Source organism: Thalassotalea coralli (genome assembly GCF_055786205.1).
In genome coordinates, this window is sequence record NZ_JBVVBK010000002.1 from 288,357 (window position 1) to 519,042 (window position 230,686).

General features: G+C 39.1%; 190 protein-coding genes, 4 tRNA genes and 1 riboswitch (2 of these 195 only partly in view). Of the genes, 74 read left to right on the top strand and 120 right to left on the bottom strand.

Features of this window, described 5'->3' with window-relative positions; genetic code table 11:
* The 12 genes from ACOB80_RS06710 to lrp all read right to left on the bottom strand — a co-directional run.
* Positions 1–1,748, bottom strand: the 5' portion of a protein-coding gene (locus tag ACOB80_RS06710; protein WP_473165044.1) for a DUF349 domain-containing protein. Its footprint begins 1,039 nt before the window's first position; the window shows 1,748 of its 2,787 coding nt (coding positions 1–1,748); its start codon is at positions 1,746–1,748; its stop codon lies beyond the left edge, outside the window.
* Positions 1,745–2,050 carry a YeaC family protein gene (locus ACOB80_RS06715; protein ID WP_473165045.1) on the bottom strand — a complete coding sequence of 102 codons (306 nt, stop codon included), beginning with the start codon at positions 2,048–2,050 and terminating at the stop codon, positions 1,745–1,747. The genes ACOB80_RS06710 and ACOB80_RS06715 overlap by 4 nt, the downstream gene beginning before the upstream one ends.
* A gap of 2 nt (positions 2,051–2,052) precedes the next feature.
* Positions 2,053–2,385: a hypothetical protein gene (locus ACOB80_RS06720; protein ID WP_473165046.1), complete on the bottom strand. Its 333-nt coding sequence runs from the start codon at positions 2,383–2,385 to the stop codon at positions 2,053–2,055.
* 89 nt (positions 2,386–2,474) lie between these two features.
* Complete coding sequence (locus ACOB80_RS06725; protein ID WP_473165047.1) at positions 2,475–3,953, bottom strand: alanine/glycine:cation symporter family protein; 1,479 nt, start codon at positions 3,951–3,953, stop codon at positions 2,475–2,477.
* Between the two features lie 57 nt (positions 3,954–4,010).
* Positions 4,011–5,138 carry a M14 family metallopeptidase gene (locus ACOB80_RS06730; protein ID WP_473165048.1) on the bottom strand — a complete coding sequence of 376 codons (1,128 nt, stop codon included), beginning with the start codon at positions 5,136–5,138 and terminating at the stop codon, positions 4,011–4,013.
* 66 nt (positions 5,139–5,204) lie between these two features.
* A complete protein-coding gene (locus ACOB80_RS06735) occupies positions 5,205–5,609 on the bottom strand; it encodes a TlpA family protein disulfide reductase (protein ID WP_473165049.1) in 405 nt (134 codons plus the stop codon).
* A 210-nt stretch (positions 5,610–5,819) separates the two neighbouring features.
* Positions 5,820–7,100 carry a serine--tRNA ligase gene (gene serS / locus ACOB80_RS06740; RefSeq protein ID WP_473165050.1) on the bottom strand — a complete coding sequence of 427 codons (1,281 nt, stop codon included), beginning with the start codon at positions 7,098–7,100 and terminating at the stop codon, positions 5,820–5,822.
* A 17-nt stretch (positions 7,101–7,117) separates the two neighbouring features.
* Positions 7,118–7,519, bottom strand: a complete 402-nt coding sequence (gene crcB, locus ACOB80_RS06745; protein ID WP_473165051.1) for a fluoride efflux transporter CrcB — start codon at positions 7,517–7,519, stop codon at positions 7,118–7,120.
* A complete protein-coding gene (locus ACOB80_RS06750; RefSeq protein WP_473165052.1) occupies positions 7,500–8,852 on the bottom strand; it encodes a replication-associated recombination protein A in 1,353 nt (450 codons plus the stop codon). The genes crcB and ACOB80_RS06750 overlap by 20 nt, the downstream gene beginning before the upstream one ends.
* Entirely contained in the window at positions 8,839–9,507 is a 669-nt protein-coding gene (gene lolA, locus ACOB80_RS06755; RefSeq protein ID WP_473165053.1) for an outer membrane lipoprotein periplasmic chaperone LolA, read from the bottom strand. The genes ACOB80_RS06750 and lolA overlap by 14 nt, the downstream gene beginning before the upstream one ends.
* Positions 9,508–9,509: 2 nt before the next feature.
* On the bottom strand, positions 9,510–12,062 hold the full coding sequence (locus ACOB80_RS06760) for a DNA translocase FtsK (RefSeq protein ID WP_473165054.1): 2,553 nt from the start codon (positions 12,060–12,062) through the stop codon (positions 9,510–9,512).
* A 74-nt stretch (positions 12,063–12,136) separates the two neighbouring features.
* Positions 12,137–12,616, bottom strand: coding sequence for a leucine-responsive transcriptional regulator Lrp (lrp, locus tag ACOB80_RS06765; RefSeq protein WP_473165055.1), 480 nt, complete (start codon positions 12,614–12,616; stop codon positions 12,137–12,139).
* Between the two features lie 141 nt (positions 12,617–12,757).
* Between lrp and ald the strand changes: the two genes are divergently transcribed.
* Together ald and ACOB80_RS06775 are read left to right on the top strand one after the other, a co-directional pair.
* Positions 12,758–13,876: an alanine dehydrogenase gene (ald, locus tag ACOB80_RS06770; protein ID WP_473165056.1), complete on the top strand. Its 1,119-nt coding sequence runs from the start codon at positions 12,758–12,760 to the stop codon at positions 13,874–13,876.
* Between the two features lie 192 nt (positions 13,877–14,068).
* Positions 14,069–15,589, top strand: a complete 1,521-nt coding sequence (locus ACOB80_RS06775) for an FG-GAP repeat domain-containing protein (protein ID WP_473165057.1) — start codon at positions 14,069–14,071, stop codon at positions 15,587–15,589.
* Positions 15,590–15,641: 52 nt separating this feature from the next.
* On the opposite strand, the gene ACOB80_RS06780 is transcribed toward ACOB80_RS06775, so the two are convergent.
* From ACOB80_RS06780 to thrS, 10 genes are all read right to left on the bottom strand, one after another.
* Complete coding sequence (locus ACOB80_RS06780; RefSeq protein WP_473165058.1) at positions 15,642–16,841, bottom strand: cation:proton antiporter; 1,200 nt, start codon at positions 16,839–16,841, stop codon at positions 15,642–15,644.
* Positions 16,842–16,866: 25 nt separating this feature from the next.
* Positions 16,867–17,424, bottom strand: coding sequence for a dihydrofolate reductase family protein (locus ACOB80_RS06785; protein WP_473165059.1), 558 nt, complete (start codon positions 17,422–17,424; stop codon positions 16,867–16,869).
* 47 nt (positions 17,425–17,471) lie between these two features.
* Positions 17,472–18,083: a methyltransferase domain-containing protein gene (locus ACOB80_RS06790; RefSeq protein ID WP_473165060.1), complete on the bottom strand. Its 612-nt coding sequence runs from the start codon at positions 18,081–18,083 to the stop codon at positions 17,472–17,474.
* Between the two features lie 132 nt (positions 18,084–18,215).
* Positions 18,216–18,908: an aspartate/glutamate racemase family protein gene (locus ACOB80_RS06795; protein ID WP_473165061.1), complete on the bottom strand. Its 693-nt coding sequence runs from the start codon at positions 18,906–18,908 to the stop codon at positions 18,216–18,218.
* A 107-nt stretch (positions 18,909–19,015) separates the two neighbouring features.
* Positions 19,016–21,883, bottom strand: coding sequence for a methyl-accepting chemotaxis protein (locus ACOB80_RS06800; RefSeq protein ID WP_473165062.1), 2,868 nt, complete (start codon positions 21,881–21,883; stop codon positions 19,016–19,018).
* Positions 21,884–22,202: 319 nt separating this feature from the next.
* Positions 22,203–23,303, bottom strand: a complete 1,101-nt coding sequence (locus ACOB80_RS06805; RefSeq protein ID WP_473165063.1) for a phosphoribosylaminoimidazolesuccinocarboxamide synthase — start codon at positions 23,301–23,303, stop codon at positions 22,203–22,205.
* A gap of 268 nt (positions 23,304–23,571) precedes the next feature.
* Positions 23,572–23,928 (bottom strand): 50S ribosomal protein L20, encoded by a 357-nt coding sequence (gene rplT, locus ACOB80_RS06810; RefSeq protein WP_074499380.1) that lies wholly within the window; start codon positions 23,926–23,928, stop codon positions 23,572–23,574.
* A gap of 17 nt (positions 23,929–23,945) precedes the next feature.
* On the bottom strand, positions 23,946–24,143 hold the full coding sequence (gene rpmI, locus ACOB80_RS06815; RefSeq protein ID WP_193021437.1) for a 50S ribosomal protein L35: 198 nt from the start codon (positions 24,141–24,143) through the stop codon (positions 23,946–23,948).
* 146 nt (positions 24,144–24,289) lie between these two features.
* The gene (gene infC, locus ACOB80_RS06820) at positions 24,290–24,829 is read right to left on the bottom strand and encodes a translation initiation factor IF-3 (protein ID WP_473165339.1); all 540 of its coding nucleotides are present in this window, start codon (positions 24,827–24,829) and stop codon (positions 24,290–24,292) included.
* 54 nt (positions 24,830–24,883) lie between these two features.
* The gene (gene thrS, locus ACOB80_RS06825; RefSeq protein WP_473165064.1) at positions 24,884–26,794 is read right to left on the bottom strand and encodes a threonine--tRNA ligase; all 1,911 of its coding nucleotides are present in this window, start codon (positions 26,792–26,794) and stop codon (positions 24,884–24,886) included.
* Positions 26,795–27,076: 282 nt separating this feature from the next.
* Between thrS and ACOB80_RS06830 the strand changes: the two genes are divergently transcribed.
* Positions 27,077–27,943, top strand: coding sequence for a fructosamine kinase family protein (locus ACOB80_RS06830; RefSeq protein ID WP_473165065.1), 867 nt, complete (start codon positions 27,077–27,079; stop codon positions 27,941–27,943).
* Between the two features lie 83 nt (positions 27,944–28,026).
* Entirely contained in the window at positions 28,027–28,248 is a 222-nt protein-coding gene (locus ACOB80_RS06835) for a CPXCG motif-containing cysteine-rich protein (RefSeq protein ID WP_473165066.1), read from the top strand.
* Between the two features lie 14 nt (positions 28,249–28,262).
* On the opposite strand, the gene ACOB80_RS06840 is transcribed toward ACOB80_RS06835, so the two are convergent.
* Positions 28,263–28,880, bottom strand: coding sequence for a riboflavin synthase subunit alpha (locus tag ACOB80_RS06840; RefSeq protein ID WP_473165067.1), 618 nt, complete (start codon positions 28,878–28,880; stop codon positions 28,263–28,265).
* A gap of 64 nt (positions 28,881–28,944) precedes the next feature.
* Here ACOB80_RS06840 and ACOB80_RS06845 point away from each other — a divergent pair, with 64 nt between their 5' ends.
* Positions 28,945–30,309 (top strand): MATE family efflux transporter, encoded by a 1,365-nt coding sequence (locus ACOB80_RS06845; protein ID WP_473165068.1) that lies wholly within the window; start codon positions 28,945–28,947, stop codon positions 30,307–30,309.
* A 141-nt stretch (positions 30,310–30,450) separates the two neighbouring features.
* A tRNA-Val gene (locus ACOB80_RS06850) sits at positions 30,451–30,527 on the top strand.
* A 23-nt stretch (positions 30,528–30,550) separates the two neighbouring features.
* Here ACOB80_RS06850 and ACOB80_RS06855 read toward each other — a convergent pair.
* Together ACOB80_RS06855 and ACOB80_RS06860 are read right to left on the bottom strand one after the other, a co-directional pair.
* Positions 30,551–31,795, bottom strand: coding sequence for a nuclear transport factor 2 family protein (locus ACOB80_RS06855; RefSeq protein ID WP_473165069.1), 1,245 nt, complete (start codon positions 31,793–31,795; stop codon positions 30,551–30,553).
* A 183-nt stretch (positions 31,796–31,978) separates the two neighbouring features.
* Positions 31,979–32,431 carry a GNAT family N-acetyltransferase gene (locus ACOB80_RS06860; RefSeq protein WP_473165070.1) on the bottom strand — a complete coding sequence of 151 codons (453 nt, stop codon included), beginning with the start codon at positions 32,429–32,431 and terminating at the stop codon, positions 31,979–31,981.
* Between the two features lie 180 nt (positions 32,432–32,611).
* Here ACOB80_RS06860 and ACOB80_RS06865 point away from each other — a divergent pair, with 180 nt between their 5' ends.
* Entirely contained in the window at positions 32,612–34,639 is a 2,028-nt protein-coding gene (locus tag ACOB80_RS06865; RefSeq protein WP_473165071.1) for a S9 family peptidase, read from the top strand.
* Positions 34,640–34,710: 71 nt separating this feature from the next.
* On the opposite strand, the gene ACOB80_RS06870 is transcribed toward ACOB80_RS06865, so the two are convergent.
* The 5 genes from ACOB80_RS06870 to imuA form a co-directional block, all read right to left on the bottom strand.
* A complete protein-coding gene (locus ACOB80_RS06870; protein WP_473165072.1) occupies positions 34,711–36,645 on the bottom strand; it encodes an alpha/beta hydrolase family protein in 1,935 nt (644 codons plus the stop codon).
* A 353-nt stretch (positions 36,646–36,998) separates the two neighbouring features.
* Positions 36,999–37,397, bottom strand: a complete 399-nt coding sequence (locus ACOB80_RS06875) for a hypothetical protein (protein ID WP_473165073.1) — start codon at positions 37,395–37,397, stop codon at positions 36,999–37,001.
* Entirely contained in the window at positions 37,398–40,466 is a 3,069-nt protein-coding gene (locus tag ACOB80_RS06880; RefSeq protein ID WP_473165074.1) for an error-prone DNA polymerase, read from the bottom strand. It lies immediately after the preceding gene.
* A 26-nt stretch (positions 40,467–40,492) separates the two neighbouring features.
* The gene (locus ACOB80_RS06885; RefSeq protein WP_473165075.1) at positions 40,493–41,893 is read right to left on the bottom strand and encodes a Y-family DNA polymerase; all 1,401 of its coding nucleotides are present in this window, start codon (positions 41,891–41,893) and stop codon (positions 40,493–40,495) included.
* Positions 41,894–41,915: 22 nt separating this feature from the next.
* A complete protein-coding gene (gene imuA / locus ACOB80_RS06890; protein ID WP_473165076.1) occupies positions 41,916–42,599 on the bottom strand; it encodes a translesion DNA synthesis-associated protein ImuA in 684 nt (227 codons plus the stop codon).
* A gap of 321 nt (positions 42,600–42,920) precedes the next feature.
* Here imuA and trxB point away from each other — a divergent pair, with 321 nt between their 5' ends.
* The 4 genes from trxB to infA all read left to right on the top strand — a co-directional run bounded on the left by trxB (position 42,921) and on the right by infA (position 45,596).
* Positions 42,921–43,868 carry a thioredoxin-disulfide reductase gene (gene trxB, locus ACOB80_RS06895; RefSeq protein WP_473165077.1) on the top strand — a complete coding sequence of 316 codons (948 nt, stop codon included), beginning with the start codon at positions 42,921–42,923 and terminating at the stop codon, positions 43,866–43,868.
* Positions 43,869–43,871: 3 nt separating this feature from the next.
* Positions 43,872–44,588: a leucyl/phenylalanyl-tRNA--protein transferase gene (aat, locus tag ACOB80_RS06900; protein ID WP_473165078.1), complete on the top strand. Its 717-nt coding sequence runs from the start codon at positions 43,872–43,874 to the stop codon at positions 44,586–44,588.
* Between the two features lie 3 nt (positions 44,589–44,591).
* The gene (locus ACOB80_RS06905) at positions 44,592–45,293 is read left to right on the top strand and encodes an arginyltransferase (RefSeq protein ID WP_473165079.1); all 702 of its coding nucleotides are present in this window, start codon (positions 44,592–44,594) and stop codon (positions 45,291–45,293) included.
* Positions 45,294–45,377: 84 nt separating this feature from the next.
* Positions 45,378–45,596, top strand: coding sequence for a translation initiation factor IF-1 (infA, locus tag ACOB80_RS06910; protein WP_011043571.1), 219 nt, complete (start codon positions 45,378–45,380; stop codon positions 45,594–45,596).
* Positions 45,597–45,665: 69 nt separating this feature from the next.
* Here infA and ACOB80_RS06915 read toward each other — a convergent pair whose 3' ends face one another.
* The 4 genes from ACOB80_RS06915 to ACOB80_RS06930 all read right to left on the bottom strand — a co-directional run bounded on the left by ACOB80_RS06915 (position 45,666) and on the right by ACOB80_RS06930 (position 50,436).
* A complete protein-coding gene (locus ACOB80_RS06915; RefSeq protein ID WP_473165080.1) occupies positions 45,666–46,298 on the bottom strand; it encodes a hypothetical protein in 633 nt (210 codons plus the stop codon).
* 118 nt (positions 46,299–46,416) lie between these two features.
* A complete protein-coding gene (locus tag ACOB80_RS06920) occupies positions 46,417–48,462 on the bottom strand; it encodes a transglutaminase TgpA family protein (protein WP_473165081.1) in 2,046 nt (681 codons plus the stop codon).
* 11 nt (positions 48,463–48,473) lie between these two features.
* A complete protein-coding gene (locus tag ACOB80_RS06925) occupies positions 48,474–49,478 on the bottom strand; it encodes a DUF58 domain-containing protein (RefSeq protein ID WP_473165082.1) in 1,005 nt (334 codons plus the stop codon).
* A 13-nt stretch (positions 49,479–49,491) separates the two neighbouring features.
* Positions 49,492–50,436, bottom strand: a complete 945-nt coding sequence (locus tag ACOB80_RS06930) for an AAA family ATPase (RefSeq protein WP_473165083.1) — start codon at positions 50,434–50,436, stop codon at positions 49,492–49,494.
* A 193-nt stretch (positions 50,437–50,629) separates the two neighbouring features.
* Here ACOB80_RS06930 and ACOB80_RS06935 point away from each other — a divergent pair, with 193 nt between their 5' ends.
* A complete protein-coding gene (locus tag ACOB80_RS06935; protein WP_473165084.1) occupies positions 50,630–52,096 on the top strand; it encodes a glutamate-cysteine ligase family protein in 1,467 nt (488 codons plus the stop codon).
* On the top strand, positions 52,087–53,118 hold the full coding sequence (locus ACOB80_RS06940; protein ID WP_473165085.1) for a M14 family metallopeptidase: 1,032 nt from the start codon (positions 52,087–52,089) through the stop codon (positions 53,116–53,118). Before ACOB80_RS06935 ends, ACOB80_RS06940 begins: the two co-directional genes overlap by 10 nt.
* 4 nt (positions 53,119–53,122) lie before the next feature.
* Here ACOB80_RS06940 and ACOB80_RS06945 read toward each other — a convergent pair whose 3' ends face one another.
* From ACOB80_RS06945 to ACOB80_RS06965, 5 genes are all read right to left on the bottom strand, one after another.
* Positions 53,123–54,679, bottom strand: a complete 1,557-nt coding sequence (locus ACOB80_RS06945; RefSeq protein WP_473165086.1) for an ABC transporter permease — start codon at positions 54,677–54,679, stop codon at positions 53,123–53,125.
* Complete coding sequence (locus ACOB80_RS06950) at positions 54,679–55,605, bottom strand: ABC transporter ATP-binding protein (protein ID WP_473165087.1); 927 nt, start codon at positions 55,603–55,605, stop codon at positions 54,679–54,681. Before ACOB80_RS06950 ends, ACOB80_RS06945 begins: the two co-directional genes overlap by 1 nt.
* Before the next feature lie 266 nt (positions 55,606–55,871).
* Entirely contained in the window at positions 55,872–56,381 is a 510-nt protein-coding gene (locus tag ACOB80_RS06955) for a hypothetical protein (protein ID WP_473165088.1), read from the bottom strand.
* Positions 56,382–56,495: 114 nt separating this feature from the next.
* The gene (locus tag ACOB80_RS06960) at positions 56,496–59,549 is read right to left on the bottom strand and encodes an efflux RND transporter permease subunit (protein WP_473165089.1); all 3,054 of its coding nucleotides are present in this window, start codon (positions 59,547–59,549) and stop codon (positions 56,496–56,498) included.
* Between the two features lies 1 nt (position 59,550).
* Positions 59,551–60,600, bottom strand: a complete 1,050-nt coding sequence (locus ACOB80_RS06965) for an efflux RND transporter periplasmic adaptor subunit (RefSeq protein WP_473165090.1) — start codon at positions 60,598–60,600, stop codon at positions 59,551–59,553.
* Positions 60,601–60,769: 169 nt separating this feature from the next.
* On the opposite strand from ACOB80_RS06965, the gene ACOB80_RS06970 reads away from it, so the two are divergent.
* Positions 60,770–61,336 carry a TetR/AcrR family transcriptional regulator gene (locus tag ACOB80_RS06970; protein ID WP_473165091.1) on the top strand — a complete coding sequence of 189 codons (567 nt, stop codon included), beginning with the start codon at positions 60,770–60,772 and terminating at the stop codon, positions 61,334–61,336.
* A 14-nt stretch (positions 61,337–61,350) separates the two neighbouring features.
* Here ACOB80_RS06970 and ACOB80_RS06975 read toward each other — a convergent pair whose 3' ends face one another.
* The 3 genes from ACOB80_RS06975 to ACOB80_RS06985 form a co-directional block, all read right to left on the bottom strand.
* The gene (locus ACOB80_RS06975) at positions 61,351–64,029 is read right to left on the bottom strand and encodes a sensor domain-containing protein (protein ID WP_473165092.1); all 2,679 of its coding nucleotides are present in this window, start codon (positions 64,027–64,029) and stop codon (positions 61,351–61,353) included.
* Positions 64,030–64,105: 76 nt separating this feature from the next.
* On the bottom strand, positions 64,106–65,035 hold the full coding sequence (locus tag ACOB80_RS06980) for a sodium-dependent bicarbonate transport family permease (protein WP_473165093.1): 930 nt from the start codon (positions 65,033–65,035) through the stop codon (positions 64,106–64,108).
* A 15-nt stretch (positions 65,036–65,050) separates the two neighbouring features.
* Positions 65,051–65,260 (bottom strand): hypothetical protein, encoded by a 210-nt coding sequence (locus ACOB80_RS06985; protein ID WP_473165094.1) that lies wholly within the window; start codon positions 65,258–65,260, stop codon positions 65,051–65,053.
* 142 nt (positions 65,261–65,402) lie between these two features.
* Between ACOB80_RS06985 and ACOB80_RS06990 the strand changes: the two genes are divergently transcribed.
* Entirely contained in the window at positions 65,403–66,335 is a 933-nt protein-coding gene (locus ACOB80_RS06990; RefSeq protein ID WP_473165095.1) for a LysR family transcriptional regulator, read from the top strand.
* Positions 66,336–66,382: 47 nt separating this feature from the next.
* Here ACOB80_RS06990 and ACOB80_RS06995 read toward each other — a convergent pair whose 3' ends face one another.
* From ACOB80_RS06995 to nhaA, 3 genes are all read right to left on the bottom strand, one after another.
* Positions 66,383–66,745: a hypothetical protein gene (locus ACOB80_RS06995; RefSeq protein WP_473165096.1), complete on the bottom strand. Its 363-nt coding sequence runs from the start codon at positions 66,743–66,745 to the stop codon at positions 66,383–66,385.
* 178 nt (positions 66,746–66,923) lie between these two features.
* Positions 66,924–67,322, bottom strand: a complete 399-nt coding sequence (locus tag ACOB80_RS07000; RefSeq protein WP_473165097.1) for a hypothetical protein — start codon at positions 67,320–67,322, stop codon at positions 66,924–66,926.
* The gene (gene nhaA, locus ACOB80_RS07005) at positions 67,294–68,505 is read right to left on the bottom strand and encodes a Na+/H+ antiporter NhaA (protein WP_473165098.1); all 1,212 of its coding nucleotides are present in this window, start codon (positions 68,503–68,505) and stop codon (positions 67,294–67,296) included. Before nhaA ends, ACOB80_RS07000 begins: the two co-directional genes overlap by 29 nt.
* A 127-nt stretch (positions 68,506–68,632) precedes the next feature.
* Here nhaA and nhaR point away from each other — a divergent pair, with 127 nt between their 5' ends.
* Positions 68,633–69,526, top strand: a complete 894-nt coding sequence (gene nhaR, locus ACOB80_RS07010; RefSeq protein WP_473165099.1) for a transcriptional activator NhaR — start codon at positions 68,633–68,635, stop codon at positions 69,524–69,526.
* Positions 69,527–69,604: 78 nt separating this feature from the next.
* Here the strand turns inward: nhaR and ACOB80_RS07015 are convergent, their stop codons facing one another.
* Positions 69,605–70,696: a serine hydrolase domain-containing protein gene (locus ACOB80_RS07015; protein WP_473165100.1), complete on the bottom strand. Its 1,092-nt coding sequence runs from the start codon at positions 70,694–70,696 to the stop codon at positions 69,605–69,607.
* A 179-nt stretch (positions 70,697–70,875) separates the two neighbouring features.
* Entirely contained in the window at positions 70,876–71,319 is a 444-nt protein-coding gene (locus tag ACOB80_RS07020) for a hypothetical protein (protein ID WP_473165101.1), read from the bottom strand.
* Between the two features lie 264 nt (positions 71,320–71,583).
* On the opposite strand from ACOB80_RS07020, the gene ACOB80_RS07025 reads away from it, so the two are divergent.
* Positions 71,584–72,339 (top strand): hypothetical protein, encoded by a 756-nt coding sequence (locus tag ACOB80_RS07025; RefSeq protein WP_473165102.1) that lies wholly within the window; start codon positions 71,584–71,586, stop codon positions 72,337–72,339.
* A gap of 63 nt (positions 72,340–72,402) precedes the next feature.
* On the opposite strand, the gene ACOB80_RS07030 is transcribed toward ACOB80_RS07025, so the two are convergent.
* The 10 genes from ACOB80_RS07030 to ACOB80_RS07075 form a co-directional block, all read right to left on the bottom strand.
* Positions 72,403–72,762, bottom strand: coding sequence for a DUF6488 family protein (locus ACOB80_RS07030; RefSeq protein ID WP_473165103.1), 360 nt, complete (start codon positions 72,760–72,762; stop codon positions 72,403–72,405).
* Positions 72,763–72,842: 80 nt separating this feature from the next.
* Entirely contained in the window at positions 72,843–73,364 is a 522-nt protein-coding gene (locus ACOB80_RS07035; RefSeq protein WP_473165104.1) for a hypothetical protein, read from the bottom strand.
* 20 nt (positions 73,365–73,384) lie between these two features.
* Complete coding sequence (locus ACOB80_RS07040) at positions 73,385–74,065, bottom strand: HupE/UreJ family protein (RefSeq protein WP_473165340.1); 681 nt, start codon at positions 74,063–74,065, stop codon at positions 73,385–73,387.
* 37 nt (positions 74,066–74,102) lie between these two features.
* Positions 74,103–77,285 (bottom strand): efflux RND transporter permease subunit, encoded by a 3,183-nt coding sequence (locus tag ACOB80_RS07045; protein ID WP_473165105.1) that lies wholly within the window; start codon positions 77,283–77,285, stop codon positions 74,103–74,105.
* A gap of 27 nt (positions 77,286–77,312) precedes the next feature.
* Positions 77,313–78,563 (bottom strand): efflux RND transporter periplasmic adaptor subunit, encoded by a 1,251-nt coding sequence (locus ACOB80_RS07050; RefSeq protein ID WP_473165106.1) that lies wholly within the window; start codon positions 78,561–78,563, stop codon positions 77,313–77,315.
* Positions 78,564–78,574: 11 nt separating this feature from the next.
* Positions 78,575–79,843 carry a TolC family protein gene (locus ACOB80_RS07055; RefSeq protein ID WP_473165107.1) on the bottom strand — a complete coding sequence of 423 codons (1,269 nt, stop codon included), beginning with the start codon at positions 79,841–79,843 and terminating at the stop codon, positions 78,575–78,577.
* 151 nt (positions 79,844–79,994) lie between these two features.
* Positions 79,995–80,939: a M56 family metallopeptidase gene (locus ACOB80_RS07060; RefSeq protein ID WP_473165108.1), complete on the bottom strand. Its 945-nt coding sequence runs from the start codon at positions 80,937–80,939 to the stop codon at positions 79,995–79,997.
* 11 nt (positions 80,940–80,950) lie between these two features.
* On the bottom strand, positions 80,951–81,337 hold the full coding sequence (locus tag ACOB80_RS07065) for a BlaI/MecI/CopY family transcriptional regulator (RefSeq protein WP_473165109.1): 387 nt from the start codon (positions 81,335–81,337) through the stop codon (positions 80,951–80,953).
* A gap of 350 nt (positions 81,338–81,687) precedes the next feature.
* Positions 81,688–81,778, bottom strand: a tRNA-Ser gene (locus tag ACOB80_RS07070).
* 153 nt (positions 81,779–81,931) lie between these two features.
* Positions 81,932–82,978, bottom strand: coding sequence for a M23 family metallopeptidase (locus tag ACOB80_RS07075; protein ID WP_473165110.1), 1,047 nt, complete (start codon positions 82,976–82,978; stop codon positions 81,932–81,934).
* 132 nt (positions 82,979–83,110) lie between these two features.
* Between ACOB80_RS07075 and ACOB80_RS07080 the strand changes: the two genes are divergently transcribed.
* Positions 83,111–83,863: a helix-turn-helix domain-containing protein gene (locus ACOB80_RS07080; RefSeq protein WP_473165341.1), complete on the top strand. Its 753-nt coding sequence runs from the start codon at positions 83,111–83,113 to the stop codon at positions 83,861–83,863.
* Between the two features lie 56 nt (positions 83,864–83,919).
* Here the strand turns inward: ACOB80_RS07080 and ACOB80_RS07085 are convergent, their stop codons facing one another.
* The 5 genes from ACOB80_RS07085 to ACOB80_RS07105 all read right to left on the bottom strand — a co-directional run bounded on the left by ACOB80_RS07085 (position 83,920) and on the right by ACOB80_RS07105 (position 89,666).
* Positions 83,920–84,186, bottom strand: coding sequence for a hypothetical protein (locus ACOB80_RS07085; protein ID WP_473165111.1), 267 nt, complete (start codon positions 84,184–84,186; stop codon positions 83,920–83,922).
* Positions 84,187–84,348: 162 nt separating this feature from the next.
* Positions 84,349–85,197, bottom strand: a complete 849-nt coding sequence (locus ACOB80_RS07090) for a sugar-binding protein (protein WP_473165112.1) — start codon at positions 85,195–85,197, stop codon at positions 84,349–84,351.
* 35 nt (positions 85,198–85,232) lie between these two features.
* Complete coding sequence (locus tag ACOB80_RS07095) at positions 85,233–85,826, bottom strand: gluconokinase (RefSeq protein WP_473165113.1); 594 nt, start codon at positions 85,824–85,826, stop codon at positions 85,233–85,235.
* Positions 85,823–88,270, bottom strand: coding sequence for a GH36-type glycosyl hydrolase domain-containing protein (locus ACOB80_RS07100; RefSeq protein ID WP_473165114.1), 2,448 nt, complete (start codon positions 88,268–88,270; stop codon positions 85,823–85,825). Before ACOB80_RS07100 ends, ACOB80_RS07095 begins: the two co-directional genes overlap by 4 nt.
* Positions 88,263–89,666, bottom strand: a complete 1,404-nt coding sequence (locus ACOB80_RS07105; protein ID WP_473165115.1) for an MFS transporter — start codon at positions 89,664–89,666, stop codon at positions 88,263–88,265. Before ACOB80_RS07105 ends, ACOB80_RS07100 begins: the two co-directional genes overlap by 8 nt.
* A gap of 457 nt (positions 89,667–90,123) precedes the next feature.
* Here ACOB80_RS07105 and ACOB80_RS07110 point away from each other — a divergent pair, with 457 nt between their 5' ends.
* The 5 genes from ACOB80_RS07110 to ACOB80_RS07130 all read left to right on the top strand — a co-directional run bounded on the left by ACOB80_RS07110 (position 90,124) and on the right by ACOB80_RS07130 (position 98,103).
* Positions 90,124–93,126 carry a TonB-dependent receptor gene (locus tag ACOB80_RS07110; protein ID WP_473165116.1) on the top strand — a complete coding sequence of 1,001 codons (3,003 nt, stop codon included), beginning with the start codon at positions 90,124–90,126 and terminating at the stop codon, positions 93,124–93,126.
* Between the two features lie 145 nt (positions 93,127–93,271).
* The gene (locus ACOB80_RS07115; RefSeq protein ID WP_473165117.1) at positions 93,272–94,864 is read left to right on the top strand and encodes a tryptophan halogenase family protein; all 1,593 of its coding nucleotides are present in this window, start codon (positions 93,272–93,274) and stop codon (positions 94,862–94,864) included.
* A gap of 1 nt (position 94,865) precedes the next feature.
* The gene (locus tag ACOB80_RS07120) at positions 94,866–95,585 is read left to right on the top strand and encodes a SapC family protein (RefSeq protein ID WP_473165118.1); all 720 of its coding nucleotides are present in this window, start codon (positions 94,866–94,868) and stop codon (positions 95,583–95,585) included.
* A 6-nt stretch (positions 95,586–95,591) separates the two neighbouring features.
* The gene (locus ACOB80_RS07125; RefSeq protein WP_473165119.1) at positions 95,592–96,593 is read left to right on the top strand and encodes a cupin-like domain-containing protein; all 1,002 of its coding nucleotides are present in this window, start codon (positions 95,592–95,594) and stop codon (positions 96,591–96,593) included.
* 22 nt (positions 96,594–96,615) lie between these two features.
* Positions 96,616–98,103: a tryptophan halogenase family protein gene (locus tag ACOB80_RS07130; protein WP_473165120.1), complete on the top strand. Its 1,488-nt coding sequence runs from the start codon at positions 96,616–96,618 to the stop codon at positions 98,101–98,103.
* A 101-nt stretch (positions 98,104–98,204) separates the two neighbouring features.
* Here ACOB80_RS07130 and ACOB80_RS07135 read toward each other — a convergent pair whose 3' ends face one another.
* Both ACOB80_RS07135 and ACOB80_RS07140 read right to left on the bottom strand, forming a co-directional pair.
* A complete protein-coding gene (locus ACOB80_RS07135; RefSeq protein WP_473165342.1) occupies positions 98,205–100,832 on the bottom strand; it encodes a glycoside hydrolase family 3 protein in 2,628 nt (875 codons plus the stop codon).
* A gap of 16 nt (positions 100,833–100,848) precedes the next feature.
* Positions 100,849–102,114 (bottom strand): sugar MFS transporter, encoded by a 1,266-nt coding sequence (locus ACOB80_RS07140; RefSeq protein ID WP_473165121.1) that lies wholly within the window; start codon positions 102,112–102,114, stop codon positions 100,849–100,851.
* A 321-nt stretch (positions 102,115–102,435) separates the two neighbouring features.
* Here ACOB80_RS07140 and ACOB80_RS07145 point away from each other — a divergent pair, with 321 nt between their 5' ends.
* The 3 genes from ACOB80_RS07145 (at position 102,436) to ACOB80_RS07155 (ending at position 106,249) form a co-directional block, all read left to right on the top strand.
* Entirely contained in the window at positions 102,436–103,767 is a 1,332-nt protein-coding gene (locus ACOB80_RS07145) for a GH1 family beta-glucosidase (RefSeq protein WP_473165122.1), read from the top strand.
* 48 nt (positions 103,768–103,815) lie between these two features.
* Positions 103,816–105,138: an MFS transporter gene (locus tag ACOB80_RS07150; RefSeq protein ID WP_473165123.1), complete on the top strand. Its 1,323-nt coding sequence runs from the start codon at positions 103,816–103,818 to the stop codon at positions 105,136–105,138.
* A gap of 109 nt (positions 105,139–105,247) precedes the next feature.
* Positions 105,248–106,249 carry a LacI family DNA-binding transcriptional regulator gene (locus ACOB80_RS07155; RefSeq protein ID WP_473165124.1) on the top strand — a complete coding sequence of 334 codons (1,002 nt, stop codon included), beginning with the start codon at positions 105,248–105,250 and terminating at the stop codon, positions 106,247–106,249.
* Positions 106,250–106,285: 36 nt separating this feature from the next.
* Here ACOB80_RS07155 and ACOB80_RS07160 read toward each other — a convergent pair whose 3' ends face one another.
* The 8 genes from ACOB80_RS07160 to ACOB80_RS07195 all read right to left on the bottom strand — a co-directional run bounded on the left by ACOB80_RS07160 (position 106,286) and on the right by ACOB80_RS07195 (position 119,770).
* Entirely contained in the window at positions 106,286–107,611 is a 1,326-nt protein-coding gene (locus ACOB80_RS07160; protein WP_473165125.1) for a serine hydrolase domain-containing protein, read from the bottom strand.
* 495 nt (positions 107,612–108,106) lie between these two features.
* Positions 108,107–108,793: a hypothetical protein gene (locus tag ACOB80_RS07165; RefSeq protein WP_473165126.1), complete on the bottom strand. Its 687-nt coding sequence runs from the start codon at positions 108,791–108,793 to the stop codon at positions 108,107–108,109.
* Positions 108,794–108,824: 31 nt separating this feature from the next.
* The gene (locus ACOB80_RS07170) at positions 108,825–112,184 is read right to left on the bottom strand and encodes a DEAD/DEAH box helicase (RefSeq protein ID WP_473165127.1); all 3,360 of its coding nucleotides are present in this window, start codon (positions 112,182–112,184) and stop codon (positions 108,825–108,827) included.
* A gap of 2 nt (positions 112,185–112,186) precedes the next feature.
* The gene (locus ACOB80_RS07175) at positions 112,187–113,014 is read right to left on the bottom strand and encodes a Hachiman antiphage defense system protein HamA (protein WP_473165128.1); all 828 of its coding nucleotides are present in this window, start codon (positions 113,012–113,014) and stop codon (positions 112,187–112,189) included.
* Positions 113,015–113,050: 36 nt separating this feature from the next.
* Entirely contained in the window at positions 113,051–113,812 is a 762-nt protein-coding gene (locus tag ACOB80_RS07180; RefSeq protein ID WP_473165129.1) for a hypothetical protein, read from the bottom strand.
* A gap of 42 nt (positions 113,813–113,854) precedes the next feature.
* Entirely contained in the window at positions 113,855–117,985 is a 4,131-nt protein-coding gene (locus ACOB80_RS07185; protein WP_473165130.1) for a hypothetical protein, read from the bottom strand.
* Between the two features lie 75 nt (positions 117,986–118,060).
* Entirely contained in the window at positions 118,061–118,990 is a 930-nt protein-coding gene (locus tag ACOB80_RS07190) for a DUF4145 domain-containing protein (protein ID WP_473165131.1), read from the bottom strand.
* Between the two features lie 117 nt (positions 118,991–119,107).
* Positions 119,108–119,770 (bottom strand): hypothetical protein, encoded by a 663-nt coding sequence (locus ACOB80_RS07195; RefSeq protein WP_473165132.1) that lies wholly within the window; start codon positions 119,768–119,770, stop codon positions 119,108–119,110.
* Between the two features lie 720 nt (positions 119,771–120,490).
* Here ACOB80_RS07195 and sbcB point away from each other — a divergent pair.
* The 5 genes from sbcB to ACOB80_RS07220 all read left to right on the top strand — a co-directional run bounded on the left by sbcB (position 120,491) and on the right by ACOB80_RS07220 (position 123,634).
* Entirely contained in the window at positions 120,491–121,984 is a 1,494-nt protein-coding gene (gene sbcB / locus ACOB80_RS07200; RefSeq protein ID WP_473165133.1) for an exodeoxyribonuclease I, read from the top strand.
* Positions 121,985–122,009: 25 nt separating this feature from the next.
* Positions 122,010–122,456 (top strand): GNAT family N-acetyltransferase, encoded by a 447-nt coding sequence (locus tag ACOB80_RS07205; protein ID WP_473165134.1) that lies wholly within the window; start codon positions 122,010–122,012, stop codon positions 122,454–122,456.
* A gap of 61 nt (positions 122,457–122,517) precedes the next feature.
* Complete coding sequence (locus tag ACOB80_RS07210) at positions 122,518–122,829, top strand: hypothetical protein (RefSeq protein ID WP_473165135.1); 312 nt, start codon at positions 122,518–122,520, stop codon at positions 122,827–122,829.
* A gap of 138 nt (positions 122,830–122,967) precedes the next feature.
* Positions 122,968–123,231, top strand: a complete 264-nt coding sequence (locus ACOB80_RS07215) for a hypothetical protein (protein WP_473165136.1) — start codon at positions 122,968–122,970, stop codon at positions 123,229–123,231.
* Positions 123,221–123,634, top strand: a complete 414-nt coding sequence (locus tag ACOB80_RS07220; protein WP_473165137.1) for a GNAT family N-acetyltransferase — start codon at positions 123,221–123,223, stop codon at positions 123,632–123,634. The genes ACOB80_RS07215 and ACOB80_RS07220 overlap by 11 nt, the downstream gene beginning before the upstream one ends.
* A 103-nt stretch (positions 123,635–123,737) precedes the next feature.
* Here ACOB80_RS07220 and ACOB80_RS07225 read toward each other — a convergent pair whose 3' ends face one another.
* Both ACOB80_RS07225 and ACOB80_RS07230 read right to left on the bottom strand, forming a co-directional pair.
* On the bottom strand, positions 123,738–124,214 hold the full coding sequence (locus tag ACOB80_RS07225) for a Cif family virulence factor (protein ID WP_473165138.1): 477 nt from the start codon (positions 124,212–124,214) through the stop codon (positions 123,738–123,740).
* Positions 124,215–124,239: 25 nt separating this feature from the next.
* The gene (locus tag ACOB80_RS07230) at positions 124,240–125,118 is read right to left on the bottom strand and encodes an NAD(P)-dependent oxidoreductase (protein WP_473165139.1); all 879 of its coding nucleotides are present in this window, start codon (positions 125,116–125,118) and stop codon (positions 124,240–124,242) included.
* Between the two features lie 121 nt (positions 125,119–125,239).
* Here ACOB80_RS07230 and ACOB80_RS07235 point away from each other — a divergent pair, with 121 nt between their 5' ends.
* A complete protein-coding gene (locus ACOB80_RS07235) occupies positions 125,240–125,725 on the top strand; it encodes a glutathione peroxidase (RefSeq protein WP_473165140.1) in 486 nt (161 codons plus the stop codon).
* Between the two features lie 99 nt (positions 125,726–125,824).
* Here the strand turns inward: ACOB80_RS07235 and ACOB80_RS07240 are convergent, their stop codons facing one another.
* The 5 genes from ACOB80_RS07240 to ACOB80_RS07260 all read right to left on the bottom strand — a co-directional run bounded on the left by ACOB80_RS07240 (position 125,825) and on the right by ACOB80_RS07260 (position 128,531).
* Positions 125,825–126,328 (bottom strand): GNAT family N-acetyltransferase, encoded by a 504-nt coding sequence (locus tag ACOB80_RS07240; RefSeq protein WP_473165141.1) that lies wholly within the window; start codon positions 126,326–126,328, stop codon positions 125,825–125,827.
* Positions 126,329–126,330: 2 nt separating this feature from the next.
* Positions 126,331–126,711 carry a RidA family protein gene (locus tag ACOB80_RS07245; protein ID WP_473165142.1) on the bottom strand — a complete coding sequence of 127 codons (381 nt, stop codon included), beginning with the start codon at positions 126,709–126,711 and terminating at the stop codon, positions 126,331–126,333.
* Between the two features lie 27 nt (positions 126,712–126,738).
* Positions 126,739–127,224, bottom strand: a complete 486-nt coding sequence (locus tag ACOB80_RS07250) for a GNAT family N-acetyltransferase (RefSeq protein ID WP_473165143.1) — start codon at positions 127,222–127,224, stop codon at positions 126,739–126,741.
* A gap of 131 nt (positions 127,225–127,355) precedes the next feature.
* Entirely contained in the window at positions 127,356–127,730 is a 375-nt protein-coding gene (locus ACOB80_RS07255; protein ID WP_473165144.1) for a hypothetical protein, read from the bottom strand.
* A gap of 222 nt (positions 127,731–127,952) precedes the next feature.
* A complete protein-coding gene (locus ACOB80_RS07260; protein ID WP_473165145.1) occupies positions 127,953–128,531 on the bottom strand; it encodes a hypothetical protein in 579 nt (192 codons plus the stop codon).
* A 353-nt stretch (positions 128,532–128,884) separates the two neighbouring features.
* On the opposite strand from ACOB80_RS07260, the gene ACOB80_RS07265 reads away from it, so the two are divergent.
* From ACOB80_RS07265 to ACOB80_RS07275, 3 genes are all read left to right on the top strand, one after another.
* Complete coding sequence (locus ACOB80_RS07265; RefSeq protein ID WP_473165146.1) at positions 128,885–130,411, top strand: sensor histidine kinase; 1,527 nt, start codon at positions 128,885–128,887, stop codon at positions 130,409–130,411.
* Positions 130,404–131,762 carry a sigma-54-dependent transcriptional regulator gene (locus ACOB80_RS07270; RefSeq protein ID WP_473165147.1) on the top strand — a complete coding sequence of 453 codons (1,359 nt, stop codon included), beginning with the start codon at positions 130,404–130,406 and terminating at the stop codon, positions 131,760–131,762. The genes ACOB80_RS07265 and ACOB80_RS07270 overlap by 8 nt, the downstream gene beginning before the upstream one ends.
* A gap of 166 nt (positions 131,763–131,928) precedes the next feature.
* Positions 131,929–132,141 (top strand): hypothetical protein, encoded by a 213-nt coding sequence (locus tag ACOB80_RS07275; RefSeq protein WP_473165148.1) that lies wholly within the window; start codon positions 131,929–131,931, stop codon positions 132,139–132,141.
* Positions 132,142–132,255: 114 nt separating this feature from the next.
* On the opposite strand, the gene uvrB is transcribed toward ACOB80_RS07275, so the two are convergent.
* Both uvrB and ACOB80_RS07285 read right to left on the bottom strand, forming a co-directional pair.
* Positions 132,256–134,262 (bottom strand): excinuclease ABC subunit UvrB, encoded by a 2,007-nt coding sequence (uvrB, locus tag ACOB80_RS07280; protein ID WP_473165149.1) that lies wholly within the window; start codon positions 134,260–134,262, stop codon positions 132,256–132,258.
* Positions 134,262–135,635 carry an MATE family efflux transporter gene (locus ACOB80_RS07285; protein ID WP_473165150.1) on the bottom strand — a complete coding sequence of 458 codons (1,374 nt, stop codon included), beginning with the start codon at positions 135,633–135,635 and terminating at the stop codon, positions 134,262–134,264. The genes uvrB and ACOB80_RS07285 overlap by 1 nt, the downstream gene beginning before the upstream one ends.
* Positions 135,636–136,191: 556 nt before the next feature.
* Between ACOB80_RS07285 and ACOB80_RS07290 the strand changes: the two genes are divergently transcribed.
* From ACOB80_RS07290 to ACOB80_RS07305, 4 genes are all read left to right on the top strand, one after another.
* Positions 136,192–136,268 (top strand) — tRNA-Asn (locus tag ACOB80_RS07290).
* Between the two features lie 54 nt (positions 136,269–136,322).
* Positions 136,323–136,399 (top strand) — tRNA-Asn (locus ACOB80_RS07295).
* Between the two features lie 337 nt (positions 136,400–136,736).
* Entirely contained in the window at positions 136,737–138,719 is a 1,983-nt protein-coding gene (locus ACOB80_RS07300; RefSeq protein ID WP_473165151.1) for a methyl-accepting chemotaxis protein, read from the top strand.
* A gap of 336 nt (positions 138,720–139,055) precedes the next feature.
* Entirely contained in the window at positions 139,056–139,751 is a 696-nt protein-coding gene (locus ACOB80_RS07305; protein WP_473165152.1) for an SOS response-associated peptidase family protein, read from the top strand.
* Here ACOB80_RS07305 and ACOB80_RS07310 read toward each other — a convergent pair.
* Positions 139,748–140,254: a GNAT family N-acetyltransferase gene (locus ACOB80_RS07310; protein WP_473165153.1), complete on the bottom strand. Its 507-nt coding sequence runs from the start codon at positions 140,252–140,254 to the stop codon at positions 139,748–139,750. The genes ACOB80_RS07305 and ACOB80_RS07310 overlap by 4 nt on opposite strands.
* A 65-nt stretch (positions 140,255–140,319) precedes the next feature.
* On the opposite strand from ACOB80_RS07310, the gene glpQ reads away from it, so the two are divergent.
* The gene (glpQ, locus tag ACOB80_RS07315) at positions 140,320–141,372 is read left to right on the top strand and encodes a glycerophosphodiester phosphodiesterase (RefSeq protein WP_473165154.1); all 1,053 of its coding nucleotides are present in this window, start codon (positions 140,320–140,322) and stop codon (positions 141,370–141,372) included.
* An 82-nt stretch (positions 141,373–141,454) separates the two neighbouring features.
* Here the strand turns inward: glpQ and ACOB80_RS07320 are convergent, their stop codons facing one another.
* From ACOB80_RS07320 to zwf, 5 genes are read right to left on the bottom strand one after another with little or no spacing between them, the layout of a single operon-like run.
* The gene (locus ACOB80_RS07320; RefSeq protein ID WP_473165343.1) at positions 141,455–142,099 is read right to left on the bottom strand and encodes a bifunctional 4-hydroxy-2-oxoglutarate aldolase/2-dehydro-3-deoxy-phosphogluconate aldolase; all 645 of its coding nucleotides are present in this window, start codon (positions 142,097–142,099) and stop codon (positions 141,455–141,457) included.
* A gap of 2 nt (positions 142,100–142,101) precedes the next feature.
* On the bottom strand, positions 142,102–143,076 hold the full coding sequence (locus tag ACOB80_RS07325) for a glucokinase (RefSeq protein ID WP_473165155.1): 975 nt from the start codon (positions 143,074–143,076) through the stop codon (positions 142,102–142,104).
* Positions 143,076–144,899, bottom strand: a complete 1,824-nt coding sequence (edd, locus tag ACOB80_RS07330; RefSeq protein ID WP_473165156.1) for a phosphogluconate dehydratase — start codon at positions 144,897–144,899, stop codon at positions 143,076–143,078. Before edd ends, ACOB80_RS07325 begins: the two co-directional genes overlap by 1 nt.
* Positions 144,900–144,902: 3 nt before the next feature.
* A complete protein-coding gene (pgl, locus tag ACOB80_RS07335) occupies positions 144,903–145,595 on the bottom strand; it encodes a 6-phosphogluconolactonase (protein ID WP_473165157.1) in 693 nt (230 codons plus the stop codon).
* Entirely contained in the window at positions 145,595–147,064 is a 1,470-nt protein-coding gene (zwf, locus tag ACOB80_RS07340; RefSeq protein ID WP_473165158.1) for a glucose-6-phosphate dehydrogenase, read from the bottom strand. The genes pgl and zwf overlap by 1 nt, the downstream gene beginning before the upstream one ends.
* Before the next feature lie 287 nt (positions 147,065–147,351).
* On the opposite strand from zwf, the gene ACOB80_RS07345 reads away from it, so the two are divergent.
* The 3 genes from ACOB80_RS07345 (at position 147,352) to ACOB80_RS07355 (ending at position 150,934) form a co-directional block, all read left to right on the top strand.
* Positions 147,352–148,200 (top strand): MurR/RpiR family transcriptional regulator, encoded by an 849-nt coding sequence (locus ACOB80_RS07345; RefSeq protein WP_473165159.1) that lies wholly within the window; start codon positions 147,352–147,354, stop codon positions 148,198–148,200.
* A gap of 83 nt (positions 148,201–148,283) precedes the next feature.
* A complete protein-coding gene (pyk, locus tag ACOB80_RS07350) occupies positions 148,284–149,723 on the top strand; it encodes a pyruvate kinase (RefSeq protein ID WP_473165160.1) in 1,440 nt (479 codons plus the stop codon).
* Between the two features lie 206 nt (positions 149,724–149,929).
* On the top strand, positions 149,930–150,934 hold the full coding sequence (locus tag ACOB80_RS07355) for a 6-phosphofructokinase (RefSeq protein WP_473165161.1): 1,005 nt from the start codon (positions 149,930–149,932) through the stop codon (positions 150,932–150,934).
* A gap of 2 nt (positions 150,935–150,936) precedes the next feature.
* Here ACOB80_RS07355 and ACOB80_RS07360 read toward each other — a convergent pair whose 3' ends face one another.
* The 7 genes from ACOB80_RS07360 to ACOB80_RS07390 all read right to left on the bottom strand — a co-directional run bounded on the left by ACOB80_RS07360 (position 150,937) and on the right by ACOB80_RS07390 (position 160,133).
* On the bottom strand, positions 150,937–151,761 hold the full coding sequence (locus ACOB80_RS07360; RefSeq protein ID WP_473165162.1) for a LytR/AlgR family response regulator transcription factor: 825 nt from the start codon (positions 151,759–151,761) through the stop codon (positions 150,937–150,939).
* Positions 151,761–152,783, bottom strand: coding sequence for a sensor histidine kinase (locus tag ACOB80_RS07365; RefSeq protein ID WP_473165344.1), 1,023 nt, complete (start codon positions 152,781–152,783; stop codon positions 151,761–151,763). The genes ACOB80_RS07360 and ACOB80_RS07365 overlap by 1 nt, the downstream gene beginning before the upstream one ends.
* 234 nt (positions 152,784–153,017) lie before the next feature.
* The gene (gene hinT, locus ACOB80_RS07370; RefSeq protein ID WP_473165163.1) at positions 153,018–153,368 is read right to left on the bottom strand and encodes a purine nucleoside phosphoramidase; all 351 of its coding nucleotides are present in this window, start codon (positions 153,366–153,368) and stop codon (positions 153,018–153,020) included.
* Between the two features lie 8 nt (positions 153,369–153,376).
* Positions 153,377–156,469 (bottom strand): efflux RND transporter permease subunit, encoded by a 3,093-nt coding sequence (locus ACOB80_RS07375; protein WP_473165164.1) that lies wholly within the window; start codon positions 156,467–156,469, stop codon positions 153,377–153,379.
* A complete protein-coding gene (locus ACOB80_RS07380; protein ID WP_473165165.1) occupies positions 156,466–157,764 on the bottom strand; it encodes an efflux RND transporter periplasmic adaptor subunit in 1,299 nt (432 codons plus the stop codon). Before ACOB80_RS07380 ends, ACOB80_RS07375 begins: the two co-directional genes overlap by 4 nt.
* Before the next feature lie 4 nt (positions 157,765–157,768).
* On the bottom strand, positions 157,769–159,178 hold the full coding sequence (locus ACOB80_RS07385) for a TolC family protein (protein ID WP_473165166.1): 1,410 nt from the start codon (positions 159,176–159,178) through the stop codon (positions 157,769–157,771).
* A gap of 337 nt (positions 159,179–159,515) precedes the next feature.
* Positions 159,516–160,133, bottom strand: coding sequence for a LysE family translocator (locus ACOB80_RS07390; protein WP_473165167.1), 618 nt, complete (start codon positions 160,131–160,133; stop codon positions 159,516–159,518).
* Positions 160,134–160,422: 289 nt separating this feature from the next.
* On the opposite strand from ACOB80_RS07390, the gene ACOB80_RS07395 reads away from it, so the two are divergent.
* On the top strand, positions 160,423–160,596 hold the full coding sequence (locus ACOB80_RS07395; RefSeq protein WP_473165168.1) for a hypothetical protein: 174 nt from the start codon (positions 160,423–160,425) through the stop codon (positions 160,594–160,596).
* Between the two features lie 99 nt (positions 160,597–160,695).
* Here ACOB80_RS07395 and ACOB80_RS07400 read toward each other — a convergent pair whose 3' ends face one another.
* On the bottom strand, positions 160,696–161,124 hold the full coding sequence (locus ACOB80_RS07400; protein WP_473165169.1) for a hypothetical protein: 429 nt from the start codon (positions 161,122–161,124) through the stop codon (positions 160,696–160,698).
* 258 nt (positions 161,125–161,382) lie between these two features.
* Between ACOB80_RS07400 and ccoN the strand changes: the two genes are divergently transcribed.
* Genes ccoN through ACOB80_RS07420 form a run of 4 tightly spaced genes read left to right on the top strand, consistent with a single transcriptional unit; the run spans position 161,383 to position 164,687 of the window.
* A complete protein-coding gene (gene ccoN, locus ACOB80_RS07405) occupies positions 161,383–162,807 on the top strand; it encodes a cytochrome-c oxidase, cbb3-type subunit I (RefSeq protein ID WP_473165170.1) in 1,425 nt (474 codons plus the stop codon).
* A gap of 11 nt (positions 162,808–162,818) precedes the next feature.
* The gene (gene ccoO, locus ACOB80_RS07410; RefSeq protein ID WP_473165171.1) at positions 162,819–163,463 is read left to right on the top strand and encodes a cytochrome-c oxidase, cbb3-type subunit II; all 645 of its coding nucleotides are present in this window, start codon (positions 162,819–162,821) and stop codon (positions 163,461–163,463) included.
* A 5-nt stretch (positions 163,464–163,468) separates the two neighbouring features.
* Positions 163,469–163,654, top strand: coding sequence for a cbb3-type cytochrome oxidase subunit 3 (locus ACOB80_RS07415; RefSeq protein WP_473165172.1), 186 nt, complete (start codon positions 163,469–163,471; stop codon positions 163,652–163,654).
* Positions 163,647–164,687, top strand: coding sequence for a c-type cytochrome (locus ACOB80_RS07420; RefSeq protein WP_473165173.1), 1,041 nt, complete (start codon positions 163,647–163,649; stop codon positions 164,685–164,687). The genes ACOB80_RS07415 and ACOB80_RS07420 overlap by 8 nt, the downstream gene beginning before the upstream one ends.
* 98 nt (positions 164,688–164,785) lie before the next feature.
* Here ACOB80_RS07420 and ACOB80_RS07425 read toward each other — a convergent pair whose 3' ends face one another.
* Positions 164,786–166,030: a glycosyltransferase family 2 protein gene (locus ACOB80_RS07425; protein ID WP_473165174.1), complete on the bottom strand. Its 1,245-nt coding sequence runs from the start codon at positions 166,028–166,030 to the stop codon at positions 164,786–164,788.
* A gap of 11 nt (positions 166,031–166,041) precedes the next feature.
* On the bottom strand, positions 166,042–166,614 hold the full coding sequence (locus ACOB80_RS07430) for a MiaE family protein (protein ID WP_473165175.1): 573 nt from the start codon (positions 166,612–166,614) through the stop codon (positions 166,042–166,044).
* A gap of 185 nt (positions 166,615–166,799) precedes the next feature.
* Between ACOB80_RS07430 and ACOB80_RS07435 the strand changes: the two genes are divergently transcribed.
* From ACOB80_RS07435 to ACOB80_RS07465, 7 genes are all read left to right on the top strand, one after another.
* Entirely contained in the window at positions 166,800–167,729 is a 930-nt protein-coding gene (locus tag ACOB80_RS07435) for a dihydroorotate oxidase (protein ID WP_473165176.1), read from the top strand.
* Positions 167,730–167,925: 196 nt separating this feature from the next.
* On the top strand, positions 167,926–169,590 hold the full coding sequence (gene asnB, locus ACOB80_RS07440; protein ID WP_473165177.1) for an asparagine synthase B: 1,665 nt from the start codon (positions 167,926–167,928) through the stop codon (positions 169,588–169,590).
* Positions 169,591–169,863: 273 nt separating this feature from the next.
* Positions 169,864–173,499 carry a hypothetical protein gene (locus tag ACOB80_RS07445; protein WP_473165178.1) on the top strand — a complete coding sequence of 1,212 codons (3,636 nt, stop codon included), beginning with the start codon at positions 169,864–169,866 and terminating at the stop codon, positions 173,497–173,499.
* Between the two features lie 314 nt (positions 173,500–173,813).
* Positions 173,814–177,446, top strand: a complete 3,633-nt coding sequence (locus ACOB80_RS07450; protein WP_473165179.1) for a hypothetical protein — start codon at positions 173,814–173,816, stop codon at positions 177,444–177,446.
* Between the two features lie 100 nt (positions 177,447–177,546).
* A complete protein-coding gene (locus ACOB80_RS07455) occupies positions 177,547–178,668 on the top strand; it encodes a hypothetical protein (RefSeq protein WP_473165180.1) in 1,122 nt (373 codons plus the stop codon).
* A 154-nt stretch (positions 178,669–178,822) separates the two neighbouring features.
* On the top strand, positions 178,823–179,635 hold the full coding sequence (locus ACOB80_RS07460; RefSeq protein ID WP_473165181.1) for a hypothetical protein: 813 nt from the start codon (positions 178,823–178,825) through the stop codon (positions 179,633–179,635).
* 192 nt (positions 179,636–179,827) lie between these two features.
* Positions 179,828–180,241, top strand: coding sequence for a BLUF domain-containing protein (locus ACOB80_RS07465; protein ID WP_473165182.1), 414 nt, complete (start codon positions 179,828–179,830; stop codon positions 180,239–180,241).
* Between the two features lie 95 nt (positions 180,242–180,336).
* Here the strand turns inward: ACOB80_RS07465 and ACOB80_RS07470 are convergent, their stop codons facing one another.
* From ACOB80_RS07470 to ACOB80_RS07490, 5 genes are all read right to left on the bottom strand, one after another.
* The gene (locus tag ACOB80_RS07470; protein ID WP_473165183.1) at positions 180,337–182,358 is read right to left on the bottom strand and encodes a methyl-accepting chemotaxis protein; all 2,022 of its coding nucleotides are present in this window, start codon (positions 182,356–182,358) and stop codon (positions 180,337–180,339) included.
* 154 nt (positions 182,359–182,512) lie between these two features.
* Positions 182,513–182,920, bottom strand: a complete 408-nt coding sequence (locus ACOB80_RS07475) for an energy transducer TonB (protein WP_473165184.1) — start codon at positions 182,918–182,920, stop codon at positions 182,513–182,515.
* Between the two features lie 8 nt (positions 182,921–182,928).
* Entirely contained in the window at positions 182,929–184,851 is a 1,923-nt protein-coding gene (locus tag ACOB80_RS07480; RefSeq protein ID WP_473165185.1) for an ankyrin repeat domain-containing protein, read from the bottom strand.
* 77 nt (positions 184,852–184,928) lie between these two features.
* A complete protein-coding gene (locus tag ACOB80_RS07485; protein WP_473165186.1) occupies positions 184,929–185,468 on the bottom strand; it encodes a hypothetical protein in 540 nt (179 codons plus the stop codon).
* Between the two features lie 481 nt (positions 185,469–185,949).
* Complete coding sequence (locus ACOB80_RS07490; RefSeq protein WP_473165187.1) at positions 185,950–187,134, bottom strand: cystathionine beta-lyase; 1,185 nt, start codon at positions 187,132–187,134, stop codon at positions 185,950–185,952.
* Between the two features lie 217 nt (positions 187,135–187,351).
* On the opposite strand from ACOB80_RS07490, the gene ACOB80_RS07495 reads away from it, so the two are divergent.
* Positions 187,352–187,693 carry a hypothetical protein gene (locus tag ACOB80_RS07495; protein WP_473165188.1) on the top strand — a complete coding sequence of 114 codons (342 nt, stop codon included), beginning with the start codon at positions 187,352–187,354 and terminating at the stop codon, positions 187,691–187,693.
* Positions 187,694–187,805: 112 nt separating this feature from the next.
* On the opposite strand, the gene ACOB80_RS07500 is transcribed toward ACOB80_RS07495, so the two are convergent.
* From ACOB80_RS07500 to ACOB80_RS07510, 3 genes are read right to left on the bottom strand one after another with little or no spacing between them, the layout of a single operon-like run.
* A complete protein-coding gene (locus tag ACOB80_RS07500) occupies positions 187,806–188,873 on the bottom strand; it encodes an alkaline phosphatase D family protein (protein ID WP_473165189.1) in 1,068 nt (355 codons plus the stop codon).
* A complete protein-coding gene (locus tag ACOB80_RS07505) occupies positions 188,870–189,991 on the bottom strand; it encodes an alkaline phosphatase family protein (protein ID WP_473165190.1) in 1,122 nt (373 codons plus the stop codon). The genes ACOB80_RS07500 and ACOB80_RS07505 overlap by 4 nt, the downstream gene beginning before the upstream one ends.
* Before the next feature lie 52 nt (positions 189,992–190,043).
* Positions 190,044–192,335 (bottom strand): TonB-dependent receptor domain-containing protein, encoded by a 2,292-nt coding sequence (locus ACOB80_RS07510; RefSeq protein ID WP_473165191.1) that lies wholly within the window; start codon positions 192,333–192,335, stop codon positions 190,044–190,046.
* 287 nt (positions 192,336–192,622) lie between these two features.
* On the opposite strand from ACOB80_RS07510, the gene betI reads away from it, so the two are divergent.
* The gene (betI, locus tag ACOB80_RS07515) at positions 192,623–193,216 is read left to right on the top strand and encodes a transcriptional regulator BetI (protein ID WP_473165192.1); all 594 of its coding nucleotides are present in this window, start codon (positions 192,623–192,625) and stop codon (positions 193,214–193,216) included.
* 49 nt (positions 193,217–193,265) lie between these two features.
* Positions 193,266–194,477, top strand: a complete 1,212-nt coding sequence (locus tag ACOB80_RS07520; protein ID WP_473165193.1) for a BCCT family transporter — start codon at positions 193,266–193,268, stop codon at positions 194,475–194,477.
* Here ACOB80_RS07520 and ACOB80_RS07525 read toward each other — a convergent pair.
* Positions 194,418–196,874, bottom strand: coding sequence for a DNA polymerase II (locus ACOB80_RS07525; protein ID WP_473165194.1), 2,457 nt, complete (start codon positions 196,872–196,874; stop codon positions 194,418–194,420). The genes ACOB80_RS07520 and ACOB80_RS07525 overlap by 60 nt on opposite strands.
* A gap of 89 nt (positions 196,875–196,963) precedes the next feature.
* On the opposite strand from ACOB80_RS07525, the gene dinG reads away from it, so the two are divergent.
* Positions 196,964–199,057: an ATP-dependent DNA helicase DinG gene (dinG, locus tag ACOB80_RS07530; protein ID WP_473165195.1), complete on the top strand. Its 2,094-nt coding sequence runs from the start codon at positions 196,964–196,966 to the stop codon at positions 199,055–199,057.
* On the opposite strand, the gene ACOB80_RS07535 is transcribed toward dinG, so the two are convergent.
* From ACOB80_RS07535 to pdsO, 3 genes are all read right to left on the bottom strand, one after another.
* The gene (locus tag ACOB80_RS07535; protein ID WP_473165196.1) at positions 199,054–199,746 is read right to left on the bottom strand and encodes a hypothetical protein; all 693 of its coding nucleotides are present in this window, start codon (positions 199,744–199,746) and stop codon (positions 199,054–199,056) included. The genes dinG and ACOB80_RS07535 overlap by 4 nt on opposite strands.
* Before the next feature lie 43 nt (positions 199,747–199,789).
* Positions 199,790–200,662 (bottom strand): MBL fold metallo-hydrolase, encoded by an 873-nt coding sequence (locus ACOB80_RS07540; protein ID WP_473165197.1) that lies wholly within the window; start codon positions 200,660–200,662, stop codon positions 199,790–199,792.
* A 197-nt stretch (positions 200,663–200,859) separates the two neighbouring features.
* Positions 200,860–201,636 carry a sortase-associated OmpA-like protein PdsO gene (gene pdsO / locus ACOB80_RS07545; protein ID WP_473165198.1) on the bottom strand — a complete coding sequence of 259 codons (777 nt, stop codon included), beginning with the start codon at positions 201,634–201,636 and terminating at the stop codon, positions 200,860–200,862.
* Between the two features lie 205 nt (positions 201,637–201,841).
* Here pdsO and pdsR point away from each other — a divergent pair, with 205 nt between their 5' ends.
* Entirely contained in the window at positions 201,842–202,546 is a 705-nt protein-coding gene (pdsR, locus tag ACOB80_RS07550; protein ID WP_473165345.1) for a proteobacterial dedicated sortase system response regulator, read from the top strand.
* A 3-nt stretch (positions 202,547–202,549) separates the two neighbouring features.
* On the top strand, positions 202,550–204,706 hold the full coding sequence (pdsS, locus tag ACOB80_RS07555) for a proteobacterial dedicated sortase system histidine kinase (protein ID WP_473165199.1): 2,157 nt from the start codon (positions 202,550–202,552) through the stop codon (positions 204,704–204,706).
* Between the two features lie 39 nt (positions 204,707–204,745).
* On the opposite strand, the gene queE is transcribed toward pdsS, so the two are convergent.
* Positions 204,746–205,420: a 7-carboxy-7-deazaguanine synthase QueE gene (gene queE, locus ACOB80_RS07560; RefSeq protein ID WP_473165200.1), complete on the bottom strand. Its 675-nt coding sequence runs from the start codon at positions 205,418–205,420 to the stop codon at positions 204,746–204,748.
* Between the two features lie 87 nt (positions 205,421–205,507).
* Here queE and queC point away from each other — a divergent pair, with 87 nt between their 5' ends.
* Positions 205,508–206,185 carry a 7-cyano-7-deazaguanine synthase QueC gene (queC, locus tag ACOB80_RS07565; RefSeq protein ID WP_473165201.1) on the top strand — a complete coding sequence of 226 codons (678 nt, stop codon included), beginning with the start codon at positions 205,508–205,510 and terminating at the stop codon, positions 206,183–206,185.
* A 131-nt stretch (positions 206,186–206,316) separates the two neighbouring features.
* Here the strand turns inward: queC and lysC are convergent, their stop codons facing one another.
* A complete protein-coding gene (gene lysC / locus ACOB80_RS07570) occupies positions 206,317–207,675 on the bottom strand; it encodes a lysine-sensitive aspartokinase 3 (protein ID WP_473165346.1) in 1,359 nt (452 codons plus the stop codon).
* Positions 207,676–207,820: 145 nt separating this feature from the next.
* A riboswitch (Lysine riboswitch) is annotated at positions 207,821–208,007 on the bottom strand.
* A gap of 396 nt (positions 208,008–208,403) precedes the next feature.
* Here lysC and ACOB80_RS07575 point away from each other — a divergent pair.
* Positions 208,404–208,982 (top strand): ElyC/SanA/YdcF family protein, encoded by a 579-nt coding sequence (locus ACOB80_RS07575; RefSeq protein WP_473165202.1) that lies wholly within the window; start codon positions 208,404–208,406, stop codon positions 208,980–208,982.
* 66 nt (positions 208,983–209,048) lie between these two features.
* Here ACOB80_RS07575 and ACOB80_RS07580 read toward each other — a convergent pair whose 3' ends face one another.
* Both ACOB80_RS07580 and ACOB80_RS07585 read right to left on the bottom strand, forming a co-directional pair.
* A complete protein-coding gene (locus tag ACOB80_RS07580) occupies positions 209,049–209,807 on the bottom strand; it encodes a Nif3-like dinuclear metal center hexameric protein (RefSeq protein ID WP_473165203.1) in 759 nt (252 codons plus the stop codon).
* 20 nt (positions 209,808–209,827) lie between these two features.
* Positions 209,828–210,571, bottom strand: a complete 744-nt coding sequence (locus ACOB80_RS07585; RefSeq protein ID WP_473165204.1) for a class I SAM-dependent methyltransferase — start codon at positions 210,569–210,571, stop codon at positions 209,828–209,830.
* 91 nt (positions 210,572–210,662) lie between these two features.
* Here ACOB80_RS07585 and gloB point away from each other — a divergent pair, with 91 nt between their 5' ends.
* Together gloB and ACOB80_RS07595 are read left to right on the top strand one after the other, a co-directional pair.
* Positions 210,663–211,439, top strand: a complete 777-nt coding sequence (gene gloB, locus ACOB80_RS07590; protein ID WP_473165347.1) for a hydroxyacylglutathione hydrolase — start codon at positions 210,663–210,665, stop codon at positions 211,437–211,439.
* 78 nt (positions 211,440–211,517) lie between these two features.
* On the top strand, positions 211,518–213,155 hold the full coding sequence (locus tag ACOB80_RS07595; protein WP_473165205.1) for a LysM peptidoglycan-binding domain-containing protein: 1,638 nt from the start codon (positions 211,518–211,520) through the stop codon (positions 213,153–213,155).
* A 65-nt stretch (positions 213,156–213,220) separates the two neighbouring features.
* Here the strand turns inward: ACOB80_RS07595 and ACOB80_RS07600 are convergent, their stop codons facing one another.
* Together ACOB80_RS07600 and rluC are read right to left on the bottom strand one after the other, a co-directional pair.
* The gene (locus ACOB80_RS07600) at positions 213,221–213,865 is read right to left on the bottom strand and encodes an HAD-IA family hydrolase (RefSeq protein ID WP_473165206.1); all 645 of its coding nucleotides are present in this window, start codon (positions 213,863–213,865) and stop codon (positions 213,221–213,223) included.
* Positions 213,866–214,828, bottom strand: coding sequence for a 23S rRNA pseudouridine(955/2504/2580) synthase RluC (rluC, locus tag ACOB80_RS07605; RefSeq protein WP_473165207.1), 963 nt, complete (start codon positions 214,826–214,828; stop codon positions 213,866–213,868).
* A gap of 585 nt (positions 214,829–215,413) precedes the next feature.
* On the opposite strand from rluC, the gene rne reads away from it, so the two are divergent.
* From rne to ACOB80_RS07650, 9 genes are all read left to right on the top strand, one after another.
* Positions 215,414–218,458, top strand: a complete 3,045-nt coding sequence (gene rne / locus ACOB80_RS07610; RefSeq protein WP_473165208.1) for a ribonuclease E — start codon at positions 215,414–215,416, stop codon at positions 218,456–218,458.
* A 155-nt stretch (positions 218,459–218,613) separates the two neighbouring features.
* Positions 218,614–219,108: a FixH family protein gene (locus ACOB80_RS07615; protein WP_473165209.1), complete on the top strand. Its 495-nt coding sequence runs from the start codon at positions 218,614–218,616 to the stop codon at positions 219,106–219,108.
* Positions 219,109–219,113: 5 nt separating this feature from the next.
* Positions 219,114–221,513 (top strand): heavy metal translocating P-type ATPase, encoded by a 2,400-nt coding sequence (locus ACOB80_RS07620; RefSeq protein WP_473165210.1) that lies wholly within the window; start codon positions 219,114–219,116, stop codon positions 221,511–221,513.
* Entirely contained in the window at positions 221,513–221,716 is a 204-nt protein-coding gene (ccoS, locus tag ACOB80_RS07625) for a cbb3-type cytochrome oxidase assembly protein CcoS (protein WP_473165211.1), read from the top strand. Before ACOB80_RS07620 ends, ccoS begins: the two co-directional genes overlap by 1 nt.
* 6 nt (positions 221,717–221,722) lie before the next feature.
* The gene (locus tag ACOB80_RS07630) at positions 221,723–222,391 is read left to right on the top strand and encodes a sulfite exporter TauE/SafE family protein (protein WP_473165212.1); all 669 of its coding nucleotides are present in this window, start codon (positions 221,723–221,725) and stop codon (positions 222,389–222,391) included.
* Between the two features lie 43 nt (positions 222,392–222,434).
* Positions 222,435–223,154 carry a fumarate/nitrate reduction transcriptional regulator Fnr gene (fnr, locus tag ACOB80_RS07635; protein WP_473165213.1) on the top strand — a complete coding sequence of 240 codons (720 nt, stop codon included), beginning with the start codon at positions 222,435–222,437 and terminating at the stop codon, positions 223,152–223,154.
* A 96-nt stretch (positions 223,155–223,250) separates the two neighbouring features.
* A complete protein-coding gene (gene uspE / locus ACOB80_RS07640; RefSeq protein ID WP_473165214.1) occupies positions 223,251–224,180 on the top strand; it encodes a universal stress protein UspE in 930 nt (309 codons plus the stop codon).
* 131 nt (positions 224,181–224,311) lie between these two features.
* Positions 224,312–225,205 (top strand): tRNA 2-thiocytidine(32) synthetase TtcA, encoded by an 894-nt coding sequence (ttcA, locus tag ACOB80_RS07645; protein ID WP_473165215.1) that lies wholly within the window; start codon positions 224,312–224,314, stop codon positions 225,203–225,205.
* Between the two features lie 79 nt (positions 225,206–225,284).
* Entirely contained in the window at positions 225,285–226,577 is a 1,293-nt protein-coding gene (locus ACOB80_RS07650) for an NCS2 family permease (protein WP_473165348.1), read from the top strand.
* Between the two features lie 273 nt (positions 226,578–226,850).
* On the opposite strand, the gene ACOB80_RS07655 is transcribed toward ACOB80_RS07650, so the two are convergent.
* The 5 genes from ACOB80_RS07655 to ACOB80_RS07675 form a co-directional block, all read right to left on the bottom strand.
* Complete coding sequence (locus tag ACOB80_RS07655) at positions 226,851–226,988, bottom strand: hypothetical protein (protein ID WP_473165216.1); 138 nt, start codon at positions 226,986–226,988, stop codon at positions 226,851–226,853.
* Positions 226,989–227,176: 188 nt separating this feature from the next.
* Entirely contained in the window at positions 227,177–228,022 is an 846-nt protein-coding gene (locus tag ACOB80_RS07660; RefSeq protein ID WP_473165217.1) for a glucosaminidase domain-containing protein, read from the bottom strand.
* Positions 228,023–228,040: 18 nt separating this feature from the next.
* Positions 228,041–228,829: a hypothetical protein gene (locus tag ACOB80_RS07665; protein WP_473165218.1), complete on the bottom strand. Its 789-nt coding sequence runs from the start codon at positions 228,827–228,829 to the stop codon at positions 228,041–228,043.
* A 99-nt stretch (positions 228,830–228,928) separates the two neighbouring features.
* Positions 228,929–229,483, bottom strand: coding sequence for a DUF1415 domain-containing protein (locus tag ACOB80_RS07670; protein ID WP_473165219.1), 555 nt, complete (start codon positions 229,481–229,483; stop codon positions 228,929–228,931).
* Positions 229,484–229,515: 32 nt separating this feature from the next.
* Positions 229,516–230,686: the 3' portion of an ABCB family ABC transporter ATP-binding protein/permease gene (locus ACOB80_RS07675; protein ID WP_473165220.1), read on the bottom strand. Its footprint extends 617 nt past the window's final position; only the last 1,171 of its 1,788 coding nucleotides appear in the window; its start codon lies off the right edge, out of view — the gene reads right to left on this strand; the stop codon is at positions 229,516–229,518.

Sequence of the window (230,686 nt, forward strand, 5' to 3'; positions counted from 1 at the left end):
TCTCTAATTTTTTCTTGTTCAGCATAAAATTGGCGACATGGAGCAAACGCTTTTTCACACAATTCGTTGAAGGTTTCGTTGAGAGACTTGTCGATATCTTCATCGGCATGCCCCAAAGAATTCCACGTTTTTCTATACTGCTTAACTTTATTTGCTTGCTCTATTGGGTTATCAACAGGTGATTGTGCTAATTGCGTTACTTCTTCGATTAATTGCTGTTTTCTAGGTGTCGCAATATAGTGTTCCCAGTCACTAAGCTCTGATATTTTTTCTTCAGCCCAACTATAGTCTCTAGCGAGTTTTTGCTGAATATGTTCAGGTAACAAATCATGCTGACTTTGCGCTTTTTTAAAGACACCAAAAGCAGCATTATATTTACCAGAATTAACTAAGCGTCTTACATCTTTTAGCTTACGCTGGACATAATGCAGCTGTTTCTTTTGTTCTTCGTATAATGGCTTTGTTGCCTGTTTCCACTTATCAACAATTTCTTTATGAGCGGCTTGAATTGAAGCTGGTATAAAGCGCTGCGCTTTTTGTTGAACCTGTTGCCAATCGTTTTGCCAAGTTTTAAATGTTGCCGATAGCTCTGCTAGCTCTGTAATATTGGTAGGCATTGAAAATTGAGCCATTTTCGAAATCAACTGAGTCGCTTTTGCGACGGCACTCGCAATTTCAGGCAACTCTTCTACCTGACTTTCAAGTGCTGCTATTTGCTTAATTAGTTGTTCAATTTCGTTTTTATTTAAAGACGAAGCATTTACTTGCTCTTTCAGTGCCTTTAGATCTTTTGAGAAATTTGGAGAAATTTGATTCGTTTCAAAAACTGATTGACCTACCGTAGACTCCAGTTTATTCAGCTGCTGGCTAAAAGTACTACGCTCGTTTTCTTGCTGTTCAGCTAACTGTCTAGCAATTTTTTCTTGTTCGAATTGCTCTGCTTTTTGTGCAAAAAGTTTATCTAATTGAGCTGATAATGTATTAAACTTGAGAGTAAATTCTTGAGCCTTGTTTTCATCTAGCACATCAAATTCAGAAGTTAACGCTAGCCATGAACTTTCTAGCTGTTCACGTTTTTCCGACATTTGCTCGTAAGACTTTTCATCTTTAAGCGCTTGGTATTTCGCCAGTAATAATTGAGTGTCTTTAGTTAATTTAGCTGGACGCTCTAATTGAAAATTAAGTTGCTCAACTTTCTGGGAAATAAGCGCTTTAATATCATCTAATTCAGTGCGCTTTAGTAGCTTTTCTAACGTCGATTTATCTTCAACGCCTTCAAGCAAAGCCTTTTGAATGTCCAGATCCTGATGATCTTTAAAAATAGTAATAAGATACTGGGGTTTATCTATCTTTTTATAAAGCGCCATGACAATATCGGCGTCAATCGCTTCTTTGATCCATTGTTCAGCTTGTGGGATCTGAATACTGTTCTCAATAAAAGAGAGCTTTTCTTGCTTAGCTAGACGAATATCATGCTGATCGAGCAAAACTTCGTTTACCTTTTTAAATGCAAAATCAGCAACCCCTTTATTGGTGTTGCTTTGACTTGTGCGCAAGTATATAGAAAAGTCGTTTAGTCTAATTAATGCACTGCGACGTACCAAATCACTTTCATCACTTTCCAGTAATTCTATTAATACGGCTTTGTTTTGTTCGTTTAAAGGATCTAAGTCATTATTGATGGCTTCAATCCTTTTATTGCTGTCCTTGCTTTGCCAATTCTCTTTAAAAAACTTAGAAAAAATCATATATCAGAAAACCTAGCTATCTCATCTTTATTACATGGTGTAATTTCGTCAGGCTTTTCACCTGTAAATTCTTCTTTTAATTGGCGCTTAGTTTTTTGAATAACTTCTCCATCTGCGCCAATAGTTAACATATCCTGCGAATTTAAGTGTTTCGCTTGATATGCCATAGATAATTGCAACGCTGACTCTCGTTGCGCATCATCCACTTTAGTTCCTTCAGGCCATTTACCTGTTTCAGCCGCATGCTTTAAACGCTCGTAAAGCTCTGGCGTCATATTCTCTATTAAGCTTTGAATATTCATAGTTACGATTTAGTCTTTCGCTTAATTAACAACAATTGAATTCTTGTAATAACGTAAAGTACACAACCAACAACAATAGCGCCTATCGACATGTAATACTCGACAGTTTCTACTTTTACGTTTTGCCAGTAGTAATACAAAAAGCCACCACAGAACATTAACATAGCAACAAATGCAAGCATTTGAACACGTTGGTGTTTTTGCAATAACATCTGTCTTCTGGCACTTTCTATTGCTTCTTTGTCTGCGCCAGATACTGAAACACCACAGTGAGGACATTCTTTTACTTTATCTGAAACTTTATTATTACAACCTGGGCAAGCTATTATCGCCATTACATACCTCCAAAATTAATCCCAAGTATTTTATATAAAAAAAACGCCCTTGTGGGCGTTTTTTCAAAGAGTTTTAGTAAAAAGATTAATTACTTTTTATTTTCCCAAAAATCTGCATTTTTTATGTCTAGTGATTTAGGGTCAAAACTGTATTTTTCTACGCCTTCTTGCTGTTGGCGTTCATAATCTTTAAGTGCCTTGATAGCCGGCTTAGCCATAAAGAAGATGATGATAATACCGATAATATTTAACCAGGCCATTAAGCCAACACCAATATCACCAAGTGCCCAAGCTGAACTTGGTTGCGCTACAGTGCCATAGAAAACCGCAATCATAATGATAACTTTCAACACAAAGTTAAGCGCTGGCATTTTAAAGGTACGGTTAATATAAGACACGTTGTTTTCAGCGATAAAGTAATAAGCTAATACCGTTGTAAATGCGAAGAAGAACAGAGCAATTGCGATAAATGGCTTACCAACACCAGTTAACACACTGTCTACCGCTAACTGCGTAAACGCTGGACCATTAATTACAGTGTCTTGTGCAACATTTTGTACAATTGCTACAGTCGTTCCGTCTGGAATAACGTTGTATTGCTGAGTGATTAAAATCATAAACGCTGTTGCAGAACAAACAAATAACGTATCAATATAAACAGAAAATGCTTGAACTAAACCTTGCTGTGCCGGATGGTCTACTTCAGCAGCTGCTGCTGCATGAGGACCTGTACCCTGACCCGCTTCGTTTGAGTAAACACCACGCTTTACACCCCAGCCAATCGCAGCACCGACACCAGCCATTGGTGTAAACGCATCTGAAATGATCAAGCTAACAATGCCCGGAAGCATATCAATGTTTAGACCAATGATAGAACAAGCGATGATGATGTATGCTAGCGCCATAAAAGGAACAACTACTTGTGTGAAGTTCGCGATACGCTTAACACCACCAAAGATGATAAAACCTAGTAGTAAAACAATAAATACAGCGGCATAAACTTTAGTTAACGCTAATTCACCCAAAACAGTATTAACTGAACCACCGTTACCAAATACGTTTACTAACGAATCACCAATACCGTTCGATTGAACCACTGGTAATAACATACCACAGGCCATGATCGTTGCGATGGCAAAAGTCCACGCATACCATTTTTGGCCCATTGCTTTTTCGATATAGTAAGCTGGACCACCACGGTACGTGCCATTTTCTTCTTCTTTATAAATTTGTGCGTTGGTTGATTCAACATATGCAGTGGCCGCACCTAGAAAGGCAACAACCCACATCCAAAATACTGCACCTGGACCACCAAAACCGATAGCAGCAGCAACACCAGCAATGTTACCCGTACCTACTCTACCTGAAAGCGAAACAGCAAGCGCTTGGAAAGATGAGATACCTGCTTCAGAGCTTTTACCTGACATCAGAAGACGCCACATTTCACGAAAATGGCGAACTTGCGCGAAACGCGTCAATACCGAGAAGAAAATACCTGCACCCAAACACAGGTAAATTAAATAATCGCTCCATATATAACTATTGAGCGTATTAATAAACTGTTCCACATTGAACTCCTGGAATTATTATATTTATAACTAGATTTTTATTGTTAAGACTGATGATCAGCGCAATTGATCAACAACATGGTAAATTGCGGTCAATACATCCCTTCCGAATAAACTACTTCTATTATCAGACCAACCTACGGCATGATCTGGTAATAAAGCGTTGTCCTTAAATGGCATTTCTATTGTGTATGCCAAACACTTAAATTGTTCCCCTACCCAGTTTGAACCAACTGTTAGGTTAGCCTTGCCCGGCTCGTCCTTATCGTAGCCCTTGTCGTCTTGGAACTCTGGGGTAATAGCTAATAAAATATCTTTAAAGCTTTCTTCAAGTGATTTATGTCTGTCATCGTAAGACGGGATGCCCTCACAACCCGCAACGAAATTGTAAGGCAATGCCTCATCACCGTGTATGTCGAGGTGCATATCAACACCTGTCGCTAACATTTTTTCACGAACTAAATACACTTCAGGGCTTTTCTCCATGCTAGGCTCTGCCCATTCACGGTTAAGGTTTACACCTGCAGCATTGGTTCTTAAATGACCTCTTACTGAGCCATCTGGGTTCATGTTAGGTACAAGATAAAGTACGGCTTTGTCTAACAATTTACGCGCTGTACCGTCATCTTCGTCTAATAAACGATCGATAAAGCCTTCCATAAACCATTCAGCCATAGTTTCGCCCGGATGTTGGCGAGCCGTTAACCAAATAACCTTTTTGCCTTCACCCTCTTCACCCACTTTAAGTACCGCCATTTCACGGCCGTCAAGCGTTTCACCTAGCACTTCCATTTGGCAGTCAATACTCATTTGAGCATTTTGTAATAAATCTTGGTGACGCTCGAAGCTATAAGGAGCAAAATAAGCAAAGTAAACGCTGTCATATTCAGGAGTAAAGGTAATCGTTAATTGTTTACCGTCAAAGCTAGTTGGTACTCTAAACCAGTGCTCTCTATCGTAAGAGGCAACGGCTTGATAATCTTCCCAACCTTCAACATAGGCAGAAGTGCCTGCGTTTGTTAAATGAATAGTATGTTCAGTGCGTTGATTGTTAAATAACTTAAAGTGAAACCACTGATAGAATTCTGATTGGTTATCTTTGCGAATAGCAAGTTGAATGTTACTTGCATCAGTGGCCTCTAAAATCTCTATGTTACCACTATCAAATTGTGAAGAAATGCGCATATCTGGGATTGTTATCGTTTTACTAATTTCCCTAAGTGTACACAATCAACGCCGAGATAAGAAGAGCTAAAGTGATCTTAAATACAGGCCTAATTCTGTCGAATATCCCATCGATTTAGCTATTATCGTATTTTGTTCATTTAATACGTAATAACTTGGATAGGCTGTAATCTGAAACGCTTGTTTTACTTCACTATTTCCATAAAGCACTGGGAAAGTAAGTTGGTGGTTGGCAACAAACTTTTCAATTTCACCACGCTCAACGAAATCTAGACCTACCGCTATTACCTCAATATTGGGGTTTTTCTGATAGGTGTTTTGTAAATTTTCGATACTTGCATGGCACACTGTACACCAAGGCGCAAAGAAATAAATGATCGTCTTTTTATTAGGTGTTAGCGAAACTTGCTCACCCATTGTAGATGTTAATGTAAACTCATAACGTTCCATTGAAGTATCAGTAGAAAGCATATTACTTTGCTTGATAAATGTAAGGATTTGAAAAATAGCAAAAAAGACTACTATTTGAATGAGAACGCTGCGCACTATTGCTACCTGTTTTTGTTTAACTTACTAACTACATCAATAGACCTATAATCAGCAAAATCTATTTCATTTAGATAATGCGTAATTAAGATAAAAAAAATCCGCTCATCGAGCGGACTTTTTATATAACCTTACTTAGCCTATTTTCGTTTGGCCTTGCATATACGGTTGTAATACCGTTGGAATATCAATACTACCATCTTCATTTTGATAGTTTTCTAATACCGCCACTAACGTGCGGCCTACAGCTAAACCTGAACCATTAAGCGTATGCAGTAACTCTGGCTTGTTTGTTTCGCTGTTTCTAAAGCGTGCTTGCATACGACGCGCTTGGAAATCGCCCATATTTGAACATGATGAAATTTCACGATAAGTGTCTTGTGCAGGTAACCACACTTCGATATCAAACGTTTTAGTCGCACTAAAGCCAATATCACCAGTACATAACACAACTGTGCGGTAAGGTAGTTCAAGTTTTTCAAGAATAACTTCAGCATGACGCGTTAGTTGATCTAATGCATCAAAAGACTCTTCTGGCTTAACTAATTGCACCATTTCAACTTTGTCAAACTGGTGTTGGCGAATTAGACCGCGAATGTCTCTACCTGATGAACCTGCTTCACTACGAAAACATGGCGTATGAGCACACATTTTAATAGGTAAGCTTGCTTCTTCTAAAATTTCATCGCGTGCTAAGTTAGTTAAAGGTACTTCAGCTGTTGGAATTAACGAGAATTTTCTATTCGCTAAATCTGTGTGGAAAAGGTCTTCACCAAACTTAGGTAACTGACCAGTGCCGTATAAAGAATCATGGTTCACTAAGTAAGGAACATACATTTCCTCATAGCCATGCTCTTGGCTATGTACGTCCAACATAAATTGCGCAAGTGCACGATGTAACTTAGCTATTTGGCCACGCATAACAGCGAAGCGCGTGCCTGCGAGCTTTGCGCCACTTTCAAAGTCTAAACCTTTATCTAAGCTAGTCGCTAAATCAACATGGTCTTTTACGTCGAAATCAAACGTTTTTGGCGTGCCCCAACGGCGTACTTCAACATTATCATCTTCACTGTCACCTTCAGGAACAGATTCATGTGTTAAATTAGGTATCGCTGAAGCAATATCGTTGATTTTTGCTAGAACTTGGTTTTGTTCTTCTTTGGCAGCTTCCAGTTCATCGCCTAACTGGCTTACTTCGGCTAAAAGCGGCTGAATGTCTTCACCACGTGCTTTGGCTTGACCAATAGATTTGGAACGCGTGTTACGCTGACTTTGTAAGTCTTGCGTTTTTACCTGAATAGCTTTGCGTTGTTCTTCTAAAGCTGCAAGTTCTGAAGTATCTAGCGTAAAGCCTCGTTTAGCTAGTTGTGCAGCGGTTGTTTCTAAGTCATTTCGTAAAAATTTTGCATCAAGCATTTTTATATCACGTCTGGTTATTTGTTTAATAAAGTTATCAAATACATGCCTAGGCCAGCGGCAAAAATACACACGCTAACATTAAGCAATACGTTTAACGCTGCTTTTAGAAATTCCCCTTGTTGCATTAACAAGTAGGTATCAAGCGAAAACGTCGAAAAAGTTGTAAAAGCGCCTAAAAATCCTATGCCGATGAGGGTTCTATAGACACTAACTTCTATAATTCCTTGTTCAATGAGGCCGTAAAGCGCTCCCATAATCAAGGAGCCAGAAATATTAACCGCCAACGTAGCAAAAGGGAATCCTTTTCCTAACCAATTTAACAATAATTGCGAAATATAAAAGCGTAAGCTCGAACCGAGTGCTCCACCGAGGGCAACTAATACATATAAAGTTAAATTACTTATACCGTTGTTCATTTGATTGACTGTTTAGTTGTGTTAGGTAATTTAGCTTTTCAGACAGTTGCTTTTCTAACCCTCTGTCTTGCGGGTGATACATTCGAGTACCCTGCAAAGATTCAGGGAAATAACACTCGCCTGCGGCAAAAGCATGTTGTTCGTCATGAGCGTAACGATATTCTTGTCCATGACCAAGAGATTTGGTTATTTCGCTAGTAGAATTCTTTAGATGCAAAGGTACGTCTAAATCAGCGGTGTCCTTGGCTAGGTTTAGCGCTTGTTTAAAGGCAGTGTATACGGCATTACTTTTTGGTGCTAACGCACAATAAACAGCCGCTTGTGCAATCGCTCTTTCGCCTTCGGCAGGCCCGACACGATGAAAAGTATCCCATGCATTGATAGATAGCTGCATGGCTCTTGGATCTGCATTTCCTATATCTTCACTGGCAATGGCTAATAAACGCCTTGCTACATATAAGGCATCGCCTCCTGCGGTAATAATCCGCGCATACCAATACAAGGCGGCATCAGGATCTGAACCGCGCACCGATTTATGAAAAGCACTGATCAGGTCGTAAAAAGCGTCGCCATTCTTATCGTACAAGGCAATTTTATTACCCGCTACTTGTTTAATTAATTCAGAATTAATGGTGACTGTACCTAACTGGCTGTCACATAAATCTAAACAATTCTCGAATAAGTTTAACAGCCTACGCGCGTCTCCATCGGCTAAAGCGATAAGCTGATCGTTCGCTTGTTTATCAATTTGAACAAGTACTTGTTCTTGCTGATAGTGTTCAATAGCGCGGTGCACAACCAATTGCAATTCTTCAGGCGCTAGCTTTTTTAAACTATATACACGCGTTCTCGACAAAACAGCTTTGTTTAACTCAAATGCAGGATTTTCAGTGGTTGCGCCAATAAAAATAATGGTGCCGTCTTCAATATGCGGTAAGAAAGCGTCTTGTTGGCTTTTATTAAAGCGATGTACTTCGTCAACGAACAGCAATGTTCGTTTTTGCTTATGTATCGCACGCTGTTTTGCATTATCAATAGCTTGGCGAATATCTTTAATGCCAGAGGTAACCGCGTGTACACGCTCTATCTCTGCGTTAGCGTGCGTTGCAATAATTTCCGCAAGCGTTGTTTTGCCAGTACCTGGAGGTCCCCAAAAAATAAGAGAGTGGCATTTTCCCTGTGAAATCGCCTGATACAAGGGTGTTCCCGGCGCAAGAATATGAGATTGACCAATATATTCCTGCAACGACTTTGGGCGTAATTTTGCAGCTAGTGGTAAAAATAGTGGCTCATCGTCAAAGCCTAATGGCAATTCGCCACTAACGCTGGTCATCTATAAAAACGCCCTGCGGTGGAGTGAATTGAAACAACGTTTGATCTATTTTTTCGAATGAGTTGTTTGTCAGCGTAATTTTGCTGATTTGTCCCGTTGAATCTTCAATCTGCAATTGGTTTAACGAAGAGCTATCTGCTTCAAATGACACCGTTAAGCTTTTAATCTTGCTATCTGTCGCCTTAGCAATGATCTTATACTCGTTAGGGTTAACGGTTTTTACTCGGTAATTTAACCAATCTTCATCATTATTTGATGTTAATAACAAGATCGGGGTATCTGCAATCGAGTCACTAACACGATAGGCTGAAGCTTGCTCGATAAACTCATCGTAGTACCAAAGCGTATCGCCATCTGAAACAATAAGTGTTTCGTCTGGTGAAAGCGTTTGCCAGTTAACTAAATTTGGTTTTTGAACCGCCAAATTTCCCGAAGATACTTGTAATTCATTGCCTTCTTCATCAAAAACACGCTGCTCAAAATCAGCGCTAAAATGATTCAACGGTGCTAACTTGGCTAACAAGTTAAGCTTACCTTGTTCCGATGCGTCACTATTGACTGACGTATCTTCTGTCTCTTGTGGCTTAGCTTGAACAGTCGTAAAAGACAAACTAAACGCACTTAATAAACACAATACTAATGGTGTTTTTTTCATAATTAATCCTTAACCGGCGGCGGTGCTAATACTTCTCTCGCACCGTTAGTACCTGGTGTGCTGACTACGCCTTGTGATTCCATGTCTTCAACGATTCTAGCGGCTCTGTTGTAGCCAATTCGGAATTTACGTTGAACACTTGATATGGAAACTCTACGTGTTTCAGTCACGAACGCTAACGCTTCATCATAAAGAGGATCTAAATCAGATTCCGCCCCTTCAGCTTGCTCTCCAGGTAATAAAATTTCTTGTTCAGTATCACCAGATATGATTTCGTCAATGTAATTTGGTTCCCCACGAGATTTCCAATCGCTCACTACTGCATGTACTTCATGGTCATCAACAAACGCACCGTGAACACGCGTAGGAACGCCAGAGCCCGGTGGTAAGTAGAACATATCACCCCACCCTAACAATTGCTCTGCACCTTGCTGATCTAGAATAGTTCGAGAATCGATACGTGACGAAACTTGTAATGCCATTCTGGTTGGAATATTTGCTTTGATTAAACCTGTAATTACATCAACAGAAGGACGCTGAGTAGCCAAAATTAAGTGAATGCCTGCTGCACGGGCTTTTTGCGCGATTCGGGCAATTAACTCTTCTACTTTTTTACCAACAATCATCATCATGTCAGCAAACTCATCGACAACAACAACAATGCTCGGTAACTTTTCTAATTGTGGTGGCGTTTGATCAAAAGCATCACTTGCCTGCCATGTAGGGTCGATAATAGGCTCACCATCTGCAATTGCTTGCGCAACTTTAGTGTTATAGCCTTTTAAGTTTCTTACGCCTAAAGCTGACATTATTTTGTAGCGACGTTCCATTTCTCCAACACACCAACGTAAAGCATTGGCTGCATCTTTCATGTCGATAACCACTTCTGATAATAAATGTGGAATACCTTCGTAAACAGAAAGCTCCAACATCTTAGGGTCGATCATGATTAAGCGAACATCTTCTGGTGTTGATTTATAAAGCAAACTTAAAATCATGGTGTTAACTGCTACTGACTTACCTGAGCCAGTAGTACCAGCAACTAACAAGTGTGGCATTTTCGCTAAATCAACCACTACTGGGTCACCTGCGATATCTTTACCAATTGCCATGGTAAGTGCAGAGCCAGAATTAACAAATTCATCACACGACAATACTTCAATTAAAGGTACAATTTCGCGGTGTTTATTTGGGATCTCTAAACCGATATAAGATTTGCCAGGGATAACCTCCACAACACGAACACTTTTAGCCGATAATGAACGTGCTAAATCTTTCGATAAGTTCGAAATTTTGCTTACTTTAACTCCTGGCGCTAAATCTAATTCAAAGCGAGTGATTACAGGACCAGGGTATACCGCAACTACGTTGGCTTGCACACCAAACTCAGCTAATTTAGCTTCGACTAAACGACTTACTTGGTCGAGTTCTTCTTGATTAATAGGATTTTCTGCTTTGTCTGGTCTATCTAACAACTCTAGTGCTGGCATACCTTCATAATCAGCTTTTTCTGCCGGCTTAGACACAATATCAGAAGGCTCTTCTTCGACAACAACTGGTTCAACGCCTTCAAAAGCAGCAGCGATTTCTTCATCGCTAACATGTTCTTGTACATTAATTGCCAATGGCTCGCCCATCAATTCATCAATATCAACAAAGGGTTCTTGTTTTTCACGTTGAAATGGCACCGCTTCGGCTGACTCTGCAAACGGCTCTTGAGCATTATCAGTGGTAATATTGTCCAAATTCGGGGCAAAATCTAATTCTGGTTCTTCCGTAGTTTTAATTGAATGGTCAAAATGCGTATCTGCAGCTAACTCACTCGTGTTGTTTGGCTCAGCGTTATCATTAGCTTGTGATTGGCCTTCCAATAAAACAGCATCTTGTGATTCTTGAGGCTGACTCGGTGCTATGACAGGACTATTTTGCGTACCAAATTTATCACTTAACCATGCGGGTAATTGAGATAGCTGCATGGCGCCCTTGATAACATATTCGCCTGTTTTATCGATAATTAACAGTAATGAAATCCCCGTTAATAAAACAAAACCTGTTAATACCAGCATTAAAAATAACAATGAGCTGCCAACAAAAGAGAAATAAGGCAGAATACTTTGGCTAACAACATCACCTAAAATACCGCCAGCCGAAAAGTAAAAGACGTCATCAAAATTCATGCTCGCTATCGAGGTTACTCCGATGAAAAGCATGATAAAACCGATAAACTTTAACCCTAAAGTTAAATAATCTATTTGCATCAGTTGATGATATTTTTGAAATAGCAGCCAGCCAATTAAGGCGATGACAAAAGGCAAGCTATATGCAATAAGACCAAATACATTGAGTAGTAAGTCAGACATAAAGGCGCCAACCGCACCACCTAAGTTACGTATTGGCGTATCGTAGCCCGTTTGCGCCCAACCTGGGTCTGCAGGATCAAACGTATACAAAGCTAGCATCACAAACATAGCAAACAGGCAGCTGACTAACAGGCCTGCTTCTAAAAGTCTTTGTGTACCATTGAGTTTTTGTTGTGGCGCGCTTTGTTCAGACAAATTGGCTTTCCTATTTATTATGGTATAGCGAATACAAGGTTAAAATAACAAACAATCGACTGTGTTTAAATGGTTTAGCGTTTGATTGGCAGTATATTAGACGATTTAACTTCTTCCATAACAACATATGTTCTACTTTCACTCACAGAAGGCAGCTTTAATAAGGTGTCGCCTAACAATTGACGGTAAGCTGCCATATCAGGTACACGAGTTTTTAACAGAAAATCAAAATCGCCAGACACTAGATGGCATTCTTGAATAACGTCTAGCTCTTGTACAGATCTAGAAAATTCGTCAAAAACGTCAGGGCTCGTTCTTGTTAAGGTAATTTCAACAAAAACCAGCAACGCCGCTTCTAACTTTTCTGGGTTTAATTCTGCTTTATACCCTGTGATGTAATTTTCTGCTTCTAAACGCCTAACTCTTTCCAAGCAAGGTGTTGGACTTAACCCAACTCTTTTTGACAATTCAACATTGGATAAACGACCATCTTTTTGTAGTTCGACGAGGATGTTTTTATCTATTCGATCAAGTTTTTTAACAGATTCAGCCATATTTATTACATTTAACTATGAATTTGCATTCTGACAGTTTTATATCCTGCTTTATTAAATATTACAACAGGATATTCTATGAAAACCTCTCTATACTAGCACCATATTTCAACGGACAATAACACTTAAAGAGAAATTATTATGATAATCGGTGTACCTAAAGAGATTAAAAACCATGAATATCGTGTTGGTATGGTGCCAGCAAGCGTAAGAGAACTTATTTCACACGGCCACGAAGTGATCGTTGAAACACAAGCTGGTAGCGGTATCGGTTTTACTGATCAAGATTACATTGATGCAGGCGCAAGCATTTTACCACTAGCAAGTGATGTATTTGCTCAAGCTGACATGATCGTTAAAGTTAAAGAGCCTCAAGCCGTTGAACGTGCTATGTTACGTGAAGGCCAAATCCTTTTCACTTACCTTCACTTAGCACCAGATTTGGAGCAAACTCAAGATCTAGTTAAGAGCAACGCTATCTGTATCGCTTACGAAACAGTTACTGACAACAATGGCGGCTTACCACTATTAGCGCCAATGTCTGAAGTTGCTGGCCGCATGTCAATTCAAGCTGGTGCACAAGCGTTAGAAAAGTCTAATGCTGGTCGCGGTATGCTTCTTGGTGGTGTTCCTGGTGTTGAGCCAGCGAAAGTAGTTGTTATTGGTGGCGGTATGGTTGGTGCTAACGCAGCTAAAATGGCTGTTGGTATGGGCGCTGACGTTGTTGTTTTAGACCGTAACGTTAACGTACTTCGTAAGCTAGACGACCAGTTCGGTAACCGTATTAAAGCAGTATACTCAACGGTTGACGCTCTTGAAAAACACGTTCTAGAAGCAGACTTAGTTATCGGTGGCGTGCTAATTCCAGGCGCTGCAGCTCCTAAATTAGTAACTAAAGAGCACATCAAAGCGATGAAGCCTGGTTCAGCGATTGTTGACGTTGCGATTGACCAAGGTGGCTGTATTGAAACTTCTACACCTACAACTCACGCAGAGCCAACTTACATCGTTGATGACGTAGTACACTACTGTGTTGCTAACATGCCTGGTGCTGTACCACGTACTTCAACGTTTGCATTAAATAACGCAACGCTTCCGTACATCATTCAACTTGCGAACAAAGGTTACAAGCAAGCATTAAATGATAATGCTCACCTACTTAACGGCCTAAACGTTATTGACGGTAAAGTAACAGTTCGTGAAGTAGCTGAAAACTTAGGTTTCGAATACGTTGATCCAAATACAGCGTTAAACGGCTAATTCAGTCGACCTACTTACATAAAAAAACCCTGCTATTGAGCAGGGTTTTTTATTGCTATTCCCATTAAGTCTTTATACCAATTAGATTAAATTGGTATTATTTCTTACAATCGGTTACAGATTATTCAGCTCCTGTTCAGAAAAATCTGATAACGTATTGGTAACAAGAAATTAGCAAGGAAATAGCTCTACATGCTTCTAAGAAAAACAACATTAGGCATCGTCATTTCATCGTTATTGGCTTCGACAACTGTATTTGCCCAAAGCGCTAAATCAGAACTCGATTTTAATAAAGTAAGTTTGTCAGCAGAATATCCTTTAAATGGCGAACTTCTTTGGCTAAAAAAACAAGACAACACCAAGCATTTGCTTATCTCAGACAGCCGCTTTCAAAGCAGACAATTTATCTGGTTTGATAATTTAGGTACGCAAAATTCAAGTGTAAATACCGTTAAAATCCCTGACGACACTATCGCCTTTAATATCGCGACATTAGCTAACCAAGAAAGCCAGACGGTGTTGTTTTTTAATGGTAAGCAAATTTCAAAACTTAATTTCGACAACAAACAAGTTGAAGTCCTAATCGAACAGGATGGCTTGTATACGGGTGAAACCGTGTACACGCCTGATAGCGATATTGATTTTACCTTTGATTTAAATAGTGACGGTCTAACTGACGTTCTGATACCGGACTTTAATAAAACCCACGTTTATATTCAAACAAAGCAAGGTGAATTTACCGCGTACACGTTAGATTTAAAACCTGAAAGCCAACTGTTCCAAGATTCTCGTTCGTTTTCACCTAGAGAAATTAACGTATTAGACATTAATAGCGATGGCCTTCTCGATATCACATACCAAGACGAAGATGACTTAGTTGTTCATTATCAGTTAGGTTCAGGCGGTTTCGAGATCTCTGGGCACTCGATACCTTTAAATGCAAGTATTGCCGACCCTGAAAGCATTTCAGCGCAGCGACAGGCTACTGTCGGTAAAACAAAGTTAGATTACGCAGAATACGTAAAAACGATTGATCTTAATGGTGATGACGTTGTTGATCTTGTGACGAGAAGAACCAAACAAGATGGCATCTTTAGTAATAAAGGTACCTTAGAAGTACGTTTTGGTTTCATTGCAGAAACAGGCCTAGTATTTAATAAAATCCCAGATGCCACATTGAACTACGATGGCCGCATGATGTTAATTGGTGACAGTTTAAGAGGTTATCAATTTAGAGATTTGAACGGTGATGGTTTAACTGACCTTTACTTTCCGAGAAAAGACTTTGGCTTTGGCGATATTATTTCTGGGCTGATATCCCGTTCAACAGATGTCGATGTTGAGTTCTTTCTAATGAAACCTCAACAAGCATTTGCACAGCGCCCAGATATGCAAAAAGAAGTGGAACTCGCCTTCGACTTGGATAGCGAATCTGCTGAAATCCCTCTTTTCTCTATCGCAGATTTTAATGGTGATGGCTTAAAAGACTTATTAACGCAAACCAACGAAACAAAAGCTTCCCTGTTTTTAGGTGACGGTAAAGGCCCCTTTAACAAGCGTGGCAAAAAATTCCAAATGCCCTTCCCTAGAAATGGAAATTTAGTAAGCATTGAAGATATCAACAACGATGGAAAAGCAGATATTCTATTTCGATATGATAATACCGATGGCGAGAATAAAAACAAAAGCGTGCAGTTATGGCTGTCAAAATAATACTTAGGTCACTAAAGCTAGCTAATCTATTTGGCATTAATAATGCCTTACGCTAGCTTCTATTCTCAGATGTTGAAAATAATTTGCTGATTAAAACGTTTGCTGAAATTCCATGAAGCAAAGCACTCATTAGTACCGTACACGTTACTATTGCTGCCAACTGTTCGCCATTTGGCACTTCTTGGTTAATAACGATGATCATAAAGGCAATACTTGCTAAGCCTCTTGGCCCAAACCAAGCCATAAACAGTTTCTCTTTTAGCACCAAACCTGTTCCCGCTAACGATGCTATGATTGGCAACATGCGAACTATCGTTAAGCTAGCAATACCATAAACAATTGTTTGCTTAGTAATATCAGGCAAAACCACAGGAATAACTACCGCACCAAACACTATCCAAGTCATCATGGCGAGAGTTTCACCTGTACCTTCAGTATCATTCACTAACACATGTGCCTGCCGTGTAGCTAAAAATCTAAATGTTAAACCACCAACATACGCTGCAATATAGCCACTTCCGTGCAGTTCTTGTGCGACAGAGAAACATAGTAGCGCTAACATCACAATGGAAATATGCTGCCATAACTTAGGCATCCAACCTTTTAGCCAAGCTTTATTTGCAAGCCAAATACCTGCAGACGACAAACACACGCCCACTATAGTGCCGATACCAATCTCTTCTAACACTAGCTTTAGACTTAAACTAAAGGGCTCTAGCGATTCGGCTTGATTTGCCATAGTTATAAAAAGTAATAAGAAAGGAACACTTAGCCCGTCATTTAAGCCACTTTCAACGTTAAGAGAGGTCCTAACTTTAACAGGTACGCGTTTATCTGTGACCACAGCTTTTCCCAAGGCTGCGTCAGTTGCACATAACATGGTCGCTAAAATCGCTAATTGTACCCATGAGAACTGGTCAAATAATAAATATCCGGCCATCCAACCCATAAAAATAACCAAGGGCATAGCGATAAGTAGCATACGAGCTGCAAGTGATGTACTTAGCTGCAATGAGCGCTTATCAGTTTTCGCTGCATCGCTGTACAAAATTAATGCTAACGTTAAATCAACGAGAATTCGTATATCTTTGTTTTCTAGATCCAGCTCTATCCAGTCTAACCCTATTGGCCCAATGCCAATACCAAACAGAATAAATAAAGCAGCTCCTGATATTGGTGACTTCTCTAGCCGACCGGCAACAATACAATATAAAAATGCAAAAGAAGATAAAATGACTAAGCTAGCATACATACTGTCGTTACAACCTTATATGGCACTAATACTGAAGTTGATAGTTAATTGTTAAGAAATTATTTGGGTAAACTTTTGCAGAAAGCTGACTTAAATTTATCGGTTGCTCTCTTTGAGAAAATAACCGTATTCCCTTCCCCAAAATAATTGGAAGCTGTGTTAATTGTAATGACGTAATAAGCTGTTTATCTAAACAAGTATTAATTAACTTACCGCCATCAACATAAACGTGCTCAACATTTTGTGTTTTCAGCTCCAACAGTAATTCTTCTAAAGAGCTTCTCAGTACAACTGAACTTGGTAAACTCGCAGGTACATCAGTCAAAGTCCGGCTTAGCACATATATAGGTAGCTCACCGTATGGCCACTGCTCGGGTGTCAGGTTCATATTTGCGATAACTTGCATGGTATTTCTACCCATTACCATGGCATCTACGCTGTTAATAAACTCTGAAAAACCTAAATCGCCGAACTCTGACATATCAACAGATTGGTCACCAGTTTGTTGCAACCAATCAACGCCGCCGTCCTCAGTTGCAATAAATCCATCTAAGCTCATTGCCATATACACGGAAAAATTCATGAATAGTCTCCATATGAAATAGAAAACATTTTAACTAAACAGTTAAGTTAACCTAGCTTTCGTTTAAACAAAGCATAGACGTATGGGCGTTCATTGCCATAAGGGTTTATAAAGCAATGATTCTCAAAAGACACTAACTCAAAGCCGGTCCCCATTCTAGACACCAACTCCTCAAGCGAATAGCGATGAACTTCTAGTCCTGCACAGCGATTTGCGCCTTCATTCGAAAACTGAGCAAGTAACACGTAACCACCTATAGCCATGTTTTTATTAATATTTTCGAAATACTGTGAAATTTCCTGCTCCGATAGTAGGAAATGTAATACTGCTCTATCTATCCATAAATCAATCGGCTTTTCTAACGAAAACTCGGTTCCCAAGTCATGTAAAAATCGTTGATGATGACCAGATTTCAGTCTTTTTTCCAGTGCTGACAAGGCGACATCACTAATGTCATTTAGGATGAGATAACCCACGCGTTCGGCTAATTCATCTGCTAATTCTGAAGTACCAGCACCGGCAATAAATGCTCTGGTAGTAGATGTAATTGGCATTTGTTCAATGAACTTTTTCGTTTGACTCTGATCTTTTTCTTGCCAACCTAAAGCACTATTTTCGCCATCTATGTAACACTTATTCCAATGAGTATTTCTATCCAAACTATTACCCTATCTCACTACGTTTAAACTAACTTTCTTAACTATTGCTTCTAACGTATTAAAATCACTGAGCAATACTTTCATAAATTGGTGATCGGGTTGCGTAATTATTGTACTTATAAATTACCCGATTCAAACTAACGCAAAATCAACCGCGCTTTGTGCGTGAATAGTTGTCGTATCAAATAAACGAACAGAGGTATCTTCTTGCGCAACTAATAAAGCAATTTCTGTACACCCTAAAATAACCGCCTGAGCTCCAGCTTGCTGCATGCTTTCAATTATATCTAAGTAACTTTCTTTAGACTGCTCACGAATATTGCCCAAACATAATTCTTCGTAAATAACGCGATGCACTAAATCACGATCAGCTTCATTTGGCACAATAACATCTATATCAAATTTCTCGATTAATCGTTGTTTATAAAACTCTTGCTCCATCGTAAATTTGGTGCCTAACAAACCAACTTTTTTAATACCATTTGCCACCAAAGCGTTCGCTGTAGCATCTGCGATATGAATGAGCGGTATATTCACCGATTTTTCTACTTCTCCTGCAACTTTATGCATGGTATTAGTACAAATAAGAAAAAAATCAGCACCCGCGGCTTCAATAGATTTAGCAGCTTTTACGAGAATGTCTGCGGTTTTACCCCACTCGCCTTCGTGTTGGGCTTTCTCAATTTCTGCAAAATCAACACTGTGTAAACAAATTTTTGCCGAATGTAAGCCACCTAGCAATTTACCAATCCCCTGGTTTATCGCTTGATAATAACTGACGGTTGACTCCCAACTCATGCCGCCAATTAGTCCTATTGTTTTCATTTAACTTGCCTCAAAACCACACCGGTAAAAATAAAAATGCACCGTAGCTGTGTTAATTAAACTTAGCTTACAGTGCATTAAACGCGTTATTCTTTATAAAAATGTCGCTAGAACTCGCTCCATTCATCTAATTCCTGTCTTCTAACGACAGGTCTAGGTTTCTTTCTGATAGGTCTTGCAGCAGACTGCGGGCGTCTCATTGGCTCAGGCTCATCGTCGATGTCATTCGTAGTAAAGTTTGACACCTGTTGAATCAATTGACTTGCCTGATCTTCCATAGATTTACTTGCGGCAGTTGCTTCCTCAACCAGTGCAGCGTTTTGCTGTGTCATGCCGTCCATTTGAGATACGGCATTACTTACTTCAGAAATACCAGCTGTTTGTTCTCTACTCGCACTGTCAATATCAGACATCATAGTAACAACTTCTTGAACAGCATCAGCTAACTCACCAAATGTTTTGCCGGAATCATCAACAAGCTTGCTTCCTTGACTAACAGCTTCAACACTATCGTTAATAAGTCCTTTGATTTCTTTAGCCGCTGAAGCGCTTCGTTGTGCAAGGTTTCGTACCTCACTCGCTACTACCGCAAACCCTCTACCTTGCTCTCCCGCTCTTGCAGCTTCAACAGCCGCATTTAAAGCAAGTAAGTTCGTTTGGAAAGCGATTTCATCGATTACACTGATAATATCAGAGATTTCTTTACTCGATTTTTCGATAGCCTGCATAGCGTCTATAGCACTATTAATAACTGTTCCGCCATCTTGTGCTTTAGCCATTGCGTTAGTTGAAAGTTTCGTTGCTTCACTCGCATTGTTAGCGTTCTGCTCAACAGTGGAGGTTAACTCTTCCATTGCCGAGGCTGTTTCTTCTAGGCTCGCTGCTTGAGATTCGGTACGTTTGCTAAGTTCAGCATTACCGGAGGCCAGTTCGCTCGACGCGTCAAATACATGATTTGCACTGTTACGAATACTGCTTACCATGTCGTTTAAGTTATTGAGTAAGCTATTCATTGCATCACCTAACACATTGAATTCGCCACCTAAATCATCGTCGATTTGTTTGGTTAAGTCACCTGAAGCTAACGCAAGCATTACTTCTTTAATTTCTGCAATGGCTTTCTTGCGCTGAGTAATATCAGTTGCGTATTTAACAACTTTATATGGGTTGCCGTTTAAGTCGAAAATAGGGTTATACGACGCTTGAATCCAAATTTCTTTACCGTGTTTGCCTAAACGTTTGTATTCACCCGTATCGAATTCACCTCGATTAAGCTTTTGCCAAAACATCTGATATTCTTGGCTCTGCGCTAACTCAGGTTCGGCAAACATTCTATGATGTTGACCTTTAATTTCCTCTAAGCGATAACCCAAAGTGTTTAAGAAGTTGTCATTAGCATCAATGATGGTGCCATCCATATTGAATTCGATAACCGCCTGAGATTTACTAATTGCATCGATTTGACCAGAAAAATTAGCGTTTTGCAGTTTTTCAGCGGTAACATCGGTAGCATATTTAACGACCTTAAATGGCTTGCCGTTTAAGTCTAAGATAGGGTTATATGAGGCATTGATCCAAATCTCTTTACCGCCCTTACCTAAACGTTTGTACTCACCGGTGTCGAACTTCCCTTCATTAAGCTGTTGCCAAAACATTCTATATTCATGGCTATTGGCATAATGAGGTTCAGCGAACATACTATGATGCTGGCCTTGAATTTCTTCTAACGAATAACCCATGGCCGCCAAGAAATTTTCATTGGCAGTGATGATGGTACCGTCCATATTAAATTCAATAACTGCTTGTGATTTGCTGATAGCATCAATTTGACCTGAAAAGTCTGCGTTTTGTATTTTTTGTGCAGTAACGTCAGAGGCAAACTTAACCACTTTAAATGGTTTACCATTTAAATCAAAAATTGGGTTATATGAAGCATTAATCCAAATCTCACGCCCACCTTTAGCTAAACGCTTATACTCACCAGTATCGAATTCACCTTGGTTAAGACGACGCCAAAACTCGCGATATTCGTGACTATTGGCATAATGAGGTTCAGCGAACATACTATGATGCTGGCCTTGAATTTCTTCTAACGAATACCCCATAGCCGCCAAGAAATTTTCATTGGCAGTGATGATGGTACCGTCCATATTAAATTCAATAACTGCTTGTGATTTGCTGATAGCATCGATTTGACCAACAAAGTCTGCATTTTGTAACTTTTGAGAAGTAACGTCGGCAGCGTACTTGACGACTTTGAATGGACTGCCGTTTAAATCGAATATAGGGTTGTAAGAAGCTTGAATCCAAATTTCTTTACCGCCTTTACCTAAACGCTTGTACTCACCTGAATCAAACTTACCTTCATTTAAATGCTGCCAGAACTCTTTATATTCTATACTTTGAGCATAATCCGGTTCTGCAAACATGCTATGATGCTGCCCCTTGATTTCCTCTAGGGTATAACCCATAGCAGCTAAAAAGTTGTCATTGGCGGTAATAATGGTGCCATCCATATTAAATTCGATAACCGCCTGAGATTTACTAATAGCTTCTATCTGACCGGTAAAGTCCGCACGCTGGCGTTTTTGTTCAGTAATATCAGTTGCGAATTTCACAACACTAATTACCTTGCCATTTTCATCTAAAACAGGGTTATAAGAAGCATGGATCCAAACTTCTTTGCCGTTTTTTCCTAAACGCTTGTACTCACCAGTATCGAATTCACCGCGGTTAAGCTTTTGCCAAAACGCTTTATATTCAGCACTTGCTGCATACTCTGGCGTTGTAAACATACTATGATGCTGTCCTACTATCTCTTCTAACGAATATCCAACTGTTGCGAGGAAATTTTCGTTTGCGGTTTTGATTGTGCCATCGAGCTCAAATTCAATAACGGCTTGTACACGATTTAGTGCATCTACTTTCGCAGTTAAAGATTGAATATCGAGATCCTGATTTGTAGCATCATTCATATTGTTTGTGCCTTCCGTAGAATTGGTTACTTCTATTACTTCTCGTTAGTACTTACAAATATAGTCATAGGCTATATGATGTTTCAATGGAAAATTAACATTTTTTCCAAAGTTAGCGCTGAAAGCCTGAAAATTTATCATATTGTTAACATATCACACTGTTTTAGCTCAGTTTTTCAACAGGAAAATAAGTGACAAAAACCCTATTTTATTTACGGTTAAATTAGGATTAGCGTTAATCTCTAAAGACTTTTCAACAAGGTGGACATAAAAAAAGGCTAGTTAACAAACTAGCCTTTAAATGTACGTAAGATCTATACTAATCGATTAGCTGATAGTGTTGTTTCAACACTTCAATAATTTCTGCTTTTGGATCTTCACTTAAAACAATTTTTTCACCGGTAATTTTTTCTGCAATATCTGTATAGGTTTTTGATACTTGCATGAGCACTTCTTGCGGCAATTCATTGTCATTCGCTAATGCAGTACGCTCTTCCATACGTTCTTTATTTAGCAAAATGTCTGGATCTGGAAAATGATTTAAAAGTAACTGTCTGAATCCTTCTTTAGAGTTCTCCAGTACTTTACCTTCTCTATAGGCTGGACCATCCCAAATTCTAGAAGAATCTGGTGTCCCTACTTCATCCATATAAATTAATTTGTCATTACCTTCTTTGTCTTTTACGTAGCCAAACTCAAATTTGGTATCAACAAAGATTTGATCTAGTTTAGCGAGCGCTCCAGAGATAACTTCGAAGCCTTCTGTTAATAACTTTTCATAAAGAGAAACATCATCAGCTGATTTAAAGTTAAATGACGCAAAGTTATCCGTAATGTTCTGACGAGTAATATTAACATCATCGGCTTCCGGCACGCCTAGAATGCCTTTTAAAATACCTTTAGTCGACGGTGTCATCAGTAATTCTGGTAATTTAGTATCGCGCTGTAAGCCTTCCGGTAGTTGAATACCGCAAAACTCTCGCTCACCTTTTTCATAAGCACGCCACATAGAGCCTGTAATATAACTACGACAAATAGCTTCGATCATGACAGGTTTAGCTTTCTGAACAATCCAAACAAACGGATGCGGAATATCAAGAATATGACTGTCTGCTAATCCTTGCTCTTTAAACAATTTAAACCAGTGATTAGAAATCGCATTTAACGCAGCACCTTTACCAGGTACGCCTCGCATGTCACCTTCACCTTTCCAGATACAATCAAATGCTGAAATACGGTCGCTGATCACCATAATCGCTAATTCAGTATCAGCAGGCACTTGATAGCCTTTTTCTTGAATTAAACGCGCACTGTCTTCTTTTGTTAACCAGTAAACAGAACGAACTTTACCGCTATGAACCGGCAAATCAGTACGAATAGGTAAATCGTTATTAACGGCTAAAACACCAGAAACACTCATTGTTTAAACCTTATTTTTAAAGAATAGATTTGTTTACTATTGCCACATCAACAATAACAAACAAATCAATTCTTAAAACCAATCTAATTTTAAATGTTTTAGACGTTATATTTTTGAAGATAATTGCGTTAAGAGCAAGGAAAGAAAGCGCAGTTTACTTTGGTAAACGAGCATTCTTGACGCAGTTATGAATGCAATTAGCAAATAAAAATATCGTCTAAATAGAAAAGGACGCCGAATGGCGTCCTTTACTAAGAGTATCTCTTGATTAAGCTAAAGAAGCTTGCGCTTTTTCAACTAATACTGAGAATGCTGCTTTATCGTATACAGCGATGTCAGCTAGGATCTTACGATCGATTTCAATCGATGCCTTTTTCAAGCCATTGATGAAACGGCTGTAAGATAAACCGTTTTGACGAGCTGCCGCGTTGATACGAGCAATCCAAAGTTGACGGAATTGACGCTTACGTTGACGACGGTCACGGTATGCGTATTGGCCAGCTTTAGTTACAGCTTGGAATGCAACGCGATATACGCGACTACGAGCACCGTAGTAACCTTTCGCTTGCTTTAAAATTTTCTTATGAGAACGACGTGCTACAACACCGCGTTTTACTCTTGCCATGTGCTAATCTCCTCTAATTAAGCGTTGCGAAGTAATTTGTCTACTGCTTTCACATCTGAAGCAGCTACCATGCTTTTAGCACGTAGATGACGTTTAACTTTAGTACGACGCTTAGTCAAAATGTGACGAAGACCAGCTTGTTTGCATTTGTAACCGCCTGAAGCAGTTTTTTTAAAGCGCTTAGCAGCACCTTTGTTAGTTTTCATTTTAGGCATTGATGTAAACTCCACATTGCCATTGAAATTTAGCAACTTAGGCGAAAATGGATAAACCACTTTACTTGCAAGCCTAATGTTACCGGTTAAACACAATAGAGGTGAGTAAAAATTGCTTTTTACTACTTGCTATTACCTACTATTGATTATTTTTTCGGTGCGAGCACCATCACCATTTGACGACCTTCCGCCTTTCTAGGGAAAGATTCTACAGTAGTCAGCTCTTCTAAATCGTTTTTAACACGAGTTAGTAGCTCAATACCTAATTCTTGGTGTGCCATCTCACGACCGCGGAAACGCAAAGTTACTTTAACTTTGTCGCCACCTTCTACGAAGCGCTTCAAGTTACGTAATTTAACTTGATAGTCACCTTCATCTGTACCAGGACGGAATTTAATTTCCTTAACCTGAATCTGTTTCTGCTTTTTCTTTTGCTCTTTTTGCTGCTTACTTTTTTCGTAGAGGAACTTACCGTAGTCCATCACACGACAAACTGGTGGTTTAGCCGTTGGGCTAATTTCCACTAAGTCAACACCCGCTTTTTCAGCTTCGTCTAATGCTTCATCTAGTGAAACAACACCAAGCGCTTCGTTATCTAAGCCAATTAAACGTACTTCATTTGCCGTAATAGCTTCGTTCAGTTTGTGTTGCGGCTCTTTTTGACCGCCTTTTAAACTACCTTTGATAGTTTATTCCTCCAAGTAATTAACAAATAATTTAGCAATAGCCAGCAAGGCTAATTATGCCCGCGTACGAACTTCTTCACTAAGTTTAGCAATGAAGTCGTCTACCGACATTTTTCCTAAATCTTCACCACTTCGTGTGCGAATAGCAATTTCGCCGTTTTCCATTTCCTTGTCACCAACAACAAGTAAATATGGAACACGCTTTAAAGTGTGCTCGCGGATTTTAAAGCCTATCTTCTCATTTCTCAAGTCTACTTTTGCTCTAAATCCATTTTCTTTCAGTTTTTTTACAACTTTTTCGCAATATTCAGACTGTTTGTCAGTAATATTCATCACTGTTGCTTGAATTGGCGATAACCAAGTTGGGAATTTTCCTGAGTATTCTTCAATCAAAATTCCGATAAAACGTTCAAGAGAACCCAAGATCGCGCGGTGAATCATTACAGGTTGATAACGTTCGTTATCTTCACCTACGTATGTCGCACCTAATCTTTCTGGTAAAGCAAAGTCTAGCTGAACTGTACCACACTGCCAGTTACGACCTAAACAATCGAGTAAAGTAAACTCAATTTTAGGACCATAGAATGCACCTTCGCCTGGTAAATATTCAAACTCGATATCTTTCGACTTTAATGCGTCAGCTAAGCCCTGCTCTGCTTTATCCCACATTGCATCGTCACCAATACGTTTTTCAGGACGCGTAGAAAGCTTAACAATAATATCTTCGAAGCCAAATGTTTGATAAACGTCATAAACCATTTCAATACATTTTGTCACTTCGTCTTGTACTTGGTCTTCGGTACAGAATACGTGTGCATCATCTTGAGTAAAGCCACGTACACGCATTAAACCATGTAGTGCACCTGATGGCTCATTACGGTGACAACAGCCAAACTCTGCCATTCGTAACGGTAGATCACGATAAGATTTTAAACCTTGGTTAAAAATTTGAACGTGACCAGGACAGTTCATCGGCTTAATAGCATATTCACGCTTTTCAGATTCCGTTGTGAACATTGCATCTGAGTATTTATCCCAGTGACCAGATTTTTCCCAAAGGCCTCGATCCATCATTAATGGACCTTTTACTTCGTCGTAGTCATACTCGTGTAGTTTTTCACGAACAAACTTTTCTAGCTCTGTATAAATAGTCCAGCCATCGTTGTGCCAAAATACCATACCTGGCGCTTCTTCTTGCCAATGGAACAAGTTCAAGGCTTTACCGATCTTACGGTGGTCGCGTTTTTCCGCTTCAGCAAGGCGTTGAATGTATGCTTTAAGTTGCTTTTTATCAGCCCATGCTGTGCCGTAAATACGTTGCAGCATTTTATTGTCTGAATCACCGCGCCAATAAGCACCAGCTACCTTCATCAGTTTTAAATGATGACAATGACGCATATTAGGCACGTGAGGGCCTCGACACATGTCAACGTATTCTTCGTGGTGATATAAACCTGGACGATCATCTTTTTCGATATTTTCGTCTAAGATTTCCATTTTGTAAGTTTCGCCGCGAGCTTCGAATGTATCGCGCGCTTCTTGCCAAGAAACAGTTTTCTTAACAACATCATAGTTTGTTTTGGCTAGCTCAAGCATACGCTTTTCTAGCTTAACTAGGTCTTCTTCATTAATAGAGTGTTCTAAATCGATATCGTAGTAAAAACCGTTATCGATGACAGGACCTATCGCCATTTTCGTGTCTGGCCATAATTGCTTAATAGCGTGACCCAATAAATGCGCACAAGAGTGACGAATTATTTCAAGACCATCTTGATCTTTATTCGTTATAAGCTGTAAATCCGCGTCATTTTCAATTAATTCACAAGCGTCAACTAATTCACCGTTTACACGACCAGCAATGGTCGCTTTTGCTAAACCAGGACCAATATCTAAAGCTACATCCATTACAGATACGGCATTTTCAAATGAGCGTTGACTTCCGTCAGGGAGAGTAATTACAGGCATGAGTTTTCCTTATACAGTGTCGGCACCTACCAAGTGTCGAATGTTTATATAATTTTCATAAGATAATAACAACGAGTCATTACCTTAGTATCTAATAGAGCGAGAGAATATAGGGGATATTTACGTATATTGCAACGACAAAAAACAGTGTATTTTTACCTTAGCGACTGATTATTTAAATCTTTGGTAAAGTTTAACAAAATAACGGTATTTTGAACGTCCCTATTAATCAGGACTATAATAAAAATTAGAGATATTAGATTACAGCTAGGCTCGGGTTTTATGTGGAAAACAATAGCTAATGCAATAGAAAACGCGATCGGTGAACCTTTTTCCATCGAGCATACAGAAACCGTCACTGGTGGCGATATAAATTTAGCGTTCAAAGTTAGCGGCTCAAAAAAAAGTTACTTCATAAAAATTAATGACAAGCCCTTTTTAGATGCTTTTGAGGCTGAAGCATATAGTCTAAAACAACTTGCTAGTGTTCAAACAATTTATGTACCCCAAGTTATTACCTATGGCGTTACATTAGATAAATCTTTTCTTGTGCTTGAATGGTTATCGCTAAAACCAATGGTAAACAAGAATTGGCGTGCATTAGGCATTGGGCTAGCCAAATTACATAAAACCTCTAGTCATGGACAGTTTGGCTGGCAAAGTGATAACTATATAGGTAACACAATTCAGGTAAACCCATGGCAAAGTAATTGGCGAGAGTTTTTCGCTGAACAGCGTATTGGCATGCAATTACAACTTTTAAAGGAAAAGTCGGTTTATCTGGGCGATATCGATCACTTAGTTAAAGTTTGTCACGATCTACTGCTACATCACCAAGTTTCTCCATGTTTAGTGCATGGTGATCTGTGGCAAGGCAACATTGGGTGTGTGAACAACAAACCTGTTATATTTGATCCCGCGTGCTACTACGGCGATAGAGAAGTAGATGTTGCTATGACCGAATTATTTGGTCAATTACCCAAAGAGTTTTATCAAGGCTATCAAGAAGTATACCCTCTGCCTGAAAAATACAGTATTCGTAAGCATGTTTATAATTTTTATCACATCCTAAATCACGCGAACCTATTCGGCGGTGTATACGTTGATCAAAGCCAAGCATATGTTAGTCGCCTATTATCATACAGTTAGCAATTGAGCATAGGATAATTCGCACTTTTGATAAAAACGATCATACTTAAAGGTACGATTATTCACTAAAACAAGGGGGAAGAATGTCGCAACCAAACCTCCTCAACACCACTACAGACCAAAGAATTTCTTGTCCGCACTGTGGGCATAATATTTACGTAACTTTAGATCCCACCGAAGGTGATCAAGATTATTACGATGAATGCCCTGCTTGTTGCAAAGACATTCATTTAAATATGCACATAGATGAGTATCATCAAAAGCTACAGCTCGCCGTTGACAGTGATGATGAGCAGGTATTTTAACGAAAGCTGAGTATTTATCTAACCAGATTCATTCTCTCTAGTGTTGAAACTATAGTCATGGTTTGTTGATCAAACTCTATATTGACCTGTTGATCTACTTCTAATTTATCTAAATTAGTTCTTGCTAACGTTTCTGGAATCAAATGCACGTTAAACTCACCATTTACCGCTTCACCTAAGGTTAAACTAATACCGTTAATCGCAATGAAGCCTTTGGCAAACAAATATTTACCCCACTCAGTTTCTACACAAAATGTTAGCTGACAGTTGTTTTCAGATTCAACGCGCCTTTGTAATCTCGCCATGGTATGGACGTGACCACTAATAATGTGACCACCTAATTCATCACCTACTTTTAATGATCTTTCCAAGTTTACAAAATCGCCTTCTTTAATATTAGCGAGATTAGAGACGCGAAGCGTTTCGTCAATGACGTCAAAAGATACAATTCCCGCCTCACCTTTAAGGTGAAACTCAACCGCTGTTAAGCAAACTCCATTAATGGCAATACTGGCGCCTAAGGACAAATGTTCAATAATTTCACTGTCACCCTTTACCGTTAAATGCATAGTGCCGTCTGAAATTTTATTTGTAATAACTTGTACTTGGTGCTGAATGATACCTGTAAACATAAATAAACCGCGTTATAATGGATGGTGTTATTTTATCTGTCGTTAACCAGAAGCGCTACCGTCAATGCAATTAGATGCCTTTTTATTAAACACCAAGCGATTAATGAAGCTCGCTTATCCTATTTTAATCGCACAACTGATACAAACCTTGATGGGCTTTGCCGATACGGTAATGGCAGGCAGAGTAAGCTCTACAGATATGGCTGCGGTAGCGGTAGCAAGTAGTGTTTGGTTACCCATTATACTGTCTATATCAGGCGTTATGATGGCGCTAGCCCCGATCGTTTCTCAAAATGCTGGGGCTAAGACCTATGAAAAAGTCGCTAATTCAACCCAACAAACCGCTTGGATCGGTGTTTTTATTTCTGTCGCGATTATTGCATTATTCTACATAGTTGAACCCTTGTTATATGACAGAGTAAGCCTTGAACCAGAATTAAAACGTTTAATGTTTAGTTACCTTGAATATATCGTTTGGGGTGGCCCTGGTTTTTGTCTCTACCTAGTTTTTAGAAACTATTCTGAAGGACTTTCACATACGCGCCCCACTATGATAGTCAGTATTATGGGACTATTAACCAATATTCCAGCTAACTACATTTTTATTTACGGCTATGGTGATGTTCCCGCACTAGGTGGCGCTGGTTGTGGATTAGCTACTGCAATAGTGTACTGGGTTATGTGTTTCGGCATGATGTTTTACTGTTTATGGTCAAAACACTTAAAACATGCGCCTATCTTTAAAAAATTCTACTGGCCAAACTGGCACGAAATAAAAAACATTTTAAGTTTAGGCATTCCTATTGCGCTCTCTTTATTATTTGAAGTGAGCTTATTTGCGGTTGTTGCCATAATTCTCGCACCGTTTGGCGCTGAAATTGTTGCAAGTCATCAAGTGGTCATTAACTTTTCTGGTTTAGTATTTATGATACCGTTGAGCCTTGCGATGGCCGTTACTATTCAAGTAGGCACAGCAATTGGTAACAAGGAATACGAAAAAGCAAAAGAAATTTGTCAATACTCAATCCTATTTGGCCTTGTAATCGCTGTCGTTACCGCGCTATTTACGCTAGCCTTTAGAACACAAATTGCAGGCATATACAGTACTGAAGTTCCTGTTGTGGAACTTGCAGCGAGCTTAATGTTCTTAGCGGCGTTATTCCAATTTTCCGATGCTATTCAAGTTATCTCAGCTGGAGCACTTCGCGGTTACAAAGACACTACAGCGATTTTATATATCACGTTTGTCTCCTACTGGTTAGTAGGGTTATCGATTGGCTTGATACTAGGCTTAACCGATTGGATTATTGAGCCAATAGGCCCTTACGGTTTTTGGATAGGATTTATATTAGGCTTAACAGCCGCGGCGATATTACTTGCTTGGCGCTTAAAAGTTATTCAACGACGCGTAGCATTGCATTATCAATAATCGATTTGACCATTTGTTAAACAAACAGTTAGATTTTAAAAACAAATCGTACAAAATCGCTTGCAACTCAATAACGAGACCGCTAACATAGCGCTCCGTTGTTTAGAGCACTTGCGATAAATAACAGCCCTTATCTGTAGTGGGAGCGTAGCTCAGTTGGTTAGAGCGCTTGCTTGACATGCAAGAGGTCGCTGGTTCAACTCCAGTCGCACCCACCACTTTCAAAGTCCTGTACTTCTCTCTAATTGCTTTTATATTCCCAAACAAGATCTTTGACTTTCCATTGACCGTTGGTTTTAACTAAATGAAGAAATTCAACCCAATTGTCTGATGTAAGCTGCACTGCAGCGATGTTTTTGTACAAGCCAAGTATCTCTGCTTTATTAAAAGGATTGTGAGGAAAGCGAGTACCCGATTTGTTCCAGTTTTCAGCATAGCTAAGCATATCTTGATAACTAGTATTATGAAGAAAGCTCTTTCCTTCTCGATTAGTTCTCACAATATTTTTAGCTAAATCCTGATGCAACGTTTTTTCCATTAATACAGGGTCTAACGTTTGCAAGGCGATAAGGTAGTTTAACGCGGTTTGTTTAATAATTTGTTTTTCATTATCCGCAGGCGAATCTAGAGGTAAGTTATTTGGACGTTTGATCGCTTTACCGTCTGTGTCAAATCGCACGGTTTTAGCCAAACTTCCATTTTTAGCATAAGATTTTTCACCGCGATGATAGCCGAAAGGACTTAATACTTTGGCTCCTTGTTCATCAAAATAGCTAAATGATTGATGAAAACCATTTATATCGTATTCGTCTTGATAGTAAGCGACACCAAAATCGGTATTTTTCATCGCATATGAGTTACCCGCGCCATTTAAATTAATATGTTTCACTGGTTCATTTTTCGCATTATATTCAATAGCTGTTTTGCCAAAAGCAAAATATGGCGATAGAGGTTGTGGCTCTCCTGCTAAATTAAATCGTTGCTCAATAACCCAATTTTTGTCTTTTAGCCATTGATAACGTGAAATATTCCATCGAGATTCTACCGGCTTACCTTCAACATCATAAAAGTCGAGCTGATACTTAAAACCTTCTTTATTTACTTTAAAAAGCTCCTTATGTACCCCTCTAATATTTGCCATGGGTTGATTATTAATATCGAAATACGTGCGAATTTCTGAGTGTTCGTTGTAGCTAAACTTAATTTTATATGCGCCAAAATAAGTCAGAGGATGGCGACGAAAGTTACCATACTTATTATTCACAATTTCCCTGATGCGCCCTTTTTGATCATAGTGAAAAACAAAATGGCTTACATCTTTAGTTTGTTCCGCTGACATTGGCTTTACGCCCACAACTGGCACGTGTAAAGAAACATGATTATATCGAAGGGTACTAAAATATTTTGTTGTTGAACCGACCGAATCTGCGTTTGAAAATGGTGCGAGAAGTACTAATACCGCAGTAGATAAATGAAGTTTTTTCATGCCGATTCCCTTTCCTGTTATTTTTATGGTGCGTTGTGTTCCTAAGAGATGGTTTGATTAATCTAAAGATATTGACCAATCCCAACCCTAACCAACCATTACGAACAAATTCGTAAATAGATTTACCATAAGATTTTTGTGAAAACAAGAAAGGAAGGTTTTTGAGTGCCTCCCCATACTTTTTTAAAGTGTTAGAAAATAATGAAAATAATCATCGTCTTTTACATAACCAAGTGATTCATACAAAGATTGAGCGACAACATTATTCGATGCAGTTTCTAACGCGATACCCTTAGCGCCTGATTGAACGCCAAATTCTCTCGCGGCTTCCATTAGTAGACGAGATATTCCTAACCCTCGGGCTTTTTCGTCAACAAATAAGTCATTTAGTACCAGACTTTTTTGCGCAGAAACAGAAGAAAATGTCGGATAAAGTTGTGTAAAGCCAAGCGCTTTTCCTGTTTCTTCGTCGACAACGTAAAAAATGGTGGATTCATCATTAGCGAGACGTTCAGTGATAAATTGAGTAGCCAATGCTAGATCACTTTTTTGTTGATAAAACACTCGGTATAAATCAAACAAAGGCGCTATTTTATTCACATCTGCTGTTGTTGCCGTTAGTAACCTTAAATTCATGTCCTTTGACCTCATAACTTCAAGTAAAGGTTGACTCTACTTTGTAACTTAACTATTAGTATTGAAGTTGTTTTTACTACAAGCTTCAAAGAGATACAAGAAAAGCCTTGTCTCTCAAATTATCTATTTTTAACAGCGAAAAATACCTGTTAATAAGTATCGAATACATTGGAGAAATACATGAAAAGAACCTTACTACAAGGTCTACTATTATCGAGCATTTCCAGCACGACTGCTCTTGCTGTAGATAACACCTTGTTTAATGCTGAAGATATATTTTCTTTAGAATACGCCAGTAATATTCAGCTATCCCCTAACGGAAAACAAATAGCCTACATTAGAAATGCTTACGAAATTATGACAGACGGTAAAAGCCGTGATGTTTGGTTAATTAATACAGAAACAGGTAAACAAGTTCCATTATTTTCAGACGACAAAAAATACAGTCAATTAGTATGGTCTCCAGGAGGTTCTAAACTAGCGTTTGTCAGTAACATGTCTGGCAGTTATCAAATACATGTGCATTATTTAAAAGAAAACCGCACAGCAATGGTAAGCCAATTACAAAAAGGCATTGGCAATTTAACTTGGTCACCAGATGGTAAATGGCTCGCATTTACCCAAAAAGTCTCAGCGAAATCAACCTCTTTAGCAAAAATGCCTAAAAAACCCAAAGGGGCTAAATGGGCTAAACCTGTCGTTGTTATCGACAAAGCGAGATATCAAGCCGATGGTGTTGGTTTATTAAAACCAGGTTACCAACAGGTATTTGTCCTTCCTAGTGAAGGAGGAACAGCTAGACAATTAACTTCAGGTAACTTTAATCATGGGCGAGGATTAGAGTGGGCTAAAGACAGCAAATCACTTGTATTTTCAGCAAATCGTTTACCCGATTGGGAGTACAAAACTCTCGATAGTGACTTATTCAGCGTAGACCTTAGCGGGAAACTAACGCAAATTACTGATATGCCAGGAAGAGAGTACAACCCTAGCTTTTCACGTGATGGTAAAACGTTAGCTTACTTAGTTACGTCTAACGCGTTAAACCCATATCGTAACGCCAAGTTAAATTTAATGAACTGGCGCACTAAAGAATCAACACTCATTGCAAAAGACTTCGATCGCTCGATAAGAAGCCCACAATGGATTTCTCAAAACGAACTAGCATTTAGCTACGATGATTTTGGTAAACGTAAAGTCGCCAAAATTAGTCGCTCAGGAAAGATATCCGACCTAACCGATACTTTGTCGGGGACAACTCTAGGGCGACCCTACATAAGTGGTGAATTTAGTGCCAATAATTCAGGTAAAATCGCTTTTTCTCACGGCACAAGCGAACGTCCGGCCAACGTAGCTTTAATTGAAACAGGGGGCAAAGTAAAACAGTTTACTCAGTTGAATGAAGATTTACTTGCTCACAAAACGCTAGGTAAAGTACATGAAATAAAATACAAGTCTTCTTTTGATGGCGAAGAAATTCAAGGTTGGTATATCACACCGCCTAATTTTGACCCTAAGAAAAAATACCCACTCATTGTTGAAATTCACGGTGGCCCTCACCTAGCATACGGCCCGCATTTTTCTGCAGAACTTCAACGTTTTGCTGCGCAAGGTTATGTCGTGTTTTATGACAACCACAGAGGCAGCAGCTCTTACGGGGAAAGGTTCGCTATGTTATTGAAATACAAATATAGCTCCAAAGAAGATTTCGCCGACCATAATTCGGGTGTTGATGCCATGTTAGCGAAAGGATTTGTAGATGAGAACAACCTATTTATAGCAGGTGGCTCTGCGGGTGGGATCGCGACAGCCTATGCAATTGGTTTAACAGACCGTTTCTCAGCTGCAGTTGTCGTTAAGCCAGTTATTAATTGGTTGAGCAAAGTATTAACCGCAGACAGTGGATTAAGTCAGATCCCTACCCAATTTCCAGGGATGCCTTGGGAACACGTCGAACATTATTGGCAACGTTCACCTATGTCTTTGGTCGGTAATGTAACAACACCTACAATGTTGATAACAGGTGAAGAAGATTTACGTACGCCAATGGCACAAACAGAGCAGTATTACCAAGCCCTTAAACTGAGAAAAGTAGATACGGTGCTTGTAAAAGTACCTGGTGCTTCTCATGGGATTGCAAGTAAACCTTCACGAATGATTGCAAAAATTGAAAATACGCTTGCGTGGTTTGAAAAGTATAAAAAATAGATAATTAATTTTCTAATATAAAAAAAGCCGCTTATGCGGCTTTTTTTTGCTTTTATGAATAGTATCGACCGTTATAGATGTTTACTGAAAAAGTCTTCTAACTTCTCATACATTTCAATACGGTTTTCTACCTTTCTAAAACCGTGGCCTTCTTTATCCTTTACTAACCACTCATAAGGTTTTTCTAATGCTTCCATTCGCTCACGTAACATATCGGCATGTTCCATAACTACACGAATATCGCGACGACCATGGATAATAAATACTGGTGCTTGAATATTTTGAACGTGATCAATAGGTGACATACGCTTCATTAGTTCTTTGTCTTCTGGGTCACCAATTTGTTGTTTCATCACTTCTTTCTGTGGCTCCCATGTTGTTGGCATTGAAGTAAACAGTAAACCAACATCTGTTACACCAACAACGTTAACACCACACTTATAAAGTTCAGGCGTAAACGTTAAGCCAGCCATTGTCGCGTAACCGCCATAGCTGCCACCGTATATACATACACGCTTAGGATCTGCTACACCTTGAGCAATAAAGTGTTTTACAGTATCAGTAATGTCGTGCTGCATTTCTGCACCCCACTTACCACCGTAACCTGCTTGCTCAAATTCACGACCATAGCCACCTGAACCACGGAAGTTAACTTGTACTACTGCATAGCCTCGGCTCGCTAAAAATTGCGTATCTGAGTTGTAGCCCCAAGTATCACGTACACCAAATGGTCCGCCATGTGGGTTTATAATTAATGGAAGGTTTTTGCCATCAGAATCTTTTGGAATAGTGATGTATCCACGAAGAGTTAACCCATCTCTACTTTGGAACTCAAAAGGCTTCATTGGAGAAAGTAACGCAGGCTTAATAGTAGATTTAGGCTTAGCAATAGGCGTTAAGTTTCGCTTTTTATCCGACCATAAGTAGTAAGTACCAGGATCTGTATCACTATAAACGCTAAGAATTCTTAAGTCTTCAGCGTCATTCATTGACGTAGTTGCGAATTTTTTACCTTTGAATGTGCTCTTTAATGCGTTATTAAAGTCTTGCTCTTTCTTATCGAAATAGACACGTTCAGGGTAATCATCGAAATACGACACACCTAGAAGTTTCTTCTGTTTGCGAGAAGTTATTAAACCAGAAACATCTACTTTATCGTGGCCATAAATCATTTCACCTAATTCGTTTTTAACAGGGTCAAATTTGTAGATAGCTTGCTTATCACGACCAATATTAGAAGCTACATACATCATCTTATTATCGTAATCAAAGCGTAAAGGCGTAATGCTCTCGTCAAGAGGGCTAAATTCACGAAGTACTTTAAACTCTTTATCTTTCTTTTCTTTGTATAGTAATTTGCCTTTTAGACCAACAATAGAATAAGCACCACGCACGTCACCGTCGTTATCAACAATCCACGCTTGAACATCACCAGGGTTTTTCGCGATCAGCTCCATTGACGGGTTGCTTTTTCTTCTTTTATTCCACTTTTTATCCACACGCATTTTGTATAAATCAGGTTGTTTTACATAACGCTTGTTGTAAGAAACGATGATGTGGTCTGGATCATCCGGCAAAGTGTTAACTACTGACGCCATAACTGCACTTTTTCTAGAAAAAGTAGCTGCAACCAATTGAGTAATTTTAGGCTTTTTGCTGTTGTTTACACTATAAAGAGAAAGAGCTTCCTGTCCATCAGTTTCATCAACCGTAAAGACAATGCGCTCATCACTAGCCCAGAAAAAGCTACCAACACTTGCGCCTTTAAAAGCAGTTAACACATGATAGTTGCCACGGTTTTCTGTTTCCATTACAACTAAGTTCATGCGGTCGTGAATCGGCATCAATACAGCCAAATACTTTCCAGATGGAGATAAAGTAAAAGCAGCATAATCAGGTAAACTAAAAAAGTCTTTAGCGGTATGACTTTGCGTACTCTTTGCGTGTACACCTAGATTGAACAGCAACAAGGTGCTGATAATCAATAGTTTTATTGTTTTTCTCACGAAACTATCCTTTGATTTCTATATATTTTTAAGTGTTAAAGTTTTAATGCTTTAATCTATTGGCAGTACTTTGAAAAAGGCTGCTCACCTCTATTAGTAAACCAGAATCGAAATTTATTACTATAAGCTTAAAAAAATTTCTATTTTCTTCATTTAACAAAAGCTGCTAAGAAAGAAGGTGTGAATTCAAAATGGTTTAACGGGGAAATAAACGATTAAAAAACAATAAGGTACGGACATACTATGTCGTATATAGCAAATTACTTTTTTTGTGTATTGTGTTAACGACGCTTAAAAGTTTAATCTTATGTAAAGATATTTTTACTGAAAAGTTATTGTAGATTCTAACTTTCTTAGTTAAATAAGTAAGCGACAGAGTCAATTTTACCTGCTGCATCTGCCATTAGCGCTTGCTCTCGCTCTTCTTCAGTAAGGATATTGATGAAAGGGGTTTTTCTGCGTAACCTGCGCATTTGAGTACTGTTCTCCAATACTCCTTCACGAAATACATCTGGTTGATGAGCCAATTCAAATAAGCTATACCAAGTAATGTACTCGCTATAACCGATTTCTCCTGCTTTTCGCTTTTCGTCCCATCGTTTTTTTAACTCATCGATAAGCTCAATATTAGCTAATACTTTTTCTACCATAGCACGATGCAAAGCAAGTATTTGTTTATCGATTAAATCATCTTTAATACTATTTTTTCGAATGCGATAAGGGCGCTGTTTTTTATTTCGATTGCTATACATTTAATGAAAATCTCTTGAACTTGTACTTAATGAAGACAAACTTGCTGATAAATCCGTTAATTTACCGGCAATAATGTGTGTTACTTCCCCTTCTCTTTCAAGTATTCCCGTGACTTGTAAGATTTTAGCCGTTAAATACGGCTGTTTTTGCGCTCTTGAAGTTCCAGACCAAACAACGACATTAATATTACCTGTATCGTCTTCTAATGTCATAAAAGTAACTCCAGAGGCAGTACCTGGCGCTTGCTTTCCTGTAACAACCCCTACGACAGTTATTACGCTTTTATGCGACTTTTCAGCAAGCTGTTTCATTCGCGTAAATTTAGGCAGTAGTTGCATATCATCCATTAAGGTGATCGGGTGCCTATTTAACGTTAACCCCATTGCGGCGTAATCCTCATGCAAAATATCAAACGCTGAAGGCGTAAATTGATAAGAATTGTTATCTGTAATATCCGCAAATAAAGGCAAGCGTTGTTGATCGTTCATTAACGCCCAACGACTTTGATATCTATCACCAGAGATCTTTTGTAAAGCGTCAGCACTGGCCAGCTTTTGCAAATCCCCAGAAGATAACCCAAGCTGATGTAATTCATTAATTTCTGTGTAGCCTTTACTCGGCCTTTCTCCAACTAAAGTAGTCATAGCTTCTTTGGATAAGCCTTTAACTTGCCGTAAGCCAAGACGGATAACCCTCTCGTCGCCTTCTTTTAATACTTGATGATCTGCTTGCGATTCATTTATACAAACAGGCAACACCTTAATACCATGACGTTTTGCGTCTTGCACAAGCTGAGAAGCACTATAAAACCCCATAGGTAAGCTATTTAAAATAGAGGTATAGAAAGCGGCAGGATAATAATATTTAAGCCAAGCAGAGACATAAGCTAGCACCGCAAAAGACGCAGAGTGACTCTCAGGAAAGCCATACTCACCAAAACCGCAAATTTGCTCAAAAATACGTTCAGCAAAGTTAACTTCGTAGCCGCGCTCTTGCATGCCATTAATTAATTTGTCACGAAACTTAGCTAACTGCCCGTTTTTCTTCCAGCTTGCCATTGCACGGCGCAGCTGATCAGCTTCACCTCCTGTAAAACCAGCAGCCACCATAGCAAGTTTAATTACCTGCTCTTGAAAAATGGGTACACCTAACGTACGTGAAAGCACCTCTTTTACGGCTTCAGAAGGATAAGAAATTTCTTCTATCCCATCACGCCGTTTTAAAAATGGATGTACCATATCGCCCTGTATAGGACCAGGCCTAACAATAGCAATTTGAATAACCAAATCGTAATAACAGGCAGGTCTTAACCTAGGCAACATGCTCATTTGCGCCCGAGATTCTATCTGAAATACTCCCACAGTATCTGCTTTTTGCAACATACCATAAACCTTGTCGTCATCTTGTAGACGAGTAATTTCAGCAATAGTAAGTTCTCGGTTTTCTTGTTCTTTTAGGGTAGTAAAACACTTACGAATGGCAGAGAGCATTCCAAGAGCCAATACATCAACCTTTAATAACCCTAAAGACTCAAGATCGTCTTTATCCCATTGAATAACGGTACGATCTTCCATTGCAGCATTTTCTACCGGTACTAATTCATATAAAGGGCCTGCAGAAATAACGAAGCCACCAACGTGCTGCGACAAGTGACGAGGAAAACCTAATAGCTCGTTCACTAAACGGATAAAGAGCTGCCCTTTCGCTGACTCTGGCTGTAAACCAAGCTCAACTATCTGAGCCTGCCAAGGTAAACCACGATCTCGGCGATTAATATTCTTAATAAAAAACTCTAATTGAGTAATATCAATACCGAGTGCTTTTCCTACCTCGCGAATAGCACTTTTCAAACGATATGTAATGACAGTCGCGGCAATGGCTGTACGCTCACGACCATACTTTTGGTAAATATACTGAATCACCTCTTCACGACGTTCATGCTCAAAATCCACATCAATGTCAGGTGGCTCGTTACGCTCTTTACTAATAAAGCGCTCAAATAACACGGAGATTTGCCTAGGATCTACCGAGGTAATGCCTAAGCAATAACATACAACGGAGTTAGCTGCAGAGCCTCGCCCCTGATACAAAATACCTTGCTCTTTAGCAAAATTTACAATGTCGTGAATGGTTAAAAAATAATAAGGGTAATCAAGCTCTTCAATTAAAATCAGCTCTTTCTCAATGGTTTCTTCAATAGACTCAGGTACGCCATCAGGAAAGCGCTGTTGTTTCCCTTGGGTAACTAACTGACGTAGATAATCGTTTGCGGTGATTTTTTCTGGCACTAATTCTGCGGGGTACTCATATTGCAACTCAGCCAAAGAAAATTGACATTGCTCAGCAACCGATAAACTTTCGTACAATGTTGAAGTATCAAATAACTTAGCAAGTTTACTTATAGAGCGCATCGCTCGCTCACTATTAGACAACATTGTTTTGCCAAGCTTGTTAACGCTTGTACCTTGTTTCACAGCTGTTAATGTATGTTGTAGCTCTAAACGCGTAGCATTGTGCATAAGCACTCCACCACAGGCTAATATCGGCATGGCAAACTGCTCTGCTAAGCGTAAGCAATGTTGTTTATATTGATGATCATTACTTAATAGCCGCCTTTGCTGTGCAAGCCATAGCCTGTCAGCAAAATATTTACCCAACCATTTACCCCAACGGCTATCTTGTTCATCACCACGGGGAAGCCATAAACATAAGCAGTGTTTTACTGACATTAAGTCCCATTGTGATAACTGATACTGGCCTTTTTCGCTACGACGACGCGCGTTGGTAATGATACGACATAACTCGCCGTATGCTTTGCGATTAGGTACAAGTAAAATTAGCTGCAGGCTATCGTCCAACCAAAACATACTGCCAACAATAAGCTTTAACGAAAGCTGTTGATCCTTAATCGCAGTATACGCGCGGACAACGCCAGCAACAGAGCATTCATCGGTTATTGCTAATGCACGATAACCAAGAAAATCAGCTTGGTACACTAATTCTTCAGGGTGAGATGCTCCCGTGAGAAACGAAAAGTTACTCTGACAAAACAGCTCTGCATACGCCATAGAATTACCTACACGCTCCTGCCCACTTAACTAAAAACACCGTGGATATACCATTGTTTTTCAGGTGTACGAAATGTCCAGAACCATTGGCCTTGCTTACCTTTTGCAATAAAGTAATCACGGATCACATACTCTTGATCCCACCAGCCTGAGACAATACGTTCAGGACCATGAAATATATCAACTCTTTCTTCCAAAGGTTGTGGCGTTTGATATAACAAGCTAGGTCTTAATTCACTTAACGGTAACTTTTCAGGCTCAGACGTTTTTAACGGTTGATCATATTGTGTCGCTTTTTCGGGCCGATGATCATCAACAAGGTACACTCCCCTCACTTGCTCAATGCCTAACTTAGCTTGCAATCTAGAAACAAGCGCTTGTATCGATAATTGACCTTGTCGACCGGCAAAAAGATCGTGCATTTGCTCGTCATGGCCCATGGTTTGTTCAACGGCTAAAGTAATACCAACTACGGGTGCGACAAGGATGACCGAAGCAAGTTTAAGCTCAGATAACTCTAACCAGCGGTTTGCTTGATATTCACCTTGCGCAGCGTCAACCGTTAATTCAACTGGCGCAGCATCTCGTTGATGCAAGGTTAGGTGTAATTGCGAAGCACGCTTATCTCTTAAACGTAAAAAGGTTTCTAACAAGCGATAAAGGCGAAATAAAGGTTTGGTTAATTGCTGGGTATTACTGATATCAAAAAACAGCTCCAAATAATGATGAAACTGCTCCGGAGGATGATAAAACTCAACGATATGCTGTAAACGGCCGGTAAGCTTACCTACATAGTTCACCATATCTATATCAAATCGCTTAGCAATATCAGCTAATGGCAGTTGTGTTAACTCGCCTAACGAATGTACGCCTATACGCGTTAATTGTTCTTGCTGCCTCACTGAGATATCGCTCAGTGCTAAAGGGCATTGACTAAGAGCTTGGTTAACATGTTGAGCGTCATCAGTAATTTGATTAGTGCCGTTAAGAGCAAGTATTTTGGCAGCATAAGGTGAAAAGCCCGTGGCATATAGATAATCGATATCAAGCTTTGCCAAGTGTTGCTCTAACGCTTGCCAGTAGCTCGATAGGTTCTGATATAAACTCAACATATTACTGACACGTAATAAAATGCCTTGTGATTTTACTAGACAAATATCAGAAGTAACTAAGTACAACCAACGAGCAATGGCTGACAAGCGCTCTTCTTCTAAACTTTGATCATAAGGGTACACTTGTAGCTCTGCACTTAAAGCTGCCGCAGCTCCTAAGCCCATTCCAATAGAAATACCTTGTTCTTTAGCTGTAGCGTTACACTGTACAATTTGGCTCTTTTTTCCCTCAACAATGGCAATAGGCGTATTCGGCTGCTCATTAAAGGCACTATTAAGCTGTAAGTTTGGAAAATGTAGATATAACCACAACACAAGCGTCTCCTTTTATCCTGTTTTAACCTGTTTTGGCTTGTGGGAAGACAACCACGTTATTGGCACAAGGCTGCATCGTAAGTTCAGGCCAAAAACGGCGCATATCAATGTCGAAACTTGCCGTTGGCCAACCTTGTTTCCGCTTTAGGATCTTAGCTTTTATACCTTGGCGCTCAGGCGTTAACGCTAAGCTTAAATCTACAGGGAGTGGCAAGGATTCCTGCTTGGTTTCGCGCATCAGAAAAATTCGGCTATGACCTTGTTCGCCAGCGAGTTGTAACCGTTTAATTTGATGTGCAGCAAGCCCTTGATAGTTCCATAACAACACGGAATGACAACTGCCACTTTTCAGGCATTGTTCTGACGCCCATAAGCCTTGTACGTGATCAAAGGTATTAACCACAACAATACGATCCACTTTTAAACCTGATGCCGATAACATGGCACCATTAATCAGCCCTGGCGGATTAATAAAAACGCAAAACTTGTCTTTAAGGTCTTCAGCTAGCAAAGATGGCAATAACAAACGAAACTCGCCAATACCAACAGAAGAAAGCACTTCAATAACACCTTGTTCAGGAAAGCCACCTTCTAATTGCTCGTCTAATTCTTGATAGCCAGATGAACGTTTGTTCACTGATGAAGACTGTAAACCACCATGCCAAACCAAACGTTTGCGCTGTAAAGTATCGATTAATTTATTCATAACAATAACACCTGTATTTATATACAGTATATATAACCAGTAAAATATTGCCAAGTCAGGAATGAATAAATTTTGTCTACACTTCTTTTTATGGTGAAAAACTGTTTAAGTAACATCAAATTACTACTCAATTACCTAAAAAACAGAGAAACAGGCATGACATCAAAACCAAAATGCCTTCACAAACGTACAGAAAAACGTGCAGATTGTTCAAAAGTAAAAATAAAAGATATGAAAAGTTAATTTACCCCCTTGAGTTATTTACTTAGAATCCCAACTTATGTACACATTGAAACGATTTATTATGATTTGGAGTAATTCATGAGCGAAGCAAGACATTGCCCATTACTTATCTTAGGCTCAGGTCCTGCTGGCTACACAGCAGCAGTATATGCAGCACGTGCCAACTTAAACCCTGTACTTATCACAGGTATGCAACAAGGTGGTCAGTTAACAACAACCACTGACGTAGAAAACTGGCCGGGCGACGCTGATGACTTAACAGGCCCTGCATTAATGGAGCGTATGCAAAAACACGCTGAGAAATTTGAAACAGAAATTATTTTCGATCATATCGAGTCTGTTGACCTAACTTCTCGTCCATTCAAACTAAATGGTTCAAGCAACTACACATGTGATGCATTAATCATTTGTACGGGTGCTTCAGCACAATACTTAGGTTTACCATCAGAAGAAGCCTTTATGGGTAAAGGTGTTTCTGCTTGTGCAACATGTGACGGTTTCTTCTACAAGAATCAAAAAGTTGCCGTTGTTGGTGGTGGTAACACTGCTGTTGAAGAAGCATTATACCTTTCAAACATTGCTTCTGAAGTTCACCTTATTCACCGTCGTGACACTTTCCGTTCAGAAAAGATTTTAACCGATCGCCTTATGGACAAAGTTGAAAACGGTAACATCACTCTTCACTTAGACCGTACATTAGACGAAGTACTAGGTGACAACATGGGTGTAACGGGTGTTCGTATTAAAGACACTAAGTCTGATGCAACTGAAGAATTAGATCTAGCAGGTGTATTCATTGCTATTGGTCACAAGCCAAACACAGGCATGTTTGAAGGCCAATTAGAAATGAAAGACGGCTACTTGATTGTTAACAGCGGTACAAACGGTAACGCGACACAAACAAGTATCGAAGGTGTATTCGCTGCTGGTGACGTAGCTGATCACATTTACCGTCAAGCAATCACTTCAGCTGGCTCTGGCTGTATGGCTGCACTTGACGCTGAGCGTTACCTAGACGCTAAGTAATTAATGTCTGAGACTCTCCAATGGTTAGATAGGGAAAGTCTCACATTCCCTCCCCTGACGCGCGCTTTAAAAGAGCCTAACGGCTTATTGGCTATCGGGGGAGATTTAACTGCTAATCGTCTTATTTCTGCCTACAAAAACGGTATCTTCCCTTGGTATAACGAAGGTGAACCTGTTCTTTGGTGGAGCCCAGATCCCAGAACCATCATCGCTACAGATGCTATCCGCATCAATCGCAGCTTAAAAAAGTTTCTTAAACGACTACCTTATACGATTACCATTAATAACGCTTTTGACGAAGTCATTGAACTTTGCGCCGACGCACCATTTCGCAAAGAAGGCACATGGATCGTAGATGAAATGGTAGATGCGTACCAAGAGCTACATCAATTAGGTTATGCTCACTCAGTTGAAGTTTGGTATCAAGGCAAGTTAGTTGGTGGCTTATATGGTGTCGCCGTAGGCGGTTATTTTTCAGGTGAGTCTATGTTTTATACCATGGACAACGCCTCAAAAGTCGCGTTACTCGCATTAGGACAAAAGCTTCAACAATTACAAATCCCCTTTATTGACTGTCAATTAACTAATCCCTTTTTAGAAGACATGGGCAGCGTTGAAATAAGTCGTAAGAAGTTTATTGAACAGCAAGAGTTCGCTCAAACTATTTCAATTCCAAACGATTTTTGGCAGCCAAGTAGCGTGGTATTGTCTATACTCTAATCTATGAATAACAGTTTTCAGCTAGGTGTTAGTCAACCGTTCCCATGCAATTATTTGCCTGATAAAGAAGAACGATTACTTATAGCCGTCGACCAAAGATTACAATCTAGCCACCATTATTCTTGGTTAATGAACCAAGGATTTCGACGCAGTGGCGATCAAATATACCGTCCTTATTGTGAACAATGTTCCGCTTGTCAGTCTTTACGCGTTATCGTTGACGACTTTACTCCATCAAAAAGTCAAAAGCGTAACCAACAAAAAAACAAGCAGCTTACTGTTCACATAGCGCGTGAATTAAAAGAAGATTACTACCAGCTGTATGAAACCTATATCAATGAAGTTCATAGCGACGGTGCAATGTACCCCGCTAACTATGAACAATACAGCAACTTTTTACGCTGTAAGTTAACTGAACAAGTATTCATTGAGTTATGGGATGAAGATTTACTCGTGAGCGTGGCAGTTACTGACGTTCTCAACAATGCGCTATCAGCTGTTTATACCTTTTATCACCCTGACTATAAAAACCGTGGGTTAGGTGTTTATTCAATACTCAATCAGATAAATGTTGCTAAGCAATTTGAAAAACCTTATCTGTACCTAGGCTATCAAATAGATGACTGTAGGAAGATGAATTACAAAAATCGCTACTTTCCACACCAAATATTGAAAGAAAATCGTTGGCAAACGATAAATAAATAACACTATAGCTTTACAATCCGCGATCATTTGTGCATGATCTGCGCAGCTTAATAATCAATGCACAATTTAGAGGTTTAACGCCCAATGGCGAAAGAAGAAAATATTGAAATGCAAGGTACTGTGTTAGACACACTACCAAACACTATGTTCCGCGTAGAATTAGAAAATGGTCACGTGGTTACCGCTCACATTTCAGGCAAAATGCGTAAGAACTACATTCGTATTTTAACTGGCGACAAAGTAACGGTTGAATTAACGCCTTACGACTTGTCAAAAGGCCGCATTATCTTCCGTGCACGCTAATAAGCAATCTTATTACGAAAAAGCGCCTAACTAAAGGCGCTTTTTTTATATCTGTGCACAGCTAAATAACTACTCGTTGTTAAAACGATAAAAGAAATAGGTGTTACCTTCTTCAACAATTTCTTGAAACGTCATATTTTTAAAGCGTTTTCCTAATTCAGGGCTTGCACTTAACATACCTTGCTGAACCCGCATCGAATAAGGAATGCCCTGTAGACTTAACTTTTCATTACCTATAAAACTCACAGCCAAAATACAGCCATCATCATTACACGCTTGATCGAACAACTGAATATCGCGCTCCTTATCTAAAAAGTATGAATCTAGCGCATCCGTTAAGACTTGTGCATTATGTTCAAGTTCATCAGTTATGTAGTAATTTTGATAATGACTAAATATAGACACTAGATCATCCAAAGAGGAAACGTCTTCTAAGTTATTAGACGCAGTTTTTCTGGGTTCATTGACTTTAACTTGTCCATTTGAACGAACATTCCCTTTTGAAACCTCTACTTCAATAGAGCCACCTTTTACTACGGCGTTAGAATGGACACTACCAAGTGCAGCATCACGCTGAATTTCTTGATTAACACTTTTCGGTTGTGCAGTATCAACAGATGCATCTACAGTAAAACGCTGAATAAAATACAACCCAGCACCGAAAAGAATAGCAATACCTAAAAACTTCACCAATTTAAGCACGCGAGAATTCCTTTTAATCGATTAAATACCTACTTTAATAACGAGAACATTACTTAAAGAAATACAATATATAAATCAGCTAGTTATATCAGTTAGGTATGACTTATATATTTTCCCACTATAATTTAGATAGTGCTTTAACCGCAGCTTTCAGTTCGTATATCTTTTCTTGTTCGGTTTGCTTGCCGTAACTAATCGCATTAAAGAATGAAAGAACTTTCGCCATAGCTACAGCGTGCTCCTTAGAAACGTTTTGAATATTAGCGATATATTGCTGATCAGTTTGATGATTTTCTTTAGTAACGCCTAAGTTAGTAATAATAGAAACCGCCTTTTGATAATACAAAATATGCTTAGCAGGCTTCTCTTGTTTTCGATAGTTAAGCCACCAAATAATAATAAAAGCGCCACCAATCAGCCCAAAAACAATAAACAAAGTTGAAATGCCAATATAGCGGCCAAACCACTCTTTAAGCATAGATTGCTGAGATTTTTTCGAATAATTAATAACATACTTTGTCCATTGATAATCAAGAGCATCTACATAATAGGCAAGTTGATTAACAAAACTGCTCGACATAAAGTCACGAACACTAAATGGTCTAAGTGCATTTCGTTCCTGGCTTAATTGAGCGGAAAAGCCTTGCTCAACACGCGAAGGGTCAACCGCAGCTGTTGGATCTACCCTAACCCAACCCCTGCCCTCAAACCATACTTCACTCCAGGCATGAGCGTCACGTTGATAAACTTGATAATAGTTTCCTTGCTGGTTTAATTCACCACCTAAATAACCCGTAACAACACGTGAAGGAATACCTGCCGCGCGCATAATAAACGTAAAGGTACTGGCATAATGCTCACAAAACCCCGCTTTAGTGCCAAAAAAGAACTCATCCATTATCTCGCCACTTAATGGCGGAGGGTCTAACGTATAGCGAAATGGTTGCTGGTGAAAATCACTCAGCACTTGATTCACCAGTTCGAGATCAGACAAACCTTCATCACGCCATTTCTTCGCATACGCTCTCAAGCCAGGATTAGAGTCGTCATCAATAAGCATATTTGCTTGAATAGACCGATAAATATCAAAGCCATTAATTGGTGCACTAACAACACTGTCTACGGTATAGCTAACAGGTTTACTGATAGGTTTGTCAGACGAAAAACTATAATCTTTTAACGCCCATATTTTCATAGAGAGTTCACTATTAACTTGTACAGCGCGATCAAGTACAAACAACCAAGGCTTATAGCTAGGCTCCAATATCACTTGATATTTTATGGTATCTTTAACTTCTCCATCGAATATCTTATTTTTTTGTTCTAATAACCGCGCTGGTTGAACATAATTGAAAAAGCGTATCTGCTCTGTCGTTTTAAAACGACGCTCCCAACGGTTATTTTCATATGACTCCAAGACCATAGCGCGCCAATAAAGCTTTTGGTACTCAGGCTCGCCGTCGATAAACTCAACACGAAAAGCAAGCTCATTGGATAAAGCTAAAGAAGCCATCTCACCTAACTCAAGCGAGTCAGACAAGCCAACCGTTTTACTATTTGCATTAGGTACTTGCCAAAAAGGTGATATTTTGGGAAAGAATAAAAATAAGAAACAAGCAAGTGGCAACGCCAACACAGCCATATTCACCGCGGTTCTTACCATGTGTTTATCTAACGATTTTAAACGATGGAAACTAGCAATCACCGCAATATTGATTACCACTAAAACGAAAATAGCCAAAGCAAAATAGATTGATTGATGGTAAACAAAAGAGGCAAAAATTAATAAAAAGCCAATAAAGAAAAACTGATAAACGTCTCTTGCTCGGTACAACTCAAATGACTTCAATAAATAAGCAATGGCAAGCAAATGAAACATGCCTAACAATACACCTAGCGCTTTTGCATTAGCCAAAAGAATAACGACACCTAAAGCAATAAGTAGATTTCTCCATAACTTTTTCTTTGGCGTTACACCTTTTTTGATCAACAACCAATGCATTGAAAAACAAACAAATGCCAACAACCAAACCACTAAAATCCATTGCTGAGCCATAGGAATTAAGTTAAGTGCCATGATAACAAGTACAAGTTTATGCTGGTGACTACTCAACACTCCCTCACCAGCAACACTTTGTTTATTATCTTTATTTATCAGAAACATAAAAACAAAGCCTACCGTAACGCGTAACCGGAAATCAACTTTAAACAACGCGATTGGTAGTCGTTGTTAGCAGTATGTTCTAACCTATCAGGCTCTTCTAAAGCACCATCTAAACCACTACCTAAACTTAAGGTAAATGGTACGTTTGATTGTCCGTATTCGAGCACTAAAAAGCACAATTGCCTTAGTTTTATTTCTAATGAAGCACCGTCAACACTGTCTAGTGTGAGATAGTTATCTTGTGATGATAATGATGCTTGATGTTGTTTAGTCTGCCATACACCTCCCTTTGCAACTAATTTCCAGGCAACCTGCGACAAAGGGTCGCCAACGCGATAACTAGTTAACTCGGCAAAATCATCGCCTGACTGAGTCGCACTATGCAATAATGTGGCTTCATCAATTTCTTCACTCACTTGACTCACAGAGACCGGATAACACGCTAAGGGTTTAGGGCAAACCACTTGCTTTAACGGAAAGTGTAAATGTGTCCAAGTAGAAAATAATCCAAGCGGAAAATAGCTTCTTATCGTAAGTCTTGGCAATGAATAAACGCCTCTTTTATTGAAAACAATAGGTACATCTACCGATTGCTCCCCTTTACTCAGATCGAAGTAACTTATTTCGTGATTGGCAAAGCGAGCACTCATTGAATACTTGTCACTGGTAACATAAAACTTAATAGGCACTTTCGCTTCTTGCTCAACGAAGCTAAAAAATTCACCTTCGGCGTGAACCGATACCCCAGACAAATTAAAATAGCTATAAAATAGCGCAATTAAGAAAAGACTAACAAAGAAATAACACACTAAAAGCATCAAGTTATTTTGATAGTTTGTGCCTAGTACGAATAAAAAGACTAGGAACATCAGGTATGCTAAACCAAAGGAACTCGGAAAGATAAATATGTTTCCTTGCCCAAGAGATTGCTTCTTCTGGGCAGGCATGCGTTTAGCTAGCCAGCGATCAAATCGCTTAGCGAACGCAGCACGTAATGGCTTTAAAAAGTTTGTCATGTAACTTCATCACTTAACCAGAAAATGGTTTAGTGCTATCGACATTTGCCAACAATTGACTTGAGTAATAATCCTCCGATGCATTTTTAGCAATCTCAGACAACTGCTTGCTTCCTTGTAACCTATGCTCACATACAGCGGAAAAAACGGCTTTAACATCATCAGGCGTAACAAACTCTCCTTGCCTGATATAAGCCCATGCCTTGGCAGCAGCGACCAAGGCTTTACCGGCGCGAGGTGAAAGTGGGTTTATAGCTTCCTGACTAGCTCTAGATTGCTGACACAAAGCAATAACATAATCTAATATTGCTTCAGAAACGTGAAGCTGTGCTACCTCTTTTTGCATTGATAATAGTTGCTCAGGCGTTAGGCAAGTATCAACTTTGGCAAGCAAGTCGTCACCAGACGCACCTAATAATATTTGCTTCTCGGCGTTTCTGTCAGGAAAACCAAGGGATATACGCATGAGGAAGCGATCTAATTGTGATTCGGGTAAGGGATAAGTTCCAGCATGAAACAACGGGTTTTGCGTCGCTATCACACAAAACGGATTGGGCAACTGATGCGTTTCACCATCTACGCTGACTTTTCCTTCTTCCATAGCTTCTAACAAAGCACTCTGCGTTTTTGGACTAGAACGGTTAATTTCATCAGCTAACACCAATTGATTAAACAGTGGGCCTTTATGAAAGGTAAAAGATGCATTTGCTTGATCAAATATCGATACACCAATTACATCACTTGGCAACAAGTCACTGGTAAATTGAACGCGTTGATAACTTAACCCTAAAGCTTTCGCCAATACATGGGCAAGCGTGGTTTTCCCCATCCCCGGTAAATCTTCAATCAGTAGATGCCCTTTAGCTAAAACACACGCTAAAGATAAGGTAACTTGTTGGTGTTTACCTAAAACCACTTGCTCTATTTGAGCAACAACTTCTTGTGCTAATGACTGCATTAAACTCACACAACCTTGTTAAAAACATGTCCTTAGTATGACACTAAAAGTACAGCTTTAACCATATTCAATAAGTTAGTTACACATAATGTAACATCAAAACGCCTAAACGATTATTTTTTGACCTATATCAAATAGCTAAACATCGCCTTATGTCATGCTAGTTTTAGGATATTGTCAGGGAATAAGACTTATGGGCCAAGAAGTCGATAAAAATAGTTTTACTAAAGCGGATAGAGCCGTTTTTCGAAAGCGCTTATTTGAACAATTAATAACGCTTAAACACGAAATGTCTCAGCCTAATTTTGGTAAAGAACCATTGCAAATTGGTGCTGAACTAGAATTTTACCTCATCCAAGATAACGGCATGCCCTGCCTCAAAAATTCGGAAATACTCACAGCCCTTAATGACAATAAATACCAACATGAACTTAACCAATATAATCTTGAGCTTAACTTAGACCCGACCCCAGTTAAAGGTAAGCCTTTTAGTGCCATTGAAAACCAGCTTAACCGCGAACTAAACAAACTCAACATGGTGACTAATGATTATCACTGTCAGGCTCTGCCTATTGGTATTTTACCCACCTTGTCAATTCAGCACTTAAACGCCAGCTGTATGACTAATACCAACCGTTATAAGCAGTTAGCAGAGCATATATATGAACAACGCGGCGAAAACTTTGTCATCGATATACGGGGAAAAGATCAGCTAAAAGTTAACTTTTCAGACATTTGCGCTGAAGGAGCTAATACTTCATTCCAAGTGCATTTAATGGTTCCACCAGACAAACTAACTAACGTATTTAATGCCGCACAGCTAACTCTACCGTTAGTTACGGCAATTTCAGCAAATTCTCCGTTATTACTAAACAAGCGACTATGGCATGAAACGCGAATCGCTTTATTTAAGCAATCTTTGGATATGCGCTTGAGAATGCAGCATCAATGGGCTCAACCCGCTAGAGTTAACTTTGGTTTAGGCTGGGTACGTGAATCTATCTGGGAGCTTTTCGCAGAGTCCGTTGCTTTATATCCAACATTACTGCCCTATGTAACCAACAATGAGAACAGCTCTCCATTTCATGAACTAAGTTTTCATATGGGAACGATTTGGCCATGGCACCGACCTGTTTTTTCTGAGCAAGGTAATAAGCATATAAGAATAGAGTTTAGAGCGATTCCAGCAGGGCCAAGTAATCTGGATATGTTAGCCAATGCTGCGCTGGCTATTGGTCTAGCGGTAGGCATGGCTGATAAAGTTAATGATATTTTACCTAGCATGCCGTTTCGTTTCGCAGAGTATAATTTCTATCGCGCAGCACAATCAGGTATCGATGCCAAGATTATTTGGCCGTTAGAACACCCGTTAACCCCTGTAGAAGTTGATTTAAAACAAGTCTTGCATCAAATGCTCCCTATCGCGAAGCAAGGTTTGATCTCTCTCAATATTCATGAACAAGAAGCACAATATTATTTGAGCATTATTGAACAACGCCTAAACGCTAATATGACAGGAGCGGTTTGGCAGTTAAACCACTTTAATTGGCTTCATCAACGTATGAACGTGGCTAAAGCAAGCCAACAATTAGTGCAAGACTATCACAAGGCGTATTTATCTGATTTACCAGTGTCTCAATGGGAGCGTTCATGGACATAGATTTTAGCGATGTTAACTATTTAAAAGATCCAAACGACTTTGAACTTAAAGCTGACTTTGCTCAGTTTTTACTTTCGCTAGATGTACCAACTATTATCGATATTACAGGCGCTAATCAGCAAAAAACACGTGTTATCACCACCCTGCTTCACGGTAACGAACCTTCTGGCCTTATTGCACTGCACCGATGGCTAACAAGACGCAGTGAACTGCCTCTGCCAGCAATCAATCTAAGGTTTATTATTGTCTCAGTAGAAGCAGCGACAACTGACGACATGTTCACTCATAGATACTTACCTGAAGGCTTAGACATCAACCGCTGTTTTGGCAGCAAGTTAAAACACGGCTATTTTACTCGCGCGAACTTAATCGAACAGGCAATAAGAGAAGTCACACCTGACGCGATTGTAGATTTGCATAACACCTCAGGCTCAGGCCCTGCTTTTGCCGTTTCTTCGTTTATATCCATTGATGGTTTAACTTTAGCCTCATTCTTTACTGATACCATGATTTTGTCAGGCATAAGACTTGGCGCTCTGATGGAACTCAACTTTGACTGTCCAACCATTACTATCGAATGCGGTGGCGCCAATGACGAGCAATCTCATACCATCGCATTCGAAGGCATTGCCAAGTTAGCTTGTTGTGAGTCCTTATCCTCTTGCGCACCGGAGCAACAAGTCTCTATCGTTCATAATCCACTTCGACTGCAAGTGAAGCCTCATGTTGAGCTTCATTACGCGGGGCAAAATGAAGGACATACCGGTGTTACGCTGTGTGAGAATATTGAACGCTTTAACTACGGATTAGGTAAAAAAGGACAACTAATCGGTTGGACAGATAATAATGGTTTAAACAACTTACAGTTGTTTAACGAATCAAATGAAAATATCGTCAATCAAATGTTCACCATTAGAGACAATCAAATCGTTTGCGCCACTAATATGCGAATATTTATGGCGACATCTAAAAAAGATATCGCCGAAAGTGACTGTCTATTTTATTTAGTCAACCAAAGCTAAACAGCTAACCCGTTTGTAGTTTCTGTTTTTGGCGATAAAGGTTGGCTAACACTAAGCACAATAACACCATTGAAATGGAGAAAAACATTTGTGGTAACCCTAAGCGCCAATTTTCAATTTGGTTTACACCAAAATAATCAAGATACGGCAAACCATTTAATGGCCCAACATACCAAAGCGCAGGATATAAGGCTTCAAACATGCGCTTTGTTTGGGTAAATACACCACAAAATAACGCGAGTGATACAGTAAACAAAATCGCGATAAGAATTTGAATTAACCATAAAGATTCGCCTAACAATGCAAGTCGCACAATCCCTGGCAGTGAAACAATCACTAATATACCTACCGCAGCAAGGTACTTACTCAACAATGGCGAAACAATACTCTTGGTGTGGTAGCGGATAAGCTCTTGCGTATTCGCTAATTTATCCTGCATACCTAAGCACGATAATATCAGCACACAACATAGCCATACCGAAGGTAAAATAATGGTCACCAATGCCTCTTGTGGCGCAAATACTTGCCCTATCATTGCGCCACAAACCAGCAAGTACCAAAATGTACCTTGTCCTCGAAGAAGGATATTCATTTCCCAATGAAGCTGACGAGTAAACGCAGCGTGGGAAAATAGCGCCGACGCTAAACGATCTAACACAACACCAGTGGCGGTAAATAACTGCGCTAATTTACTATGTTGGCTACCTTTGCTATCGCTATTTGGCTGTTGAGCAAAACGATCAAATCGCCATAAAGCAATGGCTAAAAATGCAATAGTAATGGCTAAACTAGGAAATATAGACATGACTTGCTGACGAATATCAGTAACGCCAGCCCATTCAAAGACAATAATATCTTGTTCAGATTGTTTAACGATAATGCCTAAATTGCTGGCATCTTCGGTATCAGGATACATAGCTTTTAAATCAGAGCGCACGACATCTAAGACTGAATGAATACCGCCTGTACTTTCTAAAAAGGCTATCAAGCCTGCTGTCCACATAAAAAAATAAAGAACATTACCTAAGCCCCCTCGAAGCTTAGGTATGGTTTCAAACATTAGTGCTATCGCTGCTATCACCAATAACGTAGGAAGCACGTAAACAAACTGAGGCCATAACAAATGCCATAGATTAATCGCATAACTTTCGCCGTGATAAAGCTGTGCAAAGACACTAACGAGAGTCATCACTATCGCGACAGCAAATAAAATTACGCAACTCACCGTCCATTTTGTTAGTAGGTAGCGCCAATTTTGAATACTAGACGCAGCAATTAACTCAGCCGTTTTAGCTTCCCTGTCTAGCGCAATGGCATTTTTAACAAAGTAAAAACAAATTAACGGTAAGAAAGTAACGTTTAATAATCCTAGGCACAAACCAACCCAAGCACTGTTATAGATACCGCGCGCGCCATTAACCGTCAAGGTGTTATAACCAGCATCCCCTGCGGGAAAATAAATTAGAGTTAACAAAGACATGGCTAACAAGATAACAATAAACCGTTGATTTCGAGTGCGTTGCCTAAAGTCAGCCAGTATAGAAGTGGTTAAAGGGCTCATTAAGCTACCTCGCTGATCACGTCGTTATTTACTTTATTTTGTGCCATATACAAATAGGCATCTTCTAAGCTCGCTTGACGCTCAGTTGCACTATTATCAGGTCGATAATCAGAGACTAAATTCAGTAGCAATTTGTCGTTTTGACGTATCGTTTGCGTGATGACAAATTCATTTTTGTAGGCAGACAATTTTGTCGGCTCGATTGCTACTTGCCAGCACTTACCTGCAACCGACTGTTGAAGTTGTTCTGCTGAGCCATCGGATACCAATTGACCTTGTTTAATCACAGCAATTTGATGAGCAAGTGATTCGATATCAGAAACAATATGTGTCGATAACAAGATGACCCTATTTTCGGCGAGTTCATGTAACATCTGACCGAAATTAGCCCGTTCTTGAGGGTCTAAGCCAACCGTAGGTTCATCAACAATCAGTAACTTAGGGTCTGACAATAACGCTTGAGCTATACCGATGCGTTGCTTCATTCCACCTGAAAATCCCTTCAGTGGTTGATTAGCCACATGAGACAAATTTAACTGCTCAAGTAATTCATGTATTTTTTGATTTGTTTGTTTGGTGGGAAGTGCTTTCAAGCCACCTAAGTATTGGAGAAACTCTACTGCGGTAAGTTGGTCATAAACGCCAAAATATTGAGGCAAATAGCCTAGTTCTGCTCTAATTTTTTCAGGCTGTTTTAAAATACTATCGCCATTCCAACGAATATCTCCAGCACTTGGTTGAGTAATAGTTGCTAGGATGCGCATCAATGTCGATTTACCTGCGCCATTTGCACCAAGCAGCCCAGTAATGCCAGGTTTTAATGTTAACGACAAATTTTGCAGCGCTACGTGTTTATCGTATTTATGCGTAACCGAATCAATTTCTAGTAGAGCCATCACTTCTTCCTTATTTTTAAGTTTTTTCATTGTTATTATTTTGTTGCCATTTACATTAGCAAACGACAAACCAAGTTTTAACCCCCTGTTTTTATTGAAGTTAAATCGTAAAAATGAATAGCTATTCAAATAGATTGGATATCTTTTGACGAGAAAGACTAGATTTTAGTCATTTAACTCATTGCTGAGATTAGCGATTGTCAGAAAAAGTGAATGCTAAGAAATCGAGGAGTTATCCACAGCGGACTATATATCTCGCCTTTAATTGAATGAAATACAGGCAAAATAAATTGAAACTAATTTAACGGATCCTTTTTAAAAGCGTTTCTTATTCTAGCTTTAACAGAAGCTGGCTCATCTATTAGCCCCATATCCAAATACTCTTTCGCCACTTTGCGATAGGCTGAGTGCTGCGTCGCAAGAACATGATAACCATTGTATGCCCACGCTCTTACAAACTTATTTTGATCCGTTAAATTCGCGTAAAGAAAAGCTTCTAGCTTTTTCGACTGATCTTTTTTAATACAAAGATAAGGAAGACATTGCAGAATGTGTAATTTAGCAGGCCATGAATGCAGTTTATTTATAATGTCTAACACCGGATTGACGTGTTGATGATATTCTTCATCACTATTTTCTAACCAGTGCTTAATTAACCATGTAGCGCCATCTTGCGCCTTTTCATCTTGGGCTAATTTCAACAGTTCATGAACAAAGTCTGATGATTGATAAAATTCATGATATACACGGGTAATATCATGTGCCGATTTTCTATCCCACTGTAAAATAGCTTGTTCTAGCGTCATCTAACCAACCCTGATGTAACTAATGTTGATAGATTTAAATGACTTAACAACAAAGTGCAAGATAAAAAAATGCCCGCTAATTGCGGGCATCTTGTCATAAACGATCAACACGCCCTAGTATTTAGTCACTTTAATCTTGTAGAAGATACTGTAAAGCACAGGTACCGCTACCAAAGTTAGCAATGTTGCAAATGCCAAGCCGCCCATAATCGTTACCGACATGTCAGCAAAGAATGGATCAGCTATTAACGGCATAACACCGAGTATCGTAGTGATAGCGGCTAGCGACACCGGACGTAAACGACTTAAACTCGCTTCAACAATCGCCGCATCTTTCGCTTTGCCTTCATCAATTTGTAAATCAATCTCTTCTAACAACACGATAGCGTTTTTAATTAACATACCAAACAAGCTCAAAAAGCCTAGTAACGACATAAAGCCAAAAGGTAAGTCAGCAATTAACAAGCCAGCGACAACACCGACAATGGCCATAGGCACAACCAACCAAATTATGAGTGGCTGTCTTGCGCGACCAAACAACAAAACACTGATAATGAACATCACTAAGAAACCTAGCGGTAACCCTTGTCCAAGCGCTTTTTGAGCATCACGAGCAGATTCAAATTCACCACCCCACTCTAAAGAATACCCGTCAGGTAGTGGAATAGCTTCAATTAACGGCCTTGTTCTATCAAATGCAGCGCCTGCCGTTTCATCGTAGCCACCTTCTGCCATCACCGTAATAGTACGGACGCGATCACGTCGATTAATCAACATTTCTTCACTATCAAAATTAGTTTTACCGCTAACTTGAATAAAAGGAATATAAGTTCGTTGGCTCGCACTCCAAACTAAAGCGTTTTCTAGCGCTATCGCGGTATTAGTAGATTCGGCAGAGTCAATCAAGGTACTTTTAGCAACGATTGGATATACATAATCCCCTTCTTGTAACTGCCCAACTGTTAAACCACTGGTGTAAAACTGAATAGCCTGATTAAAATCACTACGCGAAACCCCCGCGATACCGGCTGCATTTTCGTCAAATTCTGGTAACGCCACTATGCCTTTAGTGCGCCAGTCGTGTCGAATGTCACGGATCTTACCATCATTGAAATAAACTTGTTGTGCCTGTTCTGCTAGATCACGCAATACGACAGGATCAGGGCCTGAAAATCTTGCTTGTAATTTAGCACCAGCGCCCGGTCCGAATTGCATAATTTCAGCGTAGTACTCAGCATCAATGTTTACCGCCTGTAAGCGACTAGCAATATCTTTCGATATTCTTGGAATATCGGCCGCATTTTCTACGCGTACTAAATACATACCGTAACTTTCGTTTGGCATTTCTGGGCTATAAACAAGCGTAAAACGATCAGCGCCTTGGCCGATAAAGGTGGTTAACGATTCGACACCTTCAGTGTCCAGAATAAGAGATTCACCCGCTTTCATGTACTTTTCAGTAGCACGGATATCGCTATCTTGTGGCCCCCAATAATGAACAAAAAAGTTAGGTGTGTTTGAAGGAGGAAAAAATCCTTGCTTGATTAATCCAAAACTACCATACGCAGCAACAGTAATTGCCACTAACGCAAAAATAGCAATAACTCTGTGGTGTAAAGCATTTCTCAATAACACCAAATAACCTCTATGGAAAAATGAACCTTCATCTTCCTGCTCTTTCGGCGTGCCCACTTTATAAAAATACTTACCCAATAGCGGCGTTAAGGTAACGGCGAAAATCCAGCTAAGTAATAAAGAGAACATGACTACAGCAAATAGAGAAAAGAGAAATTCACCCGTTGCATCATCAGATAAACCAATACCTGAAAAAGCTGCGATACCTATAATTGTCGCGCCTAACAGTGGCCATTGCGTTCGCTTAACTATAAAGCTTGCGGAATCTACGGCAGATTTGCCTTTTTCCATCCTGAGCATCATACCCTCGGCAACAACAATCGCGTTATCAACCAGCATCCCCATGGCAATTACCATAGCGCCCAGAGAAATACGTTCTAGTTGTAAACCATACAACCACATTAAAAAGACAGTGCCTAAAACGGTGACCAATAAGGTACCGCCAACTACAACGCCCGAGCGCCACCCCATAAAAATACATAGGGCAATAGTTACAACAGCAACCGACATTTCAAGGTTCAAGATAAAACCATCAACGGCTTTATCAACGATTTTTGCTTGGTTATACACTGACGCAACGTTAATGCCCGCAGGTAACTGAGCTAAAATTGTCGCTAGTTTTGTTTCAATGCGTTTACCTACTTCTACGATGTTAACGTCATTTTGCGCAGAAACACTTAAAGTAATAGCGCTCTCACCGTTATAACGTTTAAGATCAGAAGGAATATCAACTGGTCTTAAACTTAGTTTAGCGATGTCTTTGATGCGAATAGAGGCATTTTTACCCGGGATAACAAAAGAGATATTTTCGATCTCTTCTACTTTGTCTGTTGCAGACGAAACTGGCACTCGAATTTGCTTATCACCAACATAAATTCTTCCGCCAGCAAATGGTTGCAAATTACTCGCTAGAATTTGCTGTAAATCAGGAAAAGAAAGACCTAAGCCTTCAATTTGATAGGTATCAATTTCAGCAACAATTTGCTCTTCCAATATACCACTAACTGACACTTTAGCCACACCGTCAACCGTTAATAACTCACGGCGAATAATGCGCGAGAACTCACGCATTTGATAGGCACTGAAATCAGGAGCTGTCATCGCATAGTACAAACCAAACACGTCACCAAAATCATCAATAATTTGCGGAGTATGAGCACCTGCTGGAAGACGACCGTGTATGTCTCTTACTCGTTTGCGTAATTCATCCCAAATCTGAGGTAACAGCGGCCCATCGATATTTGATTTCACTTCCATGATAATGCGAGACAAACCAGGTTTACTTTCAGATTCAACCTTTTTCAATTGCCACATTTGCTGCAAGGCAATTTCGATTTGTTCGGTAACTTCTTTTTCAACTTTCTCTGCGCTTGCACCTGGGTACTGGGTCATAATGACCGCTTGTTTGATAGTAAACGCAGGATCTTCCAACCGACCTATGCCATTCATGGCGACTATGCCGCCTATTAAAAAACATAAGGTAACTAGCCAGACATTGATCGGTTTAGATAGTGAATAACGAGCGATATCCATTCTAAAACTCCGCCTTATATTCTTTAACAACTAAGCCTTCACGCATTTGAGTAACGGCAGCCGAAACAATTTTATCGCCAGGAAAAACACCATTATCAATAACGACATGATCACCCACTAACTGCATGACCTTAACCGTCACTTTTTCTACTTGGTTGTTATCGCTATTAAAGCGCCAAACATGGAAACCACTGTCTTTATTACCCACTAGAGACTTTAATGGAATAATAAGTGCACTATCGTCACCTGATAGTTTTTCTATTTTGACTGTTGCTCTAGAGCCCGGATAAAACAAATTCGTTGTTTCACCTTTAATACCGAATGTTAATCCGTAAGTTTGCGAGATAGGATCTGGTGTGGTTCTGTGTTCTACATAATGAATATCAAACACCTTATCTTCCTGACCAATAATATACGCAGTGGCTTTAACGTTACGATCACCAGCGTTGGCTGTCATAATGCGCTCAGGTACCTCAAAACTAAAATAAAGTTGTGAACGATCTTGAAGCGCTGCAATCGTATCACCTGCACGAATATAACTATTGTTCTCAATCAATCGTTCACCAATAACGGCGTCGAACGGCGCTTTGATCGTGCAATAACTTAAGTCTTGTAATGCATTGTCCAAGGCAATTTGAGCAAGTTTAAATGCTGAATCGGCATCATCCATTTCACGTTGAGAGGCGACTTTCTTGTCATACATTTCTTTAACACGCTTAAGCATCCGCGTAGCGTCAACCAAGCGAGTTCTCGTTTCTTCAACTTTACGTTTAAAAGGCGCTTGATCGATTTGTGCTAATACCTGCCCTTTTGTTACCGCGCTGCCTTCAACTAAATTTTCAAATATAAGTCGACCAGATACTTCAAATTTCAGCTCAACATCTTTCACGGCCGATACCGTTGCAGGAAACTCATAGCTCTGATTAAGATTCGATTGCTTTACTTCTGTTAACTGCACAACAAGTGGCTTTGTCTCTTCTTCAACAGCTGCTTGATCTGAGCAAGCCTGAACACAAATCAATAAAATTCCAATAATGACGATTCTAAACACGATAACCTCGATAAAAGTTAAGTAAATTGCTGACCAATATTTAGGTCTGTAACAAATTTGTGCAGATCCTAACACAGGTTTACACTTTTACACAATGTGTAAACCTGTTGTTTATTTTTCTTTTAACGACTAAAATAGTCGATAAATTTATATAAGCTTAGTAAACAATATGCCTAAATCAGTAGAAATGCTTATTGAAGCAGCACAAAAATGTTTCTTTCAACATGGCTATTCAGCGGCCAACGTTTCTTTAATTGGTCGTTATGCTGATATTTCTAGAGCAACTATTTATAAAAACTTTAGTTCAAAAGAAGATTTGTTCCGTGCGGTAGTGCAACGTCATATTGACAGTAATCAAGAAGCACTAAGAGAATACATAGTGTCTGAAAATGAATTTTGGGATGATACTGAGCATCTTATTGTTGGACGTTGTTCAGGTCTTTTTGACGATATTCCTAGTAATTTAATTCGAACTGAATTAATCCATGCAGGCCAATCTCATTGCCAAGATCTTATTCAGTCTGAAGTAACGAAAGTACAAACCATTATCAAAGAAAGAATGGAAAAGGAAATATCCGATGGTCGATTATCCATCGACAAAATAGGCATCGACGCACAAGCATTAGCAAAAGTAATTGAATCCACACCGCTAGGCGTTGCTTTTTCAAGTTACGAAGAAAACAACTTAGAAATCATTATGAATATGTTTAAGGTATTTAGAGCAAGTACTAAATAGCGCGCACAAATTTTTTAATCAATATGATCTTTTAAGTAGGCCATGAATGTTTCGATTGGCAGTGGTTTACTGTATAAATATCCTTGAATATAGTCACAGCCCAATTGCTCTATAACCGATTGTTGAAATTTGTCTTCTACACCCTCAGCCACAGTTTCTATCTGCAAAGATTTCGCGATAGATAGAATTGCCTCAATCAGTCGAGTATCCTGATTTGTTTCATTCATGTCACTTATAAAACTACGATCTATTTTTAACTTATCCATGGGAAAGCGTTTTAAGTAGCTCAATGATGAATAGCCAGTACCAAAGTCATCGAGACTCAGCACTATGCCTAAATCCGACAATTTGACCAGTTGATTATAAACTTGTTCATCATCTGCAATTAATAAACTTTCTGTTATTTCCAAATGAAGTAGTTCAGGTGATAAATGGGTTTGAAGCAATACTTTTACTACTTGCTGATAAAAATCGTGTTGTTGAAATTGTATCGATGAAACATTAACCGAAACGCCCACTCTGCGATTAAGTTCTTCATTCCATTTATATGCTTCAAGACATGCTCGCTCAAGAACGAAGCGCCCCAACTGATTAATAACCCCGATTTCCTCAGCTAACGACACAAATTCTGCTGGGTTGATCATTCCTTTTTCGTGATGGTTCCAGCGCACTAATGCTTCGGCAAATTTAATTTTTCTTTCTTTACAATCATGGATTGGCTGAAACCAAACATCTAACTGTTCATCATAAATAGCAGCGCGTAAATCCGCTTCTAAAGCACTTCGTCTATGCGCTTCTTCATCCATTTCCTGGGTGAAAAACTGATAGTTATTCCGGCCACTAGCTTTAGCTTTGTACATGGCATTATCAGCTTTTTTTAATAACTCCTCTACCGAGTTACCATCATTTGGAAATGTTGAAATACCAATACTTGCCGTTACATACCCTCTTTGATTTCCTAATACAAAAGGATGATCTATTTTTTCTATAATCTTTGAAGCAACTTTTTCAATAGCATAAATATCAGGGATATTATCGAGAATAATGGCAAATTCATCACCTCCTAAGCGAGTAACCATGTCAGACTCTCGAAGTAACTCATTTAACCTTAATGAGACTTGCTGTAAAAGAACATCGCCTTGCGAATGACCAAGATTATCGTTAACTTGCTTAAAACCATCTAAATCTATAAACAACAATGCTAGGTATTTACTTTCCCTTTCTGCGATCTTTAAACTTTGAGTAAGCCTATCGGTAAACAAATGTCTATTAGGTAAACCCGTTAAGGTGTCAAAATTAGCTTGATGGTAAATTTTATCTTCTGCCTTTTTGCGCTTTGTAATATCGCTAAACAAAGAAACGTAAGCTTCTAGATGGCCCAATGGACTCATGAGCGCAGTGATAGATAGCCATTCATAATAAACTTCGCCATTCTTCCTACGATTTATAATCTCACCTTGCCAAGTTCCCGTATTTTCGATATCAGCGTACATATCCTGAAAAAAATACTTATCGTGATGACCAGAATTTAAAATATCTGGTTTTTCCCCAATCGCTTCACTTTCTTCATAACCCGTTATATCGGTAAACGCTTGGTTTATCGCTAATATCTTGTTATTTGAATCACAAATCATGACCGCTTCGGTTGCAGTGTGGAATACTGTTGAGGCTAGTCGAAGTTGTTTTTCATGCTCTTTTATATGCGTAATATCCTGAGAAATGAACACATATTTTGACATATCAACCTGTGTAGAAAGCGAAAACACATTACTCATTTCCCAGGATTCTTTGCCAGATACAGAAGTACTGAGTAATTCTCCTCGCCAGTTGCGACCCTGCGCAACCTGATGGGTAATGTTATTTACATCGTCATTGAGTTTAAGATAGGAAAAAGTGAAATTACTATTTTCAGGTGAAATACCGTTTTCACGTTTTAGTTGCTGGTTTTCAAACTGCTTATTGCCGTATGTAATATCGCCATGCTCATCAAACATGGCAATGGCGACAGGACTTTGCTCTACAATTTGAGAAAGCATTTTAATTTTTTGTTCAGCTAAGGATTTTCTTCGCAATAAATAAAGGAGTGATAGGCTAAATATCACTAACATAACAATGGCAACCATTTGATTAAACGAACGTTGCTCTGATTGTTTGTTTAACAACATGACTTGCTCGTCTACCATTTGCTCCAAATTGGTTTGGTAGCGCCACAATTGCTCTTGGACCACGCGTTCTGAAGAGATATCACGCACAATCGACAGTAAAAGTAACCTGCCAGATATTCGCATAGGAGAAGAATGCACCTGCACAGTTTTTATCGTTTGGTTGGCTGCTCTATGTCTAAAAATAAAATAATTACGATTTTCTGTTTGGGCAGCAAGCCTCTCGTTTGCCACTTGTGTCGCATTTAAAAGGTTTATTTGCTGTATACTTGTATTTCGTATTTGTGAGTATGTAAGCCCATAAAACTCAAGTGCTGCATCATTTGCATCGATAATTTCACCTGACTGTGGCTCAATAATCAACATTACCGCACTATGCTTTCTAAATGCCTTTTCAAACAAAGGGGCATTCGATAAAAACTCTGACTGACCAAATACCTTTGTTGCTATTAAAGCGAAAATAAATAGTAAGAGCCATTTCTTGAGTTTATTTTGATTACCACAAACAGTATTTTTTTCACGTACCGACAAATCAATTCTCTAAACCGTATAAAATCACCTATTAGTTTAGCCTGAATTTAGAAAATCGATTTGCGTAAGAACAAAGTTATGCCGCTAAATAGCCACTTAAGGCAATAAAAAATGGCACACCTACCAAAACGTTAAAGGGAAACGTAATACCTAAAGACGCAGTAATAGAAACCCCTGCATTCGCTTCAGGTAAACTCTCTTTCATCGCTGCTGGCACTGCAATATAGGAGGCGCTCGCACCTAATACAGCCATTAGCGCTAGACCTCCAGCACTCAAACCTAATAGATACCCCAACCCTAAACCTGAGACACCACCAAGCATCGGCATGAGCAATGCGAAAGAGAGCAAAAAGACCCCATGTTTTTTTATGGAGGATATCTGCTCTCCTGCAACTAACCCCATTTTCAATAAAAACAAGGCAAGAACACCAGAGAATAATTCAAAGAAAAATGGTGATAGCTTAGATACTGTAGCCCCGCCGAAATATCCAATAATAAGCGCACCGACCATTAGAAGTATACTTTGATTAGCAAGTAACTCCTTTTTGATAAACTCACGATTAACAATATTTATATTGCCTCTAGCTAACATTAAACCAACAATAATTGCAGGCATTTCTAGTAAAACGACAAACAACGGGAAATACGCTTCATAGGCAATATTGTTCGCTTCTAGAATGGCTACGGCTACAGCATAAGTTGCGACACTTACTGAACCATAGTGGGCAGCCACTGCGCCAGCATTTATTTTATCAAACTGACCAAAGTAACGAAGAATTGGATAAGCAATTAGAGGTAAAAATAAGCCGAATAGCACAACGGCAATAGACATCATCAACAGGTTTGGATCTATATGCTTTTGTAAGGCAACGCCCCCCTTAAGGCCAATAGCTACCATCAAAAATAAGCTCAAGGTTTTATATAACCCTTCAGGAAAAGCAAGTTTTGCACCTAGTAAATGACAAACAAGACCTAGCACGAAAAAAGCAACGACAGCATCAATCATTGAACTAATTTACCTCTAACCTTTGTTATTAAAAGCATTCAATTCAACCACTGGTTCAGTCGTACGATGGTCTGTGCGTAAAATATGTACCATAGGCAGCGTTAAAATAACCGCGGCAAGTATCACAAACGCCACTGATGGCGAACCAATAAACACACTTACACCATAAAACATAGCGAGAAAACAGCTAGTAATAAGCGACAGCGCGACACGACGAATATTCATAAAAACTCTGAACCTAGTTGATTAATTTAGTACAGATATTTTACTCTTTTAAATAATTAGACAATAATAGATATTACCAATTGATTAATTAACCTTTAATCTAATCATTGTTATTCTGATTGATAGCATTCGAGAGGAAATTATGGCATCAAGGCTTCACGCACATATAGGCACATTTAGACAATTAGAAATATTACTCGCCCTATATGAAGGTGGCAGCGTTAAACTTGCAGCAGAAAAATTGTTTCTAACCCAACCTACTGTGTCCATGCAGTTAAAGAAATTAAGCGAAGCGATTGGCATGCCGCTTTATCAACAAGTCGGTCGACAATTAAAATTCACTGATGCAGGCCTTGCCACCGTTAGCACAGCAAAAGGCATTTTAAAAAGCTGTGAAGAATTAGACATGCACTTGTCAAATTTAAGAGGGTTAAAGTCTGGCACATTAAAAATTGCTAGCGCAACAACTGCAAAGTACTTTATTCCGCATCTTATAGGTCCGTTTTGTGAGCGATATCCCGGCATCGATATTCAATTTACCGTTGCCAATCGACAAAGCGTAATCGAACGATTAGAACAGGGGTTGGATGACTTTTACGTATTTAGTTACGTACCAGAAGGCTTAGACCTTGAAACGATCGATTTTATGTCTAACGATCTAGTAGCTATTGCTTCAGCGTCCCACCCTTTTACTCAACAAAAGAAAGTATCTTTAGAAGAGTTTTGCCAAGAGGACTTCCTCATACGAGAATCTGGCTCCGGTACGCGCTATGCAACGGAAAACTTTTTTAAGCATAAACAGTGTCAACCTAAAGTAAAAATGACTATTGCCAGTAATGAGGCCATTATCCACTCTGTGTTATCAAAGTTAGGCGTATCAATTTTGTCGGCTCACACCTTAGCGTTTGGAGAAATTTACGACGTACAAATCATCAATGTTGAGTCACTCCCGATCCAATCAAAGTGGTGGTTTTCATGGGTAAAATCACAAAACTTGTCGCCTATCGCAAAGGTATTTCTTAATTATGTAGAGACTGAAGGAAGAGAAATGATGAAGAAAGCTATTAAGCTGTAAGCAAGGTGTTATCAACACAACTTTGCTTACAGCTTTAACTTATCGTTTTAGAAACTTTCGAGTGCTTGAACCTCTCTCACTTTGCGACTCGATAGAGCACCTCTCATCTGATAAATGCGCTTTTTAATCTGGTCAATAAAATCTCTTTTACTCCTGCTAAGCGCCAGACCAAAAGCAGCTTGGGGTGAATGATGAATATCGTAAACTTTCACTTCTTTCACGTTTTCTCCCACGATAGTGACAACACACCTTTTATCATTTCCCCCTCTAGCTTTTATCGCTTGAAAACTGACAACGACGAATTGAATTCTGTCACTGACGCGCGAGAACGCTTTTGTTACGCGTCGCGAATACTGCTCTCTCGCTTTTTTCGACAGCTCAACATTATTTGCACGAATTAAACACTTCATAGTTACCTCCAAACTTAATAACTAAGTTAAGTGTGGTACAAACTTCGATTAGATTAAAATAGATAATTCCTTCTTTGCGGTTTTACTTTTATCTAATACTTGAATTCAAGTACAAAAAAGGGATATCGCTGCGCATGACAGTTGCGATATCCCTGAGGGTAAACCAAATATAGTCTTTTTACTTAGAAGACATACACGGATAAGTCTTTCTTAAATAGTTACCTAAATCGTCAGTTATATTGTTTACAGTAATTTCTGTTGCCAATACCTCAATAATTTCATTAGCATCTAGGTTATCAGGTAAGCACGCCGGAATTTCTTTACTTGTAGACACCCTACTATTGCCCACTCGGTTCATATAAGCACGATTTGCATAACCATTTTCAAAAACCGTTTGCTTTTCTAAGTATTTCTTTTTACTTGCTATGTAACCTTCCACCACGCCTGCGATATAGGCCTTACATTCAGAAGCAGTCAATGTGTCTTTACAAGAAGCATTAGCCATTTCAGACGCGTTAGTAGCAGGTAACCCAACTAATAAAATTGTACTAGCTAACAACATTTTCAGTATTTTCATAACGAACCTCCTTCGTTTTAGGCTGAGAAATTTTAATAATCCAACCTCCCCATACTGCAGCTAATAAAGAGGAAATTAACACACCCAGCTTCACTTGATTAAAATAAGTAGAGTCAGATTGCTCAAAGGCAAGTGAACCTATGAATAAACTCATGGTAAACCCAATACCGCACAGCACAGATACGCCGTAAAGTTGCAGCCAATTTGCTCCTTTGGGTAATTTGGCAAGGCCAAGTTTTATCGCCAACCAACACGATCCAAAAATGCCTACTTGTTTACCAATGAACAGCCCAGTAATAACACCTAATGTTACTGGGTGAACAAGATCGTTCGCTGTAATACCTGATAACTCGATACCAGCGTTCGCAAAGGCAAATACAGGTAAAATGGCAAAAGCGACCCAAGGTTGAACACTATGCTCCAAGTTCAAAAGCATAGGATTACCATCTTCATTTTTAACACTTAAAGGAATAAATAATGCGAGAGCAAAGCCTGCCAACGTAGCATGTACACCCGACTTTAAAACGGCAGCCCAAACAATAACCCCTACTAAAATGTAAGCTGCTTGGTACTTAACGTTGCAACGATTTAGAACGAATAACACAATTAAGCCAATAGCAGCAATTGTTAGTGATAGCGTTGAAAGATCTTGCGAGTAAAACAAAGCGATAATAATAATCGCGCCGATGTCGTCAAAAATAGCCACAGACAATAAAAATAGCTTTAAAGACAAAGGAACTTGTCTTGAAAATAAGCTAAATACGCCCAGAGCAAAGGCTATATCAGTAGCAGACGGCACAGCCCAACCAACAATGGATTCAGGGTTCCCCCAATTAAACCAAACGTAAAAAAGCGCAGGAAATAAAATACCAGCTATGGCACCTACCGCAGGTAATATAATTTGCTCGACCGAGGACAAATGCCCTTGCATGATTTCTCGTTTAACTTCTAAGCCGACGAGAAAAAAGAAGATGGCCATTAAACCATCATTAACCCATAGCAACAATGGTTTAGCAATTTCAAAACTGCCTATCTGAACAGCGACAGGCAAATTCAATAAGCCCTGATAGAAAGAACTAATACCTGAATTTGCCACTATTAAAGCAAGCAATGCAGCTGCTACTAAAAGTAATCCACCGATGGCATCTTGGTGGAACATTAATCGAAAATCCGCTTTTGTCATATCAGCGCTCATCATTTAGACACCGAGCAGCCACTATATAAAACTTTTTAACTTCTAAAAATTCGAATTATACTGAGATTATATTCGAAATATCCTGATAATGAGTTTGTGTTTTAAGGAATAATCAATGAAGCAACTAAATTACAATCATCTCCATTATTTTTACTTAGTCGCAAAAGAAGGCAGTATTGCTAACGCCTGTAAATTACTGCACTTAACACCGCAAACTGTTAGCGGTCAAATTTCTACTTTAGAGGGGTATTTAGGATTAAAGCTATTTGAACGTAGTGGTAAACGACTCATTTTAAACGATAATGGTAAGTTAGTTTATGACTACGCCGAAGATATTTTCAGTCTTGGACATGAATTACTACAAAACTTAGAGCCCAATCAAAAAAGTAAAAAGCTGACATTCTCAGTTGGCATTACAGATGTAATTCCTAAAGTTTTCGCATATGACTATTTAAAGCCGGTGTTAGATGATGACCTCGCAATGAAGCTTATTTGCCGTGAAGGTGAGTTAGAGCAACTGCTTGGGCTTCTAGCAAACAATAAAATTGACGTGATCCTTTCTGATTGCCCTATTCCTCCGGGCAGTAAAATAAAAGCTTATAGCCATAAAGCTATCGATTCCGGCTTAACTTTTTACATAGCCACTAGACTGAAAAAAACTATCAATGGTGACTTTCCACAGTGTTTAAACCATCAGAAGTTACTTATCCCAGGGGAGCAATCGTCTATTCGTTTAGCACTATTGTCTTGGCTAAAAGATAATGATCTTTCTCCAGAAATTGTCGCAGAATTCGATGACAGTGCCTTAGCCAAACTATTTGGGCAGTCAGGTTACGGCATATTCTGTACACCTACGATTGTAGAAGACCACGTCCTTCAAACTTATCAAGTAACGGTAGTAGGTCGTACTAAAAATATTCGAGAACAACTTTATTTAATTAGTAGTGATCGTAAATTTGCACATCCTGCTTTGGCCGCAATAAAGAAAAAAGGCGCTCAATACTTATAGTATGAGCGCCCTCTTGGCTATTAAGTTTTTTTAATTAATAACACCAATATGGAAGTAACTAAAACTTCTACATTTAGCTTACCACTCTTTATGCCAATCTTGTTCGAATAGTTTGTCCAAAAGTGGAGCTAATGGTGCCCATGTATTACCCGTAATACCCACAGTTAAATCTCTTTCAGGAAAATAGTAAACGGCAGACACATAACCATTTAATGCCCCACCTCTTGAATAAACGGTTTCTCCTTTAACTTTCGAAACTTCAATACCAAGGCCAATACTTTGCTTTTTACCATTAACAACCGTTGTTCCATCCTTTAATTTGCAAGATTTTTGCATCAAAGAAACAGAGCTACTATTTAAAACCTTTCCTGACATTAGAGATGCAAAACCATCAGTATAAGAAGGTAAATCTCCAGCTAAAGCACCAGCGCCACCAACAATTCGATACTCTACAGGTGATACATACTCGATCATTTTGGTGCCGTCACTTTGAAAAGCCGGCGTTAAACTAGGTGAATAAAAAGAATCTCCTAAGTACGCGAGTTTTGTTTCGGGCATATGGCTAAAAATAGATTCTCTATAGAAATCACCTAAACTTTGGTGGCTAACATGCTCTACAACCATCCCCAATAAAAAATATGCCGTATTGTTATAGCGGTATTCTTTACCTGCGTCGGGTATATGCGTACTTAGGTTAAGTTTATCGATAAACTCTTTCTGAGATTTGGCTTGTTGCCAAACGTAGTTTTCATATTCTCCTGAACCGTATACATCTGCTATATCTGAGCGATGACACAACATGTCTTCAAGTGTAATACTGCCACTGTGCTTTAAATCAAAAGGAAGGTGCTTATCTAAAGTGTCAGATAGTTTTAATAGCCCTTTCTCTTGAAGCAATAAAACTGACGCCGCGGTAAGCGTTTTAGCATTTGAGCCAAGAGATATTATCTTGTTACTTGAAAATGGTTCTTTGTTGTTTAAGTCGGTATAGCCATATGCTTTATCAAAAACTACCTTTTTACCTTTAGACGCTACAATAGCTAAACCCACATACTCATATTCAGCCATGTACTGGCTAATTATATTGTCATAATCCTTATTGCCCGCGTTGGCACTCAATTCGGTACAAACACTTAGAGTTAGTATTAAAGCGACGGCGATACTTCGCATAAATTCTCCATCAAATTAAAAGCGCTATTTGCCCCTAAAATAACTCAATTAAAGTTAAGAGCATAGTTTTCGTTAGGAACAAATCGAAAAATAGAAGTGGAATATAGCTAGGATAAAGAAAAAAGGCGCTCAATACTTTGTGTATTAGCGCCTTTTAAAAACCTATTAATTTCTAATCGTTAGTGATGTGGTTCAGCTGCATCATAGCGATCGTTAGTATAAAACGCGCCATAGGCTAAGGTACATAAAGTGAAATATAACGCGCAGACAACAAGTACCACATTAAACACAATGTGACTTGATGAGGCGATTGAATTTACGGCAAAAATAATAAATGAAATAGCGATAGGTGCATTGAGTAAGAGCTTTTTAAGATTCTCGTTTTCAATCAACCCTGGCGCTGTGCCTTCTTGAAGGTCATTGGTATAGTAAGCAAAATAAGCTAATGCCGTTAAGGTGAAGTAAACCGCCATCATCACAAATATCACTTTCATGATAATAAGTCCGTCAGTACCTATATAGTTTGCAGCAAAAACTGACAATAATATTGCTATTGGTGCTGACACTAAAAACCTAAACAAGTTTTCATTTTCGATAGCAACTTCGTTAGTAGCCTTCCCCATTCGACATTCCTTACATTAGTTGAATTTATTATTATCTTGCGGTGTATTGAGTAATTATTATTCACCGTATGTTTAATTTTTATACCCTAATCAGATATTTTTCAACCACTTTCTTTCTAAACCTTGCATTTATTTGCATGAGGTAACTTTTTGTTAAACAAGGTATACCTGTTAACTAATTAGCACATAACCGCATGCCTTTAACACATTTTGCTTCTTCTACAGTCGTTAAAATTAGTCATCTAAAAATTCAGGAACACTACGATGAAAAAACTAAACACGACAAAAACGGCTCTAGTACTTCTGTGCGCCACAGCCCTTCAGCCTGCATTTGCAGATGACTGGGAATTCACTCTTAACCCTTATCTGCAAGCGACTAACATTGAAGGAAACGCTGGCGTTGGTAGAGCTGACACGCGCCCAGTGGATGTCGACTTTGACACCATTCTAGACACCTTAGATACTGGCGCTATGCTAAATTTCAAAGCTATGCATGAATCTGGTTGGGGCTTTGCCATCGATTACGCATATATGGATCTTAAATCTGATATTGGCGGCCCACGCGATAGCATCGCTAAAGCTGGCGTTAGGCAAGGTGTATTACAGTTAGAAGGTATATACTCTCAACAGAAAAAATACGGACAATTAGACTACTTAGTAGGCTTACGTTGGTGGGACAATGATTTAGATCTAGACGTTGTCATGCCTGGACTAGATGCAACACAACAAGTTCGTGTTGACGAAGACTGGGTCGATTATTTTATCGGTGCGCGTTGGGTGGCACCTATCAACGAGAACTGGAAGTACACTATTCGTGGTGATATAGGTACAGGCGGCTCTGACTTCACCTCTAGCCTTGAAGCAGGTGTTCAGTACCACTTCAATGACAATCATTCGTTAGAATTTAAATACAAAGCAACCTTTGTTGACCACGAAGAAGGTGAGTACAGTGAAGCCGACTACTTCAAATATAACACGACAACTCACGGCCCTGTAATTGGCTATTCATTTAGGTTTTAAAGAATAAATCTATTACACGTTCAAAGGGAGCGATGACGCTCCCTTTTCTATCAGTAACAGTGATTAGTGAGAATGCCCATGAGTATTTTTAAAGCTACTGGAATCCTTTACATCAAGTACTTTCCCTGTCTTGCTCACTTTAAAGAATAACGTTTGCTGATTCGCGTTATTAGTCGCTTTAACAATGATTGCCTTGTCTGATTCCTCTACCAATTCAAACTGTTCTTTCGCCACTTTATTCCATGAACTATCTAACTTACCAACCGACATACCATTGTCTTTGAAAGTAAGCTTCTTAGCGACATTTTGTGCCGCTTGAATCACTTTTTTCTCGTCCACTTTTCCGTGGCCATCACCATGTGCTATCACTGCTGTGCTCGTTGATAATGCGGCAAGAAAAATTAGTTTAATTAATGATTTCATTGGATTTTCCTATTTATTTGTTTATTTGGTTATTTATTAAAAGTTACTGGTTAATTGTTTATGTACTAAAAAGCGTGAAATTATTTCAAACCTTCAATAACGTAGTCGCCACTGAAAATTAATTGAATATTGATTGCTTCATCTGAGTTGTTTTTCCAATACCAACCATGAGAGCCGTCAAAAGGCGCGGTAAAACTGCCTTTCATTTCTTCTGTTGTGGCTATGGTATAAGACTCGAAATAGCCCTTGGTATCGCCTGTTGGCTCACCGTGAAGATCAACGTAAACAGCGTCACCATCGGTAACCCACTCATAAGTGGCCTTTTGAAACTTTTTCATGTCTAGCTTGTATTCGATGCCTTTACCAGCAGGAACAGTAAGTACAACAACATCTTGCTCACCTTCCCCGCCATTGGCTCTTTGTTGAACCTGTTCAGAACTACCTTGTTCATTAAATACCGTTAGCCCTAGTTTTTTGCCAATGCCTGTTGGGTCAATGTTGTATTCGGCAGGTAAAATGAACAGCACTAACGCAATTACCGCAATAACAAACGAAATAAGTGTCGCTTTAACGAGTGAACGACCTGTTTGATTTGATTCCATAAATATATATCTCATAAAAATTAACTAACGAAATAGCCTGTTAGTTGCATACCAACTAACATAAAACCAGCGCTCATTAACGCAGTATTGGTGGTTTTGGCGAAACGGGTAAAACTGTCAAATTGGCGCCAAAAATTAATGGCGAGCAGAATAAACATCAGCGCTAAAAACTGGCCTAGTTCTACACCGATATTAAATGAGAATAAATTGGTGGCTAATCCCTCTGACGGCAACTGAAACTCTTGTATCTTGGTGGCTAAACCGAAACCGTGAAACAAGCCAAAAATCAGCACAGCTTTTTTAGGATCAGGTTGTTTACCAAAGTAATGTTTAAAGCCGCCAAGGTTGTCGAAACCTTTGTAAACCACAGACAAACCAATAATGGCATCAATTAAATAAGCGTTAACTTGAATGTTGGCTAACACACCTGTCATTAAGGTTAAGCTATGCCCTATGGTAAACATGCTGACGTAAAGTAATACGTCACGAGAGCTTCGTAAAAAGAACAGCACCCCCACTAAAAACAACAGATGATCATAGCCAGTTACCATGTGTTTAGCGCCAATGTACATGAAAGGAATTATTTGTACTCCGGTATTGTTTTGAAGAAAATTGCGCGTACTGTCATCAACCCCGTGAGCGAAAGCTTCTATCGAAGCCAACGCCATAAAGATCAATAAAGCGTGCAACAAATACCACATAGTGGATTTGGGTTTTGCTAGCATTGATTTTCCTATTTTATTCATGTGTTAAAGAAGATGGTTCAAATGACTGATTCGATGTATGCACAACGGGTTTACTGTTTGAATGCAACAATCGATACAGAGCCGGAAGTACAAAGAGTGTTAAGATCGTTGAAGAGATAACACCACCGATAACCACGGTTGCTAAAGGTCGCTGCACTTCTGAGCCGATGCCGGTATTAAGTGCCATAGGAATAAACCCAAGAGAAGCAACTAATGCCGTTGTAAGTACTGGGCGAAGACGAGTTAGCGCGCCTTGCACAATCGCTTTTTCTAGTTCGATGTTTTGTTTAATCAAATCTCGAATAAACGACACCATCACCAAGCCGTTTAATATGGCAATACCCGATAAAGCGATAAAACCAACCGCTGCCGAGATAGAAAACGGAATGTCTCGAATAATAAGGGCAAATATTCCCCCGGTTAGCGCTAATGGCACACCTGTAAAGATGATCAACGAATCTTTTACTGAGCCAAGCGCAAGTAACAATAACCCGATGATTAACACTAAGGTGACAGGCACAACAATACTTAAACGTTTAGAGGCCGACTGTAGCTTTTGATAAGTACCGCCATACTCCACCCAATAACCTGCGGGGAATTCAACGTTAGCATCAACCGCTTGTTGAATGTCTTTGACAAAGCTCCCTAAATCGCGCCCACGAACATTGGCTGTAACAACAACTCTGCGTTTTCCATTTTCACGATTAACTTGGTTTGCGCCAACAACCATGCCGATTTCGGCAAGCTCTTGCAGTGGCACAAAACCACCATTTGGTATGGATATTGGCAGTTGCGACAAGGCATCTACATCTTTTCGTTGCTCTTCTGGTAAGCGCACAACGATATCAAAGCGTTTATCACCTTCGTAATATTTGCCTGCAGTTACGCCGCCCATAGCAACAGCCACTTGGTTTTGAAGATCGGCAATAGTAATACCAAACAAGGCCAGTTGTTCACGTTTAGGTGCAAAGGTTAATACTGGAAGCCCTTTGGTTTGCTCCACTTGAATATCGCGGATCCCCTCTACCCCTTGTATAGCCTTTTCAAGCGATTTACCTAGGTCAGTTAAGGTGTCGAAATCGTCACCGAATACTTTAATCGCTAACTCAGCACGCACCCCAGCTAACAATTCATTAAAGCGCATCTGAATAGGCTGTAAAAATTCATAGCGGTTACCTGGAATTGGCGTAACGAGTTGCTCTAACTCTTTCACCAATTGCGTTTTTGGTTTGCTTGGATTTGGCCACTCATTTCTTGGCTTTAAGATAATAAAGTTATCTGCAACACTGGGCGGCATAGGATCGGTGGCTACATCAGGCGTACCTATTTTGGTAAATACGCGCTCTACTTCTGGTAATTCCTTTATTTTCTCTTCCAGTACTTTTTGCATTTCAATGGATTGTGAAAGCGAAGTGCCAGGAATTCTAAGGGCATGCATAGCGATATCGCCTTCATCTAAATTAGGTACAAATTCACTGCCTAACTTTGTGCTCATCACCCCAGCAAAAGTCACTAAAGCTATGGCACTTACCACAACTAACCACCGCGCTTTTAAGACAAAGTTCAGCACTGGCTGATAAAGAGACACACTGGCTTTCATGATGATGTTTTCTTTTTCTACCACCTTACCTTTGAAAGTAAGTGCAATCGCAGCTGGTATAAATGTCACCGACAGCACCATAGCGCTAATAAGCGCGATAACAACGGTAATCGCCATTGGGTGGAACATTTTTCCTTCCACGCCCGATAACGCAAAAATAGGTAAATACACGGCGGTAATAATGAAAACACCGAAAAGCGCAGGACGAATCACTTCTCGCGTTGCACTGTAAACCAAAGCTAATCGTTCTTTTACAGGTAAGATTTTACTTTCTGAAGCTTGGCTGGCTTGGCTTAAGCGCCTCAAACAGTTTTCAACGATGATAATGGCACCATCCACTAACAAGCCAAAATCCAATGCGCCTAAGCTCATCAAATTTGCACTAGTGCGGGTTTGGATCATGCCTGTTACTGTCATTAACATGGCAAATGGAATAACAAGCGCCGTTAAAAATGCAGCGCGGATATTTCCCAGCAACAAAAACAGCACAACAATCACTAAAATCGCGCCTTCGGTAAGGTTCATTTTCACCGTGTCTAAGGTTTTGTTAACTAACTTTGTGCGATCATAAACTGCATTAACAGCAACCCCTTGCGGCAAAGAGTTATTAATTTCTTTAAGTTTTTCGCCTACATCTTTTGCGACTTTTTGACTGTTTTCACCAATGAGCATAAAAACCGTACTAAGCACAACTTCACGGCCATTTTGTGTTGCAGCGCCAGAACGTAACTCCTTACCTTCCTTAACTTCAGCAACGTCTTTCACCCGAATAATTTGCCCAGAAGCTACGTCTTTTGGTAAGAATGAAGACAAAGGTATATTTGCCAGCTGCTCTACAGAATCAACCTGTCCAGGTAATCGTATTAACCATTGAGCGCCACTTTTTTCAATAAAGCCTGCGCCTTTGTTTTGATTATGATCGCCAATAGCCTGAATAAGATCCTGTTGGGTTAAGCCAAACATCAGTAATTTGTCAGGATTTAATGCGATAAGAATTTCTCGCTCGTAGCCGCCAATGGGGTTTACTTCAACAACACCTTCCACCTGCATTAATTGAGGTCGAATAACCCAATCATGAACAGTTCTTAACTGAGTAGAGGTGATTTCAGTGCCATCGGCATTAGTTGCACCTTCATTAGCATCAACGGTGAACATAAATATTTCACCCAAACCCGTTGATATCGGCCCTAACTCAGGCTCTAATCCTAACGGTATATCAGATTTTGCCGCGCTAAGACGTTCATTCACCAACTGTCTGGCAAAATAGATATCAGTGTCATCTGAAAATATCGCGACAACTTGAGATAAACCATAGCGCGAGAGCGAACGGGTATATTCTAAGTTTGGTAAACCTGATAACGCGGTTTCTAACGGAAAAGTTACCCGCTGTTCTACTTCTAACGGTGTAAAGCCAGGTGTTTCTGTATTGATAACTACTTGCACATTAGTAATGTCTGGCACGGCATCTATAGGCAACTTCTGAAAGTTCCAAACACCTAACATAGCGACGGCAAACACAAACACTAAGATAAGCTTACTGCGCTCTATGGAAAATTTTAAAATCGAGTCCAACATATCATTAACTCCTAAATGCTCGTGAAATTAGTGATCATGCGATGCGCCAGACTTTTCAATGTCAGCTTTGATGATGTAGCTATTGGCCGTGACATACTCAGTGCCTAGAGGAATACCGCCAAGTACTTCAACCCAAGGCCCAGCTTTTCGACCCAGCTCTAACATGCGCACTTCGTATTGTTCACCAAACTTGCCATACACAACGGTAAAATCTCGAAAGCCTTGTAATCCTTCGGCTCTAACCGCTCTTTCAACGGTGTAGGTATCAATTAGAATTTTGCCAGTAACGAATTGTCCTTGGGTTAGGCTTCCGTTTCTGTTGTCGATTTCCGCGCGAAACACCTTAGCCTGTTGAGGTGTTAACTGATGAAGAGTATCTGACAAGGTAGAACTAAATGCGCTAGCTGAGTTTGGCAATTGAACATTAACATCTGCACCCAACTTCACCTTTGCTTGATCCATCGGATAAACGCTGAACTCTGCGAGTAACTTGCTGGTATCGGTAATGGTTAATAACGTGCGATCAGTCGATTGTTCGCCAACACCGACACTTTGTTCAGTTACAACACCATTAATAGGAGAAAACACTTTATAAGACTGCAAGCTCTCGTTACTTTCTATGGTCATCAGCACTTGGCCCTTTTTCACACGTTCGCCCATAAACGCATTCAGTGTTTTTATTTCGCCAGGAAAGCGCGCTGAAATGTGCCTCGTTGCATTTTCAGGAAGCGTTAGCTTACCGTAGACTTTTAAACGCTCTTCCATTTCTTGGCTGGCAACTATGTCGGTTTCTATTTCCATAGATTCTGCTAGCGAATCCGGTATTTGAGTTCGCCCTTCAAAATTGTCGTAAGACCATTGATAGGTTTTTCCTTGATGCTTGGCTGTTAAGGTAACCACAAAAGAATGTGGCTCATAAATTTCCATATTGCCGCGTTGATAGTTGTTTTCGACAAAGAAATTGATGTCATCAACACCATCGCCTAAGCGCGTAAGCTTAACGTTTAGCTCAACGTCTTGCGGTTTAATTTCCTTACCTGCTTTTGTCGCAAATACACGAAACTCAGGCGGCACGCCCGTTTCAAAAATAGCCAGCTCAATGGCAAAATCACCATCTCGTAACATGCGGCCATTATTAGGGCCTTTCTCCACTTCTTGTTCAGCCGCTACTGGAGCGCTCTCATGATGATCATCTGCTTGTGCAGGTGAAATATAAAGGCTTGTCGCTAAGCCAAAGTTCGCAGCGATTATTGCCGCGACTAAAGATCTAGGTTTCATCTTGTTCTCTCTTACTTCGACACAGAGGTGCCCGTTAATCTTTCTAACTCAATGTTGAATAATTGAATGTTGGTGTATGCGTCTATCAAATCGGTTTGCGCCTCAACCAGCTCTTGCTGTACCGCATACCAATCGGTAAAGCGGTAACTGCCTTGTTGATAGGCTTCGCCCGCTTTTACGTTTGCTTGTTCTAAAAATGGAATAGATTCATTCGTTAAACTGTCGATAACATGACGATTGTGTTTAAGCTTGTGAGTTAGCAACAAAGCCTGTGTTGAAATGCGTTGATAGAGTGCGTCAGAATCTGTTTTACTTTGATATTGTTTCGCTTTAAGCGCACTGATGCGCCCTTTGTTTCTATTTTCGCCCCCTAAAGGAATAGAAATACCTGCGGTAAACGCAAAATCATCCACTACTTCATTGCGTTTAATACCTGTGGTGACTGTCCATGCAGGATCTTGCTCTTCAACTGCCAAATCAATTTCTGACTGCATCACTGTTTGGTCGAGTAAATATCGTTGAAGCTTGGGGTTAGATTTAAGGTTTTTAATGGCAACCTCTAACGATTTAGCGTCAGGGATATTTGATAAAGTGCCGGCTACAACGAAATTAGTATTCCCCTGCCACTGGGCAGCAAGTTGTGACTTCGACGCTTCTATTTCGTGAATAAGATCTTCAACTTCCAATTCAAATAACGACAGCGCCGCTTTTGCCCTTAGTTCATCCACAACGAATAACTTCCCTGCTTTCACTTTTAATTGAATTTGCGCTAACACATCTTGTGCTTGCTTTAGCGCTAACTTTGCCAGCAGCAACTTTTCTTTTTGCGCGAGCAAAGTAATAAAAATTCTCGATGTTTCTGAGGCAATGTCTATCGCCTTAACTTCTTGTTCGATTGCAGCGGTTGATACTTTTGAGTTGGCCAGTTTTACTCTGGCATCAACAATATCGTCTTCCAGTAACCACGAAATACTCAATGTTGTTTGCAGGCTATTCACACCTGAATAGCTGCCAGTGCCAAAACCATCTTCAATAGACGCATTTAAAGACATAGGGCTCTTTACCCTAGCCTGCTCTACTTGTGCTAAAGCCGCCTCTTTGCTGTAAATAAAAGACTTAAGCTCTGGGTGTTGGTTAAGAGACAAACTTATGGCTTTGTTAAGTGTTAACTGTTCCTGTGCTTGAACGGAAAATACCGCACAGCAAACACTTAAATTGCACAAAGCCCTAAGAAACCGACCCTTAATCGGTTTTTTAATTAAACGTATAGGTCTAATCATGTTTTTACCCTTATGTACAAAACCTTAGTGTTAAAAACCTTTGTGTTAATAGCTAGTTGCTAAACTGCTCACTAGACCATTAACTAATAAACTCTGATAAAACCAATTAACAATCGGTTTTACGGTCAAAAAAATAGTTAAAAATAGCCCTCTAATGGCTAAATACTGTTTCCATAAAATGGTGAACGCCATCAATAGAGGTTGTTGAAATTAATATCAATATTAAAACAAGCCCTATCGTTAAACCCTTATGAATTGGCGCTAAGGTAAGCTTGTCTAATAAAAAGTAAACCCGTTGCTCTAGAACATCAGCACCAAAGTTCACAATAAAATCGTTGCGCTGTAGCATACTGTTTTCAGCATTTAGCTTAGCCACTTTCACCAATGTGCTCGCCACAAATAACTTGCACATGCCTTTATCTATCACCGCATTATCTGCCTGTTGCTCCATGGCTAGGATCATATGGAGCTTTAACCGCTGTGCGATAGGCTTAAGATAAAAAGCACATAGCAATGCGAATAACCATTTTTTAAAAGGATCATTGGCGTAACTGTGGGCTTTTTCATGCGCTACCACTACCTGATACTCTTCGTCACTCAATTGCTGTTCAAGCCCAGAAGAAACAAAGCATTGCTTAGTTTTAAAACCAGTTGTAAATGCCAAAGCTTTATCACTTTCAATCTGATAAATGCCATCTTCCTTTTCATGTGCGAACTGCAATAACGCACTCACTTCTTTTTTATGAGAATGTAGCTGAACCATTCGTTTGGCCACAACGAATAAGAAAAACAAGCTCCCTAGCGCAACAGTAAAGCCATGCCAGCTATTCCAAGCGAACTCATCCATATGATGCCAATGAGGAAAGCCGAAATCGTTAAGAATAGATTCGTTATGATAAGACTGAAGAATATAAGCAGAGAGCGTTAAACCAATAACCCACGGAAGCAGCACCGTTAACCACAGCAAGCGTTTTCTTGAACGCACTTCAACTTGAAGCAATTGTTGGCTAAACACCGCAAAAATCGCCGACAAAGATAAGTTTGCCACGATGAAAATAATGGAGAAAATAGCCAATACGTTAAGAAAAACTGCCATAACCAATTAACCTAATTTTCCTTGTCGTTAAGTTTTTGTTTTTGCGCTTCAATAAGCTGTTCTAACCTATTGAGTTGCTCAACATTAAAATCTTTAGAAATGGAAGAAAACGCCGCAATTAAACTGTTATCGTCTTCGGTAACGAAATCACTGGTCACCGACTTAATCAATTGACCAATCAGCTCATGCCTTTCAACACGCGGTTGATAATGAAACGCATAGCCAATCTTTTCACGTGACAACAGATCCTTTTTGAACAAACGATCTAACGTACTTTGATACGTGTTTAAGCTACCACCACGAATTTTCTCAAAATGGGCAAATACCTGCTTCACATCTGCAGATTTGTGCTTCCATAAATATTGAAGCACCAACTTTTCTAACTCACCTAACTTCATATGAGCCCCTATTGCTTTTCCGAATAAAACCGATTAACGATGGGTATTAAGCCAAAATTAAAACCGACAGTCAATAGGTTTTATTAAAAGAGTGAATGTGTGTTGTTTTTCGAACGTGTAGGGAGTTAATTTTTTAGATAGACAAAAGCAACGAAGCCCCGCGATTGCGAGGCTTCGTTGCTTTAATATGGCGGTGAGATAGGGATTTACAAAATACTTCCCTGCATTTTGCCCTGTGGGCTAGCTTGCACTTTGCAAAATTGTTCCTGACAATTTTGGAACCCTGACACGGGTAAAATACTTATGCTACAGATACAAAAAACCCGCCTAATAGGCGGGTTCTTTTTGTATGGCGGTGAGATAGGGATTTGAACCCTAGAAGGGCTACAAACCCTTGCCGGTTTTCAAGACCGGTGCTTTCGACCACTCAGCCATCTCACCTGAATGTGTTCTTCCTAAGAAGCGGTGCGAATATTAATAGGTGAGATTTCGAATGTAAAGCATTAATTTCATCAAAAGTTAATTTTCTTGTTCAACCAGACAAATTTTAGCCAACACGTTGAATTTTTCGCCTCAACCTACTTTTTATTTTCATTATTGCTGCATTGCAGCAGGAATTAACACTCCTGCTCTGCCCGCTTCTTCTACGCCGTCACGTTCGAACACAATGGGGTACGTTTTCGTAACGTCTTTAAAGTGCGCCTTATCCTGGATCTGAACATGTAAATGTGGTTCTGTCGTATTTCCTGAATTACCGCACTCGGCTAATACCGTCACCCCTTGTGACACAATATCGCCAACATTCACTTGAATGGAACCTTGTTTTAAATGTGCCATTAATACGTATTGGTCTTTGCTAATTTTTAGTACCAAATGATTACCGAGTGGGTTATCGATGTCTGACTCACCTATTGCTACGTCTTTTGCGTTATCTTGTGCAATTACTACTTCTCCCGTTATGGGTGCCCAAAGCTCTTTGGCAAAACATGGGTAGTCGTACAAAGAAGTTGAAGTGCCTTCGCGTGCTGAACTTATTCGTGTGGGCTTTGCAAAAACTATGTCTAGTGCGTATTGCTGAGCAGGAATTAGATAATGATGATTAAACAACACACTATTACCGCCTTGTACAATGGCAATGTCATGTTTAAAAGGGTTTTGAATGTGCACGCCTTCATTTGGATTTGCTAATAAAAAAACAATTATTTGATAAACAATGAAAACTGATGCACTACCTTGCACAATCGCCAGAGGCATTTGCGGCGTGTTAAAAGGAACCCAACTGCCTAACACTAATAGTAACGGTAGTATCAAAATTAACAAAACAACCAATTTATGTTGTACTAGTTCAACAGGAGGTTGAGAAAATCGCATGTAGGTATACAAGCAAACAGACACATAAAATGTAGTTTTTAGGCTCGCGACTAGCCAATGCCAATAGGCTTTTTGTTCAATAACGGAGTTGAAATATTGAATATTGAGATCACCCGATATGGCAATAAAGACGACGCGACATAACAACCCTGCGGTTGCCAATAACATAAGGCCATTTAATAGGTTATAGAGTAAGCCCGTTTTATATCCTATCAACATGCCAAGTAATAATAAGATCGCCAACACAACATTAAGTATCAACCACCACATAATTTTTTCCTCTAACACTCTGAATTAATTGACTTCATCTTTATTAAAAGACAAATCGCAATCAATTAGATAAACTACAGGTATCATTTTTAGATACCAACAATTCAAATAGTGACCCCTCAGAATCAACAAGTGATCGATTTTTGTTTAAAGGCAATTAAGAAAAAACTTAACGAATTGAAGATTAGCTATCGCGATCTATCAAGAATACTTAATGTGTCAGAAGTGTCTGTAAAGCGTTTAATGAATTCGACAAACATTAAAATGGATAAGCTCCTAACCTTATGTGACATAACGGGAATTCATTTAGTTGACCTAATGACTGAGGCTATACAAACGCCAGCTACACATTACGTTTTTAATCAAGCTCAAGACAATGCTTTTACTCTATATCCTGAGTTACTGCAGTTTTTTACCGAGTTGTCTGTAGAGAAAAAACAAGTTACAGACATTAAAGAAGAATACGAGCTTAACGAATCCTCCATATATATCTATTTACGGGCACTTGAAAAGCTAAAGTTGATATCACTGTCAGCTAATAACAAGGTGTCGATATTAGTTGAGGCTCCGTTTGGTTTTGATGCTGACTCTAGGTTTCTCAAAAGTAACTTAATCACTTGTTTAGAAGAGACTTGCCACAGGGTTTTAAATGTTTCGCAAGAGAATGACTTTTTTCTTTTAAAACCACTAACCTTGTCTGACAACCTCTATGTGCAATTGTTGGAAGATTTAAGCGCTGTAGTCGATAAATATGCGCACCTGTCAGAAACAATCTCGCCATATACACATGCGAATGAGTATGTGTTGGCATTAGCTGCGCACGAATCAACGCTAGAAAAAGACACTTTGATCGTTAACAAAAAGGAACTAAATATTGATATTTAGTTAAGAAGTGCCCAAGAAGGATATGCATGAAAAGACACGTAACTGGCTACTCCCAATTACATGTCTCTTAATTTAAACGCAGGGTTAAAAATAGTATCACCTTTTTCGTTTACCATGATGTAAACGTCATCGCGCACCAAATATGCATTAGGCGCATGGTTATCATCGATTCTTACAAAAGATAACTGGTAGCCATATTTAGAATAAAAGTAAACCGCTTCCCACTGTTCTGGGTTTAGGTGATTGTAATGTTCGTTAAAAGAACGGTGACGACGCGCAACGTGTTTACGATCGTTATTTTCAGCAACATAAAACATCATCATCTCCTTTTCTCATGGCTAAGGCTTATTACTTTGTTTGAGTATTAAGACTTAGTCCCATTGTTTTGATGATGTTATTTTACCAAATGGTCAACTATTAAAATGTGAACAAATTGTAGTCGTTTGTGTTACTTTGCTATCGCGTTACAAACCTCCCTGTTGAATTTAGCGCCCTTTCTTTTTAGAAAGAACATACTTTTCAAATACATCAGCGGTTTTATAGCCTAGGTTTTTATCGCCATTGATGGCTTTTATGTTTACAGAGCCGATAAAATGTTCGCGCTGTTCACTGCTGTCATTATCACAATAAGCTAGCATAAACCCTATCTGCTTGTTTTTATGTAAGGTAACGGGTTTATTTACGTTTTCGTGTTGATAGTTATCATTAAACAGGCGTATTTTTGCTTCCCACACCACTTGATAAGGCGGCTTGTCTTGACGTTGCCACTGGCTTACAACGTGGTCGTTAAACAGCGCAAAAATAGGCTCACCATTTTGATATTTACCTGCTATATCCACCACTTGGTTATCAAGGGCAATATGATAAGCAAAGGCGTTAAAGTTAAACTGATGTTCACCACCTGACGCATCTTCATCGACAAATATTTCTAAACAATCGTCATCCCAATAGCGATACAAAGGGTTTGGGTATCTATCGAACAGTTTATCGTCTGTGAGTTTCGCCACCAAATATAGCCAGTTTTCATCCCATGCTAAGGCAAAGTTACCACTGAAGTCGTCAGGAGATAAATTGTCACCAATGATTAAATGATTTAACGGCTGCCAGTTTGCCTTTTGCCATGTTTGCTCCGATAACTTGCCGTCTATCTTAATCTCATCCTGTACTTTATAAATAACGCGAAGATCTTCATTTGAAGCAGAGGCACTAAACGCTGAAGTTAAAGCCATCGCAGTGGTTAACAGAGCTGGTATCGATAACTTTAGTATGTTTTTAATCTTGTTTAACTGGTTACTGGTTATCGTGCTTTTGATTAACACGTGTATTGGTAACATAAATATGGGTCCCATTTAAATTGGCTATTCAAGTGTTACAATTTAACACCAGAGCTACTAAAGAGTTTGTCTAGCAACAACTCTACCGATTGCTTAACGGTTATATTTTGATTTTCAAATACCAATATCTGCTGTTCATCACATGATAGCTCTTCCATAGCGCGTAATTGACCGGCTAAGAAACGGCTATCAACAAAATGATCGCGTCGATTGTTCAACCTTGTGGTTAATTGCTTTTCACCAACCTTTAGCATGGCAGCTGAAACATTAAATGGCAGTTTAAACATAACGTCACGGTGCACTTTTTTTAAACCGGAAAACGCGAGAACAACATCGTTGCCGATTGTTGCTATCTCAGTTAAATGTTTTACAAGACGCTCAAACCACGCTTGTCGTAATTCATCTGTTAACGAATAACCATTTGCCATTAACGCTTTACAGTAATCATCGTGAAAGTCGTCAGCTTCAACAAAATCAATGCCTAAACTCTCAGCAATCAATTGTGCAATTGACGATTTTCCTGTACCACTAACCCCCATAATAACAATGAGTTGTGGCAATTGGTTTGCGTCTAATGGCGATGTAAGATCTGCCTTTAGATCTGAGTTCACGTCAGGCTCTTGCTTCATTTCGGCACGTTAACGGTTAGGTGATATTCTTTATCAGCTACAATATTAGTGATTTGATTAGAGGGAAGTTTTGTACCATCGACATTCACTTCAATATCCATGACATTGCTTCTCTTGATAACAAAATGAAAAGTGGCTCCCATAAAATGTCTTACGCCTGTTAGCTTAGACAAGGAATCAGGCATTTTTGGTTGAATCACTAATGCACCTTGTTTGCCTTTTAGCCCCACAAATTCTTCAATAATACAACGATAAAACCAAGCGACTGTGCCTGTATTAAACAAGTGACTTGAACGGCCTGCTTCATTAGGGTACTGATAATAGGCACCACGATAATAATTTGGAATAAATATCGGTAACTGGCCTTTTACTAGCATGTCGTCTGACGACACCACCATTTGTTTCAGCACCTGAAAGGCTTTGTTATGTTCACCTACTTGAAACAAACTATAAGCGTAGAAAATAGAGGCATGATTATAAATAGACCCGTTTTCAGCAGTCCCAGGAAACTTTTGCGTTATTCTGCCAACATCGTCTCGCATTTTTGTATAAGCTGGGGCGAGCATCATGACACCGTAAGGTGTACTTAATTGTTTATCGACTTCGTTTAATAGGCTAAATTGTTTCGCCGTACCTGCCGCTTTACTTAATAATGCCCAGCTCTGTGGATTTAAAAAGATCTTACCTTCGTTATCTTCGCTAATACCAAAAGGTTTATCTTCATCTGTGCGTCCTCTTGCGTACCATTGACCGTCCCAACAATAATCATTAACAGCATCGTTAATCGACTTTTGTAAGGTTTGATAGTGGCTTAGCTTTTCTTGGCTGTAGTTATCCAAATAAGACTCTGCAATGTAACACCAGCAATCAAGCGCATAAGATAACGCCAATGAAAGCCAACTTGAAACGCCTTTACCTAAATGGCCTACCATGTTCATCGGGTCACACCAGTCGCCCTGCTCGATCAGGCTCAACCCGCGATAGTCTCGCTTTGATAATAAGTAATCTAATGCCATTTCAATATGTTGATAAACAGGCTTACTCAGTTTTCCTTGCGAAAAATCAACCTCTTGTAAAAGAAACGCTTTATCATTCGTTTCGTCTAAATAGGCTTTGATGCATATAGTGAGCCACACATTGTGATCGGCATGGGGCACTTGATTAATGTATTTAAGCTCTGCTAAATGGTGCAGCAAAATACCGTCAGGCATAGCGCCGTTTTCATGTTGCTGGCTAAGTGCGGTTAAAAACGCCTGCTTGGCTGTGTTAGGCGCAATATAGCTCATTGCCATATTATCTTGCAGATAGTTTCTAGTTTGCGGATCCGTCGTCAATCGGTTTACGTCACCGTGGTAAAACACTTGCCTCGGTAGCCAGTAATTAACAAATTGGCAAAACTCGCTGTCGTCACATTCTATGCTAATTGGTGAGGTAATTTGCTGTTGGTAGGAAGCGTATTTCTCTTCTTGCAATGTAAATGCATTAGGCTCAGCGAAGTACTTTTCCTTTAACGATGGAATGTCTGATTCGGACTGACACGCACCAAACACAAACCGTTGATGTACCGATTCATTAGGCTGTAAGCTATAAGTAAACTGCATTACTGCACATGCTGTTTCATGGTTAGCCTCTACGTTGCCCAAATTGTCATCATTGATTTTACATGGAGAATGTAAGCCCCCTTCTCCTTCAAAGCGTTTTTGGTTGCAACAAAAAGAATCAGGTTGTTTATCAGCAATAAAGTAAGTTGTTTCCTTAAAGTGCTGATGATTTTGATATTGCTCAATTTTTTGATAAGGCGTTATCGACTTAGCAACAATGGCATCAGTAGCCTTATCGTATAAACAACTTTGATTCATCCACGATTGATAGCCAATAGAAAAATAAGGATAAATCGACAGTGTTTTCTCTTCGTCAGTTAAATTGGTCACGGTAAAAGACCAAAGCTCCGCAACATCTTCAGCTGAAAGAGTTAATTTAATATCAAATTGCACACCTTTGCATTCAACACGCCAAGTAATGTCAGACAGCCCAGCCGAGAATAAAAATGAAGTCGCCTCTTTTCTACATGGCTCGTAGGGCAAAGAATATATTTCTTTGGTGCTTTCATCTTTCACGTAAAAGAAACGACCAGGATGATGCGCATAATATGGGTGCTCTGGTTGGATAAAGGTTGTGGCTTCAATATTAGGCCCATAGCTATATTGGCTAGGCTCAGGTTGCATAAATTTGGCAACGGCATAACCTCTACAGTTCATCTGAATAAACATCTGTTTATTCCAAAGAAACGCGCCTGCACTTGGCATACTAACGGGACAATCTAGCTCCGCACGCGGTGCATCACTTCTCTCTTGTCTAATTCTTTCTTGTGAAACACTGTCTTTCAGTTGATTCTCTTCTACTAACAAAGAGGTAGCGACTCGTTCAGTTGCTAACTTAGTCATGAGCAAGTTCTCCATTATTTTTGCTTAAAGGAGAGCTTTCTGTATCGTTAGCTTGTTTACGCTTTGCAATTTCTTGGTGGATTAACGCGAGCTGATCTTCGTTTAATGGGTAGAGCTTAATCACATATACCGCAAGTAGCGCAAAAACGGCCGGTACTATCGTCATTAAAAAGGCAATACCAATTTGCGATTCACTCGTTTGCGACTGATTAGCAACATAGCCGAGTGACGCTAACCCCCAACCAATCATAGCGCCTGCCACAGCGCCACCTAGTTTTTGTGCAAAGGCTGCAGCAGAAAAGATCATTGCGGTAGCTCTTCTGCCATTTTTCCAATCACCGTAGTCTGCAGTATCAGCATACATTGAAAACACCAACGGCGATTTAGGGCCTAAACATAAACCAATCAACGCCTGTAATACGAACATTAAAGTGATGTTTTCTTTTGGAACAAAGTAGAAAATGCTAGAAAGTACAGCAACCAACAACATCAGCAACCACAGTAATTTTCTTTTATCTAAAAACTTAGTAAGTAACGGCGTAATAGCCGCGCCAACTGCAAGAGAAATCAAATAAACCATGGAAAAACTACCGATAAGATCCGGTCGCTCTACATAGTATTTAAAATAGAAAGTGCCTGTACTCGCCCTAAGTGAAATAGTCACCATGATAATAAAGGCTAGCGCAAACAATATAAGCCAAGGCTTGTTGTTGGCGAGATCTTTTAGATCAACAGAAACTGGCGTTGGTGATTTTTGTGGTGTTGGCACCCTTTCCTGTGTGGTTAAAAACGTAATTAAGAATAATACGCCTGCTACAACACCATAAACTAGCATGGTGAGTTGCCAGCCTAGTTGTTCATCGCCTTGCCCAAGAATATTAACCAGTTCAGGCGTTAAATAAGCCACTAGGCTACCACCACTAAATGCGCCAATAAATCTAAAACTGGTTAACGTGGTTCGCTCATGAGAATTAGTGGTCATTACTCCCATCAAAGCACCATATGGCACATTGATAAAGGTGTATGCCAGCATCATAAAAATATAGGTACAGTACGCCCAAATAAGCTTGTTGGTATCAGTTGTATCTGGAACGGTAAAAGTAAGCACACCCGCGGCAACAATAGGTAAAATACCCAATATTAGGTAAGGTCTGAACTTACCGTATTTAGTTTGCGTCCTATCAGCCATGGCTCCCATAAAGGGATCTGAAAACGCATCTATTATGCGTGTTACCAGGATCATGGTACCAACAGCAGCAGCCGGTAAGCCAAAAACGTCTGTGTAAAAAATTAACAAGAATACATCGAAAACACGCCAGTAAAAATTAGACGCTACATCCCCAGCGGCATACCCCACTTTCTCATTTAACGAAAGTTTATCGACATTAGAATTCATATAAAGCCTCTATCCTTAACTTTTATTCGATTTTGAATTGCCTATGAAAATGTAATCTCTTTGTATCAAAAAAATCCTATTCGCTTACTCAGTCTTTTACTTAACTCAACCTCAAATGTAAGCGCTTTCATTTAGGTTAGCGATTGCACAAAAAAAATTCAAGTGTTATTTCCTGTATAAATACAACTTACAAAAATTCACATAAAGTCCTTTATTAATAAGGGGTAACGATATACAAAATCGATTATTTTTATCGGTGACAAATAAAAATTTGATTAATTTTTTAACAAATTTGTAAATTAAATATTGATCTCTTATTTTTTTTGCTCTAGGTTTATGTAAGCGCTTTCAATAATTTTTAAATATCATTTATGCAGTACTTGTGTTAAAAAATGTAAGCGCTTACAGCTGACGTAAAGACATAATAATGATAAAACGTGACATCGAGGGGAGAACAATGTCGTATAACAATTTTAAAAAATCAAAGTTAGCTACTAGCTTATCTTTGGTTTTAGGCGCATCAGTTAGTATTCCTATAGCTGCAAACGCTGAAGAACAACCAAAACAAGAACAAGAAGTAGAAGTTATAGAGGTAACGGGTATTCGTGGCAGTTTAGTTCGTGCGATGGATATCAAAAGAAGCTCTAATGGTGTTGTTGATGCCATTAACGCAGAAGATATGGGTAAATTCCCAGACACTAACCTTGCAGAATCATTGCAACGTATCACGGGCGTATCAATAGATCGTGATAACGGTGAAGGCTCTAAAGTAACAGTTCGTGGCTTTGGCCCCGACTATAACGTAGTAACTTTAAACGGTCGCCAAATGCCGACAGCAAATATTAATGATACAAGTGCGTCAGACTCTCGTTCATTTGATTTTGCCAACTTAGCATCTGAAGGTATCAGCTCTGTTGAAGTATATAAAACAGGTCGTGCAGATGTAGCTACTGGTGGTATAGGTTCAACAATTAACCTAGTGACTATCAAACCTTTAGCCATTGGTGAAGAACGTGCATCATTTGGTATTAAAGGTGTACATGACACATCAACAGAGACTGGTAGCAGCTTAACACCTGAGTTATCAGCTCTTTACAGTAACACTTATGCAGACAACACTATTGGTATTGCAGTAACGGCTAGTGTTCAACAACGTGATAGCGGCTCAGCTCGTGCAGGTGTCGATAACGGATGGCGTCCACAAACTGGTGGTGTTGGCGATTGGGGTTCTGTTGGGGATGGCCCGAACCAAGTCAATGTGCCAGACGACGGTGTTACTTATGCCGTACCTCACAATGTTCTTTACGGTTTTAGTGAAGTAGAAAGAACACGTACTAACGGCCAATTAACATTACAATATCAACCGGCCGATAACTTTACGGCAACGTTAGACTATACCTATTCAAAGTTAGAAGAAGAGCTTAATCAAAACATTCATTCCGTTTGGATGAGCTTAAACTATGCCGGTGAACCAACTGGATCTGAGTGGACTGATGCTAACGGCGACAATGTTGCAGCACCAATATTCTTACACGATATTGATGGTCCGTCTGACTTAGTTAGTCAGGTAGAGCAAAGTGCTAAGGTAAATGAAAACAAATCAATTGGTTTAAACTTAGCCTATCAGTTTAATGACAATTTATCGTTTGAGTTAGATTTCCATAGCTCTAGCGCAGAATCTCAACCAGACAGCATCTACGGTAACAGCAACACGATTCAACTAGCAACGTGGACGCGTGCAGAAACTAAAGTTGATTTCTCATCTGGTTTCCCAGTTGTTGAAGTTGTTTTTCCTGATGGAACACCTGGTTTAACGCCAGAAGGAGTACAAACAACAGGTACAAGTTTCCGTAACAGTTACATGAAGTCAGAGATCGATCAACTTCAGCTTAATGGTACCTACGACTTTAATGATGGCATTGTTGAAAGTATTGATTTTGGCATATCGTTTAACAAGGTTGAGAACAGAAACGCCTTTGGCCGTGCAGAACGCCCTAACTGGGGTGGTACCGGCTCACCTGATGATATTGATGATCAGTTCTTATTAGACAGCATGGCATCTATGGTAGATCGTTTCGACAGCTTACCTGGTGACAAAACCAATATGATCAACCAATTCTGGGCTGTTGATTTCTTGACAATTGCTAACTTAGTCGGTGATTTATACGGTGACCCTAGCGATCCTGTTGCTTGGCCTTGTGGTAAACAAATTTGTGCACCTAGCACTTATGAAACAGATCGCCGCACTAAAGAAGAGTCAACCAGTGCATATATTCAAGCTAACTTGAGTTTTGATATTGGTGAAATGCCAGCAAACCTAACGCTAGGTCTTCGTTATGAGCAAACAGACGTAACATCAAATACCCTACTCCCAGATATTGAGCGTATTGGTTGGGTATCGACTAACGAGTTTCAAATCGTCCGCGGTGATGCGCAGTTCTTTAGTGATGAGGGAGACTACGACTACTTATTGCCTAACATAGATTTTGATGTTGAAGTGGTTGAAGACATGATCTTTAGAGCTTCATACAGCGAAACGATTACTCGTCCTGGCTACGGAAACTTAACCGCAGGATCTAGTTTAGATGAAGTACGTAATGTTGATAACGGTAAAGGTTCACGAGGTAACGTAGGACTATTACCACTTGAATCAACGAACATCGACTTATCACTAGAATACTATTACGGTGAAGGAAGTTACGCTTCAATTGGTTACTTCCAAAAAGACGTAGACAATGTTGTTGGTACGCGTGAAGTTGTTGAGCAACCTTATGCAGCAACTAGCCCAGTTGAAGGTGCTCGCTACGACGAAGCGGTTGCAGCGACTGGTGGCGATCCATCAAATAGTGCTGCAATTAGAGCCTACTTAGCTGCAACTTATGCAGACGGTGAATACGTGATTGTCGATCCAGAAGGTGATCCGGTTAAAAACCAAATTTGGGGTCATCCAACGGGCAACGATCCGCTGAGTGTTACTTTCACTCAACCATTTAACCAAGGTTCAAATAAAGTTGATGGTTTTGAGTTTGCGGTGCAACACTTATTTGGCGAAAGCGGCTTCGGTGCCATCGTTAACTACACTATCGTAAACAGTGACGTTGAGTACGATAACGCTGACCATGGTGACGAGAACACACCATTACTTGGCGTGAGTGACTCGTACAATATCGTTGGTTTTTACGATAAAGACGGTTTTCAAGTGCGACTTGCTTACAACTGGCGTGACGATTTCCTTCAAGGCTTAAATGATGGCGAGGGTTCAAACCCAGTTTACGTAGAAGATTACGGACAATTAGATGCGAATATCAGTTACGAATACAACGACAATCTGACAATTTTTGTCGAAGGTATTAACTTAACCGATGAGTACACCCGTTCTTACGGTAGACACATACTTATGGTGAAGAACATCCAACAAATGGGTCCTCGCTATAACATAGGCCTACGTTACAAGTTTTAGGTGGCGTTAACGAAAGTCGCAGCTATTAGGCGGCTTTCGTTTTTTTCACACATACTATGTGTTATCAATAAACACACTGGTTTTATTATCTAAGCTCTAAAACATGATGTATGTGTGAATTAACTAAATAATATAATGAAATTGTATGAATAGACCTGTTAAAGAAATTCTTATTTTAGGTGGTGGTACCGCTGGCTGGTTAACAGCTGGCATCTTAGCGGCTGAACATTGCGCTCATTCATCCGATGGAGTAAAAATTTCTTTAATAGAGTCAAAAAATATTTCCACCATTGGTGTCGGGGAAGGAACATGGCCAACCATGCGAGAAACCTTACACACAATTGGTATTTCTGAAGCGGAATTTATCGCCTGTTGCGATGCTTCTTTTAAGCAAGGTTCACAGTTTGTTGGTTGGCAAAACGATGCTGGAAACACCGACTACTACCACCCTTTTATCGCGCCGTACGGCTTTGGTAAAACTAATCTGATTGATCATTGGCAAAATAAGCACAACCATATTCCTTATGCCCAAGCCGTGAGCAGTCAGCCACACATTTGCGATAACCACAAAGCACCCAAACAATTTCAAACGCCTGAGTTTGCCGGAGTTTTAAACTATGGTTACCATTTAGACGCAGCAAAATTTGCGCAGCTGCTCACTAAACATTGCACTGAAAAGCTCGGCGTAAACCATATTCTTGACGATATTACTGACGTTAATAATGATGCTGACCAATTCATCTCAAGTATCAAAACCAACGAAAATGGTCTTTTAAGTGCCGATCTCTATGTTGATTGCACAGGATTAAGCGCCCTACTTTTAGATAAGCACTACAATATTCCTTTGATTAAACAAGACAAGGTTCTTTTTAACGACAGTGCTTTAGCCATTCAAGTCCCCTATTCGAGCAACGACAATAAAATAGCGAGCCATACACTATCAACGGCCTTTGATTCAGGCTGGATTTGGGACATAGGCTTGCCCACTCGCCGCGGTATCGGCTGTGTTTTTTCCAGCCAATACACATCAATAGAACAAGCACGTTCTGCTTTAGAAAGCTATTTACTTGAATCAGTGCCGAAAAACACTATTGAATCGTTAAATATTAGGCATTTAACCTTTACGCCTGGCTATAGAGAAAAGTTCTGGCATAAAAACTGTGTAGCAATTGGCATGTCTGCCGGCTTTATTGAGCCATTAGAAGCATCCGCAATCGCTTTAGTTGAGCTAAGCGCAAAAATGCTAGCCAAAGAGCTACCGAGTGACCTTGCGATTATGCAAACAACAGCAAAACGATTTAACCAACGATTTAGCTATCGTTGGCAGCGAGTAATCGAATTTTTGAAATTGCATTATGTGTTAAGTGATAGAAACTCTTCTTATTGGCAAGCACACAAACAAGAGTCGTCAATCCCTGCTCGTTTACAAGAGCTACTTAACCTGTGGCGTTATCAATCTCCTACAGTAAACGACTTTACCGAGATAGAAGAGATATTTCCTGCCGCGAGCTATCAATATGTTTTATATGGCATGGGCTTTAAAACGGCACCTAGAGCGACAAAAAGTCGCATGAGCAATGACCTACTAGCAGAAAAATTATTTCAAGAGAATAAACAAAAAACACAGCAGCTTATTAACGGCTTGCCTACCAACAGAGCTTTAATTGAACAACTAACTTTTCGGCATCAACAACAAATAGAAAAACAATCGCCAGACAAAAGACAACAACGGAGTTAACATGGCTAAACATGAATTATTAAACAATATTACTCACCAAGGCCTTAAGGTTATCACGGATAAATCGGCATACTTTGGCGATAATAAAACTTATTCGTATGTCTACCCATTTGAATTTAAACACGTACAAGCCGACTACCCTATTTTTTTCATTCAAGATCCAAAAACCAAAGCGTTTAATGCCATCGCATTATTTGGTTTTGAACAAGATGAAAACCTGTTTTTAACTGACCAAGGTTGGGATGCTAGTTATATTCCACTTATGGTAGAACGAGAGCCTTTTTCTATTGGCTTTCAGGAAAACAATGGCACACCTGAACCCGTCATTAATATTGATGTTGAAAATCCGAGGGTTAACAAAGAAACAGGGGTCGATATATTTCTTGAACACGGTGGTAATAGTGATTACATCACGCGTATTAGCTCAATTTTAAAAGCGTTACACGACAGCAAAGCGACCACAGAGCTGTTCATGGAAAAAGTACAAGAATTCAACTTAATTGAGCCTTTAAATATCGACATTCAGTTAAGTGACGGCAGCAACAATCGCTTATCAGGCTTTTTCACCATTAACGAAGATAAACTAACGCAGTTAAATGGCGAACAACTCGAGTCTTTAAACAAATCTGGCTTATTGCATGTTATTTATATGGTAATTGCTTCACATGCCAATTTAACGTCTTTAATTCAGAAAAAAGACAAACTACTTCAACATAAATAAATGAGCATGCAGCAAGTAAAAGCACTGACAGAGTTTGATAGCAAAAGTGTCGCTAGTTATCTAGACAGCGAACACAACCCTGTTGTTTTTAAAAATTTAGCAAAACATTGGAAGTCAGTATCTTTAGCTAAAGGTTCTAACGAAACCCTACAGAGCTATTTGCTTGAATTAAGCCAAGCAATACCTGTGGCTGTAGGCGAAATTCCTGCTAAACATGAAGGAAGACTGTTTTATACCGACTCACTCACTGCATTTAATTTTAACCGCAAAAGCGCGAGCTTTAGTGAATTTATTGAACGAGTAAATGAAGCTAATTTTCACCGCACAGGTGAAGGCATATATTTAGGTTCAACGGCTATTCATCAGCTTTTACCTGAATTTACTCAAGACAACTCGCTAGATATATTTGAAGATAAAAACCCGCTAGCCAGTATTTGGCTAAACAATAAAACACGCATCGCAGCACACCAAGATTTACCGAATAACATTGCAGTATGTGTTTCTGGAAAAAGAAAATTTACCTTGTTTCCACCAGAGCAATTAGAAAACCTCTATATTGGCCCGCTTGATTTAACCCCTGCTGGCCAGCCCATTAGTTTAGTGGATATAAATTTTCCAGACTTCGAGCGCTTTCCACAGTACAAACAAGCGCTAGAGCATGCACAAACCGTTATCTTGGAGCCTGGCGATGCGCTGTTTATTCCTAGTATGTGGTGGCACGCGGTAGAAGGCATAGAAGATTTTAATACGCTAGTTAATTTCTGGTGGCAAGACGCGCCGAGTTATGCCGGAGCTCCCGTTGATAGTCTGTTACACGCCATGCTGAATATTCGATCATTACCTGAGCAGCAGCGAGATGCTATCAAAACATTATTTGATTACTATGTGTTTAACGATAGCCAAAAAGCTGCGGAGCATATTCCTGATTTAGCAAAAGGCATACTAGAAGACTCTGAGCTATCTGCGCGAAAAATAAGAGCTATGTTAATAAACAAGTTAAATCGTTAACCACCGAGATGAGATTTAGACAATGAAAACATCACAACGAGAAGTAAAAAATGTAGTTATCGCCGGTGGTGGAACAGCTGGTTGGATGGCAGCCGCGGCTATTTCCAAAACCCTAGGAAAACATATTAATGTGACTTTGATTGAGTCAGATGAAATTGGCACGGTTGGCGTAGGAGAAGCAACTATTCCTACGCTTCAGTACTTTCATCAGCTATTAAAAATTAATGAAGCAGAGTTTTTAAAAGCAACGCAAGGTACATTCAAATTAGGTATTAATTTCGAGAATTGGCATAGCGTTAATCACCACTATATGCACGCTTTTGGTGTTACTGGAAGCGATTGCTGGGCAGCAGGATTTCAGCATTTTTGGCTAAAAGGAAGAGAAAAAGGAATCGCTGGCGATTTTGGTGATTATTGTTTAGAAGCCCAAGCAGCTAAAAATGAGAAGTTCGCTCAGCTACCAAACAACGGCCTTAACTATGCGTACCATATGGATGCAACCTTGTACGGTAAATACCTAAGAACACTTGCAGAACAAGCAGGTGCTAAACGCAAAGAAGGCAAAATTAGTCAGGTCAATTTAAACCCAGCAACGGGATTTATAGAATCACTTACTTTAACGGATAACAGTGTCATCGAAGGTGATTTATTTATCGATTGTACCGGCCAACGAGCTTTGCTCATCGAGGGTGCTCTTCATACCGGCTACGAAGATTGGTCACATTGGCTACCTAATGATTCAGCCATTGCCGTACAAACCAAATCAACAGAACAACCTAAACCTTATACACGCTCTATCGCACATGAATTTGGTTGGCAGTGGAAAATCCCACTACAAAGCCGCGTTGGCAACGGTATTGTTTACTGCAGCCAATATGTCTCTGATGAAAAAGCCAAAGACACTTTATTGTCGAATATTACTGGCGAGCAGCTCACTGAGCCACGAGTGATTAAGTTTAGAACGGGTACTCGACGTAAGCATTGGTACAAAAACTGTGTTGCCGTTGGCCTATCTAGCGGATTTTTAGAGCCTCTGGAATCCACTAGTATTCATCTTATTCAACAATCAATAGTCCGACTGCTACGCATGTTTCCTCAGCAAGGCATTGATAAAGGTGATATCGAAGAATTCAACCAGCAAACGCGATTCGATTGGGAAACAACCAGAGACTTTATTATTTTGCATTATAAAGTGACGCAACGAGTCGATAGTCAGTTTTGGCGTCATTGCCGCAATATCGATATCCCAGAAGGGTTAGCACATCGTATCGAATTATTTGAAAAAACAGGCAGAGTATTTCGTAAAAACAATGAGTTATTTGACGACTCGTGGATGCAAGTCATGATTGGTCAAGGGCTAATACCGAAAAGCTACCACCCTATCGTCGACAACATGAGTGATGACGAGCTACAAAAGTTTCTAAACCATATTCGTGGCAACATTGAAAGCATGATAAACCGATTACCTCCACACCAAGATTTTATCAACCACTTTTGTAAAGAGTCTTAACTGTCTTTCCTTAAACTATAGACTGCATGAAGTTATAAAATGAGAATACTAAAAAGGCTACACAATTGTAGCCTTTTTTAATGACGGTTTGAGAATCAACACTACTGTTGGCAACTAATATTTGCTGACTCGGCTAATTTTGGTACAAAGGCAACATCAGCAATTTGCAGTTTCATTTTTCCTTGAGAGAAAACGCCAAAAGGCGACACTAAATCGCCAAATCGCATTCCTTTGTTAGCAAAACAAGCTAAATCAATGGTTACCCTCGACCAACCATGCTTTGCACGTTTACTAATTTCTTCAGTAATATCGATACTAGCACCACAGTTATCATCAGGGGACTCTGCTTCTTGGCAGCGCATTGCGACAATCACCTTATCATTTGACGGAGCTAATACATTTACTTGGAACGACAAAGCGCTTTTTGCTTCAAGAGCTGAACGAAGATCTTCCCTAAAGTTGCTCTTACTGACAAAGCTAATGCCGGCATTTTCATTGCCATCAGTGATGATTTGTCGAGCATCTTCTTGTACTAGGTTATCTACCGTGCGATAAGACAAAGCGCCTACTTTATGGGTATTAGCATTGGGCTGAAACTTAGTCTCGCCTGAGTTTAACCACATGAGCCAAGGCTTATGCATTTGGCCATCGAAGAACACTTCTTTTTCTGATACAGCAATATTACCTGCTGATGAAACGTCTAGATCATCAGATAACACGTTTTTATCCTCTACACTTAATCCAAAGCCATAAGGCAGTAGCGGATCATAGCTTTCATCACCTTTGTTAACCGTTGCTTGTGATGCTGTTTTTGGCCAAGAATAGGAAAGTTTGCCAGTAAAGTCGTGCTGCATAGCACCTTTTTCATCGGTAAAGATTAAATCAGCAACGGCTTTACCTTCAGAGCCAGGTAACCAAACGGCAACAAACGCATCTGAAGCATTTAACTCTGCATTTACCCACATTGGTCTACCACTGATAAACAAGGAAACTACAGGAATTCCGTCAGTTTTTAGCTTTTCTAATAAAGCTAAGTCTGTTTTCTCACCGCGCTGATAGTCGAGATTATCTCGATCGCCATGACCTTCTGCGTAAGGATCTTCACCAAATACAACAATAGCAACGTCAGGCTTTTGTTGATATGAACCGTCTTCACTTAAACTAACGATACCGCCAGCATTTGTGACTTGTGCTTTGATGCCATCATAGATTGAACTACCACCAGGGAAATCATCGTTGTTATTTCCAGTACCTTGCCAGGTAATTGTCCAGCCGCCGGCTTGTTTGCCTATGTTATCTGCGCCATCACCTGCAACCAGTACATTTAACTTAGGAGACAACGGCAAAATATTTTCTTTGTTTTTCAATAAAACCAACGACTCTCTGACAGCTTGTTGTGCTACTTCGCGATGAGCCTGAGCACCAATAAGTTCTGTTTTACCCGAAAAAGGCCTTTTCGCTGGACTTGGTTTATCAAACAACCCAGCCCTAAATTTAACACGAAGAATTCTAGTGACTGCGTCATCTATGCGTGACATAGCAATTTCACCTGACTTCACTTGCGCAACAGTATTTTCAAACAAAGGCTTCCAAGCAGCCGTTGGCACCATAAATATATCTAAGCCTGCATTCACGGCTTGCGGACAATTTTCATTAGTACAACCTTTAATTTGTCCATGACCATTCCAGTCACCTACGACAAAGCCATCAAAGCCCATTTTGGCTTTCAGTACATCTGTTAAAAGGTATTTATTGCCGTGGTTTTTCTTACCATGCCAACTGTTAAAAGAGGCCATTACTGACTGACTACCTGCCGTTAGGCCGCCGACGTAACCTTGCGCATGTAAATCGAACAGCGTTTGTTCAGAATCGACATTATCGCCCTGATCATCGCCTTTTACTGTGCCACCATCGCCAATAAAGTGTTTTACCGTGCTAATAACACGCTTATCACTCAGAAAATCACCATCAGCATGACCTTGAAGCCCTTTAACAATGGCCGCGGCGTATTCGCGAACAATTTTGCCATCTTCTGAATAGCCTTCATAAGTACGTCCCCAGCGATCATCACGAACCACAGCAACTGTAGGTGCGAAAACCCAATCAATGCCAGTAACCATCACTTCTTTAGCTGTAATCGCGGCAATTTGTTCGATTAGCGCAGGGTTATTTGCCGCGCCTAAACCAATATTGTGAGGAAATAAGGTCGCACCGATGACATTATTGTGCCCATGAACAGCATCTGTTCCCCACATTGTTGGAATTGCAATACCGTCAACTGAATCGTCAATTGATGCTTGATATAAGCTCTCGGCCAATGCTATCCAATCTTGTGGTGTAGAGTGCTTATTATTATTGGGAAAAGCACCACCACCATTAAGGTATGAGCCAAAGCCATATTTGCGCATATCTTCTACAGTAATATCTCGAATTTCAGGTTGGATCATTTGCGCAACCTTTTGTTCGAGCGTCATTTTTGCTACCAGTTCTTTTACCTTCCGTTCAATGTCAGCATCTTTTGCGACTTCAATATTAAGCGTTGGCCATATGTCTAACGATCCAGCATCAGGTATACCATCGCTTTTGGCACTAACACTTTCTGGTGCATCGTTTGCTTTAGCTTGGGTATTTTGTGATTCATTAGTATTACAGCCCGATAGCCCAAGAGCAGAAATAACACCCGCTAAAACAAGGCTTGAGCAATTTTTTTTATTAAATGTTTTTTTTATCATGGTGAACCTCTGCCTACATTGAGCTTTTCGGTTTGCTGCCAATTAAACCGTAAAAAACGATAAAGGCGTAACAAAAAATGGGTAAAAAGAACGACAGTTGCACACCGATACGGTCTGCAAAGAATGCTTGAAATAAGGGCACGATTGCACCACCCACTATGGCTAAACACAAAATGCCTGAGCCTTGCGCTGTATGCTCTTTTAAGCCATTAAGCGCTAAGCTAAATATGGTTGGAAACATAATTGAGTTACATAGGCCTATAGCAAGTACCGCCCACATGGCAACACTACCTGTTGAAACAATAACAATGATCAGTAAAACAATAGCGCTAAAAGCGTTAAAGGCTAACACTTTTCCAGCAGCCACTTTTTGCATTACCGCTGCGCCAATAAATCGACCCACCATAGCGCCGCCCCAGTAGTAAGTAATGTATTTAGCGGCATCTGCCTCTTCTAAATTTGCTATGGTCGGCTCACCTAGAAAATTAACGAGAAAACTGCCAATTGAGACTTCAGCGCCGACATACATAAATATGCCAACTGCACCTAAAACTAAATGTTTAAACTGCCAAGCAGATTGGCTGTCATTTGCATCCATTGTTTCTACTTTTTCAGCCTCAAAACTTATTTCCGGTAGTTTTAGCCAAGAAAAGATTGCTGCAAGAACGATTAACATTGTCGCTAACAACAAATAAGGCATTTGCACAGATTCAGCCTGTTGGTTAGCTGACATTTCGGACGATACTGACGACAAAATAAGAAACGCACCAAAATAAGGTGCTACTGTCGTACCCAGTGAATTAAACGCTTGTGTTAAGGTTAATCGAGAAGATGCCGTTTCAGGTTTGCCTAAAATGCTCACATAAGGGTTAGCAGAAACTTGTAGCAAAGTAATTCCACTTGCAAGAACAAACAGCGCTAATAGAAATACTGGGTAGCTATGCATTGACGCGGCGGGATAAAAAATAGTGCAACCTACGGCAGCAATTGAAAGGCCGCCTACAATACCTTTTCGATACCCTAAACTTTTCACCAACTTACCCGCTGGGATAGACGTTATGAAATAGGCGCTAAAAAAACAAAACTGGATCAGCATTGCTTGCAAATAGGATAAATCGAAAACAGCTTTTAAATGGGGAATAAGAATGTCATTTAGACAAGTGATAAACCCCCACATAAAAAATAAACTCGTTAATGCCACCAGTGCGAAGCGGTAGCCTTGGTCTTCGCCATTTGTGCTACTACTATTACTGGTACTTGCGTTCGCTAAGCTAACCATGTTCTCCCCTATTATAATTTTAAGTTATGCCGCTTTAGTTAAAGTGCTATTTGATATTTTTAATTCTCCGGATAAAGCTAATTAGAAAATTTCTAGTTGACCTCATCAAGATTTGCCTCTAACCTAAAATGTAAGCGCTTTCAAAACCACTTTAACACGATGTTAAAAAAAATTTCAAGGCATTTGTAAGCGCTTTCAATAGTAAAAAATAGTTTTAGAAGGGAAATAAACGTGTTGACTGTATTTGCTGATTTAACCATCACATTTAGTTTGTTTGCAAAAACTCACGCCATAAATGTTAATAAGAAAAGGCTTTAATCAATGAAAAGTTTAAGCCTACCTGATCATTCAACTCTATTAAGCCGTGAGTTTACTTTTGGCGTTGCAACAGCTTCATTTCAAATTGAAGGTGGATACGCTTCGAGACTTCCGTGTATTTGGGATACCTTTTGTAATACACCTGGCAAAATAGCTGATAGCTCTAATGGTGAAGTCGCCTGTGATCACTTTAACCGTTGGTTGGCTGATATCGATCTCATTGAATCGTTGGGTGTAGACGCCTATCGTTTATCTATTTCATGGCCACGCGTCATTAACCTTGACGAAACACTTAATGAAGATGGCGTACAATTCTATATAGATATCTTAGATGAATTAAAGCGCAGGAATATTAAAGCCTTTGTCACACTTTATCATTGGGATCTGCCCCAACACCTTGAAGACAATGGTGGCTGGTTAAATCGAGAGACTGCCTATAAGTTTGCCGATTACGCAGATAAAGTTTCTATTGCATTTGGTGATCGTGTTCATTCTTACGCTACATTAAACGAACCTTTTTGCAGTGCTTATCTCGGTTATGAAGCTGGCATTCACGCGCCAGGAAAAGTTGGGCAAGCAAACGGCAGAAAAGCCGCTCACCATTTATTATTAGCCCATGGCTTAGCCATGAAGGTTTTGGCTAAAAACAGCCCCAATTCCATGAACGGTATCGTACTTAATTTTACGCCGTGTTACCCACAAACAAATAGCGACGAAGATTTAAAAGCAACCGCTTTTGCTGACGACTACATTAACCAGTGGTACGCCAAGCCTATTTTAGCGGGAAGCTATCCAGATATTTTGAACGAATTGACTCCGGAAAATCGACCGGAAATAGTTAAGGGAGACATGGACGTCATCTCGCACCCTATCGACTTTCTAGGCGTTAATTTTTACACTCGGCTCATCTACACTGCCGATGATAAAACCATTTATCAAGAAGTCGACGTGCCCGAGCCAAGAACTGACATTGGTTGGGAAATTTACCCGCAAGCCTTTACCGATTTATTAATCAACTTAAACAAGCGCTATGACCTGCCACCAATTTACATTACTGAAAATGGTGCTGCAATGGCAGATAAGCTCGAAAATGGTGCGGTACAAGATGTAAATCGCATTGATTATTATCAAAGTCACCTCAATGCGCTTGATGTGGCAATAACGGAAGGAGTAAACGTTAAAGGGTATTTCGCTTGGAGTTTGATGGATAATTTTGAATGGGCTGAAGGTTATTCAAAACGATTCGGTATCGTACATGTTGATTACTCAACACAAACGCGTACGATTAAAGACAGTGGCTTAGCTTATCGAGATCTTATTCAATCAAGAAAATAAGCGAGCATCACTGCATAACAATTATAAATAAAATAAAGAGCTAATAAGATGGTAAGTGTAAGAGAGAAAATCGCCTACGGGCTAGGCGACACGGCAAGTAACATAATATTCCAAACGGTTATGATGTTTCTCATGCTCTACTACACGGACGTAGTTGGACTTTCACCAGCCGTGGTAGGCACAATGTTTTTGGTCGTGCGTATATTTGATGCTGTAACAGATCCACTTATGGGTAATATCGCCGACAAAACCCATACTAAATGGGGACATTTTCGCCCTTACCTACTATGGCTAGCATTGCCTTTTGCTTTGATAAGCATCTTAGCTTTTACCGCTCCTGATTTAGAAGGCACAAGTAAGATTGTTTATGCCTTTACCACCTATACGCTTTTAATGGTGGCTTATACTGCCATTAATATCCCTTATTGTGCGCTTGGCGGTGTGATAACAGATGATGCTAAAGAACGCGTAACGGTTCAATCTTATCGTTTTGTGTTTGGTATGTTAGGTGGCGTGATTGTCGCCGCTTGCACTATGCCTATGGTTGAGTATTTTGGTCAAGGTGACAAAGCCAAAGGCTACCAAATTACCATGGCATTAATGAGCGCTATGGGTCTTATTATGTTTCTTCTGTGCTTTTTCGGTACGAAAGAACGCATTGAGCAACCGAGAGAACAAAACGTTTCCTTTAAAGAAAGTGCAAAATCGTTATGGCAAAACGATCAATGGCGAATTTTGTGTCTTGCTGCCCTGTTCTTGTTAAGTGGACAAGTGCTGCGCTTTACCTTAGCGGTTTATTACGTTAAATATTATTTAGGTCAGGAAGAACTTATTACTTCATTTATGACACTAGGCGTAATTGCCAGCATGGTAGGCTGTGCAGTTGCACAACCTCTTGCTAAACGCGTTTGTAAAATAAAAGCCTATATCGCACTGCAATTAATTGCGGCATGTATTTGTGCCGCGAGCTTTTTCATTGGCAGTGACCAGATCGTGCTAGCATTTGTTGCCTTTATCCTGTGGAAATTTTTTCTAGATATGGCGACACCGTTACTCTGGGCTAAAATGGCAGATACCATAGACTACGGTCACGATAAAACAGGCATACGCATTACAGGCTTGGTTTATTCTGGTGTTATTTTCTTTATCAAAATGGGCGTAGCGCTAGGTGGTGCAATAGCTGGTTGGTTGTTAAGTTTTTACGACTATCAGGCAAACGTTGAACAAACTGAAGCAACCAAGCAAGGTATTTTACTTTCTTTTACTGTGTTACCTGCACTAGGTTCATTTATTGTTGCTTGGGTTATGCGAAAATACACATTAACCAGTGAAAAGTTAGAAGAAATTCAAACCAAGCTAAAACTTGCTTAATGCTAATTGAATGGTTAAAACCATCACTTAAACAACTAGTTAAAACCAAGCTAGTCATGTATTATTTCGAAAGATATAACGTATAAATTAAACGGATATAAAAGCGGCTATGGCGACAATTTACGAAGTCTCTAAACTTGCAGGTGTTTCTCTTGCCACTGTCTCACGGGTAATGAATGGCAACGCGAATGTCAGTGAGAAGACAAAAGAAAAAGTGCAAGCCGCTATGAAAGAGTTAGGCTACCGCCCTAACCTTACCGCTCAATCTCTCGCGTCTAATCGTTCTAACAGTGTCGGTATTTTAGTCTCTGAATTACATGGTCCTTTCTTTGGTCAAATGATGGCAGGTATCGAATCAACCCTTAGAGCCGCCGGTAAGCACGTGATAATTACCACTGGCCACAGTGAAGAAGATAAAGAAAAAGACGGAATTGAATTTCTAGTGAGCCGAAATTGTGATGCCATCATCGCGCATGTTGAAGGCGTTACAGATGAATACCTGATGGAAATGAATGAAGGTAAATGCCCTGTTTACCTAATGAGTCGATACGTTGATTCGTTACAAGATAATTGTATTAGCTTAGATAACGAACTTGGTGGCTACTTAGCGACAAAAACCGTAATAGAGCAAGGTCACAAAGACATTGCCTATATTGCTGGCCCACAATTTAAACCAGATGCGGCAAATCGCCTTGAAGGCCATAAACGTGCTTTACAAGAACATGGTTTACCTTTTAACGAAGAGTTGTTTTATATCGGCGACTTTAAAGAAACCGGCGGGCAAGATGCACTAAAAGAGTTTATGGATAAAAACTACACCTTTACCGCTGTTGTCTGTGCCAATGATGAAATGGCATCAGGTGCAATGAAATACGCACGTGAGCATGGTTTAAACCTACCTAACGATTTATCGGTAATTGGCTTTGATAACATCAATTTTGCTAACTATTTATATCCTACGCTGACAACGATAGAAAACCCTGTCGCTCAAATGGGTGCTATGGCCGCAAACTTAGTGCTTAAAAATGTGTATAAGCAAAAAAAGCTAGCCGTCAATCAAATATTCGAGCCAAAAATCATCGTCAGGAATTCTGTCGCAAATATCAGCTAAACAATGTTATTTTTTGCAATTACTTCTTCTCTATAACTACGGCTTAGATAACAAATACTCAGCTAGCGCCTGATATGCAGGTAACGATGTTGGATCGATTAAAGCATTTTTTGCCTGTGGAAATGAAGCAAATCTAACGATAACCATTTCAGCTGTTGGATCAATGTAGATGGTTTGGCCATGAACGCCTCTTGCAGCATAAGCATTGTGTTTGTTATGAAAAATCCACCACATACTGCGATAACTGCCGTTTGGAATTGAAGAGTAACCCGCTTGTGCAAACGCGTTTTTATCACCGCCTTTAGTGATATTATCGACCACTTGCGAGTCAAACAAACGCTTACCATCTAAAACACCTTTGTTTAGCATTACTTGACCTATTTTAGCTAAATCCATGAGCCCGGCACTTAGACCACCACCAGCGAAAGGTGTACCGATGGCATCTATGGTCATATAAGCACCCTGCTCAGCCCCTATGTTTTGCCATAACCGCTCAGAGATCACATCCGTTAACTGTGCATTCGTAGCGCGTGCGACAAGCCAACCCAAGACATCAGTGTTAATGGTTTTATAACCAAAAACATTGCCATGCTCAGCTTCTTTTTTAACGGTAGAGAGGTATTCATAGTAACCAACGGGCCCTTGATAAGAAGCAGGCTTAGGTAATGGATCGGCTGCGGCTGAATATACCCAGATATCCGCATTAGGATCTGCGTAATCTTCGCTATATTTAAGCGATGTTGTCATATCCATAACCTGACGCACCGTTGCATCACCAAAAGCGCTTTGCTTAAGCTCAGGAATAAGTTTACCAACCACCTCGTTTTCATTTAGCTTGCCTTCAGCAATAAGTATTTCAGCCATTAGTCCCGTAATAGATTTGGTCATAGACATAGCAGCATGTTTGCCCAGTCTACCCAAACAACCATCATACTGTTGATAGACAATTTTACCTTTGTGAAGTACAAGAACGCCGTCGGTGTAATTGGCATCTAGAGACTCTTGCCATGTCATCGGCTTGGTTGAACCTGTTGGCACAAATTTAATCAGGTCGATGTTTTGATCTAACTCTTGTTCAAAACGCGAAATAGGTTCTAGGCCTCTGCTAATCGCTTTGGTTGGCATTAATTCTCGAATATGACATACCGTCCATCGTAACTTTGGAAAGCTAAAATAGTCAGATTGAGGCTGCTTGATGCGTTTATCTTGTGCGGGCGGCGCGCCTCGCATCCAACCCAAAGCGTTTGGATCAGATTCTTTTGCAGAAAGTACTTGGCTAGACTTACCGTCTTGTCCCATAACGTTTGGCGCATAAACACACAAAACACATGCTAAAGTAATAGATAAGGCTTGTTTAAGCATTTCACTTTCCTTGTAGATTAAACTTAGATGTAAATTAAATTAATACTGAGTCTAGTACGTAGTAAAACAAATATTGGATGAATTGACGATTAGATGAACCATATATTGAATGATAATAGATGCGGCTTGGCCAAGTAACGAGTACACTAACCCGCAATTAAAGTTTGCCTCTAAATATTTAAAACGAAATTTTCGAGAAGTAATGAGTAATAATCAAAATAATATCAATCAACCAACTATTCTCTGGCACGATTATGAACCTCCCTCATATTTAAAGAGACAAACAAGAGGGACAAGATTTTCTTGTACTCAATTATGTACAAAGATATTTCTAGATATTACTCTATATACATTTGCCCATAAATATTATTCATCCAAATAAATTATTGCATACCAATCAATAATCTAGACAGAAAAAACAGTGTAGCTTCAATATGTAATTAAGCGTATTGTCGAATATTTATATCTTTATATGGATATCAAGGTGAGTTTTTCTTAACTTTTCACTCTGCCGACTAATTCAACGTCATCTTTATCGTAATTTAAAAGAATCTGAACATCTTCAGAATGATCAAATAGGAAGCCATTTTCGGTTTTTGAAACTTTTACTGTTTGTTGGGAAATAGAACGTAGTGATTCAGCGTAACCAATAAACTCATCATCTTTAGCCCTTATTTCATACGCGTTTCCATAATTATCTATCATTGAAACAGCTTTAATATCAATTCGAACAGTTTCTGAAAATTCATTTAAATCGCTGGCAGTACCAAATATCCTATAATCAGCACCAAATGTGCCTTCCACTTTTTCTAGCTTAAAAGGTGTAATGCCAGAGAAAAGGACAGCATTATCAGATATATGGCTGTAGTAAAATCCGTTTACACTACGAGCAAGAATTCTTTTACTTGAAGATATTGTTTGGTCAATCGAGTCTAATCGAACAGATTTAACAATAGCTTCAGGTGAATATGTTTTAACAGGAATGACATTATTCTCTTTAGTTACAGGCAAAACCACAATATAGTTATTTGCTAGCTTCCCCCTCCCAACCTCACTAAAGAAAGTTACATAACTTATAATCAATAATGGCAATCCAAAAATTGTTACTAAATTACCTAGAAAGCCAGTTTTATTCCAAAAATTAAGTGAATTAAACCTTTGCCATAATTTCAATTTATTCAAAATTTTAATATCCAGATCAACCTAATCGCTTTTAATAAAAATCATCATTAATAGGTTCAACAAAATTTGCATCTCTTATGATCATCTTCCAAACAGAGTTTTCCTCGGCAAAATATACTCGTGGATCATTTGATACCCTTTCGAAAGGTAATTCGTCTGACGATTGAATTTCTATTTTATTCTTAAAATCAGGGCTACATAAATAAAGCTTATTATTAAACCCTCTAACATTTAATGTTTCACTATTCGTAATTTGATTCAGTGTAAAATCATTAATTTCAGTAATAGAATCATCAAAACTTTTTGATAAACCAATGTTAAATAACTCAATCCACTTAAGTGTAGTCTCAGAACAAAGGAACTCAATGGATTCTTTTTCTTCGTTTAATAGAACAAGTAACTTTGACTTATTAATACTCTTGAGCTTACCATTTAAAACAATACTCAAATCCAAAGCTGTCACCCTAGACTTTATTCCTGCCAAATAAATTTTAACAGCATCCATATTAGGAACACCAATTTCGCTAAACAAGGCTAACTCCTCTAATAATTCAGCTTCTTCATCCAACTCTAAGTCATAAAGTTTTCTAACAATTGCGTTAATTGCCCATGGCAATGTCATTGAAAAATATGAAACGCAAATCTCCTGACCATTATCGCTTTCGTTTATTTCAGATAAAGGAGCTGCGCTAAACCATTTATTTCGAACCTTAGTTATTTCTTCATCATCAAAGTCATGCTTAAAAGAAACAGTAGGCATTTGTTGAATCAGATTTTCAATACTTTTTGAAAACTCTATAAGGTCAATAACACCTTTACTTGATTCTTGATATTGTGTAATTATCTCTTTTATTTTATCTAAGTATTCATCGAGAACAGTTGAGGAGCTTAATGGAACTCCTGACTTTACGATGCTCTCCCAATTTTTAGAATCACCAGCCAATTTGATTACAGCTTTATTTCTACTTTTAAGAAATTCAATAACCTCTTCTTGAGATACACCTTCATTTTTCTCAGCTTGTATATGTGCAAGAGAACCACGAAATACATCATCAATCCAGTTTGAAGGGTCTTCGCTAAGGAATGCACTATTTTTATAATCTAACGCAAGAAGTGTATCATCGAGCCAATCAAAAACTTCTTTAAAGCTCTCAGAGTAGTCATTTTCCCCTTCCACTAACGTAGAAAAGTCATTATCAGCTACCAATTGCAATAATAAATTAAAATCAACATTACACCTTACAGCAACATCTTTTAACGCCTTAATCAGAGTCAACAAACCACTTTTTGCATTTTCCATTTGTGAAATATCAAAGTAGGAAGCACATAAACTAAGATCACGATCTTTGCTCCAATTAGTTTCATCAATGTAGTATAAAACTTTACCTTCAATGTCAGAAAAAGCTCGACCTGCCCTGCCTGCAATATTCCAAAAGTCTTTTGATCCTATCCTTGTTTCATTCTGATGATTCATAAATACATCAGCAAATATCACAGTAGATATACCAATATTTACACCTTGACCAAGACTAGATGTTGATACTATTACTTTCACTTTCTCTGAGCGCATTAATTGTTCAATAAGGATCCTAACTTCTGTAGGCAATTTACCAAAATGACATAAAATACCGTACTCAGCTAATGTAAAAATTTCTTCAACTCCAGCTTCCTTACAGGCTAATTTAAAAGTATCAAGAAGATTAATGTCTCGATAAACATGCTTCTTAGGATTTCCTCCCATAGCTCTTAATACTCTATTAGCATTTGAGACTACATACCGAGCTTGGGCTATGAATAATAAAACTGTACCTGATTGGGAAAGCTTTAAAGCAACTGAAGCTACACCTTCATTTTTATCATTTGGAAAATATTTAGTTCTTGCTCTCGGTGGAAGAAACCTTTCAACAAAGTTTTGATTAAATGACTTTGGTTCACCTAACCATTCGAGGTTTATGTTTTTTGCATGCGTCCATTTAGCAATTCCAAACCTTTTATTTGCAATTGTCTTATCCGTTTCGTAAATATTATGTTCACTGTTAGAGATCCATTTAGAAATATCTTGAGTGTTAGGCAACACAGCGGATAATAGAACAATCTTACCGTCATTTTTTCTAATATGATGCTTCAGCTCTTCTATGAAGAGTTCAATCTTTATCAACCTTTCATCAGCACCAAGTAAATGACCTTCATCAATAATTAATAAATCTATTCCATCAGCTATATCTTCATCAGCTCTTATAATCGCTTTTGCTTTTTCGGGTGTAGCAATGATGACATTTGAGTTTTCAATCAGAGCTTTATCTAATTTACTATACTGCCCTCCACCATATAAAAATGTCGTTGTAAAACCTAATGGAGAGAACATTTTTTCCATTGACTCCTCAACTTCATAAGACAATGATCGAAATGGAGCAAGGTATAGCACTTTCGAATATGGGTTATTAACCAACGCCTCTAAAATCGCTATTTCTGCGATTCTAGTTTTGCCACTACTCGTAGGTAAACTAAGTACAATATCAGAAGAATTCTGCATAGCTTGTACTGCATTATATTGAGCGAAAAACAATTCAGTTATAGGGGGATCATTTAAGGCTAATTGAGTCACATATTTATTAGTAGTATCATGTTCAATTAATTTGGGTAAAACATTCCAAAACGAATATTGTTTAAATGTATTTATTAAAATAATTAGTAACCGAGCTATCCACCAAGTCACTGGTTCATCATCAATAGACGATAAATCTTTGAGATCATTTATATGATCTTGAGCAAGACAAAGAAACTCTTCATTACCAGAATAAATATATTCTAAAATCAAGTTAAGAGCTTTAGATAAAATTGCTGAGTAATACTTGCTATTCTTATCTAACTCATCCTCAATCTGGCCAATTGAGCCATCTAAATATTCATCATTTAATTGAACTTTATTTATTTCTAGAAGTAAGTTTTTAAAATCCTTTTTTAAAAAGCAACTAACTAAACTAATTAGTGGTGAGGTAACTTCAACTTTTTTAATTACAATAAAAGATTTGGAGTATTGGGCTGCCAAGTAAAAGGCTAAACTACTAATAATTAGTAAGAAATTACTATTTTCATAGTTAGCACTATCAGGTGAGTTAATATAATGAATAATGTCTCCTGCTTTTTCAAATGCAGCAGTAGCAACGTCACTATTATCACCTTTTTCCATTAGGGCACATCCAATTGAAAGATAAGTAAAGGCTATACTGGTTATTCTCTCATCAAGCCCTTCAGTAAAATTAGGAAAATTTTCTTCAGGTTCTTTTACTTCCAATAATATATTTTTAGCATTCGATTGAGCTATCAAGTTTTGTACAAGACTGTCACTTTCAAACTCAGTAAATAATTCCAGGGCTTTATCTATATTCACAATTAATCCATTATCATATTTAAAGCTTCGTTAAAACTATCTTTCACGAGCTGTGCGGGCTTATTTTCACCGTAAGAAATTACGACAAGATTTTTATTGTCTGACTTTAAATGCTTCTCTATAGTCTTATAAACATTAATATCACTGTGATAAAAGCCGACATAAGTAATAGGAGTTTTAGCTTTGTGAATATTGGAAATAAGATCATCAATCTCGTCAGCTAAATCAATTTCTCCCATCTCTTCTAACCTATTACAAACAAAGGTTAAGGAAATAGGTAAGTTTTTGGTTGATAAAGAACTAACAATGTCATCTAAGGCTTGCTTACTTTTGGTTGCTCTGAATTTTGCTTCACCCATGATAACCTTGCTCTGAATATCATCTTTTTCAAAGAGCAAAATATCATCCCCTTTCATAGACTGCTCTACGTTAGGGTTATAATGGAGTTTATAAACTAATAACTCTAAACCTGTAGACTCACTTAAATACTCACCTAGAATTATTTCCCCTAGATTTCCTTTCTGTGTTGTAGCTGATTTAATAGGAAATGGAACTTTGCCTTTCATGTATTCGGTAAAACTATGCTTCTCCAATATTTTTTTCTTTCGCTCAATTCTAGCTATTTGTAATGCAGAAGCATGGTGTTTTAATATCCAGCCAGACAAATAATCAATAAGAGTACCTTTATCTAACCCCTTATTCGTTAACTTGCGATGCTTTTTTTCATCTGTTGCTGGTGTGTCTTCGCACTCAAACCAGTCAAAGAAAATGCCAGAAGTTGGGTGTTCTCCAATCAACTTACTTTGTTCAGTTTTATTATTGTTCGCCATAAGATCAATTCCGTAAGTCCCAATTAAAAATTTTAATCACTTTTGCAGATCAACAATTTTCTTCCCTATCCATGTTAATCTTTTAATTCTCTTAGCCCATTTCCCTCCTTTTTTAAGAAACGAAATAAAAGCTAAAGCACCTGCGATAAAAGCAAATATAGGTGTGACAGAAAAAATAATATTCCAGTAATTAATTTCACTTTGAATAAGTGCAGTTCCACCAATTTCACCAAAAACTGACGTTCTAAACATTATTATTGTTATAAATAAAACACTTAACCCCATAGCCCCTTGCACTAAAGATAAAAAGGTATGATTTGGTCGTATTAATTCATTCTTTTCTAGTGCATCTAAGTGATATAAGTCTTCTTTTGAAAGAGTAACGTTAGACGGTTTCGAAAACTTCATTAATGCTAATGCCTCTCCAGCAGATAACATTTTAAGTTTATTCATGATTATCTCTGTCGATTCACCTTCACCAGCTTTAATAAGTAAATTTTGCCATATTTGAGAAAGTTCTAATTGTTTAGGATCAATCTTAGATACACTATCAACCCAATCATTAAACATATCTAGCTGTGCGTAAGCTATATTTTCTTGGGCTATATTTGGTGTTTTTTCTTGAACAGAATTTAGATGCTGTTTGAGGTTTTCTTCCTCTTTTTTCTTCTTATGTTCATCAACTTTGCTTTTAATTGCATTTTTAAATTCTTCGCCTAGATACTCTGTAGATGGTTTAATTAGAGCAGTTAATGCTGGCAAGAATGTTATTTCTTTTACTTCCTTAGTATCACTCATATTTTTCCTTAAATTTTTTTTCTATTTTGAATAGATATTGAATTACTCAAATAAGTTTTGCCATTTATATAGTTGCAGTTCAGTCATTGCTTCATTTAGCAATTCCGCCCACTCATAGCAATCAGAAATATTTATATTAATTTTTTTATCTTCAGGGAGTTCATAAGGTTGAATAGCATTCGCGCATACTTCTATAAGCTCTAACAATAATTCATCAATATTATCTTTTTTAACCCGACAAATGATTTCGTCCGTTTGAACAATATATACAGTTATTTTATCCATTAACGGAGATATATATGTTTGCAATATTTCTACGCCTACTCCATCTATACTTGGTATTAACTCGTTAAAACAATATATATGGTTAACAACATTAAATATATACGAAATGTTTTCTTCAATTAACGATAACTCACTAAAATAAGCGATGTTGTTTGTCTTAAAATTAAAATACTCAATGACTTCTTTATTCAGCGGTCTAGGGATTTGCAAATAAAATTTATCTTCATCGAGAACAGGTGTTACACCTACAAAACTATTTGATAGCAAAACCCACGCTAAATTGGAAAATGTCGCTCCATTACGTAATGGTACAATTACAAAATTATCCCATTGATTTGACATTGAATAATATTTTAAGTCTTTAAATTCAAGAGGTCTTATTGCTTCAGAAAGCGCATGTGTAACAGATTTCAATATTGTATCTAAAGAAGGCACATCTGCAGCTTCGACACCTATCCATAGTGCATTTTTGCCTTCATATTTGAAGCTTTCATCTAAAATAAAACCTTGTAGGTCTTCTGGAAGGCTATTAGTAAGTGAGTGCTTTATAGACTTCATCAATTCCCTTTGCGTTCTTTCCACTATTGCTGATGCTCTAACCTCTGGTGAATCTTTCCAATGATTTTCAGGGTTATTAGCAAATTGGAACCATAATGGCCATGCCTTGATGAACTTTAAATTTTCCTTTTTTTCTAATTTATCCAAAATAGCAGGATCTATAATCTCTTGAAAATGCTCTCTAAAATCTTTTTGAAAAGAATCTAATTTAATATGAGCGTCATTAAAATTCTTCGTTGCTAAGTGCAATGATTGTTCGGTAACTGGATGTCCTAGCTCTTTAGCTTTTTGATAGTATATTTGATGTTGCTCTGGAGGAAGCCTTCCTATTAAGCCATTAATAGTTAGTATAATATGTGACTGAGCGAAGAAGTTAGAAATAGAAAGCGTATAACTGTTTAAGGATTCTTGATAGGATTTAGCGTAATCTTGCACCATTAAGTAATTTATCTGGTTTGCATTATATTTATTACTACTCTTTAACGTTCCTTCACTTGTCATTCCCCACTGATCTACAGCCAATTTAGGCAACTTAGTAATTTGTTCATTAATTAGAGACAAAGATTCCCAAAAATCATTTTCTATTTTGCCTCTTCCAATAAGAGATTGTGATTTTAGTTTTTTAAAATATGAATTTAATACCTTATTTAATCGAACTAGGCCATCAACAATATTCGTTCGAACAGATATGATATTCTCAGCATATTCAAGCCAATCATCTGGCCTATGAATATAATCAGCATAGTTAGCCCAAGTAGAGTTCATGTTAACAAATTGTTGAATTGGAGTAGATGATTTCAAAACCTTTTGTTTATCTGATTCATCCAGAGGTAATTCCATAAATATATTTTGATGACCGTATCCCTTTGCCCCAAACCTTTCTTTATCTGGAAATAATTTTCTTAAGAGCTTAATTCTTTTAACGCTAAATTCATTTAGATTACTCCCTGAATATCCATCTTCATTAAGATATGGCTCTGTAATAATATAATGTGCAATAGGGTTATCAGGTTTCTTCTCTAGCCAAATTGTCTGAGTAGATTCTTGAAATAACTTATTAATACAAGCTTCATTCTTAATCATGAAGTTCTGGTATAAAACTTTATCAAAAAAGTAAATACCAATAACCAAATCAGCTAATGGTTCGATAGTATTGAAGGAACTATCAATGTCTATATCAATCAGCCATGAGACATCAATTTTTGTCTTTACTTCTAGTTTCCCAATCCATAATAATGTTTCCCCCAAGGCATACCAGTCACTTTCACTTTTAGGTCGAGTGAATTCACCACTAAGCGGTACTAACCAATTTCTAAAATCTCTATAGACTATATCTGAAGAGCCAATTTCAGCTCTTAACTTTAAAGCTTTATCACTTTTGACAGAATTTTTCTTACCTAACATTCTAATAAATTCTTCAATAGGATCTGTATCCATAATCCCACCAATATCAGGAAGTAACATAAATGCCCATGCATCGTCCCCAACTAATGCTCTCGCCGAATCTATTATATTCTTATTTTCAATAACGTAACGATGTATACCAAACCAGAGTATAGCTCGACCTATCCCCGCTACGGCAGCCCATGAATTAACTTTAAGTTTAAAAAGCTGTTCAAATATAAGAGGAAACTCATTCGGATTCTCCGAAAAGGAATAAAGCAAAAATGTTTCTATGTCCGATTCTTCTATACATGGGATTACATTTATTACTGAATTTATCCAAGGGAAAAAAATGGGATCAACCAACACGTCAACTAAAATTCTTGATCTGATTGGGTGTAAGGCCTCAACATGCAATCTATCGCTAGATCTCCGTAATAAGTATTCGTCTTCGAATAAATCGAAAGTACCCTTGGGATCTTTTAAAGATATTTCTTTAACAAGATCGACTATTTTTATTTTCGCTTCATAAGCTGTTGCTAAGGCACATGCTAATAGTAAATTAATAGCTTTCGGTTCCAGTCTCCCTTCTCTAACTTCAGAACGTAATCTTTTTACTTGATAATTTAACTTATCTACTAGCGATTCTGTTTGTGTTAAAAAAAATATGTATTCTAGTAATGAACCATCTCCTCCAAACCTTAGCCAAGCTTGTTCAAAAGATGGGTATGGTTTTGCCACTTCTTTTGTAATAAGCCTTTGGTAAATATGCTTTGCTTCATTTTTTGAGAACTGAAGCCTCAAAAGGGCAGGAAATCCTATTTCCTCGTTTGAAACATTTTGTCGAGAAAGATCTTCTTCTCTAATAGTAATTAATATATTTATATTTGGGTGATCCAAAAGTGATTTAACTAGACTCGTCCAATCTAAGTCTCTAGGTGAAACATCTATATACAAGTATAATTTTGCATTAAAATTATACAAATGATCAGCAAGAGCCAAAGCTATACTTTTTGCATGCTCTCGCCCTTCGATGAAATTCACTTTTAGTCGCCAATCTTCTGGAATAAAATTATGTAAATAACGATAAGCTAAGGAAGTTTTTCCTTGCCCAGATGCTCCATGAATAATTACTGTTTGATTTTTTTCAAATAGTTCATCAATTTCATACAGAAATTCGACTCTTTCAATATCTAGTTCTGCCTGAATATGACTAAATCTTGTAGAAACACCTTTGTAATATTCTTTTTCGAGAGCAGCAGTATCAGATATATTTTTTTCAATTAAAGGCTCCAATGCATGAAACCACTCTGTATGGTACGCTTCCCTTTCAGATAAAAACTTCCCAATCGAACTAATTTTTTCTATTAAGAGCGCGTTTGTTATTTTTGTTTTTTGCTCTGATGCCTTATAAAGCCAAGCAGTTAACAATGATAAAGCATTTTCTGGAGAACCTGCTGTTAAACTATTCGATAAGCGGTTCTTAATCTCCCTAACTAAATCAACCTCAGAAATTTTCGTCCAAAACACTCTTTCAAAGATTGAGTTTACATGTTGTTCTTCTATTCCAGAATTAATTAATTTTCTTATTAGATTACCTTTTGCGGGTTCAATCCTTGTATAGGAGTGTTTTATTTCTTTACCAATGTCACCAAAGCAAATTACTTCAATTTTGATTTTATCAGACTCGCTTAACAGTTTTACAGAACGATGAAAGAAAGAATCTTTTTGTTTAGGTTTAACAAAATGAGAAAAGGTTAACGGCTCAGAATATGCCTTAACTTGAATAGCTCTAACTAATTCATGCCCCCTATATATAGCAAGATCTTCACTACCTTCTGGTTGAAAAACCAAATCAGTATCTTTAGAGCTTAAAATTTCGCTTAAAATGAATAGAGTTTGCAATCTATAGCCACGCAATGCAGCTTTTGCCCCTGAGTTACTCAAATTTATTCCTTCAACTTCATTTAAAATTAGTCAACAATATTTATTGTCGAAGCTAACAGATTAGACTTTGGTTTCTTAAATTTTATATAGCCTTAGTTGTATTTTTCCTTCATCAAACTTACCAACTAACTGCTCATAATTTGATTGGGTTTCTTTATAACGAGCCTTGCGGTCGTAAATTTCTAAAACGAACTGCACGATTTCAAAAGCATGTAACAAATCAATTTCTGAAACGCAATGATCATGAGTTCCTTCATTACCTATTAGCTTTAGAGCTTCAAGGTATTCAGCTTCTTCAGGGTATTTTTCTTTTAAAGAGCAAATCTTTTGATGTAGGTTTTTACCTTTAAGCTCAAAATCAATACAAAACTGTTCTATTGTACGCCTTAATTTTGATGCTGCCGATAAAGGATCGAAGTGAAAATGTTTAAAAGCATCATTCAATTCAATACGAATACTATTAGGTACATTTTGTGATATTTGAATCATCGGTATAGTTGGAGAAAAATGCTCCACCTTAATCACTGGTGATTTAAATGATGATTGGTTCGAAAGTTTAATTGGTTGCAAATAAACCCCTGTTGCAGTTACGTTTTCATTGCAAGATTTACAGGAAAAAAACGAATTAAATAAAAATGTCTGCCCATTTAGTGGATCTATCATATCCATATAACTAGCACCAGCTAATGCAAATAGCTTTAACCAAAAACCATCGCCTTGACTAATTTGTTCTAATTTTTTTTCAGTCTGAAGCTTTTTGTCAGCCTGCTCTCCTTTAAATTTTCTACTATTCAATGCTAGAGTTTTTTGAGAAATACTTCTTTTTTGAATACTAGACTCATCAATAGAAAGTGATACTTTCGTGCAGTGTGGGCAGGGTAATAAAGGATATTTGCTAAGTTCAGTAAAACTTATGATTCCTTTCCAAAGGTCAATGTAACTTTTTACTGGACTATATTTAACCTGAGGCAATGTTGTTTCTTCAGTATTAATATTAGTATTCAAGAGTGATTCCATTCCAAACAAATTCCAAAAACTGTTCTTTACTATTTAAGACATTCTATTATCGCCTAGTTTATCATACATATTCATTAATAAATTTTAACTTGATCAAACAATTAGCTAAATTAAACAAAACTTAATAATATCTAATTTAAAGTCTATAAAGCTGATACTATGAGTCATCAAATACTTTTTCATAGCTTTGAGTGACTCTAATTTTGTACTGATGATTTCGTCCAGTTCAATAAAAGAAATACCATAATGGTCTTTATAAAGACTTTTGAGAAAATCACCGACAAATATCGTAATTTTTTTATTCTTGTAATCAAAAATGGATGGTTTAGCGAAGAAATTGCCGACATGTTCAACTTTAGTTTCCTTCATTTTTAAAACAAAAACAGCCGAATGTAATCGAACTAAACTATCTCGAAAGGGTTTATAGTTTTTACTACAACTCTGTTTATGTTTTAACTTAAATACTTGTTTAAGCTCTTTAAGCTCTTTAAGCTCGATAGTAACAGTATCTTCTTCATCAATCTTCTCAAATTGATTGTTTAACCAATGCTTAATAATTAATCCCAGTATTGGATAGTCATAACTGTGATTTAAGCTGAAACCAACTAAATCAAGTTTATGACTATCGTCTTCAATAATTATCGAATTGTTCTTATGTACAGTTTTGCGAGTTTTACAAATGCTACGTTGTGTTTTTTGCACTGGTTCGAATATTGGAATTCGATTCAAAACTGTTTTAATAGGTACGCTTTTATTAGTAAACTTCATATTTATCTTCCTTTAGCAGGGAGGAAAACAATCTAATAATGGCATTACGTGGGGAGCCAAAAAAACGTTTTTGCCCTAAATTAAGGAAGAAATGATTAATTTCATTAAAGGCAAGTATTTAATATTAAGTACCTCGCATGTTTTCATAGTTTAAAATTTACTCTTTTACGGAAAACAGAAAATCATCACATTGATATCTCAACTATTTCTGAATAAATTTTGTACTATTGTTGGTAAACTATTGAAAATTCACTTCTTCACCATTTCTTTTTATCATTCATTTTAAAAGATTCAATAGTTTGATTTATTTTTGGATTTTCTGCTTTTCTTAAATTCAAATTGTTTTGAGTTTATATTGTACTTAACTAAATCTGAATTTTTCTTGCAGATTTCCTTTATACCTGTAACGAAATTGCCATACTATCTTGCCTTTCAGCGATATCCTTACACCTAAAGAGTCTCGATCTGTAAGCTCAATAGGTTTATCATACGTGGCATTACTTTTATCAGGGTTTATTATTATCTTCGTAAGATCTTTGCCATGAAATCTGTTTAAGATTGCCTTTGTTAGAGCCATTTTTATGTACACTAATAAAATTTTTATGTACTCAAAGTGTACACAAAGACGCCAGACAATTTCAAACAACAAAAATCAAAATCAAACAAAAAAAAGAAGATAACAATATTATCACTATAATTACAAAAGGTTAGGCTTTCACATTGAACAATCCAAAACATTTAGAACCTAATAAAAACAAAGAAATCCAACCCTCTATCTTATGGCACGATTATGAGACTTGGGGAGTGAATCCTAAATACGATAAGCCTTCTCAATTTGCTGCTATTCGAACCGATTACGACTTAAATATTATTGGTGAACCTGAAGTCTTTTATTGTAAGCCACCAGCGGATTATTTACCTCACCCAGAAGCTTGTTTGGTGACGGGAATTACCCCGCAAAAAGCGTTAAGGGAAGGTTTAACAGAAGCTGAATTTGCTGATCGCATCCATCAGTTATTTACCGTACCAAACACTTGTGTCGCAGGCTACAACAGCATTCGCTTTGACGACGAAGTTACGCGTTACCTACTTTATCGTAACTTTTATGACCCATATGCACGTGAATGGCAAAATGGTAATAGCCGTTGGGATATTATCGATATGGTGCGCGCGTGTTACGCATTAAGGCCAGAAGGAATTGAGTGGCCAACACAATATAATGAGAACTTAGAAACAGACGTAATTAGCTTTCGATTAGAGCTATTAACCAAAGCCAATGGCATTAGTCATGACGCAGCTCATGATGCTATGAGCGATGTTTATGCCACCATTGAAATGGCTAAATTAATCAAAAACAAACAGCCAAAACTATACGACTTTATCTTTAACCTAAGAAACAAAAAGCAAGTGGCAGAACTGCTCGATGTGTACAACATGACGCCAGTTGTTCATACCTCATCCAAGATTTCGTCTGAGCACGGTTGCACCAGTTGGTTTGCACCTGTTTCATATCACCCAAGTAATAAAAATGGCGTTATTGCAGTCGATTTGGCTCGCGATCCTTCTCCACTGTTAGAGCTAACTGCCGAAGAGATAAAAGCAAGGCTTTATACTAGGTATCAAGACCTAGGCCCTGATGAGCTCCCTATTCCGATTAAAGTTATTCACACAAATAAATGTCCCGTCGTTGCTCCGGCTAAAACATTACTTCCTGAAAACGCTGAACGCCTTAATATTCCAAGGGAAACCTGCTTAAAGCATTTAGACATTCTAAAAAAACACCCAGAAATCAGAGAAAAACTCACCGAAGTGTTTTTACCTGAAGCGCGTGATGAATCAGAATCTATAGACCCTGAACATGCCTTATACGGCGGCGAATTTTTCTCGCCCGCCGATAAAGCACAAATGGAAGTATTGCACCAACTAGCGGTAGAAAACCTCGCTAGCCATGAATTTCAGTTTCAGGATCCTAGATTAGCTCCTATGCTGTTTCGTTATCGTGCCAGAAACTATCCGCATACATTAACTAATGAAGAACAGCACAAGTGGAAAAATTACTGCCAAAACAAACTAATGGATGGTGGTAAAGGTATTTTATCGGGCGACGAATTTATGATGAAAATTGAAAACCTTGTGCATGAGCATGAAAGTGACCAAGGTAAAATGGCGATTCTAAAAGCCTTATATGAGTATTTACAAGGCTCTGTCTCTTAAAGGTACAGTCAACGGAGCAAGTTAAATGGAATTAGTTAAAGTAACCGACACAAGTGAAATTAAAAAATACATTGGGTTATTGTATTCAGAGTTATTTAACGAAGAAGCTGTACCTTCAGATGAAGCATTTAACCACTTGTTTTCTCAAATGAACGAACCAAACAATAGCCATGAGGCTTATTGCCTAAAAGAAAACAATGAAACTATTGCTTTCTTTACCTTAGCTGAATCCTTTTCGATTTTCGCACACGGCAAATATGGCATTATCAATGAACTCTGGGTAGCTGAGAAGTTTAGGTCTAATGGCATAGGCAAAGCTGTCATCCAGGAAATACTCAAAATAGGTGTCGATAAAAAATGGAAACGAATTGACGTTTCAGCGCCCGCAGATGAAAAGTGGGATCGGACCTTTGAGTTTTACCAAAAAAATGGCTTTGTTTTCACCGGACGAAAGTTAAAAATTTACGTGTAAAATCTGGTAGAGACTTCAATTTAACAATTTACAAAACGCTTAATAGAAACAGGGATCGTTTATGAATCAATTACCGCTAAAAGAAAAAGTCGCAGCTAGTATAAGTTTCATTGTTGCGCTGTTAATCGTATTAACCGGAATTTATGATTTCTTAGTCATCGAATTAGAGGTAAGAGAGTTAACCATGTCCGTTGGCGTGTTCTTTCTGTTATTTAGCGTAGCGTTAACCCCGAAAATATTTTTTTCATCTTTAACCGACATTTTCAAAGGTGAAGAGCTCCCTGCTATCGGAAACCCGCAATTAGCACAATATTTATCTTTGTTAGGAATATTTCTTTGTGCGGTTGGATTACTATGGCGCTTATTACTTTAACCTGTTTCGACAAATATGAACAAAAGACCTCAAAGTCAATAACACTCTAAACTTCAAACTTGCCTTTCGCTGAATGATAAGTACTTGAATTATCGTAAAAGCCTCCCCACTTATATGGCTAATGTGGAGGTTTAATAAATGGACATTTTGACATTACCGGATCTAACAATAATCGGTATTTATATTGCGTTATTCTTGTTTGCCGCTTTTATCATTCGAGGACTGTTCAGGTTAGTCGTTTGGGGAAAGCGAATGCCCAAAGGCGCGTTTGTGTTTTTAGCTGTGTTTCCGATCTTGTCTGTCTTCCCTATTCCACCACAAGAAATTAAAAAACTAGAAAGGATAAAACAAGAACAACTAAAGGAAGAGGACGAAAACGGAGAGCCTAAAGATGAAGATTGAGCTATTAGAAAACCCTGACCAAGAATTAGTCGACTATTTAAGTAAACAAATCGCTGATTTTAATTGGGCACAATGGGAAGTGAGTGAAAGGCTACCATTAGCTGTACAAATTAAAAATGATAACGGAGAAGTCATCGCAGGCGCAGCAGCACGAACTTTTGGTGATTGGTTATTGCTAGATACGCTATGGGTGTCAGAGCAATTACGTGGACAAGATGTTGGTAGCAAGATTTTGGAAAAAGTTGAACAAGCTGCTAAAGCGCGTGGCTGTGTTAAGTGTTTATTGGATACTTTAAATTTCCAAGCAAAGCCTTTTTATGAAAAGCACGGCTATCAAGTTCAGTGGGTGCAAGAGGGCTATCCTAAAACGGGATGTAAGTATTTTATGGTAAAGGACTTATAACGCATTGAAACAAAGTATTTAATTCTTTGTAGGTAGAATAGTTAAACGGTCAGCATTATAAATAAGATAACTTAATTCTGACCGTTAAGCATTTGTTTGATGCTTATAAAGCATCCCAAGTTTTTTGATCCACCTGTTCTTGATGACGCTCCATGGTCATTATCCATTTTCCATCGGTTTTAAGTAAAAGTGCTTCAAACTTGGCAATAAATACTGTTCGTTTACCCGCAACGTCTAGAGTAAAATAACGAAAATATCCTGTTTGATGAGCGGTTTTTTCTCCTAATAGCGATTTGGTAAACTTAAAGTCGACGCCGGCAGAGATTTTACCCGCTTTAGTATCAACAAAGCCCTGTTTCCAGCCTGCAAGCGCTTTTGAGATAGGATAACTGTTATTTCGTAAATCAGACACTAGGATAGCGTCTCTGTCGAATAAATCTGCATACCCTTGAAAGTCACCATCTTCCACAGTTTTAGCTACTTCTAGCCAATACTGTTCGAGTTCCTTTTCTGTTTGTTCGTTAGCCGACACCTGCCACGCCATCGTTAGTGACAGTATTAAAAGTATAAATTTATTCATGTTTCCCTCAAGACTTTATAAAGATTTAGTTTTTAACTATCTTATCACCGAAACGAGCAATTAAACTTGAAGTATCCCAACGGCCACCGCCCATTTTCTGCACTTCATCGTAAAAGCCGTCCAACTGTTTAGTAACAGGCAAATCTATACCAAGTTTTTCTGCTTCATCGAATGCCATGCCCAAATCTTTTCTCAGCCAGTCAACAGCAAAACCAAAATCAAATTCACGTGCGCACATGGTTTTTCCACGGTTATCCATTTGCCATGAGCCTGCCGCCCCTTTAGAAATAGTTTCAAGCAACTTGTCTGTATCTAACCCTGCATGTTGAGCAAAGTTAAGGCCTTCTGCTAGCCCTTGAACCACGTTAACAAAGCAAATTTGATTAACCATTTTAGCTAATTGCCCTGCGCCACTCCCGCCCATTAATTGGGTAAATTGGGCAAATGCTTGCATTACATCAGCAACTCTATCGTAAACAGCTTGTTCGCCACCACACATTACCGTTAATACGCCGTTTTCAGCGCCAGCTTGGCCACCAGAAACAGGTGCATCAATAAAGCCAATGCCTTGTTGTTTTGCAATTGCTTCTAGTTCTCGAGCTAATGTTGCTGAAGCTGTGGTGTGATCAACAAAGATTGTGCCCGTCTCCATACCTGCGAATGCGCCATTTTCCCCAAGTGTTACACTTCGAACATCGTCGTCATTACCCACACAACAAAAGACGATTTCAGCGTTTTTAGCCGCTTCTTTGGGTGATAGTGCTGTATCACCGCTATACTTTTCCTGCCACTTTTGCGCCTTTTCTGTAGTGCGGTTATAAACAGTCACTTGATGACCTGCGTTAACTAAATGTCCCGCCATAGGGAAGCCCATAACTCCTAGGCCTAAAAATGCAACTTTCATAATGGATCTCTTGAGAAAAAAACATCAGTCTACTCAATAAGTAAACAAGCGCAAGATAATGTTGTGAATAACAGATTTATAGGCTACCTTTAAATTGTCATCCGACCACTATAAGGGCTCTATGTCAGCAAAATTTTATCAATTTCAGGTAACGACTAATCGTCACCAAGCTTTTGACTTTGTTAATTTACAAGACAAGGTAGTATTAATTGTTAATACTGCAAGTGCATGTGGTTTTACACCACAGTACGCGGGATTAGAAGAACTGTATAAAAAATATAAAGATAAAGGATTTGAATTGCTTGCTTTTCCATGCAATCAATTTGGTAAACAAGAAAAAGGCAATAATTTAGAAATACAAAGCTTTTGCGATCTAAATTTTAATATTAGCTTTCCACTAATGGACAAAATCGACGTTAATGGCGATCAAGCATCACCTGTTTATCGTTTTTTAAAAGAACAAGCACCTGGTATTTTAGGCACGAAATCAATTAAGTGGAACTTTACCAAGTTTCTCGTTGATGCAAAGGGCAATGTAGTAAAACGCTACTCGCCTTTGGTAAAACCTCACGAAATAGAAAAAGATATCGAAGCATTACTTGCGTAATGTGTTTTAATTGAAACTGTCAGAAGCGACAAATATTATTAAGTTGAATCTGGCAGTTTTACTAGAACTAACAACAAAACAGCTACACCAAGTCATTTATTATATTTTTGAAAATCTATACTCGAAAAACATAGTTCCATTGCTCTCATTTGAGCTTTTAACAAAACCTAACTTTTGCAGTAACTTTATTGAAGCGACATTGTCTTCAGCTACCCCAGCAACTAACCTAGCTGTTTTATCTTCAGTTCTAATAAACTCAATTAAACCTTTTAGTACTTCTGTTGCGTAACCACTTCCCCAGTATGGTTCACCAAGTAGATAGCCGATGTGTGTTCCTCTTGTATCTAGAGTCGATAAAAATACAAAGCCAATAGGATTAGTTTCATCGACGAGATTTACAAAAAACAAACGACCTTCAGCAATGATTTGCTCAAGCCACTGTTGTGCTGATGAAATGGTGTTAATGTTTTGGAAGTACGGAGGAAGGTTTTCAACAACTTTCGGAGATAATAGCTCAATGACTGAATCTAAAAATTCAGGCTGCGGATTTCTGGTAAGAATTTCACTAACCTGCAACCTAGAAGTTTGATAACTAAAATTCAAAACTAGTTCACCACACAGTCAATCTCTGTTTCAACAAGCCATTGCTTATCAATAAAACGACTTACTTCAACAAAAGTACAAGCGGGTTTGATTGCTGAAAATAACTCTCCGTGAGCTTTTGCAGCCTCCTCCCAGCAAGAAATATCGGTAAGCATAATTCGAGTTCTGATAACGTTTTGAATATTGCCACCAGCCTCTTCAATCGCACTGATTGAAAGTTCAAGGCAGTATTTCGTTTGGTTATAAACGTCATCGATATGCACAGTTCTTCCATTTTTTATTGGTGCGGTTCCTGAAACAGATATGTAGTTCCCTATACGACAAGCACGTGAAAAACCGATTGGCTCTTCAAGGTGAGATCCCGAACTTACTATTTTTCTCATTAGTTTGCCTCTAGTTATAATGCCTTGCTATGTCTCTAACTCTAACACCATTAATTGTGAATTTTCACCGTAACTCGAGCAAATACCTTTACTGGGTTTATTTACAAAACCAAATTTAGCCCAAAAGCCAGTAGAATTTTGAACCGCCACTAATGATATTTTTACATAACCTTGATTCTTAGCCCTATCAATTAGGTTTTGAACTAATTCCTTGGCGATACACTTTCCTCTTGCTGCAACCGCTAAAGCTAAATCATGAATAAATAAAGTTGAGCTATCAATTACAGGGATTTTTTCATTTAACTTCGGTGGGATTTCACTCGCCCATGGATGTGCCAATAAATAAGCTAATACTTTACCAGCACGATCTGTGTATACGGCACAGGTTAGCGGCGATGAATACCATTTACTTTTTAAAACGCTTAGCTTTTCAGGTGCTATATCGGTATAAGCCTCTTCTTGAATTTTCATTATGTCATCCCAAGATTTTTCAGTAATCAAACTAATTGGCATGACATATTCTCCGAGATATAGCGCCTTGCTAAAAGGCGAGTAATTGTTTGCTAAAGTATAAAGCGAAACGGAACCGAGCAAGCTGTTAGCAATCCCGTTGCTGTAATGGCTTGTTAGCTATACTTTACCAATTATGGCTTCCATTTAGCCTGTACATAAAACCTATTAGTTAGCGCTTGAATCTCAGTACTGTCACAACCTTCAGAGTTGATTAAATCATTTATCTTAAGGGTTATTTCATTTGCTCCTTTTTCGATGAATTGACTTACCTTTTCATCAGACCATTCTGGTTTTCGTGATTTTATTTTTTGATGCATTAACGAGCTAACCATTTGGTAGTTTGCCAAGAATGAGGTTAACTCTTCTGAGGAAGGCTTAATGCATTTCCCTGAAGCAGCACTAACTGCTGTAAATTGGTTGAATATCTTAAAAATGTCCAATTCTTTAGCCGTAATAGAAAATGAAGTTACTAAAAGTATAAAAACTAAAGTGCTCCGATTTTTCATATGAACGTCCTTGTATAGCGAACAGTATATTATGTAGACTTCTCAGTAATATCCGTCTACAACCATTCTCATAAACTACCAGAAAACCACAGTATTTCAATCTGTTATCAAAAAAAATAAAGCTATTCAACATCCTAAATATTCAGAAAAAAGCTTGAAAAGATAAAAAAAGCCACTCTTTTGAGTGGCCATTTATTTTAGTCAGAGAAAACAATAAATTGTTTATCTTTTTTCATCCAACGCGCGTTGAATCTTGTCTAGATCATCTGAACTGAATTCACCATGACCAAGTAAGCGGATAATAGTATCGGCACTTAAACCACCACCCGTTTTAAATTCAAAGACTTTATCGCCCTTCTTCACTCGCTTAATAACTCGCTTAGCGCCCTCTTCACCTTCAGCGAGGTCGCCAGCTTTGACGATTACAATATGCTCATCATCTTTATTAACCCATGTATTGTGCTCGTCGCCGTGAACAAACGCTTCAACTTTAATCATGCCATCATCCATGTGAATGTTTGCTAGTTGATCAATAAGTTTAGTTTTTACTTCTTCTGGCACATCGACAAGCGCATCGGCTAACTGGTCTTTATCTGTTAGTGCCTCTTTTGGCACTTCTACTTTGGTCAAATCACCATTTACACTCACAAAAACTCTTACGTTTTCTGACTCATCAGCCACAACTTCGATACGATGTTTTACTTCTCTAACGTCTGACGTCATAGCAATAGCAGAGACACTGCTTAGTACACCAGCAACAGAAAATGCGATAGCTAAAGCCGTTTTATTCAATGGTTTCATGTTTTAATTCCTTATCTAAAATAATCAAATCACTTAAATTAGCTCAAGCGATACGAAACGAATGTTAGTTTTAATCTCGATTTAGATAGTGCCAATTCTGTACCAAAGTGTATTTTTTTAATATTTTCAACACGATAAGGAAATTTTTACTATAAGCTTCTAAACTAAGGTTACTGATATCAGGAGTTAATATTCCTCATATCAGGAAATTATTAAGTGGCCTAAATTCACCTAGCCTTAATGCAGCTCTAATCCATTGTTTTATTTATCTTTTTAAAAAGAACTCAAAGTGGCATTATACTTGATACATCTTGATGTAGTGTTAACTTGAGTTATTGAATATTTGGAAGCTTATGTCGTTACGTGCTTATCTTTTCTCCTTAATAGGTGGTTTAATTTTACTTTTGGCGCTAAGCCAACTGGCATTAATGTTTTGGATCGAACGAAGCCTTCAAGACGAAGTGAATGAGAAAGCCAGAGTATATGGTGAGCATCTAATTGAATTGGCTGTTGACAGACTAGACGATCGCGTCGTTGACACCTTAAACGACAGTGCACAAGCCGATATAATTACAAGAGAGAATGAATCACCTCGAACAGATAAAAAAGCGAGCAAGGAAAACAAGTCACAAGAAGCAACAGAACAACAAAGTACGGCACAGGTAAATGTTTATGCCTTTAACGACAATCAAGTAATAAAAGTAGAAACAACGACACAAGATGGGCAAAACCCGCCAGCACGAATTGTTACCCGTCAGCACATCACTACTGACGAGAACGGTGAAATGAAAGTGAGCAAACGAATTCTAAAAAAAGAATTTAAAACGCTTATCGAAAAAATACATAACGAAAACGAAGAAAGTGTTGAATTAAAAGGCGCTGACCAAACGTTTGTTTTTAGAACTGCACCGAGTAGACATGAACAAGTTTGGTTTAAGAAAAACAAAAGTGACAAAGCACAATTGCTATTTAACCGCATTCAAATAGCAATAATTTGTGTCGCTATTGTTGGATTGATTTTCGCGTACTGGTTAAGTTTGCGATTCAATCAACCGTTAAAACAACTAACCATAGGCTTTAACAAGCTTGCAGACGGTGATTATCAGCACCAAGTTAAAGAGCAAGGTGTAAAAGAAATCCGAACAACGATTTCGCAATTTAATAACATGGTGCGACATCTTGCACAATTGACCGAAGCCGAAAAACAACACAAAGAACTTTCACATTTAGCCGAGTTAGGTGAAGTAAGTCGAGGTTTAGCGCATGCGCTAAGAAACCCTATCCATACCATAGGATTATCTATCGAACAGCTCAGTGAAAACAACTTAAACGACGAACAAAAACAACAACTTTTAGCCACGGTACAAAACAAAATTCAACATTTAGATAAAAGCATTAAGGCGCTTTTAACATTAACGGCATCAGGTATTAGGAGAGATGAACAAGTGCCTTTACTGGCGGTCGTTCAAGATATTATCTTGGAATACAAGTCCAGTATGAATAAATCGATCAACTTTGACGTTGATATTGCTAATGACCTATCTCTAACAGGCGCTGAGTCGGAGATACGAAGTATCATTCATACTTTAGTCAATAATGCCTGTGAAGCAAGTAGCGATGGTAGTTCCGTCAAAATTACAGGTGAAAGAACAACTGATTGCATCAGTTTCAGCGTGCTCGATCAAGGCGTAGGCCTGGATGAGCATATTGAAAAAAGACTGTTTCAACCGCACGTTTCTTCTAAACCTGAAGGTGCAGGCATGGGACTGTACATAGCGAAACGCATTATCACCTTACACTATCAAGGCGACCTAACTTTACGTAATTCTGGCGAAAAAGGTTGCTTAGCAAATGCAATATTTGGAGTAAAGCATGACTAAGCTAAACGATATCAAAATATTAGTTGTTGAAGACGAACCTGAACAGCGTCAACTTATAGCCGATATACTGAACGCCAGTGAATTTAACGTAGACGTCGCTGATTGTGTTGAACAGGCTATCGTTAAATTTAAGCAAGACGCTTACGATGTTATTTTTTCTGATTGGAAGCTTGGCGACTTAAGTGGCATAGATTTACTTAACTATGTACGAAAGCAAGATCAAGGGATTGGTTTTGTTATCGCAACTGCTTACGGCACAATTAACCATGCTGTCGAAGCGTTGCAAAAAGGCGCAGACGATTACCTACCTAAGCCTTTTAAACGCCAAGAGCTATTACTCACCATAGACAAAGCGTTAAAAGCCAAACAACTGAGAAGTGAAAACAAAGCCCTTTCTTCACAACTGAGTGAACAAAAACAGTTGGTTGGCTTAGTAGGTAAAACACCTGCGATGCAGCAGGTTTATCAACGCATAGAAAAAGTCTCCAGTACTAATGCCACTGTACTAGTACTTGGTGAAAGTGGCACAGGTAAAGAACTTGCAGCGCGCGCTTTACACGAAAGCTCTTCTCGCCAACATGAAAAGTTTATCGCGATTAACTGTGGCGCTATCGCAGAATCAATTGCTGAAGCTGAGTTGTTTGGTGCTGAAAAAGGCGCTTACACAGGTGCGAATACCCAGAAAATTGGTCGTTTTGAAGCTGCCGATAAAGGCACGATATTTCTCGATGAAATTGGTGAGTTAAGTCCTAGCTTGCAAGCGCACTTATTACGATTTTTACAAGAAAATACCATCACGCGTCTAGGTAGTAACGAAGAGATTAAGCTTGATGTAAGAGTGATTGCCGCAACTCACCGAGATTTAGAACAGGAAGTAAAAAAAGGCAACTTCCGTGAAGATTTGTTTTATCGATTAAACGTAGTACCAATTAATATGCCGCCATTGAGAGAGCGTCAACAAGATATTCCGCTATTAGCCGATCACTTTATACAAGTGCACAGCAAACAGCATCAATCACAGCTACCTACCCTTACATCAGAATTGTACCGTAAGTTATTAGAATATCATTGGCCAGGCAACGTACGTGAACTATCAAATCGTATCGAGCGATTCGTTTTACTCGCTGATGACCAAGAACTAACCGGTGCAAGTGATAATGAGTTTAGTGCCGACACCCCAGAGTTTTCCATGCCGCAAACCCCATTTAGTTGGGAGCATTTTGAACGCCATTGTTTGTCTCAAGCATTAAAAATGCACCAAGGAAACCGTACCAAAGCAGCAAAATACTTAAAAATGTCATATAAAGCATTTTTGTACCGATTAGAAAAATTCCAAATTACAAAGGATTAACATCCTTTAGATTACAAAATTAAAAGTGGGCATTTTTTAGTAACAAATATGTATAAAAAATAACCACCTCTAATCTACACTTAAAAGATGCGGGTGCTTCTATAAGCCCCGTATAAACAGGGCTTGAAACATTTTTTACAAGTCAGATTAAGTGAGGATGTAGTTTATGAGCGCAATTTGGAGAAACCATGCCACTCGATTAGCGGAACTGATCAGTAATAATAACGAAACCCAAGCACATTTGTATTTGGAACAATTGATGCTTTTTCCTGTTGATATACAGGACAAAATTATTGAAGACATTAGTCATTTATCTAGCTGTGATAGTGACGCGATATCGGACATTATTAGTCGATACATGATGTTCGAATTGAAATAGATATATTCCAATTTTTACCTATCTGTCTAAGCTGAGCTGACAAGTGCTCTGCCCTTACATTTACGGATAAATGGATAAGGTAGAGCACGTCTTTCTTTTAACTTTCTGCTTAAGTTACGCAGACAACTGTTGCTGTCTGAGCTTTTTAATTTGATCTCTGACTGACGCCGCTTGCTCGAATTCTAGGTTTTGCGCGTGATCTAGCATCTCTTTTTCTAGCTGCTTCACTTTATCGTCAATCTCTTGTACCGACATCACCTGGTAAACCGCATTAGGCTCTGCTGCCTGCTTACGTTTTGCAATGATACCTTCTTCTGGAGTGGTGCCGATATCCATCACATCAGTGATCTTACGCTTAACACCTTTAGGAATAATACCATTAGCTTTATTGTATTCTTCCTGCTTTGCTCTGCGTCGCTCGGTTTCATCCATCGCTCTGCGCATTGAGCCAGTAATTCTATCTGCATATAAAATAGCTTTACCGTTAACGTTACGCGCTGCACGCCCAATCGTTTGGATCAATGAACGATCAGATCGCAAGAAGCCTTCTTTATCAGCATCTAGAATTGCAACCAAAGACACTTCCGGCATATCTAAGCCTTCTCTTAGCAAGTTAATGCCAACGAGTACATCAAAATGCCCCATACGGAAATCACGAATAATTTCAACACGCTCAACGGTATCAATATCTGAATGTAAGTAGCGTGTTTTAATATTGTGTTCATCTAGGTATTCGGTTAGATCTTCCGCCATACGTTTAGTTAACGTCGTCGCCAATACGCGCTCACCTATTTCTACGCGCTTACGAATCTCTGATAATAGGTCGTCTACTTGGCTATCAACCGGTCTTACATCTATTTGAGGATCTAATAAACCTGTTGGACGTACAACCTGCTCTGCTATCTCACCACTGGATTTTTCAAGCTCGTAGTTACTTGGCGTCGCTGAGACATAAATTGTTTGTGGCGCTAACGATTCAAATTCATCAAATTTCATTGGACGGTTATCTAACGCCGACGGTAATCTAAATCCGTATTCAACTAAGTTTTCTTTACGAGATCGGTCACCCTTATACATTGCCCCTAGTTGAGGAACCGTAACATGAGATTCGTCAATGATAAGCAAACCGTCATCGGGTAAATAATCGAATAACGTTGGAGGTGGCTCGCCAGCAGCTCTACCTGATAAATATCGCGAGTAGTTTTCGATGCCTGAACAGTAGCCGAGCTCTGTCATCATTTCGATATCAAACTGCGTTCGTTGAACAATTCGCTGCTCTTCTATTAGCTTGTTATTATCTTTTAGTTGCGTAGCCCTTTCTTTAAGCTCTACTTTAATTTGCTCGACTGCCGCTAAAATTTTATCTCGAGGTGTTGCATAGTGGGTTTTAGGATAAACCGTGACACGTGCAAGGTTGCGCTCTACTTGCCCAGTTAGCGGATCAAATTCACTAATACGCTCTATTTCTTCATCGAAAAGCTCAACGCGCAAGGCCAAACGGTCAGATTCAGCAGGAAAGATATCTATAACGTCACCACGCACGCGATATGTTGCACGTTGAAATGCGACATCGTTTCTCGTGTATTGAAGCTCGGCTAATCTTCGTAAAATATCACGCTGATTAATAATGTCACCCTGTCTTAAATGCAACATCATTTTTAAATAAGAATCTGGATCACCCAAACCATAGATAGCAGATACTGACGCGACAATAATCACGTCTCTGCGTTCTAATAAGGCTTTAGTTGCCGACAAACGCATTTGTTCTATGTGATCGTTTATCGACGCATCTTTTTCTATAAAAGTATCGGTTGTCGGTACATAAGCTTCAGGCTGATAGTAATCATAATAAGACACAAAATATTCAACTGCGTTATTGGGAAAGAACTCTTTCATCTCACCATATAACTGAGCTGCGAGTGTTTTATTAGGTGCTAGCATCATGGTCGGTCGATTAAGCTTTTCGATCACATTCGCTATGGTATAAGTTTTACCTGAACCTGTAACACCGAGAAGCGTTTGGTGAGCAAGACCAACTTCTATACCTTCAACTAATTGAGAAATAGCACCAGGCTGATCACCACTAGGGGTATAATCAGATACTAACTCCATATTTTTCATTATTTTGCTACCTCAGTCTCAAGTGTAGTTTGCTCAAACTGTTTGGTGAATACGCGATAAGAAATGACAGACATAATCAAATTGCCCGCTAACCCACCTAAAAAGAAGCCTTCTATACCGTACAAATGGCTACCTAAATAGGAAAGCGGTACATAGCACACAAACAACCTCAAAATACTCAACACTAACGCGACCATAGGCTTATGAAGCGCATTAAAGGATGAGTTTGTCAGTATGATAATCCCTTGGAATCCGTAGCCTAATGGTAGTATCCAAATAAACAGCTTTATAATTCGAGCAACGTTTTCGTCATCGGTAAAGATATTGGCAACTAAAGGTGCGATTAGTACGAGTAATACGTAAATCACCACTTGCCAGATTAAAATAAATTTAATCGATGTAGAGAAACCCTCTTGAACACGTTTCATATTGCCAGCACCAAAATTCTGACTAATGAACGGTGGTAATGTCATCGACATGGCTAGAATAACTAAACAAGCAATAGACTCTATACGAGTGCCAACACCAAAAGCTGCAACCGCTTCTTCGCCATAAGTAGCGGCAATCGCGGTAAGAATTGCAGCAGAAATTGGCGTTAACATGTTAGCACCTGCCGCTGGTAATCCTATATGTAAAATTCCTTTTGCTGATTTCCAAAACGATGCAAGCCCTGACACCGTTGTATAAATAAGGTTTCGTTGATAGCCCACAACATAAAGCACATAAGCTAAACCCACTATCCAAGAAACGAGCGTTGCAATTGCTGCACCTTTAATACCCATTGCAGGAATAGGCCCAAAACCAAAAATTAAAATAGGATCTAAGATAGCATTAATTACCCCACCTACTCCCATAATAATACTAGGCGTTTTAGTATCACCGCTGGCACGCAAAATAGCATTCCCGATCATGGGCCCAATAAGGAATACACTGCCTAAGAACCAATAATCCATATAATCATGAATTAATGGCAACAATTCTTCACTTGCGCCTAAAAAGGTAAATAGCGGATCCGTAAACCAATAACCGATAAAAGAAAGAATACCGACAACTATGCCCGACATTATCATGGCGGATGTTGCCGAACATTTGGCAAAACCGGTATCACCTTTACCTAAAGATTTAGCAATTACTGCAGATGTTCCTATACCTAAACCTATTGTTAAGCTAATAACAGTAAAAGTAATAGGAAAAGTAAAACTTATCGCAGCAAGAGGCTGAGTTCCTAAAAGGCTGACGAAAAACGTGTCGACTAAATTGAATGTCATCAACAAAATCATGCCGTAAATCATTGGAATCGTCATTTGCTTTAACGTTTGCCCAACAGGGTCTTTTAGCAAATCTATTTGTCGCTTATTTTTTTCTTCTGTCATTAGGGGTACTTCGTAAGATTTACGGTCAATTGCTACAGAAGATATTGTAAAAGATACTGTTAACTCCTGCTATGGAAATATTTAATTTACCACATGATTAGTTTTACTAAATGTAAATGAAAAAGTGGTAGAAGTGCTTAGTTATTAAATTAATCTATCAAAGGATTTAAAAAACAATACACATTAACCATGAATTATTTGCCATTGGTTAAAATAAACGCAAATTTTAATTATCAGGTTATTTAATCCTACATACCCTTGTTTTAATTATGAATTTCTACATTGGTATATTATTGTTCAAAAGTAGAACTAACTCATCTAGCCCATAAGTTACGCTTTATTACACTTTTACTCACGTAGTTATCCACAGAATTGGTGGATAACTTATTGGTGGATAAATATAAGCCAGACTTTGACGCAATTTACACCATGATGCATGAGAAATGACCAAACGGTTCAAATATTTAAAAAATTAAAAATAATGTGTTGACAGCTTCACTAGGTATCTTTAATATTCCGCCCCGTTGACGAGATACAACTTATCTCAGAAAGCGATTCCCCTGTAGCTCAGTTGGTTAGAGCGGTGGACTGTTAATCCATGTGTCGTCTGTTCAAATCAGACCAGGGGAGCCACATTATAGATAATGGCTATATAGCGGTTATCTGGCGAAAGCCGAAACAATTTATTCCCCTGTAGCTCAGTTGGTTAGAGCGGTGGACTGTTAATCCATGTGTCGTCTGTTCAAATCAGACCAGGGGAGCCACACAAAAAAAGCCGCTTTTTAGCGGCTTTTTTACTTTCTAAGAAACATAACACTAACAATTTTGTCTTACCCCTCTCCTTTCACTTCACTATACAAAAGAGAACCAGTGAGTTTTACTTTATAAGTCATCATTGTTGTCATTGAAAACGTTATAAAAATTGTACCTAATCACGCTTATTTATTATTAAAAATACACTGTACGCTGCCGATAAGATTATCAAGACAACGACTTTTATATTCATAACGACTGCGTTGTCGTCTGGTCTAACCTTTGCTAAGGTAGATCTATAAGAATAAAAACATCAATCCCAATTACCACTAGAAGTAGGTACTACATATGTTGCAGCTTGATTCTATTCAAAAGAAAATTTTGTTTACCATTTCTGCATTTGCAGTTGTGGCCGTGTTGTTTCGTACTGCTATATTTGCCAGTAATGATTACGAGGCAGCGCAAGAAGACAAAACACAACAGATAGTCAACCTGCTGAAAACGGATGCTCAGCGCGTATCATCTTATTTTGCACAATATGCAAAAGTAACAGACACCTTTATTAATTCTCCTGAAGTTATCGATTGGATGGTTGCTCATACCGATCGTGGCGCTTTAACAGGCTCAGAGCCAGAATATCAAGGCTTAAATAGAGTTTTACATAAAGTAAGCTCAAGAGACGAAAATATTCTTTCAGCTTTTTATGCATCAGAGCATACACAAGAATATTTCGCTGAAGATCGCGTAACAGGTGTAGACTCAGATTATTACGTGGGCAAGCGACCATGGTATCAACACGCAATTGAATACAAAGACATGTTAACCACAGCTCCAGCTGTAGATATTATCACTGGCACCATTTCAGTTTCTGTTGAGCAGGTAATGTATCAAGGTGGACGCTTACTTGGCGCTGGTGGAATTGATATTTCTTTAAATAACATCGCGAAATTAAGTCGCAGCATAAAGGTAGATGGACAAGGCTTTGCAGCTCTGTTTGATGACAAATGGCAAAATGTTACTTTTCCAGATGCTGTTATTGAAAGAAAAATAAACACACCTATTGCTGATTATGAAAAGGAATCAGGAACAACGGGACTAGTGAATTTACAATCAGCACAGCCTAATTCTTTAGTGCCAGTTACCATTAAAAACAAAGAATATTATGCTTTGTACGCCAAAATTGAGCCTGAATCTCCCAATATGACCTGGTATTTAACTCTGTTTGTACCAACGGAATTAGTTGATGATCCCGCACAAGATGCTGTTATTAGTCAATTAATGTCTAGTATTGCAATGCTAGTAGTAACTTTGGTGGTGTTATATTTTATAACTACGGTTATCGCTAAACCACTCGCTAAACTAACAGAAGCTTTCTCTAGCGTTGCTGACGGTGATAGTGACCTTACGTTGCAACTAGACGTGGTTAGTAAGGATGAAACCGGTAAACTTGCTATCTATTTTAATAACTTTATGCAGAAACTACGTAGTGTTATTACAGGCGTTGCACAAGACAAACAAAAAGTAGAAGAAGTATCGATTCAAATAGAAGATATCGCTAATCAATTGATCAATAAAACGCAAGACGATAAGCAGGGATTAAATACCGCGAGTGTTGCTGCAACAGAATTGTCTGCTAGTGCTTCAGAAATAGAGCAAAACGCGACACGAACTTCTTCTGCTGCTAATGAAATGCGAGCAAAAACCGAAACAACTATAGAAATAGCAAAATCAGCCTCAGATCATATGAGTTTACTTGGTGAGCGCATTGGCTCGGTTAATACGATTATCAACGAGCTAGAACAAGCATCAGCAAATATCGGGCAAGTAATTGATGTAATTAACGCCATTGCCGACCAAACCAATTTACTAGCACTAAATGCTGCCATTGAAGCTGCTCGAGCTGGTGAACATGGCAGAGGCTTTTCTGTTGTTGCCGATGAAGTAAGAAGTTTAGCTTCACGTACGCAAGAATCCACAAAAGAAATATCCGCGGTTATTGAAGGGTTACAAGGTAAAATTGCCCAAGCTGGTGAAGGGATGACTCAAGGTATTGAGCAAACGGAAAAAGTTAACTTAGAAATTTCCGGCTCTAGCGACTCTATGCTTGAAATAGGTAAATTACTTGATGCAATACAAGACGATATGAGTCAGGTCGCGACAGCGTGTGTTCAACAAACTAAAGCCATACACGAAATTAGCGAGACGATGAGTCATGTTAATGAATCTGCCGACGAAGGCGCTCATATGGTGGACTCTCTCGGTCAACAAGCGGTCGCCCTAAAAGGCGCAGTAAATGGATTAGACACGCAATTGAAGCAGTTTACTTACTAATCAATTGTTCATTTGAATTAAAAAGCGAGCCACTAGGCTCGTTTTTTTTTATTGTATTAATTAAATTGCGTCAGTTAATTCCCCATATGTAATGCACATAAAAATGGCTGAGAAAACAAAAGCTAATATGGTCTCCCTTATGCAAAGATTTCTCCCTTATCTTCACAAAACCATGCGCTTTACTTCAGCCGAAGACCAAACTCTGCACTATAGTAATAAATGATAAATAATTTTGGGTTGTATTTTTATTGTGAAAACATTGAGAAAATATTAATGAAGAAATAACATAGACTTAAGCTCGATAATAAGCTCTGATATTTAGTTAGGAATAGTGAAATGTGTGGCAGATTAAACGTTAGCGACGACCCGTTTGTAATAAAACTTATCGAAGATTTAGGTATTTTAAATCCACGAGAAGTAGTTAAGTTTTCTCGCTTTAAGCGTGCAACTGACACCCTTTCAATAATAAGAAATATCAATGGACAACCTAGAGTAGATGATGCAACTTGGTGGCTGTTACTAGACAAAACCGATATAGACTTTAAACCTTCTAAATATACGTCTTTTAACACTCGTTACGATAAACTTAACGTGCCAAGAAGTGCTGGCTTTACTCCTTTTAAAGAGACCCGCTGCATTATTCCTGCAAAAGGCTTTGGCGAAACTGAGTTTATCAATAAAAAGCCCGTTCATTACCATGACGTAGAAGCAATTGATGGGCAAGCAATCGCCTTTGGAGGGCTGTATCGCCAATGGTTTCACCCACAAACGGGTGAATCACGACTATCTTGTTCGGTCATTACATTACCGCCCCACCCTAAACTTGAAAACATCCATAAAAAGTCGATGCCATTAATTTTGCCGCAAGATCCGAATTTACTAAAAGCGTGGATAGATCCTAACTTTACCAACACAGAAGCATTTAATTTTTTAATGACGCCGCACATACCTCAGCCATTAAATGTCTTCCCTATTAACAAGCCAAGTGAATATCAACCGATTGGAGAACCGTGGCAGCTAGCAGCTGACTAAGATTTGAGAGCTTTGTGCATAATAAAAGTATCAACTAAACCTAACTCTTTATGCTGATAGCCCTTTGGTACTCTGCCGATTTGCTCAAAACCTAACTTTTTCCATAACGCTACAGCATGGACATTAGTCGATACCACTGAATTAAACTGCATCGCTAAATAAGTTAGCGCTATCGCTCTTTGTTGAGAGTGGAGACACATTTTAGTTGCTACTCCCTTCCCTCCAGCAAAAGACGCTACCATGTAACCACAATTACATATATGACTTGCGGGGCCTTGTCCATTCGGCTTTAAGTAATAAATGCCAATGACTCGCTCATTTTCACAGACTGCATAACTTTCTTGAGTCGATTCAACCCAGTAGGAAAACGCTTGTTCAAACGACATATCGGGATCAAATGCATATGTTTGCTGTGCTTTGATAACTCGTTCAAATTCTAGCCAGAACTGTTCGAACAAAGCTTTAGTCAACGATTTAAATTGCATTGCAGGTTCAGGTGTCATTAAATGTTCATCTTTAATCAGTTAAATAGCTGGTTTTATCTTACGCTTTAAAACTTAGATTCACTATGCAATTTATTACTTTATTCCTACTGGTACTTTTTACTACGACATTACTCGCGAAAGAGCCAATCGTTATTGCTCATAGAGGCGCTAGCGGCTATTTGCCTGATCACACATTGGCAGCGAAAGCACTAGCTTATGGCCAGGGGGCAGATTTTCTAGAACAAGATTTGGTGATGACTAAAGATGATCATCTCGTTGTATTTCATGATTTATACTTAGATAACACTACAAATGTCGCAGAGCTATTCCCTAATAAGAAACGAAAAGATGGTAAGTACTATGTTATTGACTTCACTCTCGCGGAATTAAGAACCTTAAGTATCAGCTCGCCGTTTAATACCGAAAACAATAAAGTTTCCGCCAAATACCCTAAACGCTTCCCTATTTTTAAAAGTAGATTTGCGATACACACTTTTGAGGAAGAAATTGAGTTTATTCAAGGCTTAAATAAAGCATCAAACAAGTCGGTTGGTATCTATCCTGAAATAAAAGCACCTTGGTTTCACTTACAACATAAAAAAGATATCGCGGTAAGTGCGTTGAAAATACTGAAGAAATATGGCTACCATCAAACACCACAGCAAGTTTACTTACAAAGCTTCGACCCTGTTGCCTTAAAACGGATAAAACATGAACTGTTTAAGCAGATGGATATAAATATCCCACTTGTACAACTTGTTGCAGACACCTCATGGCACGAGACAAAGGTATTGATTGATTATCAGTGGGTTAATTTCAACTACAACCACATGATGTCTAATAACGGTATTAAAGAAGTTGCAAGCTACGCCAACGGGATTGGCTTTTGGTTAGGAAATGCGTTACCGGAAAATGCAAAAAAGAAAGATATTGAAGCGTTAGCAAATAAAGTTGCCTTTATACACCAGCAAGGTTTACAAGCGCACCCCTACACTTTTAGACAAGATGACTTGCCTAGTTATGCAAAAAGCTACCAACAACTTGTAGACTTGTACATTAACCAAGTAAAAGTTGACGGGCTTTTCACTGACTTTACCGATGTCACCAAAGCCATTATTCAAACCAAATATAAATAAAACAAAAACGCCTAAATAACAATATTTAGGCGTTTTTCTAATAACTCTCGTATAGCTAACAATATCGTGGTTAACTTCAGAATTATCCCTCTACGTGCGCTTTCGCTTCGTTAGCGAGCTGAGTAATTTTCCCCCAGTCTTTATTGTCAACGATTTCATCTGACACTAACCAAGATCCACCACAACATTTCACGTTTTTAAGCGCTAAATAATCTTTGATGTTATTTAGATTTATACCACCTGTTGGACAAAAACGAATATCAGGAAACGGACCACCAATTGACTGGATAGCTTTTACACCACCAGAAGCTTCTGCTGGGAAGAATTTAAAGTGATCATAACCAGCATCGATGCCGTCCATCAATTCAGAGATAGAGGATATGCCAGGAATCAAGGCAACATCGCCCTCTTTACCTGCTTGTAACAAATCAGATGTTAGGCCTGGGCTTATCGCAAATTTAGCACCTGCGTCTGCAGACGCTTGCAATAAAGCACGATTGGTTACTGTTCCTGCGCCAACAACGGCCTCAGGTAAATTTTCTGAAATTGTACGAATAACGTCTAGTGCCGCAGGTGTTCTCAAGGTAACTTCTAAAACTCGAATATCTGCTGCCAACAAAGCTTCCGCAATTGGAAGTGCATCTTCAACACGTTTAATAACTAATACCGGAACTATTGGCCCAAGAGCAAATAAGTCATTTGGTGTAATTTGCCAATTTTTATTCAAGGTCATACATCCTCTTTATTGTGTTGTCGCAGATAAGCTGAAGCCCCTAAAATTCCAGGTTGCGCCTCTGTAATAACAAAGGTTGGAACTTTGTGATTAAATCCTGATAATCGGCCTTTAGCTTCAAATCGGCTTCTAAACTCACTTTTTTCAATAAATTCAATCATTCTTGGTGCAATACCACCGGCGATATACACACCACCAAAACTAGACATGGTCAGCGCTAAATTGCCAGCAAAGCTGCCCAAGGTTTTACAAAACTGTAATAATGCTTGCTCACATAATTCACAGTCATTTTGCAACGCTTTCGTACTAATTTCGTGCGCAGCCAACGCTTCAGGTGCTACTTGCTTAATGGCGCAAATTGCTTGGTAAATTTGTTCTATACCTAAGCCTGAAAGTAACTGCTCATATGAAACATGCTGATATTTAGACAGCAAATAATCTAAAATTTTGCTTTCTTGCTCATCGACTGGCGCAAAATCAACATGACCGCCTTCACCACCGATAACATGCCAGTTATCAGCAATTGGAATTAAGTTAGCTACGCCTAAACCCGTGCCAGGTCCGCAAATAGAGATAGGTCTACCCGCTTCTATTTCGCCATGGCCAATCTGATATCGTTGCTCATCCGACAATACAGGAATTGAGTGTGCAATTGCTGTGTAGTCATTAATAACGATTAGCTTGTTTAAACCTAACTCTTCTTGAAGCGCCTTTTTTGAAAAGCTCCAATGATGGTTAGTCATGGTTACTAAATCGTTATCAACTGGACAAGCAATAGCTAAACACGCGTTAAATTTGTTTCCAGCCAAGTGGTTTTCTTGCCAATAAAATCGAATGGCTGCTGCAAGCGTGGCGAATTCGCGACATTGATATACTTCAATGGAGCTTACCTCACCATTAGGGCGCGCAATACCAATTCGAATATTGGTACCGCCGATATCAGCAACTAAATTTAAAATTGTGTCACTCATTAAGGTTCACCGTCATCAAACAATGAACATGCACCAGTGTCAGCTGTGCTTAGGTTTCTACGCATAAAACCAAAGATTTCTCGACCCATCCCTTGATGATGACCATTAACGTTAAACAGAGCATTGTCTCTCGCAGCTAGCTCTTGCTCATCGACAAGTAAAGTTAATTGACCTGATTCGCCGTCAACGGAAATCATATCGCCGTCTTTAACTTTTGCGATTAAGCCACCATCGAGTGCCTCAGGGCACAAATGAATAGCTGCTGGTACCTTACCTGATGCGCCTGACATACGACCGTCAGTAACTAGGGCAACCTTAAAGCCTTTATCTTGAAGCACGCCAAGTGGTGGCGTTAATTTGTGAAGCTCAGGCATGCCTCGCGCTTTAGGTCCCTGAAAGCGCACCACTGCGACAAAATCTTTTTCTAGCTCACCTGCTTTAAACGCTGCTTCAAGTTCATGTTGATCTTCAAAAACAATAGCAGGCGCTTTTATGACTGAGCTTCCTTCGCGAAGTGACGATGTTTTTAATACTGAAGTGCCAAGATTTCCTTTAAGTACTTTTAAACCGCCATCAGGTTTAAACGGAGCGCTTGTCGTTGCGATAACATCTTTATCGCCAGATTCAGTAAATCCTTCTACCCATTTAAGTTCACCGTCTTCTAACACTGGTACTTGGGTGTAACGTGATAAACCGTGACCACAAATAGTATCAACGTCTTCATGTAATAGACCCGCTGATAGTAACTCTCTGAACAACAACGCCATACCGCCCGCTTGATGAAAGTGGTTTACATCAGCTGAGCCATTAGGATAAATGCGAGTAAGCAATGGCACGGCATCAGATAAGTCGTTGAAATCTTGGAAATCAATGATAATGCCCGCCGCTTTAGCAAAAGCGATAATATGCATAGTTAAATTGGTTGAGCCACCCGTTGCTAACAAAGCAACGATAGCATTTACAATTGAGCGTTCGTCAATCATTTTGCCAACCGGCATATAATTACCAGATTGCTGTGTTAAGCGTGTTACTTGTTTTGCCGCAGCCTTTGTTAATGCATCACGCAATGGCGTGTTTGGCGGAACAAAAGAAGCGCCAGGTAAATGAAGCCCCATTACTTCAACCACTAACTGGTTAGAATTTGCTGTTCCATAGAAAGTACAAGTACCCGCCGTATGGTAAGAAGCTGATTCGGCTTCTAACAGTTTGTCTTCACCAATCTCGCCTTTTGCAAATTGTTGTCTAACACGTGCTTTTTCTTTATTTGGAATACCTGATGGCATTGGGCCTGCAGGAACAAACACTGTCGGTAAATGGCCAAATGTCATCGAAGCAATTAACAAACCAGGGACAATCTTATCGCATATCCCTAGCATTAAGGCGCCATCAAACATATTGTGAGATAGTGCAACAGCTGTAGACATGGCAATAACATCACGGCTCATTAAGCTCAAGTCCATACCAGGTTGGCCTTGAGTTACCCCGTCACACATCGCCGGCACGCCACCAGCAAACTGAGCTACACCGCCAGTTGCAGCGACAGCTTCTTTAATGATCGCAGGATAAGTTTCATACGGCTGATGTGCAGATAACATGTCGTTATAAGCAGAAACAATCGCGATGTCTGATTGATTAATGCCTCTAAGTACCGACTTTTCTTGCTTTGAACAAGCAGCAAAGCCATGTGCTAAGTTTCCACAAGACAAATTCGCACGATGCACTGTTGTTGCTTTTGCGGCATCTATTTTAGCTAAGTAAGCTTGGCGAGTGCCTTTGCTTCGCTCTATGATCCTATTGGTAATTGCTTGGATTTGTTTATTCATGATTTACTCCGCCCAAAATACTTCAGTATTTACTTCTGGGTCTTGTAGAAATGCTTTTATCGGCATTTTTTCGATATGCTCTTCAGCTAACGCTTGTTCCATCACGTCTTTCTTACTGGCGCCACAGATATGCAAAATGGTAGAAGCACTTTTCTTAAGCGCTTGGAAGCTAAATGAGATACGAGTGTGTGGTGCAGTAGTTGGCTCCACTTTTAACAAGGCGTCACAATCTTTAGCTAACCCATAAGTAATTTGTTCACTACATGGAAATAATGAAGCAGTATGGCCATCTTCGCCCATACCTAAAATCAGCACGTCAAAAGGTAGTAATGAAGAATTAGCGGCTAAATTCAGATCAGCCAACACTTCATCTGTTAATTCTTCACCTTGTTTTATGTGAAAGAACTTTGCTTGCGCTGCTTTGTCTTGCAAAAGGTTTTCATGAACAAGTTTGGTATTACTGTCTTTGCTATCCATAGGTACCCAGCGCTCATCAGCTAAGGTAATAGTAATGTTTTCCCAAGGTAGATCTTTTGCGGAAAGCACTTTAAATAGACCTTTTGGCGTAGAGCCACCTGACACAGCAATACTTGCTTTACCTTTTTGCTTTACCGCACTTTCTAACTGCTGTGCAATCTTATCTGCTAACGCTAAATCTAACGCGTCGCGACTACTAAATTCATTTAACTGGTACATTATTCTACCCACTGTCTATCATCGCGTGCGATTAGCGAAATTGATGATACAGGTCCCCAAGAACCCGCAGCATATGGTTTTGGTGCTTCATTGCTTGATTGCCATGCATTAATAATGCTGTCTACCCAAGACCACGCAGCTTCGACTTCGTCTCTGCGTACAAATAGCGATTGATTACCGTTTAATACTTCTAGCATTAAACGCTCATATGCGTCGATGACTCGCTGATCTTTATATATTTTGTTAAAGCTCAAATCGAGTTTGTTTTCTTGAATATTAAGTTGGGTGGCTATACCCGGAATTTTGTTCATCATTTGCAATTCAACCCCTTCATCAGGCTGCAAACGAATGGTGAGCTTGTTTGAAGGAAGATCGGCAAAAGTCTCTTTAAAGATATTATGTGGTTGCGGTTTAAAATGAACCACAATTTCACTGTGCTTAGCTGGCATACGCTTGCCCGTTCTTAAATAAAACGGAACACCAGACCAGCGCCAGTTATCTATTTCAGCTTTGATTGCGACAAAAGTTTCAGTCGCACTGTTTTCATTCGCATCATCTTCATTCAAGTAGCCAGGAACAGGATTACCATTTAAAAAGCCGTCAGTGTACTGGCCGCGAACCGTTTTTTCTTTAACGTTTTGAACAGTTATAGGAACTAGTGCTTTGATAACTTTAAGTTTTTCATCACGAATGCTATCTGCCCCTAAATCAGCAGGAGGTTCCATCGCCAATAAAGAAAGAATTTGTAGTAAGTGATTTTGCACCATATCACGCATTTGGCCAGCTTCGTCGTAAAATCCCCAGCGCCCTTCTATACCGACACTTTCCGCGACAGTAATTTGCACATGGTCAATACAGTTTCTATCCCAGTTAGTCGTAAACAACGAATTAGCAAAACGCAGTGCTAAAAGGTTTAGTACGGTTTCTTTGCCTAGGTAATGATCAATACGATAGATTTGCGACTCGTTGAAATAGCGTGAAACTTGGTCGTTAATCACTTTCGACGACTCTAAACAGTGACCAATTGGCTTTTCCATGACAACACGGTCGTTAGCTGTGATTAAGCCGCTTTGTTTTAATCCTTCAGTAATATCACCATAAATTGCAGGAGGCGTTGAGAAGTAATAAACGCGTGTTTCATTGCCTGACGCTAACAGAGATGCCAAGCTTTGGTAACTGGCAGTGTCTTTAAAATCCAATTGCTGGTAAGTCAAACGAGATAGGAACTTTTCTACGACTGACGCAGCGATATCTTCTTTTACAAACGTATCAAGGCTTTCTCTTACTAAAGCGATAAAACCGTCTACATCAACATCTTGTCGAGCAACACCGACAATGCGGCTTTCTGGATGAATTAAACCTTCATTCTCTAATTGAATAAGTGCGGGTAACAACTTGCGGCGAGATAAGTCACCTAACACACCAAATAATACAATTTCACTAGCAGCCTGTTGTTCTGTAATTTTCATATATATGGGTCTCTAGTACTGATTCATTGTAACTAAACTACATTTAACGCTAATTTATCGCGACTTTCGCCCTCAGTAAAGCATTTTTTGTAATTTTACTACATTGTTTTAAATTTAGGCACTGTAAAGCTTTCGTGACCACAATTGTTATTGAATAAGTATTAAACATTTGCAAAAAATTGCCATTTTGTTTTATATTGGGTGAAAATGTGAAATAAATTTTCATTTTTTTAGAAGATTTAACAGAAAATTTATTACAGTTAATAAAAAGATCTAGGGTGTACTGCATGAATATTTTGGAAAAAATTGCTAATGAACTAGACAGTTTCAGTAAGTCAGAACGCAAAGTAGCTGACGTGATTTTGTCTTCGCCAAATACAGTAATCCACGCAAGTATCGCGGCTTTAGCAAAACAAGCAAACATTAGTGAGCCAACCGTTAATAGATTTTGTCGTCGATTGGATACTAAAGGTTACCCAGATTTTAAATTACATCTGGCACAAAGCTTGGCGAATGGAACCCCGTATGTAAACCGACATGTTGATGAAAATGATACTGCTGATGAATACACAGCAAAAATTTTTGAATCCACCATGGCAAGCCTAGAGTTGGCACGAAAAAGCCTCAATACCAATACCATTAATCGCGCAGTTGACTTGCTTACACAAGCTAACAAGATATCTTTCTTTGGTTTAGGCGCTTCAGCTGTTGTCGCACATGACGCCTTGAACAAGTTTTTTAGATTTAACGTTCCTGTCGTTTATTTTGATGACATATTAATGCAAAGAATGAGTGCTATTAATAGCCAACAAGGCGATGTAGTTGTGCTCATTTCTCATACAGGAAGAACCAAGTCACTTGTAGAAGTTGCGGCACTTGCAAAAGAAAATGATGCGACAGTGATTGGAATAACCACAGAAGGGACACCTCTAGCAAAAGAATGTAGTATCGTACTTTCTGTTGATGTTGCTGAAGATACAGATCTTTATATGCCAATGTCCTCTAGAATAGCGCAGCTAGCCTTAGTCGATATTTTAGCAACTGGCTTTACTTTGCGCCGAGGAACGAAATTTAGAGATAACTTAAAGAAAGTAAAAGATAGCCTAAGAAGCTCTCGTTTTGAACGAAAAGAATAGAACGCAAAACATATTAGTAAACAAATTTTGAATGCTCGCTGCATTTACACTTAAAAAATAATCGTGACGAAAGAAGGATTAAAATGCCTAGAAGAACGAAAATAGTTGCAACATTAGGGCCAGCAACTGAAGATCGAGAAACGCTAAAATCAGTATTAGCAGCGGGAGTAAACGTTGTCCGCTTAAACTTTTCACACGGCACTGCCGAAGATCACATAGCACGCGCTAATTTAGTAAGAGAATTAGCAAGTGAGTTAGGTATTTATGTTGGTATTTTAGGTGACTTACAAGGACCTAAAATTCGAGTTTCAACCTTTAAAGACGGTCCAATACAATTAGCTGTTGGCGATACTTTTAAACTAGATGCCACTTTAGGAAAAGGTGAAGGTACTCAAGAGCAAGTAGGTATCGACTATAAAAACCTACCTAAAGATGTAGATACTGGTGATATCTTACTGTTAGACGACGGTAGAGTGCAGCTGAAAGTGTTATCTACGACCGCTGACACCGTGACAACAGAAGTTGTTATTGGTGGCCCACTTTCAAACAACAAGGGTATCAACAGACAAGGTGGTGGTTTAACTGCACCAGCCTTAACTGATAAAGATAAAGAAGACATTAAAACTGCGGCTAAAATCGACGTTGACTTTTTAGCAGTATCATTTCCGCGCGACGCTGCCGACATGCGTGAAGCGCGCTTATTAGCGCAAGAAGCTAACTGTAACGCTAGACTTGTTGCAAAAATCGAGCGTGCAGAAGCCGTAAACGACGATAAAGTGTTAGACGATATTATTTTGGCATCTGACGTAGTGATGGTAGCCCGTGGCGACTTAGGAGTAGAAATTGGTGACCCTGCCCTCGTCGGTAAACAAAAACATATCATTGCCAGAACACGCCAGTTAAACCGTGTAGTGATTACAGCTACGCAAATGATGGAAACAATGATCAGTCAACCTATGCCAACTCGCGCAGAAGTGATGGACGTTTCCAATGCCGTATTGGATGGTACTGACGCAGTGATGCTATCAGGTGAAACAGCAGCTGGTAAATACCCTGTCGAAACTGTTACTTCCATGGCAAGTGTTTGTTTAGGGGCTGAAACACACCGCTCTGTTAATACATCGAGACACCGTATAGAGCTAATGTTTAATGAAGTATCAGAAACGGTAGCGTTATCGGCAATGTATGCGGCGAACCATTTAAAAGGTGTTAAAGCGATTATTGCGTTGACTGAGTCGGGTCATACAGCGAAACTTATGTCGCGCATTACGTCTGGTTTACCTATTTATGCATTATCTCGCCATGATAAAACACTAAACAAAACAGCAATCTACCGCGGCGTTTATCCGGTAAGATTCGACTCAACTGAAAGTAACAATGATCAACTTTCAGATGACGTTTTAAAAGCAGTTATGGCTAATTCAGATTTAAAACCAAACGATAAAGTTATTTTCACTCACGGTGACTTAATGGAAACTGTTGGTGCTAGTAACACAGTTAAAATTTTAACTGTTCCTAAGTAAAACCTACTTAACATTAATTCTTAAGAAAGCTAGCGTACTGTACGCTAGCTTTTTTGTTTTAAATCAATAGATTTGTTTAAAACAATACCCTTTTAAGCCAAACTAGACTAAAAGATTAGTAAGCCACTATTTAGTTATTAATATTCTGGTCAAGGTTGATAAATTCATCTTCAGATAATTCTATAGCGAAATGACAAGGAGTTAATATGAGTAAAAATATCGCACTTTTAACAAGTGGCGGCGACGCTCCTGGGATGAATGCTGCTATCCGAGCAGTCGTATTAGCGGCAAAGGCCCATGGACATTCTGTTACAGGCTTTTATCACGGGTACAATGGTCTTATTAACGATGAAAGTTGTCACTTAACAGAAACTTATGTTGATCAAATTATTCACTTAGGCGGTACCATTTTAAAAAGTGCGCGTTGTCCTGCGATGTTAGAGGAGCAAGGCGTTAAACAAGCTGTCACTGTGTTAATGAAAAACAAAATAGATGCACTCATTGTTATAGGTGGTGACGGATCATTCTCAGGACTATTGAGCATAGAAAAGTTGTGGTCAGGACAAGTCATAGGCATTCCGGGCACAATAGACAACGACGTGGATGGCACAGATCATACTATTGGCTTTGCAACAGCAGTCAATACCGCCCTTTCAGCCATAGATAAAATACGAGATACCGCCAATGCATTTGATCGAGTGTTTTTAGTAGAGTTAATGGGAAGGCACAGCGGACACATTACCTTCAACGTTGGTATCGCCAGTGCAGCAGAACAAGTGTTATCTTTTGAAAATACAGATACTACTAAGCCACAAGATACCGTTGAGCATATTGCTGATTGCATTAAAAAAACAAGTAAAACTCAAAGTGAGAGCTTTTTAATTTTAATCGCAGAAAATTTGTGGCCAGGCGGTAGCCAAGCACTAGCTAACCAAATAACACAAGCATCTGGCATAGACTGTACTTTGTGCACGCTTGGTTATATTCAGCGCGGTGGCTCGCCTATCGCAAAAGACAGAGTTCTCGCGACTAAAATGGGAGTAGCGGCTGTTCAGGCTATTGACGATAAAAGGACAAGTATCATGATAGGAGAGCAAAACAATGCCATGGTGCATATCGAGCTAAAGCAAGCAATTTTGCACCAAAAGCAAGTGAGCACATTTTTAATTGAAGCACAGCAAAATATTTTGGCTGTTAACAGCCAAACGTAAATTTAAGCGGTTACAGCTTGTTTTACACGCTCTTTGTAACTGCGACTTACTTTTAACTCTTTGCCGTTACTCATCACTAAGTAATATTCACCATTTAACTGGCTACAAAACTTATCAATAAAGTGCTTATTAACTATGGTTGATCTGTGACTTCGAACAAACAATTTAGGATCTAAGCTTTCTTCAAGCTGCTTCATTGTTTTTCGTAAAATATGGGTTGTATCATGTGTATGTACGCACATGTAATCACCAGCCGCATCAATCCATAAGATATCTTTTACCGGCACTCTACTCACTTCTCCGGCATCTTTAATCGCTAGTACGTCGGAATACTGAGAGTAGGCAACTGGCTTATTATTGGCTAAATTATCGAGAATTCCTTCACAATCGTTGCCAGTTACGTCGCTGACGAGTTTAACTAACTTATCCTTATCAACGGCATTTTTTTCGCTAGCAATGGCTTCCCTTACCTTATCTAAGGCTTGAGATAACCGAGTTTCATCGACAGGTTTCATTAGGTAATCTTGCGCATGAACTTCAAAGGCTTTTAGCGCGAATTGATCAAATGCAGTAACAAACACCACGTTCGGTAACTTCAACCCTTGCTCTATGATAGCTTCCACAACACCAAACCCATCTAGGCCAGGCATTTGAATGTCTAAGAACATGATATCAGGTTGATACGCGCGAACTGCTTCTATTGCTTCTCTGCCGTTACTACACTCCATCGTCACTTGAATATCTTGATGTTCTTTCAAACGAAAGGATAGTCCTTTTCTCGCTAACGCTTCATCATCGACAATGATTGCAGATAATGTTTGACTCATTAATTCTTTCCAACTTCGTAAGGCATTCTGATATTAACTTTAACACCATTTGGCGTGTTATTGGAAACTACCAACGCATAATTTCCTCCGTAAAGCGCTTGCAACCTTTCTCGAGTATTCGCTAGTCCAACGCCATTTTCACGGTGTAAATTACCGTTTTTAATTTCTGCGCCAGGCCCATCATCCGATAATTCTAGTAACAAATCGTCACCAAATTTCTTCACAACGACTGAAATTGTTCCGCCTTCCTCTTGAACAGCAATAGCATATTTAATCGCGTTTTCAGCGAGTGGCTGCAATATCATGCTAGGGACTAAAGCATTTTTACAGTCTGATTCTATATCAATTGACACTTGCAAGCGTTCTTCAAAGCGCACTTTTTCAATATCTAAGTACAACTTCAACGCTTGAATTTCACTTTCTAACGTCACCCTTTTCATTGGGTCTTTATCTAATGAATAACGTAAAAACTCGCTCAATTTGGTTACCATACCATTGGCGGTTTTATTATCTTCGATCAGAATTAACGTAGATATTGCGTTAAGCGTGTTAAAGAGAAAGTGTGGGTTCAGCTGATAACGCAACATTTTCAGCTGGGCCTGATGAGCAACCGTATTCGCTTGAAGAACGTTTTGTTTTTCTTTTTGAAGCATTTGGTAGTATTTAGTGCCAAAGTACAAGACACTCCACCCCAACATGATTGAGAAAGCATACATGCTATTTTTGGCATAATAAATCATATGCTCAGGACGATAGCCATGCTTATAAATTTCCCAATAATTGATATTCTGAACGATTTGCCAAAGAACCGAAGCAATAAAGGAACTGACTAGTACGACAATCGCCATTTTTAGCGGTGACTGGTTCCAAACTTTTCGATAAATATAACGCAGCGGAATGCTGAGCATCCATCCTGAATACGCGTTAAGAATGATGATTATTGTAAATATATCGCGTAAATCGTGCAGCAAAGACCCTAGGTAATGTACCAAGGCAAAGCCACACCAGCCTGCAGAATGCATAAACCAGAATAGGCGATCTTTATTTTCAAAGGTTTTAGTCCACTTCACACGGATCAACTTTTATCGTTACGTTAATGTAAATTATGAATTAGGAAGAGAAATATCGCATTGCTGCTAGTCGTAGACAATTGGCGTTTTATCTCATTTACACCCAGTTAATATACTATGTTATACAATTTAGCTATAAAAAAAGGCCACCGAGGTGACCCTTTATCTTACGAATCAAGCGTTGTTTTAGATCGACAACATACGCCCTAGCGGTTGACCACCGACTAAATGCATATGAATATGGTAGACCTCTTGTCCACCATGCTGATTACAATTCATGATCAGTCGGTAACCATCTTCAGCGATTCCCTCTTTTTCCGCTAACTTACGCGCAACAGTGAATAAGCGTCCCATGGCTGCTTCATCATCCGCTTCAATATCATTAACCGTCGGAATAAGCTTATTCGGAACGATTAAGATATGCGTGTCTGCTTGAGGTGAAATATCACGGAATGCTGTTACTAACTCGTCTTGGTACAGCAATTCCGTATCAATTTCTTGCCTAATAATTTTTGAAAAAATGGTTTCTTGCGCCATGTCTTCCTCTATGTGGTCGCTAGCTTTTGTTTTGATAGTTTACCAAAGCTTTTCACATCTTCTACTAATAAATAGTTTACTGGTACTAATACTAAAGTAATCAATGTAGCGAAGATGATACCAAAACCTAACGACACAGCCATTGGGATCAAAAACTGCGCTTGCGTTGCTTTTTCAAATAACAGCGGCATTAGACCAATAAAGGTTGTTAATGACGTTAACATAACAGGCCTAAACCGAGATTGGCCAGCTGTCATTACGGCCGCCATCAACTCAGCACCTTCTGCTCGACGTTTATTAATAAAATCTACTAAAACTAAGCTGTCGTTAACTACAACACCAATTAGCGCCATCATGCCGAGTAAACTCATAATGGTTAAATCCATCCCCATTATCCAGTGCCCTGCAACCGCACCAATTGCGCCAAACGGTATAACAGACATAACAATAAATGGCTGAATATACGACTTAAACGGAATCGCAAGTAAACAGTAAATAATAAAGAAAACAAAGATTAAGCCCATTTGTAAGCTACCAAAAGACTCAGCTTGCTCTTTCGCTTCACCTTCTAAGGTGTAGCTAACACCAGGGTACTTAGCCACAAGCTCAGTTAAGAACTCTTTTAGTTCAGCATTTACTACTGTCATATTCGTTGCTTGCTTATCAACGTCAGCAGTAATATTCACCGTTCTGTACCTGTCTATACGATTAATAGCTGACGGGCTCTTTCCAGGAATCAACACAGCAACATGGGATAACGGTACTTGTCCGCCAGTTGGTGTGTTAATCAACATATCACCTAGATTAGCAACCGAGCGACGTTCATCTAATGGGAACTTGATCATAACCCGAACATCGTCACGACCACGCTGAATGCGCTGAATTTGCGAACCGAAAAATGCATCGCGTACTTGGCGCGTAACACTTGTTCTCGACATTCCTAACGCATAACCTTGTTCAGTAAGTTCAATTTCTAATTCTTCTTTACCATTTGATAAGCTATCAGAAATTTCAAACGCCGTTGGATAAGTATACAAGCGCTCTTTAACTACTTCAGATAAATGCTTAAGCGTATCTAAATCGTTAGCTGCTAATTGAATATCAATTGGATCGCCACCGCGACCAATTTCCGCTCGATACGTTAGGCTTTCTGCCCCAGGTACACTGCCAATTAGCTCTCGCCATTCGCGCACTAATTCACGTGTACCTATACCAGAATCGTTTTGATCTGCTGGGGTAATTTCGAAGCGAACACGCCCTACTTCATCTTTCGTAATGGCAAGGATGTTCAAAATTACACTAGTACCATCTTCATTGCGGTACTTGTCTTGAAGTTGCAACGCAGCATCTGCCATTTTCTTGGTGTAGCTATCAACCACTTCATAGCTGGTGCCTACAGGCATATTCAAATTAGCTCTTGCCGTTTCACTGGCAATACGCGGGAAAAAGACGAACTTAGTCCAACCACTGGTAATAAACGCTAGAATTAAGATAAATGTACCAATGAATAACGACAAGGTCATAAAGCGATTACGAATAGCTATCGATAAAATTGGCTTGTAGTACTTAATAATCGCATGCTCAAAGCCATCGGCGAATTTTTGCTGCCATAAACTTAAGCGAGATTGCTTTTCTTTCTGGCCGCGTAGTTTTAAATTCTTAAGGTGCGACGGTAAAACAAATTTTGATTCGATTAACGAGAACAGTAAAACAGGAATAACGATAACTGGGATCTGAGCAAACATTGCGCCCCTAAAGCCTTCAATGAAAGCTAAAGGTAAAAATGCTGCCACGGTTGTTAAAATACCAAAAGTTACAGGCGTTGCTACTTCTTCGGTTCCCTTAATAGCAGCTTCTAATCCTGAGTTTGCCGATTGAGTATGGCGATATATGTTTTCCCCGGTCACTATGGCATCATCAACGACGATCCCCAGCACTAAGATAAAACCAAATAAGCTCATGATATTAATAGTAATATCAAATACCGGCATCATGATAAATGCGCCCATAAAACTCACTGGAATACCAATAAATACCCAGAAAGCAATAGAAGGACGCAAGAACAACGTCAATAACAATAGTACTAAGAAGCCACCTTGCATTGCATTAGAGATAAGCGTATTTAAACGGCTTTTTACAATTTCAGAATCATCATCCCAGTAGCTTAATTCAAAACCTTTAGGCAATGTGTCTTGTCTATCAGCAATGTATTCTTTAACTGCTTCTGCAACATCAATCGCATTTTGGTTACCAATACGATAAACCTCTATTAATGCCCCTTGTTTACCGTTAAAGCGAGCACGTAAAGGCGTTTCTTCAAAACCATCTAGAACCACAGCAACATCGCGCACTTGGATCATAGTACCGTCAGGGTTGGTTTTGATAACAATACGCTCAAATTCATCTTTACGATAAGCTTGACCTTTACTGCGCACCAATACATCACCGCCTTCAGTACGAACATTACCGGCAGACATGTCTGCCGAGCTTGCTTTTACGGCATCAGCAATGTCAGATAACGTAATTTGATATTGACGAAGCTTGTCTTGACTAACTTCGATATTGATTTCGTAATTACGTACCGCATCAAGCGCTACTTGGGTTACTTCAGGTAGATTTAGTAAATCGTCGCGTACGTTTTCTGCAAACTCACGAATTTCTTTTTCACCGTAATCAGACGCTACTGTTACCGCAATAACTTCTCTTTTACGTTGTAACTTTGAAATTACCGGCTTTTCAGCGTCTACAGGAAAAGTGTTTACTGCATCAACTCGACTTTTTACTTCATTTAGAAGTTCGCTAACATCATAACCACTATCAGCTTCAATGCGCACACGTGCAGAGCCCTCAGTTGAGGTACTAGAAATCTTCTTGATACCTTCAAGGTCTTGAACAGCTTCTTCAATGCGAATCGCAACACCCTGCTCAACATCTTCAGGCGTTGCACCACGTAAACTCACCGACACGTTAACAACATCTGATTCAAATGATGGGAAAACCTCTAATGGAATATTGCTTTTAATTGAAAAAACACCTGCCAATAAAATCGTAATCATCAATAAATTGGCAGCTACATGGTTTTTAGCGAACCAACTAATCATGATTGATCTCCTTTACCGTTAGCATTTGGCTTATTACCTGCTTTATCACCTTTACCTTTTCTTGGCTGATTTCCGTCTGCTTTACCGCCACGACGTTTAGCTGGCTTTTTCGCAATTAAACGGCCATCTTGTTCATTAATTGCGACGGGCGTGCCTGACGTTACTTGCCCAAGCGGCGTTAACACTAACAACTGACCATCACTAAGGCCTGATTCAATCATAGCGACTTGTTCATTTTGCCAATCGATGGTGATTTCTGTGCGTTTTAACACGTCATCTTCAACAATATAAACGTAGCTTCCTTGGTAAATAGCTTTGTTTGGAATAACTAACGCATTTTCAACAACTTTACCGTTGATCTTCGCTTTAACATATTGGCCAATTTTAAGAGGCATGCCTTGTTTGGATTCTTTGCCGTACGGATCATTAATCTGCGCAACAACAAATAGCTGTTGTGAGTTTTGATCATAAGCACCTTCAGTACGAACCACTTTACCGAACCAATGCTGATTTTGAACCAAGTTAGAAGTAAATCTTGCTAGAGGCTGTTCTTGTACAGATTCGCTTTCAAAACGCGTACTTTCTGGCAGTAACATGTAAGGAAGGTCTTTGTTTTTTAGTGGAAGACGAATTTCTACATAATCTACCGCGTAAATTTCAGCTAAACGCGTACTCGGCGAAACGACTTGTCCAACATCAACATCTTTCGATAAGATGCGACCGGTAAAAGGCGCTACGATTTTCGAGCGCTCTACCGCTAACTCTGCTTTGTCTAAACTCGCTTGTGCTGAATATACTTTTGCTTCTGCTGCTAATAATTGTGGCTTTCGCAATACCAGATCAGGCGGCGTGTCACCATTGCCTAAGCGTTCCCAATCTTGTAGTGCCTGTTCAACTCTTGCTTGTTCTTCACTTAACGCTTGTTTAGAGCTGAATAAATTAGCCTGCGCTATTTTTACCTCTGCTTTAAGGTCACGATCGTCAATCTCAACCAGCACATCACCAGCTTCAAAAAAGCCACCTTCACGAAACTTGGTTGAAATGTTAACTATTTGCCCGGAAACCTGCGGTAAAAGTACACTTTGTGTTCTTGGTTTTACTGTTCCATAGCTATCAATCGTTACAGCATAACTTTCACGCTTTAACGTTTGTACATCAACATTCAACTGTGGCGCCTTGCTTGGCGCACCTCGTCGAGACTGAGGAGGATTATCTTTCACAACTTGAGCTGCAATATAAAAACCCGCCAGCACTGCTACAGGCAAAATTACTTTCGCATATTTTTTAACTAACATTTATCTATAGCTCCTCGTTTGCCTGATTCTGCGCGAATGATTGATAAGGTGAACCGCCTAAAGCGACATGCAGGGCAATTTTATTTTGAATAATTTGATTGGTTAATTGGATTACGGTTGTTTGCGCATCAAAAGCGCGTCGCTGCGACTCTAATACAGTGGTGTATGTCACTAACCCTTTCATGTATTGTTCGAATGAAAGTTTTTCTGCCGCTAACGCATTTTCTTGTGCAGCAGTAAAGTGTGTGTATCGCTCAGCGAGTGATTTTCGAGCGCTGATGGTATTTTCCACATCAGCAAAAGCGCGATATACCTTATCAAGGTACGATTGTTCTTTTTGCTGTACTATCAATCTTGCTTGTTCTTCTAGTGAGGAAAGTCGGCCACCATCAAATAATGGCATGGTCAAATTACCTAGAAGCGACCAAGCTAATGAGCTGCCACTCAATAAGTTTGAAAGTTCATCAGAAGAATCACCAGCAGTCGCCGTTAATGAAAATTTAGGGAATCTTTGCTTATGAGCAACCGCTAATCCAGCATCGGCAGAGAGCATGTCAAACCAAGCGCTTTGAATGTCATAACGCTGGGTTAATAACTCAGATGGCTCACCAAAAGAAAATGAAGTATCGACTTTAGGTAGTACATTACTTGAAGCTAAGTTGGCTTCTGGATAACTACCGATTAACAGCTCTAAGTCTCGCTGCGCACGTTTAACGGCATTGGTTTGTTCTGCTACTCGCGCCAATTCACGATTAACATCATTTTGCGTTAAATAAACATCCAATGCTTGATTTAAACCTAAACGATAGCCAGCTTGGATCATTTCAAGATTATGGGCAAGGTTGGTTGCGCGTTCTTGGTATAAATTAAGTAGCTGTCTCGCTTCTATCAAATTAAACCAAGCGCTCGATACATTAGAAACTAACTGAATTTCTTGATGTTTTAAGGTGTTGCGAGCAGATGCTAGATTTAATGCTGCTTCTTCTTGAGCATCAGACAACTTGCCCCATAAATCAACTTCATACGATAGCTGCAAATCAATATCAGCGGCGTTGCTGTAGCTCGTATTATCAGAACCGACAGACTTTCTTCTTGACTGGCTAGCACCAATGCTTAAATCTGGCCACAAATCAGCTCCTGCTACATTTGCTCTTTCTTCTGCTATCTGAACAGCAATTTTGTTAATTTTAAATTCGCGGTTATTTTCTACAGCTTTAGCGACTAGGTCTTCTAAAGTTGGGTCAGAAAAATTCTCGACCCAATATTTGCTTTGGGTCGAAATAGCGATACCTTCGCTATCTTGCCAATTAACTGGCGCCTGCAACGTTTTGCTTTGCTCAGTGATTGCACTAGGTGTTGAGCAAGCCGCTGTAAACAAGGCCAAACTAACAGCATAATAAATTGAATTCTTCATCAAATCGATATGCCCTTTTCATCTTAAATTCTAATGTTAAACACCCTACAAGAAGGGCATTTTGGTTGACTGTACTATAAAGAACACAGCTCTTTGTAAGCAACGCACTTTACAAAGCTTTACTCATGACTAATCAAAGGTACGATGAGTGGTTATATTTTTGCGACAAGTTACCGTTTGTCTACAGTTCTAATAATAGGCTATTTACATAACCATATAGATTACGAGTGCATTGGCGAATTAGATCTTTACGCACGGAAGGAATTAATTGCAGGTTAAAGTTGAATATCTATAAGAAAAACAAAGAAGTAATGGCAGAGCTTAGTTTACTAAATCGTTAGCCAAAAGCGAGCCAAACGCCAACACCTATCATTAACGAACCTGATATACGATTCATTATCTTTACATTATTGCCTGTCGACAAGAACACCCTTAGTGTTTTACCACCGGATGCATAAATCATCATACACACAAATTCTGACAAGGTAATAATAGATAGTAGCACCAGCATTTGCGGCACAATGGGCAATTCAGTGCTAATAAATGGTGGCAATAGCGCGATCATGAATCCCCAGCCTTTGGGGTTAGATATAGCAGTAACCAAGCCCTGCATAAACAATGTTAATCGGCCAACTTCAATCTCTGCATGAATATCTATGGCCATTTTCCCTTTCGATTGCCACATCTGAAAACCTAAAAAGGCCAAGTAGGCACCGCCGATATACTTTACAACCTCAAAAACACTCGGATACTTCAGCATCACAGAAGCCACACCAGCGACTGCTGCTACGGCTACCACAGCCACGCCGATTAGCTCTCCAAGCATCATATACATAGTTCTTCGCACACCAACAGTCATACCTAATGTCATGGCAAGCGTCATACACATTCCAGGCGTAATACTGACAAAGAAGAATGTAGGGATAAAAACCGCAAGTGTTGTGTAATCAATCATAAAGAAAAAAGAATAACTGTTGTTTCGGCGCTACATTAACGCAATTAAATCGATTAATCAGCTTTTTGTTTCTAGGGCGAATATTACTACTCTACAATTCATTACAGCATTTAACTAAGATTTACAGCAACAACATATGTAACAACTTATTATACGCTGCGACTAAACCTATTACCCATAGAAAACACGTCAATTTTCGTGGTAATAGACTCAAGCGTTTAGGTTCATCGTTAATTTATTCGAAGTACTTAACTCTATAGCGAGATTAAAAGTCTCTAAGGTGAATGAAATGGCAGCTAATAACAAACGTGAAGCATTAACATTAATTGGTGTAGTAGTAACCGTATTTTTAGCGATTAATTTTATACCCAAAGCAATAGCAAACGACACAACTGAGCAAATAGAACCTTGTTTCAATACTTCATCAACTTACTCTACGCCGAGTCAAAAACAGAATAATTGAAACGCGAATATAACTAGATGTTAGATAGTATAAATAGTTAATATACACAGTCACCATGTAACGCGTTACACGCAAACCCATGATATATAATGCGTTATGTTAATTTAAGTAACTATTAACGGTAAAAGTAAAAGTATGTGATTCTTGGGATTGGTCGACAATATTTAAGTTTACACGCCACACCATATTAGGTTCTCCGCAGCTACCAAATATACTGTTGGCAACAATTCGACCACTCTCTTGCTTTTCGAAAAACAAAGGGATTTTTCCCATATACATGCTTTGGCCTTCCATAAAGCCAGTAACGGTTACATTAGGGTTACTTTCTATTTCAACAATAAGATTAAACTGGGTTTCAGCCACTAGCTTTTTCTGATCAAATAGTATTTGAACTTTACCGATTTTACTTTCAAAAAAGCACTGACTTTGACTAGGTAAACATAGCGGCTCTACCGCTTGGTAACTTTGCTTATCTGAGCACCCCAAAATAAGCAACAATAACAGCAAAAACTGTGTAATTTTATTCAACTTTTAATCCCTATCACCACATAGAAGCGGCGCAATTTACCTGCAATCGGTGACAATTTAAACACTTAATTGTTTTTTTTTGATTTAAAACAAATTTTACCGCGTTGGCTAATGACTTTTAATGCTGAAATGTCTATTATTCGCGCGGGTTTAAGACTCGCTGTGTGAATGTCTATTTTTTAGTCTATAACTATAAATGGCATAGTCACGTATTTTACTTAACTCGACTTTAATAATTATAACTGCGGAAACCAAAACATGACTCAAAATGATACGTCAGCAGTAGACTACAACTTCGATGTTGTGCGTCAATTTACTGTAATGACCGTAATATGGGGTATTGTAGGTACTCTTGTGGGTGTTCTTATCGCTGCACAATTAATATGGCCAGCGTTAAACTTTGACACTCCTTGGCTAACTTACTCTCGTTTACGTCCACTCCACACCAATGCGGTAATCTTCGCATTTGGTACCAGTGCTCTTTTTGCTACGTCTTACTACGTTGTGCAAAGAACGTGTAAAACGACACTATTCGGTGGCTCTTTAGCAGCCTTTACTTTCTGGGGCTGGCAAGCAATCATCGTATTAGCTGCTATTACGTTGCCATTAGGCTACACCTCAAGTAAAGAATATGCAGAGCTAGAATGGCCAATCGACATTTTGATTGCCGTTGTTTGGGTCGCGTATGCCATCGTGTTCTTTGGAACACTCGTAAAACGTAAAACATCTCATATATACGTAGCGAACTGGTTCTTCGGTGGCTTCATCATTACGGTTGCAGTTCTTCACATTGGTAACAGCATGGCTATCCCTGTTTCAATGATGAAATCTTACTCTATTTACTCTGGTGCTATCGACGCTATGATGCAATGGTGGTACGGTCACAACGCTGTAGGTTTCCTTTTAACAGCTGGTTTCCTTGGTATGATGTACTACTTCGTACCTAAGCAAGCTGAACGCCCTGTTTACTCTTACCGTTTATCAATCGTTCACTTCTGGGCGCTTGTTTCACTATACATTTGGGCAGGTCCTCACCACTTACACTACACAGCACTTCCTGACTGGGCACAAAGCTTAGGTATGGTAATGTCAGTAGTATTATTCCTACCTTCTTGGGGTGGTATGATTAACGGTATCATGACGTTATCTGGTGCATGGCACAAACTTCGTCACGATCCAATTCTACGTTTCCTAATCGTTTCATTGTCTTTCTACGGTATGTCTACTTTCGAAGGTCCAATGATGGCGATTAAATCAGTAAATGCACTTTCACACTACACTGACTGGACTGTCGGTCACGTTCACTCTGGTGCATTAGGTTGGGTAGCGATGGTTTCAATTGGTGCGATGTACCACTTAATTCCAATCCTATTTAACCAACAACGTATGTACAGCATTAAATGGATCAACATTCACTTCTGGATGCACACTGCAGGTATCGTTTTATACATTGTTGCTATGTGGATTTCAGGTGTAATGCAAGGCTTAATGTGGCGCGCGGTTAACACTGACGGTACATTAACATACAGTTTCGTTGAAAGCTTACAAGCCTCTTACCCATTCTACTTCATCCGTTTCTTAGGTGGTGTATTAGTAGTAGCAGGCTTTGTATTAATGGCTTACAACATGTTTAAAACTATTTCAGCTGAAGACGGTAGTCTTAAGCGTCAAGAACAAGCTTAAGGAGACGAAACATGATTAATAAACATGAAAAAGTCGAAAAGAATGTAGGCATGTTCTTCATCTTCACCATCTTTGCAATCAGTATTGGTGGTTTAGTAGAAATTACTCCGTTGTTCTTCCAAAAGGAAACAACACAACCTGTTGAAAACTTACGCCCATACACGGCGTTAGAGCTTGAAGGTCGCGATATTTACATTCGTGAAGGTTGTAACGTATGTCACAGCCAAATGATACGTCCATTCCGTGCGGAGACAGAACGCTATGGTCACTACTCTGTAGCTGGTGAGCACGTATGGGAGCACCCATTCTTATGGGGTTCAAAACGTACCGGTCCTGATCTAGCTCGTGTTGGTGGTCGTTACAGTGATGATTGGCATCGCGCCCACTTAATTGATCCTCGTTCAGTTGTACCTGAGTCGAACATGCCATCATTCAAATGGCTTGAAGAGACTAAATTAGACGGCAACTTAACTGCTAAGAAAATGGAAACATTTAATTTCTTAACGAGAAATCGAAGCCATAAAGATGAAAACGGAAATCCAATTCCGCTTTACTCGGCTGAAGACATCAAGAATGCAAAAACAGACGTTAAAGGCAAAACAGAAATGGATGCCATTATCGCCTACTTGCAATCTCTTGGTCATGCTTTGAAGTAAGCGTTATGGATTACGGAACATTAAGAGGCTTTATCGCCCTACTTATATTGGCTTTATTTATCATCATTGTGGTGTGGTCATACAGCAAGAAACGTAAAGATGCGTTCGATAGCGCAGCTAACTCGATTTTTGAAGAAGACGAAAACCGCAAGGAAGAAATTAACAAACAGGAGACTAATAATAATGTCTAGTTTCTGGAGTATTTGGATTACAGTACTGTCACTAGGTACGTTAGTAGGTTGCTACCTATTATTACGCTGGTGTCTGAAAAACTTTGCTGGTGTTGAAGAAGGTGCGTCTATGGGCCACGAATTCGACGGCATCGAAGAATTAAACAATCCACTACCAAAATGGTGGAGCACTTTCTTCTTAATTACTATTGTTTGGGGTTTTGGTTACTTACTATTCTACCCAGGCTTAGGTAATTGGGCAGGCTTGTTTGGTTGGACAAGTTCAAACCAAAACATTATGAGCATTGAAGATTCAAAAGCACAAGCTGAGTATGCAAAAGCTAACAACCTTATCGTTCAATACGATATGGAAGTTAAGGCGGCAGACGAAAAATTTGGGCCAATCTTCGCTGAATTTGCGGCACTTAGTATTAAAGATATCGCTTCTGCGAAAAACGAAGAAATCGATTTCGATGAAAAAGGCGACTTAACGGCAGAGCAACAATCTTTGGTTCGTCGTAAAGAGGCACTTCGTGTAGGACAACGCTTATTCTTACAAAACTGTGCACAATGTCACGGTTCAGATGCACGCGGTACTACTGGCTTCCCTAACCTAGCTGATAAAGATTGGTTATACGGCGGTACACCAGAAGACATTAAAGCATCGCTACTTCACGGTCGTGTAGCACAAGGTATGATCGCTTGGGAAACTATGTTAGGTGGTGAGCAAGGCGTTAAAGACGTTGCAGCTTACGTGCTTAGCTTAAGTGGTCGTCAGTCTAAAGAAGGTGACGCGACAGCTGGTCAAGCTAAATTCGCGATGTGTGCGGCATGTCACGGTGCACAAGGTGAAGGTAGCGCGGCTATGGGTGTTGCTGCGTTAGGTGCGCCTCGCTTAAACGATGATATTTGGTTATACGGTCCTTCTGAGCGCGGTGTTCAAGAATCGATTCGTTACGGTCGTGCTGGTGTGATGCCTGCTTGGAAAGATATTTTAGGTGAGCAAAAAGTACATGTAATTAGTGCTTATGTTTACAGTCTTTCTCAAGACTAACCGATAAAACGATTAATACAAAAAACCTCGCAATAGCGAGGTTTTTTTATGCGTCAAATATAGCAATAACCTACAAGTTGACTTCTCATCATGCGGCATCAAACAACATCAAACGGTGCTATTGCTATGCCCTCTTCCAAAGGTATATTCTTAAATTCGATATCTCTTACCGCATGAATAAATTTTAACGTTTTGAATGCGTCAAACCAGATATCAACTTGCTTTCGGTACTGCTCATGAGACTGACGTTTTTGTTTGGCAATAAAGGTATAAGCACCAATATCTTCAAGCGCTTTTTGAGTCGTTTCTAAAAGAGTCGTTAACGCCTTGTCAATGTCGCCTTGATGATCAACCAATATAAGAAACTCTCGTGCTTCTTTAAGACAGACAAATACTTGAGGATGGTAATAGTGATAACCAACCCCTTGCTCTAGGTCATTTATTATCGTGGTTACCGCAGGACCAGTGCCAAACGGAACTCGATCAGACAACCGCGCTTCCAACGTAATAGTAGCGTCTTTTACTTCAGTAATCGCTCCTACCTTGGCAAGTTTATTCAATAGATAAAAATCTTCGCCAGCACTTCGCTTTGGAAATCCTCGAACTTGCGCATATGCCTCTGCAGAAAACGCAAGAATACTGCCAATGGTGAAAAAAGCATAGGGTGAACCAGCAAAGGCTAGCCCTGCTTTATAATATGACATTGCCAATTGATATTGTTGAGTCGCGTCGGCAACATCCTTTTGCAGTCCGTCTTTTTCTTGTTGCTCGCTATTTTCTTGCTGACCACAATGATTAAAAGCATAAGTTAAAGCAACACACCTGGTATCAAAGCTTTTATTAGGATAATCAAAATAATTATCTGGTAATGTAGCGTCTGCATCTGTTGAATAGATCCATTTTGATGAAACTGCCCCTGTTGCAATCATAGCCAACGCTATATCTACTCCTATTTTGCGTGCTTGCCCTACCCCCACTTTATAGGGAATAGGTGAAGTAAACCTATCAACTATGACGATGTGCGAATTTAAGTGCCTAAGGTAAACAATAGAAACAGAGTTTCGCTGAAAAACAAGTTTTCCGAGTGAAAGTGCAAATTGGTATAAGGCTTGTTGAGGAGCGATATTTGTATCAGTATCTGGCTGATTAATCACTAAAACCAACAATAACTTTCTGCAAATATTACTATTTGAAAAGAGCCTTTCGATAAAAGCTGGGTTTTCTTTATAAGCAGGAATAACAAGTGCTTTTTTGCAATGTGAACTTAATGTTAAACCAGAGATGTGTGAAACCTCTGGCTCAGCATATTGTTCAAGATACTTGCAAATCGCTTTATTAGACATAAAGCTATTACTTAGTGAAGCGCAGCTCTAAAAGGTAGCGCTTCGCAAATACGTGCTTCTTCAACCAGTATTTCTTCTAATCGCTGATCTACTTCTTCTTTGTCGAAATACTCATAAGCTAACTCAACAAATAAGTTTTTATGCTTCTCTTCTGATTTAGCGATTGAAACATAAAAGTCTTTTTCTTTTCCGGCTGGTAAAGCTTCTGCAACCAGTGAAAAACGTTCATGACCACGCGCTTCGATAACGCCCGCCACTAAAAGCCTGTCTAAGAAAAATACATCTTTACCATTGCGGAAAATAGCGCGTATTTGTTTGATGTACATATCTTTTTCATCGTTAGCCAGTTGTACATCTCTGGCCTGAAGTAGTTTAATCACTTGCTTAAAATGAATCAGCTCTTCAATCGCTAGATCTGTCATCGCTCTTACAAGTGTTTTTCTATCTGGGTAATGAGAAAGCATAGAAACTGCCATACCAGATGCTTTCTTCTCGGCAGCCGCATGGTCTTGTAAAAATGCATCAAAATCAGCTAAAACAGCTTCTGTCCAACTAAATGGCGTTTTGTACTTCAATTCAAACATTGATCAATTCTTTAATAAGGTAAAACAATAAAACTGCGCACTATTTTACCTGCAACCAAATAAACCTCAATCTATTCAAACACAATTAGTGTTATTAATTACGAAAGTTAACAGCTCTAGCACTTCCACTATTTTAAAATATGTTTCGTTATCAATTAGTAAAGTCATTGTCAAAGTGAGGTTTTATGGTAGATATTTCAACGAACATAGCTGGCGTTAACTTTCCTAGTTATATCTATAACGCCTCAGGCCCAAGAGACACCACTTTAGTAGAGTTAACTGAGATTGGTGAATCAGGGTCAGGGGCGATTTTAACGAAATCATGTACCCTTGAACCAAGAGAAGGAAACCCTCTTCCTCGCTACCAAGCTTTTAAAGGTGGTTCAATTCAATCAATGGGCCTCCCCAATCTTGGATACAAAGCCTATTTAGAATTTATTCCTTGGCTCAAGAAGCACAACAAGCCCGTCATTATTAGCATATCTGGGTTATCACTCAAGGACAATGTAACCATGTTGCGCTCATTTCAGCAAAGTGATGCCGACTTAATAGAGGTTAACTTTTCTTGCCCTAACATCATTGGTAATCCTCAATTAGGCTATGACTTTGAGCAATCAGCAGCAATGTTGGAAGCTATTGGAAACCTAGGAAATACTCCTATTGGTATCAAGCTCCCCGCTTATTTCGATTTTAGCCATTACGATGCGATTGCTGAGCTAATTAATAACCACAACGTCGCCTTTGTTACTTGTATCAATTCGATCGGTAATACACTCGTTATTGATCCCTATAAACAGCAACCACTGATTAAACCGAAAAACGGTTTTGGCGGCTTAGGAGGAGCCATAATCAAACCAATAGGATTAGCAAACGTCAATGCGCTACGACAGCGATTGAGAAGTGACATTCAAATTATTGGGGTTGGCGGTATTGAATCAGGTTGCGACGCCTTCGAATATCTGCTCGCAGGTGCAGATGCTGTACAAATTGGCACCTGTTTTCAAGAGCAAGGGCCCGCTTGCTTTACACGTATCAATCAAGAACTAATAGAAATGTTGTCTGGTAAAGGTTATCAGTCAATTAATGAAGCCAAAGGCCAGTTGAGAAATTTGTAAAATAGAATATTTCCAATGTTTACTATTTACCTTAGCTAATAAACTTTATAACTTATGCATAATTATCGCTTGCTTTTTGTTTTATTCATGGCAAAGTGGGCACCGTAGTCAAGCGGATTATCGCTGTGGGCGTTTCGATACGTCACAAGATTACACTCACAATTTGGATTAATAAAAATCAAGAGGTAGCGCTTCAATGTGTTCGATATTTGGTATTTTAGATATAAAAACTGGGGCTGATGCCCTTCGCCCTAAAGCTATACAGGCTTCTCGCTTATTACGCCATCGTGGACCAGACTGGTCAGGTGTTTACAACAATGAACATGCAATTCTAGTTCATGAACGTCTTGCAATCGTAGACACAGAAAACGGCGCTCAACCCCTTTACAACAAAGATAAAACTCACGTACTCGCTGTTAATGGTGAAATTTACAACCACAAAGCACTCGAAGAAAGCTTAACGGTTGATTATCAATTTAAAACCCATTCTGACTGTGAAGTTATCTTACCTTTATACCAAGAGCACGGTGCTGGCTTTGTTGATAAGCTTCAAGGTATGTTTGCTTTTTGTTTGTATAACGCAAGCGACAACAGCTATTTAATCGCACGAGATCATATCGGCATTATTCCGCTTTACACAGGTTATGATGAAGAAGGTAACTTTTACGTTGCTTCTGAAATGAAAGCATTAATGCCGATGTGTAAAACGGTTGAAGAATTCCCTCCTGGTCACTTACTTGACAGTAAAACAGGTAAATTAGAAAAATACTACCAACGCAACTGGATGCAATACAGTGCAGTAAAAGATAACTTCACGAGTAAAACAAAATTACGTGAAGCGCTAGAAGAATCAGTTAAAAGTCACTTAATGACTGACGTTCCTTATGGCGTGCTACTATCAGGTGGTTTAGATTCTTCGCTTGTTTCTTCTATTACACAAAAATTTGCCGCTCGCCGCATCGAAGAAAACGATTTATCAGAAGCTTGGTGGCCAAAAGTTCACTCTTTTGCTTGTGGTTTAGAAGGCTCTCCAGATTTAGTTGCTGCACAAAAGGTTGCTGATAGCATTGGTACCGTGCATCACAGCGTTGTTTTTACCGAACAAGAAGGTATCGACGCATTAAAAGAAGTTATCTATCACCTAGAAACTTATGATGTAACCACGATTCGTGCATCAACTCCTATGTACCTAATGGCGCGTAAGATCAAAGCGATGGGTATTAAAATGGTGCTTTCTGGTGAAGGTGCTGATGAAATATTCGGTGGTTATTTATACTTCCACAAAGCGCCAAACGCACAAGAGTTCCATGAAGAGTTGCTACGTAAGCTCGAAAAACTACATATGTTCGACTGTTTACGTGCAAACAAAGCAATGTCTGCTTGGGGTGTAGAAGCACGCGTGCCATTCTTAGATAAGAACTTTATGGACGTTGCAATGCGCTTAAACCCTGAAGACAAAATGTGTGGTAACGGTAAAATCGAAAAAGGTATTTTACGTGCTTCATTTGAAGGCTACTTACCAGAAGAAATTCTGTGGCGTCAAAAAGAACAATTTTCTGACGGTGTTGGATACTCTTGGATCGATGGCTTAAAAGAACATGTAGAATCTCAAGTGAGTGACCAACAGCTTGAGAACGCCAAGTTTAGATTCCCACATAACACACCAGATACTAAAGAAGCCTACTTCTACAGAACTATTTTTGAAGAGCACTTCCCTATTCCAAGCGCTGCTGAATGTGTTCCAGGTGGTAAGTCTGTTGCTTGTAGTACACCTCAAGCACTTGCTTGGGATGAAGCTTTTAGCAAAATGGCAGACCCTTCTGGTCGTGCCGTTCAAAGTATCCATAACGATAGTTACTAACCATAATAATTAACTACAGCTCTATTAGTAGTTAATTATCTTTAGAAGTCTAATACGATTGTAGTAGTAGACTTCTAAAGAATTTAACCTACACATGTCACCCCAACCGTCGATTATTTACAAAAAATCAACGTGTTTCATACAAATACACAACAAGTGTGCAATTTTTGACCACCCATTTCATTGAAATTTAACAAATATGGTTAAAGTGTTGTAGACTCCTTGCGACCTTTTCAAAAGGTATACAACTTACTTCAATACAAGGAATTTTCGATGGAAATGAAAAAAAGTATTGTGGCACTTTCAGTGCTATCGATTCTGACTGCCTGCGGAGGCGGTTCTTCATCTAATAATAACACACCGACACCAACACCAACACCAACGCCAACTGCCGTTGAAACGGCTGTTTCAGGTAAAGCTGCAAATTTAGCAAACGCTAAACTTACAGCTTACAAATATGTTGATAATGCACCTGTAGCGCTTACGAGTGATGAAATCAAAGAAACTGATATCATGACTGATGCGGAAGGTAATTACAGCTTTACGGTAATAGACTTTGAAGGTCCTCTAAAAGTCGAATTATCTGTTGGTGAAAGTACTACGTTGTTATGTAGTTCAATTGCGAAATGTGGAGATGTTGATTTTGCATCCACAATTGATTTATCAACAAGTGAGCCAGACTTAACTTTTGCTTCTATCGTTAACATCCCAACAATCAGCGATACTGCCGTAACTATCAATACCAGCACATTGACTCATTTAGCTTCAAAACTTATTGAGAGCAAAATGATGACAAGTGATGGTGATAAAGCCACGATTATTCAAGAGCAATCATCAATTATTGCCAATGCGTTCAATATTAATGGCGTATTAAGCGACCTTTCACCTACTCCAGTAACACATAATGAAATGGTAGTCGCTGAAGATAATATCGTTGAACTTAAATACGGACTTATTGAAGCTGGTATTCACTCAGCATTATTTAATACGAATGCTACAGCAATGTCTGCTTTATTTGGCCCTTCTGGTCAGACAAACTCAGGCGATATTACTGAGAAGTTATCTCAAGCTATCGATGATTTAGTTGAATATGAAGGCAGCTTCATTTTAGAACAGGACGACGATAGCGATTTCGAATTGTCCTTGGTTGAAGTACTTTCAGGCGCATCAGATTCTGCAAAGCATTCATCTGAATCAATTGCCGCTGATAGCGACCTTACGGGCACAGAATCAATTATCGAGTCGTTGAATCAACTCGAAACCAATTTAGAAAACCAATCAGTTTTTGAAATGGCAACAGCGAACGATGATGGCCGCAGTGGCTCTTCATCAACTATCATCACGGACGGCGATGCTGTAGCGAAAGCAAAATCTATGGTGCAAGACGTTCGTTTATTTGCCAACCTTTTTGACCCAACGAAAGATCAAAACGTTGTCTCTCAAGGCGATGCTTACTTAGCGTTAGTAGATGACGCGGGTGCTATGGTTGAAGAAGAAGCGGCTAGCTTCTTATTATTAGCGAATATCGCCGATGTACTAGGTGAGATAGCATCTGGAATGGAAGATGGCAACGGTATTGTTGACGCAGCGGATTATATCGATGGTGCGACGGGTTCAATTTCATTTAACGAACAAACAGACAACGGCGGCATGAGCTTTGCCCTTTCAGTAATGAAAGGTGAAGAAACGGTCATGTTAAATGCTGACGCAGCTTTTACTGACGAAGGCATGAGCATCACCCTTTCCCTTGACGGTAAAATTGAGTCATCCAATGCGATTCTTTCTCTTGCCGAAGGAAGCTACGCAAAAATTAATCTTGACCAAGCGACGTCTAGAGAAGCATTAGATCAAGATATGGACTCACCAGATGTAGTTTCTGGCTCGTTAGATTTAACCGTGTCTCTTGCTCAAAAACAAACAGATACAGTTACTAATCCTGTTTCGTTTGAAGGCATGATAAAAACAGACTTGATGGCTGTACAAACAAATACATTGAACCCATATGAGCAGTATTTATTTGGGGAAGATGGTCGCGTAGTAAGAGATGAATTCGGAGAGCTTATCCGTAAAACCTACTACCAAAAAGGCAAAGGCTCTGACATTTTACCAGAAATGCTAACTCTTAGTGGCGCCATTGGCACTCATGAAGGCGATCTTGTCAAAGCAACACTCACTGTTGATATTCAAGATTTAGATAGCTATGAAGCGCCAGAATTTAAGTACATTGGTGCACCTTTCGAGAATATGGTATCGGTTTCAGTTTCTGGCGATAAAAACACGGTTGAATGGACATTAAATGATGGCCTTGATACTAACCCATATCAGTCGGTAGCTGGCAACACAGTATTTGAACCTGGAGCAAATGCGGGTGAATGGAGTTTTACTCTAACGACCACTTCTAAACAAGGTAATTCTACTTCAGATAAATATCAACGTAGAGTTATCCCTAACGGTAATTTAACTAACTACGCCTACACTATTGAAAGTACAGGTTATGCTTTTTACGAGTTAGTTACTGCGTTCGATTCTGACAATGACGGTAATGCAGATTATTACAGTCACAGTTATTTCGATGGAGACAGTATAGATGAAGCTGGTAACCTTTTAGACTGGGAAGGAAATATCATCGAGCTAACTGAAGCTAATGCTGGCGGCACATACTATTATGATGATTTGGACACTTTGTTAGAAAGACATGCGCTACAACCAGATAGCGTCACTAACGGTGCGGAAAACTTTGCTTATATGGCTAAGTACTTTATCGGTACCTTAAGTTATATGTTAGAAAGTGGTGACTCAGTTGCTTTTTATGCTGATGAAAATGCTGATAAACTTGCATCTATTGCTCAAGGTAATTCAGTAAATCTTCATGGTAATATTTCTGCTGACAAATTTATGGATAACGCCATTAAAGTTGTTGCTAGTCAAACGGGTGACACAGTTACACAAACGATAGCAAACAATTTTGATATTGTGTACGCTTATCAATTTGTAGAGTCAGGGGTAACTAACTACTCATATACAGTAGATGATTTCCAAAGGTTCGCAACGACCACAGCAGAAGATGTTGGTTTAGATTACGCTGAGGTTCTATATCGAAACCAAAGTAGCTACGATGCTTACGAGTACAAAATCATCCCTGAAGACACTTCTGCTGAACCTGATGGAATAGCGGATCAATTTTCGCTTAAGTTTGTTTGGGGTGAATACTTTAATGAAAATAGTGAACTTGTTGACTCGGAAGGTAATATACTCAATGTAGATGAGCACGGAGCAGTTTGGTACACATCTTCAACACTAGAAGATATATTGTCGTTCCAACCTTTCCTCACTCCAGTTTCACCTTATACAGATTATAATGCAGTAGATTATTTCAAAAGTTACGTATCTTTATGGACTCTTTACTATTACGTTGATGGTATTGGTGAAGTAACAACTGATTTAACCAAAGAAAATCTTGATAATGTTGTAGCTGGTTCAACAACTTATTATGATGCAATGAACACAATGCCTGAAGAGCTAGAGCTTTTAGAAAACGAAGATGTCTTTTTAGATGTTAACGCTGCTCTATCGCTTGAGGTTGTTTTAGGTGAATATGAGATCAACTTAGCAATCTCAGGTAAACGCACAGGGTTAGAAGACGGTGAATTTGACTTAGACCTAAGTTATAGCCTGCCAGGTGAAACATCTCAACGCGCTTTAAGTGTGTATGCTAACACGAAAGAGGCTGATACGATTGTTGCTGAAAACGCTGAAAACGTAGTACTTCTTCTTACAGAATTAGAAGATAACGCCGAAACTAATGTTATCGGTTTAATATACGTTGAAGGTGTTCAAGCGGCACAAGTAGAAGATAGAGACGGTATTATCACTATCGTGTATAGCGATGAGACTGTTGAGTCTTTATAAATTATCAAGAGTAAACACTTGAATAAAAGTACAAATGCCAGTCATTTTTGACTGGCATTTTCTAAGGCTAAACATAAATAAAACCGACAAAGGAATGTTAATGAAAATAGAAGACTTCTAAAGAAGTTAGCCTACAACTCACATTACGACCGCTATCTTTGCAAAAAAGAAACGCTTTTTTTCACAAGCACTCAACATATGTGCAATTTTTAACCACCCATTTCATTGAAATTTAACAAATGTGGTTAAAGTGTTGTAGACTCCTTGCGAACTTTTTAAAGGTATACAAATTACTTCAATACAAGGAATTTTCGATGGAAATGAAAAAAAGTATTGTAGCACTTTCAGTGCTATCAATTCTGACTGCCTGTGGAGGCGGTTCTTCATCTAATAATAACACACCGACGCCAACCCCAACGCCAACGCCAACTGCCGTTGAAACAGCTGTTTCAGGTAAAGCTGCAAATTTAGCAAACGCTAAACTTACAGCTTACAAATATGTTGATAATGCACCTGTAGCGCTTACAAGTGATGAAATCAAAGAAACTGATATCATGACTGATGCGGAAGGTAATTACAGCTTTACGGTAATAGACTTTGAAGGTCCGCTAAAAGTAGAGTTATCTGTTGGTGAAAGTACTACGTTATTATGTAGTTCAATTGCGAAATGTGGTGATGTTGATTTTGCATCCACAATTGATTTATCAACAAGTGAGCCAGATTTAACTTTTGCTTCTATCGTTAATATCCCAGCAATAAGCGATACTGCAGTAACTATCAATACCAGCACCTTGACTCATTTAGCTTCAAAACTTATTGAGAGCAAAATGATGACAAGTGATAGCGACAAAGCCACGATCATTCAAGAGCAATCATCAATTGTTGCCAATGCATTTAATATTAATGGCGTTTTAAGCGATCTTACACCTACTCCAGTGACACATAATGAAATGGTAGTAGCCGAAGATAATATCGTTGAACTTAAATACGGACTTATCGAAGCAGGTATTCACTCAGCGCTATTTAATTCGAATGCTTCAGCTATGTCTGCTTTATTTGGCCCTTCTGGTCAAGCAAACTCAGGTGATATTACCACGAAGTTATCTCAGGCTATCGATGATATAGTTGAACATGAAGGCAGCTTCATATTAGAACAAGACGACGATAGCGAATTCGAACTATCTTTGGTTGAAGTACTTTCAGGCGCTTCAGATTCCGCAAAGCATTCATCTGAATCAATTACTGCTGATACCGACCTTACGGGCACAGAATCAATTATCGAGTCGTTGAATCAACTCGAAACCAATTTAGAAAACCAATCAGTTTTTGAAATGGCAACAGCGAACGATGACGGCCGTAGCGGCTCTTCATCAACTATCATCACGGACGGTGATGCTGTAGCGAAAGCAAAATCAATGGTGCAGGACGTGCGTCTTTTTGCCAATCTTTTTGACCCAACGAAAGATCAAAATGTTGTCTCTCAAGGCGATGCTTACTTAGCGTTAGTAGATGACGCTGGTGCAATGGTTGAAGAAGAAGCGGCCAGCTTCTTATTGCTAGCGAATATCGCTGATGTGCTAGGTGAAATAGCATCTGGAATAGAAGAAGGCAATGGCTCTGTTAACGCAGCGGACTATATCGATGGCGCGACGGGTTCTATTGCATTTAACGAACAAACAGACAACGGCGGCATGAGCTTCGCCCTTTCAGTAATGAAAGGTCAAGAAACAGTCATGTTAAATGCTGACGCGGCTTTTACTGACGAAGGCATGAGCATTACCCTTTCCCTTAACGGTAAAATTGAGTCAGCCAATGCGATTCTTTCTCTAGCTGAAGGAAGCTACGCAAAAATTAATCTTGACCAAGCAACGTCTAGAGAAGCGCTAGACCAAGATATGGACTCACCTGATGTAGTTTCAGGCTCGCTAGATTTAACCGTATCACTTGCCCAAAAACAAACAGATTCAGTCACTAACCCTGTTACGTTTGAAGGCATGATAAAAACCGATTTAGCTGCTGTTGAAACCAATACATTAACCCCATATGAACGGTATTTACGTGGAGAAGATGGTCGAGTTGTAAGAGATGAATTCGGCAATTTTGTACTTAAAACTTACTATAAAAAAGGCAGAGGCTCTGACATTTTACCAGAAATGCTAACTCTTAGTGGCGCCATAGGCACTCATGAAGGCGATCTTGTCAAAGCAACACTCACTGTTGATATTCAAGATTTAGATAGCTATGAAGCGCCAGAATTTGAGTACATTGGTGCACCTTACGACAATATGATATCAGTATCAGTTTCAGACGACAAAAACACGGTTGAATGGACATTAAATGATGACCTTGATACTAACCCATATTATTCAGGCGGCCTCATCGAATTTGAGCCTGGCGTAAACGCGGGAGAGTGGAGCTTTACAGTAACATACGGACCTTACGGTGAAGAAGAATATCCAGACAAATACCAACGTAAAGTAATTCAAAACGGAGATTTAACAAATTACGCCTATACTATCGAAATAATCGGTTTTGCCATTTACGAACTAGTTACTGCGTTCGACTCTGATAATGACGGTATCGCAGATTATTACAGCCACAATTATTTCAGTGGAGTCCGTTTGGATGACTCAGGTAACCTAATAGACCATCAAGGAAACGTTGTTGAGCTTACAGAAGCTAATGCTAAAGCAACATATTATTATGACGATTTGGACACTTTGTTAGAAAGACATGCATTACAACCCGATAGCGTCACTAATGGTGCAGAGAACTTTGCTTATATGGCCAAGTACTTTATCGGTTCCCAAAGGTTCATGTTAGAAAATGGTGATTCAGTCCACTTTTATGCTGATGAAAATACCGATATACTTGAATCCATTGGTCAAGGGAATTCAGCAGTTCTTCATGGTAATTTTAGCGCTGATATATTTATGGAAGACGCCATTAAATTTGTCGCTAACGATACTGGTGATACGGTAACGAAAACAGTTGCGAATGATTTCGACATTGTATACACATATCAGTTTGTCGAACCTGGTGTTACCAATTTCTCGTATACATCAGAGGAATACCAAGACATGATCTCCACAACTGCAGAAGATGCCGGATTAGATTACGTTGAAGTGCTATATAAATACCGAGGTTTATCTGGAGCTATTGAATATAAAATTATTCCTAAAGACACCTCCTCGACACCAGATGGTATAGCGGATGAATTTTGGTTAAAATACGTCGACGGCGAATACTTTAACGAAGATGGTGTACTTGTAGATTGGGATGGCGATTTACTTAATGTTGATAAGGACGGCTTCGTTTATACAAAAGAACCAACCGTGGACGAATTAATTGAAAAATCTCTTTCCCTTGTACCTGTTTCACCTTATACAGATCACAATGCCGTTGATTACGTTAAGAGTGACATTTCGAGAGCAGTGCTTAATTATGACGTAACAAACGTTGGTACAATTGAAGTCGATTTTACTAAAGTAAATTTAGATGCAATTACTGCTGGTTCAACATCGTACTTTGATGCAATAAACACAATGCCTGAAGAGCTAGAGCTTTTAGAAAACGAAGACGTCTTTTTAGATGTTAACGCGGCACTATCGCTTGAAGTTGTTTTAGGTGAATATGAGATCAACTTAGCAATCTCAGGTAAACGCACAGGGTTTGAAGATGGTGAATTTGACTTAGACCTAAGTTATAGCCTGCCAGGTGAAACATCTCAACGCGCTTTAAGTGTGCATGCTAACACAAAAGAGGCTGATACGATTGTTGCTGAAAACGCTGAAAACGTAGTACTTCTTCTTACAGAGTTAGAAGATAACGCCGAAACTAATGTTATTGGTTTAATATACGTTGAAGGTGTTCAAGCGGCACAAGTAGAAGATAGAGACGGTATTATCACTATCGTGTATAGCGATGAGACTGTAGAATCTTTATAAGTTTTCAAGAGTAAACTCTTGAATTAAAGTACAAATGCCAGTCATATTTGACTGGCATTTTCTAAGGCAAAACATAAATAAAACCGACAAAGGAATGTTAATGAAAAGAGCAGTAGTCTTTCTTTCAACAATTCAATTATTAATATCACCTTCAGTATTAGCAAATTCAAGTAATACCAAGAATGACATCCAACCTAAGCAATCAAGCTCACTTAGTTTCTATGTAGACAGTCAGTCATGGAGTAATATTATCCCCGTCAAAGATTTAATCGAAGACGAATGGCGACACACACCAGAAAGCGATGCTAGCGAAGGCTTTACTCAAAACGAAATTGGTTTGCAATTAAGCTATAAAGGATTTTCATTAGATATCGCCCATCGATATGATTACTTTGTATTTTCAAACACAGATACTACAAAAGCGTTTTATTTGTTGCGCAATGATCTGGCGTTAAACACACAAAGCAATTATCAACTTGACCTTAATCTATTCCATCAACAAAGCGATGGCGTTAGGCTTGGCTACCAATTTAATATTGGTCGATTTGTGATTGAGCCTAAAATCGGCTATTGGTGGTTAGAAGCAACAAGAGAATCTAAATTAACAGGGGTTCTCGATAATAATGATTCAGACAATATTTCAGGGTTTGCTCAATTAGAAGAGTTTTACAGTGAAAGAAATTTTTTAAAACGAAAAAATTTCAATAACGACTGGAATACAGACGGTACAGGCATTACATTTGATTTAAACCTTAGCTGGCAAGTGAATGAGCAATTAAAGTTATCGGCAAAACTCAAAGATTTATTCTCAGAATTCACGCTTAACGGCTCTGGTTATAGCGAAGGTAAAGCTGACACAAATGGTAGATTTATTAATAGCGTTGGTGGCATTGACTACCTGCCAATTTATCGCGGTAAGGAAACAGAAAAAGACCACCAGTTCAAGTTACCAAAACAAATTACGCTACAAGCAACATTTGAGTATGACAATAGATTTTACTCAGTAAAAGCAAAGCGACAAGGGAACAACAACTTTTACTACCTCGGCTATGAAACGCCACTAAATAGTGGTCAATTCGGCGCATTTTTAGATGTGGAAAACCTAGCTCCAGAATTTTATTATTCACGAGATTGGTATTCGTTTTTTATTGGTATGGACAATATTCAAATTAGTGAGGCTCTTCAACTAACCTTAGGCCTAGAATTAAGCTACCAATTTTAACGTTCAGGCTACTAAATAGCCAAATTTAAGACACTTGTGCATAGCTCATGTGATTTTTCACGTGGAATTGTAAGTTTTTACAAGAAAGCTATTAAAACTTCCTTGAAATTGTTTTAAAGTTGGCTTTTTAACATTGAAGTTTAAAGGCTGTATTTTGTCTAATCGCGTTGAACCAGAAATTCCAGATATCAAAATTGACGATGACCTCGTTAAACAAGGTCGCTCTCATTCGACAAATAAGCCGAAGAAATCTACTACGTCTAGCGCCAACGTAGAACAATCACCCGCGACAAAAGCAAAAACCTCTGGTGCGGTTATCTTTTTTACTTTTACTATATACCTTGCGTTAGCTGGCGCCGCCTACTTCTTTTACCAACAAACACTGTTACTTCAGCAGTCAATTGCTGATTCCGAACAACGAATCCAGCAACTGGAAGATCAACTTTCTGCTACTGGCGAAGAAATGGGTGAATCTACCGTAGCACTTAAAGCTAAATTACAGGCTATAACAGAGAAAACTGAAAAGCTTTGGAGCGAAATGGACAAGCTATGGGCATCAGCTTGGCGAAGAAACCAAACGGAAATTAAAGAATTACGCAGTGGCAGTAAAAAACTACAAACGTCTATCACGAATTCATCCAATAGCATTTCAACTTTAAGTGCTTCGGTAAAAGAAATTAATGAAAAGCAAACAGCTGCAGAATTTAATGTTGAAGCTTTAACTGATCAATTAAAAGTAGCTAATAACTTAAAAAGTCAAATCAACGAGCTAAAGACAAACCTTTCAACATTAGATTCAAAATCAAAAGATAGAGACGATCAACAACTCGCCGTTGCCACAAGTGTAAACTCTTTAGATATGCAAATTAAGCTATTAATTGAGCGTATAGAGGCAATAGAAAATAGAAATAAAGCAGCAACAGTAGCTACACCTAGTACACAAGCACAGCAGCCTGCTGCACAATAGTCGTAAAAAGCTATAAGCTTAAAAAAATAGCGCTTTATTAAGCGCTATTTTTATTTGTTCATTCTGTTAAAATTAAATTTACCGCCTTACTTAAATTCAAAATAACAACTCTATTTAACTAAATAGATTGAAATGCTTATAAAAAGCGCTTAGTTTTATTAGTAACTGTTTAAGAACAAGGATTAGACCAAAATGACATTGGTTAGGTTGATATACTGCAGTCACGCTACTTCAGGTTTAACTCAGCAAGATTTAGATAGCATTCTTATAACAGCGAGAACAAATAACGATAGTAATGGTATCAGCGGTGTCCTGTATTACGATAATAGTTACTTTTTACAGTATCTAGAAGGCGCCAAAGAACAGGTAGAACAAACCTTAAATAGAATTAAAAGCGATTCTCGACACAAAGACGTTACCGTGTTGAATTTTGAACCTATCCCCTCAAAAGAGTTTAAACATTGGTCAATGGGCTATTTACCTTCCACAGGCGTTAACACTGCAATTTACTTACAGCTTTTAAACCAAACACAATTTGATCCATTCAAACTATCCCCGAAAACCTCCGTTTCTTTGATCAAAGAGTTTAAACAATATTTAATTTAATTGACGCAGTTCGAGGCACAGTCATACAAAGACAATTGTTGGACAAGCGACAAAAAAAGGGCGCAACAGCTAATGTAAAACGCCCGATTTTCGCTTTAACTGACTTTAAACGATGAAATAGAGCCATCTAACGTAATCGATAGGCGCTGAAGTTCTTGCATTCCTTCAGTTTGCTGTTCAGCAACAATAGAAGCACGTTCAGCTAAATCATGGATACTACTAATATTTCTATTCAGTTCACTAGCAACCGCTGTTTGCTGAGAGGTGGCAACGGCAATATGAGCGTTCATATCTTTAATTTGGTTCACCGCTGCTTGTGTACTTTGTAAAGACGCTAACAAAGTTTCGCTTTCGGCTGAACGCTGTTGAGCAGTTTTATAGCCTTTTATCATAGAGTCTTCAGCTTGAGCTGCTTCTTGCTGCAGCTTTTCAATGATCTCTTGGATATCGCCGGTCGACTCTTGAGTTTTACTTGCTAACGTTCTTACTTCATCAGCTACAACCGCAAACCCTCGCCCCTGCTCTCCGGCTCTTGCAGCTTCAATAGCAGCATTTAGTGCAAGTAAGTTAGTTTGCTCAGCAATCCCCTTAATTACATCCAACACCCCACCAATATTGTCTGACTGATGTCTCAACTCTTGTACTTGCTTAGACGTTAATTCCATTTCTTTTGCTAATTCGTTTATGCCAGCAACAGTTGTACGAACAAGTTTTTCACCTTCGTTGGTTTTACTGCTAGCTTCATCTGCCATATCACTAGCACTGTTTGCATTTACCGAAATCTCTTGAACGGTTGCCGCCATTTCGTCTACCGCAGTTGCGACTAAATCAACTTCCTGTTTTTGCTGATCTGCACCTAAGCTGTTTTCTTTAGAGGTCTTTCCCACTTCTGCTGCAATGGATGATGTTTGTTTTGAAATATCGCTACTATGTTTAATGAGCGACTGTATTCTCTCCACAAAGGTATTAAACGCTGACGATACTCGTGCCGTTTCATCTTGTGACTTCACGACAATACGTTGGGTGAGATCGCCATCGCCTTCCGAAATATTTTCAAGCGCTTCAGCCACATCGACTAGTGGTCTGCTTACACGTTTCGCAATAATCATAGTAATGGTCACAACAAGTAAAATAATGGTAATTGCAGCAGTAAAGGTAGTAAGTTTTGCTTGATTTACCGGCTCAGTCACTACTGTTTTTGGCACCATAAAGCCTATATTCCATAGCCCGTCCATCGTTTTATTTTCTATTCCTTGAATTTTTACCAGGTAAGTTTCTCCTTGCCACTCAACTTCATGTACTTTGTCTGAACGATTTACCACAGCTTGCTCTAAAGCTGTAAAACCAGATGAATCAGGCTCACTTTCATCTAAGTTTTTCAAAAAATCCTCTCGCTTGCCGTCAACACGTGTACCATCAAACTTAGGCGGGTTGATATAAGGAAATAAAACGATTCGACCTGTATTAGTCGTTAGAAACGCAGCACCTTCACCATCTAATTTAAGTGAATCAATCGTATTCATGATTTCTTTGTTATCTAAATCCACTCCTGAGGTCGACACAAGCTGATTGTTTTCATCAAAAACAGGAAGGTAAATGACACTCACTAATTTATTTGAGCGTTGATCAATAGAAGGGTCTGCAAACTGAGCACGTTTAATGTTGCGCTTAGAAATAAAAAGAGGATGAGTAATGATGTTATATTTAGCGCCGTTATATATGCCACCGCCATCAATATAGTGCCCTGAATCAATATCGGCCGCGAAAAAAGCATCTATTGAGGGATATCGATTCGCAACTCTTTTAAATTCTTCTATTACCGCTTTTTGCTCAGGTTTTTCGAAAGTTACTTCACTGCGTTGCGAATGATTAATAAGCAGTTCTTTAACGTCTTTGCGCTCAAAAAACATTTCGCCTATGCGAGCTTGCTGCGCTAAAAATGACGAAACGTCTAAGGCACTGCTAGTGACTAGTTGATCAATTTTGTTGACCGACTTCTGGTATTCAATCTGACTAATATGATTAATAATGACAAAAGAACACACCGCAAGAAGCAAGCTTATCGAACCTGCAACGAAAAAAGTGATCTTTTGTGAAATGGTATTAAATTTTGCCATAAACGCGCCTATTATCTACTACAACGCGTTTATGTTAACAAACAGAGAAGCTAAATTATTGATAGCTTTGTAACCCTTTTGTTTCAATAGAAAAATCAGTATTTATCAAAAAACTCCGATAGTGCTTTAAATATAAAACATAAACGGCTCTAACCTATCTGTTTTTATTAGAAAAGCACTTTTCTTTAATTTCAAAGAAGTTTCCATAAGCAAAGTGTTTAGTAGTTTCTTCTTTTTTACGCTCAGGATTGTCAGATGTAGGCTGCCATTGCCAATTTTTAATTGAAACTAATGCTCTTTTCTCGAATTCTTTTACTGCGTAGCTCTTAATTAACCTAATATCTTCTGCTTTGCCTTCAGAATTAATTGTAAACCCAATCACGACACAGCCAGAAATTTCAATACCTAACAAAGATTTTGGTCGCCTTGGAACATCCAACTTGGTCTCTTTCCATAGTTTTTCACTCGTATAATAAGAGTCACTGAAAGGTATTTTACTTGTTTCTGCGTTAATGTTGAAACAAGAAGATAAAACGAATATGAATAAAAGCGTACGTTTCATTTCAATACCTAATTAAAAACTGGAAATTCAACAACAATGTCTTCATATACTTGATAATTTTCTACTCTCAATCGTTTTAGCAGACTTCGATGCGTAGGTAATACAGGCGCACCAACCTCAAGTAACAATGCAACATAGCTTACTGAACTTGGCTTGTCCCACAGGCGCTCTAACGCGTAGGTTAAAGGGTCTTTTCTATCACCTTTAGTAGTTATAGAAACCTCATTATCTATTAGAAATTTTATTAGCTCAGTATTGGCGTAGTATTGAAGGTTTAGACTGATAGCATTTCTTCCCTCATCGTCTACATAGTGAAGATCTACATCATATTGACTTAATAGCTTCATTAACTCTACATCGCCTCGTGCAGCTACAATCAACGCAGCATTATTAGGTAATGAAGCACCTTTATCTAGCAAACTAACAACAAGATTTTGTGAACCTCCGTAAGCCAATAGCTTTAGCAAGGCGTAGTTTAAATCTTCTTTCTGTTGAAATGGCTCATGATTACCGTCTGTAGCCGAAGAAACACTTTCCCAATCTTGACTCAAAATCATTTCGTTCAAATCTAACAACGGTGCAGCTAGATCAAACGCAGTTTGGAAGTCTTCATTTATAGTAGCTTCATCACTGCTCAAGTTAAAGTCTGAATGGATTAACTCTTTGTTAACACTCTTGAAGATTTTTTTATATTCTTGTGCACTTTCTAGTGAACCATCATCCTTTTTTCCATTTTGTTTTCCAATTAGAGCAGACTTATTTTCACACAAAGAAATATTTGATTTAAGTTCCTCTATTTGTCGTTCTAAAGGCTCAACAAGCTCGTTATATTTTGAAATCATTGCTTTTTCGTTAGCTGTCAATAACTCATCACTTGAGTCTATAACCAGTTGTTTTAATAACTCTTTGTTTAGCCATTGCTCAAGTTTTTTGTAAGTCATAGGGCTAACCTGTTCAAATCCGGACGAGAGCAATTGATTAACAATACTTGTAGCAGCCTTCAACTCTTTGTTGGTGCTTGGTATTCTCAAAAAATTAAACGGATTTTGTGCAGACACATCCACTGGTACGCCTACAGATAACCAGTAATCAAATGATGAATAATTAAAGCTTTCAATAGCCTGTAGTGCTAACGTGTAAGAAACTCCTTCTGGAATTGTCCAAGACTTGCTAATGTCTACTTGATTAGACTGAAAAAAATAGGCTATAACATCTTGGGAAACACCTAACTTTGTCATTCGTTCAAAGTCATAAAGTTCAGCTGTCACCCCCGACATGACCAATTTTTCAGCACTATCTACTGAAAGCTTACTGTTGTATTTCAATATCGCTGTTAAAATTGAGTTACCGTATACAAATTGATCCGGTGAAATTGCACCACTCGCTAAAAGATCTTGAAGTTCTGTGTAATTCTTGGTAACAATTGCTGCAAGTGCAAGCTTTCTTAAATCGTGAGGCATTTCTTTGTTACTTATGGCTTCTCTCATTGCAAGGAGCTCTTCGGTTGAAACCTTAAGTTTTCCAGCAAGGAAATCTTGACCAAGCCTATCTAATAAATCGGCTTCTTGACTGGTATAAGCGTCATCTGTCTCGACTAAGGTTGAATAACTGGAGCCTAAATATCTTGTTAATTTAGCTGAACTATTCATTGGCAAATCAAGATAAGAATGAAACGAATTAGTTTTGTCCCGTTTTAATTTAGCCAATGCTTTTAATCTAGATTTATCTTCAATCAAATCAAAACAAATATTGTCAGACTCGTTAATTTGATTTTGAGAGTCGCTGGCCAGGGTTGATGTTTGTCCAGATAAATCGCCAGTCGAACTATGGGATGAATCAGAACTCTTTGTCGAATGATCTGTTGCAAGCCAAAAAAAACCAACAACTAACATTCCAGTAAACAGAAGAATGGAAATTAATTTTCTTATCATAACACTACTCATTGATTGTAAAAGCAGGCCTCTGAATTTAAACGACTATTTATTAGAACTGCTTATCCTTATCTTTGCTATATTTGAAAACACTCTTTATCGCGTGATTTCTTCATGTTTTTGCAAATTGAATTTACAGACTCACCTATGCCTGCTGCCAAAAAAATAAAACAAAGTGCTTTTATCTTTGGTTTTTTTTGTTTACTACAATAACGTTCACCTGCTTGACCAGTTATAGCCCCACCAAAATAACTAGCCACACGAATACAAATCTCATTATCTGCTTTACTTGTTGCAAGACATGCAGCCATCACTTCTTCTTTTGATTTTTCTTGTCCATCATCAACATATACACCGCTTTCGAATCTATATTCTCCGGGCCCATATTGAAGATAACTATCCCTGTAATCAGGTCCTCTTTCCTCATCAAGGTTCCAGTCTGTAATTTCACAAAAATATTCAGATGCGTAAGGAACTCCATTTTCACTATATACAACGCTTTTACATGTATAAATAGGATACTTAGCGTAAGTATGGTTCGTAAATAAAGCTAGAAACATAACCGATATCAAAAATATTGCTTTTTTCATTTCAAATCCAATTAACATTATTTCCATTAAATAACCAACGTCGAACAAAACAAATAAACTACTTTTTAACGTCGGTGTGCGTTTAATAAGAACTTAATCAACTGCCTTTAAGCGCCTATTTTTTCGATACAAGCGAGGAAAATAAATATTGAGAAATATTTGAGATTAATTCCATTTAACAATACTCAACTCCCTGTATAAGCAAAGTAAAGATAGGACAAAAAAAACAAATTACAAACTAATTTATAACAAATTATACAAATATTTTACAAAAATCATTATAAACTACTAAAACTAATAGAAAAGTTTAGCCTTTGACCATGATTAATTGTGTCTAGATAACTTTTACTAACATGGGATACGTAAACATTTTTCAAAGGTTTTTAGTAATAAAAACAGTAGGAGAATTACCGAAACAAGATGAAATTTCGATAGTAGTTTAGATTAACACACTATCTATAGCGCTCTAAACTTAGCCTACAGCACTATAGATATTCAAAAATGTGAGTTACTTTATTTTTCTTAAACTTTGATTAAGCCTATCTAAACCCGCAGCTAAATCTTCAATTAAGTCGTCAGGGTCTTCTAATCCTATGTGCACTCGAATAAGCGGAAACTCGTGGTTCCACTCTGTCGCGGTGCGCAATCGACCTACATTAGTGTTACCCAAGATTAAACTTTCAAACCCGCCCCAGGAATAACCCATTTTAAAATGGTGCATACCATCTAAAAGTGCATTAACTGATGCTTGATCTCCGCGATTTAAAACAAAGGAAAACAAGCCGTTTGAGCCAGTAAAGTCTCGCTCAAAGAATTCATGCCCCGGACATGAAGAAAATGCAGGATGCAAAATGGTGTCAACTTCTTCGCGTTCACTCAACCAGTTAGCTACTTTTAACGCGTTCTCTTGATGTTGTTTAAGTCTAACACCTAACGTTCTAATACCACGCATCGCTAAATACAAATCATCTGGCGAGGTGCACTGCCCCATCAAGTAACTGTTTTCACGCAGATCAGGCCAATACTTTTCGTTGGCAACAGCAGTTCCCAACATAACATCTGAATGACCAACAATATATTTAGTTGCTGCCTGAATAGAAATGTCGACACCGTGTTTAAACGGGTCAAAATTAACACCCGCGCCCCAGGTATTATCTAGCATGACAATACAGTCGTGTTTGTGTGCCACTTCTGCAATACCAGGTACATCTTGAACTTCCATGGTGATTGAGCCTGGAGATTCTAAAAATACCACTTTCGTATTAGGTTTAATTAGTGCTTCAATGCCTTTACCGATTAGTGGGTCGTAATAAGTCGTTTCAACCCCTATACGAGCAAGTACTTTGTCGCAGTAATCACGTGTAGGTTCGTAAGCAGTGTCCACCATTAAAATATGATCACCAGTTTTAACAAAGGCTAAAATGGCGTTGGTTATTGCTGCTGTACCTGATGGATATAGTGCACAGCCAGCGCCACCTTCCAGTTCTGTCATGGCGTCTTGAAAAGCAAATGAAGTCGACGTGCCGCGACGCCCATAGAACAACACTTGATTACCGCGATTAGCAGTAGCATGTTTCATTTGTTTTGTTGATTCAAATACGACTGTTGAAGCACGCTCTACCGGAGGATTTACAACACCACGTGTCCATTTTGATGCTCTGCCAGCATTTACAATTTTGGTATCTTTTTTCATTCTAATCCTGAAGTTAACTTTTCATTTAGCATTCTAGCCATCTAAACGTATTTATAAACGCAATTGTCTTCAAAGGCACGTAGTTTTTACAACTATTTTAGAATCAGACCTTTCGAATCGCTATAAGGTAACAAAGCTAGTGATATCGATAACAGACTGGTTACATTGTTTTGGTTACAGTTAACCTCAGTTTAACAAGGTAAAGGAAGTAGACACCATGAAAATAATTTTATCCGGTTTAGTTATGACAGCATTATTAGCAGTGAATTTTTCAGCTAACAGCGCACAAACATGTCGTTGGGTGCAAGGCAAAGGTCGCGTATGTACCCCCGTAGTAAAAAAGAAAGTAGTTGTTGTTAATCCTGGTCATCATCATCACAATCCTTGGCATAGTTTTGCGGCAGTTGTTGGTACAGCAATTGTTATCGATAAAGTCACAGGTGAACCAACAGTGGAAGGCAAAGACTCTATTTTAGTAGAAACTAAGCTTATTGAAGCGGGCAAAGTCGATGTCATAGAAAAAGACGGCAAAGTTATCTTTATCCGTGGTATCGGCTAAAAATTCAATTTTAAACAGAGCCTAAAATTCCAATTTAGTTAAAATGAGTGTCCCGGAAACAAAAAAGACCCGAGCAAGCTCGGGTCTTTTTTGTGTTATACGCTCGGTTTTTCTAAGATTTCGCCTGAAGGGATGAAAGTCGAAACTGATGTTGGTTAACAATCTCGCCTTTCACGTCTTTTAACCCTATCGCAATCAAGGGATCTGAAAGTGTCCAATCTATTTCAATAAAGCCATAATTCACTTCATTTGTAAAAGCGCCTAGCCTATGCTTGTTCGGGCTAACATCTTTCCACTTTTCACTTAAACCAGAGCTGGTGACTTCCCATAAGCCATAATGGTTAGTGTTGTTCTTGCTATTTACGTAAGACACTTCTCCCCAATGGGTGTCACCGCTGATAAAAATAACACCCGAAACTTTATGCTCTTCAATAAATGATAATAATCGCTTTCTGTCTTCAGGAAAATTAGCCCAAGATTCCCAACCCGTGAATTCAGGAAGCAGTTGCAAGCTTGAACCTATCACTTTAATTTTGGCCGGCTTTAACAATTCTTTTTCTAACCATTGCCACTGCTCTTCGCCAAGCATTGACGCACCTTTAGTGGGTGAAACCTTATAAGGTCCCATGTTATTGGGGACACGATCTGTTACGTAACTCATTTTCGACACACTGTGAATTTTGTCTCTATTCCAACGTAAATCAGGCAATATAACCTGCACCTTTTTATCGTCACTTCCATACATATAGCTAGTGTAAATCCCATCGCGAGTATATCGAGGTGACGATTTAGGCTCTTGCCAGAAATCTAGCATAATCTGCCGTGATGCTTCTTTTTCTGGGTATTCTTTTCCCGCATCATTTTCGCCATAATCGTGATCATCCCATATTGCAATAAGTTCAGAAGTGGCTTTAAGCTTTTTAAAACCTGGGTGATTACCAAGAACTTGGTATTTATCAGCCAAGGTTTGCATGTTTTCTGTATCCCCGTATATGTTATCCCCTAGAAAAACAAATACGTCGGGGTTGTCTTTAACAATGGCATCAAAAATTGGCATAGCTTTATATTGTTTGGCACAAGAGCCAAAGTAAATTTTATCTACAGCAGCTGATTTAAAAGAGATGCTAAGCCCAACACATAAACACGAAATAATGAAAACTGAGGTGATAATTTTATTCATTTGATAATTCCTGTAATGGGCTTGGCTGCTTTTAAATTAAATTCATCTGGATCTTCGCCAAGCAGTTTCAATGCCGTCGCACTTATTTGCTTTTGATAAAGCTCGCTATCGGTTTTAGCAACGCCTAACGATTTAATATCAGGGCCAATTGCAGCCATCCAAATATGCTCTGAGCCTTCTACTCCTCGCGGAAATTCTGTTAAGAGGCTCTTCATATAGGTGTTAACCGCTGCAGATGATGCATGATGACGCCAGTCTTTCAGGTGACTACCTCTGCCATGATCGGTAATAATGAGCAGGTTAGTATTGTCTTTATAGCCTTCTGTACTTTGTACCCATTGCCATAACTGGGCAATAAAGCCATCAGTTCTATGTGCCGCATTTAAATATTGATGATGATCGCCTTGATGGGCAAAATCATCGGTTTCGCCGTAAGAGATGCTGATCACTCTAGGTTTATTTGTTTTTAGATAGTCCATAGCAAAACGATGAGTAAAACTATCTAATCTAACATTGTGCCAAGGGCTTGGGATTTCTTGTTGCAAGGTGTTGAGTAAGTTAACTTGTTCGCTATGGTAATTGAGGTTAGCAGCCGAAAACCCAGCGTTTACATATAAACCGCTGCGCTCGGTATTTAAAATATAAGGAAAGACATCCCAGCTACCAAAAGCGGCGACATTTTTATACCCTTTGTCTTTGCTTAACCACTCTAAAAAACTAATTTCAGGGTTTAGTACTTTTTTATTTGAGTTTAAATTATTGTTAACAACACCTGTAAAAATCTCGCTGTAGCCCGGATAGGAAAAATACCATTGGTTGGCAACTGACATATTCGATCCTTGGGTTCGATCGCCTATCAATACGCCGTTTTTAGCAATGGTTTGCCACATGAATGGCATTAATAACTGTTTTGCTGTATTCGGATTTGAAGCTTTCAAACGTTCAATTAAGTCATTGCTGTGTTTAGTTATCTCAACATTTTCAATGAGGTCTTGCTGCTTACCGTTAAAAACCTCTTGCCAGCGCAGGCCGTCTATAGTGACAAAGATTAAATTTCGTTGTGTTGCTTCACAGGTTATTGCAAAGCTGATGAGTAAAATGGTTATTAGTGCTTTCATTCAATAAATAACGGCGGCAGATGATTCAATCCGCCGCCGCCCTTCTCTTTAATTAGAAGTTAACGCTAACGGTTAACGTTGTCGTTCTAGGTGCACCAATAAAGAAGCTGGTGCCATTACCTGTGCCTGTCGCAAGGTAATCTTCGTCAAATAGATTATTAACAACAAGTGCAATATCTAACGAATTATTGCTACCTATTGGATAGGTGTAGCCAAGGTTAACATCTGTTACTAGGTAATCGTCAGCTTCGCCGCGCTCACCTGTGTACTTTGTTGATGCACCAAAACGCATGTCGCCATCGTAATAGTTAGCAGAAAGCACCCACATATCATCAACTGAATCGATAACTTTCTGACCTTTTTCAAACCCAGGTGCGTCACCTAAGTATTCTGAATCATTGCTGGTAAATGATGCATAAACAGACCAATTGTCATTCACCTTGTAATTAGCACTTAATTCAATACCTTCTGATTCGATACCGCCAACGTTAATGTAGCTACCGTTTGTACCAATACCATAATCGATACCATCCGTGTCACTGCCAGGTGCGATAAACGAAATACGATTATCGAATTCAATCATATATAAGGTTGCAGTAAGGTTTAAGTCGTTACCAAAGTAACGAATACCAAAATCAATGTTTTCAGCAGTTTCTGGCTCAATTTCTGTCAATGTAGAAGAATCACGCTCAAGAACACCGTCTTTAATTGCGGCAAAGTTTTCACTATAACCAGCAAACACTTCAACGGTTTCCGTCATTTGATATAAACCACCAGCGCTAAACAACACATCAGAGTCACTGTTAACATCAGCGTCTTTACTGCGGTCAAAGTGAGATGTTTTCTCGATATCAACTAGGAATTGTTGAACCCCTAAGTTAAGGGTAAATACGTCTAGAGAAATGGTGTCTTGTAAGTACCACTTTAACGTATCTTGATCGAAGGTATTCTTATATTGCACCCAGTAAGGCGTTTTATCAAAGTGATGATAAACGCGCGCGTCAATCACTTTGTGCCAGTCACGGTGTTCATTACGCTCAGACGTTTCATACCAAATACCTGCAAGCAAGTCGTGATTACCAAACGTTGTTTGCGCTTTTGCCGTAAATCCTAGACGCTCTTTCGCATAGTGAGTATGACGATAAGACATTACAGGAATTGCATCGCGCGGGTAACATGCTGGGTGTAAACCTGGGCCTGAGTTCCACGGCCAAGTATAATTGGCTTCACAACCTTCTGCTGGTGTTAATGGGTTGCCATCTTGGTCTGTAAAACCATATGAAAGTGAAGGTGTAAACGTACCACCTTGCGCCGTTGGGTTACCATCTTTATCTAAACCTACCGCGATATATGGAGGGATCCAATCGCCGCGACCTTTGTTTTTGTGATAATAAGGAGTAACTTCAAACGATGTGACATCGGAAGCATCATAAGCAACACGTAAATATGCCAAGGTATTTTCACGAAGCGTTGACCAACCTTCTGCAAACATTTGATCAAAATGAGGAATACCTGTCCAATTCCAGGTTAACTGATCCCAATCAGGAGTTGCATTAAACTCGTCGATACTGACACTGTTATAGTTATCTTCCGCTACATCATCATAAGAAAGACGGCCAGTATAAGTAAAAGCACCTTGTGTTGAGACAAATTTAAATTCAGCATGCTGTTTATTCATGCCACCATTAGAACCTTCACCCGACCAACGGCTGTTAGAAGTATCTGAATAGCTAATGTAAGCATAAGTATTCGCTAAGATTTCACCCATTTCATAACGCGCGAAATAACGCTGAGCGTCGTGAGAGCCTGTGGTGTAAGCGATAGTAACACTTTCTTCTTGTTCAGGATCTTTACTAATGAAGTTAAAGGTGCCGCCTAATGCATCTAAAGACGCAGAAGAAATATCTGACGTTCCTTGCGCTACTTCAACCGTTAACAGGTTTTCAGTTTCTAGGTAACGGTTAGCCTTGGCACCGCCACCATAGTTTGAGCCACCGTTTGGCAAACCATCAACTGTCATACCTAATTGCTGCTGGTTACCATCAATTGCAAAGCCGCGCATAGTAATTGATGTTGACCAATCGTCACCACCGAATGCATCACCTTCGTTAATGCTAATGCCAGGTAAATTATCGATAACTGATAGTACGCTAGAGATAGGCGCTTGTTGTTCGATCATTGTTGTATCTACAGTACTGTTTGCGTAAGACAATTTCTTTGCAACGACGGATACTTCTTCAATTTTTCTATCTGACTCTGGTGCTTCATCAGCCCATGCTGCGCCAGCAAGCGTGCTTGAAACCGCTAATGCGACCAATGACATTTTACGTGTTATTAATGACATAAATTACTCACCTAGTGTTTTATTTTGGTTATAAGTTGAAAACGGTGAGCAGAATAAAAGGTAATTGTTACAGTTATTTTATTTTTTATTGAACGTTCAATTAATAAAAATTTAACTTGTTTTCCAAAAGTGCACCACTAACATATACACGTGTAAAATATGTTGCTCTAATTAAACGAATAATTGTGACGGGATTGCTACATTTTTCTCGTTGTAATCAAAAGTTAATTTTTAATATTAGTTTTGCGCAGCTTAAGCGCTTTTTATTGTGTAGTGAGTATTAAAGAATGCCTAAAGTAGGAATGGAAAAAATAAGAAAACAACAACTTATTCAAGCAACCCTCTCCTCTATTGAAGAAAACGGATTACATGGCACAACAATTCAAACCATTAGCAAGTTGGCAGGCGTTTCAACCGGCATAATCAGCCATTACTTTGGCGGAAAAGGTGGCTTGCTAAAGGGGGCAACTATCTATTTATTAGAGCAGTTACGAGTAGACTACCTTGCTCAATTTAATAACAATTCGCCGACAGGGCGTGAAAGGTTAACTTATATCATTAACGCCAACTTTAGTACCGCTCAACGCTCCAATAAAGCGGCGATTGCATGGCTAAGTTTTTGGGTGCAATCAATGCACGTAGAAGAATTAAAACAGTTACAACAAGTTAATAACGCACGACTTGCCAGTAATTTACGCTTTGCCTTCAAGCAAATTGTGCCTCAAGATCAAGTAAAACACTGCGCCAATATTTTAGCCGCACAAATAGATGGACAATGGCTACGTTGTGCTCTTTCTCAGCAAAATGAAGCGCAATTTACCCAAGCCGCTCAATACTGCCATCAAGTTGCTGAACAATTACTTTTAGCTCACTCAAACTGATGAAATTTAATAGTGTCATCAAATTGAAATACTTGCCTATTAAGGTGCTTTGACAAAAATCACACTGTCAGGTTCTCCTTTGCAAGTCACCATTGGCTTTGGCCTGTGCCTAATTTTGTCAATTGGCATTTGGCTAAACGTTAAATTTAATAATCAGCATTTTTCTGGTGACACACCAAGCTCATCTACTGCCCTATTTGCTATTCTATTTACCTCTGGTTTAGATAGTGGTTTTATCCTGTTACCTTTGCTCGAGTTTGAACAATATCAAGCCGATATTGCCACTTATGGCTTTACCAACCCTCTGGCTATAGAGCTTGGTTTTTGGGGCTTTACCGCTTGGGCGATGTACTATGTTTCCGCACTTTATTTTTTAACGTTAGAGCCAAAATATCGGTGGTTTGAAAAGCCCATAATAAAATGGGTGAACGGCATTATTGTGCTAACGACCTGTGCATTTACGCTATCACTGTTTCTACAATTGTTGCCCAGCTATTTACCGGCAACATCTTCGACAACACTTTCATCAACGATAACCTTTGTTCTTTTGGCTTGTTTGATTATTTTCGCACTTAAAGTGAGTGAGTCGGTTCGTTTAATGACAAGGCTTAGTCAACTTAGCATGGTAGCGTTTTTTGGCTTAGCAGCTTATTTATTATCTATGGTGGATTTCACAGCAAATGAACTTACGAAAAATCTATTGTTAGCTTCAGATTATCTAAACCACCTACCGAAATTTGTACTCCCTTTTAATGACTATCATGAGTTTTATTTAGCATGGTGGCTGACCTGGTCAATTATGCTAGGTCAATTTGTTGCACGTTTTGTAAAGCAATTAACGCCATTGAAACTGCTTGGGATAATGACAATAGTGCCAATGCTCCCTTGTTTAATTTGGTTCTCAATACTCTATGGTGTTCACATTAAGGCGTTGTTGTTAACCGATGAAATTAAACTAGCTTTTCTAGTTCTTGGTGTCGCATTTGTTGTTAATTCTTTAGATTTTATGGTGGCGCAATACAGTGCAACGTTTAAATTAGATAAGAACAACTTAGGTCAATCACGCTTTATCACTGTAAACACCCTACTCTTATTATTGCTGACATGGTTATTCCAACATCAACTTTTGCTAGTGCAATATACCGCGATACTGGTCATAGCATTAATTTGTTACATTACTCTAAAAACAGGCGCACAGGAATTAAAACAGCGTCATTTGCTGATCGGTAATTTGGTCAAAGCTGGTACCAACAAAAGGTAAAATAGCGTCTGCAACTGACTTTAGCTGTCTATCGATATAAAGTTGATAATCAAGGGGGGCGTTTTGATAACCAATCGCTTGAGGACCTGCGGTCGTTAACACATACTCTATCCAGCCGCGATTTTGAAACTTTAAACGTTTACCATTAGCTTGGTTTTGTTCGTCAGCTAAGCGCGCGGCTTTTATATGTGGTGGTACATTTTTAACGTAATGTTCAAGCTTGCGGCGAATACGCTTTCGGTAAATAAGCTGACCATCCATATCACCACTTCGAGTGCGTTCCACCGTTTCAAGCACAAAATCTTCCACGGGTTCATTATTAAATACTCGGCGATACAATTCTTGTTGAAAGCCTTTGGCAAGTTCGGTCCAGTCGGTTCTTACGGTCTCAAGGCCTTTAAACACTATTTTTTCCTGATCACCTGAGACCACTAAACCCGCGTATCGCTTTTTTGTGCCAACATCTAAGCCACGTATCGTAGGCATAAAAAACTGACTAAAGTGCGTTTCAAATTCCATTTCTAAGGCGCTTTCAATGTTAAAGCGCTCTAACAAATTATTTCGCCAACTGTTATTAATAAAATCCGCTAACTCATTACCTATTTCTCTACACCTATTTGGCGTATGCTTTTCTCCGTTAGCCTCTTCACCTAAATGCACGAAAATAGAATCGGTATCACCGTATATAACTTGCCAGCCTTTATCTTCTATCCACTGTTTGGTGGTTTTTAGCAGCTCATGACCACGTTTAGTAATCGAACCTGATAAACGTGGATCAAAGAATCGGCAACCCGTTGAGCCTAACACTCCATAAAATGAGTTCATAATGATTTTAATGGCTTGAGATAACGCAGCATTTTTTTCTTTTTTAGCAACGTCACGTTCTTGCCACAAATCTTGAATAATATCGGGTAAAAAGTTGTCACTTCGTGAGAAATATGCGCCGTCAAAGCCTTCAATAGACTGTTCAGGGTTTTCGAGTCCTTTCACCATACCCATAGGATCAATATTAAACGTGCGGATAATACTGGGATACAGACTCTTAAAATCAAGTACTAACACATTCTTATATAACCCAGGGATAGAGTCCATGACATAGCCACCAGGCGATACCAGCCCTTTCATGCCATCACCCAGGTTTGGCGCAACAAAGCCACCACGATGTAATTTAGGTAAATATAGGTTAGTAAATGCCGCTACTGAGCCACCTATTCTATCTAAGGAAAGGCCTGTTAGCTGCGCTCTTAACATAGCAAAAGACAGTAGTTGTGCTTTTTCAAAAATCAAACTCACTAAGCGGCAATCTTGTAAGTTGTATTCAGCTAACGCTAATTTGTCATGATGAAAGTTATCTATAATTTCTTGCAAGCGATTATCGACATCTTCGACTTTTTTACTCATGCCGAGTAATTCATTTGAAACGTTTTCTAAAGAGAAGCTGGCAAAGTTGTAAGTCGCTGTTTTAAGGACATCAATGCCATCTAATACCACTCTACCGGGAATATCGATAAATCGTTGTTCACTACTAGCATTTTTACGCCAGCGAGGGATGCTGTTCTGGCGTCCTAATGTGAATGGAATATTATATAGATCACAGCGTTTCTGTAATAAGTTCAAATCAAACTGAACAACATTCCAGCCAATAATAATGTCTGGATCATAAGCGGTTAACCATTCGAGAAAATCCACTAATAAGTGGCGTTCGTTTTCACACCAAACAAGCTTATTGCTTACCTTTTCTACGTCATCGCTAGATAGCTTTTTAGAGGAAGAAACGGGTGCATCCCCCACCATAAAAACACGCTCAAAATCGTCGCCTTCTTTAGCTAAATTTTGAAGACCTATAGAATACAACTCTCCTTTGGGAGAACATTCAATGTCTAGTGACACGGTTGAAAGCTCTACTTCTGTTAGCAAATGATGATCTGTGATCGCTTTTGATTTAGCGACTTTAACAAAGTCAGAATGTGTGGCGTCTTTAATGGCAAATCGACCGCTAGCTGTGATGAAGCGCTCCATTAAATAACGGTCATCCGGCCTGATATCGTCTTCATAGAGCGTAATTTTATGCTCTTTTAAGCATTCTCGTGCCTGATAAAAGTCACGCAGCTGATCAAAATAAATAGCAGTAACCTGTTGGTGCTTAAAAGTAGTCAAAGGCAAGTTTGCAAATTTTGCAACAGCAATGTTTTCGCCTGCTAAAAATGACAAAGCTCTATCTTTATCTGCTTGTAAGACAAAGAATAAGGCTTGCTGATTGTCAATAATAAGCTTTTTTGCATCCGAAGTTGTCTTAACCCATAGCACCACTTGAATACCTTGTTTGGTATCAAATGCTTGGCGAGTTAGCACAAAGCCATCGATATATTCTTCAGATGTAGGTAAAGTATTTGTCACCTGAGGTTCTCAAACCCGTGTTAAAGCTGTTAATATATACAGCATTGTAAAAGAAAAACGAATCAGAAGAAACTGCTCGCTTACGCCTTATGCTTTCAGACAAAATAAAACAAGCTGTACGTACCGCTTATCGTGCCATTGGTGAAAACCTTGAAAACTTTAACCCTCGTAAGCAACAAACGTTTCTCATCGCAGAAATAGCGAAAACGCTTGCCGGTGAATACAGTAAAGACCGAAAAATCATTACCATTGAAGCTGGAACAGGTACTGGTAAGTCGCTGGCCTATTCCCTTGGCGCTATTCCTTTGGCACTTGCTCGCAATAAAAAAGTCATTATTTCAACCGCAACAGTCGCTCTGCAAGAACAGCTAGTGGATAAAGATTTACCTTTTTTAAAAACGCATGCAGGCATCGATTTCGACTTTACCTTAGTAAAAGGACGACAGCGTTATGTTTGTCGCCAAAAGCTGAGTGCTGCAGTATCAGCGCAAGACAACCCGCAGGCGGGATTCACTTTCGCAGAAAAGCCATCAATGTGGGAAATAAAGCTATTAAAACAGCTTTCAGAAGCACTAAAGGATGGTCGATGGCAAGGCGACAGAGACTCATGGGCAGATCCTATTCCTCAGCACATGTGGCAGCTTATTCAATCCGATAGACACACTTGTTCGCGTAGCATGGCAGAGCATACACACTGCCCTTTTCACAAAGCGCGTGACACCATGGACAAAGCAGATGTGCTGGTAGTCAATCATAGTTTGTTACTTTCAGATTTAGACATGGGCGGCGGTAAAATTTTACCTGAGCCAGCTGATACCTTTTACGTGATTGATGAAGCACATCATTTACCAAAAGTAACCCGCGATCATTCCAGTGCAGCAGTGAGTATTAAAGGTGCTCTAGAATGGCTTGAAAAAGTAAAAGACATTGGCGATCGCATGGCAAAATTAGTCAAAACTCAATCGGCGATATCTCCTTCAATAAAGCTCGCTGACGATTGCACTGATTTAATCACGGAATTAACAAAACTTGTCACCTTTGTTGATAACAACAAAAGTCACTATTTCGCCAATGCAGATAAGCATAATGACGATGCACCTATTCATCGCTTTGAGCATGGTTTGATCCCGAAAAATATCAAACAACAAGCTGAAGACATGGCGGAACTTAGCAAGAAATGTATCAACCATACGAATAAACTTTATATGCTGTTAATGGAAGCCGTAAAAGACGGTGAAGTTGCAAATTACTTAGCAGAGCCATTATTAGCAGAATTTGGCTTTTTAACGCAAAAGTTAGAAAACTTTAACGCCTTATGGGTGATGTACGCAAAAACAGATAGTGAAAAAGCAGCACCGTTAGCACGTTGGATAGAGTTACTGTCTGGCAAAAAACAAGATTATTTATTCAGCGCTTCCCCTATAGAAGTAGGTTTTTTCTTAGAAGACAACTTATGGGCGAATTGCGAAGGTGCTGTCTTGTGTTCAGCCACGATTATGGCGCTAAAATCTTTTGATCATTTTCGCCGCCAAGTAGGATTACAAACTAACGATGGTACGCAATATCAAGAGGTAAGCTCGCCATTTGACTATTACAACAACGCCACATTATCAATCGAAAACTGTCAATATGAGCCGAGCGACAATCGATTCACCGATGAACTTATTTCCGAATTACCAGCGAAAATAAAGCAATCTGATGCCACTTTAGTGTTATTTTCGTCCTACTGGCAGATGGAAACCGTTGCCAAAGCAATCAGAGAAAAACAAAAAGCACTAACGATACAAGTGCAAGGTGAACAGTCTCGCCAGCATATAATTGAAAAACACAAACAGCTGTGCGATCAAGAAAAGCCGAGTGTTATTTTTGGTACCCAAAGTTTTTCTGAAGGACTAGATTTACCCGGTAAATACCTAACAAACCTAATCATTACTAAGTTACCGTTTTCAGTACCAACTAGTCCTGTTGAAGAAGCGCAAGCGGAATATGTTACCGCTAAAGGTGGTAACCCCTTTATGTCAATAAGTGTTCCTGATGCATCGAAAAAGCTGGTGCAAGCAACAGGACGTTTACTGAGAAATGAGGCAGATAAAGGCACAATCACTATTATGGACAAGCGCTTAAAAACTAAACGCTACGGTAAGGATTTATTGAATTCTCTACCACCATATAAAGTAATCTAGTGACGATACATCTCCGGAATATCGCCGGCGTTGTCACGTACTTGTCTAAGACTATTGGTTAACGCATCTAGCTTATCTTTATGCCTTTCATGGATATAGTGGTAGGCATCAAAGCGTTTTAGCACAACGCGTTGATATTCTGGTTTCGATAAGGCAATTGAACTACCAAAATCGTCACCATCAAATGACAAGATAAAAGTCAGCCTTTCTTTGTCAAACATTTTGCCTAAATTCGTAGCATCTGACACTTGATATTGACTGGCTTTTCTACTGCTCATCATTTCAGCGGCCATGTTAACACCGGCAATTAATCCAATCACATTGTTCGCATCATCAAGCTGCTCTGCATTACATGGCACATTGCTTTGACAATAGAGAGACAGTTCTCCACTCGCAAGTAAAACAGGTACTCGAATATAGTTAGATAGCGAGCCTTCGATATCTGACGCTCTAATCGTTAAACCATCAAATTGTTGCTTTTGCGCCTCAATCACTGCTCTTCCCGAAGGCAATGCAACGAAAATAACTTTGTTGCCTAAATCAACGTACGCAGAATGAACGAGCTTTTTGTACCATTGAATAACAGGCAAGCCTTCAATAACACTAAGTTGATAAGTAGCAGCAAAAGAAAGCGGTATTAGCGAAAATGCCAAAGCACCGCAAAATAAAATGTGAAAAATCCGTTTCATCGCAAGTCAACTAATCGTTAAAGAGTATTAACAAGTATAGTCGTTATTTTATTAGTAAAACTTTACCCGGTTGATGAAAGTATGGCTGGTTTTGGTTCTTAAGCGCTCGAGGAACATCCATAGGTACATGAATACCCACATTCTGTTTAGCCGAAATCATCGTTGCTAAGATATCTCGACCTTCTGCTGAAGTTAAAAACCAATACGGGGGAAAGTTAGTATCTATCGAAATTTCCTGCCAATGTTGTTTATAGGGTCGATAATGGCCGATATTAATATCTGCATCACCCATATGCATCACTGTAGTAGCATTTTTGAAAGTGACCGAGAACACCAGATTTTCAACGTCAGCTCGTCCAGGCCATCCGGCATGTGGAATACGAACGGCAGAAATAGTTAGCTCATCGACTTGTTTTAGCCAAGCTTCACTGCCAAAAGGTAAATTGATTGCGTGTAGGCGCTTATTGTCAATTGAACTACCTACCTTCTTAGCTTCTCTTTTTACTTGTTCAATCGCTTGATTCGAAGCAAACAAATCAATCTCAGGAAAACGAGTAAGGTAGCTCACCATTTCATCTGCAGCAAAATGATCTCGATGGGCATGGCTTATAAATACTGCATCTATGCTTTCAAATGGTGCACTCGCGTTAACAATTTTGCTTTTAATATCTTGCGGAACTTTTTGATAAATTCCAAAATCGTGGTGAAAGAAAGGATCAAACAAAATTGCCTTACCACTACTTTTTATCAGCAAAGCCTCATTGCCTAAGTACATCACCTGATTACCATCGTTTGATACAAGAGTATTAACGACTGGTCCATTAGTATCTGTTCTTTCCTTGCTTGAATGAATACCGTGCCCATAACTATTGGTGATAGTTAACAATAAGAGTGGAAAAATTAAACACTTAACCATTGTGTGCCTCATAGCTGACAGGAGGATAAGATTTTAAGCTTATGTTTAACCAATAAAAAAAACCAGCGTTAACTGGTTTTTTTACTTTCAATAATCAAAGTAGAATTTAAAATGTTTAAATATTAGTGCTGACGTTTGGTGTTAATTGATGGGAGTTAACACGCGGTCAAAACACTGTTTTTTTGGTCAGTCACCTCCTAATTTTTAGCTGTATGTTGGTTGGTAGCTGGGTCTTGCTGAAGTTTGATAACTACTCTGCGGTCGTAGAAACTCACTTGGTTTTCATTATTTGCCACTACCGGTGCATTTTCGCCAAATGCATACAAGTGAATACGCTCCGGTTGAATACCTAAATTGATCAAGGCTTGTTTAACGGAATTTACGCGAGCAATTGAAAGTGCCTGATTAGTAGATTCACTCCCTTGTAAATCAGTGTAGCCAGACAAGTCTACGTTAAGGCTTGGTGTTGCCTGTAGTAATTTAGCCAAAGATTCAATTTGTTGATTGTAATGTGGTTTAATGTCACTTGACCCCGTTGGAAACTGTAAACTCATCATAAGATTTTCTGCTTGTAGCTGTGCAGACTCATGATTGTTTTGCTGAATAGCCAATAATTCTTGCTGATATGCCTGCTCAGCTTCAAAAAGCTTTTGTTGGTAGTTGTTTAACGCAATTTCAAATTCGTTCTTTTCCTCTGTTCGAGCTCTTGCTAGAATTTCACTTTCTTGTTCAGCATTATATCTAGATGCCATAATGATACCCGCTACGCCTGTCACGACAGCACCTACAGGCCCAGCAACGATAGCGCCTATAACAGCTCCTGTACCTAAGCCAATCGCTTCGTTATCTTGTTTTTCCGACTGTAATTGCTGTAGCTCTTCTTCCGCTGACTGCCCTGCTAAAGCAGGTGCAGAGCAAAGCGCTAAAGATAAAGTACAAGCAAGTAGTTTTTTGTTTAGAGTTAAAGTTGTCATCAGCAAATCCTAAAAGTGTGTGTCTGTTTGAGTTGTTCTTATTAAAACAAGTAATTAGGGCGATATTTGGTAGCAAAAAAGGCAATGTGGTGAGCAAATGTGGCAACAATATGGCAATTGCTAAAATTACGCGCTTTTCGCTCAATTTTTGTTTATAGTGCCGCTGTATCAACGCGGTTAGTTAAAATAAAGAGACGTTATGACCTTGAAGCACGTAGCCATTGTGGAAGACGAAGCAGCTATTAGAGAAAACTATGCAGATTTATTGCGCGCCCAAGGGTACCAAGTGCAAACCTATGCAAACCGCGAGTCGGCGACTCAGGCTTTTTCTTTAAAGTTACCGCATTTAGTCATTTTAGATATTGGTTTAGAGCAAGAATATGATGGTGGCTTTACTCTATGCCAATGGCTTAGAGGACAATCTGATACTTTGCCCATCATCTTTTTAACCGCACGAGACAATGACGTTGATACGGTAAGTGGCTTGCGCATAGGCGCAGATGATTATCTAACAAAAGATATCAGCCTCGCTCATTTAAGTGCTCGAATAGCAGCACTTTTTCGACGCCAAGACGCTATAAACAAACCAACTCCCGCTGATCATATTTTGCAACAAGGCGATTTAACCATTGATAGTCAGCGCATGACAATAGCGTGGAAGAAACAAACAGTTGATTTAACCATTACAGAATTTTGGATGATTCACGCGCTTGCTAAAAACCCTGGCCACGTTAAAAACCGTCAACAACTGATGCAAGATTCGAAAATTTATGTTGATGACAGTACGATTACTTCGCACATTAAACGTATTCGTAAAAAGTTTAATAAAATAGACTTGGCATTTGACTGTATCGAAACCGTATACGGCATGGGCTATCGCTGGAATCTGCACACAGTGAGCGAGCAATAGCTTGTGAAATTAAGATTTGGCCTCAGAAGTAAACTTCTTCTCCTTTCGACCTTTCTCATTACCATCCCTTGGTTTGGCTATCAATACGTATGGGAAATGGAAAAGTACCTACGCTTTGGCCAAGAAAAAACTATTATCGGTACCGCTCGCGCATTAGCTACTGCTTTGCATGAGCGGCCTAACCTTTTTAATAACCAAGCAAGCTTTTTACCCAGTGTTGAAAAGGGAAAAGATTTATACGGCTATCAGTTAACGCAACCCATTAACTTAGATGGTAAATTTACCGACTGGCCAGATTTCACAGTAAAAGCCCATTACTATGGTTTTAATAACCTGTTAGCCACAGAAGTTCCACTAAAACGCGAAGATGTCACCGTTCAGTTTACCGCAGCAGTGGGCAAGTACGATAAATATGTTTATTTTTTCCTGAGCGTTATAGACGACCATTTAATATTTCGTGGAAAGCAAGCATTAAGCATTGATAAAAACGACTTTATCACCTTAGCATTTACTACACCCAACAATGACTTTGTGCGCTTAGCCATCAGTAACAGACAAAGAGGCTGGCTAGATGCGTTTCAAATCAATCACCCTAGCGGCAGACCACAAGTAGCCAATTATATTCAAGGGCATTGGCTACCAACGAATCAAGGCTATAACGTTGAATTTAGAATTCCTTTGTCCAAATTCAGTGATAAATTGGCCTTTGCTGTGCACGATGTTGATCAACCTTTTGGCGACACGTTAGCGACGATAGCCAGTGCCGACACGCGCTCGGTAGATACCTTAGGCACGATCTTGGTTCCTTCGCCAGAGATAGAAAGAATTGTTAAAGGTATGAGCTATACCAATTCCAGTATTTGGGTAGTAGACCAACACCGACGGGTTTTAGCTAAAGCAGGTGACCTTCAGCAAGCCGACGGTTTATGGCAAAACAATCGTATCGCCAATCAAGATTCTGATTGGCATCAATCCTTAAAATCTTGGTTAAAACCCTTATTTGATCGCTTACTTACCGCACCGCCAAAAGATTTTGTCGATAAACTTTACGATGCGCAAAATTTAACGGGAGAGCATATCCAGTCAGCTTTAAACGGCACCCCGCAATCACAATGGCGCTTATCAGAAGATAAAAAGGCCGTAATATTGACAGCCGCATACCCTATATACATCAACAATAAAGTACAAGGTGCTGTTATTGTTGAAGAAACTAATAATGGTATAAGAACGGTACGCAACCAAGCACTAGAGAAATTATTCACCAGTATCTTAGCCATAATGTTATTTGGTATTTTGGCATTTTTCTTCTTTGCCACTCGTATTTCTAGTCGTATTAGATCGTTAAGAAATCAGGCAGACCTAGCAATTGATGAACAAGGCCGAATTAATCATTTAATGGATGCATCTAAAACTAATGACGAAATTGGCGATCTATCAAGAAGTTTTGCAACAGCCGTTGCTCGTTTAAGTGAATACAATCATTACCTAGAGCAAATGTCTTCGCGACTGTCACACGAACTTAGGACCCCCATTGCTGTTGTGAGAACGTCTTTAGAAAGTTTGTCTTTGCATAACTTGCCAGAGCAAAGCGACCCAATTATTCAACGTGCAAAATCAGGGATTAGACGTTTAAATCTGATATTGACCAATATGAGTGAAGCAACGCGTTTAGAACAAATGTTAAGAGACACAGAAAAGCATCAGTTTAATCTCGTTGAATTAGTCAACGGTTGTGTCAGTGGTTATCAGCAAGTATACCCTCAAATAACGTTTACTAAAGACATTACATTAGACAATGCAAATATATCAGGTTCACCTGAACACTTTGTTCAACTTCTAGATAAAATTATTGCCAATGCCGTTGAGTTTTCGTTGGATGATATCATTACTTTATCTTTAAAAATGAGCGGACAAAGCTATGCTCTGACCATCAGTAATAACGGTCCATTTCTTCCAGAAGAAATGAGAGAGCGTATATTTGATTCGATGGTATCGCTAAGGGGTACTCAGCAAGATCTCGATGACAAGCGACCACATTTAGGCTTAGGCTTGTATATTGCAAGGCTAATCGCAGAATTTCATCAAGGAAAAATATCTGCGATAAATCACCAAAAACCTGACGGTGTAACTATTAGCTTGTTATTACCGAAAACTAAGTAAATAGAAAGGGTTGCCTGACTTCCCTTACATATTTGCTGTTTATTCAATGCCTATATATTTGTGCACTTGAATGGATAAGCGCCAGTTATTCTCAATACAAGTGCTAATAGCAAGTTCTGTTGCTCGTTGTTTTTGACTGATAGGTTGTAAATAAACCGGCGTATGCTCAACTTTGTGCTCCGCAAGTAATGCTTTTAAATCATCAACATGGGCTTCAGTTGCCACCGGATGTTTGATTTCGTTCGCGCGAAGCATTGCTTGCGATAGAATCTTATAGCCACCTTTCATATTCACTTTCGGCGAAACCGTGACCCAGCACTCAGGCGTGGTTTTAACTTCAAATGTACCAGAAGTTTCAATCTGACATGAGTAACCAGAATCTTGAAAAATTTGACACAAATCGGTTAAATCTTCCATGCAAGGCTCACCGCCTGTGATAACTATATGCTTAGCTTTAAATCCTTGCTCTGAAAAAACTCTGAGAATATCTTCTGCACTGAGGCTGGCCCAATGATCTGATTCATTAGCTTTAGCTACCATGTTTGCTGATGATATTTCATCTTCAAGTCTGATCTCCCAAGTGTGTTTTGTGTCGCACCAAGAACAAGCTACTGGGCAGCCTTGTAACCTTAAAAATATTGATGGTTGACCAGTAAAACTCCCCTCGCCTTGGATAGTTTCAAATAATTCATTGATTTTGTAACGTTTGCTCATATCGAATATTGGCTCTTTTGCCACAAGAAAGGCGTTTAAAGGCCTATTAATTTCAAGTAAAATGCACAAGTTTTTTATTATACCTCAGTGAGAACAAATATGAGTAATAAAGTGGTAGTGATTTATTCAGGTGGTATGGATTCATTCACCGTACTTAATCGCGCGCTAAAAGATGGCAAAGAAGTATTTGCCCTGTCTTTTGATTATGGCCAGCGCCACGTAAAAGAATTAGATTGCGCACGTGATGTTTGTCAATCTTTAGGTGTTCCTCACAAAATTGTCGATATTTCTGCGATAAATCAACTATTAGCAGGTTCTTCACTGACTGATGACATTGATATCCCAGAAGGTCATTACGAAGAAGAATCAATGAAATCAACGGTTGTACCAAATCGTAATATGATCTTGTTATCACTAGCGGTAGGCTACGCGGTTTCTGTTCAAGCTTCTCAGGTTTATTACGGTGCACATTCTGGTGATCACGCAATATACCCTGATTGCAGACCAGAATTTGTTGAAAAAATGAATGATGTTTGTCAAATTGCTAACTATGAAGCGGTCGATATTTTTAGTCCTTACCTACAACAAACTAAAATAGATATTCTTACAGATGGCCTTAGCATGGGTCTAGATTATAGCCAAACTTGGACCTGTTATAACGGTAGAGAAAAAGCCTGTGGTAAATGTGGTGCATGCCAAGAGCGACTAGAAGCATTTGAAAAAAACAATGTCTCTGACCCGCTTGAATATGAGGTTCAAGCTTAAGCAGACGCTAGCTCAGTGTTAATCACAAAATAGTCGGCATAATTTTCGAATTAGCCTGTAGTAGAGTATCTGACAAAGCTGCTATATCTTAACCACACGCTAAATTAACATGAGAAAAGTGTAGGCTTTGCCTACACTTTATCAAACAAACTTTGATGCAGTTTTTCTACCGCGTCATTCGCTTGTTTTTCATCTACCAAGAAGCATAAATTGTGCTCGCTTGCTCCATGGCAAATCATTCGCACATTAATGCCTTGTAAAGCGTCGAAAATACTCGTTCCGACCCCATTGGTTTCATGGATTTTATTGCCAACAACAGCAACTAACGACAAGCCATGCTCTACGGAGACTTCACAGAGCTGTTCTAGCTCCTGCACAACGGTAGAGTTGAGCAATGCTTGAGTTGAACCTGTAGGATTGTCAAAAGTCATGGCGACACTAATTTCACTGGTCGTAATCAGGTCAACACTCAATTCATGCTTAGCAAGCACAGCGAAGACTTTAGCCAAAAAGCCGCTTGCGTGAAGCATTGCAGGGCTTTTCACAGTAACTAGCGTTTGCTCTCTTCGTAACGCAATTGAACGATACGTTGGTTTTGAATCTACAGTTTGTTGAATGCTCGTACCGCCCTTTTCTGGCTCTTTACTCGAACCAACAAATACTGGGATATTTTGACGCATCGCAGGGATCAAAGTCGCAGGATGCAGTATTTTAGCGCCAAAGGTTGCCATTTCTGCTGCCTCGCCGAAACTTATTTCTTCGATAGAACGTGCTTGATCAGTTATACGAGGATCTGTGGTAAAAATACCAACGACATCAGTCCAAATGGCTAGTTTATCGGCGTTAAGTGCTTCAGCAATAAGCGCAGCACTATAATCAGAGCCGCCACGACCTAATGTTGTTGTATCCCCTTGTTCACTTTTCCCAATAAACCCTTGGGTGACGATAACTTGGCTTTCCAACTTTGGCGCAAGTTTTGTCTGTGCTAATTGCTTAAGTTGAACAACGTCTACTACTGCTTTACCAAACAAATCGTTGGTACGCATAACTTCTCTTACATCAAAATAACTCGCGTCGACACCAATGGAATTGAGAACTTTAGCAAATATGCGAGAACTCATCTGTTCACCGAACGACAATATAGTATCTGCCAATCTTGTCGTATGGTTTAAAGATTGTGCTTGGCCGTAGGTAGCGAGCTCATCAAGCAAACTATCAATTTCTTGGTTCAGCGACTGCTCACACGATAATTTTGACGTAATCTTATATTGAATGTTGCGAATTAAGCTAATGATTTCAGCCTGTCGCTCAGAAGATACGTTGGCGGAAGCTAGTTCGACTAGCGCATTGGTAACGCCTGCACTTGCAGAAACCGCAACTAACCTATTACTTGGGTCATTTTTGATAATATTTGCGCAACGAAGCATAGCTTCGTGATCAGCAACACTGGTACCGCCAAACTTGGCAACGGTTAATGAAAGAGATGACATCACGACCTCCAACCACGGCATTGTGGTAACGATAAAGCCACGAGATTTAACATAACTAAGGTCTCCCTAAAAGTCGACTAAACAACTAAAATACTTAAGGAAGAGCATGACTGACACTAGAATACGGATAGGACCAATTTTCGTTTCAGCCAGAAGCCCTCCACCTTTCCTGCTGAGTAAACAGGGGTGACAGTCCCAGGGATTCAACCCTAGCAACCGAACACCAAAGTCTTGAAACTTTAGTGTCCTCGGCGATAGTCCCCCTCAATAGCCTTCATCGGAATTCAAGATCCTCCAGCTACCTACCTGGCTATCGCACCTCTTCTGGTACGAACCACATTAAAACTGAGTAATTGTTCTAATTGGCAAGTAGGCGTATTAAACGTGATTTCATTAAGCATTTCAAGACACTTTTGTAATTATTTATGCCATTTTCCTAAAAAGCTCAAACCACGTAGATTGTTGAAAGTTTTTATACAGTTCGTTCTTTTTAATAAGTTTCTTGCTAACATTGTGCCTAATTTGACTCGTTACGATTTATCTACATGGATTTATTTTTACTAAAAAAAATCATCGGTTTTATCCTGATGCCTTTTTCGCTTTCAATTCTTTGTTTATTTGCCGCTCTTTTTACATTTAACAAGTCACCTAAATTTAGTTTTAAATGTTTGCTCGTTGGTACATTGTGTCTAAGCCTATTTAGTACACCTTGGTTAAGCGATAAGTTAATGGCGCCAATTGAAAATAACTACGTTGCTTTTTCCAAACAGAAAGGCAAAGTAGACTACATTGTCATATTAGGCTGTGGCCATGAAACCGATGCTGCTTGGCCAGCAACGTCTCGGTTAAAATCCTGCTCAATGCAACGCATGGTGGAAGGATTAAGAATCTTTCGAATGCACCCAGAAGCAACCATTATTACCTCTGGCGCAGCACTTGGCGATCGTGTGTCAAACGCGGTGACAGTTAAACAAGCCTTGGTTAGCTTAGGTGTAGCAGAAAGTAAAATTTTGGTAGAAAATTTTCCTAAAGATACAGAAGAAGAGTCTGAACTAATTGCACCTCGCGTTAAAGGCACTAAGGTTGTTTTAGTCACCAATGCTGACCACATGCCGAGAAGTGTTCAGTATTTTAACATGCAAGGCGTTGAAGTAGTTCCAGCTCCTGCTAGCCCATGGGTTAAAGACACTAGCGAAACAAAAAGGTGGGCATATTACCTGCCCTCTCCAACCGGTTTAAAGCAAACCACCAACGCTTGGTACGAAACGCTTGGGCGCATCGTTCAATGGTTAAAAAGCATTACTTAGCTTAATGTGGAGTCATCCTAGGGTAGCTAGTTCCACAATTAACTACCCTAATCTCTTTTTCCAGATCTAAGCTGGGTTATCAATATCAATAAACTGAACATCTAAAGAGGTGTGTTGGCTCAAATAGTCTGCGAGTGCTTTAACACCAAAAATTTCAGTAGCATGATGCCCAGCAGCAAAATAATGAATACCCTGCTCTTTTGCCGAATGTGTTGTTTGCTCAGAAATTTCGCCAGAAATAAAAGCATCAATTCCATATGGCGCCACTTGGTCAATATAGCCTTGCGCTCCACCTGTACACCATGCAACGGTTGAAATAGATTTGTCATCATCAATATCGATGTGTAAACAGTCTCGCCCTAAAGCCTTTGAAACGTGTGCTTTAAGCTCACTTCCCGTCATTGGCTCAGACAATTCACCGCGAAGAACCAATCCTTGCTCGTTGCCTTCTTCTAATGGTCTAATGTTTTGAAAATTTAAATGTGCCCCCAATTGCGCGTTGTTGCCTAGCTCTTTATGAACATCTAGCGGTAAATGGTAAGCAAATAGATTGATATCGTTATCCATTAACGCCTTGATACGATTATATTTCATACCTCGAATGACATAAGATTCATTCTTCCAAAAATAGCCGTGATGAACGATGATTGCATCTGCCTTTTGCGCAATAGCAGCGTCAATTAACGCTTGACTAGCAGTAACGCCGGTTACCACAGTGGCAATAGTTTGCCCACCTTGCACTTGTAGCCCATTTGGACAGTAATCTTTAATGAGTTCAGGTTTCATCAAAGCATTTAAATATGCTTCAAAATCTATTGTTTTCATTCTTTACCTAATATTTCTAATTATGATTCTTTTCGAGATTGCACCGACGACACATTTATAGGTGCGAGCTTTGGTCCTAACTTCCACTTTGGTTTAATTGGCGTCAGTGGTAACACGCGCTTTTTGGCGACAATAACATAAATCGAGCCTAATCCTGGTAAATAGCGTTGAGCAAAACCTTGCCAGCTACGAGCGAACATACCGTTACTCACCGTTGTCGCCAAAGAAGAATGCAGCCTCTTCTCTTCACTTAAAATTTCGTAGCCCATCAAATGCAGCCAATCTTTTACCCGACCAGATGAAAAAAACCTTTCATTCCATGGTGCTTGTTGACGTCTATAAGGAATAAGTTTATTTAATCCAGCAAGACTTATTGGGTTAAACCCCGTAACAACTAGGTAGCCATTGGGAATTAACACGCGATTAGCTTCGCGAATCACGTGATGAGGATCGAGAGAGAACTCTAAAACGTGCGACAACAAACATACATCAACACTATGTTCTAAAATGGGCAAATCGTCAGTTTCTGCGCAAATACTCGACACAGTTTTATGCTCTGACAAAGTAACCTGATGTTTGATTGCACATTGGCTAGAATCTAGTTCGCCGCTGAGCGCTCCTATTTTAAGTAGATGATAACCAAAAAATTTTGGCCACCACACATGTAACATTCCATCAATTTCCTGACGTATCACGTCGCCATTAGGTAGGCTTTGCCAAGAAAGTGGTGAGTGTGGTTGTCTATACGCGAGTGCTGGTTTCATGTTAACGTCTTATCATTGATTCGGATAAAACCCTTAGGTTTGATAATAACATCACCCTTTACTTATGTCACAGTTTACCAAGCAAGATTCACTGCAAATAGTCCCTATTCCAGCCTTTAATGATAACTATATTTGGGCAATTCATGCATTAGACTATAAAGAATTAATATTAGTTGATCCTGGTGACGCTAAGCCTTGCCTTGACTATATCGAACATCATCAATTAGAACTTTCTACCATTTTGATCACCCATCATCACCCCGATCATGTTGGCGGAATAAGTGAATTAAAAAATCGATTTCCTGAGGTTTCAATTTTCGGTCCAGAAGAAACTAAAACGAAAGGAGCAGAAAATATCGTTCAAAATAGCGATACCCTAACTGTAGAAAATTTAGGACTGATATTTGAAGTATTCCATATACCAGGACATACGCTCGGCCATGTGGCTTATTACTGTAAAGACCATGATCTTTTATTTTGTGGTGACACTCTTTTCTCTGGAGGGTGTGGTCGTTTATTCGAAGGGTCGCCAGATCAAATGCACGGCTCTTTGTCTCGCCTAGCTAAGTTGCCCTCCGAAACTAAAGTCTTTTGTACGCATGAATATACCTTAGCCAACTTAAATTTCGCTTTAACAGTCGAGCCAAGTAATTTTGAGTTAGTTAATTATTACAATCAGGTAAAAAACTTGCGCGAACAAGGGTTAGCCACACTGCCAAGTTCAATAGGTTTAGAACGAGCTATCAACCCATTTCTACGCTGCGATGAACCTGAAGTTATTGAAAGCGCAGAATGTTTTTCTAACGCAAGTCAGAAATGTACGGTAGACGTATTTACGACGATTCGCCAATGGAAAGATAACTTTTAAGCCTAAATTTATGACACGTGTTGAATAACCTTCGTAAATAAGGGAAACTTAAGTTAACTAATAATATGTAGAGAATTCATGAAATATCTTTCTTTTTCAATCGCTACGGCGCTAGTGCTTACAGGGTGTAAAACAACCACTGACCAGCAGGAAGTAGTTGAACAAACTTATCTTCCCGCCCATATTGCTGAGCACTTAGCTTCTCCTGTTGATATCAGCCAAGCGTTACTTGCTGATGAAACAGCCGAAGTCATCCATCCCGTCGCTGATGTCGATATTCCTTTATCTGATGAAGTTAAATTGAGTGATGACGTTTGGCAACGTATTCGAGAGCAATTAGTATTAGAAGTTCCTCAAAACAGACGAGTTGTAGCACAGCGAAATTGGTACGCGAGAAATCAAGCCTATTTAGACCGAGTAGCTAAGCGTGCAGAACCATTTCTCTACTACATAGTAGAAGAAATTGAAAAGTCAGGTATCCCGATGGATATCGCTTTACTTCCGATAGTTGAAAGTGCCTTTGACCCATTCGCTTATTCTCACGGCCGAGCCTCAGGTATGTGGCAATTTGTTCCTGGTACAGGAACTCGTTTTGGCATGAAGCAAAATTGGTGGTATGACGGTCGACGTGATGTCATTGCTTCAACTCAAGGCGCAATAAAATATTTAAAATACTTACATAAATTTTTTGACGGCGACTGGATGTTAGCCCTTGCCGCTTATAATTCCGGCGAAGGTCGAGTGCAACGCGCTGTTAGGAATAACAAAAAGAAAGGAATCCCAACAGACTTTTGGTCATTAGATTTACCAAAAGAGACCCGCGCTTATGTACCTAAACTTTTAGCACTTGCTGATATTGTTAAACGCCCTAACGACTTCAATGTGAAATTTTACGAGATTGAAAACCGTTCTGTTATTTCACCTGTTGATATTGGCTCGCAAATTGATTTAGCAAAGGCAGCAGAGTTAGCAGGACTTACTTTAGAAGAACTCCAGCATCTAAACCCTGGTTACAATCGCTGGGCTACAGATCCGAAAGGGCCATTTTACTTAGTTCTGCCTAATCACAAGATCGAGTCTTTTAAAGCTGGACTAAGTAAATTAGCGAAAGAAGATAGACTTGCATGGCAAAGGTATCAAATTAAACGAGGTGATAGCTTAGGTAAAATTGCCAAGAAGTTTAACACTGACATTGGTGTTATTAAGCAGGTAAACAATATTCGTGGCACACAAATTCGCGAAGGCAAGCACCTGTTAATTCCTGTGGCTGCTAAATCCCTTGATCAATACATTCTGTCTCAAGAACAGCGCTTAGCTAAGAAGCAAAACTACCCTAGAGGCAGTGAGAAAGTGATTCACACAGTAAAGTCTGGGGACAATTTTTGGGACATTAGTCGTAAATATGGTGTCAATTACAGAAACTTAGCTAAGTGGAATGGCATGGCACCAAGAGATCCGTTAAAGCTTGGGCAAAAACTTGTTGTTTGGCGAACCCCGAAAAAGTCAGTTTCGACAACTACAGCACCTGTAACTAGCAATGCAATTATGCGAAATATCACGTACAAAGTTAGACGTGGAGACTCTTTTGCACGTATTGCCGATAAGTTTAACGTAACCATTAAAGAAATTGAAAACTGGAACAACATTAGTCGTAAGAACTATTTACAACCAGGACAAATGCTTAAGTTATCAATAGATGTCACCAAATCTATTTAATAACACCAAATAAAAAAAGCGCCTTTCGGCGCTTTTTTTATTGCTATCGAATTGAGTGATCCTAGTTAAAATAATTCAGCTAACGCTTTAAGGTTATTAACCACTTTTACTGGTTGATAAGACTGTAACTCTTGCTCTGAACTAACCCCTAACGTGATACCTACACTATCTATTTTCGCATTATTTGCCATAGCGATATCATGAATAGAGTCGCCAATATAAATAGCATTCTCTGGCAATACAGCTAGTTCGGTAATAATTTCTGCTAGCATTTCAGGAGAAGGTTTTGACGGACAATCATCAGCGGTTCGACTTGCACAGAAGAAATCACTACAGCCACTTTGTGAAAGCGCTTGCTCGAGCCCTAACCGGCCTTTACCTGTCGCTATCGCCATGACGATTTTTAGGTTAGACAATTTTTCAAGTAGGTCGCGAGCACCATCAAAAAGCGGGGTTTCAACGTCACTATTCACATAAAACTTGCGATAAGCCTGTTTTAAATGTTCTAGGTCAGTAGCACTAAGTTTGGGGAAAAGTATCGCTGAGCCTTCAATTAAGCTTAACCCAATAATTGATTTAACGGCGTTTTCATCGGGTACAGGCAGCTGACAAAATGCAGCTGCAGATTGCATGGCATTTACGATGCGCGGGACAGAATCCATTAAGGTGCCATCCCAATCAAATATGACTAACGACTTATTATTAAACAACTATTTGCCTTCTTCCGGCTTAAGGTTATCTAATACCGCTTGCAGAGACGACTCTAAAGGTGCTTCGACTTTGATTCTTTTTTCTGTTAACGGATGAGTAAACTCGATACTCGCCGCATGAAGAAATAAACGCTTGAGACCGTTCCCTTTCATTTCTTCTTCAAAATCCGGGTGACTGTACTTAACGTCACCAGCGATTGGGTGACCTTTCGTTTGACAATGTACACGTATCTGATGTGTTCTTCCTGTCACAGGAAACGCCCTGACAAGCGTGGCACCTTTAAACCTTTTTAATACTTTGTAACGAGTTTCCGATTCTTTACCTTGAATGTTGTCAACAACAACAATACGCTCGCCTGATTTTAACTCATTCTTTCGCAACCCTTCGGTAACTTTGGTCAATTTTGCAGACCAATGACCTTTAACCAAAGCATGATAAAATTTCTGTACTTTTTTATTGCGTAATTGTTCATGCAAACTGCGTAAAGCAGAGCGTTTCTTAGCAACAACCAAACAGCCAGACGTATCTCTATCTAACCGGTGTACTAGTTCCAACATCTTAGTGTTTGGCCTAAGTGCCCGTAACGCCTCAATGACACCGAAACTTAGTCCACTACCACCATGCACAGCCATACCTGAAGGCTTGTTAATAACAATTAATCTGTCGTCTTCAAACAAAATTTGTTTTTCTAAATTTGAAACGACATTGAGTTGAGTTGAAACCGTTTGTTCTTTTTCGGAAATTCGAATAGGCGCGACACGCACTATATCTTCAGCTTGAATTTTATATTCAGGCTTTGTACGTTTTTTATTGACTCGAATTTCACCTTTACGCAATAACCGATAGATCATGCTCTTAGGCACACCTTTTAAGGTTTTGAGTAAAAAGTTGTCGATTCTTTGTCCTTCGTCTTCTATATCAATAGTATAGAAGCGGACTTGTGGTTTGCTATCTTCTTTCATGCCGGCAAGTTTACCATACTTTTTTTAGATTACGCTGAAATAAACATACGATTTGATTGCCTTTTTCAACGAAAAAGTGGGATAATAGGAAAGTTGCGCTATATTTGAACATGCAACGTAAAAATTACGCTATTAGCGAATTGTAAGAGGCGTTCAAAAACTAAACATAAAAGCGGGTTAATAATTATCCTACCCCAGAGTTTAGTTATTTAGTTTGAACTTTAAAGAAAAGCAAAAACTAGAGTAAGAAAACGAACGTCCGGCGCCCAAATAGCGATTATTTAAGAGCGTTGTAAATGAAATTTTTCGTAAAAGATAACTCCCATGAGAACACGGGATTCGAAAAGACATTTACACAAATGCACAGCACACAAGCTGAGCACATAAAGACGAATTTGTAGTTAACGCAATACGCGTTAACAAAATGAAAAATTAGTAAATTTAACAGCTTACTGCGTATTGCTGGCGCAGTAAGATTGACACCCGTGAGGCTGACAAATCGCTGTTACCTAACAGACAGATTGCTTTGTGTATCAAGCACAATGGTGTGCTGTGGCTGAAAAATGATAAAGAGTCACAGAAACTATGAAACGTATGCTTATCAATGCTACACAGTCGGAAGAATTGCGTGTAGCACTTGTTGATGGCCAACAATTGTACGATTTGGATATTGAAAGTCCAGGTCACGAACAAAAAAAAGCCAATATTTATAAAGCGAAGATCACTCGCATTGAACCTTCTTTAGAAGCGGCATTTGTTGACTACGGTGCGGAACGCCACGGCTTCCTACCGATGAAAGAAATAGCCCGCGAATACTTCCCAAAAGACTACAAATTTCAAGGTCGTCCAAACATTAAAGATGTTTTACACGAAGGCCAAGAGGTTATCGTACAAATCGATAAAGAAGAACGTGGTCAAAAAGGTGCTGCACTAACAACGTTTATTAGCCTAGCTGGCAGTTACTTAGTACTTATGCCTAATAACCCAAAGGCAGGCGGTATTTCGCGTCGTATTGAAGGTGATGAACGTTCAGATTTAAAAGCATCTTTAAGCAAGCTAGACCTTCCTAAAGGCATGGGCTTAATTGTTCGCACTGCTGGTGTAGGTAAAGATTACGAAGAACTAGAGTGGGATTTAAGCGTTCTATTACATCATTGGAAAGCTATTTCTGATGCTGCAGCAGACCGCCCTGCTCCATTCTTAATCCATCAAGAATCAAACGTTATTTTACGTGCTATTCGCGATTATTTGCGCCGCGACATCGGCGAAATTTTGATTGACCGCCCAAAAACATACGAAAGTGTTCGCGAGCATATTAAAGTTGTACGCCCTGACTTCATCAGTAAGGTAAAGCTTTACTCTAACGACGTACCTTTGTTTACCCATTATCAAATCGAAACACAGATCGAATCAGCGTTTAGACGTGAAGTAAGATTACCTTCTGGTGGTTCTATTGTTATTGACCCGACAGAAGCTTTAACATCGATTGATATCAACTCTGCCCGTGCGACTAAAGGCGGTGATATCGAAGAAACAGCCTTTAACACTAATTTAGAAGCAGCGGACGAAATTGCACGTCAGTTGCGCTTACGTGACTTAGGTGGCTTAGTCGTTATCGACTTTATCGACATGACGCCAGTCCGTCACCAACGTGAAGTTGAAAACAGAATGCGCGAAGCGGTTAAAAGCGATCGTGCACGCATTCAGTTAGGCAGAATTTCACGATTTGGCCTATTGGAAATGTCACGTCAACGTTTACGCCCTTCTATCGGCGAAACAAGCCAGAATGTTTGTCCACGTTGTAACGGTACTGGACATGTTCGCGGCGTTGAGTCTCTTGCGCTTTCAGTATTACGTTTAATGGAAGAAGAAGCCATTAAGGAAAACACTCAGCAAGTACAGGCACAAGTGCCAGTACCTGTAGCGACATACCTTCTTAACGAGAAACGTCGTTCGGTTATGCACATCGAAAAGCATCATAGCGTGCATGTGCTAATTCTTGCTAACCCGCAAATGGATACGCCTCAATACGAAGTTATTCGCGTAAGAAAAGACGAGACTATTGCAGAAGCAAGCTACCAAACACCAATGAAAGAAGCACAAGTTGAACAAGCTGTTATGCCTAAGTTCGACAAAAGTGCTGCAAAGAAAGACGAGCCTTATTTGCAAGGTATGAAAGCACCTGCTCAAGCACCAGTATCTAAAGGTACAAAAGCTAAGCAAGCTGCTAATAAGCCATCAAAACAAGATTCTTCAGAAGGATTCTTCGCGTCGATTGCGAAATGGTTAAAAGGTTTGTTTGGCTCTGAAGAAGAACAAAAACCTAACAAAAAGCGCTCTCAAGGCAAAGGCGATCGTAACCAAGACCGACGTGGCAACCGTGGTAGAAATGCTCAACGTCGTAATAGAAACGATAGAAATGAGCGTAGTAACGACAAACGACGCGAAAAACGCAATGCTAACGAGCAAGTAGAAAAGCAAGAAAGAGCTGCAAAACCTGGTAAAAAGGCTCCTCAAAATAGGCAACAAAAGCCTAAAGAGGAAAAAGTTGCTGAGCGCAGACAACGCAGAAATAATCGTAAAAAAGTACGCGTAAATGAAGGCCAAGAACAAGTTGTAGAGACTAACTTAGATAATACAGCTTCTGAGCAAGCTCAAGGTACAGTAGCAGAACAAGCCACGACACAAGCGACAAAACCAAAAAGCAAGCCTAGAAAACCTGCGAAACAAGCGAAAGCAACAGAAAAGACTGTAGAGTCAGAATCTGCTGAAGCAACTAGCCAAGTAGATACAAGTGAAGTTGAAAATCTGGAAGGTAAGAAAGAGCAACGTTCTCGTTCACGCCGTTCGCCTAGACACTTGCGCTCTCATGGACAAAAACGTCGTCAGCAATCTGACGTAGTTGATGCTCAAACAGCTGAAGTTACCACTGATCCTGTAGAGACTCGCTACCCAGAAGTTTCTAATGATGATGCAAAAACAGAGCAAGTAGCAGAAACAGCTGTTGAATCGCAAGTTAATGTTGTTGAAGAAGTTCAGCAAGATTTGCCTTTAGAGCAACCAGCAGAACAAGAAGTTACAGCAGAGAGCTCAGAAGAAGTAACTCAAAATGAGCATACATCGCAAGAAGCAGATAGCGTAGTAGTAGTTGAAGCATCGACTCAAATCGAACAAGACAATGCAACTACTAGCGAGCCTGAGCAATTAACTATCGAGCAAAATGAATCTGAACAACCAGATGAAACTCAAGTAGCAGATACGGTTGAACCTGAGACTGCTGTAGATGTGACGGAAACTGCTGAAAATACAGATGCAGAACCCAAACAAATGGCTTCTGAAGAGGCTGTTGAGAAAGACTCGACTGAAACGCAAGCTAACGCTGAGGAATCACAAAGTAATGGTGTTGACTCATCAAGTGAAGAAGCAGCTACAAGCTCACAGCAAATTCGTATTAAGAGTCATGCATACTCAGATATGGCTAAGCCTGAGTCTTTTACTTCAGATAAAGAAATCCCAACAGCATTTGTTGAGCTTTCAGAACGCAATGAAGTAGTACGCTCTAATAAAACAGCGGCAAGAGCTTCTGCAACTAGTCAGAGCCAATCGGGCCCAGTTAACCCAAGTATTTAATTAGATACTTATTTTTCAAAAGCCGGCATTAAAGCCGGCTTTTTTATTGCCCGTTTTTTAGACTTTGATCTAAGCCAACAAATCACCTATTTTCGTAGGCAGATAAATGAAAAACACGTATAATTGCGGCCAACATAGATTAACTACACAAATAAATGAAAACTCCTTGGTACAAAGAGCCGTGGGCTTGGCTAGTATTTTTCCTTCCGTTGTCAGCCGTTATTGCTGGTATTACTACAGTGATTATCGCAAATACCAACCCTGATACTTTGGTTGTTGGCGATTATTACAAAAAAGGTAAAGCCATTAATTTAGAAATAGGCAAAGTTAAACAAGCACAAAAGCTAGGCATTAAGTTTGCTCTAAAGCTTAACGGGAAAGAGTTAGTGATTAAACCAACAGGTATAGAAAAAACCTTCCCACTTTTAAACGTAAACTTTTTTCATCCAACACTAAAAGATAAAGACTTTTATCTAGCGCTTACACCTGACGGCTCAGGTAATTTTCGTAAGACATTAGATGAAGAAATATCAGGGAAATGGCGCTTAACTATTTCACCATTTGAAGATCACTGGAAGATTCAAAATACCATTGGCTTACCTCAAGCCGACTTTATCTCAATAGAACCTAGACCAAACGAAGCAAACTAATCTCGATGACCACAGAGTGTTTCCATTGTGGAGAGCCAGTCCCTCCTGGGCTCTCCTTATCAGTTAAAATTGATGGCTCGATCCAACCTATGTGTTGTGTTGGATGTGAAGCTGTTGCCCAAACCATCGTCGATAACAACTTAACGGATTATTATAAATTTCGCACTGAAGCCGCGCCGAAAGGTGAACAGCTAGTTCCGGAACAACTTAAAAATAAAACGGTATTAGACGACGACAGCTTACAAAGTGAATTTACCGTTAAAGACGGAGAATATAAGGAAACAATACTCACAGTTGAAGGTATAAGCTGCGCAGCATGTGCGTGGCTTATCGAGATGCAAATTTCACCTTTAAAAGGCGTGGTATCAATCAATGTAAACGCGACAAGCCAACGAGCGACAGTTCGCTGGCGAGACGCAGACATCAAATTAAGCGACATTCTGCTAGCGATTGAAAAAGTCGGTTATCGTGCTTTGCCTTTTAAAGCAAGTGAAGCTGAACGCTCTAACAAAGCACAAAGTAAAGCATTTATTAAACGACTAGGCATCTCAGGCATACTGATGATGCAAGTTATGATGATTGCTATAGGGCTATATTTCGGTGCGTTTTCTGATATGTCCGAAAATATCTTAGTTTATCTTAGATGGACAAGCATGATTCTAACCTTCCCTATCGTGACCTACGGCGCTTTTGTCTTTTATAAGGGAGCAATAAACGCGATAAAAGTAAAACGACTGTCCATGGATGTTCCCGTCTCTATCGCTATATCGTTGGCGTTTATTGCTAGTTGTTGGGCTACTATAACCCAGACAGGTGAAGTCTACTTTGAATCAGTTTCTATGTTCACCTTCCTTTTGCTTATCGGCAAGTTTCTGGAGTTTAGAGCAAGAAATAGAGCTGCTGAAGTCTCAGCTAATCTACTAAAATTAATGCCTCTAACCGCCACGCGCCTCAATGGTGAACAGCAAGAAATCGTTGTCGCAAGAAAGTTGCAAGAAAACGATTTAGTACTTGTAAAACCGGGGGAAACAATTCCTGCTGACGGTGTAATTATCAACGGCACTAGCCCTATAAATGAAGCTATGCTTACTGGCGAGCAACGACCTGTCGATAAACAAATTGGCGACAGTGTTTTCGCTGGTACAGTTAATGGTGATGGCAACCTGACACTTGAAGTTAAACAAGCAGGTGCAACTTCGCTGTTAAGTCAGCTAATTCGACTCAGTGAAGCTTCTCAAGCTCACAAACCTAAAATTGCTCAGCTATCTGATAAAATTGCCCAATATTTCGTTGCCATTATTTTGATGACCGCAATTGGCACCGCTATTTATTGGCAACAACATATGCCAGAAGAAGCATTTTGGATAACACTATCAGTTTTGGTTGCTACCTGTCCTTGTGCTTTGTCGTTAGCAACACCTACCGCACTAACCTGTGGCACGACGCGCTTAAATAGAGCGGGAATTATGGTTAAAAGTGGCCATGTAATGGAGACATTACCAGAAATAACAGGCTTTGCTTTCGATAAGACAGGCACTTTAACCTCAGGTGACTTTGCTATCGCTAGCATGGAATTACACACAAGTTCATACGATAAACAAACCCTACTCGCTTTTGCTTCTGCGCTAGAATCTTATTCTGAACACCCAATCGCAAAAGCTTTTGTTCCTTACAGAGACTTTGGCGTTAATGCTAGCCAAGTTAAAGTGCACGCAGGCGCTGGTATCGAAGGGGTTATAAACGATCTTTCTATTATGATAGGAAAACCGAGTTGGTTGCTAAAAGGTGACCAGTTAACACAATTTACTCACTTACCTATTGTGATGACAGTTAACGAAGAGCTTGTCGCTAGTATTAATATTTCTGATCACATTAGAAATGACGCGAAAAGCTTAATCGCTACATTAAAAGAACGTTCTTACAACACACTCATGCTATCTGGTGACAACCAACAAGGTTGTGAAAAAGTTCAAAAAGAACTGCAGCTTGATGAAATTAAAAGCCAACTTACTGCACAAGATAAAATGGAATTGTTAACCTCTAGGCAGGAGCACGAAAAAATTGCCATGGTTGGTGACGGTGTTAATGACACACCTGTATTTGGTGCCGCTCACGTCTCTATTGCAATGGGCAGTGGTACAGATATTGCCAAAAGTGGTGCAGACGTTATTCTTTTAAACAACCGCTTAAATGCTATTATAGATTTATTGCATGTAGCAGATAAAACCAGGCGAATTATTTGGCAAAACTATGGCTGGGCGTTTGGCTATAACGCAATTGTATTGCCATTAGCCGTGAGTGGTTATATTACTCCTTATATGGCAGTAATCGGCATGTCATTAAGTTCAATTTTGGTAATTACTAATTCACTGCGTTTATTAAAAACGAAAAGGCCAAACAAGTAATGAGCATTATCTACGTTTTAATTCCAATCGCTATTTTATTGACAATAGCTGGGATTTACTTTTTCTTTTGGGCGGTCAAATCAAATCAATTTGATGATCTAGAGAAGCAAGGGTTGAGCATTTTGTTTGATGAAGACAAAAAAGATAAGACAACATCGCAAACCGCTGCTAATGATCAGCGTAACAACTCACCTAAAGAATAACCCTAGATGCAACTAGACCTGTTATCGGCGTTTTTAATAGGATTACTAGGAACAGGCCACTGCATTGGCATGTGCGGAGGTATTGCGTCGATGCTTACCGGTGCAGTTAGAGACAATAACCCTAAAAAGCAGTTATATATTATTTGCTACAACGCTGGCAGGATTTTTTCTTATACCTTGTTAGGCACAATTGTTGGCTTTACCAGTTCATTAATGGTCAAACAACTTGGCTTTCCTGTGCTAATACTAAACGTTATTGCCGGTGTTTTTCTCATTCTACTCGGACTGTATATTGGCCAATGGGCGTTTCTGCTAGTTCACGTAGAGAAAGTTGGAAAGAGTCTGTGGCAAACGTTGCAACCACTATCAAAACATTTAATTCCCGTTGATTCGGCGACTAAAGCAACCTTTTTAGGCGCTTTATGGGGTTGGCTACCATGCGGGCTTATTTATTCTACGCTAACTTGGTCATTAGCATCTGGCAGTGCACTTCAAGGCGGCCTTATCATGCTAAGCTTCGGATTGGGAACTTTACCTGCTCTATTACTGGTATCTTTTGGCGCTTCTAAGGTTAATGCATTGTTAACAAAGATTTGGGTTCGCCGTGCAATTGCCTTAATGTTAATTTTTTATGGAATAATTACACTAAAATTTGCATATATGAAGATGTTCTAATAATATTCCACTTGGAATTACCCGTAGAGAATTTAAGGATATTATGTACAAGCGTCAATGCTCAGGTCAGCAACATATTCATTGCCAAAATTGTAGTATCAGTGAACTGTGTCTCCCGTTTTCTCTTAACGCGCAAGAGTTGGAAACTCTAGACCAAATAATTGATCGTAAGCGACCTATTCAAAAAGGTGAGCAGATATTCCAAGATGGCGAGCAAATGAAATCGCTTTACGCGATTCGTTCAGGTACTTTCAAAACTTACACTGTCAACGAAAGTGGCGAAGAGCAAATTACAGGCTTCCACTTAGCTGGTGATTTATTAGGTTTTGATGCTATTGCTTCTGCCGAACACCCAAGTTTTGCTAAAGCTCTAGAAACTTCAATGGTGTGTGAAATTCCATACGACACGCTAGACTCCCTATCTAACGCAATGCCAAAATTGAAAAAGCAAATGTTACGTATGATGAGCGCTGAAATTCGTACTGATCAAGAAATGATGACTTTGCTTAACCGCAAAAACGCAGAACAACGTTTGGCAACTTTTTTATCGACGCTAAGCAGTCGTTATAAAGAACGCGGTTTATCTTCTGTTGAATTTAGATTGTCAATGACACGAAGTGATATCGGTAACTACATAGGCTTAACAGTTGAAACAATAAGCCGTTTAATTAATCGCTTTGACAAAAATGGACTAATCAAGGTTGATGGTAAGCTAATTACTATCCTGAATAATGAAAAGCTAGACGAAGTAGCTTCTTTATAAATAATTACTGGTCCCTTGATTTAAAACAATAAATTCCCGTGCGCAAACGCCAGCAGTCGCTATAATTGAATTAAAAGTGACTATTTGGAGTTTGCCATGGAGAAGTATAAAAAAATTCTCGCCGTTATAGATCCTACTGTAGAAGAGCAAAAGGCGCTTAACCGTGCAATTGAATTAGCGAGTAAAACTAACGCTTCAATTACCGCTTTTCTTTCTATATTTGATTTTTCCTACGAAATGACAACGATGCTTTCCGCAGATGAACGAGAAGCAATGCGTCAGTCTTTAATTCGTGACCGTGAAGAGTGGTTACAAGAAATTATCGACGAATCTCCACACGAACACGTTAACATTGACTCTCAAGTTGTTTGGCACAACCGCCCTTTTGAACCTATTATCGAACAAGTGCTGCATAACGGTTACGATATTGTCATTAAAGGAACTCATGAGCACGACAAGTTAAAATCGGTAATATTTACCCCAACTGATTGGCATATTCTCCGTAAATGCCCTTGCCCAGTATTATTGGTGAAAGATCACTTGTGGCCAAAAGACGGGAATATATTGGCAGCACTGAATGTAGGAAGCGATGAACAAGAGCACCAGTCTCTTAACAGCATAATTACAGAAGAGGCAGTTAATCTAGCTAACCTCATTCAAGGCAATGTCCATTTAGTTAATTCATTTCCTGGTACGCCAGTAAATATAGCGATAGAAATTCCAGAGTTTAATGCAAACGAATACAACGACTCCATGTATGAACATCACAAGAATGCCATGGTTAATCATGCAGAAAAATTTGGCATTTCAGCAGAGCAGACCCACATTGAAGAAGGCTTACCTGAAGATGTTATCGAAGCAGTTTCTAGTAAGTTAGATGCAGAGTTAGTTATTTTAGGCACAATAGGCCGTACAGGTTTATCTGCCGCTTTAATCGGAAATACAGCTGAGCATGTCATTGATCGATTGAACTGTGACGTTTTAGCTTTAAAACCAGCGGGTTATAGTTCACCACTTCAAGACTAAATTTTCGACATTAATGGAATGAAATAACCAGCTTCAAATGCTGGTTATTTTTTACTTATCATCTTGCCTATACCGCATTATAATACGCCCCTTTTTACACGCTCCTAGCATTTCAAAGACGAAGTTTTCTTATGACCGAAGCAGATAACCGCAAAGCCATATACGAAGCCAACAAACTGCAAAAACGCTTGCGCAGTAAAGTGGGTAAAGCCATTGCCGATTACAAGATGATTGAACATGGCGATGTTGTAATGGCATGTATTAGTGGCGGTAAAGACAGTTTTGCCATGCTAGATATTTTACTAAGCCTGCAAAAATCTGCGCCTGTGGACTTTAAAGTCATTGCAGTTAATCTAGATCAAAAGCAACCAGGCTTTCCTGAGCATGTACTTCCTGAGTATTTTGAATCATTAGATATTCCTTATTACATCATAGACAAAGATACATACTCGGTTGTAAAGGAAAAAGTACCAGAAGGTAAAACAACCTGCGGGCTGTGCTCTCGCCTAAGACGAGGTACTTTGTACTCGTTCGCTGAAGAAATAGGTGCAACCAAGATAGCGCTAGGCCATCATTTAGATGACATTGTCGAAACTTTGTTTCTTAACATGTTCTTTGGTGCAGCATTAAAATCAATGCCACCAAAATTACGAGCAGACGATGGGCGAAATATTGTTATTCGCCCAATGAGTTACTGTCGAGAAAAAGACTTACTTAATTTTGCAGAGATCAAGCAGTACCCTATCATTCCTTGTAACTTGTGTGGTTCTCAAGAAAACCTGCAACGTCAAAATATTAAAGCAATGCTTAATCAATGGGACGCACAAACCCCAGGTCGCGTAGAAAACATTTTTAAATCGATTAAGAATGTTAGTCCGAGCCAACTTGCTGATACCGAGCTATTTGACTTTGAGCAGCTACCAATCGACAGATCAGAGCCAAGAGCCGAATATGAATTTTCGAAAGAGCTGGTGTCTTCTACCAACATAGATGATTCGTTAATTATTGACGTTTCAAACATTTAAGTAATTCAAATACCACACTCAGCTTTGAATTTAAAAGCTGGGTGTACTATTGTTCATTAAACAAACAAACCCTACTGTTATGCTTAATCAATATTTTAAATTAGATCAACATCAAACGACTGTTAAACAGGAAGTTATAGCAGGTATTACAACTTTTCTAACTATGGCTTACATTATCTTTGTCAATCCTGCGATGCTGGCAGAAACGGGTATGGACAGAGGTGCCGTTTTCGTAGCGACTTGCATTGCTGCCGCTATTGGCTGTTTTGTCATGGGTATGTTAGCAAATTACCCAATAGCGTTGGCCCCAGGTATGGGACTTAATGCATTTTTCACCTATACCGTTGTATTGGATATGGGTTATACATGGCAAGTTGCTTTGGGTGCAGTATTCATTTCTGGCTGTGCATTTATTATTTTAAGCTTGTTTAACATCAGAGAATGGATAATTAACGCTATCCCTCACTCTTTACGATTTGGTATAGCAGCAGGTATAGGCCTATTTCTGGCGTTTATCGCCCTTAAGAATGCTGGTATTGTCGTCGATAGCCCTGCAACTTTACTAACCATGGGTGATATAACTTCTTTTTCAGCGGTTATGGCAGCAATTGGCTTATTTGCCATTGTTGGTTTAGCGAATAGAAACATTAACGGTTCTGTAATGATCTCAATTCTATTGGTAACCTTTATTGCCATAGCCTTAGGCCATGTTGAATTTAATGGAATCGTATCAGCACCGCCGTCAGTTATGCCTACCTTTATGCAACTTGATCTCAGTGGCGCATTAGAAATCAGCATGTTAAGTGTTATCTTCGCTTTCTTATTTGTTGATTTGTTTGACACGTCTGGCACCTTAATTGCGGTAGCTCAACGCGGCAAGTTATTAGACAAAAATGGCTCATTACCACGATTAGGCAAAGCTCTTTTAGCCGACTCTACTGCAACAGTCGCTGGTAGTATGTTGGGTACATCTACCACCACTAGCTACGTAGAAAGTACATCTGGTGTGGCAGCGGGCGGCAGAACAGGATTAACTGCAGTAACGGTTGGCATTTTATTTCTACTCGCAATATTTTTTGCACCATTAGCAGGCATGGTACCAGCTTACGCTACAGCAGGACCTCTTTTTTATGTAGCTGTATTAATGTTGGCGAGTTTGATCAATGTAAAATGGGATGACTTATCTGAAGCAGTTCCTGTTGCGGTTATTTGTATTACTATGCCACTAACTTTCTCTATTGCTCACGGTATTGCGTTCGGTTTTATTAGTTATGTTGCGGTAAGAGCATTTAGCGGACAGTACAAAGAAATCAACATTAGCGTATTGGTATTAGCACTGTTATTTATTGCTAAGTTTGCTTACTTTGCCTAATAGAGTGCCGGCAACTAAAAATTAAGAATCCACCTACATAGCAGGTGGCGTTGGCACAGCTCCCTTCTAGGGAGCTACTTTCTTTCAAGTATTGATTCGTCTCAAAGTTAAATTCTTTCAAGCTTCTTTTTAACTTCACACTATATTGTCGGTGTGCCGACAGCACGTTAGAGGGAAAAATCGATTGTTTCCCTCTAACTTTTCGGCAACTGCTACTGCGTTGCTCTACCACCTACGTCCATGTAGGCGCCCTCATCGCCCGACTCACCGAAGTCAAACACCAAATATTTTAACCGTCATGCCTACCTGACGAATGCTCGTCCAACCGCGCGTCAGTGTCAGCCATCCATGGCTGACAGGCGTGGCGGCCTTAAAAATATTTGCTGTTATCGCTTCAACGGGAACGGGCATTCGTCATACCAATTGAGAAGAAAAAACTGGCTCTTCCCAGAACTTTAAGGATTTCTTTTGGAGCTAGGCTCTTTACGGGCATAGCCCCAACTTAACGATCACCACCTAAATAGGAGGTGCTTTAAAGCTGACAATCAAAAAAAACGCCTAATGGCGGTTTTTTATTATCACTAAAATGATGCTAGTTACTAAAAATATCTCGCGTTATGCCTGAGCATCTCTGTAATCTCAATAATATAGTCGCTTCCACGCTCTGAATAAGCCAGTAAGCCGGTTGCGATAATAGCTGAATCCAACGGAAGGTTTTCTTTTCGCAGCTGTCTTCTCGTCTCTCTCAGCGCTTTATATGCTCCATTAGTATTGATGTTATATAAATAATGACCTACAGCTTCATTAACTGAGTCAAAAGCGGCAACCTCATGCTTTAGACCTGCATCTCTACCGCTAGGCACCATGCCACAGCCCTTTTGATAACACCAGATACCAAAAAAGTTTAATCCTATTCGCGCAAATCTAGAACTTCCCCAAGCAGATTCATTCGCAGCTTGCACTAAAACCAGCTCAAGAGGAACAATATCAATTTGGTCAATCATTCGCTGAAGTAACACATCAGGTGCCGCTTTGCTATTAATTTTATATCGCTTAGCAATAGATTTAACTGAAGTCAGTTCTGACGTAGATAAGGAATCACCAGCCGCTAACATGCCTTGCCATTCGACTAACTGTTTCCTTAAAGACAGCAGCTTCTGGTTTTCTTGCTCTATTGCTGGACGTAGAAATGCGAAAAAAGCTTTTTTCTTTTCTCGTACATCTTTTATTGCGGCAAAATCAGGTAAATCAACGTTATGAAGAGGCTTCTCTATGTCTGGCTTAGTTGGAATTACTTGATCTTCCTTGCGTTTCAATTCGTCTGAATCCACTGTCTTTTGCGTAAACGGGCGGATCAGCGCCACAACAAACAAAATACCGATTACAATAACAAATGAATATTGAAACGTTTTTTGCAACGCATTCCGTTTAGTCACTTTTTGCATAACATTCCTTTAAATCTTTTACGCTAAAAAATTTCCATCATGTGTTGAGTGTTCACCTTTTTCCACACTCAATTCCATGCCAAAGATTTCGCGGTAAAGAACTCCTTTTACATTATAGAACATGGGCGCTAAATAACTGAGTAAGAAAATAGTAATAGCTAACCCTAATATGCCTATAGGTTGCCCTTGTGTAGCTACAACTGGTAGCAAAGTAAAGATAAGCGCTAACACTAGCACAAAGTACACTAAGAATAAGTTAAGCCACTGAAATCGTGTCGCTTGTAAAGAAATGATAATTGCTTTAAGAGGTGATAAATTCTTAAGCACAAGTAAAGGTAATACGAGGGACAAAGCAACCGCTAAATAAACACCAGGAACAATTAGCAAGGCAAAGCCTAACGACGTGAAAGTAGAAGTTAATAACGCACATAGGGTGACAAACGCGGCTTTATTTAAGAAGTTCCACACCATACTTGCTTTGGTTTTAATACCAACAGCATGAAAAACACCCATCAACTCTACGCCAACAATAAATGGTGAAACAACTAAGGTTAAAGCTAAATTAACACCTGGCCCATATTGTTCATGCGTCATCAGAGCCTGTATACCACCGGCATAATGACCACCAATAGATACCACCACCAAACTAATAGCTAGACAAAACAACAAGCCTAAATTGATTGATTTTCTAGAGTGTAAACTTGTTTGCCAAGCCTCTTTCAGAACCGCACTGACATTAATGCTATATTGTCCTTTGAGCGCTTTTTCTATGCTGCCACCTACTTGCAACTTTGATTTTTCTTCCACTTAACAAACCTTCAATAGTTATTGTTTGACATATACTGTCAATAATTCTTGAAAGCGATTATACCTAAACGGCTATAGATAGGAAAAAAATATGACTGTTTACTCAGCCTTTTTCTTAAAATTAAGTAACAATTCTGCGAAAAATTCACTACCTTTGGCCTCGGCAAAAGCAATATTATTTTCAGGAATAGATTCAGGATCTTTATACACGGACAATACTTTAGCCATGCTCTCTTCACGTATTACATGGATTACTGGTAAAGGTGATCGATTAGTGAAGTGGCTAGCAGAATTAAGATCTTCACCTTCAAAAACATAATCTGGATGGAAGCTCGCTAACTGATACTTTCCTTGGTAACCCAACCTTTCTAATTTCCATTGTGCTTCATCCACTAAGTCTAAGTATCGCTCAAAAGAGTCAAAGCCATTAACTAAGATAACTAAGCTAGTTTCGATCTGGTTGTTATTATCGAGTAACTCAAACTGCTCAATAACGCCATCAATACATTGAGTGAAGTCGCTTGTATCTATCACGGAATATTCAATAGTGTTATTTACAAACTCTTTTTTCGCAAAAGGGCAAAAATTAAAACCAATAACAACGTGCTCTAGCCACGCTTTAGTCTGTGCAATAGCACTTTCTTTACTTATCATTTAGATACTTCTTGAATATTTAATAGGTTATCTTATTCTGACGAACTGCTTTGTTGCAGACGCCACATTTTGCTGTAATGCCCCTGCTTTTCGATCAAAGTGTCATGGCTACCCTGCTCTATCACTTGACCTTTTGCCATAACGACAATAACGTCTGCATCAACAATAGTTGACAAACGATGCGCAATAACGAGGGTTGTTTTACCTTGTGAAACTTCTTTGATAGCAGATAATATCGCTTGTTCACTTTGGCTATCTAACGAAGATGTCGCTTCATCAAACACCAAAATAGCTGGATTTTTCAATATAGTCCGTGCAATTGCTACCCGTTGTTTCTCGCCGCCTGAAAGTTTTAAACCTCGCTCTCCAACTTGGGTATCAACACCGTCAGGTAAACTCTCAACAAAGCGACTTAAATGAGCGAGTTCGATGGCTTGATTTACTTGTTCATCTGAGGCTTCAGGGTCGCCATAACGTATATTTTCTAACAAAGAATCATTAAACAACACAGTATCCTGTGGAACGATACCGATGTTGTGACGAAGTGAATGCTGCGTCACATTGGCAATGTTTTGTCCATCAATGGATATAGCACCGCTTGAACAATCGTAGAAACGAAATAGCAATTTGACTAAGGTTGATTTACCAGAACCACTTTCGCCTACAATTGCCACTTTTTGCCCTGCTTTTACCTTGACATTCAACCCTTGTAAGATTGCGCGGTCTTGATGGTAAGAAAAATAGACATTATTAAAGCTGATATTACCCTCTTTCATTAGCAGCGCTTCAGCACCTGGTTGATCTTTAATTTGGGGCTCTTTTTTCAACAGAGAAAACATTTGCTCGATGTTTGCTAAAGATCCTTTAATTTCACGATAAACAAAGCCAAGGAAATTAAGAGGCATAAAGAGCTGCATCATGAAGGCATTCACTAAAACAAAGTCGCCCAAAGTCATATTGCCATACGTGACTTCGTAGGCAGCCAAACCAAGCATCGCAGTCATCGAAATAGAAATAATTACCGCCTGACCGCCATTTAATGCAAACAAAGATAACCTGTTTTGCATTTTAGCTTTTTCCCAAGTAGCCAGTTGCTCATCATAAGCCTTCGATTCATATTCTTCGTTAGTAAAATATTTAACGGTTTCGTAGTTAAGTAAACTATCAATTGCTCTTGTGTTACTTGAAGAATCAGCTTTATTG

Coding starts and splice junctions, on each gene's coding strand:
- ACOB80_RS07145 (WP_473165122.1), top strand. CDS start 102,436: ATGAAAAGTTTAAGCCTACCTGATCATTCAACTCTATTAAGCCGTGAG.
- ACOB80_RS06785 (WP_473165059.1), bottom strand. CDS start 17,424: ATGAATTTTTCCGTGTATATGGCAATGAGCTTAGATGGATTTATTGCA.
- lrp (WP_473165055.1), bottom strand. CDS start 12,616: ATGGCTGAATCTGTTAAAAAACTTGATCGAATAGATAAAAACATCCTC.
- ald (WP_473165056.1), top strand. CDS start 12,758: ATGATAATCGGTGTACCTAAAGAGATTAAAAACCATGAATATCGTGTT.
- ACOB80_RS07360 (WP_473165162.1), bottom strand. CDS start 151,761: ATGAGTCAAACATTATCTGCAATCATTGTCGATGATGAAGCGTTAGCG.
- ACOB80_RS07365 (WP_473165344.1), bottom strand. CDS start 152,783: ATGCATTCTGCAGGCTGGTGTGGCTTTGCCTTGGTACATTACCTAGGG.
- ACOB80_RS07435 (WP_473165176.1), top strand. CDS start 166,800: ATGGTAGATATTTCAACGAACATAGCTGGCGTTAACTTTCCTAGTTAT.
- ACOB80_RS07540 (WP_473165197.1), bottom strand. CDS start 200,662: ATGGTTAAGTGTTTAATTTTTCCACTCTTATTGTTAACTATCACCAAT.
- ACOB80_RS06945 (WP_473165086.1), bottom strand. CDS start 54,679: ATGAGCCCTTTAACCACTTCTATACTGGCTGACTTTAGGCAACGCACT.
- ACOB80_RS07485 (WP_473165186.1), bottom strand. CDS start 185,468: ATGGAAATAATGTTAATTGGATTTGAAATGAAAAAAGCAATATTTTTG.
- ccoS (WP_473165211.1), top strand. CDS start 221,513: ATGAGCATTATCTACGTTTTAATTCCAATCGCTATTTTATTGACAATA.
- ACOB80_RS06795 (WP_473165061.1), bottom strand. CDS start 18,908: ATGAAAACAATAGGACTAATTGGCGGCATGAGTTGGGAGTCAACCGTC.
- ACOB80_RS07510 (WP_473165191.1), bottom strand. CDS start 192,335: ATGTCATTAATAACACGTAAAATGTCATTGGTCGCATTAGCGGTTTCA.
- ACOB80_RS07110 (WP_473165116.1), top strand. CDS start 90,124: ATGTCGTATAACAATTTTAAAAAATCAAAGTTAGCTACTAGCTTATCT.
- ACOB80_RS06800 (WP_473165062.1), bottom strand. CDS start 21,883: ATGAATGATGCTACAAATCAGGATCTCGATATTCAATCTTTAACTGCG.
- ACOB80_RS07470 (WP_473165183.1), bottom strand. CDS start 182,358: ATGGCAAAATTTAATACCATTTCACAAAAGATCACTTTTTTCGTTGCA.
- ACOB80_RS07075 (WP_473165110.1), bottom strand. CDS start 82,978: ATGTGGTGGTTGATACTTAATGTTGTGTTGGCGATCTTATTATTACTT.
- ACOB80_RS06860 (WP_473165070.1), bottom strand. CDS start 32,431: ATGAATTTAAGGTTACTAACGGCAACAACAGCAGATGTGAATAAAATA.
- ACOB80_RS07265 (WP_473165146.1), top strand. CDS start 128,885: ATGTCGTTACGTGCTTATCTTTTCTCCTTAATAGGTGGTTTAATTTTA.
- thrS (WP_473165064.1), bottom strand. CDS start 26,794: ATGCCTGTAATTACTCTCCCTGACGGAAGTCAACGCTCATTTGAAAAT.
- ACOB80_RS07260 (WP_473165145.1), bottom strand. CDS start 128,531: ATGAAACCATTGAATAAAACGGCTTTAGCTATCGCATTTTCTGTTGCT.
- ACOB80_RS07085 (WP_473165111.1), bottom strand. CDS start 84,186: ATGATGATGTTTTATGTTGCTGAAAATAACGATCGTAAACACGTTGCG.
- glpQ (WP_473165154.1), top strand. CDS start 140,320: ATGCAATTTATTACTTTATTCCTACTGGTACTTTTTACTACGACATTA.
- hinT (WP_473165163.1), bottom strand. CDS start 153,368: ATGGCGCAAGAAACCATTTTTTCAAAAATTATTAGGCAAGAAATTGAT.
- ACOB80_RS06995 (WP_473165096.1), bottom strand. CDS start 66,745: ATGAAGTGTTTAATTCGTGCAAATAATGTTGAGCTGTCGAAAAAAGCG.
- trxB (WP_473165077.1), top strand. CDS start 42,921: ATGAGCGAAGCAAGACATTGCCCATTACTTATCTTAGGCTCAGGTCCT.
- ACOB80_RS07255 (WP_473165144.1), bottom strand. CDS start 127,730: ATGAAAAATCGGAGCACTTTAGTTTTTATACTTTTAGTAACTTCATTT.
- pgl (WP_473165157.1), bottom strand. CDS start 145,595: ATGTACCAGTTAAATGAATTTAGTAGTCGCGACGCGTTAGATTTAGCG.
- ACOB80_RS07420 (WP_473165173.1), top strand. CDS start 163,647: ATGTCTAGTTTCTGGAGTATTTGGATTACAGTACTGTCACTAGGTACG.
- ttcA (WP_473165215.1), top strand. CDS start 224,312: ATGACCGAAGCAGATAACCGCAAAGCCATATACGAAGCCAACAAACTG.
- edd (WP_473165156.1), bottom strand. CDS start 144,899: ATGAATAAACAAATCCAAGCAATTACCAATAGGATCATAGAGCGAAGC.
- ACOB80_RS07220 (WP_473165137.1), top strand. CDS start 123,221: ATGAAGATTGAGCTATTAGAAAACCCTGACCAAGAATTAGTCGACTAT.
- ACOB80_RS07500 (WP_473165189.1), bottom strand. CDS start 188,873: ATGAATAAAATTATCACCTCAGTTTTCATTATTTCGTGTTTATGTGTT.
- ACOB80_RS07415 (WP_473165172.1), top strand. CDS start 163,469: ATGGATTACGGAACATTAAGAGGCTTTATCGCCCTACTTATATTGGCT.
- ACOB80_RS07475 (WP_473165184.1), bottom strand. CDS start 182,920: ATGAAACGTACGCTTTTATTCATATTCGTTTTATCTTCTTGTTTCAAC.
- ACOB80_RS07345 (WP_473165159.1), top strand. CDS start 147,352: ATGAATATTTTGGAAAAAATTGCTAATGAACTAGACAGTTTCAGTAAG.
- ACOB80_RS07285 (WP_473165150.1), bottom strand. CDS start 135,635: ATGACAGAAGAAAAAAATAAGCGACAAATAGATTTGCTAAAAGACCCT.
- ACOB80_RS07670 (WP_473165219.1), bottom strand. CDS start 229,483: ATGATAAGTAAAGAAAGTGCTATTGCACAGACTAAAGCGTGGCTAGAG.
- aat (WP_473165078.1), top strand. CDS start 43,872: ATGTCTGAGACTCTCCAATGGTTAGATAGGGAAAGTCTCACATTCCCT.
- ACOB80_RS06880 (WP_473165074.1), bottom strand. CDS start 40,466: ATGGCGTATGCAGAGCTGTTTTGTCAGAGTAACTTTTCGTTTCTCACG.
- lolA (WP_473165053.1), bottom strand. CDS start 9,507: ATGAAAAAAACACCATTAGTATTGTGTTTATTAAGTGCGTTTAGTTTG.
- ACOB80_RS06720 (WP_473165046.1), bottom strand. CDS start 2,385: ATGGCGATAATAGCTTGCCCAGGTTGTAATAATAAAGTTTCAGATAAA.
- ACOB80_RS07355 (WP_473165161.1), top strand. CDS start 149,930: ATGAGTAAAAATATCGCACTTTTAACAAGTGGCGGCGACGCTCCTGGG.
- ACOB80_RS07580 (WP_473165203.1), bottom strand. CDS start 209,807: ATGAAAACAATAGATTTTGAAGCATATTTAAATGCTTTGATGAAACCT.
- zwf (WP_473165158.1), bottom strand. CDS start 147,064: ATGAAAATTACAGAACAACAGGCTGCTAGTGAAATTGTATTATTTGGT.
- ACOB80_RS07375 (WP_473165164.1), bottom strand. CDS start 156,469: ATGATTAGTTGGTTCGCTAAAAACCATGTAGCTGCCAATTTATTGATG.
- ACOB80_RS07630 (WP_473165212.1), top strand. CDS start 221,723: ATGCAACTAGACCTGTTATCGGCGTTTTTAATAGGATTACTAGGAACA.
- ACOB80_RS07385 (WP_473165166.1), bottom strand. CDS start 159,178: ATGAAGAATTCAATTTATTATGCTGTTAGTTTGGCCTTGTTTACAGCG.
- uspE (WP_473165214.1), top strand. CDS start 223,251: ATGGAGAAGTATAAAAAAATTCTCGCCGTTATAGATCCTACTGTAGAA.
- serS (WP_473165050.1), bottom strand. CDS start 7,100: ATGCTTGATGCAAAATTTTTACGAAATGACTTAGAAACAACCGCTGCA.
- ACOB80_RS06855 (WP_473165069.1), bottom strand. CDS start 31,795: ATGAAAAAACTTCATTTATCTACTGCGGTATTAGTACTTCTCGCACCA.
- ACOB80_RS07575 (WP_473165202.1), top strand. CDS start 208,404: ATGGCGCCAATTGAAAATAACTACGTTGCTTTTTCCAAACAGAAAGGC.
- ACOB80_RS07140 (WP_473165121.1), bottom strand. CDS start 102,114: ATGGTTAGCTTAGCGAACGCAAGTACCAGTAATAGTAGTAGCACAAAT.
- ACOB80_RS07310 (WP_473165153.1), bottom strand. CDS start 140,254: ATGACACCTGAACCTGCAATGCAATTTAAATCGTTGACTAAAGCTTTG.
- ACOB80_RS07160 (WP_473165125.1), bottom strand. CDS start 107,611: ATGCTTAAACAAGCCTTATCTATTACTTTAGCATGTGTTTTGTGTGTT.
- ACOB80_RS07045 (WP_473165105.1), bottom strand. CDS start 77,285: ATGTTGGACTCGATTTTAAAATTTTCCATAGAGCGCAGTAAGCTTATC.
- ACOB80_RS07055 (WP_473165107.1), bottom strand. CDS start 79,843: ATGATTAGACCTATACGTTTAATTAAAAAACCGATTAAGGGTCGGTTT.
- ACOB80_RS06990 (WP_473165095.1), top strand. CDS start 65,403: ATGGCATCAAGGCTTCACGCACATATAGGCACATTTAGACAATTAGAA.
- ACOB80_RS07150 (WP_473165123.1), top strand. CDS start 103,816: ATGGTAAGTGTAAGAGAGAAAATCGCCTACGGGCTAGGCGACACGGCA.
- ACOB80_RS07620 (WP_473165210.1), top strand. CDS start 219,114: ATGACCACAGAGTGTTTCCATTGTGGAGAGCCAGTCCCTCCTGGGCTC.
- ACOB80_RS07455 (WP_473165180.1), top strand. CDS start 177,547: ATGAAAAGAGCAGTAGTCTTTCTTTCAACAATTCAATTATTAATATCA.
- ACOB80_RS07490 (WP_473165187.1), bottom strand. CDS start 187,134: ATGAAAAAAGATACCAAAATTGTAAATGCTGGCAGAGCATCAAAATGG.
- ACOB80_RS07235 (WP_473165140.1), top strand. CDS start 125,240: ATGTCAGCAAAATTTTATCAATTTCAGGTAACGACTAATCGTCACCAA.
- ACOB80_RS07015 (WP_473165100.1), bottom strand. CDS start 70,696: ATGCGAAGTATCGCCGTCGCTTTAATACTAACTCTAAGTGTTTGTACC.
- ACOB80_RS07250 (WP_473165143.1), bottom strand. CDS start 127,224: ATGCCAATTAGTTTGATTACTGAAAAATCTTGGGATGACATAATGAAA.
- ACOB80_RS07120 (WP_473165118.1), top strand. CDS start 94,866: ATGGCTAAACATGAATTATTAAACAATATTACTCACCAAGGCCTTAAG.
- ACOB80_RS07125 (WP_473165119.1), top strand. CDS start 95,592: ATGCAGCAAGTAAAAGCACTGACAGAGTTTGATAGCAAAAGTGTCGCT.
- ACOB80_RS07095 (WP_473165113.1), bottom strand. CDS start 85,826: ATGAAGCAAGAGCCTGACGTGAACTCAGATCTAAAGGCAGATCTTACA.
- rplT (WP_074499380.1), bottom strand. CDS start 23,928: ATGGCAAGAGTAAAACGCGGTGTTGTAGCACGTCGTTCTCATAAGAAA.
- ACOB80_RS07065 (WP_473165109.1), bottom strand. CDS start 81,337: ATGAAGTTAGGTGAGTTAGAAAAGTTGGTGCTTCAATATTTATGGAAG.
- ACOB80_RS06955 (WP_473165088.1), bottom strand. CDS start 56,381: ATGACGCTAGAACAAGCTATTTTACAGTGGGATAGAAAATCGGCACAT.
- ACOB80_RS07380 (WP_473165165.1), bottom strand. CDS start 157,764: ATGTTAGTTAAAAAATATGCGAAAGTAATTTTGCCTGTAGCAGTGCTG.
- ACOB80_RS07305 (WP_473165152.1), top strand. CDS start 139,056: ATGTGTGGCAGATTAAACGTTAGCGACGACCCGTTTGTAATAAAACTT.
- ACOB80_RS07660 (WP_473165217.1), bottom strand. CDS start 228,022: ATGCAAAAAGTGACTAAACGGAATGCGTTGCAAAAAACGTTTCAATAT.
- ccoN (WP_473165170.1), top strand. CDS start 161,383: ATGACTCAAAATGATACGTCAGCAGTAGACTACAACTTCGATGTTGTG.
- ACOB80_RS07030 (WP_473165103.1), bottom strand. CDS start 72,762: ATGAAATCATTAATTAAACTAATTTTTCTTGCCGCATTATCAACGAGC.
- ACOB80_RS07175 (WP_473165128.1), bottom strand. CDS start 113,014: ATGGCGAACAATAATAAAACTGAACAAAGTAAGTTGATTGGAGAACAC.
- ACOB80_RS07585 (WP_473165204.1), bottom strand. CDS start 210,571: ATGAAACCAGCACTCGCGTATAGACAACCACACTCACCACTTTCTTGG.
- ACOB80_RS06940 (WP_473165085.1), top strand. CDS start 52,087: ATGGACATAGATTTTAGCGATGTTAACTATTTAAAAGATCCAAACGAC.
- imuA (WP_473165076.1), bottom strand. CDS start 42,599: ATGAATAAATTAATCGATACTTTACAGCGCAAACGTTTGGTTTGGCAT.
- queE (WP_473165200.1), bottom strand. CDS start 205,420: ATGAGCAAACGTTACAAAATCAATGAATTATTTGAAACTATCCAAGGC.
- ACOB80_RS07245 (WP_473165142.1), bottom strand. CDS start 126,711: ATGAGAAAAATAGTAAGTTCGGGATCTCACCTTGAAGAGCCAATCGGT.
- ACOB80_RS07480 (WP_473165185.1), bottom strand. CDS start 184,851: ATGATAAGAAAATTAATTTCCATTCTTCTGTTTACTGGAATGTTAGTT.
- crcB (WP_473165051.1), bottom strand. CDS start 7,519: ATGAACAACGGTATAAGTAATTTAACTTTATATGTATTAGTTGCCCTC.
- rpmI (WP_193021437.1), bottom strand. CDS start 24,143: ATGCCTAAAATGAAAACTAACAAAGGTGCTGCTAAGCGCTTTAAAAAA.
- ACOB80_RS06775 (WP_473165057.1), top strand. CDS start 14,069: ATGCTTCTAAGAAAAACAACATTAGGCATCGTCATTTCATCGTTATTG.
- ACOB80_RS06730 (WP_473165048.1), bottom strand. CDS start 5,138: ATGCGCATTTCTTCACAATTTGATAGTGGTAACATAGAGATTTTAGAG.
- asnB (WP_473165177.1), top strand. CDS start 167,926: ATGTGTTCGATATTTGGTATTTTAGATATAAAAACTGGGGCTGATGCC.
- ACOB80_RS07050 (WP_473165106.1), bottom strand. CDS start 78,563: ATGAAACCTAGATCTTTAGTCGCGGCAATAATCGCTGCGAACTTTGGC.
- ACOB80_RS07390 (WP_473165167.1), bottom strand. CDS start 160,133: ATGATTGATTACACAACACTTGCGGTTTTTATCCCTACATTCTTCTTT.
- ACOB80_RS07100 (WP_473165114.1), bottom strand. CDS start 88,270: ATGACTAAGTTAGCAACTGAACGAGTCGCTACCTCTTTGTTAGTAGAA.
- ACOB80_RS07225 (WP_473165138.1), bottom strand. CDS start 124,214: ATGAATAAATTTATACTTTTAATACTGTCACTAACGATGGCGTGGCAG.
- ACOB80_RS07000 (WP_473165097.1), bottom strand. CDS start 67,322: ATGAAAATACTGAAAATGTTGTTAGCTAGTACAATTTTATTAGTTGGG.
- ACOB80_RS06905 (WP_473165079.1), top strand. CDS start 44,592: ATGAATAACAGTTTTCAGCTAGGTGTTAGTCAACCGTTCCCATGCAAT.
- ACOB80_RS06845 (WP_473165068.1), top strand. CDS start 28,945: ATGCAATTAGATGCCTTTTTATTAAACACCAAGCGATTAATGAAGCTC.
- ACOB80_RS07275 (WP_473165148.1), top strand. CDS start 131,929: ATGAGCGCAATTTGGAGAAACCATGCCACTCGATTAGCGGAACTGATC.
- ACOB80_RS07450 (WP_473165179.1), top strand. CDS start 173,814: ATGGAAATGAAAAAAAGTATTGTAGCACTTTCAGTGCTATCAATTCTG.
- ACOB80_RS06930 (WP_473165083.1), bottom strand. CDS start 50,436: ATGCAGTCATTAGCACAAGAAGTTGTTGCTCAAATAGAGCAAGTGGTT.
- infA (WP_011043571.1), top strand. CDS start 45,378: ATGGCGAAAGAAGAAAATATTGAAATGCAAGGTACTGTGTTAGACACA.
- ACOB80_RS06830 (WP_473165065.1), top strand. CDS start 27,077: ATGTGGAAAACAATAGCTAATGCAATAGAAAACGCGATCGGTGAACCT.
- ACOB80_RS07425 (WP_473165174.1), bottom strand. CDS start 166,030: ATGTCTAATAAAGCGATTTGCAAGTATCTTGAACAATATGCTGAGCCA.
- ACOB80_RS07430 (WP_473165175.1), bottom strand. CDS start 166,614: ATGTTTGAATTGAAGTACAAAACGCCATTTAGTTGGACAGAAGCTGTT.
- ACOB80_RS06715 (WP_473165045.1), bottom strand. CDS start 2,050: ATGAATATTCAAAGCTTAATAGAGAATATGACGCCAGAGCTTTACGAG.
- ACOB80_RS06835 (WP_473165066.1), top strand. CDS start 28,027: ATGTCGCAACCAAACCTCCTCAACACCACTACAGACCAAAGAATTTCT.
- lysC (WP_473165346.1), bottom strand. CDS start 207,675: ATGTCATCTCTTTCATTAACCGTTGCCAAGTTTGGCGGTACCAGTGTT.
- ACOB80_RS07615 (WP_473165209.1), top strand. CDS start 218,614: ATGAAAACTCCTTGGTACAAAGAGCCGTGGGCTTGGCTAGTATTTTTC.
- ACOB80_RS06920 (WP_473165081.1), bottom strand. CDS start 48,462: ATGTTTCTGATAAATAAAGATAATAAACAAAGTGTTGCTGGTGAGGGA.
- ACOB80_RS06865 (WP_473165071.1), top strand. CDS start 32,612: ATGAAAAGAACCTTACTACAAGGTCTACTATTATCGAGCATTTCCAGC.
- ACOB80_RS06980 (WP_473165093.1), bottom strand. CDS start 65,035: ATGATTGATGCTGTCGTTGCTTTTTTCGTGCTAGGTCTTGTTTGTCAT.
- rluC (WP_473165207.1), bottom strand. CDS start 214,828: ATGAAAGAAGATAGCAAACCACAAGTCCGCTTCTATACTATTGATATA.
- pdsO (WP_473165198.1), bottom strand. CDS start 201,636: ATGACAACTTTAACTCTAAACAAAAAACTACTTGCTTGTACTTTATCT.
- uvrB (WP_473165149.1), bottom strand. CDS start 134,262: ATGAAAAATATGGAGTTAGTATCTGATTATACCCCTAGTGGTGATCAG.
- dinG (WP_473165195.1), top strand. CDS start 196,964: ATGCTTTCAGACAAAATAAAACAAGCTGTACGTACCGCTTATCGTGCC.
- rne (WP_473165208.1), top strand. CDS start 215,414: ATGAAACGTATGCTTATCAATGCTACACAGTCGGAAGAATTGCGTGTA.
- ACOB80_RS07325 (WP_473165155.1), bottom strand. CDS start 143,076: ATGAGTGACACAATTTTAAATTTAGTTGCTGATATCGGCGGTACCAAT.
- ACOB80_RS06735 (WP_473165049.1), bottom strand. CDS start 5,609: ATGCTTTCTACTGATACTTCAATGGAACGTTATGAGTTTACATTAACA.
- ACOB80_RS07595 (WP_473165205.1), top strand. CDS start 211,518: ATGAAATATCTTTCTTTTTCAATCGCTACGGCGCTAGTGCTTACAGGG.
- ACOB80_RS07505 (WP_473165190.1), bottom strand. CDS start 189,991: ATGAAAGCACTAATAACCATTTTACTCATCAGCTTTGCAATAACCTGT.
- ACOB80_RS07155 (WP_473165124.1), top strand. CDS start 105,248: ATGGCGACAATTTACGAAGTCTCTAAACTTGCAGGTGTTTCTCTTGCC.
- ACOB80_RS06985 (WP_473165094.1), bottom strand. CDS start 65,260: ATGAATATTCGTCGTGTCGCGCTGTCGCTTATTACTAGCTGTTTTCTC.
- ACOB80_RS07060 (WP_473165108.1), bottom strand. CDS start 80,939: ATGGCAGTTTTTCTTAACGTATTGGCTATTTTCTCCATTATTTTCATC.
- ACOB80_RS07650 (WP_473165348.1), top strand. CDS start 225,285: ATGCTTAATCAATATTTTAAATTAGATCAACATCAAACGACTGTTAAA.
- ACOB80_RS06840 (WP_473165067.1), bottom strand. CDS start 28,880: ATGTTTACAGGTATCATTCAGCACCAAGTACAAGTTATTACAAATAAA.
- ACOB80_RS07025 (WP_473165102.1), top strand. CDS start 71,584: ATGAAAAAACTAAACACGACAAAAACGGCTCTAGTACTTCTGTGCGCC.
- ACOB80_RS06875 (WP_473165073.1), bottom strand. CDS start 37,397: ATGTATAGCAATCGAAATAAAAAACAGCGCCCTTATCGCATTCGAAAA.
- ACOB80_RS07130 (WP_473165120.1), top strand. CDS start 96,616: ATGAAAACATCACAACGAGAAGTAAAAAATGTAGTTATCGCCGGTGGT.
- ACOB80_RS07230 (WP_473165139.1), bottom strand. CDS start 125,118: ATGAAAGTTGCATTTTTAGGCCTAGGAGTTATGGGCTTCCCTATGGCG.
- ACOB80_RS06935 (WP_473165084.1), top strand. CDS start 50,630: ATGGGCCAAGAAGTCGATAAAAATAGTTTTACTAAAGCGGATAGAGCC.
- ACOB80_RS07180 (WP_473165129.1), bottom strand. CDS start 113,812: ATGAGTGATACTAAGGAAGTAAAAGAAATAACATTCTTGCCAGCATTA.
- ACOB80_RS07020 (WP_473165101.1), bottom strand. CDS start 71,319: ATGGGGAAGGCTACTAACGAAGTTGCTATCGAAAATGAAAACTTGTTT.
- ACOB80_RS07270 (WP_473165147.1), top strand. CDS start 130,404: ATGACTAAGCTAAACGATATCAAAATATTAGTTGTTGAAGACGAACCT.
- ACOB80_RS07105 (WP_473165115.1), bottom strand. CDS start 89,666: ATGAATTCTAATGTCGATAAACTTTCGTTAAATGAGAAAGTGGGGTAT.
- ACOB80_RS07115 (WP_473165117.1), top strand. CDS start 93,272: ATGAATAGACCTGTTAAAGAAATTCTTATTTTAGGTGGTGGTACCGCT.
- ACOB80_RS06960 (WP_473165089.1), bottom strand. CDS start 59,549: ATGGATATCGCTCGTTATTCACTATCTAAACCGATCAATGTCTGGCTA.
- ACOB80_RS07035 (WP_473165104.1), bottom strand. CDS start 73,364: ATGGAATCAAATCAAACAGGTCGTTCACTCGTTAAAGCGACACTTATT.
- nhaR (WP_473165099.1), top strand. CDS start 68,633: ATGAAGCAACTAAATTACAATCATCTCCATTATTTTTACTTAGTCGCA.
- ACOB80_RS06950 (WP_473165087.1), bottom strand. CDS start 55,605: ATGAAAAAACTTAAAAATAAGGAAGAAGTGATGGCTCTACTAGAAATT.
- ACOB80_RS07210 (WP_473165135.1), top strand. CDS start 122,518: ATGAATCAATTACCGCTAAAAGAAAAAGTCGCAGCTAGTATAAGTTTC.
- ccoO (WP_473165171.1), top strand. CDS start 162,819: ATGATTAATAAACATGAAAAAGTCGAAAAGAATGTAGGCATGTTCTTC.
- ACOB80_RS07090 (WP_473165112.1), bottom strand. CDS start 85,197: ATGTTACCAATACACGTGTTAATCAAAAGCACGATAACCAGTAACCAG.
- ACOB80_RS07040 (WP_473165340.1), bottom strand. CDS start 74,065: ATGTGGTATTTGTTGCACGCTTTATTGATCTTTATGGCGTTGGCTTCG.
- ACOB80_RS06750 (WP_473165052.1), bottom strand. CDS start 8,852: ATGACCAGCGTTAGTGGCGAATTGCCATTAGGCTTTGACGATGAGCCA.
- ACOB80_RS07465 (WP_473165182.1), top strand. CDS start 179,828: ATGACATTGGTTAGGTTGATATACTGCAGTCACGCTACTTCAGGTTTA.
- ACOB80_RS07215 (WP_473165136.1), top strand. CDS start 122,968: ATGGACATTTTGACATTACCGGATCTAACAATAATCGGTATTTATATT.
- ACOB80_RS07205 (WP_473165134.1), top strand. CDS start 122,010: ATGGAATTAGTTAAAGTAACCGACACAAGTGAAATTAAAAAATACATT.
- ACOB80_RS07395 (WP_473165168.1), top strand. CDS start 160,423: ATGGCAGCTAATAACAAACGTGAAGCATTAACATTAATTGGTGTAGTA.
- ACOB80_RS06805 (WP_473165063.1), bottom strand. CDS start 23,303: ATGAGTGTTTCTGGTGTTTTAGCCGTTAATAACGATTTACCTATTCGT.
- ACOB80_RS07195 (WP_473165132.1), bottom strand. CDS start 119,770: ATGAAGTTTACTAATAAAAGCGTACCTATTAAAACAGTTTTGAATCGA.
- ACOB80_RS07655 (WP_473165216.1), bottom strand. CDS start 226,988: ATGCCCGTTCCCGTTGAAGCGATAACAGCAAATATTTTTAAGGCCGCC.
- ACOB80_RS07300 (WP_473165151.1), top strand. CDS start 136,737: ATGTTGCAGCTTGATTCTATTCAAAAGAAAATTTTGTTTACCATTTCT.
- betI (WP_473165192.1), top strand. CDS start 192,623: ATGCCTAAAGTAGGAATGGAAAAAATAAGAAAACAACAACTTATTCAA.
- ACOB80_RS06970 (WP_473165091.1), top strand. CDS start 60,770: ATGCCTAAATCAGTAGAAATGCTTATTGAAGCAGCACAAAAATGTTTC.
- ACOB80_RS06780 (WP_473165058.1), bottom strand. CDS start 16,841: ATGTATGCTAGCTTAGTCATTTTATCTTCTTTTGCATTTTTATATTGT.
- pyk (WP_473165160.1), top strand. CDS start 148,284: ATGCCTAGAAGAACGAAAATAGTTGCAACATTAGGGCCAGCAACTGAA.
- ACOB80_RS07445 (WP_473165178.1), top strand. CDS start 169,864: ATGGAAATGAAAAAAAGTATTGTGGCACTTTCAGTGCTATCGATTCTG.
- ACOB80_RS07495 (WP_473165188.1), top strand. CDS start 187,352: ATGAAAATAATTTTATCCGGTTTAGTTATGACAGCATTATTAGCAGTG.
- ACOB80_RS07535 (WP_473165196.1), bottom strand. CDS start 199,746: ATGAAACGGATTTTTCACATTTTATTTTGCGGTGCTTTGGCATTTTCG.
- fnr (WP_473165213.1), top strand. CDS start 222,435: ATGTACAAGCGTCAATGCTCAGGTCAGCAACATATTCATTGCCAAAAT.
- ACOB80_RS06925 (WP_473165082.1), bottom strand. CDS start 49,478: ATGACAAACTTTTTAAAGCCATTACGTGCTGCGTTCGCTAAGCGATTT.
- nhaA (WP_473165098.1), bottom strand. CDS start 68,505: ATGACAAAAGCGGATTTTCGATTAATGTTCCACCAAGATGCCATCGGT.